This window comes from Micromonospora sp. HM5-17, assembly GCF_003762835.1.
Lineage (GTDB): Bacteria > Actinomycetota > Actinomycetes > Mycobacteriales > Micromonosporaceae > Plantactinospora.
On the sequence record NZ_RJWA01000006.1, the window covers coordinates 114042 to 344727 of the forward strand.

A 230686-nucleotide genomic window follows, 5' to 3' on the forward strand; every position below is an offset into this window, starting at 1 on the left:
GTAGAGGTGGATCGGGTGGGCGCCGGGGATGCTGGCCGCCCGGCGGGCCGCCTCGGCCATCACCCGCTCCCCCGCCTTGTCCCACCGAACCAGGTCCAGCGGGTTCGTCACCTCGGGAGTCGAGTACTCCGGGTGGGCGTGGTCGACATAGAGCCGCGCGCCGTTGGTGAGGATGACGTTGGCCAGCCCCAGGTCCTCGTCGGCCAGCGCCTCCGCCGGGTCGTACGCGGCCCCGGAGTAGGTGAAGCCGCGGGCGTCCCGCAGCGGGGACTCCTCTTCGTAGTCCCACCGGGCTCGCCCGCCCCGGGCCAGCTCGGGACGCGCGCCGTAGGCGTTGACCACCTGGGACGAGGTCACCATCGGGTTGGCACCGGCCTGGCCGGGCACGGAGATGCCGTACTCCACCTCGGTGCCCATGATCCGCCGTACGCTCATGCCGCCGCCTCGCTTCGCTCACCCATGGCGTCGAGGGTAGTCTGCGCCGTCGCCGGATCCTCGCCCGGTGTGTCGACACGGCCACCGTACGCCCGCCCGGCCGCCACGAGCCGTCCCCGTGGAAGGGCCGCCGAACAGCATCGTGGGCGCCGCACGGTGCGACGCCCACGACGACGACGCTCGCCCTACAGGTACTGGCCGGTGTTGCTCGCCGTCTCGATGGAGCGGCCGGCCTCCGCGCCCTTCCCGCCGGAGACGAGGGTACGGATGTAGACGATCCGCTCCCCCTTCTTGCCGGAGATCCGGGCCCAGTCGTCGGGGTTGGTGGTGTTCGGCAGGTCCTCGTTCTCGCGGAACTCATCGACGCAGGCGTCGAGCAGGTGCTGCAGTCGCAACCCCTTACGCCCGGAGGAGAGGTACTCCTTGATCGCCATCTTCTTGCCCCGGTCGACGATGTTCTGGATCATCGCACCGGAGTTGAAGTCCTTGAAGTACAGGACCTCCTTGTCACCGTTGGCGTAGGTGACCTCGAGGAATCGATTCTCCTCGGTCTCCGAGTACATCCGCAGCACCACCGCCTCGATCATGGCCGCGACGGTCGCCTTCGGGTCGTTGCCGTGCTCGGCCAGGTCGTCGGGGTGCAGCGGAAGGTCGGGGCGGATGTACTTCGAGAAGATGTCCTTCGCCGCCTCGGCGTCCGGGCGCTCGATCTTGATTTTCACGTCGAGCCGGCCGGGCCGTAGGATCGCCGGGTCGATCATGTCCTCCCGGTTCGAGGCGCCGATGACGATGACGTTCTCCAGCCCCTCCACACCGTCGATCTCGCTGAGCAGTTGGGGCACGATGGTGTTCTCGACGTCGGAGGAGACCCCGGAGCCCCGGGTCCGGAACACCGAGTCCATCTCGTCGAAGAAGACGATGACCGGCGTCCCCTCGCTGGCCTTCTCCCGCGCCCGCTGGAAGATGAGGCGGATGTGCCGCTCGGTCTCGCCGACGTACTTGTTGAGCAGCTCCGGGCCCTTGATGTTGAGAAAGTAGCTGGTGTGCTTCTCCTCGCCCCGCCGTTCGGCGATCTTCTTGGCCAGCGAGTTCGCGACCGCCTTGGCGATCAGCGTCTTGCCGCAGCCCGGAGGACCGTAGAGCAGAATGCCCTTGGGCGGGCGGAGGTGGTGCTCCCGGAACAGGTCGGCGTGCAGGAACGGCAGCTCGACGGCATCCCGGATCTGCTCGATCTGGTGCTGAAGGCCGCCGATGTCGGAGTAGTCGACGTCCGGCACCTCCTCGAGGACCAGTTCCTCGACCTCACTCTTCGGAATCCGCTCGTACGCGTACGCCGAGCGGGGCTCGATCATGAGCGAGTCGCCGGCCCGCAGCGGTGCACCGATCAACGTGTCCGCGAGGTGGACGATGCGTTCCTCGTCCGCGTGTGAGATCACCAGCGCCCGGTCAGCCGGGCCACCGGAGGGGTTCTCGAGCACCTCCTTGAGCATGACGACCTCGCCGACGCGCTCGTAGCCGAGCGCGTCCACGACGTTGAGCGCGTCGTTGAGTAGAACTTCCTGCCCGCGTCGGAGTTCGGTCGCGTCGAGCGACGGAGAGACAGCCACCCGAAGCTTGCGGCCGCCGGTGAAGACGTCCACCGTCCCGTCGTCGTGCCGGCCCAGGAAGACACCGTAACCGCTGGGCGGCTGCGCCAGCCGGTCGATCTCCTCCTTGAGGGTGACGATCTGGGCGCGTGCCTCCTTGAGGGTGTTCACGAGCCGCTCGTTGTTCTCGGTGAGCCGAGCCAGTTGGGCCTGTGCTGCCGCCAGCCGTTCCTCAAGCTGCCGGACGTGTCGAGGGCTTTCGGTCAACTTGCGCCGCACCAGAGCGAGTTCCTCTTGAAGAAACGCGACCTGGGTGGAGAGATCGTGGGCCTCCTTCTCCCACCGTGCGGCGCGCGAGTCCGCGTCGTCGCTGCGTGCCACGTCCCACCTCCCCGGGGGCTCGAACGTTCTGCCCTAACACTAACCGCTATGACGCTGATTCGGTTCCACGCAACACCCTCGCCGCCGAACCTTGATCACATCGCTCGACGACCATGATCGACCGCCGGTAACGGCTGGTTCGACGGGCGCGGTTGTGGGTACCAGTCGCCGGTGGCACAGGACGGAGACGGGAACACGGTCAGCGGCCGGACGGCGCGGAGGCCGAACGGACGCGCGGCGACGGACGACGCGGTACCGGCCGCCGAGGGCCGGACGGCGGAGCGGTGGCGGGATCGGGCGGGCGGCCGTCGGTCAGAGCAGCGGCCGGCCGATGACCGAGGCCACCAGGCGGGCGAACTCCTCCAGCCGGGCGATCTGCCCCGGTCCGCCGTCGTCGAGCGTCTTGCCGAACCGCAGGGCGTCGTGCCGGGGCGGGGCATGCGTGTCGTCGCCGGGTACGCCCTCGTCGAGCGAGCTGAGCAGCAGGTAGACGTCGATGCTGTCGACCCGGATCTGGCCGTCGGGGCGCCGGCTCAGCCGACGTCGGCACCCGACCTCGCTCACCGTCGATACCGGCACCACGCGCAGCGATGACGTCATCGAGCCGGCCGGGCCGTCGTCCGGCGGCACGTCCTCGCCGTGCCACAGGATCAGGCGGCTGCCGTCGCAGATCGCGACCTCCTGCCAGACGCCGTTCACCTCGTTCACGAACCGTTCGAGGGTGAAGCCGAGCACGGTGGCGCCCCGGAGCACCCCGTTCAGCGCCTCCATCGCCACGTCCGGGTCACGCAGGTAGGCCCGGGCCGCGGACTCCAGGTCCCGATACGGCGACCAGTCGGGGAAGACGGCGGGAAGCTCCCCGTTGCCGAACGCCGGCCGGCTCATGCCACCCCCTCGCCCCGCTCGGCCGCCCTCCGGACGCCCGGGCCGTCCCGGCCGCTCCGTCCGGCGCACCCACTCATTCGGCATCCTCCTCCGGGGTCATCCCCGCCGCCTGCCGGGACTGCCGCCGACGTAGCGCGTACGCCTCGGCCCCCTTGCTCGGCTTCCGCCGGCGCGGTGGCGCGGTGACGCCCGGCGCGAGGCGCCGGCTCGAGACCAGAAACGCGGTGTGCGCGATCATACGGTGGTCCGGGCGTACCGCGAGCCCGTCCGCGTGCCAGTCCCGCACCAGCGTCTCCCAGGCCCGGGGCTCGGTGAAGCCGCCCCGCGCGCGCAACGCCTCGACCAGTTCCGACAGTTGCGGGGTGGTCGCCACGTAGCCGACGAAGACGCCGCCGGGCAGCAACGCGCGTTCGACCAGGTCGAGGACATCCCAGGGAGTGAGCAGGTCAAGAATGATTCGGTCGAAACCGGTCTCGGTGCAGCTCGCGACGTCTTCCACGTGTAGGGTCCACGCCGGATGCGGTCCACCGAAGAATGATTCCACATTCCGACGCGCGATCTCGGCGAAATCCTCCCGGATCTCGTAGGAGTGCACCTCCCCATCCGCCCCCACGGCCCGGAGCAGCGAACAGGTCAGCGCACCGGAGCCGACCCCGGCCTCCAGCACCTTGGCACCGGGGAAAACGTCCCCCATCGTCACGATCTGGGCGGCGTCCTTCGGGTAGATCACCTGGGCGCCCCGTGGCATCGACAGCACGTAGTCGGCCAGCAGCGGACGCAGCGCGAGGTACGGGGTGCCGCCGGTCGAGGTCACCACGCTGCCGTCCGGGAGCCCGATCAACGCGTCGTGGTCGAGCGCCCCGCGGTGGGTGTGGAACGAGCGACCCGGCTCCAGGGTGATCGTGTGGGTCCGTCCCTTCGGATCGGTGAGCTGCACCCGGTCACCGGGTTGGAACGGGCCGCGACGGACCGGTCCGGGGGCGGGCCGGGCGGCGGGGACGGCGGTGGGCTGTGCGGTCACGGGGTCATCTTTCGGTCGGGCTCCAGAAGCTGTGCCAGATCGGCGAGGTGCAGGACACCGACGACATCTTCGCCTGACGTCACGAGGTACTGTGCGCCCGGGTGGGTCTGTACCGCCCGGACCACCTGTTCCCCGGCGAGTCCGACGGAGAGGCTCGGCACCGCGGCCAGGCCCCGGGCCACCGTGTCGACGGCCACCCAGGGACGCCGCTCAACCGGCACCGCCTCGGCCGCCGCCCCGTCCACCAGCGCCACCAGCCGGCCCGTCGAGTCGGTCACCCCGAGCGCCGCGCCGTGCGCCGCGGCCCCCCGACGCTGCGCCTCGGCCAGCGGGGTGCCGGTCGGCACCCGGAAGACCGGGCGGGCGAGCCGGGCCAGGTCGATCAGCGGGAACCGGCGGCTGATCCGAGCGGCCCGGATCGCCTGGCCGGCCCCCTGCCACAGGGTGAGCGGCACCAGCAGGAGCAGCACCAGCAGAAGCGGCGCCAGGCCCGGGGTCGGTAGCCCGCCCGTCCAGACCAGCGCGACGACGAGCGCGGCGGTGGCGACGGCGACGACCCGGCCCGACCAGCCGGCGACCTCGGTGCCCAGGTGCGGGTCGCGGGCGAGGGCCCAGACCGCGGCCCGCAGCGCCCGTCCGCCGTCCAGGGGCAACCCGGGCAGGGCGTTGAAGAACGCCACCAGGACGTTGCTCGCCGCCAGCTGGACGGCGAACCGGTTGGCCAGCGTCCCGTCGGGCAGGGCGAGCGCCACGGCCACCGCCGCCACGCCGACGGCCAGCGAGACCGCCGGGCCGGCGAGGGAAACCACCAGGTCCACCCGGGGACTCGGCGCGTCCCGGTCCATCTCGGTGTAGCCGCCGAGCAACTCCAGCGTGATGCCCCGGACCCCGATCCCGTACCGGCGGGCGGCGAGCGCGTGCCCCAGCTCGTGCAGCAGCACCGAGCCGAGCAGGAGCGCCACGAAGCCGAGACCGACCAGGTAGCCGGCGAGCTGCGACAGCTCGAGCTGGCGCCGGACGAGTTCGCCGTACGTGACGGTGACGACGACGGCGAGGAGCAGCATGGAGGCGGTGAGCCGGACCGGGACACCGAGAACCCGACCGACGGTGAGAGCACGGTGGGTTCTCCCGGCGGGGCGAGGTCGCGGCTGTTCCTCCATCGCTTCGATGCTACGGAACACCGAGGCCGCGCCATCCGTCGGTTGTGCCGGACCGTTCGTTGCGGGCGGATACCCGGCAGACCGGACGTCCCCACGGCCGGGCGGGCGCGGCCCGTTCGGCCGTACCCGTGCCTTAGCCTTCCGGACATGACGGCGGAGACGGTGACAACGCAGACGACGGCAGCGGATCCGGCGGCGGAGGCGACGGACACCGGCCCGGTCACCGCCTCGCTCTCCCCATCCCGGGCCGCCGACTTCAAGACCTGTCCGCTGCTCTATCGCTTTCGCAGCATAGACCGGCTGCCGGAGCGGCCCAGCGCGGAGCAGGCCCGCGGCACCCTCGTCCATGCGGTCCTGGAACGGCTCTTCGACCTTCCCGCCGAGGAGCGGACCCCGGCCACGGCGGCGAGCCTGGTGGCACCGGAGTGGTCACGGCTGCTGGCCGAGCAGCCCGAGCTGGCCGAGTTGTTTCCCGCCGAGGACGCCGCCGGCGCGGCCGAGTTCCTGGACTCGGCCCGCGACCTGCTCGACGGCTACTTCCGGGTGGAGGATCCCCGGCGGCTGGAGCCCGCCGAGCGGGAGAGCCTGGTCTCCGCCGTGGTCGACGACCGTCTGCTCATCCGCGGCTACATCGACCGGCTGGACGTCTCGCCCGACGGCGCGCTGCGGGTGGTCGACTACAAGACCGGCGGTGCGCCCCGGGAGGCGTTCGAGGCCCGGGCGCTGTTCCAGCTCAAGTTCTACGCCCTGGTGCTCTGGCGGACCCGTGGGGTGGTGCCGGCCGTGCTGCGGCTGCTCTACCTCAAGGACGCCGAGGTCTGCGACTACCGGCCCGACGCGGACGAACTGGTCCGGTTCGAGCGCACGGTGGTGGCGCTCTGGCGCGCGATCGAGCAGGCCACCGCCGCCCGGGACTTTCGCCCCAAGCCGAGCCGGCTCTGCGACTGGTGCAACTACCAGGCGCACTGTCCGGCCTTCGGCGGTACTCCCCCGCCGTTCCCAGAGCCGCTCGCGGCGGATCCATCGTCGCCGGCTCCGCCAGCCCGGGTCACCCGGCGGGCGGCCGGCGCCACCCCGCCCGCCCAGCCGGTCGGCCCCGGACCGGCCGGGACGCCGCACGGACCCGCGTCCTCCGGTGACGGCCCGGGCGCACCTCCCGAGTCGGCCGGCGCCGCAGCTCCCGCGCGATAGGCAGCCGACGCGGAGCGCCGGCCGGGGTGGCCGCCGGATTCCGGGCAGGCGGGTGTGTCAGACTCCCGCCGCGGGCGGGCTCCTCCTCCAGGAGGATCCGAGACTCGCCGTCGCCGACGACTTCCGGCCCGAAACAGCGGCTACCGTCGCCTCCATGACCCGCAGCGACGCCCCCACGCCGGTCGCCACCGTGGACCAACCCCGTCCGACCCGGTGGCTCCGCTGGCCGGGTAGGCTCCGGCTCTCCGCCCGGCAGCGCCAGGTGCTGTCGCAGGACGCCCTGCTGGCCCTGGCCGCGGTCGCCATGGAGGCGGTGATCCTGCTCGTCGACCCCGCGGGGGTCCTCGCCGGATACCCCGAACCGCCCCCGTTCGGGGTCGGCACGACGGTGGCCTGGAGCATCGCCTGTGCGGCGCCGATCGTGCTGCGGCGGCTGCTCCCCTGGTCGTCGGTGGTCCTGGCGTCCCCGATCGTGTCCGCAGCCGCCCTCTTCCAGGTACGCGTGGTCAGCGCCGCCATGACCGTGATCACGTTGAGCTACACCACCGCGTCCCGGCTCCCGCTGTGGCAGGCGGCGCTCGCCGGCATCGTTGTCTGGGCTCCCAGCCTGGTCGTCGCGGCCACCGCACCCGTCCCGTCCGGGCCCGTCGCGGTCTCCACCGGCTACGTGCTCGTCACCCAGCTGCTGGTGGCGCTGGTCTGCTTCTTCGTGGGCCGCACCGTGCACGCCCGCCGTGCCTCCGTCCGTGCCCTGGAGGAACGGGCCCGGGTCGCGGAGGAGAACCAGCGGGCCCTCGCCGACCAGGCCGTGGCCGACGAGCGGCGGCGGATCGCCCGGGAGTTGCACGACGTGGTGGCCCACCATGTCAGCGTGATGGGGGTACTGGCGACCGGGGCCCGCCGGGTGCTGCCCCGGGATCCGAGCGCCGCGGACGGCGCGCTGGGGACCATCGAGGAGACCAGCCGAACCACCCTCCGCGAACTGCGCCGGCTCCTCGACGTGCTCCGCACCGACGCCGAGCCGGCCGCCGACCTCGCTCCCCAGCCGGGGCTGGCCGGGATCGAGGCCCTGGTCGAGCAGGTTCGGGAGGCGGGTCTGCCGGTGACGCTGCGGGTGGAGGGCAACCCGGGGCCGCTGGACCCTGGTGTGGCGCTGACCATCTACCGGATCGTGCAGGAGGCGCTCACCAACACGCTCAAGCACGCCGGGAACGCCACCGCCCAGGTCCGGTTGAGCTTCGGGACCCACTGGCTGATCGTGGAGGTCTCCGACACCGGCCGGGGGCCGGCTCCGGAGAACGGCCGGGTGGGGCACGGCCTGGTCGGGATGCGGGAGCGGATGGCCCTCTACGGTGGAACCCTGCGTACCGGACCGCGCCCCGGCGGCGGCTACCGGGTGTACGCCAAGATGCCGATGGAGCAGCTGGGCGCACCAGCCAGCGAACGGAACGAGAGGTAGGGCGGCATGACGGACGGAGGGGCCCCGAAGCGACCGGTACGGGTCCTGCTCGCGGACGACCAGCCGCTGCTGCGTACCGGCTTCCGGATGGTGCTCGGCGCCGAGGAGGACCTCGACATCGTCGGCGAGGCGGGGGACGGGGTCGAGGCGGTCGACCTGTCTCGCCGGCTGCTGCCCGACGTGGTCCTGATGGACATCCGGATGCCCCGGATGGACGGGGTCGCCGCGACCCGGGCGATCGTCGAGGCCCGGCTGCCGGTACGGGTGTTGATCCTGACCACCTTCGACCTGGACGAGTACGTCGTCGGCGCGCTGCGGGCCGGGGCCAGCGGCTTCCTGGCCAAGGACGTGCCGGCCGAGGACCTGGTCACCGCCATCCGTACCGTGGCGGCCGGCGAGGCGGTCGTCGCCCCGCGAATCCTCAAGCGGCTGCTGGACCGGTTCGCCGAGTCGCTGCCCGACCCGACGGCGACACCGCCGAAGGAGATCGGGGTGCTGACCGAGCGGGAGCGGGAGGTCCTGGTCCAGGTGGCCCGGGGCCTCTCCAACGCCGAGATCGCCCGGGTCCTCTCGGTGAGCGAGACGACCATCAAGACCCACGTCGGGCACGTGCTCACCAAGCTCGGGCTACGGGACCGGGTGCAGGCGGTCGTGCTGGCGTACGAGACCGGGCTGGTTCGGCCGGGGGCGTGAGCGGGGCGCGCGGTCGCCCGGCCGCGCCCCGGGACCCGGTGGGGCCGGGTACGCCCGGAGTAGGCGAGACGGACGACCCGGGCCGGGCGGACTCGTCCTGACGGAGGAGAGTTCGGCCGGATCGGGGCGGAGCCGGCAACCCTCCCGGCGCAGGACGGTCGACGGCGTCCCGGCACCTATCGTGAGAAACGAGCCGAGCGCGTCGGTTCACCCGCCGTTATGCGGCGGCAATCAGTCGGAAACCGCCGGGACACCGCGGCGTAAGGCAGTCGAACCGCCACGGATATTCGCGGCGGAACAGATAATCGGGCGGTGACATCCGGTCCACCGGGCAATAACCGTCGGTTTGACCGGCTTGCGGAACCGGGGTGGACGAGCGATCGCGGGAATGGGGGGTCCGCGGCCGAACGGTACCAGTCAGGGGCAACCCTGATTCGCCCTCGGGGCTGACCCGCACCGGGAAATCCGCGTCGGCCTCCACCCCGGGGTGGAGGCCGCGTGTGTCGGCCGCATTGACGATGGAAACCGCCGGCCGACCGATGATCCGGCCGAGCGGAAGATCTTTGATCAGGGGGAAAAGACGTGACGGCAACGGTGACGCACGGTGCCGCGATAGCGGCGCGGGCCAGCGACGTATGGAAGGTGTACGGCAGCGGTGAGGCGCAGGTGGTCGCGCTACGGGGGGTGAGCGTGGAGTTCGAACGCGCCCGTTTCACGGCCATCATGGGTCCGTCCGGATCCGGTAAGTCCACCCTCATGCACTGCCTGGCCGGGCTCGACTCCGTCACGCGCGGAACGATTCACATCGGCGACACCACCGTCACCGGGCTCGGCGACGCTGGCCTCACCAAACTGCGCCGCGACAAGGTCGGTTTCATCTTCCAGCAGTTCAACCTGCTGCCGACGCTCACCGCCCAGGAGAACATTCTGCTGCCGCTGTCCATCGCCGGCCGGAAACCCGACCCCGAGTGGTTGGCCACCGTCATCGACACCGTGGGGCTCCGCGACCGGCTCAACCACCGTCCGGCCCAACTCTCCGGCGGCCAGCAGCAGCGGGTCGCCTGCGCCCGGGCGCTCGCGTCCCGGCCCGAGGTCATCTTCGCCGACGAGCCCACCGGCAACCTCGACTCCCGGGCCGGCGCCGAGGTGCTCAACTTCCTCCGCCGCTCGGTCGCCGAGTACCGGCAGACCATCGTGATGGTCACCCACGACCCGGTCGCCGCCTCCTACGCCGACCGGGTCGTCTTCCTCGCCGACGGCCAGATCGTCTCCGAGCTGGTCGAGCCGACCCCGGACACCGTGCTGGACACCATGAAGAAGCTCGACAGCCTCACCTCCGAGGCAGGTCAGTGATGCTGCGCACCACTCTGAAGAGTCTCCTCGCCCGCAAACTCCGGCTGGTCCTCTCCGGGCTGGCCGTCGTGCTCGGCGTCATGTTCGTCTCCGGCGCCTTCGTTCTGACCGACACCCTCAGCCGGTCCTTCGACAGCCTGTTCAGCGACGCGTACGCCACCACCGACGTCGGGGTGAGCGCCAAGCCGAAGATCGACGTGGCCGAGTTGGAGGGCGAAGCGGTCCCCACCCCGTTCCCGGCCGCCACCCTCGATCGGGTCCGGGCGGTGCCCGGGGTGGCCGCGGCCACCGGAAGCGTCACCGCCGACGGCGCCCAGGTGATCGGCAGCAACGGAAAGGTGTTGACCTCCTTCGGCCCACCGCAGATCGGTCTCAACTGGACCGGGGAGAACGAGCTCGTCCAGCTCCGCACGGGGCGCGGCCCGACCGCCGACACCGAGGTGACGATCAACCAGGCCGTGGCCACGGCGGCGAAGCTCAGCGTCGGTGACCGCGTCGCGGTGCTGACTCCGCACCGGCCCAAGCAGGAGTTCACCGTCGTCGGCATCTTCGGCTACAGCGGCAACCGGGACAGCCTCGGGGGCGTCCAGGAGGTGGCGTTCACCGAACGGGTCGCGCAGGAGTCGATGGTCGGCCAGACCGGGGTCTACACGCAGATCTCGGTGAAGGCCGCCGACGGCGTCGACCCGGCGGTGCTGCGGGACCGGGTGGCGGCGGCGCTCGGCGACGACTACGTGGTGAAGACCGGCGAACAGCTCTCCGCCGACGCCGCGGCCGGATTCGACGAGGCGCTCGGCTTCTTCAACAACATCCTGCTGGGCTTCGCCGGCGTGGCGCTCTTCGTCGGCGTCTTCCTGATCCTGAACACCTTCTCGATCATCGTCGCCCAGCGCACCCGAGAACTGGCCCTGCTGCGGGCCATCGGGGCCGGACGCAGCCAGGTGATCGGGTCGGTGCTGACCGAGGCCGTGGTGATCGGCCTGATCGCCTCGGGGCTCGGGCTGGCCGCCGGCATCGGCGTCGGCGCCCTGCTGGCGTACGCCTTCGGACAGTTCGCCGGCGGCCTGCAACTGGCCGGCATCGGCGTACCGGTCAGTGCCGTGGTCAGCTCGTTCGTCGTCGGTCTGTTCGTCACCGTCGTCGCGGCGGTGCTGCCGGCGCTGCGGGCCGCCCGCATCCCCCCGGTGGCCGCGATGCAGGACGTGGCGACGCCCGACCGGCCGCTGACCAGGATCACCACCGCCGGGGCGCTGGTCGCCGCGCTTGGCGGCGCCCTGCTGGCGCTGGGGCTGAGCGGCAACGCCGGCGACAACACACTGTGGACGGTGCTCGGCGGCGTGCTGCTGACGTTCATCGGGGTCGCGCTGCTGACCCCGATGATCAGCCGCCCGGTGGTCTCCCTCCTCGGCCGGCTGTTCGCCTGGTCCGTGCCGGGCAAGCTGGGCCGGCTCAACTCGGGCCGCAACCCGCGCCGTACCGCCATCACCGCCGCCGCCCTGATGGTCGGGATCGCCCTGGTCACCGGCGTGACCGTGATCCTGGACTCGGCCAAGAGCAGCGTCACGGCGCTGGCCGACGACACCATCCAGGCCGAACTCGTCATCTCCGGGGCCCAGACCGGACCCCGGATACCGAGCTTCGAGCCGTCCGTGCTCGAGCGGGCCGCCGAGGTGCCCGGCGTGGCGACGGTCGCCGGGGTGTACGCCGATCAGGCGCAGATCGGAGGCAAGCGGACCTGGGTCCAGGCGACCAACGACGTCGCCGCGCTCCGGGAGATCTTCAAGGTCACCCCGAGCGCCGGCACCATCGACACACTCGGCCCGCAGCAGCTGTTGGTCGACTCGGATACCGCCGCGGAGCACGGACTGTCGGTCGGGGACACCGTGCCGGTGCAGCTGTCCCGCGGAGACGCGCGGACCTACACGGTGACCGGGATCTACGCCGAGTCCGACCTGTTCGGCGGGTTCGTGCTGCCGGTCGCGGCAACGGCCGACTTCGCACAGCCGAAACCGGTGCAGGCGTACCTGAAGCTCGCCCCGGGCGCCACCGTGGACCAGGTGATGCCGCAGATCGAGGCGCTGCTCGCGGACAGCCCCACCGTGTCGGTCGCCAACCGGGCCGAGTTCATCGAGCAGCAGACCAGCCAGTTCGACCAGCTCCTGATGATGATCCAGATCCTGCTCGCGCTGGCGATCGTGATCGCCGTACTCGGGATCGTCAACACCCTGGCGCTGTCGGTGCTGGAGCGGACCCGGGAACTGGGGCTGCTCCGGGCCATCGGGCTGCGTCGGGCCCAGACCATGCGGATGATCACGGTCGAGGCGGTGGTGATCTCGGTCTTCGGCGCGCTGCTCGGCGTGCTGGTCGGCACCGGACTCGGGGCGGCGGTGGTCCGCGCCCTGCGCGAGGAGGGCATCACCGACCTGGTGCTGCCGTGGACGGACATGGCCGTCTTCCTCGGCCTGGCGGCCGTGGTCGGAGTCGTCGCGGCGGTGCTGCCGGCGATCCGCGCCGCCCGACTCAACGTCCTCAATGCCATCGCACACGAGTAGCCCGCCCGTGGCGTGGGGGTAGCCACGGGTCGGTGCGGGGCGGCGTCCGCCGGAGACGCCGCCCCGCTGCCGTCCCGGCTCCGGCGCCCGCCACCCGGCGGAGCCACAGACCCGCCCCGGAGGTCGGGGAGACCCGGCGGCGGCACCGGGACGCGCGGTGGTCGGGGCGCCGCCGCGGTGGGCGCGGTCAGCGCGGCAGATCGAGCGGGGTCAGCAGGGTTCCCAGCAGCTCTAGGTCCACCCCCACCAGGCTCTCCAGCACGTGCACGCCCTCCGCCGGGTCGATCGGCAGCAGGCTCGGCACCCCGAGGACGGCGGCCCCCGCGGCCAGCGCGCTCGCCACGCCGGCCGGCGAGTCCTCGATCGCCACGCACCGCTCCACCGGTACGTCCAGCAGCCGCGCCGCGGTCAGGTAGGGCGTCGGATCCGGCTTGTTCGCCGGCACCTCGTCACCGCAGACCACGACGTCGAAGCTGTCCCGCCCCAGCGTCTCCAACGCCACCTCGACCAGCCTGCGACGGCTCGAGGTGACCAGCGCGGTCGGAATCGGTACCGCGCGAACCGCCTCCAGCAGGGCCAGGGCCCCGGGACGCCAGCGCAGCTCGGTGAGGAACAGCTCGGCCACCCGGTTCTCCAGCCACTCCGCGCTGGCCGCCGGATCCCGCCACGGCTGGCCGAGATCCGTGTGCAGGATCTCCATCGAGACGGCCATGTTGGTCCCGACCATGGCGAGCCGGGCCGACTCGGAGAGCGTCCCCCCGTAGTGCGCGGCGAGTTCCTGCAACCCGATCTCCCACAGCCGCTCACTGTCCACCAGGGTGCCGTCCATGTCGAAGAGCACGGCGGCGGGATACTGGCCGTTCAGGACGCCTCCCAGACGCAGGCGGTACGGGTATGGCCCGATCCTGCCAACCCCGGCCGGCCGCGCCCCGGCGTCGACCGCCAACTGTGGTGGACACCTCACTTTCGGGCCCGGTGCGCCCGCCACCGACGTACCGACCCGGAAACGCCGCCGAGGCCACGGTCACAGGTCGGCCGCCGGGGCCGCGGTCACAGGTCACAGGCGTCGAGAGACTTCTGGAAGCCGCCGAAGAAGGCCGAGGCCCGCTGCTCGGCGGTGCCGTGCGCGTCCTCGGCGAACCACGGCTGGCCCGGCTCGTCGGCGACCGCCTGCAGCCCCTCGCGCAACTCGTCCAGGTCCCCGTCGTCCAGAATCAGCGCGCCGGACCGCACCGAGTCGCCGAGGTACGCCCCGGCCATGCAGTCGGCCTGGAGTTCCTGCTGGATCGTGTAGTCGTACCGGATGCCGAGCCGGACCTGGATGCCGTGCGCGTACTCGTGGCCGAGCAGGTAGTACAGGAACGCGTCACCGATCTTCCGAAACGCGGCCACCGCCCACATGACGTCGTACGCGATGAAGTCGCCCCGGGAGCAGTAGACGGCGTTGTTCCGGGGCAGCCCCGTCCCCGCGCAGGCGACCTCGCCCTCCCTCCGGTACGCGGTGACGTTCCGGATCGGCCGAAACGACTCCCCCAACGCCGCGAACTGTTCGGCCCAGTACCGTTCGGCGAGCCGGACCGCGCCGACGATGTCCCGCTCGAACTCCTCCACCGACATGGTGCCGTCGGCCCCGGCGTCGGCTGCCTCCGCCCCGGTCACCGGCGCCGAGGCGGTCGGTGGCGGCGGAGCCTCCGGCCCGGCAGTCCGCCCGCGGGGACCGACGAAGCAGCCGCCGCCGATGAGCACGGCCAGAACCAGCCCGACCAGACACCACCGGTCGGTACGACGCGACGGACGCATTCGATCCTCCCCAGCTTGCCGGCGGACACCGGCACCCGTATGGCGGCGGCCGGGCGCGACCACGCGCGGCGGGCGCCGACACCTGGCACCAAGTATCCGCACCGCCGCCAACCCGCCCGGCGGCGCAGGGCGGGCGCGACCAGCACACCGCCGCGGCCGTACCCGGACAGCTCCGGGTACGGCCCGGGGACGCGGGCCCGGGTTACCGGGCGGCGAGACGGGCACGTTACCGGGCGGTGAAGTAGGCGGCCTCGGGGTGGTGCACCACGATGGCGTCGGTCGCCTGCTCCGGCTCCAGCTGGAACTCCTCCGACAGCCGTACCCCGATCCTCCCCGCGTCGAGCAGCGCCACGACCTTCGCCCGGTCCGCCAGCTCGGGGCAGGCCGGATACCCGAACGCGTACCGGCAACCCCGGTAGTCGGTACGGAGCAGTCCGGTCAGCTCCGCCGGGTCGGCGTCGCCGACGGTACCGCCGCTCGGCAGCGCCAGCTCGGCCCGGATCCGCCGGTGCCAGTACTCGGCCAGCGCCTCGGTGAGCTGCACCGACAGTCCGTGCACCTCCAGGTAGTCGCGGTAGGAGTTCGCGGCGAAGAGCTTCGCGGCGTACTCGCCGACCGGCTGGCCGACGGTGACGAGCTGCAGGGCGACCACGTCCAGCTCGTCGCCCCGGGGGCGGAAGAAGTCGGCCAGGCAGAGCCGCCGCTCCCGGCGCTGCCGGGGAAAGGTGAAGCGGGCCCGCTCCACGACACCGTCGGGGTCCAACACCACCAGGTCGTTTCCCTCGGAGTAGGCCGGGAAGTAGCCGTACACCACCGCCGCCTCCAGGACCCGGTCGGCGGCGAGCCGGTCCAGCCAGTACCGCAGCCGGGGTCGACCCTCCGTCTCCACCAGTTCCTCGTACGTCGGACCCGAGCCGTCCCGCGACCCGCGCAGGCCCCACTGGCCGAGGAACGTCGCTCGCTCGTCCAGCAGCGCCGCGTACTCGGCCAGTGGGACGCCCCGGACCACCCGGGTGCCGAAGAACGGCGGAACCGGCACCTCCACGTCGGTGGCCACGTCGGAGCGGACGGAGGTGTCGGTGAGCGGGGGCAGCGCCTCGGCCACCGCGGCCCGGGTACGGTCCCGGCGTGCCCGCCGCGCCGCCAGTACCGCCTGTCGGTCGGCGTCGACCACCGGAGGGCCACCACGCTTCGCCGCCATCAGCCGGTCCATCAGGGCCAGCCCCTCGAAGGCGTCCCGGGCGTAGTACACCTGGCCCGGGTACCGGGCCCGCAGGTCGTCCTCGACGTACCCGCGGGTCAGGGCGGCGCCGCCGAGCAGCACCGGCCACCGGTCGGCGACGCCCCGGGTCGCCATCTCGGCGAGGTTCTCCCGCATCACCACCGTGCTCTTCACGAGCAGCCCGGACATCCCGATCGCGTCCGCGTCGTGCTCCTCCGCCGCGCGCAGGATGGCGTCGATCGGCTGCTTGATCCCGAGGTTGACCACCTCGTAGCCGTTGTTGGTCAGGATGATGTCGACGAGGTTCTTGCCGATGTCGTGCACGTCCCCCTTGACGGTGGCGAGGACGATCCGGCCCTTGCCGCCGCCGTCCGCCCTCTCCATGTGCGGTTCGAGATGGGCGACCGCGGCCTTCATCACCTCCGCCGACTGGAGTACGAACGGCAGCTGCATCCGACCGGCCCCGAAGAGGTCGCCGACCACCCTCATCCCGTCCAGCAGCAGGTCGTTGATGATCGACAGGGCGGAACGGGCGCCCAGGGCCGCGTCCAGGTCAGCCTCGAGGCCACCGCGCTCGCCGTCGACGATCCGCCGCTTCAGGCGCTCGTCCAGCGGCAGCGCGGCCAGTTCCTCGGCCCGGCCGGACCGCGCGGTGGCGGCGTCCATCCCCGCAAAGAGCGCGATGAACCGCTCAACGGGGTCGTGGCCCGGCCGACGCCGGTCGTAGACCAGGTCGAGCGCGGCCTCCCGCTGCTCGTCCGGGATCCGCGACATCGGCAGGATCTTGCTGGCGTGCACGATGGCACTGGTCAGTCCCGCCTGGACACACTCGTGCAGGAAGACCGAGTTGAGCACCTGCCGGGCGGCGGGGTTCAGCCCGAACGAGACGTTCGAGATCCCCAGGATGAAGTTGACCCCGGGATACCGGCGCCGCACCTCCCGGATCGCCTCGATCGTCTCGACGGCGTCCCGCCGGGTCTCCTCCTGGCCGGTGGCGACCGGAAACGTCAGGCAGTCGACGAGGATGTCCTCACGGCGCATCCCCCACCGGCCGGTGAGGTCGTCGATCAGCCGGCTGGCGACCCGGACCTTCCACTCCGCCGTCCGGGCCTGGCCCTCCTCGTCGATGGTCAGCGCGACCACCGCGGCGCCGTGCTCGGCGACCAGCGACATCACCCGGGCGTACCGGGAGTCGGGGCCGTCGCCGTCCTCGAAGTTGACCGAGTTGACCACGCAGCGGCCGCCGAGCAGTTCCAGCCCCGCCTCGAGCACCGCCGGCTCGGTCGAGTCCAGCACGATCGGCAGGGTGGAGGCGGTGGCGAACCGGCCGGCGAGTTCCCGCATGTCGCGTACGCCGTCGCGGCCGACGTAGTCGACACAGAGGTCGAGCAGGTGTGAACCGTCCCGGGCCTGGTCCCGGGCCAGCTCGACGCAGGCCTGCCAGTCCTGCGCCAGCATCGCCTCCCGGAAGGCCCGGGAGCCGTTGGCGTTGGTCCGCTCCCCCACGAGCAGTACGCTGGCGTCCTGGGCGAACGGCACCGCGTGGTAGAGGCTCGACGCCCCCGGCTCCGGCTCCGGCGAGCGGGCCACCGGGGCCACGCCGCCCAGCCGCTCCGCCACGGCCCGGATGTGCTGCGGCGTCGTACCGCAGCAGCCGCCCACCAGGGTGAGCCCGTACTCGGCGACGAACCGCTCCAGCGCGTCGGCCAGCTCGGTCGGGGTCAGCGGGTAGCGGGCACCGTCGGCGGTCAGCTCGGGCAGCCCGGCGTTGGGCATCACCGACAGCGGCACGCGGGCGTGTCGGGACAGGTACCGCAGGTGCTCGGTCATCTCCGCGGGACCGGTCGCGCAGTTCAGCCCGACGAGGTCGACGCCGAGCGGCTCCAGGGCGGTCAACGCGGCCCCGATCTCGGTGCCGAGCAGCATGGTGCCGGTGGTCTCGACGGTGACGTGGCAGATCAGCGGCACGTCCCGGCCGGCCTCGGCCGCCGCCCGCCGGGCACCGGCCACCGCCGCCCTGACCTGGAGCAGGTCCTGGCAGGTCTCGACGATCAGGGCGTCGACCCCGCCGGCCAGCAGCCCGGCGGCAGCACACCGGTACGCCTCGCGCAGTTCCCGGTACGTCACGTGCCCCAGGGTCGGCAGCTTCGTCCCCGGGCCGATCGCGCCGAGGACGTAGCGCGGACGCTCCGGGGTGGCGAACGCGTCGGCGGCCTGCCGGGCCACCCGCGCCCCGGCCTCGGCCAGCTCGGCGATCCGGTCCTCGATTCCGTACTCCCGTAGCGCCGAGAGGTTGGCGCCGAACGTGTTCGTCTCCACGCAGTCCGCGCCGGCGGCCAGGTACGCGTCGTGGATCCCCCGGACGACGTCCGGACGGGTGACGTTGAGGATCTCGTTACACCCCTCGTGGCCCGCGAAGTCGTCCAGGGTGAGGTCGGCCGCCTGCAGCATCGTGCCCATCGCGCCGTCGGCGACGAGGACCCGGTCGGCGAGTGCGTCCAGTAACGGGATCGGCACGATTCTCAGGCTAGTTTGCGACAGGGTCGGTAACCGAGAGTAGGCACACCGTGCCGCAAGGTGTACTCTGGGCGACAATCACCCGGTGTGTCCCCGACCGTCGGGATCCGGGCCGACGGAGCTGCCCCGGTGTGCCGCCGGCGGCCGGCCGGCGCGGCCAGCGGGCCGGTCCCGGATCCGGGACGTAGGCTGACGGACGTGAGGGACAACAGGGACGGCAGCACCAGGAACCCCGGGGGGACCACCGCACGGCAGGACCACGCCCGGCGGTCCGGCGACGCGACGTATGCGGGGGGTAGGGCGTGACCGAGTTCGACGGCTTGCCCGTACTACGCTCGCCGGTCGCGGTAGCGGCCTTCGAGGGCTGGAACGACGCGGCGGACGCCTCGACGGCGGCGGTGGAGCACCTCGAGCAGGTCTGGCAGGCCCGCCAGGTCGCCGCGCTGGATCCGGAGGACTTCTACGACTTCCAGGTGAGCCGGCCGACGATCACGATGTCCGACGGCGAGACCCGCCGGATCGAGTGGCCGACGACGCGGTTCATGGTGGCGCGGCCGCCCGGCACCGACCGGGACGTGGTGCTGATCCGGGGCATCGAGCCGAGCATGCGGTGGCGGACCTTCTGCGAGCAGGTGCTGGAGGTGTGCCACAGCCTGGAGGTCGACCGGATCGTCCTGCTCGGCGCGCTTCTGGCCGACGTGCCGTACACCCGACCGCTGCCGATCAGCGGCAGCGCCTCGGACAAGGACGCGGCCCAGCGCTACCAGCTCACCCCGACCCGCTACGACGGTCCGACCGGCATCGTGGGGGTGCTACACGAGGCGGCCACCCGGGCCGAGGTCGAGGCCGTCTCGTTCTGGGTCCACGTGCCGCACTACGCGAACAACCCCCCGTGTCCCAAGGCGACCCTCGCCCTCCTGCACCGGGTCGAGGAGGTGCTCGACCTGCCGGTGCCGATGGCGGACCTGGCGGAGGAGGCCGCCGAGTGGGAGCAGCGGGTCCGGGCCGCCGCCGAGCAGGACGCCGAGCTCGGCGAGTACGTCCGCGAGCTGGAGGAACGGGTCGGTGACGCGGGTATCCAGCCGCTGACCGGCGACGAGATCGCCCAAGAGTTCGAGAAGTATCTGCGCCGCCGGGGCGGCTCCGCCGGGCCCACCGCCGGCTCCTGGTGACACCACCACCCCGTCCGCCGGCGCGGTTCGGCTGTCGCCGGCGGACGGGGTTTTTGTTGCCGGCTGTCGGGCTGGTCACTGCGCGTACTGCATCCTAGGAACCTAGCTGTAAGAAAAGAACGCGACCGTGACCATGGTGCGGCACGCGCCGTCACCGGCGACGATCCGAGAGGCGGCGTGGCGCGGTGTTCCAGATCGCGACGCCTCTATCATCCTAGGAGCCTACGTCGAGAAAGGAGTGTCCCTCGTGCAGATCAATCCGGGTGCCGCCGAGTTTCCGCACCGGCAGATCGCCGATCAGCTCCGAGCCAGGGTGCGCGCCGGCGACTGGGCGCCGGGGGAACGGCTCCCCTCCATCCCGGCCATCGCCGAGATGTTCGGCGTGGCCAAGCAGACCGTGCAGCGGGCGATCGACCAGCTCCGGGTCGAGGGCGTCTTGATCACCAAGCCCGGCTCCGGCACGTACGTCCGCGGCACCCGGCGACGGCTGAACCGGCTCTCCCGCGGACGGTACGGCGGACACCGGGGCTACCACGCGGACCTCGCGGCCCGGTACCGGCAACAGCTGGTCCAGGTCGGCCGCGCCCCGGCGCCGCCCGAGGTCGCCGACGCGTTCGGGGTACGCGACGGCACCGAGCTGATCGTCCGGCGGCACCTGGTCCGCACCGAGGACGCTCCGGTCGAGGTGGGCGCCTCCTGGTTCCGGGTCTCCGACGCCGCCGGCACCAGCCTGGAACGGATGGAGGCGTTCGGGCGCCCGCTCTACCAGGAGGCGGAGGAGGCGATCGGACGCCGCTACGTCTCCGCCACCGACCAGATCAGCGCCCGGCAGCCGACCCGGGAGGAGGCGGAACTCCTGCAGATCCGGCCGGACACCCCGGTGCTGCACCTGCTACACGTGGCCTACGACGCCCAGCACCGGCCGATCGAGGTGGCCCAGGCGACCTGGCCCGGCCCGATGACGACGCTCACCGAGCGGTACCAGGTGCCGGCGCCGACGCCGGACCCGGATCCCGATCCGGGACTCGTGCTCGGCTGACCACCGGGCGAACGGCCGGCGCGAATGGCCCATTCGACCGATGCGAGCGCGCGATCGGGAGGGCCGGCGCGACGCCCGCCCGCCGCGTCTACAGCCGGACCCCGAGCAGGGCGTCCACGGTGGCGGCCAGCAGCCGGGGACCGTCCGGGTCGCGGCCCGCCCCGGCCAGGGTGGCGTCGACCCAACGGTCGATCAGGGCCAGCGCACCCGGGGTGTCGAGATCGTCGGCGAGCCGCTCGCGTACCCCGGCCAGCAGCTCGGCCCCGGCGGCGCCCTGCGGCGCCGCCGCCGCCTCCCGCCAGCGCGCCAGCCGCTGCGTGCCGGCCTTGAGCACGTCGTCGGTCCACTCGCGGTCGCTGCGGTAGTGGCCGGAGAGCAGCCCCAGCCGCACCGCCATCGGGTCCACCCCGTCGGCGCGCAACCGGCTGACGAAGACCAGGTTGCCCAGGGACTTGGACATCTTCTCCCCGTCCAGGCCGATCATGCCGGCGTGTACGTAGTGTCCGGCGAACGGCGCCATCCCGGTCAGTCGCTCCGCATGCGCAGCCGAACACTCGTGGTGCGGGAAGAGCAGGTCGTTGCCGCCGCCCTGAACGTCGATCCGGTACCCGAGGAGATTCAGCGCGATCACCGCGCACTCGATGTGCCACCCCGGACGGCCGGGGCCGAGCGACCCGCCCGGCCAGGACGGTTCGCCGTCCCGCGCCCCACGCCAGAGCAGCGGGTCCAGCGGGTCCCGCTTGCCGGCCCGCTCCGGGTCGCCACCCCGCTCCGCGAAGAGCGCCAGCATCTCCTCCCGGGACAGGTTGGACTCGTAGCCGAACCGCGGGGCCGCGGCGATGTCGAAGTAGACGTCGCCGCTCCCGTCGTCGAGGCGGTACGCCGCGCCGTCGTCCAGCAGCGTTCGGACCTTCTCGGCGATCGCCGGAATCGACTCGACGGCGCCCACGTAGTACGTCGGTGGGATGATCCGCAGCGCCTCCATGTCCTCCCGGAACAGCGCCGTCTCCCGCATGGCGAGCACCTTCCAGTCCTCGCCGTCCCGGGCCGCCCGCTCCAGCAGCGGATCGTCGATGTCGGTGACGTTCTGTACGTAGCTCACCGGGTGGCCGGCGTCCCGCCAGACCCGCTGGACGAGGTCAAACGTGATCATCGTCGCCGCGTGCCCCAGGTGGGTCGCGTCGTACGGGGTGATCCCGCAGACGTACATCGTCGCCGTGCCGGAGGGACGGGTCGGATGGACGGCGCGACGCGCCGAGTCGTACAAGGAGAGCGGCAACCCGTTGCCCGGCAACCGAGGGATCTCGTGCCCCACCCAGGATTCCATGGTCACCACCCTAGCCAGCCGGGAGGAGTGGATCTCGCGGCTGGGTGGGTCGAGTGATCGGACCGACAGCGGCTCCCGGGCCGCCGGACGCCCGCCGTGACGGGTAGCGCCCGGCAGCCCGGACGGGTGGTCTCCGGCGTGGGTGGGACCGGCCCGACCGAGGCGACCCGGGGACGGTCAGATCGGCGGCCAGGGGATCGCCGGCCAGTCGTCCGAGGGCACCGGGAAGCGGTTGGTCTCCAGGAGCCGGGCCACCCGCCGGGCGGTCGCGGCGACCTCCGCGGTGGTCAGGTGTTCGGCCAGGGTCTCCCCGAGCGGGCCGGCGAGTGCCGCGGCCAGCCCCGCCAGCATCTCCCGGGCGTCCGGAGGCAGCGGGCGGCGCGACCAGCCCCAGAGCACCGTCCGCAGCTTGTCCTCCACGTGGAAACAGACCCCGTGGTCGACGCCGTAGATCCGGTCGTCCGGGCCGTACAGCACGTGGCCACCCTTGCGGTCGGCGTTGTTGAGCACCGCGTCGAGCACCGCGAGCCGGGCCAGCCGCGGATCGTCGGCGTGGGCGAGCGCGTACGGTGCGCCGTCGTCGTCGCGCGCCGCGGCCACCGGGAACCACCGGGGCGGGAGGCTGCCGGCGGGCACGAACCCGACCAGCGGCTCGGCGTGCTCCGGCTCGTCGATCCAGAGCTGACAGGCGCCCGGGCCGAGCGGGCCGTCCCGCAGCACGGTCGGCGGGACGAGATCCCACCCGCTGGCGTGCGACACCAGATAGGCCGCGACCTCGCGGTCGGCGAGGGTGCCGTCCGGGAAGTCCCAGAGGGGCCGCTCCCCGCGGATCGGCTTGTAGACGCAGCGCGCCGTGACGCCGTCCAGGGACAGGAACGCCCGCAGGGTGGTGTTCGAGGCGTCGACGAGCCGCCCCTCCACCTCCAGTTCGCCGGAGCGCAGGAGGCGCAGCGCGTCACTCTCGTCCAGCACGGGCCGCAGCTCGGACGAGGTCACCGGGACGACCCCGGGCCGGGGTGCGGACCGCTCACCGGTGGTAGCCGTTGTGACGCGGACAGAGGTGCCCGGTCGGGTCGAGCGGCTGGCCGCAGAGCGGGCAGGGCGGGCGGCCGGCGGCCACCACGCGCCGGGCCCGATCGATGAACTCCCGGGCCGCCTGCGGGGTGAGCCGGACCCGCAGCCGGTCGAGGTCGTCGCCCGGCTCGTCCTCGCTCCCGGCCCCCTCCGCGCCGCCCATCTCGACCTCCGCCTCCGTCTCGCCGGCGGCGATAGCCTCGATCACCACCGTGGCGGTGTCGACGTCGAAGGCCAGCCCCAGGGTGCCGACCCGAAACTCCTCGTCGACCGGTGTCTCGAGCGGCTCGTTGTCCGGGCTGGTCTGCGGCGAGTCGGGCAGCTCGATCCCGAACCGACGGTGCGCCTCGGTCAGCAGCTCCTCGAGCTTCTCGGCGAGCAGCGACACCTGGACCTTCTCCAGGGAGACGCTGACCAGGCGCCCGCCACCGCGTGCCTGGAGAAAGAACGTCCGGTCGCCCGGCGGCCCCACGGTCCCGGCGACGAACCGCTCGGGCGGCTCGAATGCGTGCACCTGGTGGGTCATACCCACGACCCTATCCGGCCCGGTACCACGCCGTGCAGCCCACCGACCCGAATCAGCGGACGGCCCGCCGCCGCGCGGGGCGGTCCACCCGGCGCACGGTACCGGCCGGTGGCCGCGGCCGGGCCACAGGCGCCCGAGGGGGCGCCGCGACGCGGGCGACCCGGGTCCCGCCCGGGTGTCACCGCCGGGCATCCGCCGCCGGGGCCGAGTCAGCCCGGTCCACGGCCTGCGCCGGGGCGGTGACCGCCTCGGTCCCCGCGCTGACCGCGCCCACCCCACCACCGACCGGGGCGTCGGAGTCGGCCGCCCGGACCGCCCGGCGCCGCCGGGACCGCTTCGGCGGCACCAGTCCGGCCAGGTCGCCGCCGGTGTCGTTGAGCCGTAGCAGGAACGGCCGCACCGGGGTGTACCGGATCCCGGTCACCGAACCCGGGTCGACCACGATCCGCTGGAACAGGTCCAGGTGTACGCCGAGCGCGTCCGCGACGATGGCCTTGATCACATCTCCGTGGCTGCACGCCAGCCAGATCGCATCCGGGCCGTGCTCGGCGGTGATCCGGGCGTCCCACCGTCGGACCGTCGCGACGGCCCGGGCCGCCATCGCCGCCATCGACTCGCCGTCGGGAAAGACCGCCGCGCTCGGGTGCTGCTGGACGACCTGCCACAGTGGATCCTTGGCCAGCTTCTTCAACGGCTGGCCCTGCCAGCCACCGTAGTCACACTCGACCAACCCGTCCTCGACCACCGGCGTCGCGTCCGGGAGTGCCAGGTCCAGCGTCTGGCGGCACCGGATCAGCGGACTGGTGACCACCGCGGCCAACGGCAGCGCGCGAAGCCGCGCCCCCACCGCGACCGCCTGTGCCCGGCCGGTCTCGTCCAGTTCGACGGGCTGGCGCCCGGCCAGGCCGCCGTCGGCGTTCGCCGTGGTCCGGCCGTGCCGGAGGAGCAGAAGGGTTGCCACGAACCCACCCTACGGCGCCCGGGGGCCAGGGGCGGGCCGCCTCCGGCCCGCCACGCTGGCCCGCACCCCGGTTCAGGTCGCCGAGATGGTTCCCGTGCTGAGCAGCGCCAGGACCAGGCTGCCGAGCGCCACCCGGTAGAGGACGAAGACGTACAGGCTGTGGTGCGCGACATAGCGCAGCAGCCAGGCGATGCTGGCGTAGCCGAGGCCGAAGGCGATCAGCGTGGCCACGACCATCTGTGCCGGCGTCGGGATGGAGCCGCCACCACTGGTGTCAAAGACGTCCGGAATGCTGAACACCCCGGACATCACCACCGCCGGGATGGCCAGGAGGAAGGAGTACCGGGCCGCGGCCTCCCGGGTGAGGTTGAGGAAGAGTCCCGCGGTCAGCGTGCCGCCGGACCGGGACACCCCCGGAATCAGCGCCATCGCCTGGGCGAAGCCCATGATGATGCCGTCGCGCAGCGTGAAGTGCTCGATCCGTCGGGTCTGCCGGCCCCAGTACTCGGCGAAGGCCAGTACGAACGCGAAGACGATCAAGGTGGTGGCGACCAGCCAGAGGTTACGGGCGGCGGTACGGATCTGGTCCTTGAAGAGGAAGCCGAAGACCCCGATCGGAATCGAGCCGACGATGACGTACCACGCCATCCGGTAGTCGAGGCTCGACCGGACCGACGGGTCCCAGATCCCGACCAGCCAGGTCCGGGTGATCCGCCAGATGTCCTTGGCGAAGTAGAGCAGCACGGCGGCCTCGGTACCAAGCTGGGTGACCGCGGTGAAGGACGCACCGGCGTCCTGTTCGAAGAAGATCGCCGAGGTGATCCGCAGATGGCCCGACGAACTCACCGGAAGAAACTCGGTGAGGCCCTGGACGATTCCCAGGACGATCGCCTCGATCCAGCTCACCCTCGCACCTCACTCCGCAGCACGGCCTGCCCTTCGCTCGATCCCATCGACGGCCCCGGAGGGCCATCCCACGTCATTCGCCCACCCCGGCGCGCTCCAGCGCGGCCACACAGGCGCGCAGCGTCCGGATCCCGCTCTCCACGTCCGCCACGAAGAGGCTGACCGAGAGGGTGGTCACCCCGGCCGCGGCGTACTCGCGCATCCGGTCGGCGATCCGGTCCACCGGCCCGAGCAGCGACGTCCGGTCGATGAACTCGAACGGCACCGCCGCCGCGGCGTCGCGATGGCGCTTCGCGAGGTAGAGATCCTGCACCTCGCGGGCCGCGTCCCCGTAGCCCATCCGGATGGCGAGCTGGTTGTAGAAGTTCTGCTCCCGGCTTCCCATGCCGCCGACGTAGAGCGCCGCGTACCAGCGGACCAGGTCGGCGCAGGCGGCGACGTCGTCGCCGAGGACCACGGGTACGGTCGGCACGACGTCGAACCCGGAGAGGTCCTTGCCGGCCCGGGCGCGCCCGGCGGCGACGGAGGCGAGCTGCTCCGCCGCAAAGTCCGGCGCGTAGAAGACCGCCAGCCAGCCGTCGGCGATCTCGCCGGCGAGTTCCAGGTTCCGCGGCCCCACCGCGGCCAGGTAGAGCGGGATTCGTTCGCGGGGCGGGTGGAAGCCGAGCCGGAGCGCCTTGCCCGGGCCGCCGGGCAGCGGGAGTTGGTAGTGCGCGCCGTCGTACCGCACCGGCTTGCGGGCCAGCGCGAGTCGGACGATGTCGACGTACTCGCGGGTCCGGGCGAGCGGGCGGGCGAACCGCACCCCGTGCCAGCCCTCGGAGACCTGCGGGCCGGAGACGCCGAGGCCGAGCCGGAACCGGCCGCCCGAGATCGCGTCGAGGGTCGCCGCCGTCATCGCCGTCGCCGCCGGGCTGCGCGCCGGGATCTGCATCACGGCCGAGCCAAGGTCGATCCGCTCGGTCTGGCCCGCCAGCCAGGCCAGCACGCTGGGCGAATCCGAGCCGTACGCCTCGGCGGCCCAGACCACCGAGAAGCCGAGCCGGTCCGCCTCCCGGGCGAGGGCCAGATGGTCGGCCGGGGTACTCCACGGCGTCTGGTAGCCAAGGCTGAGCCCGAGTCGCACTGCTCCGTCTCCCCCTGTCGTCGCGAGTCGCATCAGGGTACGCAATCCGCTCGGCGGGCCGACGACCGGTGGGGGCACCGCGCCGATCCGGCTCGTCAGGACGGTCGGCGGCCCCCGGCGGCCGGACGGTCGGGGCACGGCGGCGCCACCGAGCCGGACGGTCGGGCGACGGATGGCTGGGCCGGAGGGGCCGGGAACGCGGAACCGCGCGGCCCGCGAACCGCCGCACCGGGAGTCGACCCGGGAGCGGTGATGTCCGTAGCGTGCCCGGACGTCGGGTTTGTGGCGCGGCGCGCACCGGCAATAGCGGGAGCGAGGATATCCGGGCGACCAGGTTCTGAATAGAGTTCAACCATGCAACAGCGGCCGCTCGGCCGAAGCGGGCTGGCGGTCTCCCGGCTCGCTCTCGGCACCATGACCTGGGGTCGGGACACCGACGCGGACGACGCTGCCGCACAACTGAAGAGTTACCTGGACGCGGGGGGCAATCTTATCGACACCGCCGACGTCTACAGCGACGGGGACGCGGAGGCGGTCATCGGCTCGCTCCTCGGCACGCTGGTGCCCCGCGACGACGTGCTGATCTCCACCAAGGCCGGGCTCCGGCCGGGCTCCCCGCGACGCCGTGACGGTTCCCGGGCACACCTGCTGCGTACGCTGGACGCCTCACTACGCCGGCTCGGCACCGAATACGTCGACCTGTGGCAGGTGCACGGCTACGACCCCGCCACCCCCCTGGAGGAGACCCTGGCGGCGCTGGACTACGCGGTGACCAGCGGGCGGGTCCGCTACGTCGGTGTGTCGAACTTCTCCGGTTGGCAGACCGCGCAGGCGGCCACCTGGCAGGCCGCGTTCCCCGGCCGGGCCCCGGTGGTCGCGGTCCAGGTCGAGTACTCGCTCCTGGAGCGCGGCATCGAGCGGGAGGTGCTGCCCGCCTGCCTGAGCCTGGGGCTCGGGATCCTGCCGTGGTCCCCGCTCGGCCGTGGGGTGCTGACCGGGAAGTACCGGCACGGCCGCCCGGCCGACTCGCGGGCCGCCTCCCCGCACTTCGAACGCTTCGTCGCCCGGTACCTGGAGCCCCGCTGCTCCAGCATCGTGGAGGCGGTCGCCACCGCCGCGAACGGACTGGGCGTCTCACCGCTGGAGGTGGCCCTCGCCTGGGTCCGGGACCGTCCCGGCGTGGTCGCCCCGATCCTCGGGGCCCGGACCGTCGGGCAACTGGTCGGTGCCCTCCGGGTCGAGCGGATGACGCTGCCGGAGGAGATCGCCCGGGCCCTCGACGATGTCTCCGCCACGCCGCTCGGCTATCCGGAGCGGGACGGCTGAGTCGGACGCGGACGGCCCCCGCGGGGTGATCGGTCCGGAGCCGGCAGCCGAGGTCACGCCCGTGAAGGACTGGTGTCGCTCCATCGGGGTCGGCAGGATAGAGGACATGGACTACGAATACGCGCCGTTACGGTTACCGCCGAATGTCGACCGTGTGACCGCGACGGCGCAGCTGGCGGTCCAGGCCGAGTTCTCCGGGTGGGAACTGGCCCGGGTCCGCCTCTACCGGGACGGCACCCGCCAGGTGGTGTTGCGGCGCCGGGTGATCGACCGGCCCCAGCCCGGCCTGTCGTACTGACGCCGGTCGGGACACCGCTGCGGCCCCACCGGTCCCGTGCCGTGCCCGGTCCCGCGATGACGGGGCCGGGCAGGCGCGAGCCGGGCGCCGGTCCTACCGGGCCTGTTCGATCTCCTCCTCGGCGTCCGACAGGAACGGGTGCTCGTCCAGCCGGCCGACGAGGCGGTCGTCCGGCCCCGGGGCAAACGGGCCGCTGCTGTCCTCGTCATCGAAGGACTCCAGGTCGAGCGGCACCGCCACCTCGCTGACCATCACCACACCGTCGAGCGGCTCCAGTTCGGGAACGTCCAGGGCACTGAGCGACCCGTCGCCGGCCTGGAGCAGCTCCAGCACCGCCTCGCCGACGCCCTCGACCGGCGCCGACTCCTCGTCCTCGGGCACGCCGGCCCGGCGCGCCGCCTGGGCCGCCCGGAGCAGCGCCGCCACGCTCGGCACCCGGTAGTCGCGGCGCTGGCGTACCGAGAGGACCATCGGGTGCGGGTCGCTCGGCTCCCCGCCGTCGCCCCCGCCGGGCCCGGCGCCGAAGCGCTCGTCCGCCTCGTCGGGATCGATCGCCTCGACGTCCCAGGGCGTCACCTCCCCGAAGGCGTCGAGCAGGAGTTCGTCGTACTCGAACGACGCGTTGTTGAGCTCGACGTACGCCTGCCAGACCGCGTCGTCGTCGATCCGGCCGTTGGCGGCCCGGACCGCGGCGAGGTGTGCCCGGGCGGTCTCGATGACCCGCTCCAGGGCGGCGTCCAGCTCGGCGTGCTGGTCGGTCATGGTGTGGTCTGTCCCTTCAGTACGACGTCGACGGCGCCGGGACCGCCGGGCGGCGGGAACCGACGCAGCCGGAGAAACGTGGCTGGGCGGTGGCTGGGCGGACCGGAAGGACCGGAGGAGACAGGTCGGCCGGGTCAGCTCTGGCGCAGGAACCGGTCGAGCACCCGCACGCCGAACTGTAGCCCCTCGACCGGCACCCGCTCGTCAATGCCATGGAACAACGCGGAAAAGTTCAGGTCCGCCGGCAGCCGCAGCGGGGCGAACCCGAAGCAGCGGATGCCGAGCCGGTGGAACGCCTTCGCGTCGGTGCCGCCGGAGAGCATGTACGGCACCGCCCGGGCGCCCGGATCCTCGGCCCGCAGCGCCGCCGCCATCGCGTCCACCAGGGCGCCGTCGAACCCGGTCTCGAGGGCCGGCTGTCGGTGGATGTACTCGATCTCGATGTCCGGACCGACCACCTCGCGCAGCTCGGCGAGGAACAGCTCCGACTGGCCGGGGAGGCTTCGGCAGTCGATGGTGGCGCTGGCCCGCCCGGGGATCACGTTGTCCTTGTAGCCCGCGGCGAGCCGGGTCGGGTTGGCGGTGTTCCGGATGGTCGCCCCGATGATGTTGGCGATCGGACCGAGCTTGGCAATCGCCGCCTCCGGGTCGTCCGGGTCGAGTTCGATGCCGAGCGCCGCGGAGACCTCCTCGAGGAAGGCGCGCACGGTCGGGGTCACCACGACCGGGAACCGGTGCCGGCCGACCCGGGCGACCGCCTCGGCCAGCGCGGTGACGGCGTTGTCGTCGTGCACCATCGAGCCGTGCCCGGGACGGCCCCGGGCGTGCAGCCGCAGCCACTCGAGGCCCTTCTCCGCCGTCTCGATCAGGTAGAACCGGAGGTCGTCGTTGACCGAGAAGGAGAAGCCACCGACCTCGCCGATCGCCTCCGTGCAGCCCTCCAGCAGCTCGGGGTGCCGGTCGACCAGGAAGTGCGCGCCGTACTCCCCGCCGGCCTCCTCATCGGCGGTGAAGGCCAGGACCAGGTCACGCGGGGGACGGACGCCGCGACGCTGCCAGTCCCGAACAACCGCCAGCACCATCGCGTCGAAGTCCTTCATGTCGATGGCGCCACGGCCCCAGAGGTAGCCGTCCCGGATCTCCCCGGAGAACGGGTGCACCGACCACTCGCTGGCGTCCGCCGGCACCACGTCCAGGTGACCGTGGACCAGCAGGGCGCCTCGGCTCGGATCGGTGCCGGGGATCCGGGCGACCAGACTGGTCCGGCCGGGCGCCGACTCCCGCAGCTGCGCCTCGACGCCGACCTCGGCGAGCTTCTCCGCGACGTACTCCGCGGCGGCCCGCTCGCCGACCGCGGTCGCGGTGTCCCCGGTGTTGCTGGTGTCGATCCGGAGCAGGTCCCGGCAGAGCGAGACGACCTCGTCGGTGGCGCTCGGATACGCCGGCGCGGAGTGGCTACTCATGGGCTTCTTCATACCAGTCCACCCAGGCCCACCGTCCGCCCCACCCGCTGTCGGGTTTTCCGCCGGAGGGTTCTGGGGTACCTGCGACCTGTCCGGTGAACCACCTCCGTCGATCCCGCCGGAGGTGCCGGGTCGGGGATCCGCCGCGAGGAGGGCAACCATGACCGTACCGCTACCCCCACTGCCACCGATCGGCGACGACGAGGACTACCGGCCCGGTGGCCGGAGCATGGTGGACCTGCTCGCCGAGGAGCACGACCGGATCGCCGCGCTCCGCGCCCTACTGACCGCCGACGGTCCGCCCGAGCGGCGTGGTGAGGTCGCGGAGGTGCTGACCGCCACCCTGGCCCGGCACCTGTCCGGCGAGGAGCAGTACCTCTACCCGGCCGTCCGGGCCCTGCTGCCCGACGGCGACGCGCTGGCCGACCGGGAACTCGCGGCGGACACCGCGCTGCTGCGTACGCTCCGGGAACTCGCCGGGACCGGACCGGCCGAGCAGCGGTTCACCCGGCTCGCCGCCGAGGTCGCCGACCGGCTACGGCGGCACGCGGAGACCGCCTCGACGGTGATCTTTCCGGGGCTGCGGGCGACCGTCGACGAGGCCGACCTGATCCGGCTGGGCAACCGGGTGGAGGTCGCCGAGGAGGCGGCGCCGACCCGCCCGCACCCGGACTCGCCAACGACGCCGCCGTGGAACCGGCTGGTCGAGCCGGCCCTCGGCGTGGTCGACAAGGTTCGGGACGCGGTGACCGGCCGGCCGACGTACGTCGAGGACCTGACCCCGCCGCCGCACGGCTGACCCGGCGCGCGGGCGATGCCCACCCGGTCCCGACGCCGTGCCACGTGGCGGTGGGATGTCATGATCCCCGGCGAGGGATCCCGGTACGCGGCCGGCGCTGGTGCCGCCGGGACGGCGCACCGGGGAGCGGGACGGGTCCGGGCACGAGGCGGACGGGAGGACTGACGGTGCGCAAAGCGGTGGTGGTTCGGGGCGGCTGGGAGGGCCACGTCCCGGTGGAGGCGACCGAGCTGTTCATTCCGTTCCTACGGGAGCACGGGTTCGCGGTCGAGGTCCACGACGACCTGGACGTCTACACCGACCGGGTGCGGATGGCCGCCGCGGACCTCGTCGTGCAGTGCTGGTCGATCGGGACCATCACCGACGAGCAGGCCGCCGGGCTGATCGCGGCGGTCCGCGCCGGGACCGGCTTCGCCGGCTGGCACGGCGGGATCGTCGGCGCGTTCCACCACAACGCCTACCACCAGCTCACCGGCGGGGTCTTCGTGCACCATCCGCCCGGGTTCGTCGACCACGACCTGACGGTCCTGCCGGGCCGAGCCGACCATCCGGTGGTCCGGGGCATCGGCACGGTCCGGCTGCACACCGAGAAGTACTGGGTGTTGACGGACCCCCTCAACGACGTACTGGCGACGGTGACGTTCGACCCGGAGCCGGAGCGGGACACCGCGGCGGCGACGCCCTGGCACCGTTCGGTCACCCTGCCGGCGGTCTGGACCCGGCAGTGGGGCGCGGGACGAGTCTTCGTCTCGACGGTCGGACACAAACTCGACGACCTGACGCTTCCGCCGATCCGGACGATCACCGAACGCGGCCTGCTCTGGGCCGCTCGGCAGCGCTAGGTGTCCGTTCGGTCGCAGTTTGCGTTTTCCTTGGGGGATCTTTCGTTGTCCAAAGGTCTTCCCGAGAATCCCGTCCTGGTCCTACCGTCACGCTATGAATCTGGAGCTGCGCCACCTCAAGGTGGTCTGCGCGATCGCGGAGACGGGCAGCGTGACCAAGGCAGCCTCGGCCCTGGGGCTGGCGCAGCCCGCGCTCACCGCACAGCTCCAGCGCATCGAGCGCACGCTCGGCGGTCCGCTCTTCGAGCGGGACCGCCGGGGCGCCCGACCCACCGCGCTGGGCGAGTTGGTGTTGGCCCGGGCCCGGGTCCTGCTCCCGGCGATGAAAGGGCTGCAGGACGAGGCCGCCCGGCTGGCCGGTACCGGTACGGCGATGACCCGGTTCCGGCTCGGCGGGGTGAACAGCCCGATCCTCGGCGGGCTGGTCCACCGGCTCGCCGCCGACCAGCCACACGCACAGATCAGCACGTACGCCTCCTGGTCGGTCGACGAGCTGGCCCAGATGGTGCTCGGCGGCCGGCTCGACTACGTCCTCTCCGGAGTCTGCGGCGACGCGACGCCGTCGGCCGAGTTCGGCCTGACCTGGCGGGCGGTGGCGGTGGACGCCGTCTTCGTGCTGCTGCCGGAGACGCACCCGCTCGCCGGGCAGGACGAGGTGCCACTGGCCGCGTTGAGCGAGGAACGCTGGGCGGCGGCGCCCGGTGACGGATGCTTCGAGAGCTGCTTCATCGCGGCCTGTGCCCGGGCGGGGTTCACGCCCCGCAAGATCTACGAGACCGACATCCGCAGCTGCATCGATCTGGTGGAGGCGGGCGAGGCGGTCGCGCTCGCCCAGGCGACGTTCCGGCCGGTGCCCGGGTTGGTGACGCGTCCGCTGGCCAACACGCCGCTGCGCTGGCGGCTGGTGCTCGGCTGGCACCCGGACGCCCCGGCGGCGGCGGTCGCCGACCGGGTCCTCGGACACGCCATCTCCGCCTACACCGACTCGTTGTCCCGCACCCCGCACTACCTCGCCTGGCTGGCCCGCAACCCCAGCTTCGGCGCGCAGGACCTGGCCGCGGCCTGACCCCGCCACCGGCGCCGACGGTCCGCCACGGTCCGCGGCCGGACCCGGTCAGCCGGTCAGGAGCGCGCCACCACGCACCGGCCCCCGGTCACGCGTCGGCTCCGCGGACGGTATGAGTTAGGCGGTATATACCTCGCTCGGCTCCGGGGCGCTACCGTGGCGGTGCCCTGCCCGATCCAGCGTCCCGGGCGCTGCCCGGAGCTGACCCCCGGTCCGGCGGGGCGCCGACCACCGTGCACCGGCCGGTTCCGGGCCGGGCGGTGCACGGCCTGCCTCGCGTACCGCCCCCGTTCCCGGTGGCCCGGTGGCACCCCGGGCCACCGGCGGCGGCCCACTCCGGCGGGGCGTCGCCTCGTCCGATGTGGACGTCGTCGCACCGGACGCGCGACGGGAGCCGCCGGGTGTGCGTGGCCAGCGGCTCGGTGTGCGTGGCCAGCGGCTCCTGGCCCGGCGGCGGACGAGACGGTCAGCGACGCCGGCACCGCTTTCGCCTCACCCCGCGGGGTGCGTGTCCCCTCTCGGCCCGCGGGGCGCGCGGGGTGCCGTCACCGGTTCGACGCCACCGGCCGGTACGCGGCCGCCGCCCCGACCGGCACCGGTTCCGGGGTGCCGGCCCGGGCGCGACCGCCGTGGAGTACCGGCCGTGCCGGGCCGGTACGGCACACCCGGTGCGAACGGGCCGCCAGCGGGTACCGGTACCGGCATGACCGACCTGATTCCACCCGAGGACGACCGCGAGACCGTACGCCGGATCGCCGCCGCCCACACCACCGCCTCCCGGGACGTCGAGGCGTTCCTGCGCCGACTCCCTGCCCTACCGACGCCCGAGGACGTCGCCGAGTACGCCGCTCTGCTGGCCCGGGAGGAGGCGATCCGGGTCGAGCGCAGCGACGCGGCCACCGCGGCCGGGCTGACCGTTCCCACCGTCGGCGGGGAGTGACCGCCGGTCCGGCGGCGTACCGCGGGCGCCGCCGGTGACGCCGCGGGCCCGTCGGCCGGCGCCCGCCGACGGGCCCGGGCTACCGCTCGAGCAGCGGGTCGTGGCCGAGATCCAGCAGGGCGTGCCGCCACTCCTGGTCTCCGGTGCCGTCCGGGGGGCGCTCGTCGAGCAGGCCCTGCACCTCGGCGATGGTCTCCCGCATGACCTGGATGTCGCCCTCGGTGAGGTCCACCTTGCGTTTCCGCAACACCGCGAGGATGCTGCGGCCGGGCTGGGGCAGCCCGAGATCCGGGTCCGCGCCGAAGACCTCCTCGCCGGATCCCCGGGTCAGCAACCAGTCCCGGAGCCGCTCCGAGGTGACGTTGACGCAGCTGTGGAAGTCCTCCCAGAGTTGGTCCAACTCGGGGTCGACGCGTTGCTTGCGTACCATCAGGGCTCCTCCCCGGCCCCGGCCGGACCGTCCTCACCCCGGTCACCCGCGGCGCCGCCCGACCCGGCCGCCCGGTCCGGCCGCGCCGCCGGCGGGCGGGGCACCAGGTTCGGCGTACGCCGTACCTCGCGGGGGGTGAGCACGGCATCGGTCTTGGCGCTCTTCTCGCGGTTCTCCTCAGGCTGACTCACGTCGCTTCTCCTCCTCTGCCCGTCGCCCGGGCACCCGATCCCCCGCCACCGGGGCGCCACCCCACCCGACGGCTACCGGACCGGCCCCGACCCGGCAGGCCACCGGGACCCGGGCACACCCGGCAGCTCACCGGCGCGCACCATTTGGCAGCTCACCGGCCTGCGGAGAGGGCGGCCGGGCTCCGTCCGCTCGACCGCTCCCCCTCGGACACCTCGAACGTCAACTCGTCGTCGCGGGCGCCGACCGTGACGTGCTGCCCCGGCGCGAGCGTGCCGTCGAGCAGCATCCGGGAGAGCCGGGTGTCGACCTCCCGCTGGATCGTCCGGCGCAGCGGTCGGGCGCCGAACTGCGGCTCGTAGCCGTGCCGGGCGATCCAGTCCACCCCGTCGGTGGTGATCTCGACGCCGATGTCCTGGGCCCGAAGCCGTCGGCGCGTCTCCTCCAGCAACAGCTCGGTGATCTGCCGCAGCTGCTCGCTCTCCAGTCGGCGGAAGATGATCACCTCGTCGATCCGGTTGAGGAACTCTGGCCGGAACTGCTCCTGCAGGCGGCGCATCAGCCGGTCCCGCAACTCGGCGTTCTCCTGGTCTGCCCCGGTCGCGGCCCCGCCACCGAAGCCGATGCTGCGCTGGGTGCCGGTGATCAGCTCCGAACCCAGGTTGCTCGTCATGATCAGCACGGTGTTCCGGAAGTTCACCGTCCGCCCCTGGCTGTCGGTGAGCCGGCCGTCGTCGAGGACCTGCAGGAGGATGTTGAAGACGTCCGGGTGGGCCTTCTCGATCTCGTCGAGCAGCACCACCGCGTACGGCCGGCGCCGCACCGCCTCGGTCAGCTGACCCGCCTCCTCGTACCCGACGTACCCGGGCGGGGCACCCACCAACCGACTCACGGTGTGCCGCTCCTGGAACTCGCTCATGTCCAGCCGGACCATCCGGTCCTGCTCCCCGAAGAGCGCCTCGGCCAACGCCCGGGCCAGCTCCGTCTTGCCCACCCCGGTCGGGCCGAGGAAGAGGAAGCTCCCCATCGGCCGGTCCGGATCGGCCAACCCCGTCCGGGAGCGCCGGACCGCCTCGGCGACCGCGGTCACCGCGGCGTCCTGGCCGATCACCCGCTCGTGCAGGTGGCCCTCCAGGCGCAGCAGCCGGTCCCGTTCCTCCTCGGTGAGCTGGCTGACCGGGATCCCGGTCGCCCGGGAGACCACCTCGGCGATCTCGTGCGGCCCCACCTCCGGCACCGCCGGCTGACCGCCGTCGCCGCGGGCGGCCTCGAGGCGCTCCTTGAGCTCGTGGCAGCGGTCGCGCAGTTCGGAGGCGCGCTCGTACTGCTCGTCGGCGACCGCCTGGTCCTTGTCCCGCTTCACCTCCTCCAGTTCCCGTTCCAGTTCCCGTACGTCGCCGGCGGGGGTCCGGGTGCGCAGCCGCACCCGCGCGCCCGCCTGGTCGAGCAGGTCGATCGCCTTGTCCGGCAGGAACCGGTCGGTGACGTACCGGTCGGAGAGCTCGGCCGCGGCGACGAGCGCCTCGTCGGTGAACCGCACCTGGTGGTGGGCCTCGTACCGGTCCCGCAGCCCGCGCAGGATCTCCACCGTGTCGTCGATGGTGGGTTCCGGCACCAGCACCGGCTGGAACCGCCGCGCCAGCGCGGCGTCCTTCTCGATGTGGCGCCGGTACTCGTTCAGGGTGGTCGCGCCGATCACCCGCATGTCGCCGCGGGCCAGCGCCGGCTTGAGCATGTTGCTCGCGTCCATCCCGCCCTCGGCGCCGGCACCGCCCGCGCCGACCAAGGTGTGCAGTTCGTCGAGGAAAATGATCAGCTCGTCGCCGTGTGCCCGGATCTCGTCGATGACCTTCTTCAGCCGCTCCTCGAAGTCGCCCCGGTAGCGGGTCCCGGCGACCAGCCCGGCCAGGTCCAACTGGACCACCCGCTTGCCGATCAGGGTCTGCGGGACGTCCCCGTCGGCGATCCGCTCGGCGAGCCCCTCGACGATGGCGGTCTTCCCGACCCCGGCCTCGCCGATCAGCACGGGGTTGTTCTTGGTACGCCGGGAGAGGATCTCCACCGCCTGCTCGATCTCGTCGCCCCGCCCGATCACCGGGTCGATCTCGTCCGCCCGGGCCAGGTCGGTGAGGTCCTGCCCGTACTGGTCGAGGGTCGGGGTGCCCCGGTCGGGGCGCCCGACGACTCCGCCGCTCACACTCGCGGCCTGGAGCGACTGGGGCTGGATCCGGCCAGCGGCGAGCATCCGCCCGGCCGGCGACTCGGGGTTGAGCGGGAGCGCCATCAGGATGTGCTCGGGGCCGATGTACGTGGCGCCCATGGCCCGGGAGAGCTGGTGGGCGTCGAGCAGTGCCCGCTTCGCCGCCGGGGTGAGCGAGATGTTCGACGGGACCTGGCCGTGCCGGGCCGGACGCTGCACCCGCTGCTCGCCGCCGAGGGCGCCGAGCAGCGCGTCCGGGTCGGCGCCGGCCCGGCCGAGCAGGTCCCGCAGCGGCTCACGTTGCAGGGCCGCCCAGAGCAGGTGGTCGGTGTCCAGGTCGCTGCTGTTCGCCTGCGCCGCCCGGCGGGCCGCGTCGGCGAGCATCTCCCGGGCGTCCGCGGTCATCAGCCGGGTGATGTCCACCCGCTGACCCTGCCGGCGGCTCTCCCCGCGCCCGAAGTACCGGGCCAGGAACTCGTCCCACGGGTCAACGCCGAAGTCGCCGGGTCCCTGCGTCATCTCTCGTCCCCCTCCCGGGCGCCTCGCAACGGGCGCGGGCACTGGCGCTGTCTGGCCTACCCGGCCGCAGGCCCGACAAACGTGCCGTAACCGCAACCGGAGCGGGGCCCGTCGGGGGCTAATCGGCCCTGGTCGGGCGGGTCCGGCGTATCGGGACGAGGGCGCCGTCCGGGCGCGCGACGACCCGTCGGGAGCCGGCCCTACAGGTCGGGCCGGGCCCCGGGAGAGGCCATGCCGGGCTCGGCGCGACGGTGGCGGCCCCGGACGAGCCGGCCGCCGGCGGTGCGAGACGAGCCGGCCGTCGGTACGGAGCGGCGGCGTGCCAGGCCATCGCGCCGGTGGCAGGCTGGACGGATGGAGCCTGAGCCGCTGCTGGTTGTCGACGCCGCCAACGTCGTGGGGTCGGTGCCGGACGGCTGGTGGCGCGACCGGGTCGGCGCGACGACCCGGCTGCGCGACCGGCTGGCGCCACTGCGCCGGCACGGCCTGCCGGGGCTGCCCCCGCCGGTCGAGGTCGTGCTGGTGGTCGAGGGGGCGGCCCGACAGGTCGCGGCCAGCGCGGAGGTCCGGGTCGTCGCCGCCGAGTCGTCCGGCGACGACGCGATCGTGGCGCTGGTCCGGACCGAGGCGACCGCCCGGAGCTGCGTGGTGGTCACCGCGGACCGGGAGTTGCGCTCCCGGGTGGCGGCGCTCGGCGTCGAGGTACGCGGCCCCCGGTGGCTGACACCCGGTCAGGGAAACCAACCCACCGGGAGCCAACTGTCGGAGATCTGACGAAGTAGCCAGACGATCACGGAAAGTAGCAGGTTGGCCGAGCTGCGACGATCTTGTCGGTCCGGCGCCGATCCGGACACCGGGGCGGTAACCGCCCAGGGGTGCACCGAAGGGCCGCGGGGATAAGCTCTAATAAGAGCCCTCCCCGCCCCCAGGAGGTTTCGTCGTGGCGAGCGTCGCCGAGCTGAAGGCAGCCATCGATGCCGCACTCCAACAGATCGGCGATGGCCAGGCCGCGGTCCAGGCCGCCAGCGAGAAACTCGCTGAGGCGCAGCAGACCCTGGCCGGCGCGTTGGAGGGCAGCGGGCACGCCACCGTCGAGGCCGCCCAGGCGTCGCTCTCCCAGGCCGCGCAGGAACTCGAGGAGTGCCTCGCCGCCACGCTCGCCGCGGTCGAACAGGCCCAGCTCTACGTCTCGACGCTCTGATCCGGATGTCCATCATCGAGGAACTCGGCGCCCGGATCCGGGCCGCCTCCGACGACCTGCCGGTCGGGCTCGTGGTGGAGGCGCTCGACCGGCTCAAGCTCGCCTCCGACCGGCTGCGCTGGGTCCGGCAGGAGTCCGTCGACCCGATGGGCGTACCGGAACTCTCCGCCGCCACCGAGCACGCCGAGGCCGCCGGCCACGCCCTGCGGCTGGCCCAGGAGCAGCTCGCGACGTACCTGGCGGCAATCGGGCTGGGCCGGGACGGCGCCCCGGTCAGACGGCCGGAGGCACCGGCGCCGGACCAGCCGGAGCCCTCGGGGGACGCCGGCGTCGCCCCGCGCCGAGTCACCGCCGGCCCCGGGGGACGCTGGTGGTCCGTCCGGGTCGCCGAGCTGTTCGACCACCGCGATGCTCCCGCCGTCGAGCCGAACCGGGAGATCACCGACGCGGAGGAGCTACTGCGCCGGGTGACCCACGGCGTCCGCTCCGGTGACCGGAGCCGGCTGCAGACCGAGCTGCGCGCCGTCGACGCCAACGTCGGACTCGGGCTCGCCTCGGTCGCCCCGCCGGTGCTACGGGACCTGGCGACGGAACTCCTCGGCCACCCACCCCGGGCGGCGGACCTGCCCCGGCTCCGTCGCGAGGTCGGCGGGCGGGTCAACGACCTCCTGCCCAACCTGCCCCCCGCGGTGCTCGACACGCTGCTGAGCCGGGTCTGCCGGATGCCTCCGCCGAAGAACCCGGCGGAGCAGCCACACCCCGCCGACCCGGCGGTCGCCGCCGGTATCGTCACCGGGCTGCTCATGCAGCGGCTCGGCGTCGACCAGCGTCCGGTCACCGCCCGCACCCCCCGGGACACCCATGCCTGACCTCCGGACCCAGCTCGTCACCCGGGTCCGCGACGTGTTGTCGCACGCCCTGGGGTCCGCGCGGACCCGACTCGCCACGGCCCGGGCGGAGCGGGACGCCGCCGTGGCCCGCCTCCACCGGACCCGTGAGGCCGCCACCCGGATACCGGTGCGGGTCGGCGCGGAGCGCGACCGCCGCCTCGCCGAGCTGACCGACCGGTACGCCGCCCAGCTCACCCGCCTCGCCGAGCAGGCGGCCAGGGCGGCGGCCTGTGAGGCGCCCGGAGCCGCCGGGGCAGAGTGGCCCGGCTGGCAGCCGACCCCGGTGGTTCGGGGTGAGCGCCCCGGGGCGCTGCGGATCGGGACGGTGCGGGTCGCCGACGGCCCGCCGGTGCCGGCCCTGGTGCCGCTCCTTGACGCCGGTCACGTCCACCTCTCGGGTCCCGACCGGGCCGGCTGCGACGCCGTCGTCGCCACCCTGCTGCTGCGCGCGCTCGGCCGGGCCAACCCCGGGGCGATCCGACTGGTCGGTTACGACCCCGACCACCTCGGCGGCGGGCTCGCCGGGTTCGCCCCGCTCTCCACCGCGGGGCTGCTGACCTTCGTCGGCCCCGGCGGCCTGGCCCGGCTCCTCGACGACCTCGTCGACCAGATCCGTCGGATCAACGAGACGGTCCTGGCCGGCGAGTACCGCTCGCTGCGGGAGCTGGCGACGGCGACCGGTCGGCGCCCCGAGCCGTGGCGGATCGCGGTGCTGCTCGGCGGTGAGGAGCTGTCCCGACACGAACGCAGCCAGCTCGACCGGGTGGTCCGCACCGGGGCGGCCTGCGGCGTGCACCTGGTGGTCCGGGGAATCGACCTGCCGGACGAGCCGGTCGTACGCCGGGTGGCGGTGGGCGCCGACGAGACCCACCTGGACTCGTGCCCGGGCCTGCCCGTCCGGCTCGACCCGCCACCCCCGCCGGGACTGGTCACCGAGACCAGCCGGGAGATCGCCGCCCGGGTCAACGCCGGTCCTCCGCCGACCCCGTTCACCGACCTGCTCCCGCCCCCGGACGAGATGTGGCGGGAGGACTCGGCGCACGGCCTGACCGCGCCAATCGGCGACGGACCGCAGGGCCGACCGGTGCTGCTGACCCTCGGCGACTACCCGCCGCACGCGTTGATCGGCGGCCCCTCCGGCACCGGCAAGACAAACCTGATCTTCGCCTGGATCGGTTCGCTCGCCGCTCGCTACTCCCCCGCCGAACTGGAGTTCTACCTGCTCGACTTCAAGGAGGGAGTGTCGTTCGCCCGGTTCGCCCAGGGCCGGCGGGACCCGAGCTGGCTGCCACACATGCGACTGGTCGGCATCAACGTCAACACCGACCGCGAGTTCGGCCTCGCCCTGTTGCGCTTCCTCGCCGAGGAGCTGCGCCGCCGGGCGGACGCCGCCAAGCGGCACGAGGTCACCAAGCTCTCCGAGCTGCGGGCGGTGGACCCCGAGGGACGCTGGCCGCGCATCGTCGCCGTGGTGGACGAGTTCCAGATGCTGCTCGCCGGCCGCGACGCGCTCGCCCGGGAGGCCGCCGACCTCCTGGAGGACCTGGCCCGACGCGGCCGTTCCCAGGGCATCCACCTGGTGCTCGCCTCCCAGGACGTCCGGGGCATCGAGGCGCTGTGGGGCCGCCCGGCCCTGGTCGCCCAGTTCACCCTCCGGATCGCGATGCCCAAGGCGCTGCGCATCCTGGCGGAACGCAACGACGCCGCACAGACCCTGCCCCGGCACCACGCGGTGATCAACGCGGAGTCGGGCATGCCGGAGGGCAACCAGGTGGCCCGGATCCCCGCGGCCAGCGACTGGGCGACCTGGAGCGATCTCCAGCACCGGCTCTGGCGGATGCGTCCGCCCGACGCCGCGCCGGCCCGGCTCTTCGACGGCGACGCGATACCCCGGCTGGACGAGGCGCCCGACTTCGTCGCGCTGCGGCCACTCGGCACGAGCGGGGGTGAGCACGTCGGAGGTGATCCGGCCGGTCCGGGGGACCCGGTCCGTCCCGAGGCCACCGACCCGGAGCGCGCGGCCGGCGGCCCGAACGGGGCGGGGGACGGGACGAAGACCCGGACCACGTCGGGCGGAGCGAACGGGGTCGCCGGACCCGAGCGGACCGGCGGCGCCCGCGGGCCGGTGGCGCTGCTCGGCGAGATCATCGACGTACAGGCGCGATCGGCGGGGATGCGGTTGCCCCGGGCCCCGGGGCGGAACCTCGCGGTGCTCGGCACCGGCGTGGACGAGGCGTGCGCGGTGCTGGACGCCGCGGCCCGCTCGCTCCGGCGCCAGCACCGGCCCGGCACCGCCCGGTTCTCCATCGCCTGTCTCGATCCGGACGCGGACAGCGCCGCCCGGTCGCTCTACGAGGCGCTCGGCGACGACGCCGCCTGGTACGACGAGGAGGACATCGCGGACCTGATGGCCGAGACGGCGGAAGGGCTGGGTCGGGGAACCGCCCCCGGCGAGCCGCACTACCTGCTGCTCTACGCGGTCGACGCCGCGGCCGGGCACCTGGCCGCCACGGTGGGGCGGCGCAGCGGACTGGATCACCTGCGGTACGTGCTACACAACGGCCCGGAGCGGCGTACCCACACCTTCGCCTGGTGGCGGGGGGTGGCCCGGATGCGGGCCGACCTCGGCGGGCCGGCGGCCCGAACCGACCAGATCGGGGCCTGGGTCGCCCTCGACGTACAGGGCGCGGAGCTCACCACCTCCCTGTACCCGGCCGCGGGCAGCGGCCCCGACTGGTATCCCCGGCCCTGGCGGGGCCTCTTCTTCGACCGCTCGGTCCACCGCACCGGCCAGGTGATCATCCCGTATGGGCCGGCGCGATGAGCGCGTATCCGGAACCGGTCGAGTCGTACAGCCGGTTGATCCGGCAGCTGGCCGAGGTGACCGCACGGGCCGCCGCCGAGCGCGCCGAGGCGGACAGCTGGTACGAACGGCAGTGCGCCGCCGCCGAGCGCGCCGTACGCGACGCCGAGCAGGCGCTGCGGCGTGCCGAAGCCGAGGTCGCGGCGGCCCAGGAGGAGGTTGACGCCACCGAGACCGAGGTGCTGCATCTCTGGGCGACCCTCCGCAGCCACCTGGGGTCGTCGGGCCGGCGCTTCGGCGAGCCCCCGGTGCCGCGGGCCGGGGTCGCCGGCGACACCGAGGCGCTGCTGGACGCGGCCCGGGAACTGCTGGAACGTGCCCGGACCCCGGGCGAGCTGCCGGGGACGACGCGCCCGCTGCTGGCGCTGTTCGGGCTGCTCGGCGCGGCCGGCGCGTACCTGCTCGGGCTCGCCGCCCGGGCTCTCGGCAGCCGGTACGGCGGCGACCTGGCGGTCGGGATGCCGGTGCTGGGGCTCCTGGTGGCCCTGCTCGGACCCGTCGTCGGCCTGGTGCCGGCCAAGGTCCTCGCCGAACGCCGGCACGCCAGCCTCGACCTGCGGGCCGGACTGGTCGTCGTCGCCGCCGGGATCGTCACCACGGGTACGCTCTTCACCCTGTTGCGGTGAGGCTCGCTCGTGGTTGGGGTTGGCTGTCGCGACACGTCGCGCCCCGCCCGACGGGCGCGACGGCCGGGCGCGGCACGCGAAGGCCGCCCCGCCGCACCCGCCGGCCGGTGGGCGCGGCGGCCGATCACGCCGCACCTGCGGCCGGCGGGACGCACCGGTGGGGCACGTGTCACGCCGGGACCGCCACCGCCTCACGCAGCAGCCGGCGGGCCAGCACGACCCGGTCGGTGTCGTCGTCGAGCGCCGGCAGATCGCCGACCCGGATCACCCCGCCGGAGAGGACGGCCCGGAGCGCCGGGGCGCACCGCGCCGGAAAACTGATCCGGCGGTCGAAGAGCACCAGGCTGACCCGCTCCGGCGCACTCGCCCCGGTCGCCGGATCGGGCCGGAGCTGCCAGCGGAGCCCGGCCCGCGGCGCCAGCCGGGTGTCGGGATCGACCCGGGCGATCGCCGCCGCCTGCGCCAGCGGCCGGATCGGGGCCGGTCGGGCGGCCGGCCAGGCACGGGCCCGGAGCCGCTCGGCCACGGCCGCCGGATCAACCCGGAGCAGCCAATCCCGGAGCGCCTCGACGGTCTCGGTCAGCTCCGGCTCCACCTGGTCGGGATCGGCGACGTCGATCCCGAACGGTAGTCCGGCGCGGAGTCGCCGGTCCTCGGCGGCCAGGTCGAGCAGCGCCTCGACCATCGTGTACCGGGTCAGTGCCCGGACCCCGACGGTGAGATGCAGGCTCGCCTCGTCGCGGGCCTGGGCGCTGTGCAGCCAGCCGCGGGGTAGATAGAGCGCGTCGCCGGGGGCCAGGACCACGTCGAGCGCGGGCGGGCCGTCGGCCACCGCGGCCACCTCGTCGGCGCGGCCGCCCCACGGCTGCCGTTCCAGCGGGTCGGGCAGGACCGGCTCGTGGATCCGCCAGTGCTTGTGCCCGTCGACCTGGAGCACGAAGACGTCGTGGGTGTCGTAGTGGGTGGCGAACCCCTGGTTGCCCGGCGGCGTGAGGTAGGCGTTGACCTGGAGCGGTTGACCCAGGGTCAGGCTCAGCTCGCGGGCGAAGTCGACCAGGGGCGGCCAGGTCCGGTGCAGCCCCTGGAGCACCAGGGTGGCCCCGTCGGCGTACAGCGCGAGAACCCGCTCGTCGAGCACCTGGTCGCCGATCTCCGCCCCCGCCCCGCCACCGCCGGTGTACCGGTCGGCTGGCAGTACCTGACCGTCCCGGGCCACCCGCAGGAACGGCGTACGCAGGCCACGTCGACTGAGCAGGTCGTCGGCGTCGGCGGGGGCGAGCAGGTCGGTGAAGCCGTCGGGGTTCGGCAGGTCGACGGCCCGGGACAGCAGCGGGGCGCGTCCCCAGTAGGCGGCGGCGAACTTCCCCGGCTCAACGGCGACGCAGCGGCCCAGGGCCGCCGGCACCGGCCGCCCGGTGCCGGGGCGACGCTGCCGTCCGTCGTCGCCGGCCCCCGTCCCGGGCGGCCGCCGACCCGGCTGTCCGGCGGCCGCCACCCGTCGGTCGTCACGGTCCATTACCGGGCGGCGCTGTCGGCGCCGCCGTCCTGCTGGCCCGGGGTGGCCCCGGCGTCGTACGGACCCTCGGCGCTCCCGTCCGCGCCCCCGTCGTGCTGGCCCGGGGTCGCACCACCGTCGGCCGGACCCTCGGCGCTCCCGTCCGCGCCGCCATCGTGCTGGCCCGGGGTGGCCCCGGCGTCGTACGGACCCTCGGCGCTCCCGTCCGCGCCCCCGTCTCGGCCCATCGGGTTGGCGCCCCCGTCGGCCGGGCCCTCCCCGCCACCGCCGCCCGAGGTCCGGATGTCGTCGTCGTCGAGTCTCATCGCTGCTCCCTCGCCGTCACGCGCTCCGGCCTGCCGGCCGGGCGTCGCCAGCCGTGGTACCCGGCGGCCGATCACCTCTAACCCGGCAAACCGCCCCGCTGGCACCCCGACCCGGGCAGTACGGGCCAACCCGCGCCGCCCCGGTCGGATCGGGGAGCGCCGACCGAGGACGGGCCAGGAAAACCTACCGGAAGAATTCCGATAGTTTCGGGGTTGGGATGGCGACAGGGCTCATCGTGGGCCAGGTGGCGGTCGATCCCACGGCTCAGGTACGGAGCCCACGACGCCCGGCCACCGGCGGGCGCGTCGGCGACGATCAGCGGCGTGGGTACGGCGCCGAGCTGTCCCGGACGACCAGGTCGGTGGCGAGCTCGACGCGCGGCGTGTCCACCGGCTCGCCCTGGGCCAGCCGGAGCACGGTCCGAGCCGCGAGGAGGCCCATCTCGGCCAGCGGCTGCCGCACCGTCGTGAGCGGGGGCGAGGCCCAGCGCGCCTCCGGGAGGTCGTCGAAGCCGACCACGCTCACGTCGTCGGGGACCCGCAGTCCGCGCCGGCGGACCGCCTCGTACGCCCCGAAGGCCATCTGGTCGCTGGAGGCGAAGATCGCGGTCGGTGGCTCGTCGAGGTCCAGCAGGGCGCTACCGCCCGAAAAGCCGGACTCGTGATAGAAATCACCGGGAACGATCAGCTCGTCACGGAGCGGGATGCCGGCGGCGTCCAGGGCCGCCCGGTAGCCGTCGAGGCGGGCCCGGCTGCAGAGCAGTCGGGGTGGCCCGGCGATGAACCCGATCCGCCGGTGCCCCAGCGAGAGCAGGTGCTCGGTGGCGCGCAGCCCGCCCGCCCAGTTGGTGGCGCCGATGGTGGGGATGTCCAGGCTCGGTACGCCGGCGGGATCCACGAGGACCATCGGCACGTTCAGCCGGCGAAGCTCGGCGTGCACCGGCGGGGCGAGGTCGCTGGCGACCAGGATCACCCCGTCGGTCGCCCGGGTTCGGAGGTTCTGCAACCACTGCCGCGTCGAGGTGGAGCGCCGGTGGATCGCCGAGACGACGGTGCCGACCCCGGAGGCGTGCGCCACGTCCTCCACGCCACGGATGATCTCCACCGCCCAGGGGCTGTCCAGGTCGTTGAAGATGAGGTCGATGAGGCTGGCACCGGCACGCGGTCGGGTCGCCCGGCGCCGGTAGCCGTGCCGGCGCAGCAGCTCCTCCACCCGCTCCCGGGTCTGCGGCGCCACGTCGTTACGGCCGTTGAGCACCCGGGAGACCGTCGGCACCGACACGCCCGCCTCCTGGGCGATGGCGGTGATGGTGATCCTTCGTCCTTCGTCGACCGTCACGAGGCAGCTCCTTTGTTGAGGCTCCAGCCTACGACCGAAACTCTTTCGAGGCTGCACCGGCTTCCGCACCGCGCCTTCCCCGTATTTTGCCGCAACCACAGGGTTGACTGTCCGCAGCGGGGGCCATAGCGTTCCGATCCAGTTACGGAATTATTCCGGAAGGTTTTCGTCGGAGAGGACCGGCAATGAAGCTGACCCGCCCCGTCACGACGACGATCCTCCGCACCGCGTCCGGCGGGAACCCCAGCCTCCACCCGGCGGCCACCGCCGCGCCCCGGCCCCGACACCACGGTCACCGGGACGACCGGTAGCCCGGCCTCCGACCGACGAGGCCGACGACCGATGCGGACCTTCGCCAACCCGGTCCTCCCCGGCTGCCACCCGGATCCGAGCGTGTGCCGGGTCGGCGACGACTACTACCTGGTCTGTTCGAGCTTCGAGTACTTTCCCGGAGTCCCGATCTTCCACAGTCGGGATCTGGTCTCGTGGCGCCAGATCGGCAACGTGCTCGACCGGCCCAGTCAACTGCGGCTGCCGCCCAGCACGCCCTCCTCGGGCGGCATCTACGCCCCGACCCTGCGGCACCACGCCGGCCGATTCTGGCTGATCACCACGAACATCCCGCACGGCGGCACCCTGCTGGTAACCGCCGACGACCCGGCCGGTCCCTGGTCGGAGCCGGTCCACCTGCCGGAGGTGACCGGCATCGACCCCGATCTCGCCTGGGACGACGACGGCGTCTGCTGGTGCACCACCGCCGGCATCGACCAGTACCGTATCGATCCGGTCACCGGGACGGTGCTGAGCCCGGCCAAACGGATCTGGTCCGGCACCCCGGGCGTGCAGTACCCGGAGGCACCGCACCTCTACCGGATCGGCGACACCTGGTACCTGCTGATCGCCGAGGGCGGCACCGAGCGCGGCCACGGCGTCTCGATCGCCCGCGGCCCGGCCCCGGACGGCCCGTTCGAACCCTGCCCGGCCAATCCCATCCTCAGTCACCGCAGCACCGACCACCCCATCCAGAACACCGGGCACGGCGACCTGGTCCAGGCCGGGGACGGCTCGTGGTGGCTGGTCTTCCTCGGCGTACGTCCCCGCGGCGGCACCCCGGGATGGCACGTGCTGGGACGGGAGACCTTCCTCGCCCCGGTCACCTGGGTGGACGGCTGGCCCGTCGTCGGCCCGGTCGACCCGGTGATGCGGGCCCCGGAGCTGCCCCCGGCACCGGTCGGTGGCGTGCCGGCGCGGGACGACTTCGACAGCACGACGCTGCACCCGTGCTGGATCTCGCTACGATCCCGTCCGCCGGAGGACGTCTCCCTCACCGAGCGCCCCGGCTGGTTGACGCTGCGGGCCCGGGGCGCCTCCCTCGACGACCCGACCGTCACCTTCGCCGGGCGTCGGCAGGACCAGCACGACCTCCGGGTACGTGCCCTGGTCGACGCCGCCCAGGGCCGGGGCGGGCTCGCGGTCCGCCTCGACGAACAGCACCACTACGCGGTGGAGCTGGGTGACGGCGAGGTCTGCGTACGGGCCCGGATCGGTCCGCTGGCCCAGCGCCTGGCCACCCGGCCACTCTCCGGACCGGCGGTGCTCCGCGTCGAGACCTGGGCGTCGGGGCCGGGCATGGACCACCCTCGGCAGGAACCGGACGTGGTCCGGCTGGGCTTTGAGACCGACAGCGGGGAGTTCGTCGCGCTCGCCGAGCTCGACGGCCGCTACCTCTCCACCGAGGTCGCCGGCGGCTTCACCGGCCGGGTCATCGGCTGCTACGCCGCCGAGGGTGCGGTGCAGATCGACTGGTTCGACTACCGCGCCCTCTCCCTGGATCGACTCGCCATCGCCACCGACCTGGTCGACGCCTGACGGTGGGCGCATCCCGACGTCCGGCGCGGGGCGCCCGCGCCGGACGGGGATCGGGCGTCCGGGCCCGCGGTGGGGCGGATCAGCGGGCGAACGTGCCGACCATGTTCCCGCTGGCGAGTTGTAACCGTTCGACGGCGGCGTGGACGTCCGACACCTGGGGCGTGGCCGGCAGCTCCAACGGCCGGTTCACCGCGTAGAGCCGGAAGAAGTACCGGTGCGGGTCGTCGTTCACCGGCGGGTGGGGCCCCGCCCAGCCCTGCGTGCCGAAGCCGTTGACCCAGGCCCGGCCGCCCGGTGGCGTCTCGCCCTCGGCCACGCCGCCGGAATCCGCGTCGATCCCGGTGACCAGCCAGTGCAGGAAGGGGGTGGGTCCGGCGTCCCGGTCCTCCACCAGGAGGACGAGTTCCGTCGCCGACTCGGGGACCCCGGACCACTCCAGCGGAGGCGAGATGTTGCCGCCGGCCCGGGAGAACCGGTCCGGCAGCCGGTCGTGGTCGTTGAAGGCGACGCTGCGCAGCGTGATTCCGGCCATGACGTCGTTCCCTCCCGGATACGGTGTCGCGCCACGCGCGGAGGCCGCCGCCGGCGACGCCTCGGGCGGCGACGCTGTCTGGGTACCCGGCTACCCGGTGTCCCGGTCGGCGAAACCGACCGGCGATCAGCGGCGCCGAAGGCGACAGCGGATGGTCCGGCCCCAGGGCCGCCCGGTGCCGGCGGCCCGTCCGAGCAGGTCGTCAAGGACCAGCGTCAAGCCGGCGCCGAGGAGCCAGACGTCCTTCGCGAGCCCCGATCCCTGCTGGGTCGGCCGGGGCCCGCCCGGCTCCCGCATCCCGGGGGTCGCCCAGTAGAGCCGGATCAGCCCTCCGCTGAACCCGACCAGGCCGAGCCCCGCCAGCGCGGACGGAACGACCGGTACCAGCAGAGCGGCCCCGAGGGCGATCTCGGCACCGGCGAGCGCCGTGGCGAAGACGCCGGGTCGGATGCCCCGCAGCGGGGGGATCGCCCCGGCGGCCATCCCGTGCAGCTCCCCGGCGGCCGTCTCCGCGATGCCCACCTTTGACAGTCCGGAATTCAGGACGTAGGCGCCGATCGCGACGCGCAGCGGGAGATGGGACAGGTTCATGGGTGCCTCCGCTCTGCCGGGTCGCTGTCGGTGCCGGCTACCCGGTGCGCCCGGAGACACACCAGAGAGCACGGGGCGCCGTCCGGTTCGCCGGCTCCGAGCGCACCGGCCGACGGCACCGGGCCGGGCTCGGCCGCCGGTCAGGGCACGATGGCGTCGACGTAGCCGCCGTCGACGCGCACCGCCGCCCCGGTCGTGGCCGAGGCGAGCGGGGAGGCCAGGTAGACAACCAGGTTAGCGATCTCGACCGGCTCGATGAGCCGCTGGATCAGGGACTGTGGCCGGTGCACCCGCATGAACTCACGCTGCGCCTCCGCCCACGGCAGGTTCCGGTCCACCAACTGGTAGACAAACTCCTCGACGCCACCGGTGTGGGTGGGGCCGGCGATGACGGCGTTGACCGTGACCCCGGTGCCGGCAGCGGCCTTGGCGAAGCCGCGGGAGACGCCGAGCAGGGCGGTCTTCGACACCCCGTAGTGGATCATCTCGGCCGGGATCACCACCGCCGAGTCGCTGGCGACGTACTGGACGCGGCCCCAGCCCCGCTCCATCATGGCCGGCAGGTAGGCGCGGGTCAGCCGGACCGCAGCCAGCACGTTGACCTCGAAGTAGCGGCGCCACTCGGCGTCGTCGATCTTTAGGGCTGGCTGGGCGCCGAAGATGCCGAGGTTGTTCACCAGGATGTCCACCGTGGGTAGGAGTGCGAGCGCCTGCTCCGCGCCCTCGGCCGTGGCGACGTCGGCAGCGACCTCGACAACCTCGGCGCCGGGTACCTCGTCCCGGAGCGCGGCGGCCGCCGCGCGAACACGGTCAGGGGTACGCCCGTTCACCGCCACCCGCGCGCCGGCTCGGGCGAGCTGGGTCGCGATGGCGGCCCCGATGCCCTGGGTCGAGCCGGTCACCAGCGCCGTCCGTCCGGTCAGGTCGATGCTCACGCTCATCCGGATCCCCCCGTTTTGACACGCCCCGGTCCCGACGAGACGGAGACGAAACTACTCCCAAACCTCCACCGTATCGCCCCACTCGCCGACCCGCGCCGACCGCCGGGGAACAGGGACAAGTAGCGCGGCCATGGTCCACCCGTCACCCGCCTTGGTGCCGGTTGCCACCCATCGACCGCCGCGGCACGCCGACCGACGCCCGCCCCGGCCGCGGCGATACCGGATTCGCCGCCGACGCCGGACCCGCCGCGGGCAGGCCGCTTCCGGTGGTGGTCGCCGGCCGCCCGGACACCGGGGCAACATCGACGACCGTTCGGCTCAGCCGGCCGACCGCCCGGCGATCGACGAGCCGTTGATGATCCACTGTGCACCGGGCGGGGCTAGGTTCCGGGCGAACGCCCCCTCTCCCTGGCGGATGGACGACGCTCGACGCCCTCCCCCGGCCGGTGCTCGCGCCGTCGCCCCCGCCCCGCCCCAGCGAGGTGCGACCGTGCCACTGCTGTCCGCACTCGATCCCCGACACACCGTCGCCACCCCGGGGTACAGCCGCTGGCTGATCCCGCCAGCGGCACTCTCGGTGCACCTGTGCATCGGTCAGGCCTATGCCACCAGCGTGTACAAAAACTCCCTGATAGCCCACTTCGACACCAGCCAGACCGCGATCGGGATCATCTTCAGCATCGCGATCGTGATGCTCGGCCTCTCCGCCGCGGTCGGCGGGACCTGGGTCGAGGCGAACGGCCCCCGCAAGGCCATGTTCGTCTCCGCCTGCTGCTGGGCCGCCGGTTTCCTGGTCGGTGCCCTCGGCATCGCGACCCGACAGCTCTGGCTGGTCTACCTCGGGTACGGCGTCCTCGGCGGCATCGGGCTCGGCATCGGGTACATCTCGCCGGTCTCGACGCTCATCAAGTGGTTCCCGGACCGTCCCGGCCTCGCCACCGGCCTGGCCATCATGGGGTTCGGCGGCGGCGCGATGCTGGCCAGCCCGCTCTCCCGGCAACTGCTCTCGCTCTACGACTCCGGATACGACCCGGCCGACTCCGCCTCGGTCGCCTCGGGCGGGGCGCTGGTCGGGCTCTTCGTCACCCTCGGTCTGGGCTACTTCGCCATCATGATGTTCGGCGTGGTCAACGTACGGGTCCCGGCACCGGGCTGGCGGCCGGCCGGCTTCGATCCGGCACGCATGGCCGTCAAGCCGCTGGTCACCACGGCCAACGTCTCGGCCTCGAACGCGATCCGGACCCGGACCTTCTGGCTGCTCTGGATCGTGCTGTTCTGCAACGTCACCGCCGGCATCGGCATCCTCGAACAGGCCAGCCCGATGATCCAGGACTTCTTCCGCGCCGACGGGGTCTCGACCGTGGGCATCGCGGCGGCCGGCGGCTTCGTGGGACTGCTGTCGCTGTTCAACATGGCCGGCCGGTTCGTCTGGTCGTCCACCTCGGACGTGATCGGCCGCAAGCCCATCTACGTGGTCTATCTCGGCGTGGGGATGGTGCTCTACGCGCTCCTCGCGCTGGTCGGCGCCACCGCCACGGCACTGTTCGTGGTGCTCGCCTGCGTCATTCTGTCCTTCTACGGCGGTGGGTTCTCCACCATCCCGGCCTATCTGCGGGACATGTTCGGCACCTACCAGGTCGGTGCCATCCACGGCCGGCTACTGACCGCGTGGTCCGCCGCCGGCATCGCCGGTCCGCTGATCATCAACGGCTTCCTCGACGCCCAGGGCAAGCCGGGCACGCTCACCGCCACCGCGTACCAGCCTGCCCTGTTCACCATGATCGGCGTCCTGGCGCTCGGCTTCGTGGCGAACCTGCTGGTCCGGCCCGTACCGGAGCGCTTCCACGAACCCCGGGTAGAGGCCGCCACCGCACCAACCGGCGTCGCACCCGGCGGCGGGGGCGGCGCGAGTCAGACCGGCGCCGGCACCACCGGGAAGGAGACCGGCACCACCGGCAACGGCGCGACGGTGGAGCCGGACAGCGCACCGGCGGAGCAGCCGCCCCCGACCGCGCCGGGCCAGGCCGGCCGGCTGTGGACTTCCTGGCTGCTGGTCGCCGTCCTGCTCGGCTACGGCGTCGGACAGACGGCGATCACGGCGGCGAGGCTCTTCACCGGCTGAGGCCGGATCGTCCACCCCGCCCACCGGGCCGACCCATCGTGAAACATAATCGGTCCGGATTCATCCGCCTGACTGGTTTCTCCGTACCTGTGGTGGGTCGGGCCGCGACACGACACCGTGCGACGGCCCGGCCGGCCACCGCCGGGCGACGCGGTGGGGCGACACGCGCGCCCCAGCCGTCCGGCCGGGACGGGGTGGTCAGGCAGGGCGTGACGACGGGCGCCGAGGCGGAAGATCGAGGAGCACATGGCCCGGACGAGAGAGTTTCAGCGAGCCAGCATCCCGAAGAGCTTCACCAGCCGGGGCAGTACGCCCCGGTCGAAGCCCGCGGTCGTCCTGCTCGTCGTCTCCGCCCTGACCGCCGCGTGGGCAGTGGCGATGCTGAGCCCGTTCGGCAACCTCATCCACGCGTACATGTTCGTCTTCACCGCCTTCTACGCGGGCCCGGTCACCCTGGTGTCGCTGAGCCTGACGGTGATGGTCGGACTGGTGGCGACCGACCGCATCGTCCTGCTGATCCGGCACCGGGTGCTGCTCCAGTCCGCGCACCGGGCGCTCGGCATCATCGCGGTCTTCAGCCTCGCCCTGCACATCCTGACGAAGATCGCCGCCGGCCACATCACCCCGACCACGGTCGTCCTGCCGTTCGTCAACGGCGCCGACGTCTACGTCGGACTCGGCACCGTCGCGGCGGTGCTCATGGTCTTCGTGCTCTGGACCGGGTTGGCCCGGGCCCGGTTCGCCGGTGTCGGCAAGCCGTGGCTGTGGCGGGCCCTGCACAGCGTCGCGTACGCCTCCTGGCCGGTCGCGCTGGTGCACGGCCTGATGGCCGGTCGCGCGGCGGCGACCTGGGTGACCGTGAGTTACGTGCTCTGCGTGGTGATGGTGGTGGTCCTCCTCCTGCTCCGCCTCTCGGTCAGCCTGGGCCGCAAGCGCCAGGAGCAGGCGCAGACCACCGGCTCAATGGCCCCGGTCGGCCGGCCGGCCAAGCCCGCCACGCCGGCCCGGCGCCGGACCGCCGACGAGATCCGCGCCAGCCGGCGCGACGCGGGCGGGCGGGGCGACCGGTGGTCGGAGGCGTCGGACCGGGATCTGCCGGTTGGTCGGCGCCGCCGGAACACCCTCGACGACCTGCGCGGCGACAGGACGGAGCCGGCGATCGACACGTGGGCGCGGGCTGGGGCGCTCGACACCGCGGACTCGCCCCGCCACGCCGACCGGATGACCGAACCCGACGACGAGCGGGACGCCGACGTCGCGAAGCGGTCCGCCGACGACGGCCCGGAACTGCCGTGGGACAGCCCTCGCCGCTGGTCGCGGGGCCGTTCCGACTGGGGGGACCCGGACCGGGACGATCCGCAGACCGGGGAGGACGGGGCGGGACGGCGGCCCTGGCGGGACCCGGAGGACGAGCTCACCCCCGTCGGCCGTCGCCGTCGCGACCCCGACGAGACGGAGGAGCGGAGCGACGGTCGTGTCGGACGGCACAGCCGAAGCAGCGAGGAGGACGACAACGGTGCGGGGTGGGGCCGCGCGGCCCGGTACGAACCCAACCTGCTGGCTCGCCGCACCCCCGACGACGATGATGACGACGACACCCCGACCCTGGTCGACCTGGCCGCACGGCGGGCACGCCGGACCCGTACCGCCCGTCGCCGCAGGTCGGATGAGGCGGCGGAGGAAGGGGCGTACTGGACCAGCCTGAAGGGGGAGGTCCGATGAGGGCGGGTCCGGGCCGCCACGGTGGCCCGCAGTACCAAGCCGAAGGTGTGACGCGATGAGTCTGACCGCCGTACCCCCGGTCGCGTGCTTCGGCGAGCCGCGGTTGACCGCCGGGTTCGACGAGTTCGGCCGGCTGGACCTGACCGCGCACGAGCTGGTGCACGGCCCGGTCAACCCACTCTCGGCGAAGGGCCTGATCCGGCTCGTCGAGGCGATCGAACTCAAGGGCAAGGGCGGAGCCGGCTTCCCGTTCGCCCGCAAGGTCCGGGCGGTGCTGGAGTCGGCGGACCGGCAGGACCTGCCGACCGTGGTGGTGGTGAACGCCACCGAGGGTGAGCCGGGGGCGTGGAAGGACAAGGCCCTGCTCACCCGCGCCCCACACCTGATCCTCGACGGGGCGGCGATCGCCGCCTACGCGCTGGACGCCGAGGAGATCGTCATCGGCGTCGCCGACGACGGCATCGGCGAGGCCTCGCTGACCGCCGCGCTGGCCGAGCGCCGGATGCCGGTCCGGACCGGCATCGTCACCGTGCCGCACCGGTTCATCTCCGGCGAGGGTGGGGCGCTGGTGCGCGGGATCAACGGCGAGGCGCACATCCCACCGGGGCGCAAGCAGCGCGCCAGCGACAGCGGCGTCGGAGGGCTGCCCACGCTGCTCTCCAACGCCGAGACGTACGCCCAGCTCGCGATCGCGGCCCGGCTCGGGCCGTACGAGTACAGCACGGTCGGGACTCCCGACGAACCCGGTACGGTACTGCTGACCGTGACCGGGGCCGCCGGCCGGCCGGCGGTGGTGGAGTGTCCGACCGGGATCCCGCTGCGGGACGTGCTGGAACTCTGCGAGGCCCCGGCCGGACCGGGAGTCCTCACCGGCGGCTACCACGGCAAGTGGATCACGGCGGAGGCCGCGGCGACGGCCGAGGTCTCCCGAGCCGGGTTCGCCAAGGTCGGCGGCACGCTCGGTGCCGGGATCATCATGCCGCTCGGCGCCGACGTCTGCCCGCTCGGCGAGGCCGCGCAGGTGGTGGCGTACCTGGCCGGCGAGTCGGCCGGCCAGTGTGGGCCGTGCCGGCTGGGCCTGCCGGACCTGGCCCGCTCGCTCGAGCTGATCGTCAGCGGCAGCGCCCCCGCCGAGGCGGTGCGAGCGGCGGCCGGGGTGGTACGCGGACGCGGGGCGTGCAGCCACCCGGACGGGACGGCCCGGTTCGCCACCTCGGCCCTGGAGGTGTTTCTCGACGACCTCGAGGCGCACGCCACCCGGGGCGGCTGTGGCAAGCGGGTGAAGGGTGTGCTGGGTCTGCCCTCCCCCGCCGACACGCCGACCTCGAAACTGGTGGTGGACTGGTCACGCTGCGACGGGCACGGGCTCTGCGCCCACGTGGTGCCGGAGTTCATTCGGCTGGACGCCAACGGCTTCCCGGCGTTCCCCTCCACCCCGGTCCCGACGTGGCTGGAGGCGGGCGCCCGTAAGGCGGTTCGGATGTGCCCGGCGCTGGCCCTGCGCCTGACCCCCGTGGAGTAGCCGCGCCGGTCCGACCGGATCGGACGGATCACCACGGCGGTCGGTCCGGCGTTCCTCCGCCTCGGCGGTCGGCGCGCCCGGAACCGCCTGCGGCCGGGCGTCGCCGGTGGCGGGTATGGTGCCGGAGTGACGGAGCAGGAGACCCGGCCCGTGGTGGACATCTACACCGACGGTGCGTGCCGCGGCAATCCCGGTCCAGGCGGGTGGGGCGCGGTGCTGCGGTACGGCACCCGGGAGAAGGAGATCTACGGCGGCGAGGCCACGGCGACCACCAACAACCGGATGGAGCTGATGGCGGCGATCCGGGCGCTGGAGACCCTGACCCGCCCGGCGACGGTACGGCTGCACACCGACAGCACGTACCTGCGGGACGGAATCACCCGATGGCTGCCGACCTGGAAACGCAACGGCTGGCAGACCGCCGCGAAGACCCCGGTGAAGAACGCGGACCTGTGGCAGCGGCTGGAGGCGGCGGCGAGCCGCCATGAGGTGCACTGGCACTGGGTGAAGGGCCACGCCGGGCATTCCGGGAACGAGCGGGCCGACCGGCTCGCGGTACGCGGGCTCCACGAGGCCGCCCCCGCCGCCGGTGGCCGGCTGGTCCGGCCGCGGCCGGCGCCACCGGGCTGACCCGCCGTCCGTCGACGCGTCCGGCCCGCCGGTCACCGCGCTGTCGGGGAGGTCCGTCCGGCGGTCCCGCCCGGCCCGCCGGCACGGGTCCGGGGTGGGACCGCCCGGTCACGGCGCGCCCGACGGGGCGTCGGCTACGGGCTGGTACAGGTCAGGGTGGTCGGCGGGTCGGTGGTGCCGGTGGCGCTGCCGATGAGCCCGAAGGTGGTGGAGCCGTTGGGCGGGAGCGATCCGTTCCAGCTGGCGTTCCGGACGGTCACCGAGGATCCGCTGACGGTGAGGGTCCCACCCCACAGCTGGTTGATCGTCTGGCCGCTGGGCAGGGTCCACCGTACGGTCCAGCCGTTCAGGGTGGCCGTCGTCGCGTTGCGTACCGTCACCTCGGCCTGGAACCCGCCCTGCCACTGGTTGACCTGCCGGTAGGTCGCGGTGCAGGGGCCGGAGGCCGGTGGCGTGGTGCCGGGCGGCGTCGTCGGCGGAAGGGTGGGCTGGGTCGGCGTGGTGGGGCCCGGGGTGGTCGGGGTACCGCCGACCGGCGGGAAGCGCAGCACCCGGTCGTCGGTGGCGGCCGGGGTGCCCCGACCGTCCCGGTTGCTCGTCGTGACCCAGAGCGAGCCGTCCGGGGCCCGCTCGACCGTGCGGAGCCGGCCGTAGGTGCCGACCAGCGCGGCCACCGGCGTACCGGCGCCGCCGTTGCCGGTCAGCGGCACCGTCCAGAGCCGGGTCCCCCGCAGGGCGGCGACGAAGAGGACGTTGCCGTCGATGGCGGCCCCGCTCGGCGACGCCTCGGCCGTGGTCCAGGTGACGATCGGGTCGCGGAACCGCGGATCGTTGCCGCGACCCTCCACGGTCGGCCAGCCGTAGTTGCCGCCGGGCACGATCTGGTTGACCTCGTCCCAGCTGTTCTGCCCGAACTCGGTGGCGTAGAGCCGGCCCTGGGCGTCCCAGGCGAGTCCCTGGACGTTCCGGTGACCGAGGCTGTAGACGAGGGAGCCGGGAATCGGGTTGTCGGCCGGGACCGAGCCGTCGGGGCGCATCCGGAGGATCTTGCCGTTGAGGCTCTGCGTGTTCTGCGAGTTGGCGGTCTGGCCCGCGTCGCCGACGCCGGCGTAGAGCATCCCGTCCGGGCCGAACGCGATCCGGCCGCCGTCGTGGAAGCTGGCCCGGGCCAGCCCGGTGAGGATCGGCGTCTGGGTCTGCGGCGCGTCGAGCCGGAACCGGACGATCCGGTTGTCGCTGGCCGAGGTGAAGTAGGCGTAGACGTAGCCGTCCTGGGCGTACGTCGGCGAGACCGCGAGGCCGAGCAGGCCGGCCTCACCACCGGCCGAGACCCCCGAGATGGTCGCGACCTGCTGCGGGCTCTGTCCGGGGCGGAGGCGGAGCACCCGGGCGCTGTTCCGCTCGGCGACCAGCGCGCTGCCATCGGGCAGGAAGGCGAGCCCCCACGGGGTCTGCAGGTTGGTGGCGACGGTCTCCGGACGGCTGAAATCGAACTCCCCGGCGGCCAGCACCGACACCTCTCCGGGCCGGGGAGCCACCCCGGCCGTGGCGAAGCCGGCGCCGCTCAACCCGACGGCCAGGGCCGCTCCCGTGACGAGAAGGCGGCTCCGCATGCCACACCTCCAGACCGGCCGGCCCCCGAACCGGAACCGGCCACGCATCCATGACACGCCATGATAGTGATGAACATCAATGTATCACGGATGCGTTCGGATCCGTCCCCGTCCGCCGGGCGGGCGGGCCGGTCCCCGCCCGGCCGACCCGCCCGCGTCCTCGGCGGCGTCCGCGCGCCCTCCCACGCCGGGCGACCGCGTGTCGGGACTGCCGGCCCGGACCCGGACACCCCCTGCCCTGATCCGGGCCGGCCCCCACCGCCCGGGTCCCGCCGGAGCGTCCCGGGACGACCCGACTCGGCTCCCCCGGCGTCCGCCACGGTCGTCGCCGCCCACGGGACGGCGTCGACGCGGGACCGTTTTCGCGCCGAAGATGATCGTCATCTCCGGCGGACCCACCGGGGATGCCGTGCTGCCGCTGGCTCCCCTGCCCGTCGGGCCCCACGGCGTCCCGCCCCACCCGTGTTTTCGGACCGGCACCGGGCCGGGTGGGACGCGAGGGGTCCGCAAACTTTCGGTGTCTGCCCGATAATTCAACGCGATGCGGCGCACGCTACGACGCCACGAAGGATACGGTCAAGGCCCTCGCCCGGACGAAGCCTTGCGGGCCAACTTCGGCACCAATAACCTCTCGACGCGGGCCGGATTTTCCGGAAACATGTCGGAAGTACGCTCGCCACCTGACCGTCCGCCTGCCACAACGACGTGCGTCGGCGCCGGAAGGGGCCCAGAAACCAGCGACAGGAGGCTGCTCGTGAGCAGCAACCGCAAGGCCGCCGACACTCGGTCGACCACCGAGGTTGGTCGGCGTGAGGTCACCCCGGGTTCCGACGCGGGTCCGCAGGACGGGCCGGCCGTCGCCCCGGCCGACGACGCCGCGGGCGGTCGTGTCCCCTTCCCCGACACCACGCTGCCGAACGCCACCCCGGCGGACCAGGCCCTGCCGGCCTGGCGGGACCGGCGCCTGCCCGCGGCGCGCCGGGTCGAGGACCTGCTCGCCCGGTTGTCGCTGGAGGAGAAGGTCGCCCAGTTGTACGGGGTCTGGATCGGCGGCAACTCGACCGGTGACGACCTGGCCCCGCACCAGCACGAGATGGTCGGCACGGCACCGGACTGGCGCGACCTGATCAGCGCCGGCCTCGGGCAGCTCACCCGCCCCTTCGGCACGGCGCCGGTCGATCCGACCGAGGGCGCCCGCGCCCTGGCCCGGAGGCAGGAGGAGATCGTCGCCGCCAACCGGTTCGGCATCCCCGCGATCGCCCACGAGGAGTGCCTGACCGGCTTCATGACCTGGAAGGCGACCGTCTATCCCACGCCGCTCGCCTGGGGGGCGACGTTCGACCCGGACCTGGTGGAACGGATGGCGGCCCAGATCGGCACCGCGCTGCGCCGGGTCGGCGTACACCAGGGACTCGCCCCGGTGCTCGACGTGATCCGGGACCCGCGCTGGGGACGCACCGAGGAGTCGATCGGCGAGGATCCGTACCTCGTCGCGACGCTCGGCACCGCGTACGTCCGCGGCCTGCAGTCGGCCGGCGTGATCGCCACCCTGAAGCACTTCGTTGGATACTCCGCCTCCCGGGCCGGCCGCAACTTCGGCCCGGTGGCGGTCGGGGCCCGGGAACTCGCCGACGTGCTGCTGCCGCCGTTCGAGATGGCGCTGCGGGACGGCAACGCCGGCTCCGTGATGCACGCCTACACCGAGATCGACGGCCTGCCGCCGGCCGCCGATCCGGCCCTGCTCACCGACCTGTTACGCACGCGGTGGGGGTTCTCCGGCACCGTCGTCGCCGACTACTTCGGCATCAGCTTCCTCACGCGGCTGCACAGCGTCGCCGCCGATCTGACCGAGGCCGCGGCGCTGGCGCTCACGGCCGGCGTGGACGTCGAGCTGCCGGCGGCGCACTGCTACGGCGCCCCGCTGGTCGCCGCGGTCCGCGCCGGTATGGTCCCGGAGGCCCTGGTCGACCGGGCCGCCGCGCGGGTGCTCCGACAGAAGTGCGAGCTGGGCCTGCTCGACCCGGACTGGTCGCCGCTACCGCCCGCCCTCACCGAGCCGGCTGACCGGCACAACGGCGGCGGGCCGGGTGACGAGATCCGCATCGACCTCGACCCGCCCGCCAACCGGGCGCTGGCCCGGGAGCTGGCCGAGGAGTCGGTGGTGCTGCTGGCCAACTCGGGTGCGCTGCCGCTGCGGCCCGATTCCCGGATCGCCCTGGTCGGGCCGCTCGCCGACAGTGTCACCGGCATGCTCGGCTGCTACACCTTCCCAAGCCACGTCGGGAGCCAGCACCCCGACCTGCCGGCCGGGGTCGAGATCCCCACCCTGCTCGACGCGCTCCGGGCCGAGCTGCCGACGACGCCGATCACCCACGCGGTCGGGGGAACGGTCGACGGCGACGAGGCGGAGTCGGACGCCGCCATCGCCGCGGCGGTGGCGGCCGCCCGGGACGCCGACGTCTGCGTCGCGGTGCTCGGCGACCGGGCCGGCCTGTTCGGCAACGGCACGTCCGGCGAGGGATCGGACGCCCCCGACCTGCGCCTGCCCGGGCCCCAGTCCGCCCTGCTGTCGGCGCTGCTCGACACCGGCACCCCGGTCATCCTGGTGCTGCTGACCGGGCGGCCGTACGCGCTCGGCCACGTGGCCCACCGGCTGGCCGCGATCGTCCAGGCGTTCTTCCCCGGCGAGGAGGGCGGTCCGGCCGTGGCCCGGGTGCTCACTGGTCGGGTCTGCCCGTCCGGCCGACTACCGGTGAGCGTGCCGCGCGACCCCGGCGGCCAGCCGAGCACCTACCTGACCCCGGCGCTGGGCCAGCGTACCGAGGTCAGCAACGTCGACCCGACACCGCTCTTCCCGTTCGGCCACGGCCTGTCGTACACGGAGTTCGTCTGGCCGGAGGTCCGGGTGAACGGCGTGGTCCCGGCGGTCGACGCCCCGGTCGAGCTGCCGACCGACGGCGAGCTGACCCTTTCGGTCACGGTACGCAACGTCGGGGACCGGGCCGGCACCGACGTGGTGCAGCTCTACCTGCACGACCCGGTGGCCCAGGTGACCCGCCCCGTGGTCCGGCTGATCGGCTACGCCCGGGTGCCGGTCGGTCCGGGACAGACCCGGCGGGTGGACTTCCGGGTTCACGCCGACCTCGCCGCGTTCACCGGCCGGCACGGGCACCGGGTCGTCGAGCCGGGCGACCTGGAGCTTCGGCTCTCCGCCTCCAGCGCCGACCACCGGCACACCGTCCCGGTCCGGCTCGTCGGCGCGGAGCGCCGGGTGGACCATCGGCGCCGACTCGCCTCCGAGGTGACGCTGCACTGACCCGACGTGCCAGGCCGACCAGCCGACCCCGCCGGGCCACCCCGGCACATCGTGACCGTGACCGTGGCCGGGCCCGTCCCCCGGTCATGGCATGATCTTGATGAGGTCCTTCGGCATGCTGGACTTGACGTCGTCCCACTCGCCCTCGGTGACGTGCCGCCGCAGCGCGTTCAGCACGGTGTTCACCACCGTCGCCGGCCCGCCCTCGACGTCGAACGGGAAACCGGCCCGGACCTCGTAGAGGAACTCCTCACGGTTCAGTTTGATCGGCACCACGCTCGGGTCCCAACCGTCGAAGTAGATGCCCCGGACCAGAATCGGAAGCTGCGCCGCGAAGTGCGCGCTCTCCTGCACCGGAAGCCGGTCGCGGAGCAGGTGCAGGACGGTCCGCAACGCCGCGTACGACTGGTTACGGCGCTCCTTCGGCCAGCCGTACGCCTGCTCGATCTCCTTCAGGATGATGTTGGTCTTCTCTATCGACGATTCGATGGCCGAGTACGTGTTGTTCGGCACGACTGCTCCCCCGTCCCGTCTGGCGGCCGGTGATGACGTTCCATCGCCCGGCACGCTCCCGTGACCACGCCTCCGGAGACGTCACCCGGATGCGCCTCCTACTCCACACCCTCGCCATGCTCGCCCCCTGACGGGTGACTCCTGCTCACCCGGGCCGGGTGAATCGACACCCGGACGCGGCCACGCCGTGGGCGGACGCGATCACCGACCGGCGCGGCCGTCCCGGCGCGCCCCGGTCGCCTCGTCGCGGAGCAGCTCGGTCAACCGCTCGGCGTTGCGCTGGGCGTAGTCCCGATGACAGTTGTTTGTCCGATACCTGAGCGCTGTGCGATGTGGTGTTTGAGCAGGCTGCCGAGAAGCAGACCCCGCAGGTTTATCAGAACTACGAAGAGCGCGACTCCGCCCAGTGACCGCGGCGGCGGAACGGCACCACCGTCGGCCCCAGCTCGACCGTATCGTCCGCGTCGGGGTCTGTCCTGGAGTCGCCGCCGCCCCACCACGTCTGTTCTTCCAGTTCCTCCACCCGCCGGGTCAACTCGTCGATCTCGGCCTGCTGCGCTGCACGATCCTCGGCCTGGCAGGCCCGGAAGTGTCGGATGATCAGCCACGCGGCGTACGCTCCGGCGGCCGACAGCAGCACCGCGAGGGCCGCGAGGAGCGCGAAGTCAAGCGTCCGGCCGAGCCGCGCGCCGCCGATGAGGGTGATGGTGTGCACGGCGAGCGGGCTAAACCCGGCGGCGATGAGAATGCCGAGGCTGATGTAGGCGGCCGGCCCTGGCCGCTTGGGGGTGGAGCTCATACGGGGTCACTCCTGATCTCTGGCGGGGAGGGTGAGATCGGAGGTTGGGCTGGCAACAACCTCCCCCGGGGTGCCGGTGGTTAGGGCATGCCCGGTCGGGGCCGCGCTGGCGGGTGCGCGGCCGGTTCAGATCAGCCGGGCCAGGGTAGCGGCGGGGTGGGCCCGGGACCGGGCTGATTGTGGGGGTCATTGGCCCAGTCCCGGGCCTCGGTGCCGAGACGCGGTCGGGAGGGATCAGCTCCGGCGTCTCGGCCGTCACAGGGCGCCATGTCGGCAGGGATGGTGCCGGCCTCCACCAGCTCGGAGAGGCGCCCTCCCCGGCTGCTCCCCAGCGCGGTCTCGATCAGCGCCGTGTCATCGGACCAGGCGGCCAACGTACGCCCCTGAATCGGGGCGGTGCGACGCTGCACCATCACGCTGCCCTCCCCCCACGATGGCGCGTGGAATTTCTATGGCGAAGATACACAGAGATTAATCGGCAGGTCATGGCCGTAGGGCGGATCGATCCGCTTGGTCGACAGTAGATCCTCCCTTAGGACAGATGTTCGGGGACCGGCGTCATAACCGGGCCGGTCGTACGTCACCGGCCGACCGGCCAGCGGTACCTGATCTCGTGTCGGTGTCCGGCTTTGATGAGTATCAGAGCCTCCACCGGCCGACCCGACGCGGCGATCGACACCCGGAACGTTCTCAGGATCGGCACCTCGACCGGCAGCTCCAGTGCCACGAACTCTTCCGGTGTCGGCGGCCGAGTGCTTAACACGTCCTCGAAGGAGACCGGCTCCAGCCCCATGTCGGCCAGCACCGCCGGCGAGCCGCCCCGGATTCGTCGCCGCTCGGCCAGCGGGGTGCCGCGGGCCAGGTCGACCGGGTAGTAGGAGTGCACCAGCTCGACCGGCGCGTCGTCGAGACTGAGGATCTGCGTGCGGCGCACCACCGGCGCGCCGGGCTCGACCCCGAACGCCCAGGCCACCTGGGCGGGTGCCGGCACCTCGCCGACGCCGAGGAGCCGCGAGGCGCCGCGCTGACCGTGGTCGGCTGCGGCGGTGATCCAGGTGTACGGCTGGCCGGGCTCGGCGGGCCGGGCGTAGTCGACAGGGGTGATGGTCTGCTGCTGGGTGGGGCGCACGTAGACGCCCTTGCCGACGCGACCTTCGACGTAGCCCTCCTGCTTGAGGATGGCGACCGCGTTCTGGATCGTCGCGCCGGGCGCCTCGTACCGGGCAGCCAGGTGGGCGGTGGAGGGCAGTCGCGAGCCGGGCGGCAGGTCGCCGGCCATGATGTCGGCGCGCAGCTCGGCCGCGATCTGCTGGCTCCGCGGTCGCGGATCACGGATGGGCATCGTCAGCCGTCCTGTCGGATGTAGGTGAGCTGCCGGCCCTGGGCGCGCATGACCATGACGGTGTACTCGTACGGCCGGCCGGTGGCGTCGTAGATCGTGCGGGCGAGGACCAGGACCGGGTCGCTGTCGGCGAGGTGGAGCATGTCGCGCTGGTCCTCGTCGAGTACGTCCGCGGCCGCCGCGGCGGTGATGTCCTCGCGGACGGTGGCCGGCCGGTAGCCGAGCTCGGCGAGCAGGGTGACGGCGCCGCCTCGGATCTTCCGCCGCTTGGCCAGTGGCGTGCCTGCGGCGATGGCTGCCGGCCAGTACGAGGTGACGATCTCGACGGGCTGGTCGTCGGCGAGGATGAGCCGCATCCGGATCACGACCTCGGCGTGGGCGGGTAGCCCGAGGGCGTCGGTGACGTTGTTGGTGCCGAGCATGACGCCGACGTCGAGCAGCTGCTGGGTGCCGCGCTGGCCGGACTGGGCGGCGTCGGCGGCCCACGTGTCGCCCTGACCGGGTGTCAGGTACCTGTTCGAGGTGCTGGTCCACCTCTGGCTGTCCATGTCAGCTCCCTCGGTCGCGGCCTGTCTGCTGACCTTACTGCCTGATCGGTTCGGTGCCCGGCGTGCGGACAGATATGAGCGTACATCAACCTTGCTGCCTCATTCATAAAGCGGTACGGTGGTCGACATGACTCAGCAGACCACCCAGACCCCCGGACCGGACCGGGACAGCCAGACCCCCCGGACTTGGTGGCAGCGGTTCACCGCCGGACTGCCGACCGGACTGTCCCTGGCGCTGATCGGACTGGTCTGGCTCGCCGGGGCGGTCTGGTCGTTCGAGGAGCAGTCCCTGTTCGCACAGTCCAGGGGGTTCCGGACCCCCGAGCTGCTGCCGCTGGTCCTCGACGGGATGGCGGTCGCGATGGCCGCCGTCGCGTACGCCGCCAGTCTGGACGCCCGTCCGGCGGTCTTCGCCCGACTCGGTACCGCGCTGGCGATCCTGTGCAGCGCCGCCAGCAACGGGACCTGGGCGTGGGCCCGCTCTGGCGGCGATGTCGAGACGATCACCCTGGCCGCCGGTGTGCCGGTCGTCGCCGCGATCGCGTTCGAGGTGCTGCTCAGCGAGGTACGCCGCCAGGTGCTGCGCCGCCGCGGCCAGCCGGGACCCGTCGCCATCACGTACCCCCGCCTGGTACGCCTGGTGCTGGCGCCCTGGTCAACGATCACCGTGTGGCGCCGCGAGGTGCTGCGGGTGACGGACCCGGCCCGCGCGTTCCAGACTCCCGCCGGGCCGGACCAGCCGCGTCGGACCCCTCCGACCCCGCCGCGGCCGGCGGTGGAGCCGACCAGTCCGGCGGACCGTCCGGCGATCGAGGCGACACCGCACCAGACCCCCGTACCGGACCCGGCACCAGACCCCCGGGCGGACCTCGTCCCGGTGGTCCGTCAGACCTCCGCCCGCCGGCCGGTGGCGGTCCGCCCGCCCGTGCCCACGGCGGTGGTCCGGCTGGACCGGACCGGGAACAAGGACAGGGCCGACCTGGCGGCGCTGCGCCGGTGGCAGGCCCGCAACGGCGGCCAGACCCCCAGCATCAGCCAGACCCAGCAGATCGTTGGCGGCGGCCGGTCCCGGGCCGTGCGGCTGCGGGGTCTGCTGACCGCCGACCAGACCACCGACCCCGACCGCGCCGCGGTCTGAAAGGAGTACCGATGCTGCCCCGACTCCGCACCCGTATCACCCACGCCGGGATGGTCGGCGACCTGGTCGGCCTGGCGGTCGCCGCCGACCAGATCGACCGCCAGGCCGACCACCTGGACGCGTCCCGCCTAGCCCGGGCCACGTCCGCCCTGCCGCCGACGGAGACGCTGCGGGCGGTCGCCGCCGGCTGGCGGCACCGGGCCGAGGAGACGGGGGCCGACCTGGCCACCAACCAGTCCTGACCAGCCCAAAGTCGCGGGGCGCGGCAGACCTACCAAGCCAAGCGCCGCGCCCCGCCCGATCCCCCCGGAAGGAGAGGAACCGTGACCACCCTGTACCACACCCCGCCGGTCGACGACGACATCGACCTGGCCCTCGACGACCCGGTCGAGCACACCGACCCGCCGGCCAACCGGTGGACGGCCGTCGTGCACGGCCTGCTCGCCACCCTGCCCATCCCGGTCACGGGCGCGATCATCAGCGAGACCGTCGGCCCGGACTGGCTGACCTGGCTGCTGGCTGGCCTGGGCATCCTCGTCGTCGCCGCGTGCGTGGCGGCGCTGGTCGCCGAGCGGCGGGAGATGCTCCGGTGAAGCAGCGGACCCTGAACACGCGCGGCAACATCGCGCTCGGCGCGTCCGGCGCGGTCGGCCTGTTCGTCGGCACCGGTGCCGTCGCCGGCGGCTGGTCGGCCATCCACACGTGGCTGTCCGTCACGCTCGGTATCCTCGCCGGCGCCGCGGTGGTCTGCTACACGCTGGCCGGTCGCCCGCGGCGGCAGGTGAGTGTCGGGGGTGACTCACCCCAGGTGACTCACCCCGCTGTAGAGTCGTCTGCCACCCCCTCTGAGGTGCGGCGATGACGGCCGACGAGCAGGTGACTCACCCCGAGGTGACTCACCCCGACACGATCACCAAGGTGGCCCAGGACCGGCCCACGAAGGCCAGCGGCGAGACATCTCGCCCGCGCACGGTCCGTAACCGCATCAAGATGCCGCCGCCGAAGACGCTCGCGGCCGTGGCGCTCGTGGTGGCCGCGGTTGAGCTGCTGATCTGGCAAGTCGGCGGCCCGGTGTGGGGAATCGTGATCCACGCCGTCCTGCTCGTCGTCGTCTTCGGGCCCACCGCGGTGCTGCTCATCATCGCGTGGAGGAAGGCCCGGGCCGCCCGCCGCGGGGCTGCCGGGGTTACTAGGCAGACGACGACCACCACCCGGACCGGCCGGGGACCGCTGGGCAAGCTGTTCGGCCGCGGCCGCGACCGTGGCAGGTCCGGCAACGGTACCGGGCAAACCCGGCCGGGTTTGTTGTCCCGGCTGTTCCCTGGCCGGCCGCCAGCAGCAGCGGTAGGAATCCGTTTGGGCGGCTGTTCGCCCCGACCAGCGGCCGGGGCCGGTCGCCGAAGGGCGGCTCCGCCCCGGCCAGCAGCCGGGGCCGCCAGCACGGCACTCCGTCCGCCGCCCGGGCGTCCAGTAGCAAGCCGGGCAAGAAGAAGCCGTCGATCTGGGACGACTTCCTGCGTGGCCTGCGCGGGGGCCAGCCGGCCCGGGCGGACAAGCGCAAGCCGTCACCCGGCCCGACGGCCGCGACGTACAAGGCCGAGGACAACACCAAGGACGAGAAGGCCGCCACGACCGACGAGCTGGTCAAGGAGGCCGTCAAGAAGGCAGCCGACGCCGCCGAGGAGAAGAACGCGACGCCGGCAGTACCCAGCCCACGCATAGGAGGAGCAATGGGAGACATGAACCGCGTCCGCGCCGCCGCCAGCGAGCTGGCCGCCGCGCTCCGCGACTACGACCCCGAGTCGATGCACCACCTGGTCCGCGACATCCCGGGCCTGGGCGACGCTCTCGCGGACGTCGCCGCCGGCGTGCGGCAGATGGCCAGCCGCGCCGAGTCCGAGTGGCCCGTCGCCGCCCCGGTCGCCGAGGCGCTGCGGTCCGTCGCCGACGACATCCGCGCCGGCGCGGGCACCGCCGAAGAGGCCCGGGCGACCCTGCACAGGGAGAACGAGGTCGACATCGAGCGGGGGGTCGCGCCGCGGCACGGGTCGCGGGACATCGAGGCCAAGTGGGACGTCCGCGGCGCCGAGTGACGAGGTAAGGAGGTAGACGCGATGGACGGTCGGGGATCGTGGGAGAGCCTCGCGGGTGGCGTCATCGCCACCGTCGGGCCGCTGGTGGCGGCCGGTGTCGGGCAGGCGGTCGACGTGCCGGCGTGGGCGCCTGCGGTCCCCGCCGCTGGCATCGTCGCCGGCATGGCGGTCAGGGACTGGATCACCGCCCGGCCGTGGTCGGAGCGGGTGTTCCGACTCGCCGCGGGCCTCGCGGCTGGCGGGTGGGCGGTCTGGTCGACGGTGACCGGGCCGTGGCAGGTCGCCAACCTGGTCGTCGGCGGGGCGCTGGCCGGGGCCGGCTGGCTGGTCGCGCCAGCGTTCACCGGCGGCGAGGATGAGCGCACGGTGACCGCTCCGGCGGCGCAGGCCAAGGTGTCTCAGCCGGTCGGTCGCCGAGCGCAGTGGAAGGCGCTCATCGAGCGAATCTGCCGGGTGCAGCCGATCACCATCACCGCCGACATCGACTGGCCCACCGGCACCGGATTCACGTTGCACGTCGAGTTCGCGCCCGGCTCGGGTGACACGTGGACGGCGATCCGCGACAACGCGGTCCGGCTCGCCGGCGCTGCCCAGCCCCGCCTACCCCGAGGCTGCATGATCAGCGTCGAGGAGGGCGATCTGCAGGGTACGGCGGTGGTGCGGGTCCCGACCGTGTACGCGCTCGCCGAGGATGTGCCGCAACCGGACGACACGTCTCCGCTGTCGATCTGGGATGACCTGCCGATCGGGGTGAACGAGGACACCACCGTAGCCACCGTGAATCTGCGGCAGGCGTCAGCGTTGATCGCTGGCCGCCGCGGCGGCGGCAAGAGCAACGCACTCAAGGTGCTGGTGGGCCAGTTGTTGCGCTGCCGGGACACTGTCGTCTGGATCGCCGACCTCAACGGCGGCGGTCTCGCGGTTCCGTTCATGCTGCCGTACGCCGAAGGGGAGGTTGTCACCCCGCCGATCGACTGGGTGGCGGCGAGCGCCGAAGAGGTGGTGCTGATGGCCCGGGTCGCCGCCACCATCGCCGCCGACCGCAAGGCGAGGTACGCGGCGCTGACCGCGCGGGCCGGCGGCGACCTGCTGCCGGTCACCCGGGACCTGCCGCAGATCACGATCGTGGTCGACGAGTCGGCCGAGGTGGAGGATGACCCGGCGGCCCGGGCGGCGATGGACGCGCTGCGTAAGGTCCAGAGAATTGGGCGCGCGGAGGCCGTGAACATTGTTTTCTCGGCGCTGCGGGCCACGATGGACACGATCCCGGTCAGCGTGCGAAAGCAGGCGGCACTCAAGTTGTGTGGCCCGGTAGAGGACGACACCGAACTCGAATACATGCTGCCCGGCTCCCGGGTCCGCAGCGCCGACCTCGTACACCCCGGAACCTTCTTCCTCCGTCGCGGCGACGGTGGCGCGGCCGTGCGCCAGATCAAGGTGTACAGGACGCTTCCGGACCAGATCCGACGCCTGGTCGTGGCCACCGGCGGGCAGCGCGCCCAGCTGGACCCGGCCGGCCAGCACGTGGGCGGCCGGACATACGCGGAGCGGTGGCAGCGGTTGCAGCCGTGGCTGGACCAGCTGGCCGGCCGCCCGTCGGCCGCGCCGGAGCCGGCGGACGCTGTCAGCGTGCCCGCCTACGGCCGTCCGGACGTGATCGCCGCGATCCACGACGCCGGCCGGCTGGACCGGGCGGTTGCGGCCGAGCAGCAGGTGCAGGCTCAGCCCGAGGACCGGCCGCTGTCGCGGGAGGAGCGGGACGAGCGCCGCCGCCGGGCGCGGGAGGGTTTGCGGCGGGCGGCGGCACGCGCCGAGATGGAGTCCATGCCGAAAGACCAGCTGGACACTGTGTTCGAGGCCCTCGTCGCCGACCTACGGCCGTCGTCCGGTGGCCAGGACGGCGCGGGGTGGCGGCCGGAGCTGCTGATCGACCTCGCCCGGGAGTCCGGGCCGGAGGGTATCGGCCCGACGGAGATGCAGCGGGTGCTCGGCTCGCGCGGGGTCGAGGTCAGCATGAAGACCGTGAACAAGTGGGTGGCCAAGTTCGTTCAGGAAGGCAAGCTGCGGAAGCTGGACGGCGGCCGGTACAAGGCCTAGCAACACGTAGAAGGGGCCCGGACCGTGCTGGTCCGGGCCCCTTCTACGTGTCCGAGGTCAGAACTTGTCGTCGCCGTCGTGGACGATCGCGCGGGCCCGCGCGGCGAGCCGCGACCGGGCAGCCTCCTCGGTGGCGGCCTGCTCGACGATGGCGAGAATCTCCTTGTAGGTGGCGCCCCGGCCGACCGCTGTCTGGACGGCGACCGCGAGCCGGCGCAGGCCCTCGTTGTGGTCGGCGCGGGTACGGCCGACGCGGCCCGGGTCGGCGAGCGCCTCGGCGACGTCAGCGGCCCGCGGCCGCGGCGTTTCGATCGTCATCACGCGCTCTACTGTCCCACATGACTGCTACGTGTGCTACCGCCGACGCACGTAGTACCCGCCGCGGGGGACGCTCTCCAGCAGCCCGGCCACCGCCAGCCGGTACGTCGCGTTCCGGATCGTCTGCTCCGACACCCCGTACGCAACGGCGAGCTCGCGTCGAGACGGCAGCCGGACGCCGGGCGGGTACTCGCCGGACCGGATCCGCGCGGTGAGGTCGTCCATGACGCGCTGCGTCTTCGTGGGCACGGTGGTGGGCTCCTTGGCGGGATGCCCGTCACCTCACCATGCCGATCATCGGAGCGCCATCATTCCCGCACGGCGGGTTGACTGGGTATACCCAGACGGGCAGGATGAGCCCGTGACCTGCTCCTTGGCGGGATGTCGGGTCACCGGTGACGGGGCGGCAGGCTGGTGACCAGGCCACCCTGTCACCACCCGGTCCGGGCCGTCGACTTTCGCAGAGGGGCAGCCCGGACCGGGAATCACACCCCTCGTCATGACCGCGGCGCTCCGTGACTAGTCTCCGGGGCGCCGCGTGCTATCCGCCGGACGGGTACCGTACTGGGCCGATCGGCGGACGGCGATCACTTGACGTCGACCGATAACGTGACCGGCCGATGCACTTCGGGCTTCGCCTTCCCGTTGTCGCGGTCTGGGCAGCGGCGATCCTCGCGATGGTCGGGCTGTGCGCAGAGCCGGCGGCCATCACCTGACCATCCGCGCCGGGCGGTGAGAGGAGAGCATGATGGCCGGCAGGGAACTCAAGGCGGCGCTGGGGCGTCAGCTCGCGGCGAGCTGGGCCCGGCGCGGGTTCCTGCCTGAGGAGGCTGAGCCGTTGATCGCCGACGGCGTGACCCCCGCCACCGTGCGGGAGATGGAGCAGTACGCCGAGGAGAGCGAGGCCGAGATAGCCCGGTCGGCGGGGATCAGCGAGTCGACCGTCCGCGCCTGGGCCAGCGAGAGGTGACCGGCGCCGTCCCGAGACGGGGCTAGCGCCTCGGGACGGGCCGTGCCACGACGAAGCGGCCCCGGCCTCCACGCGGAGGCCGGGGCCGCTTGCTTCAGCCCCGCATGGCGGGGATCACGGGAATCCGAGCGTGTGGCATGGATCATCCCCACATGCGTGGGGACCTACGCGTGGCACTGACGGTAGCACAGGATCGACCGTGATCGGCACCCCGCGACCCCCCGACACGCTGTAGACAGGTCTACATCAGTACTGTAGACTGGTCTACATGAGCGAGCGGCAGATCATTCGAGACATCGCCCGGTACAGCGACCACGACGCCCCGGCTCACCACTGGTCCCTCGTCATCGACGGCGAGACCGTCTCGGAGCTGTGGGTCGACATGGAGACCGGCGAGATCCTTCAGGTGGAGACCCCACGGGAGCACCAGCGCCGCGGCTACGCCTCCGCCCTGTACCGGCGGGCCGCGAGCGAGATGGCCATCTACCACGCCCCCGAGGCGCACCGCACCCCCGAGGGTGACCGCTTCGCCCGCAGCGTCGGCGGCGAGTCCCTTCCCTGCCTGCACGGCTGCTGCGACGACAGCCCGGATTTCGACGACGAGGAGTAGCCCGATGGAGCTCAGCGACGACCTGATGGCCTGGCTCGGCCCGGCCGCCGACGACCTCACCCCCGAGCAGATCGACCGCCTCCACGCCGTGGCGGCGGCCATCGCCGAGCGATACCCGGACCCCGACGAGCAGCCGGAGCGCGACGCCGCCCTCTCCGCGGCCGTGCAGTACCTGCTCGGGGAGACCACGCCCGAGGACGCGGCACGGGCGCTGATCGACGCGCGGCGGCGGGCGCGGGAGGCCTACGTGGCCGCCGAGCAGATCGCCGTCATGCTGGTCACCGACGGCACCCCGAAGGCGACTGCGGCGCGGCGAGCCGGCATCGACCGGATGAGCCTGCTCAAGGCGCTGGGCGAGCGATGACCGCAGTCGCCACCCTGGCCCACGGCCAGCCGGAGTATGCCGCCCTGCTGGACCGGATCCGGGCCGACGAGTGGCTGGTCGGCCGGATGTGGGTCGACGCGGAGAGCACCCCGGACGAGCTGGACGTGCCGGGCACGTGGTGGACCGTCGTGGTGGTCGGCGACGCCCCGGCGGCCTGGTGCGCGGCCCGCCTCGATGGGGACGCGCTCAGGTGCCACAGCAACGACGAAGCGGCCCGGCCCCCATCTCGGGGACCGGGCCGCTCTGCGTACCGGGGTCAGCGGCGCAGCAGCCGCGCCACCGTCGCCGGGCTGTAGACCCGGCGGCGGCCGACCACGGCCACCACGATCGGCGCCACCACGGCCACCACGCCGAGGATCGCCGACTGCTGGTCGGCGGACAGCGGTACGCCGAACGCGACCACGAGCGCGATCACGGCGGTCGCGGCGGCGGTCAGCGACCCGACCGAGAGCAGCGGCTCGGTGCTGTCCGGGTCAGGGGTGTGCTCCTGCATCTCTCCTACCTCTCCGGCGCCACGGCCTCAGCGAGCCGGGTCACCTTGTCATGCAGCGACGAACCACTGTTGGGCCTCAGCTCGTGCTCGACCGCAGCGAGGCGGCCGTCGAGGCAGCCGAGCCGCGCGTCCAGGCCGTCGAGCCGCCCATCGAGCCCGTCGAGGCGGCCCTCGATGGTGCCGATGCGCTCCATCAGCCCCGGCCGGGCTGGCACCCCCGGTCGAGCCGGCTCGCCCGTGAGGTCGTCCACCATGTGCGCGATGCGGCGCCCCCACCGGAGCGCCCCGCGCCCGATCCACACCACCCCGGCGGCCGCGCCGGTCACCGCCGCCACCGCGCCGGCCATGTCGATCGGATCCACCGGCTACCCCTCGCCCGGCGCGGTGAGCCGACGCAGCAGCTCGGCGACCAGCCGCGAGTAGTCGACCTCACCCGGCGGCCCGGGCTCACCCCGCGGCCCCTGCGGGCCGGCGGGACCCTGCGGGCCGGCCGGCCCCTGCTTCCCGGCGCCGTTCCGCCTCGCCACCATCTTCAGCAGCTGCGCGTACGTCGCCGGGGTGACCTCGTTGCCGTCCTTCGCGGCCACCGACCCGGCCGCCTTCCGCATCTCGTAGACGGCCTTGGCCGTCCGTTCCCCGTACACGCCATCCGGCTTCCCCGGGTCGAATCCGGCCTCGACCAGCGTGTGCTGGAGCGCCAGCACCCGGTCCCCCCGGTCGCCTCGTCTGACTCCGAGCATGTCGTCTCCTCCTGCCAGCCCCCACGGGCTGGTGTCGTCGTAGCGGCCGGTCGACCGGCCGTCCGGACCGGTGCCGACGCTGACGTGCATGTGCCGCGTGTGCGGGTTGCTGCCGGTGTAGGTCCGCCACGCCCACCCACTGGACGCGGACGCAATCCGCCGATTCCAGATCACGTACTTGAGCGCCGGGTGCCGCTGGGTGCGGATGTGCTCGGCGATCCGGTGCATGTCCGCCCCGGCCCCCGGGTCGTGGGTCAGGTCCAGCGCGCACACGACCCGGGACGGGTTCGGGTTGTGGTCCGACGGCCGGCTGGCGTGCGCGGCGTCGCCGATCGTGCCGTCGCTGGCCCTGCTCCGGCTGGGCGCGATCGCGTCCACCTCGGCGCGCAGCACCTCGAGGGAGCGGGCGAGCCTCCAGCCCATCAGGCCCTCCTCACGTAGCCGGGGCGACGATGACGATCCGGCGCGAGACCGCGCCGTTGCCGCCGGTCACCCGCATCGACAACGCCGCGTTGTAGGTCGCGCCCGGGGTGAGCCCGTCGACCAGCAGCGACGCCCCGCACCGGACCTGGTTCGTGCCCGCGTTAGAGATCGCGATCTGATCCTGCGGGGCGACGATCTCCGCCCCGGAGCCGACCGTGGCGCCGTCACCCACCCGCGGGGCAACCAGAGTCACCATCGAGCTGTTGTCCAACTCGGCGGCGTAGTGCAGCAGTACGCGGCCGGTCGTCGGCGCACTGAAGGCGACCCCGCAGACCGTGGAGCCGCCCCACGTGGTGGCGTACGACGTGCCGATGACCGCGGACGACACCGACCCGACCGTCCCGTCCTGCCGGTCAGCCACCGTCGGCGGGGTGTCCAGCGCGGACACCACCGACCCGGCCAGCAGATCAGGCATACTCCCCCCTCACAGCGCCCGCCGCGCGGGCTGATAGACGCGTACCGGCGTCCCGGCCGGCCAGGCCCGGGACACGCCGTCGACTGCGCGCTGACTGATGGTGATCGTCTGGGTGCTTAGCTGGGTCATGGTGTCCAGATAGACCGACTGCGCACCGGCGACGCCGGTAGCCGTCACCTGCACTCCGATCGCCCGGCAGGAGGCCAGCAGGGACGGTGTCGGCCGGTACGCGACCTGGGTCCAGACGCCCGGCGTCAGCGACACGTCAGGGCCCGGCACCCACGTGAAATCCGGGTCTTGGAGCTCGATATGGGCCATCCAGTCACTACCGGCCGCGTCCGCGGGGACCAGCACCCACACGGTGATGACGGCCCCGAGGCTGGACCTGTCCTGGAGCGCGCCGTCCGCGTCGTTGCAGCGCAGCGAGTCCGTACCGCCGGCCATCGTCTTCGTCACCTCGAGGGCACCCGTGCCGTCGTGGGTCGGGCTCGTCACTCGTGTGACCGACGTGGTGCCCTCGCCGGTCCACCCCTCAGCGTCGACATCCCATGTGTAGAGGGTCCCGCCCGGGGTCTGAGCGTCGGCGGCGGATGCCCGCACGCGCTCCCCGCCCACCATCAGGTCCAGCGGGTAGTGCGCCGGATCCGTGGTCCACGCCAGACCTGCATTGGTGACCGCGATCGAGGTCTCGTCGGCGTCGATCGCCGCCGTCAGCTCCGAACCCGCAGTGTCCCGGCGGCCCCGATCCGGGTCGTCACGCACCCCCACCTGGTAGGGCTCGGCCGGGTAGGTGTGCAGCGTCACCGTCCACGACTCGCTGCTGATGCGCTCGACCCAGCCGTCGACGTGCTGCAGCAGCGGCGCCGGCGGGTGCGTCGGCACCACCCACAGACCGGTCACGCGCACCAGCCGGCCCGGTCGCATCGCCAGCCAGTCGGCCGCCAGCTGCGGGGCCGCCCGCAGATCCAGCGGCAGCGAGGAGTACCGCATCCCCCGCGGCTGCGCCACCGCCACCCGCCAGGCCGCGATCTGCGCCTGAAGGCCATCCTCGGCCAGGCTGAGCGTCACCTGCTCCTGCCTGCCGGCCGGGGCGGTCGTGTCCACGTACCGGCCCGACGCGCCACCGGAGCGGGTCACCGTCGAGTCGCTGATCCGGTCCCTGGTCGAGTAGGTCGGCGACAGCCCCGCCGCCACCTCCCGGTCGGAGACGTCGAGGACCATTGAGGGCAGCCAGTTGTACCGATACTGCCTGGTCACCATCGCCAGCGCCCCGCCCGGTCCGGCGTCGTGGATCAGACCCTGATCAGTCGCGGCGCACTCCTCGAGCACGGTCGCTGCGGCGGCGATCGGCTGCGGGCCCATCCTCAGCCGGCTGATCTCCGACGAGTCGTAGACGATGTACGGCACCCCCAGCTCGTCGCAGAGCCGGCCGAACCGCTCGCTTGGCCACTCGCCGGACCCGGCGCTGAGCGCCGCGAACGCAAAGGTGAAGACGTCACCGGACGTGAAATCGGGATCGGCCCACACGGCGATATGCCCAGCGCCCATGCCGGCCGTGGTCGACGTCGCCGCGACCGTCACCTGGGTGACGGCCCCACACGTCCGGCTCGACGCCGTACCACCGCCGCCAGCACCCGACCCAACCGCCGAGTAGTAGGCCACCTCGTAGTCGACGTCTGAGCCGTCCTGGGTGACCGCCAGGGCGAGGACGATCCACTGGCCGTAGATCTCCGACTCGGTGATGCCGAAGCCGGTTTCGACCACCGTGGCGCCGTCCGAGTCGACCGCCCGGACGTACATCTCGTCTGGCGTGCCGGGCTGCAGGTCGACCCGCCACCGGCGGGCGGTGCCGGTGCAGTCCACCCGCATCAGCGTCGTGGTCGACGCGACCGGGGTCGACGGCAGCCGGAGCACGGCCATGGCGCACCAGGCGCCCGGGGTGGCGCCGACGACCTGGCCGACGAGCTGGCCGCCCTCGGCCAGCGTCGGCAGCGGTCCGGACCCGGCACAGTCGCTGGCCGCCCCGAACTCGACGCTGCCAGCTACACGGAGCGGCGGCCGTCCAGGTAGCGCCGAGCCGCCCTCGGCCGCGCCGACCTCCTCCTCGCACGGCCAGTACGCGACCGGCAGCGCGCCGGCCGGCACCGACGGGCCGGAGATGGCCCGGCGTAGCGCCGAGGACAGCGGCGCGGTCGCGCCCTGGATGCGCTCCAGGCGCCCTCGGGCGTACACGCCCACCACCGAATAGTCGCCCGTCGCGTCCCAGCTCGGGCTCCACGACTGCACGAAAGCAGTGATCCGCTCCGTCGGCGGCGCGTAGCCGTAGGGCATCGACACCCTGATCGGCACGTCGGTGGTCACGTGCGGCCAGTACGGCGACAACGGGTTGTCCGGCGTGAAGGCCCCGTCCGTGTTGAGCAGGGTGAGGCTCAGGCTGGCCGACGGCGCCATCGACGCCCGCGAGTCCTGCGCCAGCCCGACGGTGATGGTGACCCCGGCCGGCGTCACCTGGTCGGAGATGTCCGTCCAGGTCCAGCCCGCCGGGTCGCCGTCCGGGTCGGCACCCCACGCGACCTCCACGATCGGCCTGAGTAGCTGGTGGCGGTCGTACGGCACCAGCACCGGGGCCAGCGCGACCGCCCACGTCAGCCCGGCCGTCGTCGCCAGCGAGGCGACCATGCGGGTGTCCGGGGAGAGCGTCACCGCGTCCCCCGTCCCGTCGACCACGCACCCGGCGACGTCGGTTCCGGCCCCCCCGTTGGTGCTCAGGCTGGCCCGCAGCACCCGGTGGGCAGTCGGCGTCGACCAGGCGACCGCCGCCCCGGACGCGGACCGGACAGCAGCCGCGGCGCACACCAGCCGACCCTCCGGCCGGAGCAGGTCAGTCGACGCCATGAAATTCACGCCGGGAGTCGTGTCCTCCTCGCCGGCGACGGCCTGGATCGGGTCGTCCGGGTCGACGCCGGTGTAGGCGCCGACCCACACCCAGGCCCGGGCCGAGCTGTCCAGCGTCCACGACCACGACGCCGGCTCCCCGCCGTCGGCGACCAGGTAGTAGACCGCCGACCGCAGCGACGATGTGCCGGCGTCGAGGGTGTCGACCTCGACCCAGCCGGCCGGCGCGGTGATCGTCGGCGTACCGACAGCTGCCACCACGGCCAGCAGTACGTCGCCGGCCACCACCCCGGCCGGACAGTCGACGGTCAGCGACGTGGACGCCACGGTGGCGACCGTCGAGGCGTCCGAGCGCAGCTCGACCGACACCCGGTCACCCCCTCACCAGCGCGCGGTTCAGGTCCCCGCCGTACCCGGTGACGATCTCCGCCCGCAGGAGCGGCAGCAGCATCCGCACCAGCTCTTGCTGCGCGCCCGGCCCGACCGACAGCCGCACCTCGCGCACATCGGGGGGCGGCGCGGGCACCGGCAGCGCCGCCACCGGCTGGGTGACCGTCAGCGACCGGGGCACCAGCATGTGTCCGTACCAGCCGGCCGCCGTGTCCAAAATGGACAGCGACCGAGCCGGGTCGCCGTGCCTCGGCACGAACGCCTCGCCACCGGTGGCCGGCTCCGCGTACGCGTACCGGGCCGGGGCGACCGGCGAAGCGACGTGCGCCTCACGCAGCACGCCTTCCTGCGCGTGCGTGTACACGCCACCCCACCTATTGGCGTACTGTTTGCGGATCGCGGCGGCGGCCGCGGCGGCGTTGCTGGCGCCCGTCACCCGCAGGGCGATATTTACCACTTCGTCCGGAATTTTTTTGAGGTAGTCGCGCAGCTCGCGCGCCCTCTGGAGCGCAGACCGGGTGTCGACGGACACCGTGGTGTCCACCCGCTTCGGGATGTCCCGGTAGGCGCCGATCAGGTCCCGGACCTCGTCCTCGTCGTAGCCGAGCTGCCGCGCCAGCCTCTCGAGCTGGCCCAGCTGGCTGTCGTACTTCTGGTTAGCCTCCTCGACGGACATGCCCTCGGCGATCCGGGCATCCCGCAAGTTTTTGATCGACTCGATCTGGTCGAGGAGGGCCGACCTGTTCTTGCGGCCCTCCTCGCTGTGGACACTGAGGGTCCGGGTGCCCCTGCCCAGCTCCTCCCGCACATCAGCCAGCCCCTGGTGGTACTGGATGAGGGCGGTATCGGCGTCCATCTGGATGCCGAACAGCTCGTCAAACGCCTCTTTCAACTGCTCGGCGGCCTCGGCGGCCTGCTCCGCCTCGGCGCCGAGCTGGCCGACCTGGCCGGCGGCGGTCCCGGACGCCGCACCCGCCGTCTCGAGCGCCGCCGCGTACCCGGGCAGCCCCGCCCGCAGCTCGTCAACGGAGACGCCCTGCTCGCGCGCCTCCTCGGTGAGCTTGGCGAAAATCGCCGCCGCCTGCTCGCCCTGGCCTGACTGGACCAGCTGGGTGAGCGCCTGGTCGATCGCCTCCAGGCGCTCCCGGGCATGCTGCAACGACTCGTCGGCGACCGACCCGAGCCCGGTCATCGACTCGACCGCGCCGGCGATGCCGTTACCCAGGTCAGCCCAGAATCCCGAGTCGAGCGTCCCGAGGTCGTAGGCCAGGTGTTCGAAATCGTCACCCAGCAGCCGGGCCGCCTCGCCTGACCGCTCACCGGACGCCGCCCACCGCTGCAACCCCCTGGCCAGGGCGTCGACCTGGGGGTTGAGGGTGTCGCCGACCGTCGCGGAGATCGTCGCCGCCGCCACCTGCGCGGCCGCGAACGCCGCCGCGGCCCGGCCCGCCCACCGGGTGGTGAGCTCCAGGCCGCGGGCCGCCCTGGTGCCGGCCGGCCCGGTCGCCCGCAGCTCCTCCAGCATGTCCGCGGTCGCCCGCCGCGTCCTCACCCATGCGGCGCCGAGCAGCAGCGCACCACCGGTGACCGCGGCGAGGACCGTGACCGTCTGCCCCATCAGCGGCGGGAGCTGCCCGAACTGGCTGACCAGCGCCTCGGCACCCTGGACCAGGGTACGGAGGCCGGCGTTGGCGCCAGATCCGGACTGGATCGCCAGGGTCTCCAGCTCGCCGCGCAACCGCTCCAGGTCGCCGACCAGGTTGTCCGTTTTCATCGCGGCGGTCTCCGCCGCGTACCCCTGGTCGTCAACCCGCGCGATCCACTCGGCGATGCCCCGGGCGCCCTGCTCGTACAGGATGCTCGCCGCCCGGATCGCGTCCGACCCGAAGATTGTGGCCAACGCTGCGTTGCGCTGCTCCTGGGTGAGCTGGCCGAGCTGCGCCTGCAGCTGGCCGGCCAGGGACACCATGCCGACGAACCGGCCCTGGGCATCGTAGGCCGTGATCCCCAGCTCCCGCATCAGCTCGGCCGCCTCGTCGGTTGGGGCGGCCAGCATCAGCAGCGCGGTTTTGAGACTGGTGCCGGCGTCGGAGCCGAGCAGACCTGCGCTGGCGAAAGCGGTGAGGGTGCCGACCGTGTCCTCGACGGACAGGCCCATCTGCGCCGCCACCAGCCCGGCCTGGTTGAGCGCCATCGACATGTCGTGGACGCTGCCCTGTGCCTTGCCGGCGCCGGCCGCGAGCAGGTCGGCCACGTGGCCGACATCGGACCCCTCCAGGCGAAACTGGGTCAACGCCGACGCGGCCACCTCCGCCGCCTCGGCCACGTCCATCTGCCCGGCCGCCGCCAGGGCGAGCGCACCGGACAGGCCGCCGCCGAGGATGTCGGCCGTCTCGACGCCCGCCTTGGCCAGCTCCTCGATCGCCCCGGCCGCCTGGGTCGCCGAGTACGCGGTGTCCCGGCCAGCCTCCACCGCGGCGGACCGCAGCTGCTCCAGCTCGGCACCCGACGCGTGCGTCGCCGCCTGCACCGACGACATGGCCTTGTCGAACTGCGCAGCGGACGCGATCGCCGCCCCGGCGATGCCGACCAGCGCCAGACCGGCCCGGCCCGCCTGGTCGGCCACCGCGTCCAGGTGACCCGCCCGGGCCGCCCGGTCCAGCTCGCCGGCGAAGTCGCGGGTTGCCCGGCTCGCCTGCCGGAGACTGGCCATGTAGCCGGACACCTCGGCCTGCAGCCGGACCCCGACCGTGCGCAGCGCCACCACTCACCCCCGCCTCTCGGCCACCCACAGCAGCGCCCCCGCCTGGGGCGTGTCCCGATACCGCTCCTGCGCCATCAGCAGCGCCGTCGTGGCGTGACAGCGGGTCGGCGGCGGGACCGTGTACGCCCCCTCCGCGTCCGACGCCGCGCACTCCTCCAGTGGCCTACCGCACAGCGGGCACAGGCCGCGCCGGTAGGCGGCCAGCGCGAGCATCCACGCCACGTCCTCCTCCGCCCATTCCGACTCCCGGGTGGTCACCGACCGGACCAGGCGCCCCGACTCGTCGTACTCGTACTCGGTGACCTCGGTCGGCTCCCATCCGTCCAACCGGCGCGGGCTGACGCCGAGCCGCTCGGCCGCCTCTATGCGGGCTCGGAGGACAGGATCCGCGAGGCGGCGGGTGAGAAAGGGACGTCCACGTCCCTCCGGTTGAGCCGCCACGCGGCGTCCGCCAGCTGGTCGACCTGCCGGTCGGTCAGCCGCTCGTCCAGCAGCAGCCGCCAGTCCTCGTCGTCCAGCTCGGGCGAGACGACCGACCGGCGGATCAGCGCGGGAAAGAAGGTGTCGGTGTTGACCCCGATGTACTTGTCGCGCTCGTCCACACTCCCGTCGTCGGCCTTGCGCGGCGGGTGCTCGGCGACGAACGCGCGCCACTGCGGGCGGGTCATCGCCCGCAGTCGGAGCTCGACGGTGTACTCCATCATCTGCCGACGCAGCGCCTCGATCCGCTCGGCGATCTCCCGCGCCCGACCGCCGTCACCGAGGCTGGTCCGCGGCCGGGCCTGCTCCTGAGCCAGCTCCCGCTCGGCCGCCTCCACCTCGGCCACGAGGTCGGCGTGCAGGCACACCGCCACGGTGGCCTCCGGTAGCCGCGCATCCCGGATCAGCGCCTTGATGTCCCTGGTCATCGATCCCCCATCGGCCCCCATCGGTAGGTGGCGGCCCCGGGCGGGATGGGGGACCGCCCGGGGCTGGTCAAGGGTCAGGAGGCGACGACGGCGTCCAGCTCGGGATCGTCGGTGATCATCGTCGGCACCTCGTACCGCCGGACGCTGTTGGCCTCGGGCGGCAGATTGCGGCGCCGACCGCAGATGATCGGGTACACCTCGACGTCCTGCCCGGCGGCCCATCCGGTGTCCTTGGCGACATCCCGCCGGATCACGACGTACCCGTCCGTGCCCCTCGTCAGGGTGGTGAACGCGGGATCGCTGCCGGTCTGCTTCTTGAGCCGCAGCAGGGTGCCGCTGAAGCTGTCGCGGCCGATCGTCTTGGTGTCGAACGTACTGCCGAGCGAGCTGGTGTCGACCTCGGCGGTGCTGGCCTCGAAACCCACCAAGCCATCCGCGGTCATCACGTCCTGCAGCAGCAAGCCTCCGTTGAGCTCGTCCACGGTCGGCGCCGCTGGGTTGGCGATGCTGGGCACGTAGGCCACCCTGGTACGGCCATCTGCGAGGCTGTCAGCCATCGGTCATCTCCTCTGCACGTGGTGCGGCTGACCGCCGCGTCCTGGACTGTGTCGCCGCCGCCGTCGAGGCGGCACGCTGCTCGGCCTGCCAGCGCAGGCGCTCCGCCACAACCGGCGACGGCGCCGGCGGTGGCGGATCCGACCGCTCCCACCCCATGTCGATCCACTGCTGCGACGCGCGAGCCGGGCACCGGAAGTACCCGCCGGTCGCCGGGTTGCGCAGCCACACACGCTCGGTACGGTCCATCGCCATCACTCCACCGGCACCAGGACGTACGTGACGTCGCTGGTCTGCGAGTGGGTGACGGTGACCACCCCGGTGGACGGGTCGACCGCCCGGGGCGAGATGCGGATCGCCACCGACGTTCCCGCGGCCACGGTGACCGGGGTCGTGTCGGCGGGGTTGCCGGCTGGCGTCAGACCGGAGTCGCTCACCTCGACCGAGTCGTCCGACCCGCCGCCGTTGGTGACGACCAGGATGGCGCCCCGGGATCCGAGGACGCTCGATGAGATGGTGTCGCTCGACGACACCGCCTGGGGCGACCAAGCCACCCCGGCGGCCGTCGGGCGGGTAGGTGTCAGTGCCGCCACTACTCCTGTCTCCTCTACGACAACGCCCTCCACCCGATCGGTGGAGGGCAACGTTGCGGTCGGCCGCTACGGTGGCGGCCATGGGTGCACTGAGGATCTGGCACGTGCTGGTGCTGCTCGCGTGCGTCGGCGGGGCCGCCGCCCTGGTAGCGCTGCTGGTCGCGCTGATTCGCCGCCGCTAGTCGGCGGGCACGCTCTCCAGCCGGTACACCTCGACCAGGTCGATCGCCGCCGCACCGGCCGTCTCGTCACGCTCGGCCTGGACGCCGTCCTCGCGGCGGATGGGCCAGCACACCCGGCCGTCGACCGTCGGGGTGACGTCCAGCCACGCGGCCCGCACCCGGTCGGCGACGATCCGGGCCGCCTCGGCGTTGGCGCCGACGCAGTGCGCGTAGGCGCGGGTCCGGTGCCGCTGCGAGTCGCCGGCCAGCGACCGCGACTCGGCATCCTCCGGATCGGCGGACGCGAAGTAGACGAGGACGTACGGCGGGGTGATCGCGGGCGGCACCCGGCCGTCGAGCACGACCAGCGGCGGCGGTCCCTGGTCGGCGCGCAGCAGCGCGAGCATCGCGTCCGCGTGCGCCGCGTCCCCGCTCACCGCTCCTCCAGCAGTCGCTCGGCGAGAGCCTCCATCGCCCGCTCGAAACGCGGCTGCTCCGCCTCGGCCGCCGGGATCATGTGCGGGTGCGGGGGATTGTGGACACTGCCGTACTCCAGCAGGTTGCCCAGCGCGCCCTGGCGGCGCAGCTTGTCCGGGCCGATCTCCGCCACCGGGCCGCGCAGCCCCTGCCAGATGTCGTACCCGATCGACTCCGGGTAGGCGGGCGCGTGACGGGGCCGGCCGATCCGTCTCCTTGCGTCCGTCTTGATGTTGAGTGCGCCCTTGGCGACGACCCGGGTGGCCTCCTCGGGCGCCTTCGACGTGGCCCTGTCCATGGTGGCCACCCACCGGTCCAGGTCGCCGTGCTCGATCCGGATCGTCACGTCCGCTCCACCACCCCGATCCGCCGGGCCGTCGCATGGCTCTTGTGGGCCAGGTCGCGGACCACGAACGCCCGGCCGACCAGGTCCGGGTCGTGGACGCTGCTGTCGCAGACGATCTCGTCCTCGGTCTGGACCCCGGTCACCGACATCGGCAGCTGCACCTCCAGGCGCAGCATCAGCAGATAGTCCTCGCCGACGTCCTGCTGAGCAGCCTGCGCCGCCGGCTGCTGCCACCGGCACCGGCCCGAGTAGACGGTCGTGTAGGTGGGGGTGACCACCCCGCCCGGGCCGACCGTCTCCCCGGTGCGGCGGCGGATCGTGCACGCGTCGACCATCAGCGCCTCGGCGGCCCGCCGACCGCGGGCCAGCAGCGCGGCAGCCCGGATCATCCGATCCTCACCAGCCCGCCGCGGCGCCCGTACTGGCGGCGCAACGCGGCCCGTAGGTGCGTGGTCGTCTCCAGCCGGGCCGCCAGCGCCGAGTACGTCTCGGCGTAGTCGTCGATCCGCAGCGACGTCGCGGCCGTGGGGTTGGCAGCCCAGTCCCGCACGACGGCCAACACCGCCCCCCGCGCCAGCTGCAGCTCCTGCGCGTCGGACGCGTACCCGTGCGAGTACGCGACCGTCACCGTGGACGGCTCCAGCGGCGAGGGCGCCCACCCGCACGACCGCCACAGTCGGGCGCCGAACAGCCGGTAGTCGCCGACGGCGGTGCCGTCGACCGCCACCGACGACACCGCGGTGACCGGCCGCTCCGGCAGATCCAGCCATGAGTCGGTGGTGCCCAGCAGGGTGACGCTGTCGTCGGTGACGGCGACCAACCGCTGTCCGGCCTCGGCCTGGACGACCGCGGTGCCGATCTCGACCAGCATCGTCAGGCTAGCCTGCTGCGCCGGATCCAGGCTGTCCCAGTCCAGCTGCAGCAGGGCGGCGAGATCCTCCGGGGTCGCCAGCTGGTCGGCCATCGGATCCGCCCCCTCTCACGCGTCCCGGGTCATGGCCTCAAGTGCGCGGACCAACGTCGTCCGCGCCCGGTCGCCCCTGGCGAGCTCCACCTCGAGTGCCCGGGCGGCGCGCGCCCGGTCGCCGTCGACCCATGCCATCACGTCCCGGATCGCCCCATCAGGCACGTCGCCGCCGCCCGGAACGTCCTCGGATGTCACTCGCTCCGCCAGCGGCCCGTCGATAAGGGTGATGCCGAGCGGCCCGCCGTGCTGGATCAGGTGGTCGGCCGCGCGCTGGTCGCGGACCAGTGCCACGCCACCGCGGAACCGCACGTCCCGGGCGGCCCCCGGCGGCGCGGGGACGACCAGGCTCGGGTACCGGTCGCACGCGAATCGCCAGGCGGACATCGTCGCCTCCACGGGTGTCTCGTACCGACAGCGGTCTGGGAACTGGCCACGGATCAGCGCGCCGACGGCGTGCACGCTGAAGGTGTTGACCGTGGTGGACAGCAGCTGCCGAAGCACCTCGCGCTTGCGGGCCTGGTGGGCGAGGTAGCGCTCCTGGTACCGGTCCACCTCGCCCACCTCTCTCCCCGCCCCGATCAGGACTCCTCCGGCCCCGTGGTCAGTCCGGTGATCTTGCCGTGCGTGCGCTCGTTGCCGTACATCAGCCCGACCTCGCCGTAGAGCTGGGTGCGCTCGTACGCGCCGGTGAGCGCCAGCGGCTCGGCGAAAAAGTGCCCCTTGCCCGGAATTTCCTGGTAGACCGGCGCGCACTGCTCCAGGGAGACCACCGCGACCGTGTCGGCCGGCATGTGTCGGTTGAGCATCAGGTTGAGCCGGCCGAAGTCGGTCTCGACGACCTGGACGCTGACGCCGCCGACGTTCCGGCTGGTCTCCTGGTAGTTTCGGTCGGTGATGAAGATCTTGGTGAGCTGACGCTTCTGCCACGCGCCGCACATCAGCGTCGCTGTCTCAGACTCCATGATGCCGCCGGACTCCCACACCATCTGCAGCAGGTCGAGGACCATGTCCTCGCTCAGAGGCGTGGGCGTCAGGTTGGCGACCACGTTGGTGGTGATGGCCTCCAGGATGCCGCGGGTCTGCCGCGGGGTGCTGTTGTCGACCGGCTTCTGGTAGGTGCCGTTGATGAAGGACCACTCGATGTCCCTCACCATCTGCTTGAGCATCTGCTCGACCTGCCAGTCGAGCTCGTTGGTGACCGGGTTGGCCAGGTCGTTGTTGACCCCGGACTTGGCGCCGACCGCGGCCAGCTTGGTGTAGGACACGCCGATGGTCTCGTGGTGGATCTGCACGATGTTGCTGACGTTCGCCCGGACCCGGTTCTGCTCGGCCGGCGCGTCCTGGCCCTCCGTGGCCACGTTCTGGCCCGCTGACCGGAGGTCGAAGGTCTGCCACTCGAACTCGGTGCTGTTGGTCTGCCGGCCGCCCGACAGTCCGCCGATCGCCGAGAAGAACGGAGTGTCGGAGGGCGTGAGCTGGTGCAGGACGCCCGTGTAGTTCGGCAAATTGTAGGTGGTGCCGAGCGCGGTGATTCCGGCCACGGTTGACTCTCCTCTGGCTGTCGTGACCGGGCCAGCGGTCCGGCCCGGTGGTTACTGCTGATGTCTGCGCTGCTGTGCGATGGTCGCCAGCCGCTTGTTCTGCAAGCTGAGCACCGTGCGCCAGTCGCCCCGCCGCTGCGCGTCCGTGACCTGCGCGTCGAGGTCGACCGGGGCCCGCGCTCCCTGCGTCGGATCCGGCATCGGGACGCGCGGGGCGGCGCCCGCCGCGGGGATGAGCGCCCTGAGTGCGTCGGCGTCGGCGGCCAACTCCTCGCGGGTCGACCCCCGCAGGCGGTCCGCCAGCGCGGGCGGCAGCCCCCTCTCGGCGGCGACCTCCACCCGCCAGCGGGCCTGCCTTTCCTCGGCGAGCTGCCGCTCGTAGGCGTCCAACCGCTCAGCCAGACGCTGCACGTCAGTCTTGCCGTCGTCGGCGCCCTGGTCGGGGGCGAGCGCGGCGGCGGCCCGCTCCAGCGGCGCCAGCGCCGCGAGTCGACGCTCCAGCGCCTTGCGCGCCTCACGCTCCTCCCGGAGCGCCCTCTCGCCGGCCGGGCCGAGTGGCCTGTCCTGCGGCGGGTCGCCCGCCGAGGCGGCAGTCGGGGCGGCCTGCTGGTCAGTCGTGTCAGTGGTCGGCGCCGGGTCGCCCGGCGTCGTCGTGGGCTGGGTCATCGCGACCTCTCGATGGTGTGGCCGGGCATCGCACCCGGTCAGATCAGATATCCGTGCACCCGCAGCAGCCGGATCGCCTCATCCCGACTGCCGCCGGCGAGCTCGTAGATGGACTCGGGCATCAGCCGCACGGCGCGGCCGCCGCGCTGCGCGCCGAGGAGCTGGCCCGCGTACCCGCGCCGGGTGGTGCCCTCCCGCGTCGTATACAGGCCCATCTCGTCGCGGACCAGGCGCCGCCGGCCAGCCTGCCCGGCCGCCGTCGACATGCCGCGCCGGGCGTTGACGACCTGGCTGATGTCGGCGCCGTCGCGGATCGCCTGCGCGCCGGCCCGTGTGAACACCCGGTCCTGCTCCTCGCGGGACATCGTGTTGAACAGGGCGCGCGGGTCGGTGCGTACCTCGTCGGCCCGGTCCTCGCGTGCCGGGATGTGCACGCAGTCGCAGCGCGGATGCCGCTGAAACCCCCTGTTCCAGGCATACCAGCGGCCGGCGAGGATGATGCACCGGGCGCAGGTGGCGCCGACGACCATCCGCACGTAGCCGGACGCGGCCCGGCGGGCCACCAGCGCCACCTGGTCCGCCGCCCGTCCCGCGTCCGCCACCTGCGTCCGCACGATCATGTCCAGGTGGGCGTACCCGGTCGCCAACGCCCGGACGGGCGTCGCGCCGCGGCCGATCGCCGACTTGGCGGTGATGACCGGCTCGCGCAGCAGCGACGCCAGCTCCCGCCCGTCCGACGCGACCCCGGCGAGTGCCGACGCGACCACCGCCCCCTCGGCGGCCGCGTCGACCTCCTGAGCCGCGAGCACCCTGTCGAGGTAGCCGTCCGCCATCGCGGCCGCAGCCCGCTGCGCGCCCGCCAGCACGACCAGCAGCCGCGGCAGCAGAGCATCCCACGACCCGCTCAGATCGGCGACGGCCAGCCGTCGCCACTCCCGCCGCGCCGCCCGGGCAACCGCGTCGGCCAGCCGACGACGCATCCGGTAGTGCTCCAGGGCGAGCCGGTCAGTCTCCGCCACCGGCCAGCCCCCGGGCGATCTCCGCCACCGGGTCCCGCTCGGCCGCACGCCGGTCCTCGGCTTCCATGCGGGCGATCTGCGCTGCGCTGTAGCCGAGGTCCTCGCGGGTCTGCCGCAGCGGCACGACCGGGAGCTGGCCGGGCGGCGCCGTGTAGAGCTTGATCGCCGCGTCCGCCCGCTGCGCGACCGTCGGCGTCGACGCGTCCTGCCAGTTGGTCTCCAGCAGGCGCAGCCGCGGATCCCACTCGCCGGTCTGGATGCGGCGTACCAGTCGCATCACCTGCTCCCAGGCGCCGCCGAAGATGCGCTGCTTCCGTTCTGCCCTCTTGACCAGCCTGCTCTCGGCGGAGCGGATCGCGTCGGCGCTGGCGGGGTTGTCGGTGGCGGTGCCGATGTAGTGCGGCGGCAGCCCGGCGATCGCCGCCACCTGCTGCGCGAGTCGCTCCACCGCCTGGTGGAAGTTCGCGAGCTGTGCGCTCGCGAATTCGAACGACTTCGCCACACCAGAGTCATCCCGGATCATCAGCAGGCGGCCCATGATCGCCTGCAGTGCCGTCAGCCGGTTACCCCGCTCGTCCTGCAGGTCGTCGGGGCCGACCCCGAACAGACCGCGAAGTGGGATCGCGACGAACTCCGCCGCCACCATCATGTCGGTGGCCAGCTTGCTGGCGGCGTCCGACAGGGGCAGGATCGCGTCCAGCTCCGACCGACCGTACTGCACCCGCTGCGCCCCCGTCTGGGGCGAGTAGCGGGCCGCCCGCAGCCGCGGGCGGTTGACCAGTGGCACCACCGGCGGCTCGCCGAGCCTGTGCTCGTCCCGGGCCTCCTCCCGCCACCTGCCACCCCAGCGGTACCAGATCGTCCGGTCCGGCAGGTAGAGGGTCGCGTACCGCTCGCTGATCCGGACGACCGAGTCCTCCTCGTCCACCCGCCGCAGCGCCGCACGCACCCGCCGGGTGCGCGGGTCGATGTCGGCGTAGACCTCAAGCGGCGACTCAACGGTGATCAGCGGCGTATCGGCGTCACGCTCGTTGGTGCCCACGCACACGTACGACCGCCGCATCACCAGGGCGTCGACATGGGCGAGCTGGCTCATCTCGTCCAAGTCGTTCGCCTGCCACACGCGCCACAGGTCCCGGTCTGCGGCGTCGGCGTCAGGCAGCCGGAACCCCTTCACGTCGAGTCGCTCTTCGAGGGCGTCAACCACCAGCTGCGGCCACGCGATCACCACCGGGCGGATCCGGTCGGCGACCTCCCGCAGCACCTCCGGGTGCATGTACGTCAGTGGCTGGGTGCCCTCGTAGTAGCGGTCGAGCATCTCCAGCTCGGGTCGCTCGGCGTCGTGGCGGCGGGAGAGGTAGTCGACCCACTCCAGATCGGTGGTCGGGAGTGCCATCAGCAGCCTCCCTTCATCACCTCATGACGATGACCTTCGGCCGACTCCTTGGCTTCGGCCACAGCCCGGCGGCGGTCACGTCCCCGGCCGCCTCGTGGGCGAGGATCGACACGACCGCCAAGTCGATCTTGCGGCCGTCATCCGGCTTGGCCAGCCTGTACCGGCCGCCGGGCCGCGGCTCCCGGTGCACGGCCTCGATGTGCGCGGCCGTCAGCGGGCACCCGTCGTGGCTGAAGCTCGACCCCGCCTTGGTGACGTCGGTGTGCAGCCGGTCGGCCGCCGCCTGCATCTGCACCGGCCGGTGCGTGTACCAGCGCACCACCCGCTGGTCCCCGTACTCGGCCGCCCACTGGTCGATCTCCGTCGTCCAGTACGGCGGGTCCGCGTACAGGCGCACCACCACGTACCGGCGCATCAGCTCGGCCAGCGCGTCGGACACCTCGCCGCGCGGCACCTGGCCGCCCCACTCGGCCGGATCCCACACCGTCGGCAGCCGGGCACCGGGCGGCCCGTACGCCGGCGTGAACTGGTAGCCGTCCTGGGTCTCCGCCCGAAACCCTGTCCAGTCGTCGATGTCGGAGCCGTCGAACCCCAACACAATCGGCGCGCCGTCCGGCACCTCGCGAGGCTGAGCCCGGGCGCGCCACCGGTCGATGTCCAGCCAGCGACCAGACCCGGCCCGCATGCGGTTACCGAAGAAGCGCTCGGCCTGGGCGATGTCGCCCTTGGCGATCAGCTCCTCGGCCTCGGCCTCGATCGCGTCGAGGTTGACATGTCGAGACCCGGCGTACACGTACGCGTGGATCTTGCGACGGTCTGCCCTCCGGTCGTACCGCAGGTTGTCGGGCGGCTGCCGGTAGAACTTGAAGATGTCCGGTCTCGGCGACTGGTAGGTCAGCTGAGCCTGTGACCGCTGCGTCGGATCGAACGCGTTGGTGGTCTCCTGCGACCTGCCTTGCATGCCGGCCAGACCACGCCGCTGCGTGTCCGCGACGCTGATCATCTTGTTCTGCGCAGTCCAGATGCCGGTCTCATCCTGGGCTGCGTAGCTGATCGGGTTACCCAGCCTTGCCTGCGCCGACGAGGTCACCACATCGATCCGGCCATCCTCGCGGTCCACGATCCGGGTGAACTCCTCGCCGACACGCATCAGGTCGGCGAGCGGCCCCTGCCGGATCATCGCCTTCAGCGGCCGGTAGATGTTGTCCGTCTGGTCCTCGGCGTACGCAGTGATCTGGATCAGCGGCGACGGGTGCCGCATCCCCATCGGCTCGCCCGGCGCGTACTCGTACTCCCAGCCGCACCTGCAGCCGTGGTCCGAGCACGCGTAGCCGTCCCCTCGACCTGCCCAGCCCGCGAACACCGACGGTCCGACCGCCTCCAACGCCACCCCGGCTGCCGACCACGGGCCTTTGCCGGTTTTCTGCGGGGCAATGATCAGCGACCGTCGATAGTAGAACGCCGTGCCCAACAGCGGGGCCTCCGGAATCCACTCGGCGTCCTCGCGGACCCGGTAGTGGTTCAGCGTGCACCACGCCTGCCAGTCGTACATCTCGAACGGGCGCCCACGGTGGAAACCGTCCGGGATGACGCAGTGCCGCTCGATCCAGTCCACCGCGACGAACAGGGTGGGGAAGTCGACGACGTACCGCCCGACGACCGCCTCCGGCTCACTCCGCCGAGCCATCGATGACCCCATCGATGACCCGGAACCGGTCTCGCGCCGACGGCCGCGCCGCCGGCGCCGCCTTCGCTACCGCCCGCCTCTTCTGCTCCGCCAGCTCGTCGATCCGCCACCGGAGTGACCGCATGCCCGGGATCGTCAGCCCCAGGGCGTCGGCCTGCTGGCGCACCAGCGTGCCCAGAGCCACCGGCGAGCCCGGCAGCTCAGCCACGGAAAGGTTACGGACGTACAGCGCCACCTCGACCGTCTGATGGAGCCGCTCCCACTCGACCGCCTGCGGCCTCCTCCACAGCAGCGTCCACAGCTCGGCCTCGCGCTTGGACTGCCCCACCAGCGGCCACGCCGGCGGATCGCCCGCCCGGCCCTCCGCCGGCAGTACCGTCCACTCGCCGTCCGACCGCCGGTCCCGCCGTAGGGCGTTAGGGTCCGGCGGTGGCCCGGAGCGCACTCGCGCACCACCACTTGGCATCTCGTGATCACTCCTCCGCCGCATCGCGCGGCATCGGGCGGCCGTCACATCGCGTGACGACCCGGGGACTTTGAACCCGGCGGACCGGGCGCGGCCCTCCCCGGCGGTCCTCTGTGCCCCCGCCCGAGGGGGTAGCCCCCCAGGGGTGGTCACGGATAGTCACCGTCCGGCGTGCCAGCCGCCGGGCTGGGCCTGAGCGGTGTGCCTGTCGTGGCACGGCTTGCACAGGCCGCGCCCGTACTGCGGGTCGTCCGGGTCCAGGCCGAGCCGGACCAGCTCCCGCCGGTCGCGGGGCCAGTGGTCGGCGACGGTGGACGGTCGCAGGCAGGCGGGGCCGTGGCCGTGGCTGGTGTCGGTGCAGACGCACAGCGGGTCACGGCGGAGCACGCCGGTGCGGAACCGGCGCTCATGGGCTCGGCCGTAGCCGCGCTGGTGTCGGGTGCCTCGCCGCTGGTCGGCGTCGCGTGTGTGGGCGGCGCACCGTCCGCTGGCGGTCAGCTCCGGGCATCCGGGCTGAGAGCAAATCTTCAGCGCCCGGGGCATCGGGTCTCCCCGGACTCCGGGCAGGGTTCGTCTACCCCTTCGACCGGTGACACTACCACGCCCATGGTCATCCTGCCGCCGCGAGGGCCGGTGTGGCGGCGGCGTCGAGCCGGTCGAGCACGTCACCGAGCCGGTACAGCGGTACACCGCGGTCGTCGCGGTACGCGGGCTTGATGACGCCGCGGCGCGCCCACACCGCGATCAGATTCCGCACCCGCTGCCGGTCGTGGCCGGCGCGGGCGGCGAGGTGGGCGATCTGCGCGGCGCTCAGCAGCTGGTCCTCGACGTGCCGTAGCAGGGTGGCCCGTGACGCCTCGACGTCCCAGCGCGCCCCACATGACCGGCAGCGGACGACGTCGGCGCCGGCGATGGCGTACAGCACCGCCCCGCACTCGCATGCGCCGACGATGGCCCGCTCGGGCGGCCGGTCGGCGGTGCGGATGACGTCCCGCGCGGCGCCGGCCAGGTCGGCCAGGGCCTCGCCGGCGTACGGCTGGTGGCGTAGCCAGTCGAGGTGCCCGACCAGCCATGCGGCGGCGGTGCCGCCCGGGTGTCGCCCGGGTGCCGGCGGCGTGTGGCCGCGCTCGTCGGCGACGTGCCGCGCCCACGTGGTGAGCGTGGTGGTGGCGGCGTCGAGCCGGGCGCGCAGGTCGGGCCGTCCGGGCATCGGGTGCTCGCCGCCGCGGCGTCCGCCGGTGCCGTGGCGCATGAGTCCGGCGGCCGCGTCGTCGGCGTCGGCGGCGAGGTCGGCGGCCTGGGCGAGCAGGGTGCCGGTCCGGGTCGCGCACCGCTGGCAGGCGTAGGCGGTCGGCTCGGCGGGCTGGTCGCAGATCACGCAGGTCGTCATCGGCGCTCCTCGGTGGTCGGGGTGGGCTGGTCGCAGGTGTCGCAGACGAGGACGTCGCGACCTCCGGCGCGCGGGGTGGCCTGCCGCCGGCGGCGGCGACGGCAGATCCCGCACGCCCCGGACCACGGCCGGCAGGTGGGGCTCATCGGCGACCCCAGGTCCGCTGGTCCCACAAGCGGCGGACGACGCGCGCCTGCCACGGCAGCAGCGGCAGGCCGATGCGTCGGGCGTAGTCGATGATCACCTCGGCGTCGTGCCGAGGCGTGTCCGCCTCGGAGCCCTGAGATCCGCTGTGAGCGTCTGGGACCGCCGTGCCCTTGTCCTGACCCTCGCCCGTCCCAGATCGCGCCGCAGCGGCAAGATCCGGGCCGTCGTCGGGCCGGCGCCAGACGGCGCACATGGTGCCGTCGGCCCGGGGCGGGATGATCGCCCCCTCCGGCCCCGAGAGGGGCATCAGCGGTCGGCCGGGTCGGATGTCGGCGAGGGGCCGCGGGTCGGGCCGGTGTGCCCAGGAGACGGCCGGTGGCGGGGTGCCCTGCCGTGCCCACCAGGACGGCGTGCCGGGCGCCGTGTCGGGGTAGGTGGCGTAGCCGGGCCGGGTGAGCGCGATGTCGCGCCAGCGGGCGTCCCGCTCGTCGCCGGTCGGCAGGCGGTCGGCGGTCTGCCGGACCTCGGGGTCGTGGTCGGTCATCGGGCGGCCTCCTCTCCGGGGGCGGCCTCGACCAGGGCCAGCTCGCAGCCGAGCATCGCGGCCAGCTCGGCGAGGTGGCGCGAGGAGGGCGAGCGTGTGCCGCCCTCCCACTTGGCGACGGTGGCGGTGGTGACGTCGAGCCGGGCGGCGATCCGCTCCTGGGTGACGCCGCGGACGAGGCGGAGCATGGTCAGCTCGGCGACGAGCTGGCGGATGGCCGGGTGGGGTGCGCGACTGTCGGTCATCGGGTGGTCTCCGGGGTGGCGGTGGTGGGGATGGGGTGGGAGTCCCAGCCGCAGCCGGGGCAGGGGCCGCCGTCGGCGCCGTGCAGCTCGTGGCCGCAGTAACCGGGGTCGTCGTCGAGGGCGTCGAGCCGGAACGGTTCGCAGGGTTGGATGCGGTGGCCGCGCCGTTTGCGGCCGAGGAGCCGGGTGTAGACGACGCCGCGGCCGTGTGGCCCGTTGACGGCGAGGATTGGGATGGCGCCGACCCAGCTGGCGACATCGACGAGGCGGTCCCACTCGCCGGGGGGCAGGGTTCCGTCGCGTTTCGCTTGGATGAAGAGTGCCTGGCCTGGTTTGAGGGCGATCAGGTCGATCTTTGTCTTGCCTTTGCTGCCGGCGGCGCGGACGACTGCGTACCCGTTCTCTTCGAGGTCGTTACGGACCTTCCATTCGAAGCCGCGGCCCTGCTTGTAGCTCACGGCTGCTCCTCTCGGCGGTGGAGGAGGGGGTGGTGTTGGTGTGCGCGGGCGAGCCGGGCGAGGGCGTCGCGTTGGCGGGTGGCGAGGTTGTCGAGGATGCGGGCGGCGATGTCGCCGACGGGTTCGGGCCCGTCGACGGGTGCCGGGTGGTCGGTGGTCGGGTGGTCGTCCATGGTGTCTCCCGGGGTGGTGTGGATCTTGGGTTTGGGTGCTTGTCCGCCCCCTCCCCTAAAGGGGAGGGGGGGCGTGACTTTGTGCCGTGACTTTCCGCGTGACTTTCTGACCTGCGGAAACGCGGTAAAGTCACGGTCGCTGGAGATCAACGTGACTTTCTGCGTGACTTTCTGCGTGACTTTCTGAGAACCGGCTCTGACCTGCGGAAACGCTTGATCGTCGGCCGTAAAGTCACGCCGAGGCATCGAAGCGTGACTTTCTCCGTGACTTTCTTGGGAGCGTTCCCACGCCGTGGTTGGGCTCACCGGTCCGGCTCCTCCCACGACGCCGGAGCGGCCGGGAACCACCGCCTGCCGTGGCCGCGCCCGCCGCGCTCCGTGTCCGGGTCGCGGGCGTACAGCAGGCCCTGCGCCACGAGCGCGTCGAGCCGCCGGCGGGCCTTCTCGATCTGGGCTTTCGTCGGCTTCTCCACCGAGTACAGGCAAGCCGCCGCCTCGTTCGCCGATAGGCCGGTCGTGGAGCAGCGGCGGGCCAGCGCCACCACGTCGGTGTCCGGGTCGTGGAACACCTCGGCCAGGCCCGTCTCCCGGTTGTGGCGGATCTTCAGCGGGCCAACCTCGTTCATCGGCTGCTTGAGGTGCAGCAGTTCGACGATCGGGTCGCCGGGTTCGCCCCACAGCAGCACCACCGACCCGGCACCGGAGGTCAACCAGGTCGACCCGTAGATGCCGTTGATGTTGTTCGGCTTGCCGCCGTCCGCCCCGTTCTTCACCACGTGGTGCAGCTCAACGAGTTGGATGCCTTCGGCGAGGGCGAGCTGCCGGGCCCGGTTGTAGCCGGCGCCGACTTCGTCCTTGGCCAGGCCGACGGCGGCGTCTTTGAGGCTGTCGACGAACACGACGTCGGCGTCGTGTTCGCGGGCCAGCCGGAGCAGGCCCTCCGGGTCGGCGGCGAGGTCGCACGGCGGCGGGCCCACCCAGAACCGGATGATCTCGGACAGGTACTGGCGGCCGAACTCAGCCTCGGCGTCGGTGAACATCCTGGCCAGGTTGCGGCGGGCCTGCTCGGGTCGGTCCATGGCCAGGTACAGCACCCGCTGCTGGCACGGTTCGACCGGGTAGCCGAGCACGTCGCCGGGGGGCAGGCCGGCGACTGCGCGGAGCAGCTGCCCGGCGAGGGTTGTCTTGCCGACGCCCTGCGGGCCGGCGATCATCAGTGCCTCGCCGCGTGCCCACAGGATGTCTGCGCCTGTGCCCCACAGGGCGGGCGGGGTCGGTGGTAGGTCGAGCAGGAAGGTGGCGCCGTCGTGGACGCGGGCCGCGTCCGCGGCCCGGGCCTTGGCCTCTGCCGCCTGCTCTTCGGCGAAGATCTGTTCGGCGGCGTGGCGGGCGCGCAGGAGGGTGAGCTGCCGTTCGGTTTCCTCGGCCTGCCGTTGCCGTTGGCGGGCGGCCAGCACCTCGGCGCGCAGTTGCTCCTCCTGCCGCTGCCACGCCTCGTGTTCGTCGGGGCTGAACGGGTCTTCAGGCGGCGCCACGCTCATGCCTTCCCACAGGTCGATGTCGGTCACGCCGCTGCTCCCAGGTGGATGGGGGCGCCGGTTTCCCAGTCGACGGGCCCGCCGGGGTGGATCCGGTAGGGGCGGCCGGCCCGGGCGGCCGCCGCTCGGGCGGCCCGGTCCATCTCGGCCAGCTCGCGGGCGACCCGTCGCTCGTTGGTTTCTCGCCAGGTGTGGGCCGCGAATGCGGCGTGCATGATGGCGAGGTCGTCGAGGAGGGCCGCGGTGCGGCCGGAGTCGTAGGCGAGGCGCATCAGGTAGGCGACCTGCTCGCGGGTGAAGGTCTGCTGAGGGCCCCGCAGTGCGTCGCTGGCGGCGAGGATGCCGCCGGCGGTTGGGTGTGTCATCGGGTCCCCCCCTAGGTCTCGTTTTGGTGCGGGTGGGCTGGTGCCCCGTCGCGCGCTCGATGCGCGGTGCCGGCCTGGTCCGGGCGGGGCTGTTCGGAGTCAGAACGGAGGCTCGTCGTCGTCTCGCGACGCCGTCCTCGGAAAGCCGGCGTCGGCGGTCCGCGTCCGGCCGGGCGTGGCCGGGGCGGGGGTGGCGGTCGCCCACGGGTCGTCGGCTGGGCCGGTGGCCGGTGCGGCGCCGGGGCCGGAGCGGGTCATCTTCTGGACCTGGGCGGTGGCGTACCGGAGGCTGGGGCCGATGGAGTCGATGACGAGTTCGATGCGGCTGCGCTTCTCGCCCTCGCGGGTTTCGTAGCTGTTGGTCTTGAGTCGACCGGTGATGACGACCTCGTCGCCGCGGCGCAGGCTTTCGGCGACGTTCTCGGCCTCCTGGCGGAACAGGGTGCCGTCGAGGAAGCACACGTCGCCGTCGACCCATTCGCCGTTGGCGTCGCGCTTGCGCTGGTTGAAGGCGATCCGCAGCCGGCAGATGGCGGTTCCGGTGGCGGCGAACCGCAGCTCGGGGTCGTCGGTGAGGCGACCGACGCCGTGGATGGTGGGCAGGCTCATGCGACACGCTCCCCGCTGGCAGCGGTGATCTCGGCGACGGTCACCGGGTCGGGCGGGAACGCCTCGTCGCGGCTGATCTCCTTCCGCTTGAGCGACTGGAACAGCACGCCGAGTTCGGCGACGTCCTCGGCCGTCCACTCGGCCCGCGGCCGACCGACCTTCCTCTCCAGCTGTTCGAGGGTGATGCCGCCGCGAGCGAACTGGTCGATCGCGCTCTGGACGCGCTGGGCGAGCTGTTCGCCGGTGACAACGGTCAGCGTGCGCCGGCAGATCTCCTCGGCCTCGTCGGTGAACCACTTCGGCAGGACCGAGTAGATGGCCTGCCGTACCCGCCGGGCGCCCTGGTTGGCGTTGTTTTCGTAGATGTCGCGCAGGTCGACGAGCCGTTCCGCACCGCCGCGCTTGTCCCGCCGGTGGGGCACGATGAAGATCTGCGCCGAGCGGGTGTTCGTTTCGACGTCCCAGGCAAACGCTTGCATCTCGCTGATGCCGGCGGCGTCGTCGCGGCGCAGCTCGGCGACCCCGTACTGGATGTTGCCCCAGCACAGGGCGAGCTCGCGGGCCAGGTAGACGGACGGGCCGGTGACGGTCTGCCCGGAGCGGGGGAAGGCGTAGAAGGCCTGCCCGGCGAGTCCGGGCTGGCTGCAGGCGCGGCGCATGCGGGCAACCGCCTGGTCAATGTCACGCGGGCACTGCTGGGCGACTTGGACGGCGGCGGCTACCTCGGCGACCGCCCGGGACTGTTCGATGACGGTGGCTTGTCCGAGGATCTCCGGGGTGGGGACTGCCGGGTTGGTGATGCGATCGAGGGCGGTCACCAGACCTCCTTGGTGTGTTGGTTCTCTGCCCAGGCGGGCAGCGGGATCAGGGGGATGTCGTCGCCGTAGCCGGGCCACACGCCGGTCCGGACGCATTCGGCGTAGATGCCGATCGCTTCGCGGTTGCGTGCCTGTCCGATCCGCTCGGCAACCGGGTCGAGCTGGACGACTCGGATCAGGTGTGGCGGGTCTTTCTCGACGAAGACGAAGACGAACCGCGCGTCGATGCCGAGGACGCTGGCGCCGTCGAGGTACCAGGCGGCCTGCTGGTGGTAGCCGTGGGTGTGGATGGCCCGCTGCAGGTTCGCCAGGTCGGCGCTGACGCAGGTCTTGAGGTCGACGATGATGGGCCGGCCGTCGGTCTGGTCGCGCAGCCAGTCGTATCGGGCTCGCAGCCAGACGCCGGTGTCTGCGTCGATCCACGCGGCGGTCACCTCGGGCCGGCCGGTGGACGGGTCGAGCAGTGCGCCGGCGAGCGGGTGTTGACGCAGGGCGCTGACCATGGCGCGGGCCCGGTCGTAGTCGGCGGCGAGTACTGGTGTCCGGCCGGCCGCCCACGCCTCGTCGCGCTGCTCGCGGGCAGTCCTGGTGCGCCAGTCGGGGGCGTCGATGACGGTGATGTCTGCGCCGGCGCCGAGGGCGAGCCGGTGCACGGTCTTGCCGAGGTCGAACTCGGGCCGGCTGGTGGGCGTCGGGTGGTCGAGCTGCCACCGGTACTTCGCCGGGCAGGACGGTGGCAGGAGGAGACGTGCTCCGGTGCTGGACAGCGAACCGCCGGGGATCGGGTCGGCGTGGTAGTCGGCATCGGGGATGCCGTCGTACAGGCCGGGCCGGGTGATCGTGGTGGTCATGCTGTCCTCTGCCGTGGTCGCTGTCGGTTGTGGAGTGGGATGACGGGGGCGAGGTCGTCGCAGCCGGGGTGTCGGTCGTGTCCGCCGGCTGCGGCGGCGGGGTCGAGGGGCCATCCGCAGCCGGCGGCGCAGGCTGGCCAGCCGTTGGCGGCGCGGACGGCGGCGGCTGGGCTGGCCCAGCGGGAGCCGGCTACCCCAGCCGGCTCCCGCCTGCTGTTGTTGGTCATGCCGGGTGGTGGATGGGGCAGGCGCCGGCGAGGCGGAGTGCGCGGGCGATGGTGTCGGTGTTGATGGTGATCACTGCTGCGCTCCTCGGGTGGCTGGTGCTGGGCTGAGTGCGATGGCCTCGGCGGGGGTGAGGCGGTGCAGTTGTGCGCGGCGCCGCTGGCCCTCGGTGAGTCCGCCCCAGACCCCGTGCTGCTCGCCGTTGTTGAGCGCCCAGGTGAGGCACTCCTGGCGGACGGGGCAGGCGGTCCGGCAGATACGGATGGCGGCGTCGGCGACAGATGATGTGTCGGAGATGGGGAAGAACAGTTCCGGGTCGGTGTCGCGGCAGGCGGCCCGGTGGCGCCAGTCGGTCATCGGGGGCACCTCGTGTCGGCTGAGATGGTGGGCAGGAGGCCGGTGCGGTCGTTGGGGCCGGCGTGGAGCCGGCGGGTGGCGTAGTAGGTGGGGGCGAGGGTCTGCCGGGCGGCCGGGCTGGGGGTGGGTGGCATCCAGTCGGCGGGGACCCGGAGTGGGGCGGGGATGAGCCGCCGGCCGGCGGCGGGTGGGGTGTCGTCGGCGGCACGGTGTCGGCCGCCGCGGTCGAGGTGGAGTGGCATCAGGCACCCCCTGTCATGTCGGGCCGCCACTGGTGGCTGGCGGCGAGCCGGTCGAGGTGGGCCAGCCAGCCGGCGGCCGACTGGTGGATGACCCACGCCTGGCCGCAGCAGCGCATGGCCTCGATGTCGAGGGCTGCGGCTCGGGTGGTGTTGCCGCGGACCTGGGCGGTGATCGCCTCGCGGCGGAGGCGTTGTCCACGCTGGGAGAGGACTCGCGCCCAGCGGAGCTGGGTGTTCAGCCGCTGTCGTTGGCGGGTGATCCAGCCGGGTAGGTCTTGGGTGAGGTCGCAGCAGGCGTGCCCGGGGTGGGGGATCATGCGGGCCTGGGTCATGCGTCGGCCCTCCGGGGCAGGAGGGTGCGGATGGCGTGGGCCATCTGCTGGGGGACGACGCCGTTGCCGAGCACGCGCAGGGCCGCGGTGCGGGGCAGGTGGTCGGTGACCCATCCGGAATCGAGCCCCATCAGCCACTCCACAAACCGGGGCGACAGGCGCGGCTGCCCCCGAGTGCCGGGTTCGGTCGGCTCCGGTGCGGGCCGGCCGGTGATCTGCTCCCAGCGGCGGATGGCCGGGGCGTACTCGCCCCACCGGTCGGCATAGGCGGCGACCGGGGTCGGCAGGAACTGGACGACGGCGGACGGCAACGCCAGGTCGCCGGATGATCCGCGCTGGTTGGGGCCACCCTTGGTCCCGTCGGTGGCGCGCGGCGTGGGCAGCAGTGCGGAGACAGCGGTACGCAGGTCCGGGCCGCCGTCACCATGCGCGCCGGGCCCCCGTACGTCGGAGGTTGTCGGTGTGGGCAGGAGGTTCACGGCGACCTCGTTGAGGGGTCGCGCGTTGCGGTCCATGATGTTGGACCCGCCCGACCTCCAGTCCCGCGCGGCCGGCGTCGGCAGCAGCGACACGGCGTCGTCCAAGAATCGCTTGCCGACGGCGTACCGGGCTGCGGCTGTCTCGGGGGACAGGGTGCCGGTGCCCCGGCCAAGGGCGGCGTTCGGGGTCGGCAGCAGGGTCACGCCGGCAGGTCCAGCGGCACCGAATCCCACTCGCCCGGCGGGCAGGGTCCCATCGGGCGGACAGCCCGCCTCCGCTGGCCACGCGACGATGAAGACCCTCGCTCTGCGGTGCGGAGCGCCGACGTCGGAAGCTCGGAAAGTCCCGTAGCGTCCCACATACCCGAGGCGGGCCAGGCCCTGAACGACTCGGGCCATAGCGTCCCCGCGACTCGCAGTGAGCAGCCCAGGGACGTTCTCGAACACGAGCAGCCGGGGTCGTGCGACCAATCGGCCAACAGCGTCCGCGATGTCATCGAAGAGCCACCTCTCGTCGGCGACGCCCATCCGGCGCCCCGCAGCTGACACGGGCTGGCACGGGAATCCGGCGGTGAGCACGTCGACCGGCTCGGCCCGGCTCCAGTCGACCTCACGCAGGTCGCCGAGGTTGGGCACGTCGGGCCAGTGGGCGGCGAGCACCCGGGACGCGTCGGGGTCGATCTCGGCGTGCCAGGCGTGCCGGACCGGGCCGATGGCCATCTCGATACCGAGCTCGATGCCGCCGTATCCGGAGCACAGCGAGCCGATGGTCAGCGGCGTCATGACCTAGACCTCCGGTTGGGCAGGTGGGGTCGGGTGGCCGACCGCCAGCCGTTGCGGTGCCTGTCGGCGGTCGCGGCCCGGGTCGGGCTCGTGTCGATGCGGCTGGCGACCATGGCGGCGTGCATGGCCTCGACGCGGTGGGTGAGTCGCCGGATGGCCAGCCAGTAGCCGGCGATGGCACCGGCGGCGATCGCGGCGAGGATCGCGAGGACGGTCATCAGCCCACCGCCCTGACCAGGCTGCCGATGGCGCCGGCCCACGTGTCGCTGCCGGCGATCAGCTCACCGGCCGGGTCGACCGCCCGCCAGCGGACCGACGTCGCACCACCACGGCCCAGGAACAGCGGCACGACCGCGCCGACCGACCGGCTGGTCGCGTCGTCGCGGTGGACGGCGAATCGCCGGCCGGCGTCGTCGCGGCGGATGGACACCCGGACGCCGTACGCCTGGTATCCGACACAGCCCGAGGACATGGCGATGCTGAGCCGCGGGTACTGCCGCAGGTCCGACTCGGCACAGACGATCCACGCCTCGGCGGCTGCTTTGGCGGCGTCGACCGTCGACCCGAGCCGTACCCCGATGTCGGGCCGGCCCCACTCGTCGTCCTCGATGAGGTGCCAGCCGGGGGTGTAGCCGCGGGCGTCGGCCGCCATCCGGTCGAGCTTGACAATGCGGTGCGACCGGCCGCCGTGCCAGGCGACGTGCTGCGCGGTCTGCGGGTCCCATCGCCAGTCGAGCAGCCGGCCGAACCACTGGCTCATCGGGTCACCACCGCCTCGGCGTGCTCCGCGCGGAGCGCGTCCGCGAGCACCTGGTCGTCGTGGCCGGCGGTGACCCACTCCTCCAGCACCGGGCGCGCCGGCCCGACCGTGTACGACCAGCACGGCGGGCTGTCGCGGAGGACGACGCAGGCGTCCGGCTGGCGCTCGTCGGGTAGGTGGACGTCGATGGTGGCCGGCACCAGGCGGACCCCGTCCGGGCCGGTGATCTCTCCGTCCTGGTGGGGTGCGTCACCGGCCAGGATCGCGGCGCTGATGGCCACGGCGCCGGCGGCCGTCTCGGCGATCCAGTAGCGCGTGCCGGCGAAGTCCTTGCGGCGAAGGTGCGTCATCATCATCGGGTCACGCTCGCGGTCGGGGTCGGCCGGGGTCGGCGACGTCCGCGACGGGGATGCCGTCCTCGGCCAGGACCGCCAGGGCCCGGACGAGTCGGCTGAGCGCCTGCTCCCGGCGCAGCGTCTGCCGCTGGTACCACTCGGCGTCCCGCATGCCGGCGACGTCCGCGTAGCCCCAGTCCATGCACGCGTGGCCGTAGCGGCGCGCCATCGCCTCGATCGAGGCGCGCAGGACCGCGACCTGCCGGTGCCGGTCGTAGCAGACGGTGCCCGCCGGCCCGGTGACGGTCCAGCGTGGGGACCCGTCGGCCGGGTGGGTGGTCTTGTGGGGGGTGAGCACAGGTACTCTCTCCTCTGCGGTCGTGGCGTCCTCGCGCGGTCTTGGCGGATTGGCGGGGGCGCCGGTTGTGTGTCTCGGGTCGGGTGGCCCGGACGTGTCAGGCGGCGGGCCGCTGGCTGCGTCGCCGGCGGCGTCGCACCTCGGCGGACTTGGCGGCGAGGCGGAGGAAGTACGCCCGCCGCGCGGATTCGGCACGGCGCGCCCGCTCGGCCGGCGGCAGCTTCCCTTCCGGGTCGACCTCGCGCTCGAATCGGTCGATGAACGCCTTGCGGGCGGCGGCGGTCGCCTCGGTCCGGTCTGCGGTGTGCGCCCACCTGGTGTGGGCGGCGGCCTGGGCGGTGAGGCGTCGGATGGTGCTCATACGATCGCCTCACGGAACATCTGCTCGTAGGGGATCTTGGGGTACCGGAGCCGGACCCGGGCGATGAACTCGGCGGACACCGGCTGGCCGCGCAGGATGCGCGAGAGGTTGCCGTCGTCGACGCCGAGGTCCTCGGCCATCTCCTCGATCGTCTCGAGTCCCAGGTCGGCGACGAGGGACGTGTATCGATCGGATCGCAGGAAGACCTTGGGCCGGCCATCCGTGGATGCCTGCATGCATGCAGCCTAGCGCTGTGCATGCAAGCATGCAACACTCGCTGCGGAGAGATTGCACAAATGCAGTAAGAGATCGGGATCAGTCCATACGCAGTTCGCGCAGGTCACCGCGATAGATCTTCAGATCCGCAGCCCATGGGCTACATGGAGGGCTCTCGCCAGCCGGGCCCCGAGTCCTCGTGCCTACACGAGGATTGCCGTAATCTCCTGCATGTGAGCAGCGAGCGCGCAGCAGCATGGGACGTAGACGGGTTTCGGAAGTACGTCATTGGGCACGCCCAGCGCGCCCGAGTCGCCCATGACCAAGCCAGCCTGGCCAAGTTGACCAAGATCGACAGCGGCCTCCTTGGCCGCTACTTCCGGGGCGAGATCCAGCCCGGCCCGGCGAATCTCCGCCGGATCCAGACCGCGATCCCTGGTACGACGATGCAGGAACTGCTAGTCCTCGCCGGTCGTGCGGAGCGCGGCCAGTTCGACCAGCCGCAGGTCTCCCACCCGCTCGCGCAAGAGGTGGACCGGCTCCTTGGCGACAAGTCGCCCCTGCCTGAGGAGGAGCGGCGGCTGCTCGTCGAGATGCTGGAGCGGATCCTGGACAAGTACAGCAATGTCCAGCGCATCGCCTGACTACAGCCGGTCCCCCAGCGCCAGCCGTCGGTACGCCTGCTGGGCACGCTCCGCCGCGTCCACCCGGCCGTAGCGGTCCAGCATCTGCCGGCTCCGCCACCCGCCCAGCACCATCAGGTCGCCCTCCTGTCCCCCGGCCGCCCGGAACTGGCTCGCCCATGTGTGACGGAACATGTGAGGGTGCAGCTTGACGCCCACCAGCGCGGCGCGGCGCTGCAGCGCCGCCTTGATACCGTCCGCGCCCAGCGTCGGCCGGCCCCGGTCGCCCAGCCACAGCGTGTCCAGGTCGGCGTACGGGTGGCGGCGCCGCTCGCGTAGGTAGCGATCTAGCGCCCGGGCGGCCTTCACGCCCACTGGCACAGCTCGGCGACGAGGGCCGGACCGGTTTGTACCTTTCCCTTCGACAAACAGGATCCGGTCGCGGATCTCTACGGCGTCGACTGTGAGTCCAGCCACTTCAGCCAGGCGGAGCCCGCCGTCGGCGAAGACGTAGATGATCGCTGCGTCTCTCCGGTCGCGGAACGTCGCACGGTTGCAGGTGCCGAGGATGGCCCGGATCTGGTCGAGGCTGAGTACCGGCGTGGTCTGGTCGTTGGGCCGCGGTGTCTTGAGGCCGTCGGTGGGGTCCGACGGGCACTCTCCCTCCTCGACCGCCCACCGGAAGAAGCCGCGGACGGCGGGGAACCAGGTGCGGGCCGTGCTGCTGGACGTCCGGTTCCGGGTGTCGACGACCCATGCCCGGATTTGGTCTCTGGTGGTGTCGGCAGGTCCTGTACCGGGGTGGTGGTCAGCCAGCCAGGTCGCCAGATTGCGGACGGCACCCAGGTAGCTGCGCACGGTGGCCGGCGAGTAGCCGTCGGCCTCCAGCGCCAGCCTCCAGGAGTCGGACAGGAGAGCGAAATCGGGGTGCGCAGCGACAGGCATGAGGCAAATTTAGCCGGACTGCCAGCGCTGTACGCAAGGACGACGCATCCGCTCTGGCCGCGTTTCAGCTGCTCAGCATAGCTTTCAAGGTCTCCGCATTAGTCTGCGCGTAGTCCCGATAACAGTTGTTGAGCAGGACGTGCGTCTCCGCCGCCTCCTCGGCCAGTCCCCGCAGCTTCGGTGCCCACTCCGCCAGCTCGCGCTCCGAGTACCGGTAGCCGAACCGCTGGTAGATGTCCCGACTGTCCCACCTCGTGCTGTGGCCGTGGAATCGCACCATCGCCAGGTCGGCGGTCGCGGCCAGCACCGGCGGCACCGACGAGCGATAGCCCTGCGGCATGTCGACGCAGACGTACGGCAGGCGGTGTCGGCGCAGGAAGTCGAGGGTCTCCGCGGCGTTGTCGCCGGCGAACCACGAGGCGTGCCGAAGCTCGACGACAGCCCGCATCGGGGCGCAGCGCTCCCGTACCTCGAGCAGGTACTGTTTGTTCGTGCGCCGGATGGTGAACCACGGCGGGAACTGGAACAGGACGGCGCCGAGCTTGCCGGCCCTGGCCAGCGGCTCCAGCGCCGCCAGAAACCGGCTCCAGACCTCCTCGTACGCCTGCGCGGTCAGGTCGGCCGGGTAGAGAGGTTCCGCTTCTCCGTGCGCGGCCGGAGATCCCGGTACAGCGCGGAGACCCGGGTCGGATGCCCGGTGAGCAGGCTGAACGCCTTCACGTTGACGGTGAAGTCCGCCGGCGTCCGCGCCGCCCACAGCTGGACGGTCCGTTCCGCCGGCGGTGCGTAGTAGGTGGCGTCCACCTCGACCAGGGGAAAGCGACTGGCGTAGTGGGCGAGACGCCGCTGCGGGGTGTCCGCCGACGGCGGATACCAGCCCGACTCCAGCAGGGTCCGGTCCGTCCACGACGCGGTGCCGACCTTGATCCGGCCCATCGCTCCCGTTCACCCGGCCCTGGCCACGGCTCCCCGGGCACCCGACCACGGCGGCGGCTCCGGTTCGACGCCGCGCCGGCGGGCGGGCCGACGGAGCCGCTGGACCGGCCGGGACGACCCGCCCGACCAGGAAACCGGCCCGGTCAGGCCGCCGCCCGCCGTTCCCGGGTCTGCTTGCAGGAGACGCAGGTGGTCGCGGCGGGGAAGATTTCCAGCCGTTCGACCGGGATCGACGACCCGCAGCCCTCGCACCAGCCGTACGTCCCCTCGTCCAGCCGGGTCAGCGCGTGTTCGAACTGCGCCCGCCGGTCGAGGATGGCCCGCAGCAGTGACTGCGCCGTATCCCGTTCGGCCGTCTTCGTGCCACTGTCGGCCTGGTCGTCGCCGGCGGTGTCACCGAACTCGACCACCCGGAGCACCTGGCTCTGCGCCAATGCCTCGTCGTACTCGACGGTCAGCTCGTCGTAGCGAGCCTGCAGGGCGCGGCGGATCTGGTCGATCTCCGCCTCAGAGCGACCGGTGCCGACTGTCTCGTTGACCAGCATGCGCTGCCTGCCTTTCCGTCGGGGCGACGGATCCTGCGGTCCTGGACGGGATTGTCCGGTGCGGTCCGTCACGAGCAGCGCGAGTACCCGCCGGCCACGGGCGGCAAACCGCCAACCTCCCGGGGTCACCCGTCCAGGGCGTCGATCACCGCCGGGTGGCGCGGGTCGTCGATCCGGACCACCACGTCGGCGAATGCCGCAGGATTGACCTCGGTGGCGTACCGGGCGAAGGCCGGCAGCGTCCACTGCCACTCCGGCGGGGTACGACGGGCGAGCGCGCCCGCCGAGAGGACAAGGTGGATGGTGAGGTCGAACGGAAGGCCGCCACCGAGCAGCAGCCCGCCGCTGACCACGACCACCCCGGTCGGGGGCAGGCCGAGGTAGTCGGCGCGAGTGGCCCGGTCGGTCTCCGGATCCCACAGGGAAGGGAGGATCCGGCCGGACCCGCCCGGGCCGGCCGGAATCAGCACCTCGCGGCGCAGACCCGCCTCGTCGAGCCAGTCGGTGTAGTACGCGTCGGGATTGGTCCGGCCGTGCTCGTACCGCAGGGATGCCGGGCGCAGGAAGTACCGGGTGTCGACATGGACCGCCGGGCGGCCCCGGACCCGCAGGGGGTCGACCAGGGCGACGGCGAGCCGGCCGGGCTCGGCGGCCGGCGGCCCGTCCACCGCGACCCGCAGCCGACCGTCGGGGCGGGCGCCGGCCAGCCGGTCGGCCAGCTCGGTGACGAGCAGCTCGGGGGTGATCGGTCGGACCCGCACCCACCCATCCTGCCCAATCCACGACCACCGGGTCGGGCGGCCCCCGATCCGCCACCGGGTCGCCGGCCTCCGGTCTGCCACCGCGTCCGAGGCGGTCGAGCCGGGTCAGGTCGGGACGCGGCGAGGGCGGGGCCGTCAGGGCCGTGCCCTGGCCGAGGCGCGCCGCGGAGCCGGTCTCGGCCGTGCCGGGCCGCTCGGTCCGCGGAGGCGCCCGCCCCGGCTCGGGCCACAGCGGCGGTCAGGCGTCACGACGGCGGAGCACCAGGTAACCGCCGACCAACGCGGCGACGGTCCAGAGGACGAGGATTCCCACCCCGGTCCAGGGGCCGTACTCGCGGGCCCAGCGAGGGTCGTCCTGCGGACCGGCCAGATGCATGATCACCCAGGTCGTCTGGTCCGGCAGGTACTGGGTGACCGTCCGCAACCCCGGGACGTTGCCGAGCCCCTGCGAACCGAGGAGGAAGACAGGGAGCAGGGCCGACAGCGACCACACGGCGCTGCGGAGCAGCGCCGCCACGCCGAGGGCGAAGAGGGTCAGAAGGGTGAGGTGCAGCCCGGCGCCGACGAGCGCGGCCGAGAGCCCGTCCGCTCCGGTCGGCACGGCGTACGGGCCGAGGACCACCTGGGCGACGACAAGGGTGGTCAGCACGGTCGCCACCGCGGCCACCGCGCTCGGGACGGCGGCGGCGAGCACCTTGCCGACGTACCAGCGGCCGCGGTGCGGTACCGCCAGCAGGCTGGCCCGGATCGAACCCGACCGGTACTCGACCCCGACGGCCAACACCCCGAAGACGACCATGGCGAGCTGGCCGAGGGTGACGCCGTAGAACGTGGCGAAGAGCGGGTCGAAGTCCGCCTGCCGCTGTGGCGGCTGGTGGGGAAGACTCGTCCGGAAGCTCAGCGCGATCAGCGCGGTCAGCCCGACGGTGACCACGAACGCCGCCGCGAGGGTCCAGTAGGTCGACCGGAGGGTGCCGAGCTTGGTCAGCTCGGCGGCGACGACCGCACGCAGCGGGTTCCCGACCGTCCGGGACACCGGACCGGTCGCCGCCACGGTCCGGGCCGGCCCGCTGCGCGCCACCGGTCCGCTCGGGGCCCGCTCGCCTGATGTGGCGCCGTTCATTCCTGCCCTCCCCTCCCGGGTTGCCCGGCTGCCTGGCCGACAAGCCGCATGAATGCCTCTTCCAGGGCGGCCGGCTGGTTGCCGATCTCGTGGACCGTCAGCCGGTGTGCCGACACCAGTTCGCCGACCCGGGCCGCCTCGACGCCGTACGCCCGCAGCGTCCCGTCCGAGGCCGACCGGACCTCGACGCCGGCCCCGGCCAGTACGTCACGGAGCCGCTCCGGCTCCGGGGTCCGGATCCGGACATATCCGCCGGAGTGGGCCGCGACGAACTCCCGCGTCCCGGTGTCGGCGAGCAGCCGGCCACGATCGATCACCACCAGGTGGTCGGCGGTGAGCGCCATCTCGCTCATGAGGTGGCTGGAGACGAAGACCGTGCGCCCCTCGGCGGCGAGCCCGCGCATCAGCTCGCGGATCCACCGCACGCCCGCGGGGTCGAGCCCGTTGACCGGCTCGTCGAAGAGCAGCACCGGCGGGTCCCCGAGCAGGGCGGCGGCGACGCCGAGCCGCTGGGCCATACCGAGCGAGAATGTGCCGACCCGGCGCCGCGCCACGTCGGCCAGCCCAACCACGGACAGCACCTCCCGGACCCGGGACCGGGGGATCTGGTTGCTGCGGGCGAGCCAGAGCAGGTGGTGGAACGCCCGACGGCCCGGGTGCGCGGCGCCCGCATCCAACAGCGCCCCGACGTGCCGCAGCGGCGCGCTCCGCGCCCGGTACGGGGCGCCGTCGATCAGCACCTCGCCCCCGCTCGGATGGTCGAGACCGAGCATCATCCGCATCGTCGTCGACTTGCCGGCGCCGTTCGGTCCGAGAAAGCCCGTCACCTGCCCGGGGCGGACCGTGAAGGTGAGCCCGTCGACGGCGACGACGCGCCCGTAGCGTTTGCGAAGTTCCCGTACCTCGATCATTCGGACGACGGTAGGCAGCCACGACGGCCCGCACAGTCGGCGAAAGTCGGCGCGACCGGCGCCGAAAGTGGACCAGCGCCCGGCGACGGCGCCGACGGGCGGGACGTAGCCTGCTGGCATGGGCACTCGTCTCCTCGCCGCCGCCGTCCTCGTCGCGGACACCGCGCTGCTGGTTGCCGGGCGCCCCGACCTCCCGCTCTGGGTGGTTGCGGGATACGTACTGGTCGCGGCGCTGGCGATCGCGCTGTCTGGGCGGGCCCCACTGGTGGCCCTCGGCGTCGCGCTCGTCCTCGCCCCGGCGACCGGCACGGCGTACGTGCTCCTGCTCTGGACCGCGTACCGGGCGGGGCGGGGGGTGCTGTCCCGCCCCGGGACCGGCGTGCTGGTCGGCCTCACCGTCGGCGCCCTCGCCGTCCGGCTCGCGGCGGTGCCCGCGCGGTCCGGCGCGCTCACCACCCTGGTCGCCAGCTACCTGGTCTTCGTGGGGCTGCCCGTGCTGACCGGCCGTTACCTCGCCCAGCAGGGGCGGCTGGTGGCGACGCTCGAACGGCACAACCGGCAGTTGCGCCGGGAGCGGGAGCTGCTCGCCGAGCAGGAGCAGCTCCGGGAGCGGCTGCGAATCGCCCGGGACATGCACGACTCGCTCGGTCACCGACTCAGCCTGGTCTCCGTCCAGGCGGCCGCGCTGGAGGTGTCGCCGCAGCTGCCGCCGGCGCAGCGCGAGGCCGTCCGGCAGCTGGCGGACGCGGCCCGGCGGGCCGCGGCGGAGCTGTACGAGCTGGTCGGGGCCCTGCGGGGCGCACGGACCGGCGCGGATCGGCCGGCCGACCTGTCGGCCGTGCCCGCCCTGATCGCCGAGTTCCGGGCGGCCGGGGTCCCGGTGACCTCCCACCACTCGGGGCGACCGCGACCGCTCTCCCCTGCCGCCGGGCAGGCGGCATACCGGGTGGTGCAGGAGGGCCTGACGAACGCCGCCAAGCACGCGCCGGGACGCCCGGTGACGGTACGGCTCCGGTGGGAGCCCGACGCCCTCCTCGTGGAGCTGGTCAACCCGCTTCCGGCGGACGGCCGGCCGCACCGCCGGATCGCGCACGCGGGCGTACCGGCGAGCGGGGCGCCGGCCGACGCCGCCGCTCCGGGTGTGGTAGTCGACGGCAGTCCGGGGCGGCCGGGTACCCGCGCCGAGGTCGGACCCGAACCCGCCGGCCCGGAGTCCGGCGGGCACGGGCTCGCCGGGCTCCGCGAGCGGGTGGCGAGGGCCGGCGGAATCGTCGGCCATGGACGGACCGGGGACCGGTGGCGGCTCGCCGCGATGCTGCCCACCGTCACCGGGCAGATCGAGGAGCGACCGGCCCTGGACCGGACCGGGTCCGTCCGGTCGGTCGGGCTCGGCATCGCCGCCGCCGTCGCCATGTTCCTGCTCCTGCCCGCGAGCATGCTGCTGGGTGGCCGGTAGGTGGTCCGGGTCCTGGTCGCTGACGACGAACCGCTGATCCGGACCGGCATCCGGACCGTGCTGGAGTCGACCGGCGAGATCGAGGTGGTGGCCGAGGCCGGGGACGGCCGAACGGCGGTGCACGAGGCGCTCCGGCACCGCCCGGACGTGGCGTTGCTCGACATCAGGATGCCGGTCCTGGACGGGCTGGCGGCCGTCGAGGAACTGCGCCGGCGGCTGCCGGGGCTCCGGGTCGTCCTGCTGACCTCGTTCGGTACCGAGCCGAACGTGTTGCGCGCCGTGCAGCACCGGGTGGCCGGCTTCGTCCTGAAGACCTGCACGCCCGACGAGCTGGTCCGGGCGGTCCGGGCCGCGAACGACGGTGACGCCTACCTCTCCCCCGCGGTGACCCGACTTCTGCTCGGTCTGGTCTCTCCCGTGGCGGCGGAGCGCCGGCGCCGGGCTGCCGAACGGCTGGCGGCGCTGAGCCCCCGAGAGGTGGACGTCCTGCGTCTGCTCGCCGACGGCCTGGCCAACGCTGACATCGGCCGTCGACTGCGGATGAGCGAGGCGAGCGTCAAGACCTACGTCAGCCGGATCCTGACCAAACTCGACTGCACCAACCGGGTGCAGGCGGCCCTGCTGGCCCGGGACGCCGGCCTGTCGGCCCCGGCGTCCACACGGGATACCTGAGGCCGGCCGCGGTCAGGCGTTGCGGTCGATGGTGATCACGGCATCGTCGGCGAGCCGGTAACCCACCCCGTAGACGGTGGTGATCAACGGCACGTCGGTGCCGACCTTGCCCCGGAGCCGGCGGATGTGCACGTCCACGGTCCGCAGCCCGGTGTGCTCGTACCCCCAGACCGCGGACAGGAGTTGCAGCCGGGTGAAGACCCGACGCGGGTGGTCGACCAGGTGCATGAGCAGGTCGTACTCCAGGCGGGTCAGCGGCAGCGGCTCGCCGTCCCGCAGCACCGACCGGGACGCGGCGAGGATGTGCAGGCCACCTCGGCGTTCCTCGGTCGCGGGACGGGCGGCCGAGGCGGGCGGGTCGGCCCGGCGCTCGCTCTGGGCCGGAAGGCCGCTGACGGTCGCCTCACCCCGTTCCACCAGCTCCCGCGCGGCCTCGAGCAGGCGGCGGGCCGGCGCGGTCAGCGTCTCCTCACAGCCGACGAGCGGGATGGAGAGCGTGACGGTCAGGGTCGGCGAGGTGGCACCGGGACGTCGGGACGATCCAGGGGGTCTACCGGGTCCGGCCGGTTGGGTGAGCTGCCACCCGGCACGCGACGAGGTAGGGCTGACCGACATGGTTCTCCAGAGGGTCGTAGATCGTCTGGGTTGGCGCCTCAGATGCGCGAGACGGCGGGGTACGGCTGATGGTGTCGGGCCGCCCGTGGCGTCCCCGGAGTGGTTGCCCCGCCGTGCCGGACGCCTCGGTCGCGGACCGCGCTCCGCGTACGTCGCTGTCCACGCCGCTGCCGGCGGGGTCGGTGACGGGACCGTACGACGGGACGGGACCGCAGGCATGCGGCACATCCCGGCCATCGAGCGCCGTGGCCCGCCGACTCGTCGACGTCATCTGACCGCTTTCGCGCGACGGCCGCGAGTTCCACCACTCACCACCCGTCACCCAGACGCGGCTTGGCACGATCATTGGCACTCCTTGGCTGCTCCGGGTTTTCCCCCACGGCCCGAAACGCCGCCCAACCGATGCTTCCGGCGCGCGCGGCGGGGGTCAAGGGGACACGGCGTTGCATGACTGTGACAATCGACAAACTCAACGGAATCGCTTGCTTGCTCTTAGTACCAGATCTTGTCGCCCGTCGCGTACCCGGCAGGATGGTCGCCATGCGGGGGGTGCTGACGGGGTTCCTGGTCATCTGGTCGGTCACCCTGGTCGGCTACCTGGTCGGTCGGTACGGTCTGCTCGGCCCGGAGGGGACGGGGGTGGTCGCCCGGCTCGTCTTCCTGATCGCCACCCCGGCCCTACTCTTCAGCACGCTCGCCCGGTCCACCGTGGCCGGCCTGGTCACGCCCGCGCTGGCCGCCTTCGTGCTGAGCACCCTGATCGTCGCCGCGGTCTACCTGCTCGTCGCCCGCTACGCGTGGCGCCGGACGACGGGAGAATCCGTCGTCGGTGCCCTCTGCGCCTCGTACGTCAACGCCGCCAACCTGGGCATCCCGGTCGCCGCGTACGTGCTGCGGGACGTCTCCGTCGTGGCCCCCGTCCTGATCTTCCAGGTGCTGGTCGCGGCGCCGCTGGCGCTCGCCGTCCTGGACCTCACCGCGACCGGGCGCCGCCCCTCGCTCCGCCGGCTGGCCCTGCTGCCGGCCCGGAACCCGATCATGCTGGGCTGCGCCGCCGGCCTCGCCGTCGCGGTCTCCGGCTGGCACCCGCCCGCCGAGGTGATGCGTCCCTTCGAGCTGGTCGGGTCGGCCGCCGTTCCGCTGGCGCTGCTGGCCCTCGGCATGGCGCTACCCGGCAGCCGCCCGCTCGCCGGCACCACCGCCGACATCCCCCGGTACGTCGCCGTGGCGCTGAAGGTGGTCGTCCAGCCGGCCCTGGCCTATCTGCTGGCCCGGTTCCTCCTGGGCCTCACCGGACCGGCTCTGCTGGCCGCGGTGGTGACCTCCGCGCTGCCGACCGCGCAGAACGTCTTCGTCTTCGCCACCCATTTCCGGCAGGCGCAGACGCTGGCCCGGGACGCGGTGGTGCTCTCGACCGTCGCCGCCGCGGTCTCGCTCGTCATGATCGCCGGCTGGCTCGCCTGACCGCTCACCCGGCCCCCGGTTCCACCTCGTCGCCGTCCACCTGGACCCGGGCCTCGTCGGCAAGCCGGTAGCCCACCCCGTGGACCGTGGTGACCAGTGGCACTCCGTCGCCCACCTTGGCCCGCAGCCGGCGGATGTGCACGTCCACCGTCCGCGCCACGGCGTGCTGGTAACCCCAGACGCTGGCCAGCAGCTGCGTGCGGGTGAAGACCCGGCGGGGATGGCGGGCCAGGAAGAGCAGCAGGTCGAACTCCAGCCGGGTGAGCGGGAGGGGCCGGCCGGCGCGGAGCACCACCCGGGGCCCGGTCAGCACGTGCAGCGACAGCGCCTCGTCCCGGCCCACGGCCGGACCGCCGGCGTCCACGCCGGACGCCGGCGGCGTGGCCGGGAGCGGGTCGTCGCCCGACACCTCGTCGGCGGCCGTGCCGGACGCGAACGACCCGCTCCCGTCCGGCGTGGCGGACGGGTCGGAGTACGGCCCGGCGAAGCGCGGGACGGTCCTGGTCACCGCCACCGTGCCCGCGCTCTGGTCGACCAGGTCGCGGGCCAGGTCCAGCAGGTGGGCGAGCTGCGGGGGCAGCCCGTCGCCGGAGAGCGGGACCTCCAGGGTGAGCCGGAGGGTGGGGGCCACCGGCGCTGGCCGGGAGCGGGCACCCGAGGTACGCCCCGACCCGCCCGGTGAGGGGGTGCGCGGGTGGATGGCGATGACCGACATGGGGACTCCTTTGTGGGACGTGGTCCGGTCCGCCCGCGCGATCGCGCGGGAGTCAGGTGAACGCCCGCCGGGTGGTCTCCGGCGCGACGGTACGGGACGACGGGGCGAGGAGGGCGGTCGGCCCGAAGGCCGGCAGCCCGACCCGGTGCCAGGCGACAAACCCGCCGATGACGTCGGTGGCCCGGTGCAGGCCGAGGTCGTGCAGCGCCGCGGCGGCCAGCGACGAGGTGTAGCCCTCGTGGCAGAGAACGATGACCGGCAGGTCGTACCGGTCGGCGATCGGCAGCCGGCTGGTGCTACGCGGGTCGAAGCGCCACTCCAGGACGTTGCGCTCGACGATCAGCGCGCCGGGCACGGCCCCGGTGGCGGCCCGCTGGGCGGCGGGCCGGATGTCCACCAGAACGGCACCGGCCCGGACGGCGAGATGAGCCTCCTCCGGCTCGAGCCGGCGCAGCCGCGCGCGGGCGGCGGCGAGGATCTCGTCGATGCTCCGTGCGCCGGCCGGCACCACGCCGCGACAGCACTCCGCGGGCGGCACCACGCCGGGACAGCTCTCCTCGGACGCGGTGGCGCGGTGGCGCTCCTCCGCAGCGTCCCGGTGCCGGTTCACGTCGATTCGGGCGGTCCTCTCCCGATCCGGTCGCCCCGTCGTAGCCGCGCTCACCACGCCACCCCGGCCTCAGCGACCTCGACCACCCGCAGCCGACCCGCGTCGAGCCGGTAGCTGACCATCCGGCGCAACGCCGGACGGTAGACGTGCACGCTCACCGCCGGCGTCTCGCCGCGGTTGCCGACCCGGTGCACGTGGTGGGGACCGAACCGGCGTCCGCGGCCCGCCTCGAGGGTCCGGGGACGGAGTTCACCCGCCACCACCGTCTCCTCGGTGAGGGTTCCGGTTACCACCAGGAAGGCCCCGGCCGAGCCACCGTGGTCGTGCAGGTCCGTCTCCTGTCCGGGAAGCCAGGTGAGCAGCCAGACCTCGTGGTCGGCGGCGGAAGCGAGCCGGTGGTACCAGCGCCGCGCCGGATCGAAGCGCAGCGGCACCGGCCAGCCGTCCGGACCCGCCGCGGCTGCGGCGTACCGGCGGGCGATGGCCAGCGGTTCGGAAGCAATCGAGATCATGGGTAGTCCTCAGGGCCAGCGGAGCGAGCCGGGTCGACAGTAGCCCATAAAACCTATCTGTTTAATGGGTTATTCGGCAACCCTCTTTCCCGACCGGGTCACAACGTGTGCCGCGCGCCCACCGGGCGTCGTGGGTGACAGCCCCGACCGCCAGGCGGCCCCGCCCCCGCAGGGCTGCGGCCAGCCGTACGACGGGGACAACGAGGGCCACGGCGGCGCCCTCGTCACCACCGTGGCCGAGCAGAACCAGCTCCCGGCCTGGCTGGCCGCCACCCGCCCCGACGTCGTCCTGATGCACTTCGGCACCAACGACGTCTGGAGCAACCGGGCGACCTCGACCATCCTCGCCGCCTACAGCCGGCTGGTGGACCAGATGCGCGCCAGCAACCCGAACATGAGGATCCTGGTTGCGAAGATCATCCCGATGGCGCCCAGCACCTGTCCCGAGTGCGGCCAGCGTGTCGTGGCGCTCAACGACGCCATTCCCGGCTGGGCGGCGTCGAAGACCACCGCCCAGTCGCCGATCGTGGTGGTCGACCAGTGGACGGGGTTCAGCACCGCCACCGACACGTACGACGGCGTGCACCCGAACGCCGCTGGGGACCAGAAGATGGCGGACCGGTGGTACCCGGCGTTGACCGCGGTGCTGGACGGGGTCACCCCCACCACACCCCCGACCACCCCGCCCACGCCCCCCACCCGGACGCCGACCGAATCGCCCGGCACCACGCCGCCGACCGACGGATCCTGCGTGGCGTCGTACCGGACGATCGGGCAGTGGCAGGGTGGCTTCCAGGGTGAGGTCAGCATCCGGAACGCCGGCACCACCGCGAGCCGCTCCTGGACCGCCCAGCTCACCTTCGGGGCGGGCCAGCAGGTCAGCCAGGGGTGGAACGCCGAGATCACCCAAACCGGCACCGTCGCCACCGCCCGCAACGTGGGCTGGAACGGCACCCTGGCGCCGGGCGGCACGACGACGTTCGGCTTTATCGGCAGCTGGACCGGCAGCAACCCGGCCCCCGCGGTGAGCTGCACCCTCGGCTGACCCGTCGACCGGGTCGGACTCGCCCACGCCGGACCCGTGGCCGGGTCCCGCCTCCGGCGGCAGCCGTCCGGAGTCGGCCGGTCACGGGTCCCGGGCGCGGAACGGGTCAGGAGGAGGCGACCCGGTAGCCCGGAATCGAGGGCCACCGCACGGTGAGGACCACCGCCGCCTCCGGGGCGTACCAGGAGTGGTCGACGCCCGGGCCCCAGACCACGTAGTCGCCGGGTTCGGCGAGAACGACCGTACGGTCACGGAACTCCATGTGAAACCGGCCCGAGACGAGCACCAACAGGGCCGTACGCCGTTCGCCGGTCACCCACTCGGCGCGGGTGTCGCCCGGCGGGTGCACCCCCCACTTCACCTCGACGTCGGTGCTGTGCCGGATGTCCACCCCGGGCGGCATGAAGTGGCCGAGCAGCCAGCCGCCGTTGCCGGCGCCATCCCTGGCCGCGTTGCCGACGTAGATCCCGGAGGCACCGTCGCGCGCTCCGTCGGCTCCCCTCCCGTCGTGGCCCGCACCGGCGCCACGTCGTCCGTCCCGGCTCGTGCTCTCGTGGCCCACCTCGACCAACCGCCCTCCCCTCACCGGTCGGGCACCGTACCACGGGTCCGGCACCGACCCGCGCCGAGCACGCGCGGTCCGTGCACGTCGCGTCGCTGGCCGGGGCCTGGCGTCCGACGTGCTCGACCCCGGGACGCGGACGGCCGACGCCGGACACGGCGCGGCCCGGCCCCCACCGGGGAGAACCGGGCCGCGGCCACGGATCGTGGCGCCTACCAGCCGCCGAGGTAGCTCGGTTGCGTCTGCACGTTGAGCTCCGTGAACCTGACCAGGTGCGCGGTCCACAGTCGCCAGTCCCGCACCTGCAGGACGTCCAGGCCCTTCTGGATGTCGTTGGAGTAGATGTGGCCGTTGTACCAGTACGCCGACCACGAGCCGCCGATGACGCGGCGGGTGTCGGAGAGCGGTCCGCGCTCCCAGTAGCCGATCTCGACCGGGTTGGCCGAGTCGGTGAAGTCCCAGATCGAGATGCCGCCCTGGTACCACGCCTGGACCATCACGTCCCGCCCGAGGACCGGGATCAGCGATCCGTTGTGGGCCACGCAGTTCTCCAGCTCGGTGTTCAGTCGCGGGATCTTGAAGTAGCTCCTGAAGACCAGCCTGCGCCCGTCGCCCCGGCCGACGATGTCGTAGACCGCGTCGGCACCGCGGGTCGGCGCCACCGACTCGACGCAGGTGGCGCCGCTGCCGCCGCCGAGTTCGTCGGTGAAGACCACCTTCGTGCCGGCGTTGTTGAAGGTCGCCGAGTGCCAGAACGAGAAGTTGGTGGTGTCCCGGACCCGGTGGATGACCCGCGGCGCCTCCCGGTTCCGGATGTCCATCAGGATTCCGTCGCCCATGCAGGCGCCGGCGGCGAGGTCCTTGCCCGGAAAGACCGTGATGTCGTGGCAGCCGCTCGTGGTGGAGCTGCCGTTACCGCCCGGGTTGCCGCCGTTGTCCTCGGCGAAGAGGTCCGGTACCGCGACCACCGCGGCCTGGGTCGGCTTTTTCAGCGGCACCTTGATGATCGAGATCGAGTCGTGTGGCGGCGGGCAGCCGGCGTAGCTGGCGGACGGCCCGTACGACGAGACGTAGACGTAGACGGACCGGCGGTCCTTGCTCGGCACCAGGGTGTGGGTGTGCGAGCCACAGGCGGTCCGGACGGCCTTGATGTACCGGGGGTGGGCCTTGTCCCTGATGTCGAAGATCTTGATGCCCTCCCACACGGTGTCGCTGCTCGGCACGGCCGTGCTGGCGCACGAGTCGTCGCTGCGCGGCGAGTCGGTGGAGAGGAAGAGCAGGTCGCCGTAGACCGAGATGTCGTTCTGCGACCCGGGGCAGAGAACCTGCGAGACGATCGTCGGCCGTGACGGGTTCGTGATGTCGTAGATGACGAACCCGTCGTAGTTGCCGGCGAAGACGTACCGGCCCTGGAACGCGAGGTCGGTGTTGAGCGCGGCCTCGGTGTTGAAGGCGCCCGGCTTGGGGATGTTGGCGATCTGCCGGACGTTCGGGCTGTGCGCGATCTCGTCGACACCGGGTGTGGTGGTGGCACCGTCCGTTGTGGTCGAGTCCGTGGTGACCGCTGACGGACTGGCGCTGCTTGCCGGGGCGACGGCCGCGCTCGCCACCAGGAGAGCGACCGCGGCCAGCCCGACGATCCGGAGACGCCGCGGCCCCTGTGGGGGGAGTCTGAACATGGCGGCACCCTTCGAAGGGGGTTGATGAATACGCACCTTACCCGCCCTCGATGGACAGTGATGTGAACCGGATCACAACCTGTCTCCACCGGACCCGACCCGTCCGGTGAGACGACGACCGACCGCACGGGTCACCGTCGTCTCCGGACCGGAGCCCGGCAGGTCCTAGGCTGGTCAGGTGGCCGGGACGGGCGGCTTCCCGGACCCGGCCGACCAGCCCGGCACAGAGAGGGGACGACAGCGCCATGAGCCCGTCCGGGAGTCCGCTCGCCGCCGAGATGCGACACGCGGCCGACGCCCTGCTGGCCGCGCTCGACGGCCCGGCCCGGGCCCTCGCCGCGCGACCCTTCGCCGACGAGACCGGGCGCCGATGGATCGAGTACCGCCCCCGGCCCCGGCCCGGCGCCTGCCTCGCCGACCTCGACCGGGCCGGGCGCAAGGCGGCCCACCGGCTGCTCGCCACCGCGCTGAGCCCACCGGCGTACGCCCAGGCCGCCACGATCATGGCGCTGGAGGAGGTCCTCGACCGGCAGGAGGGCTGGCGCCGAGGACGGCACAGCAACGACTACTGGGTCGTCGTCTTCGGCGATCCGGTCCGGGACGACGACTGGTCCTGGCGCTTCGAGGGGCACCACGTCTCGGTCACCATGACCGTGTCCGGCGACCGGGTTTCCCCCGCGCCGATCTTCCTCGGCGCCAACCCGGCCCGGGTCGACTACGCCGGCCGCCCGGTGTGCCGGCCGCTCGCGCCGGAGGAGGATCTGGCCTTCGCCCTGCTCGACGCGCTCGGCCCGACCGGGCGGGCCGCCGCGGTCGTGGCGGACCGGGCACCGGGCGACATCCGCAGTGCCACCCGGCCCCGCGTCGCCACCCGGATCGAACCGGTCGGGCTGCGGGCCGCGACGCTGGGACCGACCCCCCGAGCGCTGCTCGACCAACTCGTCGCCATCTACCTCGACCGGTTACCACCGGAGTTGGCCGCCACCGAGGCGGCCCGGGTCTTCCGGCACGACCTCTACTTCGCCTGGGAGGGGCCGACGGTGCGGGGTGGCCGGTACTACTACCGGGTGCAGGGTGAGGATCTCCTGATCGAGTACGACAACACCGGCGACGACGGCAACCACGCGCACACGGTGCTCCGCCGGCCGTACAGCGACTTCGGCGACGACGTTCTCGCCGCGCACCGGGCCGACGCGCACTGACTCCCCACCCGGGGCCGGCGCCGGCCCCGGTCCCACCCGTCGGGCGACCGCGACGGCGTGCGGGCACCGGCCGGCGACCGGAACGAGGGGCGCCCCCGGGTCCGGCGTGGGCGCCGGGACGAGCCCGACACCGCGACCCGTGAGCCCCGGCGTCCCGCGCGGCGACGGCGACGTCAGCCCCCGCGACGGCGACCGAAGCCACGGGCCACGGAGCCGGAGCCGAACACGTCGAGGCCGCGGGGATCCCGGGTGGGCGGGTCGAAGTGCCGGACCAGGATGCCGCCGAGGCGTACCCCCACCGTGCCGAGTGCGAGCCCGACCAGTTCGACCGCCAGCAGGGCGCCGGTCGCGCCGTGCTCCGGGGTGCCGGAGCGGATCAGGCAGGCGACGACGAACAGCACCGCCACCCCGGCGATGACCAGGTTGAAGGTGAGCGCCGTCCGCCGGGTCCGGTCCCCGGGAACGTCCCAGAGGTCCACCAGTCCGGCGACGACGGTGAGCCCGGCGGCGACCAGGGCCGCCACCGCGGTCCAGTAGCCGACCAACCCCAGGATCGCCGGGCCGCCGAGCAGGTCGGCCAGGTCGAAGACCGTGGCGGAGACGAAGAGTCCGAACGGGAAGGTCACCAACATCGGCTGGATCGGGTGCCCGTGCACCCTCAGGCGGCTCTGCATGAGGCGGCCCTCCCCCGGCTCGCTCATCGACCAGCCTTGCCTGTGCTAGCCCGGGCCGCGGTGCCGGAACGACGTCCCCGCACCGCCGGGACGGGTGGTCAGGTGTCCCGGGGGCGGGCCACCGAGGTGACCAGCCGCTCGGCGACGTCCCGCAGCGGCAGCGCCAGGGCCGCCGAGGCGGAACGCAACACCTGTAACGCTTCCGTGGCCGAACAGCCACGTTGAGTCATGATAACCCCGATCGCCTGGTCGATGAGCCGGCCGGCCGATGGTCTGCGGGCGAGGTCGCCGGCAAGTTCCACCTGCCGGGCCCGGTCGCGGACCGCGCCGAGCAGCAGTCCGGCGTGCTCGGCGAGGAGCATGGCGGTGAGCTGCTGCGCCGCGCCGAGTCCGCCGGGGTCACGGGCGTAGAGGTTGATCGAGCCGATGACGTGCTCGTCGACGTCGACCGGCACCGCCAGCACCCCGTGCACGCCGAGCGCCACCGCCTGTGCCGTCCAGCACGGCCAGCGGGTCTCGGCGCGCAGGTCCGCCGACCAGACCAGTTCCCGCTGCCGGATCGCGGTCATCGCCGGACCGTCGGTGCCGTACCGGACGTCGTCGAGGGCACGCAGCCGTGGCTCGGAGGCGGCGACCGAGGCCGGCGCCCCGGAGCGCAGGACGGTGACGCCGCACCAGGTGACCTCCGATACGGCGTCCCGGATGATCCTGGCCAGCCGGGCCAGCGCCCCGTCGAAGTCGTCGCTCGTGATGAGTCCGGCGGTGACCTCACGCAGTATTGCGGCTGTCTCCAGGACGCCGGGAACCTCACCCGAGAGCTCGCCCGTATCCGACCTCAACACCGCGCCGGAGCCTCCGCCGTCACCGCGGTCGCCACGGTCCGTCCGGTTTCCGCCCTCGCCTGTGCCATTCTCGCCTCTCCTGGTTCACTCACCGGACCCGCGCCGGTACGACCCGCGCTACTACCCGGGCCGGCAGGTGGACAAACCACGCGTACCTGGAGAGAACGAATATGCCGACGGGGTTGTCACCGTCCCCGGTGACAACCCCGTCTCTGGGTCGGGTCAGCGGGAGCCGGAGCCGAGACGCCGCCCAACGGCGGCGATCAGCCGGTCGAGTTCGGAGCCGAACGGGTTGTCGTGGACCAGGTAGGTCCAGGTCGCGCTCGGCCGGACCAGCTTCGACGAGTCGGGCTGCCAGTCCTCGTCGAACTCGCCCTCCTCGAAGGTCTCCACCGTCCGGGTCTCGATCTCCGGGATCAACGCGTTGAACGCCGGCACCGCCGAGCGGTGGAACTCGTCCAGCGGGTCGAGCCGGCCCAGCGCCCGCAGGTGCACGCCCTCGCGGATCTCGGAGAGTTGGGCCAGGTGCTGTGCCCAGAGCCGGTCGAGGTGGTAGAGCGCGATCGACCGGGCCACCCGGGAGAGCAGTTCCTCGCCCATCTCCTTCGCCCGCTCGGGGAACCGCTCGGCGAGCATCTCGGCCGCCACCTCGGTGGTGAGCAGCCGCTCCCGGCGCTCGGCGAGCGCCTTGCGCTGCTGCTCGATCACCACGCTGTACCGCCAGGTGTTGCGATGAATCTCGTGGTTGACGCCCTCGGCGACCCGCTGGGCATGCTCGACCGCGAAGTCCACCTGGGGGTCGGTGACCAGACCGTCGGCGTGCATCCGCGGTGACGGCGGAATCGCGTCGGCGGCGTGCCGGACGACCAGCTCGTCCTCGAGGCTGACGAAGAAGACCGACCGACCCGGGTCGCCCTGCCGCCCGGCCCGACCGCGAAGCTGGTCGTCGACGCGCCGGCTGTCGTGGCGGCCGCTGCCGATCACGAAAAGACCACCGAGCTTGGCGACCCGGTCCCGGTCGGACTGATCGCTGCCACCCAGCCGGATGTCGACACCGCGACCCGCCATCTGGGTCGAGACCGTGACCGCGCCGAACTTGCCGGCCTCGGCGATGATCGCCGCCTCCTCGGCGTCGTTCTTCGCGTTCAGCACCGAGCAGGGCACCCCGGCCTCCCGCAGGGCCGCCGCCAGCCGCTCGGACTCGCGGACGTCGAGGGTGCCGACCAGCACCGGCCGGCCGATCGCGTGCTGCTCCTTGATCTCCTCGATCAGGGCCTCTTCCTTCTCGGCCCGGGTGGCGTAGATCCGGTCCGGGTCGTCGATCCGGATGCACGGCGTGTTCGGCGGGATCACCGCGACCTCGAGGTTGAAGAACTCCCGCAGCTGGTCGCCGACGAGCACGGCGGTCGCGGTCATCCCGCAGACCGTGTGGTAGAGCGCGATGAACGCCTGCACCGTGATGGTGCCGAGCACCTCGCCCTCGGCCGTGGCGTCCAGCCCCTCCTTCGCCTCGACCGCCGCCTGCAGCCCGTCCGGCCAGCGGCGGCGCTGCGCGACCCGGCCGCGCATCTCGTCGACCAGCTCCACCGCGCCGTTACGGACGATGTAGTCGACGTCCCGGTGCAGGAGAGCGTGGGCGTGCAGTGCGACGTTGACCGCGGAGAGCTGCTCGACGTTCTCGTCGGCGAAGAGGTCGATGCCGCCGAGCCGGGCCTCGACCTCGGCCAGGCCCTCGTCGGTGAAGGCCACGCTGCGGCCGTCCTCGGCGACCTCGTAGTGGCGGCCGGGGCGCAGGCCGCGGGCCACCGCGGCCGCGGTGTGCACCGGGTCCTGCTCGCCCGGCACCGCGCCGGCCAGCACCATCGGCACCCGGGCCTCGTCGATCAGGATCGAGTCGGCCTCGTCCACGATCGCGGTGGCGAGCGGCGACTGCACCCGGTCGTCGATGTCGGTGACGAGCTGGTCGCGGAGGAAGTCGAAGCCGGCCTCGCTGACCGAGGCGTAGGTGACGTCGCAGGCGTACGCCGCCTGGCGCTCCTCGCGGGTGGACGACTCGGTCACCCAGCCGACCGTCAGACCGAGCAGCCGGTAGACCGGTGCCATCCACTCCGCGTCCCGCCGGGCCAGGTAGTCGTTGACGGTCAGCACGTGCACCGGTCCGTTGCCCTGGCGTACGTGCCCGTAGGCGGCGATCGCCGCGGTGAGCGTCTTCCCCTCACCGGTGGCCATCTCGGCGACCTTGCCGGCCAGCAGCGCCATCACGCCGAGCAGCTGGACGTCGTACGGCCGCTGGCCGAGCCCGCGCCGGGCCGCCTCCCGGCCGATCGCGCAGATCTCGACGTAGTCCTCGGCCCGGCCCGCCGCCTCGGTGAGCTCGGCGTCGCTGAGCTCGGTCAGCTCCTCCTCACGTGCCTCGATTTTGGGCAGCAGCTTCTCCAGCGGCGCCAAGTCAACCGTGGTGCCCGGCCGTTGGAGGAAACGCCGGACCCTCGCCTTCAACCGTTGCGACACACCCATGGTCGGCAACGGTACGCGAACCACGCGGAAATGTGCGGCCCGGCCATCGGCGGGCGTTGTCGGGTGTCGTCCCGGATGTCCGCTCGGTCCGGGACCGCCTTCCGTCCCCGGCGCCACGGCTGCCGGCCCGCGGGCGCCGGGCCCGGGCGCCGGTTAGACCCCGGCCGGCCGGGAAAGCCGTGGGGCTGCACCGGAGCACGGCAGGGCTCCGGCCGAGCATCTGGGGAGGTTGGTCCCATGCGGCGCTCGCGAACGTCCGTGTCACCAGCGCTCGAAGCATGGTCCACCCGGCGTACCGGCGCGGCCGAACAGTGGAGCGCCCGACAACTCGCCCACCTGAAGGCAGACCGGACGGTCAGCGTCGTGATTCCCGCCCGGGACGAGGAGGCGACGGTCGGGGCGATCGTCGCGGCGATCCGGGCGTGCCTGGTCGAGGAGGTGGCGCTGGTCGACGAACTGGTGGTGGTCGACTCGCGGTCCCGGGACGCGACCGCCGCCGTCGCGGCGGCGGCCGGCGCCCGGGTGATCAGCCAGGACGAGATGACCCGGGGCCTGCCCCGGCTCGACGGCAAGGGTGACGCGCTCTGGGCGGGCCTGGCCGGCTCCCACGGCGACGTGGTCGCCTTCGTCGACGCCGATCTGCGCGAGTTCCGTCCCCATTTCGTCACCGGGCTGCTCGGTCCGCTGCTCACCGACCCGTCCGTCGCGTTCGTGAAGGGCTTCTACCACCGGCCGCTGGTGGGCACCAGCGGCGTCGAGGCGGAGGGGGGCGGACGGGTCACCGAGCTGGTGGCCCGGCCGCTGTTCAACCTCTTCTGGCCGGAGCTGGCCGGTTTCGTGCAGCCGCTGGCCGGCGAGTACGCCGGGCGGCGGGACGTCCTGGAACGGGTTCCCTTCGTCTCCGGCTACGGTGTCGAGACCGCGATGCTGATCGACCTGCTCGAGATGTGCGGCCTGGACGCGCTCGCCCAGGTCGACCTCGGCGAGCGGCTACACCGGCACCAGGACACCGAGGCGCTGGGGCGGATGGCCGGCCAGATCATGCACACGGTCTGGCAGCGGCTCCAGCGACGCGGCTGGGTGAACGGCACCGAGCCGCCGGGGAACCTGCTGGTGCAGTTCCGCCGGGACGGCAGCACCGCCCTGCCCAACCTCGACCGGGAGATCGTGGTCAGCGACATCTCCGTTCGCGAACGCCCGCCCCTGGTCGAGCTGCGCGACGTGCTGCGGGGAGCCCCGGTATGACCGGCGGGCCGACGCCGGGTGCGGCGCCGGCGCGGGTCGACCGGTCGGACGCCGGTGGCGACGGGCACGGCACGACCGGCCGCGGGCCGCGCGTCGCCGGCGGTGGACCGGCCGGAGCCGGCCGGACCCGGAAGGCGGGCTCGTCGTGGCCCTGACCGTACTGATGAACGCCGGCCCGTGGCTGCCGGTGCCGCCGCCCGGCTACGGCGGTATCGAGAACGTGGTCGCCACGCTCGTGCCCGAGCTACGCCGGCTCGGTGTCCGGGTGGTCCTCGCCTCGGTCGCCGACAGCACCCTGCCGGTCGACGAGCTGCTGTCGGTCTTCCCCCAGGGGCAGTTCGCCGCGCTGCAGAAGCCGTACAACCAGGTGATGGGGATCGCGCACGCGCACCTGAACGCGGTGGTGCGGGCGCTGCGGGAGCGGGACGACATCGACCTGGTACACGATCACGTGGAGGCGGTCGGACTGGCCGTGCTCAGCGCGATGGGTCCCGGGGCCCGGCCGGCCCTGCACACCCTCCACTGGGACCTGGGCAAACACCCCGACCTCTACGGGTACGTCGACGGCGGCGACCGGGTACGGGTCAACGGGGTCTCCGCCGCCCAGCTGGCGCGGGCGCCCCGGGCACTGCGCGACCACGCCGTCGGGCACGTCCATCTCGCCACCCCGCTGGCCGTCGGCGCGGACCGGCGCCCAACCGGGGAGAAGGCCGACCACCTGGTGATCCTCGGCCGGATCACCCCGGGCAAGGGGCAGCACCTCGGGGCGCGGCTGGCCCACGAGGCCGGGTTCGACCTGGTCCTTGCCGGGCCGGTCGGGCCGTACCGGCGGCCGGAGGAGCTGGCCACGGCCGGGCCGGAGGCGGACCAGAACCCCGACGTGCGGTACTGGCGGGAACAGGTCGCGCCGCTGGTCGACGGCGTACGGGTGCGCTGGATCGGAACGGTGGCCGGCGCCGACCGGGACGAGCTGGTGGGGCGGGCCCGAGCCAGCCTCTTCCCGCTCTGCTGGGAGGAGCCGGGCGGTACCGCGGTGATCGAGTCGCTGGCCCTCGGCACCCCGGTGCTGGCCGTCGGTCGCGGCTGCCTGCCCGAACTGGTCGAGCACGGCCGGACCGGGCTGCTCGCCGAGGACGGGGACGCCCTGGCTGACCTGGTGCCCGCCGTGGCCCGGCTCGACGCCCGGGAGTGCCGGCGCGAGGCGAGTCGGCGGTTCACCCCGGCGACGATGGCCGAACGTTACGTGGAACTGTACGAGCGGGTACGCCGGCTGCCGGCGACGGCAGCGGCGGACGGAGACCGAACCGACGGCGGAGGCCGCCGGTAAGCAGGTCGGGTGCGCGGTGATCCCGGACCCCCCGCTGACTCACTTCGACCGCCCCGGGGTCCGGTTTCCGCTCTCCGGGGCGGAAATCCCGAAATTTTCCGAGCTGCCGGGTTTCGCCGGCGAAATACCGGGTAGCCACCCGCCCGTCCTGGCCGAAGGCGATGCACGGGGTGAGTCGGATGCCGAAACGGGTGGTTACCGAACCGGGACAGGATCGGGGACCGCTGATCCTGGCGCCCGCGCGCTCGGGCAGCTATCCGGGGCCGGTGCGAAAGGCGATCCGGGGCAGCGCGCTGACCCGGCTGCTCGGGACCACCGACGCGAAGCAGATCGGCCTGCTCTACATGACCACCGGCTTCGTCTTCTTCGTGATCGCCGGGATCATGGCGCTGCTGATGCGCGCCGAACTGGGCCGGCCGGGCCTGCAGTTCCTCTCCCCGGAGCAGTACAACCAGCTCTTCACCGCGCACGGCACGGTCATGCTGCTGCTCTTCGCCACCCCGCTGGCCTTCGCGTTCGCCAACTACATCGTGCCGTTGCAGATCGGCGCTCCGGACGTGGCCTTCCCCCGGCTGAACGCGCTGGCGTACTGGCTCTACCTGCTGGGCGGCGCGATCGTGGTCGCCGGCTTCCTCAGCCCCGGCGGCTCGGCGGACTTCGGCTGGACCGCGTACACCCCGCTGAGCCGCTACCAGCACTCCCCCGGGGTCGGTGCGGACATGTGGGTGATCGGGCTGGTGATCTCGGGGCTCGGCACCATCCTCGGCGCGGTCAACATGATCACCACCATCCTCACCCTGCGGGCGCCGGGAATGACCATGTTCCGGATGCCGATCTTCACCTGGAACATGCTCTTCACCTCGCTGCTGGTGATCTTCGTCTTTCCGCTGCTGGCCGCCGCCCTGCTGGCGCTCTACGCCGACCGAAGGCTCGACGCGCACGTCTACGATCCGGCCACCTCCGGGCCACTGCTCTGGCAGCACCTGTTCTGGTTCTTCGGCCATCCCGAGGTCTACATCATCGCGCTGCCGTTCTTCGGCATCATCACCGAGATCATCCCGGTCTTCGCCCGGAAGCCGATCTTCGGCTACAAGGGTCTGGTCCTCGCGACCGTGGCGATCACGATCCTCTCGATGGCCGTCTGGGCGCACCACATGTTCGGCACCGGCCAGGTGCTGCTGCCGTTCTTCAGCATCCTGAGTTACCTGATCGCGGTGCCCACCGGGGTGAAGTTCTTCAACTGGATCGGCACCATGTGGAAGGGCCAGCTCACCTTCGAGACCCCGATGCTGTTCGCGGTCGGGTTCCTGGTGACGTTCCTGCTCGGGGGCCTCACGGGTGTCCTCCTGGCCAGCCCGCCGGTGGACTTCCACACCACCGACACGTACTTCGTCGTCGCCCACTTCCACTACGTCATGTTCGGCACGATCGTCTTCGCGGCCTTCGGCGGCGTGTACTTCTGGTTCCCGAAGATGACCGGGCGCCTGCTGGACGAGCGGCTCGGCCGCGTCCACTTCTGGACGATGTTCGTCGGCTTCCACGTCACGTTCCTCGTCCAGCACTGGCTCGGCACCGAGGGGATGCCACGGCGGTACGCCGACTATCTGCCGACCGACGGGTTCACCACCCTGCACACGATCTCCACCATCGGATCGTTCGTCCTCGGCGCCTCCACGCTGTTCTTCATCTACAACGTCTGGAAGTCCTGGCGGTTCGGGCGCATGGTGGACGTCGACGACCCGTGGGGCTACGGCAACTCCCTGGAGTGGTCGACGAGTTGTCCGCCGCCGCTGCGCAACTTCGACCGGATGCCGCGGATCCGTTCCGAACGCCCCGCCTTCGACGACAAGTACGGCCCGCTCGTCGCCGACCTCGGCCGGGACCTGCCGCAGCGCTCCACCCGGCCGCCGCAGATCCTCCGCGAGGAGTTGCACCCCGCGCACCCGCGCCCCGAGGCGGAGATGCCCGCGCCCGAGGGTGCGCACGGTGCCGACGAGGCGGTCGCCCACCACCCGCCGGCCCGGTCCGGCGCCCGGCCCATCGTCGTCCCGGATCCGGGCGAGGTGCGTCGGCCGGCATTCGAACCGGCCGAGCCGGACGAGACCATCGACGCCGACCGGGGCGGCACCACCCAGAGCCACCAGTGGCGGACCGGCCGCACCCAGGAAGAGGAGGAGACGGAGCGCCGTGCGGAGGAGGAGCGGCGAGAGGAAGGAGACGAGTGACCGGGCCGGCCCGCTCAGTCGGCCGGGAGGGCGACCAGGCCGGCGGAGGTGAGCGCGGGCTGAATCGCCGGCTGCGCCCGGGCCAGCCGCCACCGCACCCCGGCGCGGTGCGCGGCGTCCCGGCCCGCCACCAGGGCGTCCAGTGCCGGGCCGTCGAGCCGGGTGATGTCGGTCAGGTCGATCGCCACCTCGGCCGGATGCCCCGCGCCGACGGCCTCGACCACCGCCTGCCGCAACTGCTCGGCCAGGTTCCGGTCGAGTTCCCCGGTCGCCTCGACGACCACCCGGTTGCCGGTGCGACGCACCGAGACCCGGGCCGGCGGGTTCGCCGCGTCCGCCGTACCGGACTGCCAGGGCGCGGGGGTGTCGGCGAGCATCGCCTGGCGCAGCCAGGTGAGGGCCCGGGAGAGGAGCCGCGAGACGTGCATCTGCGAGATCCCGAACCGGGCGGCGATCTCGGCCTGCGTCTGGTTTCCGTAGAACCGCATGGCGAGGATCCGGCGTTCCCGCCACGGCAGCCGGCCGAGCAGCCCGCTGACCGTGACCCGGTCGTCCACCGACTCCAGGTCGGAGTCGGACTCGCCGACCAGGTCGCCGAACTCGGCCGAGCTCTCCCCGCCCACCGGGGCGTTGAGCGAGGCCGGGCTGTACCCGGCGGCGGACTCCAGCGCCGCGAGGATCTCCTCCTCCGGGGTCTCCAGCCGCGCCGCGAGTTCCGCGACGCTCGGCGCCCGGGACAGCTCGCTGGTGAGTGCCGCCGTCGCCTGCCCGACCTCGAGAATCAGGTCGCGCAGCCGGCGAGGCACGTGCACCCCCCAGGTCCGGTCCCGGAAATGCCGCTTGATCTCGCCCACGATGGTGATCGCGGCGTACGCGGTGAAGGAACCCCGTTCCGGGTCGTACCGGTCAACGGCGTTCACCAGCCCCAACCGGGCGACCTGCTCGAGGTCCTCCAGCGGCTCCCCGCGTCCGCGGTAGCGCCGGGCCAGCCGGCCGGCGAACGGCAGCGCGAAGCGTACGAGATCGTCGCGGGCCTCCTGCCGACGTTCCGGCGGCAGTCCCGCGATCCGTGCGGCGTATGCCAGCGCGGCGGCGTCCAGGTCCTCCAGTCCGCGCTCTGCCGGGGGTGTGGTGGTGATCTGTCCGAACATCCGCGCCTCCCTCAGGAGTCCCCGCCCGGGATGCACAACCGGTCAACGGGTGCCGTCGACGGCAACCGGGCCGGAAGCGAACATGCAGCCAAACGTGCCGAGCGGGCGCCGCTGGCCCCAACAATGCGTGGTCGACCGGTCGCAGTCGGCGTCTTTCCCGCTCTGTAGGTACTCAATCACGAGACGTGACAACCGCGCGGAGTTTTGCTCGCGGCGGGATCCGCCCCGCGCGGTGGCGGGTAGGATCACGGATTCAGCACGAGCAGCCCCGGTGACGCGCCGCTGTTCCGGAGCCCGGCCAGCACCTCGGCCGCCCGCAGCGGGCTCGGGGCGGGCAGATCGTACGGCTGGTTCCGCAGCACCTCGGTGGCGTGCCGGGTGGCCACCGCACTCACCGGGTAGCCCCGCGCCGCCACCCGGTCCAGGGCGCGGCGGCGCCGACCGAACGACGCGACCGCGAGCCACTGCGGCAACCCGGCGAACGCGGGCGACCGCAGGCCGGGAGGCTCGGGCAGCACGTCGAGCGAGCTGAACGGCAGGCTCCCGGCGAGCCACCACTCGGCCCCGGTGACGCTGCGCCGCGTCGCGTTCTCGCACCAGTACGGGACCAGGCCGGCCCGGACGACCTGCCACGGGTCGATCAGCCGGCCGCACTCCACCACGCAGCGGTCCCCGCTCTTTCCGGCGCCGCGCAGCCAGTCGCGGTAGATGTCCGCGGCGGCCGCGCTCAACGCCTCCGGCTCGGGAAACAGCACCCGGTGCACCGGGTTGCCCGCCACCCGCGCCCAGGCCAGCAGGTCGCGCTCGAAGCCCGGCTCGACCCCGTGCTCCGCCTGTCCCGGCCGTCCCGAGTCCGGGGGATCCCCGGTCGCCCCGTCGCCGCCGACGCCGGGCAGCACCTGCCGGAGCAGGGCGCTGTCCGGCCGGAAGTCGCCCGGTTCCAGGCCGCTGGTGGGGGTGCCGAGCTGGAAGCTGTGCCCGCCGCCGGCGTCCAGGACCGGCCAGGACCGGACGTCACGCAGCAGCAGCACCGGCGCACCCGACGCCAGCCGGCTGTCGAGGAACTCCCGGTACGCCCGGGGTAGACGGTGCCACCGCACCACCAGGGAGAGCGTGGAGCCGGCGAGGACGCCCCGCCCCGCCGGGTCGTACACCTGTCGGACCCGGACCCCCGGGTTGGCCCGCAGCAGGGCGGCCGCCATCCGGGCCCCGTAGCCGAGCGCCCCTGCCGGGTCGTCGACCGCGCCGCCCGGCCAGTGCACCGAGACGTCGAAGGCGGCGGGAAGCCACGGTACCCCCATCGCGACGGCCAGGTGGACCGCGCCGCCGTGCGGCGACCCGAGCACCGCCCCCGGATACCAGCGGGGCGGGTAGTGGTCCACCACCCACCGGGCCACCTGCTCGGCGTCGAGTGCCGCCGCCTGCGCGGCGCTGACCGCCGCCCGGGCCGCGGCCCGGGCCAGCGCGGAGCGGCGTACGGTCTCCGGCGCGCCCCGGAACCGCGACAACAGCGGCTGGTAGCCGAGGTCGGCGCAGTCGCGGCCCCGGGTGGCCCGGGAGGCCACGCCCAACAGCACCCGGCCGGGGCTCTCCGGCGAGACGATCCGCTCCGGCTCCGGCGACAGAACGCCGTCGTCGGCCCGAAACTCCTGAATCTCCCGCACGGGGCTCACCTTCCCTCGGTCGCTGACCGAGCCTTCCCGACCGGATCGGGTCTAAACGGGCGATCAGCAGCCGTGCGAGGGATATCCAGGGGGAGCAGCCGTTATGTCCGGCTCCCCGGCCCGAGCGTCGCCGCCTGGCCGGTCAGGTGAGATCGGCGCCGTGCGCGGCCCGCTCGCGCAGCGTCTGGGCGCGGGCCCGGACCGCGGCGGTCTCCTCGTCGATCCCGTCGACGGTGGGTCCACGCAGGTCGGCGAAGGGCCGGTCCGGCGGATCCAACGGGATCGCCGCGTCGACCACGGCCTCGACCAGGGTGGGCCGATCCGCCGCGAACGCCTCCTCCCAGGCCGCCCCGACCAGCTCCGGCCGGTCGACCCGGATCCCGTGCAGACCGAGCAGCCGAGCCCAGCCGGCGTACGGGATACTGCCCGCCCGGACCTGGTCGGGCGTGGCGAGCCCCAGGCCGGCGGGGCGGTCGAGGTCCGCGGCGGGCGCCCGGACCGCCCCGGTGGACGGTTCCCGCCCCTCCGGCTCGGGGTCACCGGCCCGGCCCGTACGGTCCCCGTTGTTGAGCACGAGGACCACGAACCGGGGATCCGGCCACTCCGGCCAGTGCCGGGCCACGGTGATCAGCTCCGCCAGCCCGCTGGACTGCATGGCACCGTCCCCGAGCAGCGCGACAACGGGCCGGTCCGGGGCGGCGAGCTTCGCCGCGACCGCGTACGGGAGGGCGGTACCCACCGAGGCGAGGGTGCCGCAGAGGTGGGCCTGGGCCCCGGGCGGCAGCTGCAGGTGTCGGGCGTACCAGTAGGTGACCGACCCGACGTCCACCGCCACCGATGCGTCGAGAGGCAGCCGGGGCGAGAGTTCGTGCAGGACCAGCCGGGGGTTCACCTGCCGGGCCGGCGACTCGGCGCGGGCGCTGGTCTCGCTCCGGGCCCGGTCGACGGCGGCCTCGACCAGGTCGCGCCAGTCGCGGTTGTCCCGGGCGGGCACCAGGGGCAGCAACGCGCGCAGCGTCTCCCGCGCGTCGCCGATCAGCGGGACGTCGACCGGGTAGCGGCTCGCCAACCGGCTGCCGTCGATGTCGATCTGCACCGTGGTGGCCTGGCCCGGCACCGGGTAGTAGCCGGTCCACGGATCGTTGGTGCCGATCATCAGCAGGGTGTCGCAGGCGGCCATCAACTGGGCACTGGCCTCGGTGCCGACCTGCCCCAGCACCCCGGTGTGGTACGGCAGCCGCTCGTCCAGGACCGGCTTGCCGAGCAGCGACGTCGCCACCCCGGCGTCGAGCCGGTCGGCCAACGCCATGATCTCCTCGGCCGCGCCGTACCCGCCCTGTCCGACGAGGATGGCGACCCGCTGGCCGGAGCTGAGCAGCTGGGCGGCGGCGTTGAGGTCCTTCTCGTGCGGCACCACCCGGGCCGGTGGCAGCCCGGGTGACGCGGCGATCACCCCGCCGCCGTCCGGGTGCGGCATCCCGTCCGGCACCGGCTGCTGGAGCAGGTCGTGCGGAACCACCAGGCAGGTCGGGCTCCGGGTGGAGACCGCGGTCCGGACGGCCTGGTCGATCAGGTACGGCACCTGCTCGGCGACCGCCGCGATCCGCAGGAACGGGGCGCAGACGTCGCTGAAGAGCCGGGGCAGCTCGATCTCCTGGTACGCGCTGCCGAGGGCGCTGTACGTCTGCTGGCCGACGATCGCCACCACCGGCTTGCTGTCGAGCTTGGCGTCGTAGAGGCCGCCCAGCAGGTGCAGCGCGCCGGGGCCCTGGGTGGCCAGACAGACCCCGACCCCGCCGGTGTACTTGGCGTGCCCCACGGCCATGAAGCCGGCCGCCTCCTCGTGCCGGGAGGGGACGAAGGCCGGGTCACCCCCGGCCCGGCGCAGCGCCTCGACGATCAGGGCGACCCCCTCGCCGGGATGGCCGAAGACCCGGGGCACCCGCCAGGCCCGTAGCCGCTCCACCACCAGGTCGGCGATGGTCCGGGACGGGCCGGCGACCACGGCCCGTCCCGCCGTCCCCGGTGCCGACCTCCCCCGTTCAGCCACGGCTGCCCACCGGGGTGCTGGCGTCGACGTACCGGAGCACGGCGCCGACCCCGTCGGTCAGCTCCGGCGCCTGGTCGCGGTCGAGCACGGTCACGCCGGCGTCGGTGCCGACCAGGGCCCGCACCAGCGCGGCGTCGGCCCGGACCTGCCGGGGATCCGCCACCGACAGCTCCCGGAGTTCCTCGGCCGAGGTGGCGATGTCGGTCGGCTCGGGGCCGATCCAGAGCTGCGCGGTCGAGGACGGGTCGTCGACGATGAGCATGGTGTCCACCTGGCCACGCTGCAGCGCGGCCACCACCGCGTTCAGTCCCTTGCCGACGTGCTGCTGCATGCCGAACCTGTCGAGCGCGACGTCGGTGTGCGCGGCGGCGACCTCGGCGATGGCCTGGACCGTGACGTCGTCCAACGCCCCCTGGTCGGCCCCGGCCGCCGGGAAGCCGGCATCGGTCTGCACCACCCGGTCCCGCCAGAACTCCGGAAGCTGGTCCGCGAGCAGCTGCCGGGCCCGGGTCTCGCCGGCGACCACGATCACCTCGGCGCCGACCCGCTCGGCGAGCTGGGCGGTGGCGGACGCGGCGTCCCCGGCGTTGCGTTGCCAGGTCAGCTGCGCCCCCTGCTGGAAGTGCCGTTGCGACCAGCCTCCCGGGTCGACCTTCCGGATCGGCCACTGGTTGCCGCCCCGGACCCGTGCGTGCCGCGGCACGCCACCGGCGCTCACCGCGGTCAGCTCGGCGCCGGTGCGGCTGGCCAGTACCCGGACCCACGGGATCTGCTCACCCCGCTGGGCCACCAGCGGCATGGTGTGCGCGATCGGCCCGAACGCGGCGATGTCCTTCAGCGGTGGCGCGGAGAGGTACTCGGTCAGCATCACCCGGCCGCCGGCAGCGAACACGGCGAGTCCGTAGTCGCCGGGCATCGGGTCGTGGCCGCGGACCACCTCGTCGAGCGCGCCGACGGTCCGCGCGTCGGTCCCCTGCTCCCGAAGCCGTTCCTGGAGGTTCCGCCAGCGGACGTCCAGGGCGGGGTGCGCGTCGTGGGTGTCCCGGGAGGCGTCCAGGTAGACCGACGCCCACGGGCCGGGATGGGCACAGATCGGGCGCAGGAAGGACAGCTGCATGGGTCGTCCCCTCTCCAAGGTCGTTCCGGGGGATACCCGTCCCGCTCGGCTTGTCACCTCGGCTCCCACCCGGCCCGGGGTGGTCGGTGGACGACCGTGCCGGGCCGGCGACGGTCGCGGCGGGCACCGGGGTCGACGGTGTCCCGGCGACGACGTGAGTCCATTCACTCATTCCGATTCACCCCCATGATCAATACAATTTGTTACGGAAAGCGAACTCTCGGTGGTGAGAACATGGATCATGACCTGTTTCCCGAGCGGGTAGCGTGGCGCAGCGGACCGGTCATCACCGGACACGTCGTCCGGCTCCTCGAGGGATATTCCCGGGAGATCCGGGTCCGGCAGCCGATCCTCATCGCCGTACTCGTCACCGCCGGACTGTTCCGCCTGGTGCTCCGGCCGGTCGCCGCGGCGCTGCGCCCGGGCGACCGACCGCGCTGGAAGGACCTCCGCAAGGGCCCCGAGTTCCTGGTCACCCCACTGCGGCTCCGCGACGACACCGGCGTGCTCTGCGAGGTGGAGATCCACGGCCACCTCCCGCAGAGCGCGCTGGAGCCCCGCGACCACATCCAGGTCACCGTCCGGTCCCAGAAGGACGCCGGGCTCGCCCCCCGGGTGGAGCGGATCGTCAACCTCACCACCGGACAACTGCTCACCCCACGGACCCCGACCGTCTGGTCGCACCTGGGGCCGGCCCTGCTGCTTCAGGCGATGATCGGGCTGCTGCTCCTCGGTGGGCTCACCGCCTGGATCGTCCTCGCGACCTGAGGCCGCCGTACCCCGGTCCGGGGATCGACACGGTCGCGGCCGCACCTGACCGCCGGCACCGGCCCGCCCGCCGCCCGCGGCCCCACCGGACCGCCGGGCGGCCGCGTGGACCGACCGTGGGGTGGTGCCGCCCCCGCCGCGGGGCGGAGTCACCCGGGCCCGGGATACTCCTGAGGGCGGATCCCAAGATGCCGACCACGGGATGACGCCAGGGCGCCACCGTCGGTGGATCATGTCTGCATGATGCGCAGTCATCCCTGGTGCCGGCGGTGACCGGATTGGCGCTGTCGGTCGCCCTCTCCGTCGCCTCGGCGGCGGCGTACGCGGCCGCGGCGGTCCTGCAGGAGCGGCTCGCGGCCCGGGCCGCCCCGGCGGTGGTGACCGGACGTGGCTACCTCGCCAGCGTCCTCGGCCGGGTCGGCTGGTGGGGCTCCGTGGCGCTGAACGGCACCGGCGCCGCCCTGCACGTGGCGGCGCTGGCCTACGGCCCGCTCTCCGTCGTACAGCCCCTGGGGGTGTTGACCCTGGTCCTCGCCCTGCCGATCGGCGCGGCGGCGATCGGCCGACGCCCCTCCGCCCGGCAGTGGCTCGGCGCGGCCGCGACCGTGGTGGGGCTGGTCCTGTTCCTCACGGTGACCGTGCCCGGGGCCGGCGTACACGACCTGGAGACCGACCAGGGCTGGCTGCTGGCCGCGGTCGCCACGGCGTCGGTGGCCGGGCTGGTGTTGACCGGCCGGGCCTGCCGCACGGCGGTGCCCCGCAGCCTGCTCACCGCTACCGCCGCCGGGATCGCCTTCGCGGTCGCCTCGGCCCTCACCCAGCTGGTGTCCGGGCTCGTCGGCCAGCGGGGGCCGGTCGTACCGACCGTGGGGTTGCTGCTGGTGCTGGCCGGGATGGCCACGGCCGGGCTGCTCCTGTCCCAGGTCGCCTACCAGGGCGGCCTGGGCGCCCCACTCGCCACCGCCACCCTCGCCAATCCGGTCGCCTCGGCCGGGATCGCCATCCTGCTGCTCGGCGAGCGGACCTCGGGCGGGGTCTGGGGCGGCCTGGCCGCCCTCGTCGGGGCCGGTCTCGCCGCCTGGGGCGTACTGCTGCTCGCCGAGGCGGAGCGCCCGGGACCGCCACGGTCCGGCCCCGCCCCCGGCGGCGCCGCGGTGTCCGGACTCCGGGCCGGCTCACCGCCGCGGTACGCCTGCCGTGGACCCGGTCGGCACCCGCCATCCGTGCGACGGTCGCCCCCACCCGCGGCGGCCGGACCGCCACAGCACCAGCAGCCAGACGACCCCGAGCACGGCGACGGCCGCCAGCCCCAGCCCTTCCAGTACCGGCATCAGCACCGCCTGTCCCGGGGTCGGCCGTTCCAGGGAACCGGTGCCGCTGACCGGCGCGCCGAGATCCCCGGTCAGCAGCAGGGTCAGGTACAGCGCGATCACGTGCATCGCGTCCCAGAGCGCGTGCAGCACCGCGACCCCGAGATAGGCGAGCAGGAGCCGGGACCCGACCACGACGTGGTCCCGGGTGCTCGTGGCGAAGAGCACCCCGCCGAGGATGGCGGTCCAGAGCCCGTGCCCGACCGGCGCCACCAGGCCCCGGAGGATCTCGGTCAGCACCACCTGCACCACCGAGAGACCCTGCACGGTGAAGAGGGCGATGAAGGCGTACCCGGCCGACTCCAGTGCCGAGAAGCCGAAGCCGACGGCGGCGCCGAGGATCATCCCGTCCCGCAGCGTCTTCACCGCCAGGCGCCGGGTCAGCAGGGCCAACGCGGCCAGTTTCGCGGCCTCCTCGATCAGGCCGACGCTGAGGAAGAGCACCACGGACGGTCGCAGCAGGTACGACTCCAGCACCGCCGAACCGAGCACACCGAGAACCCCGCCGGCGAGGAAGGTCGCGAAGACCAGCGTCACCGTTACCTCACCGGTGTCCCGGCGCTCGAAGGCCCAGGTCACGAACGTCACCGGGACCAGGAAACTGCCGAGCAGCACCAGGGTCGGCAGCAGGGTGGGGTTCCGGGTCAGGAAGATGACCACGACCGTGGCAAGCCAGAGCGCCAGCCCGACCAGGAAGACCCGCAGCCAGAAGCGCCGGGGCGGGACGGGAACCGCCGCCGTCCACCGCCTGCCGGCGTCGTCCATCGACTCCTCCACCGGGATACCGGGTCCGGTTTCCCGGCGTACCCGCCGGTGGTGCGGCCGAACGTGCCGGACACCGGCGGACGATCGCCCGGCGGCCCGGGCGGACGCCCGGGTCAGGGCTTCAGCACCACCTTGGTGCAGTCGTCCTGCTTCTGCCGGAACATCTCGAAGCCGACCGGCGCGTCCTCGAGGCGCAGCCGGTGCGAGATGACGAAGCTCGGGTCGATCTCGCCCCGGCGGATCCGGTCCAGCAGCAGCCGGGTGTAGCGCTGGACGTGGCACTGGCCGGTGCGCAACGTGATCGAGCGGTTCATCAGCGACCCGATCGGAAACTTGTCCATGAATCCGCCGTACGCCCCGATCACCGAGACCGTCCCCCCGTTGCGGCAACTCATGATCGCCTCACGCAGGGCGTGCGGCCGCTCGGTCTCCAGCCGGACCGACTGCTTCGTCCGGTCGTACGCGTCGAGCAGCGCGGACGAGTGGTGCCCCTCCATACCGACCGCGTCGATGCACGCGTCCGGTCCCCGGCCGCCGGTCATGTCCCGCAGCGCCTCGACGACGTCGGTCTCCTCGTAGTTCAGGGGCTCCGCACCGACCCGCTCCCGGGCCAGCCGCAGTCGGTACGGGAACCGGTCGATCGCGATCACCCGCTCGGCACCGAGCAGGTACGCGCTGCGCATCGCGAGCAGCCCGACCGCTCCGGCGCCCCAGACCGCGATGACCTCGCCGCCGGTGATGCCACACAGTTCCGCCCCCATGTAACCGGTGGGAAAGACGTCGGAGAGGAGCAGCACCTTCTCGTCCGGAAGGTCGTCGGGGACCGTGATCGGTCCGACGTCGGCGAAGGGCACCCGGGCGTACTCGGCCTGGCCGCCGGCGTACCCGCCGAGCATGTGCGAGTAGCCGAAGATGCCGCCCGGCGAATGCCCCAGCAGCTTCTCCGCGATTCCCGCGTTGGGGTTGGAGTTCTCGCAGAGCGAGTAGAGCCCGGACTGGCATGCGGCGCAGCTGCCACAGGCGATCGGGAACGGCACCACCACCCGGTCGCCGACCCGCAGGTTGTGCACCTCGGGCCCCACCTCGACGACCTCGCCCATGAACTCGTGGCCGAGAATGTCACCCTTCTTCACGGTCGGGATGTAGCCGTGGAAGAGGTGCAGGTCCGAGCCGCAGATGGCGGTGCTGGTGATCCGGACGATCGCGTCCCGGGCGTTCATGATCCGCGGCTCGGGCACCTCCTCGATCGCGACGGAGTCGCGGCCCTGCCAGCAGTTCGCCTTCATCTGTCCCTCCGGAGGGTGCCGTCAGCGGGGCGCCCGGTCGGCCGCGGGTCGCGCCGGCCGCTGCCGGAGCTGCTGCCGGGTGGCGAGCCCCTCCGGGCTGCCGTCGGAGCGGACGACCTCACCCGTCTCGATCACCTGCTTGAACCGACGCAGGTCGTCCCTGACCTGCTGTCCGGGCTCCTCCCCGAAGAGCTTCGCGACGGCCCGTCCGAGGGCGCCGGCCGGCGGGGCGTAGACGAGGTCGACCCGCACCTCGGTCCCCCGGCCACCGGCGGCCCGGGCGAACCGGACCCGTCCCGCGTTGGGTACCCGGGCGCCCTTGACCGACCGCCAGGAGATCAGCTCGCTGAGGTTGTCGTCCACGATCTCGGCGTCCCACTCGACCCGGCGGCCACCCGGGGCGCGCACCGTCCAGTGCGACCGGCCGTCGCCGTCGGCGCGCACCGACTCCAGGTGGTACATGAACCGGGGCAGGTTCTCGAGGTCGCGCCAGAACCGGTACACCTCGTCGGCGGGACGGTTGACCGTCACGGTCGCGCTCGCCCGAAACGCCCGCCGCCGGCTCGTGGCGGCCCGGCTGGCCAGCACGGCCGCCAGCAGGTCGAGCGCGGTGATGCCGGCGACCGCGGCCAGGGCGTTGCCAACCCGCCGACGCCGCTCGCCCCGCCGGTCGCGCCACGCCACGGCAAGCGCGACCAGGTCCATGGTGTCACCGGCGACCCGGCCCCAGACCCAGCCGGCCGGTGTCCCGCTGGCCAGCAGCCCGGCCACCGGGACGAGCTCGCGAACGCCGACCGCGCGCAGCAGGACCGTCCGGGCGAGCGCCGAGTCGTCGACCCCGATCACCCGGCTGACCAGACCCGGCGTGCCGAGCGCCGCGGCGCCGAGGCCGAGGCTCAGCACGCCGAGCGCGCGCGGCAGGAACCGTCCCCGGGGCTCCCCGGCCGGGCTGTCCAGTGGTGCACCACCCATCGCCGTCACGTCCGCTCCCACCTGGCCGTCTCTCCCTGGCCGGCGGTGTCGTGGAGACGGGCCGACCGAACCGGGCATACCAACCCTATCGGGCTAGTACCCACAGCATCCGTGAAGCAGCGAGAAATGCCGCGGTCGGTGCCTGGGGAATCCGCCGGTCGGCACCTCCGCCCGACCGGCGGACCGACGGGTCACTGGCCGACCTTGACGCCCGGCTCCCCGGCCAGGAACTGGATGACCTGCCGTGGCTCCCGACCCGGAAGGTTCGGGCCGCGCATCTTGCCGATCGGCAGGATGACCCGCCGGAACGTCCCCTCGAGCATCATGGCGGTGGCGGTGTACCAGGCGATCACCGCGGAGGCGAGGAAGAAGTAGGCGCCGACGGTCCGCCAGGCCGAGATGTCGGCGAGCTGGCCGACGGCCTGGCAGGTCGAGCCCGCGGCGAGCGTCGCCAGGACGCCCGCCACCCCGAGGTTGTCGGCCAGCGCGGCGAAGGCGCCCGACCAGGTGATCGCCGCGAGCGCGATGAACCAGTAGCCCAGCGCGACGAACGGGGTGGGCTGGACCAGCACCCCGGTCGCGAAGAGCAGGAAGAGGATGCCGTAGGAGAGCCAGAAGGCGCCCCAGACGCCGTGCATCGCGGTGGCCAACCCGTCCCGGGCCCGGTACGCCCACATCCCGGCCAGGAACTGGGCGAGCCCGCCCGTCAGCGCGGCGAAGGGGAACAGGAAGTGCGGGGTCGTGACGGTGTCGCCGTACCAGCCGGCGAGGTTGGTGGCGACGACGAAGGTAGCCGCCGCGAAACCGAAGAGCCCCAGGATCGACGGGGCCGCCACCGGCTGCAACGAGATGTGGGCGTGGTTGCGCCAGAACTCGAACTCGCCGTCGTGGCTCGGTTGTGCCGACGCCGGTCGTGACATATGGCTCATCACAGGCTCCTTCTTCGCGGGCGGTGCGCAACCGCCGAGACGCGGTCGGCCACAGGGCCACCGGGGTCTACCCGGGAGCGGAGCCGTTACACGGAACGACGGGATCCGGGGGCGTACGTCGGACGCCGGCGGCACCCACGACGCGTCCGACGCGGCGGGACGGTCCACGCCCGTACCGGAAGGTCGGCATGCGCCCAGAGGCTGAGGGAGGCGGGCGGCGCGCCCACCGGGGCCAAGGTCCGACGGCGGCCGCCACCCGGGCGGAAAGCGAAACCGGCCGCCGACGCGGTGCGTCGGCGGCCGGTGGGACGACCGGGTGGAAGCGGGACGGTCAGCGCTTCTCGATCGGTACGTACTCCCGCTCGCCGTAACCCGTGTAGATCTGCCGCGGGCGACCGATCTTGGTCGCCGGGTCCGCGATCATCTCCCGCCACTGCGCGATCCAGCCCGGCAGCCGGCCCAGCGCGAACAGGACGGTGAACATCTTGGTCGGGAAGCCCATGGCCTTGTAGATCAGGCCGGTGTAGAAGTCGACGTTGGGGTACAGCTTGCGCGAGATGAAGTAGTCGTCCGCGAGGGCGATCTCCTCCAGCTGCATCGCCAGGTCCAGCAGCGGGTCCGGCTTGTTCATCCGGGCGAGGACGTCCTGGGCGGCCTTCTTGACGATCGCCGCCCGCGGGTCGTAGTTCTTGTAGACCCGGTGCCCGAAGCCCATCAGCTTGACGCCGGGCTCCTTGTTCTTCACCCGCCGGACAAAGGCCGGCACGTCGCCGCCCTCGGCCTGGATCCGCTCCAGCATCTCCAGCACCGCCTGGTTCGCGCCGCCGTGCAGCGGCCCGAACAGCGCGTTCACCCCGGCCGAGACCGAGGCGAAGAGGTTGGCGTTGCTGGAGCCGACCAACCGGACGGTAGAGGTGGAGCAGTTCTGCTCGTGGTCGGCGTGCAGCACGAAGAGCATGTCCAGCACCCGGGCCACCACCGGGTCGACCTCGTACGGCTCGGCCGGCACCCCGAAGGTCAGCCGGAGGAAGTTCTCCACGTACCCGAGCGAGTTGTCCGGGTACAGCATCGCCTGCCCGATGGACTTCTTGTAGGCATACGAGGCGATGGTGGGGACCTTGGCCATCAGCCGGTACGTGGAAATCTCCACGTGCTCCGGGTCGAACGGGTCCAGACTGTCCTGGTAGAACGTCGAGATGGCGCTCACCGCGGAGGAGAGCACCGCCATCGGATGGGCGTCGCGGGGGAAGCCGTCGAAGAACCGGCGCATCTCCTCGTGCAGCAGCGAGTGCCGCCGGATCCGGCCATCGAACTCGGCGAGCTGCTGCGCGGTCGGCAACTCACCGTAGATCAGCAGGTAGGAGACCTCGAGGAACGACGAGTTCTCGGCCAGCTGTTCGATGGGGTAGCCACGGTAACGCAGGATCCCCGCGTCACCATCGATGTAGGTGATCTGAGAGGAGCAGGCGGCGGTGTTGACGAAGCCGGGGTCGTAGGTGACGTACCCCGTCTCCTTCAACAGATTGCTGACCGCTACCCCGGACGGGCCGTCGACGGCGTGCTTGACCGGTATCGACAGCTGTCCGCCGGGGTGGTCGAGTTTGACATCCGTCATGCGTTCCTCGCTTCGCCGGCAGAATCTACGTTGAATTGCCTTCACTTTTACGGTAGTCGTGAAGGCTAGCGAAGCCCCTGGCGTGGTCGGCGGGTGAGTGATGCATCACGCCGGCAACAGGTTTGCCACGACGCGGTAAAGCTGCTAGGCCCGGCCGAGCCGGCGCGGTCCGGTCCCTGGCGAGCTTGGTGGGCGAGGCCGCGGGTCAGCAGGGTTCCGGGTCAGCCCTGCAGGGGGCGCAGCACCGGCCCGTCGGCGACCTGGAAGATCTCCAACCGGTTGCGGCCCGGGACGAACAGCGAATCGTCCGGCAGCAGGGCGGCGAAGCGGCGCCCCCGCGGATCCGGGCGGAGCACCGGGGTCACCGCGCCGATCCGCCCGTTCACCGCCACCGCGAGCAGCGTCCCGTCCGGTACGCTCGCCGGCACGTTGCCGTACACCAACGCCGGCAGCCGCCCGCCGTCCTGGTCGAGCTGCGCGAAGTCGGCCCGGTTGCCCACCGTCACCGGCCCGGCGGGCGGCCCCACGGGCAGGTCGGCGACCGGCCGGCCGACCAGGTCCGCCCCCGGCGGTTCCGGCAGGGCCGGGCGGGCCCGGCCGCTGACAACGTCGGCGAAGGTGGCGCCGGAGATCCGGAGCGGCTCCCCCGGCCGCTCGTGGAACTGCCGGTCCCCGTCCGGCCGGCGGGTCCGCACCGCGGAGACGCCGTCGACGGACCACGGCAGCTCGATCCCGGCCAGGTCGGCGACGGTGGGCAGCAGGTCGACGTGTTCCCAGGCGCGATCGTCGACGACACCGCTCCGCTGCCCCGGGCGCTTGATGAACAGCGGCACCCAGAGCATCTCGCCCGGGGCCCGCCGGATCGCGTCGATGCCGCGCCCCTGCACCCCCGGGGTGAAGCTCACCCCGTGGTCGGCGGTGAGCACGACCAGGGCCCGGTCGTACAGGCCGGTCGCCTCCAGCCGCCGCAGCGTCTCGCCGAGCAGCCGGTCGGTGTACTCCACCTGGAGCAGGTGGCGCTGGTAGGCCAGCTCCACCCAGCCCGCGCCGTCGTTCGGCATGCCGGGCGGCGCCTCGTAGCGGACGCCGGACGGTAGGTAGTTCCAGGGCGAGTGCGGCAGAAGCAGGTGCAGGAAGTGCAGGGTCGGCCGGGCGGTCGGGCGGAGCGTGGCGAGGAAGTCGGCGAACCGGGCCGGCTGGTTGGCGTCCAGGGCGCCCCAGCGAAACCGGGGATTCGTCGGCGCCGCCGGCGCCGCCGCTTCGCCGGCCTCCCGGCGGGTGGGTTCCCGGTACGACTCCTCCGGGTCGCGCCGCCCGGACTCGCGGGGAGAGACGAGCTGCCCGAGCAGCGCGGCGCTCTCCCGCAGCAGGGCCGGCAGCCCGCCCCGGCCCGGCTGCTTCCGCTCGGGACACCGACTCGGCGGGCAGAGCTGGCTGATGCTCTCCTCCGCCTCGATCCGGTACACCCCGCCGAACGCGGTGAAGAGGTTGTCGGGGTACCGGGTGTAGTGGGGCGCGTCCGGCCGGGCCGGATACCGCCCGGTCACCATCGCGGGCAGCGCGTACGGGGTGAAGCCGCTGACCGCGGTCGCGTTCCGGTACCAGGTCGACTCCCCGGCGAGGCGGGCGAAGTGGGGAAACCGGCGGGCGTCGATGGCGCCGCGCGCGTCGAGCAGGGAGACCAGCGGAAACTCGTCGAGGACCAGCATCACCACGGGTGGATGTGCCGCACCGGCGGAGCGGCCCACGCCGCCCGCCCGGTCGGCGGGCAGGACGACGGCGGAGGCGGGTGACGCGAAGACGAAGAGCAGCACGAAGACCAGCGGCCCGGCCGCGGCGACCCGGAGCAGCTGGCCGGCGACCCGCCAGCGGTGGTACGCGTACGCCCCGCCGGCGCCCGCCACCGCCGCCAGGGCCAGTAACGGCCAGCCCCGCACCCCGGACAGGTACTTGCCCGCCTGCACCGCGAGGAGCGCCAGCAGCAGACCCACGGTGGCGGTCTGCGCCGCCGGGCGGGCGCCCCGGCCCCGCCCGGTGCCGGCGAACCGGCCGATCAGCGCGCCGACCAGCGCGCCAACCAACGCTCCGGCGCCCCAGAGCAGCACCGGCGGACCGAGCGCGACGATCGCGACCAGCAGCAGGATGTCCGCGGTGTCGGCGTCGTGAAAGAGGAAGAAGTCGGGGCTCCGGCCGGTGATGTCGAGCAGCGGTTGGGTGATGACGAGCCCGCAGAGCGCCAGGATCTCCGCCAGCGCCCACAGCTCCGCCCGGCCACGCCCGCCCGTCCGTTCCGCCGCGCCGGGCCTCGGCACACCCCGATCCGCCGCGCCGGGCTCCCCCGGGTCGTCCGGCTCCCCCGCCGAGGCCGGCCCGACGCGCTCTCCCGCCGACAGCGGCCCGAGTGGCTCGCCCGGGCCGGATCTGCGGCCGGCCGGGTCGGCCGGACGGTCCCGGTCAGCCACGCGGCACCCCGAGATAGAGGGTCCGGGTCCCCGACGGCAACGGGAGCCGCCGGAGGATCCGGCACCGCTCGCCGAGCAGCCGCTCGAACTCGTCCCGCCGGTAGTCGGGGAAGAGCCCCGCCGGCTTGTTGGCGAGCAGCCGGACCGTCATCGGGTCGTCGGGGTGGACGAACTCGACCACGAGCCGCCCGACCGGTCCGGCCGCGCCGAGAAACCCCAGCAGCCAGTCGAGGACCTCGGGCAACGGCACGTTCCGGCCGATCGCGAGGTGGTGGAGCACCGCGAGGGCGAGCACCGCGTCGGCCTGCGCCCGGGCGGCGAAGGAGCCGCGCTCGACACCGCGCCACCCGCCCCCGGGCGAGGGGTCGGCGAGATCCATCACCAGGGGCAGGATCCGCCGCTCGCCCTCGGCACGCAGCCGGCGGTAGAGCTGGTCGGCGACCGCCGGGTCCCCCTCGACCGCCACGACGTACCCGGCGTGTCGGGCCGCGATCCGCGCGTACGTCCCGTCGTTCGCCCCGAGGTCCAGTACCAGGTTCGGCCGCCCCGCCTCGGCGAGCGCCGCGCCGACGAACCGCTCCTTGGCCGCCCGGTCGGCGGGGGTGTACCCGCACGTGTCCCGGTACTCGATCCAGTGGCTGGGCGGGGGCCGCCAGTCGAGCCGGCGGACCAGCCTGTCGAGGCCTCGGAGCATGGCCAGCACCAGGTCGCGGGAGAAGCCGGCGTCCCGTAACTGGGCACGGACCGCTCCGGTGCCGGCGTCGGCGTACCGGACCTGCAACGAGTCGTGCAGGTGGACGTGCGTGAGCACCCCGGTGCGGAACCGCCGGATGCCGCCGAAGAGCCGACGCATCTGTCCCGGCTCCAGCCCGTCGATCCGGGACCGCAGCCAGGGCTGGAAGTCCAGCCCGAGGTGAGCCTGCACCAGGAGCGGGTAAAGCAGGGTCTGGCAGAACTGCCGGTAGCCCGCCCACGGCTCGCCCTCGCGGGCCGGCTCGAACGAGCCGACGTCGATGAAGACCGGTTCGCTCCCCCGCCACTGCAGGTTGTACGCCGAGCCGTCCTTGGTGGTGAAGCCCGCCGGCACCGCCGCCTGGAGGAGCTCCAGGTGCAGCAGGGCCGCGTCGCGCAGCATGGCGAAGGACCACTCGTACGGGTACGACACGAAGGGAATGCGTTCGTGCCGGAGCAGGGCCGCCCACCGGCCGGCCGTACCCGCGGGCACCGATTCCGGGTCGACGATCTCGGTGCCGCAGACCTTGCCCTCGGCGAGCAGCCGGGAAAAGAACTCGGTCGCGGCGAGCGCCCGCCAGTCGGCGGCGGCCCGCGGGTCGAGTCCCCGCAGGACCTGCCCGTCCGCGTGGAAGACCCGGGTGGTGGGGTCGCGGAAGGAGCCGGGGTCGGCTGCCAGGCCGCGACCGGATACGGCGGTCGGGACGGAGGGTGGCATCAGCACGACAGACCGTCCTCAGTCCCGCTCGCCCGAGGGCCGCCTGCGGAATCGACCGGTCAACCGGCGCCAGTAGAGTCGGGCCGCAACCGCCACGCCGGCGGCCCCGCCGACCACGGCCTGCACGATGAGACTGCCGGAACCCGCGTCCAGGTAGGCCCGAACGTCCATCTCCGGCCACCTCCCTTCTCTCTGCCCCCGTGCCGGGAGGGTCCCCTCGACATCGCGTCCGGCGCCGGGACACCGTACACGCCCGGACCCGCGCGCCGCCCCCGACCGCCGGGAGGCCGACCGGTCCGGACCCGCGCGGCGCTCGGCCGACCGCCGGGAGCGGCACGCCCACCGGCTCGGTACCGGCCTGGACCGCCGCGGTCGCCCGGCTCACCGCACCGGCCGATCGGGACGTCCGATTCGTTCAAGACGACGGCCCGCCCCGCTTCCTACGCTGGGACGATGACACCGAGATTAGACCTGTTTGGCCTTGTTGTGGCTGACATGGCCCGTTCTCTGGCGTTCTACCGCCGTTTGGGCATCGACATCCCCGCCGGAGCCGAGACCGAACCGCACGTCGAGGTGACACTGCCGGGCAGGCTCCGGCTCGCCTGGGACACCGTCGAGGTGGTCCGGTCGTTCGATCCCGGCTGGACCGCACCGGCCGGCTCCCACCGAATCAGCCTCGCCTTCCGCTGCGCCGACCCGGCCGCGGTGGACGCCACCTACGCGGAGCTGACCGCCGCCGGCTATCCCGAACACCTGCCGCCGTGGGATGCGGCGTGGGGTCAGCGGTACGCGACCGTGCTGGACCCGGACGGCAATGCCGTGGACCTCTTCGCGCCGTTGCCAACGGCCCCGACCAGCTAGCCGCGGCACCCGCCGCCGGCCGGGCGGGCCGACCACCTGCCGGCCGGGTCGCTAACCCACCAGCCGGCGCAACGGCACACCGGCCAGGCTGCGCACCTCACGGGACAGGTGGGCCTGGTCGGCGTAGCCGGTCCGCGCGGCGACCTCGGCGGCGGGCGTACCGGCGCGGGCCAGGGCCAGGGCCCGACGCATCCGCAGGATCCGGGCCAGCGTCTTGGGTCCGTAACCGAAGAGCATCAGGCTGCGCCGGTGGAGTTGCCGGGTGCCGAGCCCGAGCGCCTCGGCGGTGGTGGCGACGTCCCGGCCGGCGGCGAGATCGGCGACCACCACCGCCGCGAGCGGGTCGGGGCCGCCCCGGGCCGCCAGCCGGGCCGCCGCCACCGCCTCCAGCACCCGGTCCGGCGCCGCCGCCCGGGCCACCCGCTCGGTCAGCTCGGTCACCAGGGGGGCGGGCCAGAGCCGGTCGAGGGGGACCCGCTGATCCCGCAGCTCGTACGCGGGCGGCCCGAAGACCGCCGGCCCGGTGCCGGGCGGCAGCCGCAACCCGACGTACCGCTCGGTGCCCGGCCCGCCCGCCAGGTGCGCCACCGTGTCCGGTCCGGCCGCCAGCAGCCCGTTTCGGCTCGACCAGATCAGGTCCATACAGCCGTCCGGAAGGACCCGGCTCGGAGCGGCGTCCGGGCCGCGGACGGCCGTCCAGACCGTGGCACCGGCCAGCCGGGACCTCCGCTCCTGATACATGGTTCCGAGCCTGCCACCCGAACCGGTACGCCTCGTGGGTCGGGGCCGGCGGTGTGTCCGAGCCGCCACGCGGGCCCGGTCGGTGGTACGCCGGCCGGACCGGTCCAGCTGCGGGCGGGGACATCAGGACATCTCTCCCGCCCCCGGACGCTTCGGTCCCGGCACGTACGTCCGCGTCGAGGTTCGCCAGGAGTTCCCGGGTCCCGTGCTCCCGCGGCCTGGGGTGGTCGCGACCGTCGAGGTGCTGGAGCACGGCGGAGAGCGACATCGGCATCGGGCGGGCGAGTCCGCTCACCGACGCCGGACCGCGGCTCAGACGCTCCAGCAGCACCCGGCGACCGAGGTCCGCCAGCGCGGCGAAGACGGGTCGGGCTCGGCCGTTTGGTTGAGCATGTGCTTGACCCCAGGGGCCTGCCCGGCACGCCCGATAGTCAAGGACTTACTTGAGATAGTCAAGGACTTACTTGAGTTTCAGTCCTGACTCCGGTACGGGGCGGTGCGCTGAAGCCGGCAGCCGCCAAGGCGGGCAGCCGTCCGTACGCCGGTCAGGGCTGGAACCGGTAGCCCATGCCCGGCTCGGTGAGCAGGTGCCGGGGCCGGGCAGGATCGTCCTCCAGCTTGCGGCGCAGCTGCGCGAGGTACTGGCGCAGGTAGTTCGTCTCCGACTGGTACTGCGGGCCCCACACGTCGTGCAGCAGCTGGCGCTGACTGACCAGCCGGCCCGGATTGCGGACCAGGATCTTCAGCAGGTGCCACTCGGTCGGCGTCAACCGGACGTCGCCGCCGTCGTCGGTCCGGACCGCGTGCGCGGCGAGGTCCACGCTGTGCCGGCCGATCCGCACCACCGGCGCCTCCTCCCCGACCCCGGCGGCGCGCCGGGTCACCGCCCGGACCCGGGCGAGCAACTCGTCGATTCCAAACGGCTTGGTCACGTAGTCGTCCGCGCCCGCGTCGAGCGCCTCGACCTTGTCCTGGCTGCCGGCCCGGCCGGAAAGCACGATGATCGGCACGTTCGTCCATCCGCGCAGGCCCTGGATCACCTCCACGCCGTCCATGTCTGGCAGGCCGAGGTCCAGCACCACCAGATCCGGCCGGTGGCTCGCCGCCATCCGCAGCGCCGCCCCGCCGTCGCCGGCCAGCGCGACCTCGTACCGCCGCGCCCGCAGGTTGATGCCGAGGGCCCGCAGGATCTGTGGTTCGTCGTCCACCACCAGTACCCGGGTCATCCGCCGCCCCCTCCGTCCGTCTCGTCCGCTGCCGGCAGGCTCAACACCATGGTCAGTCCCCCGCCGGGCGTCTCCTCCGGCACCAGCGAGCCCCGCATCGCCTCGGCGAGCCCCCGGGACAGCGCCAGCCCGAGCCCGACCCCGGCATGGTTGGTCCGGTCGCCGAGCCGCTGGAAGGGGAGGAAGACTTTGGGCCACTCCTCCTCGGGGATGCCCGGTCCCTGGTCGATGACCCGCAGCTCCACCTGGCCACCATACTCGCTCCCGGTAACCAGCGGAGGCTTCTCCGGCGGGGAGAACCGCACGGCGTTGGCGACGAGGTTGACCACCACCCGTTCCAGCAGTCCGGGGTCAGCCCGGACCGCCGGCAACCGCGCCGGCAGGCTCACCCGAACCGACCGCGCGACCTCGCCGAGTTCGTCCAGGGCCTTCGGCACCACCTCCTCCAGACCGACCGGCACCACCGACAGCCCGAGGACCCCGGCCTGCAACCGGCTCATGTCCAGCAGGTTGGCCACCAGCTGGCCGAGCCGGTCCAGCGACTCGTCCGCGGTGGCCAGCAACTCGTCCCGGTCCGCCGTCTCGAACTCGACCTCGGCGCTGCGCAGGCTGGTCACCGCCGCCTTGGCCGAGGCGAGCGGCGTACGCAGGTCGTGGCTGACCGCGGCGAGCAGCGCGGTCCGCATCCGGTCCGCCTCGGCCAGCGGGCGGGCCGTCGCCGCCTCCTGCGCCAGCCGCTCCTGGCGCAGGGCGAGGGCGGCCTGTGCGGCGAACGCCTCCACGATTCGCCGGTCAGCGGCGTCCAGGACGCGCCCGCAGAGCACCAGGGACAGGGTGTCGTCGGCCCGGACCTCGACCTCGCCGCCGGCGGGGGTGCCGCAGGGCTCCGCCCCGACGCTCGCCGCGACCCGCCACGCCGACGGGTCGCGGGGCAGGTCAGGCCCGGGTGGCGCGTCCGGGACCCGTTCGAGCAGGCTGACGGCGCGGAGCCCGAACGTCTCGCGCAGCCGCTCCAGCAGCGCCTCCAGCGGACGGGCGCCTCGCAGCACGCTGCCGGCCACCACCGCGAGGGTCTGGGCGTCCGCGCTGGCCCGGGCGGCCTCACGGCTGCGCCGGGCAGCGGTGTCGACGACCCCGCTCACGGCCACGGCGACCACGAAGAAGACCACCAGGGCGAGCAGGTTCTCCCGGCCGGAGATGTCGAGCGTGTCGAGCGGCGGCGTGAAGTAGAAGTTCAGCAGGACCGACGCCCCGGCCGCGGCGAGCAGCGCCGGCCACAGCCCGCCGACCAGGGCCACCCCGATCACGGCGACCAGGAACAGCAGCAGGTCGCTGGCGAGGGACAGGTCGTCGGCGAACAACCGCAGGGCGTACGTCAGCAGCGGCAGCCCGAGCAGCGCCAGGCCGAACCCGGCCAGCCGGCGCCACTGGGACAGCACGCTGAGCACGCCCGGCGGCCGCCGCCCGCGCCCCACCTGCTCGTGCGTCACCAGATGTACGTCGATCGGGCCGGACAGCGCCACGGTGGTGACCCCGACGCCCCGGGACAGGATCTGGGCGATCCGGCCCCGCCGGCTGGCGCCGAGGACGATCTGGGTGGCGTTGACGCCGCGGGCGAAGTCCAGCAGCGCCGCCGGCACGTCCGTCCCCATCACCTGGTGATACGTCCCGCCGAGGCTCTCGACCAGGACACGCTGCATGGCGAGCGCGGCCGGGTCGGTGCCAACCAGCCCGTCGCTGCGCGCCACGTGCACGGCGAGCAGGTCGGCACCTTTCGTCCGGGCGGCGATCCGGGCGGCCCGCCGGATCAGCGTCTCCCCCTCGGGGCCGCCGGTGAGCGCCACCACCACCCGCTCCCGCGCCTCCCAGGTCTCGCCGATCCGGTGCTCCGTCCGGTAGCGGTCGAGCTGGTCGTCGACCTTGTCGGCGAGCCAGAGCAGGGCCAGTTCCCGCAGCGCGGTCAGGTTGCCGACCCGGAAGTAGTTGCCCAGGGCCGCGTCGATCTTGTCCGGCGGGTAGATGTTGCCGTGGGCCATCCGGCGGCGCAGCGCCTCCGGTGTCATGTCGACCAGCTCGACCTGCTCCGCACGGCGGACGATCTCGTCCGGGACGGTCTCCCGCTGCGGCACCCGGGTGATCTGGCGGACGACGTCGTTGAGCGACTCCAGGTGCTGGATGTTGACGGTCGACAGGACGTCGATGCCGGCATCGAGCAGTTCCTGGACGTCCTGCCACCGCTTCGGATGGCGGGAGCCGGGCACGTTGGTGTGGGCCAGTTCGTCGACCACGGCGACCTCGGGACGCCGGGCCAGCACCGCGTCGAGGTCCATCTCGGTGAACTCGGCGCCGCGGTAGCGGACCGTACGGCGCGGGATGATCTCCAGGTCGCCGAGCATCGCCGCGGTGTGCTTGCGGCCGTGGGTCTCGACGAACCCGATCGCCACGTCCGTGCCGCGCTCGGCCCGCCGGTGCGCCTCCTCCAACATCGCGTACGTCTTGCCGACACCGGGGGCGGCCCCGAGATAGATGCGCAGCTGGCCACGTGCCATGTGTCAATCCTGCCGCTTCTCCCGAGGCCGCCCACCGCGGCTCAGCCACGAACCGGGAACTGCCGGTCCAGGGCGATGTTGAGTTCCAGGACGTTGACCGCCGGCTCACCCATGAAGCCGAGGGCGCGTCCGGTGGTGTGCTCCTTCACGAGGCGCTGCACGGCGGCGGGGTCGACGCCCCGCTCCCGGGCCACCCGCGGCACCTGGAGCCGGGCGTACGTCGGGCTGATGTGCGGGTCGAGGCCGCTGCCACTGGCGGTGACCGCGTCGGCCGGCACCACCGGTTCGGCCGGGGCGTCGCCCCGGATCGGGGTCACCACCCCGCCGGAATAGTCCTGGCCGGGCTGGGCGCACTCGACCGTCACCCCCTGGTAATCGGTGATGAAGGGGGTGGCCGGGCATGCCTGGTTGACGCTGACCGCGCGGGTGACCGGGCCGGTCAGCCCGTCGCGGTGGAAGACCGCCAGGACCGCACCGACCCCGTCGGGGGTGCAGAACGGTCGGCGACCGTCGACGCCCTCCAGGTCGCCGACCGCCTTGCTCCGCGAACAGACCTGGGTGAGCAGGCTCCGCGTCGCGTCGTCGGGGTTGGTGGCGAGGGTGTCCAGCACGCTCTCCGGGCCGAGGTTGCTGGCGGCGGTGCTCGTCGGATCGTACCCGTCGCCGGCCGCGGACGGCCGGCTCTGGAAGTACGCCGGTATTGGGTTGCCGTCGGCGTCGGTGAAGAGCTGCCCGATCAGCCGACTGCCGACCACGCGGCCGTCGGCGCCCTCGACGAGCGATCCCTCGGCCCGGCCGTTCAGGCCCGGCAGCCGCGCCACCCCGACCATGGCCAGTGGATAGGCCAGGCCGAGCAGCACGGTGAAGACCAGCAGCACGCGGAGCGCCGCCAGGTGTTGGGTGAGCCAGGTTGGTAGACGCATCACGAGATCCCCGGGATGAACTGGATGACGAGGTCGATGACCTTGATCCCGATGAACGGGGTGAGGATGCCGCCGAGACCGTAGACCCACAGGTTACGGGTCAGCAGTGCGGAGGCGCTGCTCGGCCGGTAGCGCACACCGCGCAGGGCGAGCGGGATCAGCCCGATGATGATGAGCGCGTTGAAGATGACCGCCGACAGGATCGCCGACTCCGGGCTGGACAACCGCATGACGTTGAGGGTGTCCAGCGTCGGGTAGATGCCGGCGAAGATCGCCGGGATGATGGCGAAGTACTTCGCGATGTCGTTGGCGATCGAGAAGGTGGTCAGGGTGCCCCGGGTGATCAGCAACTGCTTGCCGATCTCGACGATCTCGATCAGCTTGGTCGGATCGGAGTCGAGGTCGACCATGTTGCCGGCTTCCTTGGCCGCCGTGGTGCCGGTGTTCATCGCCACCCCGACGTCGGCCTGGGCCAGCGCCGGGGCGTCGTTCGTGCCGTCACCGGTCATCGCGACCAGCCGGCCGCCGTCCTGCTCCTGCTTGATCAGCGCCAGCTTGTCCTCCGGCGTCGCCTCGGCGAGAACGTCGTCGACCCCGGCCTCGTCCGCGATCGCCTTGGCCGTCCGCGGGTTGTCACCGGTGATCATGACGGTCCGGATGCCCATCCGACGCATCTCGTCGAACCGCTCCCGCATCCCGCTCTTGACCACATCCTTGAGGTGAATCACCCCCAGCACCCGGGCAGGTTGGCCCTCGACGTGCTCGGCCACCACCAGCGGCGTACCACCGCCGCCGCTGATCCCGTCGACAATGTCCCCGACCTGCTCGGTCGGGTGACCGCCGTGCTCCCGGACCCACTTCATCACCGCCGCAGCGGCGCCCTTACGGATCTGGCGACCCGGACCGCTGGCGCCACCGTCCACCGTGCTGTCCGGGGTCAGGTCGATTCCGCTCATCCGGGTCTGCGCGGTGAACGGCACGAAGGTGGCGTGCGGCATCAGGCCAGGCTCCCGCTCGCGCAGGCCGTACGCGTTCCTCGCCAGTACCACGATCGAGCGCCCCTCCGGGGTCTCGTCGGCCAGGCTGGAGAGCTGCCCGGCATCGGCCACCTCCGCCGCGGTCACCCCGTCCACCGGAACGAACTCCGCGGCCTGCCGATTGCCCAGCGTGATCGTGCCGGTCTTGTCGAGCAGCAGCGTGTTCACGTCACCGGCCGCCTCGACCGCCCGGCCGCTCATCGCCAACACATTGCGCTGGACCAGGCGGTCCATCCCGGCGATACCGATCGCCGAGAGCAGTGCGCCGATGGTGGTCGGGATCAGGCAGACCAGGAGCGAGACGAGCACGATGCCGGTGACGCCGTTGACGTCGATCCCCGCCGTGTCGGGCGCCGCCGCCTGGAACTCCTTCGAGAAGATCGCCAGCGGCTGCAACGTGACCACGGCCAGCAGGAAGATGATGGTCAGTGCGGCGAGCAGGATGTTCAGTGCGATCTCGTTCGGCGTCTTCTGCCGGTTCGCCCCCTCGACCAGGGAGATCATCCGGTCGATGAAGCTCTCCCCCGGCTTCTGGGTGATCCGGACGACGATCCGGTCGGAGAGCACCTTCGTGCCGCCGGTGACCGCACTACGGTCACCGCCGGACTCCCGGATCACCGGCGCGGACTCACCGGTGATCGCAGACTCGTCGACGCTGGCGATCCCCTCCACCACGTCGCCGTCACCGGGGATGAACTGCCCGGCCTCGACCACGACGATGTCGCCCAGCCGCAGGTCGGCAGCGGCGACCGACTCGCTCTGGTACGCGGCGGCCCGGGCCCCCGGCGACCAGCCGGTCAACCGGGTGGCGACGATGTCCTTCCGGGCCTGGCGCAGCGTCGCGGCCTGAGCCTTACCCCGGCCCTCGGCGACCGCCTCGGCCAGGTTGGCGAAGACCACGGTCAGCCACAGCCAGACGGTGATCGCCCAGGCGAAGACGGTCGGGTCGGCAATCGCCAGCACCGTGGTAAAGACGGCGCCGACCTCGACGACCAGCATGACGGGGTTGCGCCACATCGTCGCCGGATTGAGTTTGCGCAGCGCGTCGGGCAACGAACGGAGCAGCTGCGCGGGATCCAGCAGCCCACCGCCGACCCTCCCCGAGGATCCGCTCGGACCGGGGGGGCGGCCCCCGGAGGGGGCAGGCGCCAGCGGAGCGATGGTCATTTTCCCTTTCCTCACCATGAACATGGGTCACAGCCCCTCGGCCAGCGGGCCGAGCGCGAGCGCGGGCAGGAAGGTCAGGGCCACCAGGATCACGGTCACACCGACCACCATGCCGACGAAGAGCGGCTTGTGGGTCGGGAGCGTGCCCGCGGAGGCGGGTACGGCGCGCTGCCGGGCCAGGGAGCCGGCCAGGCCAAGCACGAAGATGATCGGCAGGAACCGGCCCAGCAGCATGCACAACCCGGTAGCGGTATTCCACCAGGGCGTGTTGACGGTGATTCCGGCGAACGCGGAGCCGTTGTTGTTGCTGGCCGAGGTGAACGCGTACAGCACCTCGGAGAGCCCGTGCGGGCCGACGTTGAGCGCGGTCGAGTTGTTCCCGGTGGCGAACGCCGCCGCCGTACCCGACAGGACCAGGATCGGGGTGATCAGGAAGTACAGCGACGCGAACTTGATCTCGCGAGCGCCGATCTTCTTGCCCAGGTACTCCGGCGTACGGCCGACCATCAGGCCCGCGACGAAGACGGTGATGACCGCCAAGATCAGCATGCCGTAGAGGCCGGCACCGACGCCGCCCGGGGCCACCTCGCCGAGCATCATGTTGATGATCGGCATCATGCCGCCCAGCGCGGTGTACGAGTCGTGGAACGAGTTCACCGAACCGGTCGAGGTCAGCGTGGTGGACGCGGCGAAGGTGGCCGAGTTCGACACTCCGAACCGGACGTCCTTGCCCTCCAGAGCCGCTCCGACGGCGTGCGGCACGGTGCCGTCGCCGACCAACTCGAGGACGTTGGTCAGGGTGACGCTGGCGATCGCCAGGATCCCCATCGCCGCCACGATCGCGTAGCCCTGCCGGTTCTGCCCGACCATCCGGCCGAAGACCCGGGGCAGGGTGAACGGGATCAGCAGGATCAGGAAGATCTCGAGCCAGTTGGTCCAGGCCGTCGGGTTCTCGAACGGGTGGGCGCTGTTGACGTTGTAGAAGCCACCACCGTTGGTGCCAAGGTCCTTGATCACCTCCTGGCTGGCCACCGGCCCACCGGTGATCGTCTGGGTCCCCCCGGTGAGGGTGGTGACGTCCGTTCCGCCGGAGAGGTTCTGTACCGCCCCGCCGATGATCAGGACGATGGTGCCGACCACGCAGATCGGCAGCAGGATGCGCAGGGTGATCCGGGTCAGGTCGACCCAGAAGTTGCCCAGGTGCTCGGTCCTGTGCCGGGCGAAGCCGCGGACCAGCGCGATGGCCACCGCGATGCCGACCGCCGCGGAAAGGAAGTTCTGCACCGCCAGGCCGGCCATCTGCACCAGGTGACCCATGGTCGACTCACCCGAGTACCACTGCCAGTTGGTGTTCGTGACGAAACTGACCGCCGTGTTCCAGGCGCCGTGCGGGATCACGGGGTCGAACCCGAGGGAGAGCCAGAGCGTGTCCTGGACCCGCATGAACAGGTACAGGAACAGGATCGAGACGGCCGAGAATGCCAGCACGCCCCGGGCGTAGACCGCCCACGACTGCTCCCCCGCGGGGTTGACCCCGACCAACCGGTAGATGACCCGCTCGATTCGGGAGTGTCGGGTGCCGGTCACCACCCGGTACATGTAGTCGCCGAACGGCCGATAGACGGCGACGAGGGCCGCGACCAGCACGGCGACGAAGAGGACGCCCGCTGTCGTCGTACTCATCTAGAAGCGCTCCGGGAACAGCAGGGCGACCACGAGGAAGACCGCGAGCGCGGCCGACACGATCAGGCCGATAAGATTGACGATGCTCACAGCCGCTCCACCGCCCGCACGAGCAGGGCGAGTGCCGCGAACAGCGCCACGGTCAGCAGCACGAACACGACGTCGATCACGACGTTCCTTCCATGATTCAGGCCGGGGTGGCCCCGACGGGCCAGCCCGAGCCATTCAACCTGCCGTAGCTGTCGACCGCGGGCGTGATGACGAGGTCGATACGAGCCCGGCTCACACCTTGACGACGGCTTGACGCACCCGCGCGACGCCGATCGGATGATCCGGACAATTCTGTTGCGCACCGCGAACCGCGTGGGTTACAGGGTGGTCCGGGAGGGGTAGCCGGGTCTGGAGCCGTACGGGGAGGTGCGCGATGCCGGAGTCCGAGTCCTGGGTGCACGAGGCCACAGCCACGGCGGAGGGAGGGCAGCTCCGGACCGACGACGGCCAGCTCGCCACCACGCTGGCCTCGCCCCTCGCGCCGCACTGCACCGGGCTGGCTCCCGAACAGCTGCTCGCGGCGGCGTTCGCCTCCTGCCTGCACCACGCGGCGGTCGAGGCGGCGACCGGAATCACCGACGAGTCGCACACCGTCCAGGTCCGCGCCCAGGCGCGGCTGGCCCGGGACGCCGACGGCCGCTACCGCGCCGACGTCCGGGCGAGCATCGCCTCGGCGGGACTGAACCGGGACCAGTTGACGGACCTGGCCCGCGACGCCGACCGGCTGTGGCCGTTCTCCAGCGAGGGAGGGCGGCACACCCTGACGGTCGGACCGGCGGAACCGCGGGGGCGGTGAGCGGGCCGGCTCTCCGGTCCGTCCGCCGCTCCGGTCCCGGCTCAGCCGAACCCGGCGGTGACCGCCCGGTGGTCGCTGGCCGAGGTCCGGACGACCTCGGCGGAGACGGCGGTGAGCCCCCGGTACAGCACGTGGTCGGGGCGGATGAGCGGCAGCGGGGCGGGCCAGGTGAAGCCCGGCCCGCGGCCGGCGTCGGCCTGTGCGTCGTGCAGCAGCTCGGTCAGCGGCTCGATCACCCGGTCGGTGGTGGCGGTGTTGAGGTCGCCGAGCACGACGAGGCGTGCGGCCTGGTCCGCCCGTAGGCGGGCGGCGAGGGCGTGCACCGTCCGGTCCCGGGTGCCGGTGTCTCCGGCCCGGGCGGAACCGAGGTGCACCACGTAGACCGCGACGTCGCCACCGGGGGCGGCCACCACCGCCCGCAGGGCACGGGTCCAGGCCAGCCCGGTGTCGACGCCGGTCTCGTCGCGAATCGGGAACCTGCTCCACAGCCCGACGGTGGAGACCGAGGCCTGGTACGGGTAGCGGTCCCGCAGCGCGGCGGCCACCGCGACACGGGCCTCGGCGGTCACCTCCTGCAGCGCGATGAGGTCGGCGCCGCCGGCGGCGAGCGGGGCGACCGTGCCGGCCGGGTCGGGATTGCCCGCCCGCAGGTTCTGGCTCGCCACCCGCAGCCGGGCCGGCCCACCACCACCGCTCGGCAGCCAGGCCGTACCGAAGAGCACGATCCAGGTCACCGCCGGGATGGCGACGGCCGCGAGGGCGAGCCGTGACCGGCGCAGCGCGGCGGCGAGGGCGAGCACCGGCACCCCGAGGCCGAGGAACGGTGCGCCGGTGTCGATCAGGCTACCCAGCCCGCGAACGTTGGGGATCAGCCGGTGACCGAGCAGAAGTGCGGTCACCATCGCCGTCGCGACCAGGATCAGGACCCCCCGACGACGCCGACCCGGCCCCGTCGCCCCGCCCCCGAACGGCTTGATCCTGTCCCCGGCCACCACGCGCATCGTACCGGGGCGGGATCGGCGGGCGCCGGGCGACCGGCGGCTCTCCCAGGCTCGGGAGGCGGTCCGCGATGGCCGGCCCGGGACGGGCGAGTTGGTCCGTTCGTCGTACCACCGTCATCCGCCGTTCACCCGATCGCAGGGTGAGTCGGACACCCGAGCCTGGTGATCTCAGGTTCTGCCGCACGGGGCGGCGCCGTTCCATGCCTGGGCGCGACGCCCATCCGGGCGATTCGGATATATCTTCCGTACCGGGTCTCGACATAGCCCGACATGAATTTCGTCGTTTGCCCGGTTGACTCGCAAAAACTGTGGTATACGCCACGGGTTCGGCGGGTCACATCTGCACGGCCGTTCCCTAGCCTCGGCGCGTGCCGCACAGGGAACATGCTGATCACGCACTGCACAACGACGTCGGGGATAGCCGTTCGGCGGAGGCCCCCTCGGGTGACCGGCGGGTAGGCCACCACCGGCGGGAGATCCCGCGCCAGCCAGGCCGGACCTGGGGGCGGGTCCGGGCGCTGCTCGCCTCCCGCCCGGTACGGTTCGGGTCCGCCGCCGTGCTCACCTGCTGCCTCGGCACGGCGGCCTACCTCGGCGCGCGCGCCGACACCGGACCGACCCGCCCGGGCCCGGCCGGCAGCCTCCTCGCCGAGCGGGAGGCACGGCTCGAGAACGCGCCGGCCGCCCGCAGCGAGCGGAGCCGGGTCCCGACCCCGCCGCCGGCCCCGACGCCGACGGTGACCGCCACTCCGTCCCCCACCCAGCCGACCGCCCGGGTCTCCACGGCGCGGACACAGGTCACCCGGGCGAAGCGGTCGACCCGACCGAGCCCGGTCGCGGGGCTCACCCAGGCCCAGATGGACAACGCACGCACGATCGTCCAGGTCGGGTTGAAGCTCAAGGTCCCCCGCCGGGGCCTCATCGTCGCCATCGCCACGGCGATGCAGGAGAGCAACCTCTCCAACCTGGCCAACGCCGGGGTGCCCGAGTCGCTCAACTACCCGAACCAGGGCGTCGGCTACGACCACGATTCGGTGGGCCTGTTCCAGCAGCGGCCCAGCTCCGGCTGGGGCACGGTGGCGGACCTGATGCGTCCGGCGTACGCCGCCGAGCAGTTTTTCACCGCGCTGCTCGCGATCCCCGGCTGGGAGGAGATGAGCGTGACCGCCGCCGCCCAGGCCGTCCAGGTCTCCGCCTTCCCCGACGCCTACGCCCAGCACGAGGCGCGAGCCACCACGGTCGTCGACGCGCTCGTGTGACCGGCGACGGTCCGGCCTTCCTCCGGCCCGGCCCCGGTCGGTCCGACGTCTCCCTGACCGGCCTTCCGCACCGGAAGCGCCCGGCCGGCGCGGCGCGGGGGCGATGGCAGCCGTGGCGGTGGCAGCGGTTTGCCGGGCGAGAACGGCGGGAAGGCGTCCCGGAGAAGCCAGCCAGGGAAGAGGACAGACGGCCATGACGGTGCGGAGGATCCCCACCGTGACCCTCCCGTCCGGTGAGGAACTGCCGGCGCTGGGACAGGGCACCCGGGGCATGGCGGAGGACCCGCGGCGACGGGACGACGAGATCGCCGCGCTGCGGACCGGTGTCGACGTCGGCCTCACCCTGGTCGACACCGCCGAGATGTACGCCGACGGCGGCGCAGAGGAGCTGGTCCGGGAGGCGCTCGCCGACCGCCGCGACGACATCTTCCTGGTCAGCAAGGTCTCCGCGGAGCACGCGACCGCGAACGGGACCCTCACCGCCTGCGAGCGCAGCCTGGAGCGCCTCGGCACCGACCGGATCGACCTCTACCTCCTGCACCAACGGGACGGGGCGCCGCTGCCCGAGACCGTCGAGGCGTTCACCACGCTGATGACACAGGGACTCATCCGGCACTGGGGGGTGAGCAACTTCGACGTCCCGGACGTGGTCGAGCTCGCCGCCATCCCCGGCGGTACGGCGGTGGAAACGGACCAGATCCCGTACAACCTGACCCGGCGCGGGATCGAGTGGGACCTGCTCCCCCGCTGCCGGGCGGCCGGGCTGCCGGTCATGGCGTACTCGCCACTCGCGCGCGGCCGGATGCTCGGCCACCCCACGCTGGCCCGCGTCGCACGGCGGCATGGCGCCACCCCCGGGCAGGTCGGACTCGCCTGGCTGTTGCGTCAGCCCGGGGTCTGCGCGGTGACCAGGGCGCGTACCCCGGACCGGATCCGGGAGAACCGGGCGGCGGTCGACCTGGACCTCACCGAGGAGGACCTCGCCGACCTCGACGCGGCCTTCCCGCCGCCGGATGGGCTACGGCCGCTGGAGCTGCCCTGACCCCCGGCGCGACCTCTTCGCCGTCTCCGCCGTCGAACGACCGCGACCACCGGAACCGCTCCGGCCCGTCGGGCGCGGCCGGACGGCTCGCCGCCACCCGGCGACCGGCGTCAGGCCCCCGGCGTCGGCTCCAGCCGGGCCGGTCGCTTCGTCGCCTCCCCGCCGACCTCCTCGGGCCGGACAGCGTCCTCGGGCTCACCGTTCTCGGGGGGCTGGAAGATGTACCGCACGAAGTCCCCGCCGGACTCGTTCTCGTCCGCGCCCGGCCACTGACCGACGAGGTCGACTCCGACGACCTCCCGGCTCCCCTGGTCGGTCTCCTCGATCAGGGCCCAGACCGAGACCGGATACGACCGGGTGGTCTCCGGATCGACGCGCCAGCGCGCGTACCAGCCGGGACGGGCGGGGACGATCTCGACGATCCGCTTCATGACGGCCTTCCCTCCGGTGCGACGCGGCCACGCGCTGTCCCGATGGTGGGCGGAATCGGGGTGAGTCCTCCTCACCCCGCCGAGATGAGCGCCGCCAGCCGGTACCGCACCGCGTCGGCGCCGTCCGGCTCGCGGGGCGCCGCGGCGGCGTTTCGCCGACGCCGACGCCGGGAAGGCGATCGGTGGTGAGGCCGCCGGCCTCCGGGAGCGCGTGGCCGGGCGCCCGCCGCACGCGGGCGCGGGCCGGTGCGGCCCGGTGGCGATGCCGCCGAGACGGGAGCGAGGCGAGGTCATGGGGAAGCAGATGGAGGGTGACAACCAACGGCGTCGAAGGTTGGCCCGACAGGCCCGCCAGCGGGGCCGGCGCCCGAGCGAGGTCGGGGCCACCCTCGGCGCGGACAAGCAGATCGAGAGCCTGGACAGGGGCAGGCGCAGTGGTCCGCCGCCAGCCGGCAGCCGCAAACCGAGCACCGAACGCGGCGGCCCGGGCACGCCGGCACCGGTCGCGGCGGAGCGACCGATGCCGCTGCCCGACGCGCCACCACCCGGCGGGGCCAGGGTCGGGGTCATCCCGTACCGCGAGCTGGTGTCCGACGTCGGGCGCCGCGCCGGTGTCGACTTCGCGCAGGCCCGCGCGGCGGCCGAGGCGACCGTCACCGTCCTGGCCCGCGCGCTGGACGTCGCCGACCGGCAACGGCTGCTCGACGCCGTGCCGGGGCAGCTCTGCGACGAGGAGGCGCTGGAGTCTGGCGACCGGCGGCGGGACCTGGCCGGCTTCCTCGACGAGGTCGCCCGGCTCACCCGGCGCACGCCGGAGCAGGCACGCTACCAGGCCCAGGCGACGCTGAGCGCCCTCGCCGAGCAGGACCGGGGGCTCATCGCGTCGCTCGACCTGCCGGACGACCTCCGTGACCTGCTCGGGCCGTCGGGGGCCGGCGGGGGCCTGGTCGACCCGAGCGGCGCCACGGCCGCGCTCACCGAGGACGAACTGCGGGACGCGCTGGCCCGGCTGCCGTACTGGTCCGGCGACCGCAACCGGCTGAGCCGCAGCATCGAACTGCCGGCCGAGAACCTCGACCGGGTGTTGGGCCGGCTGGCCCGACTGCGGCCGGAGACCGGCCGGGGACCCAGTGTCGGCCGACAGTCACCAACCGTCGCCGTGATCACGGTCCGGAGCCGGGGATTGGCCGGGGTGAGCGCGCTCGACATCAACCTGGCCCATCAGATCGACGACGCGATCGACGAGGTCGCCGCCGGTCTGGCCAGCCCCTGACCGGCGCGCGCGACGCTGCCGGGCCGCAGGGCGGCTAACGGCGGGCCGGCAGCTCCGGGGCGGCGCTCTCCAGCGGTACGGCGTGTGCCGGCACCAGCCCGAGCTGGACCGCCTGCCGGGTCAGCGCCGCGTCGAGCAGCCAGTCCGCACTCACCCGGGCCCGGTTGCCCGGCATCGCGAAGAGGTGGTATCCCCGGGTGACCGCCTTCGCCGCCAGCCCGGAGAGCGGGACGTGCAGCGGGTTGGCGGCGGCGTCGGTGCCACCCAGGTCGACGACGAAGCCGAGGTCGTGATGCCGGTACGGCCGGCGCCTGCCCTGGCCGTACGAGGCGGCGACGTTGTGCGCGGCGAGCCTGCCCTGCCGCTCCGCGTGCTGCGCGGTCATCGCGGTCAGCTGGCCCGGCCGGGTCAGGTCGGGTACGGCGGCGGCATCCCCGCAGGCGAAGATCTCCGGGAAGCCGGGCACGTTGAGGAACTCGTCGACGACCAGCCGTCCCTTCTCGGTCGGCAGTCCGAGGTCGGCCACCAATGGGTCGGGCCGGACCCCGACGCACCAGATCAGCGAGCGGGTCGGGACGGAGGAGCCGTCGCTGAGCCGGACCGCCTCGGCGGTCGCCTCCTGGACCGTGCAGCCCATCCGCACGTCGACGCCCCGACTGTCCAGCACCCGGCGGGCCGTCTCCGACATCCGCTGGTCGAGTTCCGGCAGCACCCGGCTCGCCACGTCGAGGAGCAGCCAGCGCGGGCGCAGGTCGAGCCGGGGATGCTGCGCGGCGAGCGCGTCGGTGAAGAGCTGGCCGTGCGCGGCGACCTCGGTGCCGGTGTAGCCGGCGCCGACGACGACGAAGGTCGTCCGTGCCTCCCGCTCCGCGCGGTCCTCGGTCGCCGCGGCGAGCTCGATCTGGCAGACGATGTGATCGTGCAGGTACACCGCCTCGGGCAGGCCGCGGAACCCGTGCGCGTGCTCGGTGACCCCGGGGATCGGCAGCAGCTTGTTGACACTGCCGACGGCGATGATCAGCCGGTCGTAGGAGAGCGCGCCGGGGTCGCCCTCGGCCCCGGTGTAGTCGACCCGCCGGGCCCGCAGGTCGACGTGGTTCGCCTCGCCGATGACGACCCGGACCCCGGGCAGGGTGCCGGCGAGCGAGATCGAGACCCGACTGGGTTCCAGGATGCCGGCGGCGACCTCGGGCAGCAGTGGTAGGTAGAGAAAGAAGTCGGTCGGGTTCAGCAGCACGACCTCGGCCTGACCACGGGCGAGTCGAGACAGGCTCTTCGCCGCGTGGTAGCCGGCGAACCCGGCCCCGACGATGACAACGCGCGGTTTCGTCATGTCCCCGCCGTTCCCGGTCAGAAGCCGCGCAAACCTCGGGTTGGCCGTGACCAGGGAGAACGGGCCTTATGGTCGCAAAACCGGGCGAGGCGGCGCAACGGGACCCGTTGACAGCGGACGGCGGCATTGATGACCATGACACATGCCCATCGATGACCTTCCTGGCGAGCGATCCACGAGACCCAGCCGCCGCACGTTCCTCTCCGCCGCCACCGTCACCGCGGCCGCCACCGTCGCCGCCGCCACCGGGGCCGCCCCCGCCGCCGGTGCGGCCACCACCCGACCCGGCCGCCCCGGCCCGGGGCGACCGACCCGACCCCAGCCTCCAGACCGGGAGCTGCGGAACCTGCTGCGCGAGATCGACCAGCGGCGGATCGAGGCGATCGTCCGCCGGCTCGCGGCCTTCGGCACCCGGCACACCCTCTCCCGCCAGGACGACCCGGAACGCGGCATCGGCGCCGCCCGGGACTGGATCTACCGGGAGATGCGGGGGTACGCCGCCCGCTCGGGCGGCCGGATGAGCGTCGACCTGCAGTCGTACGTCCAGGAGCCGGCCTCCCGGATCCCGGTGCCGACCCGGATCACCGATGTCGTCGCGACCCTGCGCGGCACGTCGGCGCCGAACCGGCTCTATGTGGTGACCGGCCACTACGACTCCCGGGCCAGCGACGTCATGGACGCGACCAGCGACGCCCCCGGCGCAGACGACGACGCCTCCGGGGTGGCGGTGCTGATGGAGCTGGCCCGGGTCATGGCGACCCGGCGCCCCGAGGCCACGATCGTCTTCGCCGCCGTGGCCGGCGAGGAGCAGGGCCTCTACGGCTCGCGGTACCTGGCCACCCAGTACCGGGCGGCCGGTGCGGACATCCAGGGCATGTTCAGCAACGACATCGTCGGGAGCAGCACCGGGGACGACGGCACCCGGGACCGGCGTACCGTGCGGCTCTTCGCCGAGGGGGTGCCGACCGCGGAGACCCCGGCCGAGGCGAACATCCGGCGCTCGGTCGGTGGCGAGAACGACTCCTCCACCCGCCAGCTCGCCCGGTTCGTCGCCGACGTGGCCGAGAACGACGCCACCGGGATGACGGTCCGGGTCATCTACCGTCGGGACCGCTACCTGCGGGGCAGTGACCACATCCCGTTCCTCGAGCAGGGCTGGCCGGCGTGTCGGTTCACCGAGCCGAACGAGGACTTCGCGCACCAGCACCAGGACGTCCGGGTCGAGAACGGCAGGCAGTACGGCGACCTTCCAGAGTTCTGCGACTTCGCGTACATCGCCCGGGTGGCGAAGGTGAACGCCGCCGTCCTCTGGTCCCTGGCCCCGGCCCCGGGCACGCCGAAAGGCGTCGTCATCGACACCAGCGGGCTGACCAACGACACCACCCTGCGGTGGCAGCGCGGCGACGAACCGGACCTGGCCGGCTACGAGATCGTCTGGCGGGAGACGACGGCTCCGGAGTGGACCCACGTCATCGAGGTCGGGGACGTCACCGAGGCCACCATCGCCCTGTCGAAGGACAACGTCTTCTTCGGCGTCCGCGCGGTCGACACGGCCGGACACCGCAGCCCGGTGGCGTTCCCCCGGCCCAGAAGCTGACCGCACCGCCGCTCCTCGCCCCCGGGGCGGGGGTGACCTGGCGCGGGGACGGGATGTCGAGGCCGACGGCGGTGTCGCCCGACCGGCCGTGCACGCCCGGATGACCGCGCGGGCCGTCACCGGTCCCGGCCGGCGGCGGCGTCCGACGGTGCTTCCGGCCGGGCGGCCACCGGCTCGGCCGCGCCGGGGTCCGCCGGACCGGGGTCGGCCGGGATCTCCGGCCCCGCGACGTACCGTCGGCTGAGCCGGTGGTACGGGCGGCTACGCAGCGCCCCGACCGTGGCGAGGGTTCCGACGATGCCGGTCAGCACGAAGACGAGGGCGAGGCCACGGTCGGCGCCGGTACCGAACCAGCCGCCGATCGTCCGGGCGCCCAGGCCGTCGGTCATGAACGGGATGAAGACGAACTGGGCGATCGGCGAGATCAGGAACGCGGTCAGCGGCGAGGCGGCCTGCTCGACGCTCTGGGCGAAGCCGAAGACCCGCCCCTGCCGCTCGTACGGCACCACCTTCTGCAGGATCGTCTGCTCCGCGGCCTCCGCGTACGGCACCAACACCATGTACGCGTACATCCCGAGGGAGAGCAGGACGATCGAGGAGCGCAACGGGAAGAGCGTGGTCACGGTCCACAGCACGAGGTTGACCGCCAGCAGTACCCGAACCGGGTTACGGCTCAGGCCGGTCCGGGCGATCAGCAGGCCACCGACGATGAACCCGGTGCTCAGCACACCCCACAGCAGCCCCCAGACCTGCACCGACACCAACGACAGCCCGTAGGCGTCCATCAGTGACATGAAGACGCCGCCGAGGAGGTTGTTGAAGGCCGAGAAGACGATCAGAGCCGTCAGCCCCGGCACCTCCCCGACCACCCGGATCGTGCCGCGCAGGTCCACCGACCGCCGCGACGCCGGCTCCGCCGCGCCGGGGGCCGCGGGCGCGCCCGAGGCCGTGTCCGGGGCGGAGCCCGCCGGCGGCGACGCCGGGCGCTCGGCGACCCGTACCACCGCCAGGTGCACCAGCGCGACGGCGAGCACCGCCAGCGCCAGGACCAGCACCCAGAACATCCCGCCCGCGGCCACCAGCACGCCACTGATCACCGAGGTGACCAGGAAGGACACCCCCGAGGTGGTGCCGACCAGACCGTTGGCCCGGTCCCGGCTCTCCTCCGCGATCAACGCCGTCACCAGGGTCGGCAGCGCGATCGTCCGGATGTTGCCCGCGATCACGCCGACCATCAGCAGCACGACCAGTACCCACAGCGGCACGCTCGCCGGGTCGGTGAACGACTCCCGCGGCACGGCCTGGTAGAGCGCCAGCCCCACGACGTACGTCCCGAGCGACACCAGCGCCGACACCTGCATCATCGTCTTCTTGGCGTGGTGGTCGATCAGGCTGCCGAACCAGATGCCGGTCAGCGCGGTCATCACCAGGAAGATCCCGGAGATCACGCCGGTGGCGAAGACCGACCGCGTCTGGAGGTAGACGTAGAAGGTGATCGCGAACCAGACGGTGTAGTTGATGACCGAGACCAGTAGCGTGTTGACCAAGAGCTGGTAGAAGGTCTTCCGATCCCCCGTGATGCTGCTCATGCCCGCACACGCTACGACCTCAAGCGGAGGTGAGGTCCACCAGCCCCGGCGTTTCCGGTGCCCAGCGGCGCCGATCTCCCGGACGGCGAGCAGGAGGCCGTGGCCTGACCCGGCCGGGTTGATCCGGGCGGGCTGACCCGGGTCCGTCGGCCGGGCCTCGTGGACCCGGCGGCTCAGCCGGGCGGTGGGGCGGTGCTCTCCCGGACCACCAGCTCGGTGACCAGATCGACGCGGCTCGCCGGCAGATCCCCGCCCCGGGCCAGGTCGAGCAGCATCTGGGTGGCGGTACCGGCCATGTCGCGCAGCGGCTGGTCGACCGTGGTCAGGGCGGGACCGAGCCAGGCGGCCACCGGAATGTTGTCGTACCCGACCACGGAAAGGTCCCGGGGGATGTCGAGCCCGAGTCGTCGGGCCGCACGGAACACCCCCATGGCCTGCGTGTCGGAGCCGGCGAAGATCGCCGTGGGCCGGTCGGGGCGGGTCAGCAGCTCCATCCCGTGCCGGTAGCCGGCGGTGAGCTGGAAGTTCCCGTACCGAACCAGCTCGGGGTCGACGGTGAGCCCGGCCTCGTCGTGGGCGAAGCGGAACCCGGCGACCCGCGCCCGGCTACAGAGCACGTTCTCGGGGCCGGAAATGATCGCGATCCGCCGGTGGCCGAGTTCCAGCAGGTGGCGGGTGGCCAGCAGGCCGCCGTTCCAGTTGTTCGAGCCGACGGTGGGGACCGAGGCGGAGGTCGCGCTGTCGGTGTCGATGACGACGAACGGGATCATCTGCCGTGCGAGCCGCTGCTGCTGGGACTCGGTGAGGTGGCAGAGCACGAGGAGCACCCCGAGGGGCCGGCGGGCCAGCACGCCGTCCAGCCACCACGCCGGTGGGCGGTGCCGTCCGCCGAGTTGGGAGAGGACGACGCCGACGTTGGCCGCGGTCGCCACCGCCTCCACCCCCCGGATGATCTCCATCGCCCACGCCGAGTCGAACTCGTGGAACACCAGGTCGACCTGGGCCGTGCTCGTCGGCCGCCGCCCCCGCCGGCGGTACCGGTGCCGCTTGAGGCTGGCCTCGATCCGGGCTCGGGTGTCGGGCGCGACGTCGGACCGCCCGTTCAGGACCTTGGAGACCGTCGTGGTGGAGACGCCGACCTCGTCGGCGATGGTCGCGATCGTCGCGCCACCCGGTCCGACACTCGGACGGAACTTTGTCATCACAGCCTCACACAGGGTGTCCGAAAGTTTCGGCAACGAACGTCGTCGCAGGCGCCCCGACCAGCCGAAGGTACGCGCGCGACGTGCCCGAACGGGTTGGGGTGTTTCGGGGACGATACTCCATGCAACCAACGGAGAGAGCAGTTCAGAGACCTTGACACACCTCGACGCGAGGCCTAAGTTGCCCGGCACAGGTAACGCAGCTATTACCGAAACTTTCGAGGACACGCCGACATGAGCCGCCCACCATCCGCACGGGTACGCCGCACATGTCGGGCTGGAAGGGTGGCATGACAAGCGAGTTGTCCGCCGGCGACGGAGCCGCGTCCGAGGTGACCCCGGCCTGGCGCGATCCGCGACTCTCCCCCGCGGAGCGGGCCGCAGCGCTCATCCCGTTGATGTCGCTGGAGGAGAAGATCGCCCAACTCGTCGGGCTCTGGGTCGGCGCAGACGCCTCGGGAGGTGGGGTCGCGCCGTACCAGTCCGACATGACCAACGGCGTTCCGGAGTGGAACGAGGCCATCCGGTACGGACTGGGCCAGCTGACCCGGCCGTTCGGCACGGCACCGGTCGATCCGGTCCTCGGCGCACGGTCGCTGGCCGCCTCCCAGGCGCAGATCATGGCGGCGAGCCGCTTCGGGATCCCGGCCCAGGTGCACGAGGAGTGCCTCACCGGTTTCGCCGCCTGGCGGGCGACGGTCTACCCGGCCCCGCTGTGCTGGGGGGCCTCCTTCGATCCCGAGCTGGTCGAGGCGATGGCCGGCCGGATCGGCCGGAGCATGCGAGCCGCCGGGGTGCACCAGGGCCTGGCGCCGGTGCTGGACGTCACCCGGGACTACCGCTGGGGACGGACCGAGGAGACCATCGGCGAGGACCCGTACCTGGTCGGGACGATCGGCGCGGCGTACGTCCGGGGCCTGGAACAGGCCGGGGTGGTCGCCACCCTCAAGCACTTCGCGGGCTACTCCGCATCCCGGGGCGGTCGCAACCTCGCGCCCGTGCCGATGGGGCGGCGCGAACTGGCCGACGTCATCCTGCCGCCGTTCGAGATGGCGCTGCGGCTCGGCGGTGCGCGGGCCGTGATGCACTCGTACGCCGAGATCGACGGCGTGCCGGTGGCGGCCGACCCGGGCATGCTGACCGACCTGCTCCGGAACGAGTGGGGCTTCACCGGCGTCGTGGTCGCGGACTACTTCGCGGTCCGCTTCCTGGAGACGCTGCACGGCGTCGCGACGGACGCCGCCGGGGCGGCCCGGCTCGCTCTTCGCGCCGGTATCGACGTGGAGCTGCCGACGGTGGACGCGTACGGCGCGCCGCTGGTCGAGGCGGTGCGGGCCGGCACCGTCGACGAGGCACTCGTCGACCGGGCCCTGCACCGGGTGTTGAGTCAGAAGGCCGAACTCGGCCTCCTCGACGAGGGGTGGCAACCCCTGCCCGACGGTGCCGAGGAGCTGCGCCTCGACGACGAGGCCGGCCGGGACCTCGCCCTCCGGCTGGCCCGGGAGTCGATCGTGCTGCTCCGCAACACCGACGGGCTGCTGCCGCTGCCCACCGACCGACGGATCGCGCTGGTCGGCCCGGCAGCCGACGACCCGATGGCGATGCTCGGCTGCTACTCCTTCCCGCTGCACGTGGGGGTCCGGTATCCCGACCACGAGACCGGGGTGGAGATTCCGTCCCTGCGCGAGGCCCTCAGCGCGCTGTTCCCCAAGCTGACCTACGCGCCCGGCTGCGCCATCACCGGCGACGACACCTCCGGCATCGCGGAGGCGGTCACCGCGGCCGCGGAGAGCGACGTCTGCGTCGTCGCGGTCGGCGACCGGGCAGGGCTCTTCGGCCGCGGCACCTCCGGCGAGGGTTGCGACGCCAGCGACCTGCGCCTGCCCGGGGTGCAGGCCGATCTGGTCCGGGCCGTGCTGGCCACCGGCACCCCGGTGGTGCTGGTGCTGCTGGCCGGGCGGCCGTACGCGCTCGGACCGGAGTTCGACTCCGCCGCCGCCGTCGTCCAGGCGTTCTTCCCCGGCCAGCGTGGCGGGCAGGCCCTGGCCGAGATCCTTACCGGCGCGGTCAACCCGTCCGGGCGGCTGCCGGTCAGCGTCCCCCGGGACGCGGGCGGACTGCCGACGACGTACCTCGCCCCGCCGCTGGGTCGCCGGACCGAGGTGTCGTCGGTCGACCCGACCCCCGCGTTCCCGTTCGGCCACGGGCTCAGCTACACGACCTTCGAGTGGAGCGACGCGGCGGTGCTCGACCCGGACGGCCGGCCGCGCGAGGTGCCCGACGGGGACGACGAGCCGGCCGCCTGGGCCGTGGACGGTGAGGTGACCGTGCGGATCACGGTCCGCAACACCGGGAACCGGGCCGGCACCGAGGTCGTCCAGCTGTACCTGCACGATCCGGTCGCCCAGACGACCCGGCCGGTGGTCCGGCTGGTCGGCTACACCCGGGTCCCGCTGGAGCCGGGCGAATCCGCGGAGGTGAGCTTCGTGGTCCCCGCCGACGTCACGTCCTTCACCGGCGTGCACGGCCGGCGCATCGTCGAGCCCGGCGACGTGGAGCTGCGGTTCGGACGGTCGAGTGGGGAGATGGCGGCCGCCGTGCCGCTGCGCCTCGTCGGCCCCGAACGCGAGGTCGGTCACCAGCGACGGCTGCTGTCGCTGGCCCGCGTCGAGCGCAGCGTCGCGCTCCCGCACACCCCGGAGGCCCGAGAATGACCACACCACGCACGTTGAGTCCACCAGCGGAGCCGCAGAGCGTCGAGGCGAAGCCCGAGCCCGTCCGCCGGTCGCGTCGCCGCCGGCAGAGCTGGCGGCAGGCGCTGCGCCGGGACTGGCAGCTCTACTCGCTGGCGGTCCTGCCGCTGCTGTTCTTCCTGATCTTCCGCTACCTGCCGATGCTCGGCAACGTGATCGCGTTCCGACGGTTCCAGCCCGGCGGCAGCGTCTTCGGCGAGTACTGGGTCGGCCTGCGGTACATCCGGATGTTTCTCACCGACCCCACGTTCTGGAACGTCTTCACGAACACCGTCATCCTGGGCGCGCTGACCCTGCTGGTCTGCTTCCCGCTGCCCATCGTGCTCGCCCTGCTGCTCAACGAGGTGCGGGCCCGGCGGCTCAAGCGGTTCGTCCAGTCGGTGTCGTACCTGCCCCACTTCCTGTCGATCGTGATCGTGGCCGCGATGGTGATGCAGATGCTCTCCGTCGACGGCACGGTCAACCAGCTGATCCGGGCGTTCGGCGGCGACCCCATCCCGTTCCTGCAACGACCCGAGTGGTTCCGGACGATCTACGTCTCCTCGGAGGTGTGGCAGACCGTCGGCTGGGGCACGATCCTCTACCTCGCCGCGCTCACCACCATCGACGACAACCTGTACGAGGCGGCCCGGATCGACGGCGCCAATCGGTGGCGCCAGACCTGGCACGTCACACTCCCCGGCATCCGGCCGACGATGGTGACGCTGCTGATCCTCAACATCGGCACCTTCATGGCGGTCGGATTCGAGAAGATCCTGCTGCTCTACAACCCGTTGACGTACCCGACCGCCGACGTGATCTCGACGTACCTGTACCGGATGGGCTTCCAGTCCAGCAACTTCAGCTACGCCGCCGCGATCGGGCTCTTCGAGGCCGTGATCGGGTTGACCCTGGTCCTGTCGGCAAACGCGATCTCGCGTCGGGTAGTGGGGACGAGCCTGTGGTGACCATCGACACCGCCGCCGGCACCACCCCGAAGCGGCGCCCGCGCGGACCCCGGCCCACCCGGGGCTACCGGGTCTTCCAGGTGGTCAACGCCATCATCCTGACCGGCGTCGTGATCGTGACGCTGTACCCGTTCGTCAACATCGTGGCCCGGTCGCTCAGCGACGAGGCGTACATCATCGCCGGCAAGGTGAACCTCGTCCCGCGCGGGTTCAACCTGGACACCTACCGGCTGGTGATGTCCGACTCGCTGTTCTGGACGAACTACCGCAACACCGTGGTGTACACCGTCGTCGCCACGTTCATCTCGATCGTGCTGACCACGTGCTACGCGTACGTGCTGTCCAAGAAGCACCTCAAGGGGCGCAACGCGCTGATCGGGATCGCGGTCTTCACGATGTTCTTCACCGGCGGGCTGATCCCCAACTACGTGCTCATCACCAGCCTGGGCATGAAGAACACCATCTGGGCGGTGGTCCTGCCCAACGCGATCAACGTCTTCAACCTGCTGGTCATGAAGGCGTTCTTCGAGAGCCTGCCGGTCGACCTGGAGGAGGCCGCCGCCGTCGACGGCCTGAACACGTACGGGATCCTGCTGCGGATCGTCCTCCCGCTGTCCAAGGCCGTGATCGCCACGATGGTGCTGTTCTACGCCGTCTCCTTCTGGAACTCGTGGTTCACCGCCTTCCTCTACATCGACCAACAGGACCTCCTCCCGGTGACCGTCTACCTGCGCAACCTGATCGCGGGGGCCACCGGCGCGGAGAACGTCGGCGCCATCAACGCCGCTGACGAGGTACAGGCCGAGGCCACGCTGAAGGCCGTCACCATCGTCCTCACCACCCTGCCCATCCTCCTGGTCTACCCCTTCATCCAGCGGTACTTCGTGTCCGGGGTCATGCTCGGCGCGGTGAAGGGCTGACCTGGGCGGCGACGCAACCGCGAACCCCACCCCTTTCACGCTGAAAGGAAGTCCGATGTTCGACAGATCCCGGCGCCGAGCAGCGGTGATCGCTGCCGGTTTGCTCACGGTGTCGCTCGCCGCCTGCGGGAGCGGCGACGAATCCACGGAATCCGACCTCTCCGAGCACCGCGTCGGCGCGATGGCCGAGTACAAGGTCGGGGATCAGTTCCGGGCCACCGAGCCGTTGACGTTCTCGATGTTGTACAACAACCATCCGAACTACCCGCTGAAGAACGACTGGCTGTTCTGGACGGAGCTGACCAAGCGGACCAACGTCACGATCGAGCCGGTCGCCGTACCGCTGAGCGACTACGAGCAGAAGCGGAGCCTGCTGATCGGCGCCGGCGACGCACCGCTCATCATTCCGAAGACGTATCCGGGCCAGGAGGACACCTTCGTCTCCTCGGGGGCCATCCTACCGGTCAGCGACTACCTGGACCTGATGCCCCATTTCAAGGACAAGATCGAGAAGTGGAACCTCCACCCTGAGATCAACCAGCGCCGCCAGGCGGACGGCAAGTTCTACCTGCTCCCCGGACTGCACGAGAAGCCGTGGCAGGACTACTCGCTGGCGATCCGGACCGACATCCTCGAGGAGCTCAACCTCGAGATCCCGAAGACCTGGGACGAGCTGTACACCGTCCTCAAGGCGATGAAGGCGAAGTACCCGGACACGTACCCGTTCTCGGACCGGTTCAGCCAGCCCAACCCGGGCGGCAACCTGTTGAACATCCTCGCGGCGTCGTACGGGCTGGAGGGCGCCGGCTGGAACTTCCAGCACGTCAGCTGGGACGCGAACGCCAAGAAGCTCTTCTACACCGGCGCCAGCGAGCAGTACCGGCAGATGTTGACGTACCTCAACAAGCTGGTCAAGGAGGGACTGCTCGACCCGGAGAGCTTCACCCGAACCGACGACCAGGCCCGCCAGAAGCTGGCCAACGGCAAGTCGTTCGTGATCAGCAGCAACGCCCAGACCCTGGTCAACGACTACCGGCCGGACCTGGCCAAGACCAACCCGAAGGCGAAGATCGTGAAGATCCCGCTGCCGATCGGCCCGGCGGGTGAGATCAACCCCGCCAGCCGGCTGGAGAACGGCATCATGATCTCCAAGAAGGCCCGGGACAGCAAGTACTTCGTCGCGATGATGCAGTTCATCGACTGGCTCTGGTACTCCGACGCGGGACAGGAGTTCGCCAAGTGGGGCGTCGAGGGTACGACCTTCGTCCGGGATGCCAACGGCAAGCCGACCCTGGCCCCCGACGTCGACGTCGTCGGGCTGAACCCCAAGGGCACCAAGCACCTGCAGAAGGACTTCGGCTTCTACAACGGCGTCTTCGCCTACGGCGGCAAGCCGGAACTCGTGCAGGCGTTCTTCTCGCCGGAGGAGCAGGAGTTCCAGAAGGTGATGAACGCCCGGCCGCCCAGGCCGGTGATGCCGCCGTTCCCGTTCACCGACGAGGAGCGCGAGCAGATCTCGCTCTGGGCGACGCCGCTGCGGGACTTCGTCTACCAGGCGACGCTCCAGTTCATCCTCGGCCAGCGCGACCTCAGCCAGTGGGACGCCTACGTGGCCGAGCTGAAGGGCAAGAACATGGACGCCTACATGGACCTGGTCCAGAAGGCGTACGAGCGCTACCAGAAGAACAACGGCTGATCACCCGCTGCGCCGGTCCGGTCGTGCCCGCCGCGGGCGCGGCCGGACCGGGCCGTCCCGGGTCCGCGCCCGGCTCGGCCGGCGCGGCGGCCCGCGACGACCGGGGATCGCCCCGCCCCGGTCCGTACGCCGGACCCGGTCCGCGCGGCGACCCGCACAGGAAGACTCTCATGCGCATCACCGTTCCGGAGCACCCCTCGGGCCGGCTGCCCGACGCCTGGCGAGCCTGCGTCGGCACGGGCCGATTCGAGCTGGCGCTGCGCCGTGACTACCAGGACTCGCTGGCCCTGATCCAGCGTGAGATCGGCTTCCGGCACATCCGGGGGCACGGGCTGCTCAGCGACGGCGTCGGCGTGTACCGGCCGTACGAGTACCAGGGGTCGCGCCGAGTCCGGTACACCTTCGGTTACGTCGACCAGGTGATCGACTCGTACCTCGACCTCGGGATCCGCCCCTTCGTGGAGCTGGGCTTCATGCCGGCCGCCCTCGCCTCCGGCGACCAGACCGTGTTCTGGTGGCGCGGCAACGTCACCCCGCCCCGCTCCTTCGCGGAGTGGGCCGACCTGGTCCGGGCCACCGTGGCCCACCTCGTCGACCGGTACGGCCTCGCCGAGGTCCGTCGCTGGCCCATCGAGGTGTGGAACGAACCCAACCTTCCGGAATTCTGGCGGGGCGCCGACGAGGCCGCGTACCACCGGCTGTACGAGGTGACGGCGCACGCCGTCAAGGAGGTGGACGCCGAACTCCAGGTCGGGGGGCCGGCCATCTCCCCCGGCGCCGACGACTGGCTGCCGCGCTTCGCCGACTTCGTCGCCGCCCGCGACGTCCCGATCGACTTTGTCAGCAAGCACGCCTACACCTCCGGGCCGGCCCAGCACGTGCCGTTCGGGGTGCACCAGACGCTGCGGCCGGCGGCCAACCTGCTGGAGCAGTTCGCCACCCCGCGCGACCTGCTCCGGGACACCGCCCTGGCCGGGCTGCCGGTGCACATCACCGAGTTCAGCTCGTCGTACCGGCCGGACAATCCGATCCACGACACCGCCTTTCACGCGGCGTACCTCGCCCCCGTGCTGGCCGCCGGCGGCGACCTGGTCGACTCCTTCTCCTACTGGACCTTCAGCGACATGTTCGAGGAGGTGGGCGTCCCGACGGCGCTGTTCCACGGCGGGTTCGGCCTGCTCACCCACCGGCAGATCAAGAAGCCCACCTACCACCTGTACGCCTTCATGGCCCGCCTCGGCGACCAGATCCTGGCCCGGGGGGCGGACCACCTGGTGACCCGGGACGCCGACGGCCGGGTCACCGTGCTGGCCTGGGCGCCGGTGGACGTCACCGGCCGGTCCCCGGTCGACCGGCACGCGCTGCGGCTCTCCGTCCCGCTCGGCGCCCCACGGGCGACGGGCGCCGGCCCGACCTCGGCGTACGTCCACCGTTCGTCCGTGCACGAGGAGGTGGGCAACGCCTGGACCGCCTGGTGCGAGATGGGCCAGCCCCGGTCTCCCCGGCCCCGACAGCTCGAGGCGCTGCGGGAGGCGGCCGAGCCGGGACGCAGCCACCGGAGGCTGCCGGTCGTGGCCGGACGGGTCGACCTCGACCTCGACCTCGCGCGGCACGAGGTGACCCTGGTCGAGATCACCCCGGTCGTCGACGAGACCCCGCCGTGGTGGGACGAGAACCGGCTGCTCGGGCTATCCTCCGAAGCCCCGGCCGACGCCGCGGCCGCGGTCGGGGGCGGGGACGGCCCCGGCGGTGGGGCCGGACGGGAGGATCGGCAATGAGCGACGCAGTCGGCACGCGCCGCCAGTTCGGGACCGGCCCACTCTCCCGGGCCGCGGCGCTGATCTACAGCCTGCTGGTGGTGGAGGTCCTGCTCGTGCTCGGCACACTGCCGGGCTTGGTCCCCCTGATCCTGCTGGATCGGGACGTCAGCAACCTGCCGCTGGCCGCCGCCTGCGCGGTCCCGCTCGGTCCGGCGGTCGCGGCCGCGCTGTACGCGCTGCACCACCACCGGGGTGACCTGACCGAGCTGCATCCGGCGGCCGCGTTCTGGCGCGGTTACCGGGCGAGTCTCGGCCCGGTACTGAAGATCTGGGTCCCGCTCCTGCTGTGGCTGACCATCGTCGCGGTGAACCTCGCCAACTTCCACGCCGCGGCGGTACCGGGCTGGTGGCGGGTACCGCTGATCATGGTGGGGGTGGTCACCACCCTCTGGGGGGTCAACGCGCTGGTCGTCACCGCCCTCTTCGTCTTCCGGACCCGGGACGTCGCCCGGCTGGCGGTGCACTTCCTCGGCCGTACCCCGCAGGTCACGCTCGGCACCGCCGGCCTGCTGCTCACGGCGGCCGTGGTCACGGCCGTCACCTCGGAGGCGGTGCTGGCGCTGCTCGGCTCCGTCTTCACCCTGGCGCTGCTGGGAACCAGCCGCCCGATGATCAACCGGATACGGGAGGAGTTCGTCGCGTGAGCAAGGCGGCCGGTCGCCTGCCCCGGACGTCGAAGGTGCCGTTCGGTGGGGACTACAACCCGGAGCAGTGGCCCGAGGAGGTGTGGAAGGAGGACTACCGGCTCTTCGACGCCGCCCGGATCGACACCGTCACGCTCGGCGTCTTCACCTGGGCGCTGACCCAGCCGGCGCCCGACGTCTACGACTTCAGCACGCTGGACCGGATCGTCGCCCGGGCCGCCGCCGAGGGCCGGAACATCTGCCTGGCGACCGGGACCGGCGCCCACCCGGCCTGGCTGGCCCGGGCCCACCCGGAGGTGACCCGGGTGGACTTCGAGGGGCGCCGGCACCGGTACGGCCAACGGCACAACTCGTGCCCCAGTTCGCCGGTGTTCCGCCGGCTCTCCGCCGAGCTGGCCCGCCGGGTCGCGGCCCGGTACGCCGACAACCCGGCCGTGGTCGCCTGGCACGTCGGCAACGAGTACGGCGGCGCCTGCTACTGCGACCTCTGCGCCGCCGGCTTCCGGGACTGGCTGCGCCGGAAGTACGGCACCCTGGAGGCGCTCAACACCGCCTGGTACACCACGTTCTGGTCGCACACCTTCACCGACTGGGCGGAGATCGAGCCGCCGTCGGCGCTCACCGAGCACTGGCGCGGCCCGAACCACACCGCGTTCCAGGGCATCACCCTGGACTACCTGCGCTTCATGTCCGACGCCATGCTCGCCAACTTCATCGACGAGAAGGCCGCGATCCGCGAGTCGAGCGACCTGCCGGTCACCACGAACTTCATGGGCATGTACCGGCCGATCGACTACCACCGCTGGGCGCCGCACCTCGACTTCGCCTCCTGGGACAACTATCCGCCGGACGACCGCTCGCCGGCCTGGATGGCACTGACCCACGACCTGATGCGCGGACTCAAGGACGGCCAGCCGTTCTGGCTGATGGAGCAGACCCCGAGCTACACCGCCTCGCGGGACGTGAACCCGCTGAAGCGGCCCGGGGTGATGCGGCTGTGGAGCTGGCAGGCGGTGGCGCACGGCGCGGACGCCGTCCTCTTCTTCCAGATGCGGGCCTCCCGGGGCGCCTGCGAGAAGTACCACGGCGCGGTGATCGGCCACGCCGGCCGCGACGACACCCGGGTCTTCCGCGAGGTGGCGGCGCTCGGCGCGGAGCTGGAGCGGCTCGGCGGGGCCACGCTGGGCGCCCGCACCCCGGCCCGGGTGGCGCTGCTCTTCGACTGGGACAGCTGGTGGGCGCTGGAGATCTCCGACGGACCGTCCCGGCTGGTCCGCTACCAGCAGGTGGTGCACGCCTACTACCGGGCGCTCTGGGAGGCCGGGGTAGACGTCGACGTCGTCGCGGTCACCGCCGACCTGTCCCGCTACGACGTGGTCGTCGCCCCGGCGCTGCACATGCTCAAGGGCGACCTGGCCCAGCGGCTGACGGAGGTGGCCGCGCGCGGCGGCTCCGTCCTGACGACGTTCCTCTCCGCCCGGGTGGACGAGGACGACCAGGCGTTCCTGATGGACATACCGGGCCCGCTCGGACCGCTGATGGGGATCCGGATCGACGAGTGGGACGCCCGCGAGGCGGACGTGGTCAACCCGGTGCGACTCGGCGACGGCGACGACGCGCGGGAGGTCGGGTCCCGGCTCGTCTTCGAACTGGTGATCCCCCAGGGGGCCGAGGTGGTCGGGACGTACCAGGCCGACTTCTACGCCGGCACCCCGGCGGTGACCCGCAACCGCTTCGGTGCCGGGGAGGGCTGGTACGTCGCCACCGGGCTGGACCAGGCCGGCGTCTCCTGGGTGGTCCGGCGGGTGCTGGCGCGGCACGACCTGCTCGGGCCGTACCCGGACGTGCCCGAGCTGGAGACGACGCTCCGGGTCGCCCCGGACGGGACCCGGCTGCGCTTCCTGCTCAACCACTCGGCCGAGCCGGTCGAGGTGGCGGCGATCTGGGCCGGGACGGACCTGGTGACCGGCGAGACGGTCACGCCGGGCCAGCCGCTGCGGCTGGCGGGATACGGGGTCCTGGTGCTGCGCGAGGAGGGCTAGTCCGGGTCGGGTGGGCGCGCCCCGGGGCGGGACGCCCACCCGACCGTCGTCCTCAGTAGATCCGGCGACCGTGCGCGTCCGGCACCCCGGACTTGCGGTAGAAGTACGTGTTGATCTGGTCGCGCCACTCCTCGGCGGAGCGCACCTGCTCGTCGAGGCGCTCCCGCACCCGGGCCGCCACCGCCGGGTCGACCAGGTCGGCGATGTCGTCCCAGCGCCGCCGCAGCTCGGCCGCCTGCTCCGCCCCGGCGAAGTGGGTGTCGTAGATGTGCTGGATGACCGTGACGCCGCTGTGCAGCACGTGGTCGTACGGGACGTGGTGGAAGAAGAGCAGCAGCTCGTCGGGGCAGGTGTCCCGCGACTCGTACACCTCCGACCAGGGGGCCGGGTACTGGCCGGTGAAGCCGGTCCCGGTCGCCCGGGTCCGGTCCACGCCGATGCCGTCCCGGTCCGCGAAGTGGTAGGTGCCCCACGGGGTGTACTCGTAGCCGTCGACGTCCGGTCCGTAGTGGTGTCCCGGCCGGACCATGAAACCGACGCCGAGCGGGGCGGTGTAGCGCTCGTACGTCCGCCAGGAGTCGTCCATGATCGCGTGGAGCGTGCGGCGCAGCCGGTCCGGGTCGGCCGTGGCCGCGGGGACGAAGGTCAGCTCGATCCACTCGTCGAGCACGGCCAGCGGGTCCAGCCGGGGGTCCCAGGCGAGCCGGCCGAAGGCGTACAGGTTGGCCTGGGCGAGCGGGTGGCCGGTCCAGAAGGGGTCGTCGCCGACGTTGGAGACCGCGACCAGCCCTCCACCCTCCGGGGCCGCCCGGTCGCCGGCCGTCCCGGCGACCACGTCGGCGACGGTCGGGCCGCTGGGGCCCCAGAGGCCGAAGCCGAGCACCTCGCTCCAGAGTGGCCCGAGGTAGCAGACGTGCCGCTGCTGGCCGGTGTACTCCTGGGTGATCTGAAGTTCGACCGCGAGCCGGGTGGCGGGCATCGCGGCGATCACCGGGGAGACCGGCTCGCGCACCTGGAAGTCCATCGGGCCGTACTTCACCTGGAGGATGACGTTGTCCCGGAACTGGCCGTCGAGCGGGGCGAAGTGGTCGTACGCCGCCCGGGCGCGGTCGGTGGAGCGGTCCCGCCAGTCCTGCCGGTGGTTGTAGACGAAGGCACGCCAGTGCACCACCCCGCCGAACGGGGCCAGCGCCTCGGCGAGCAGGTTCGCGCCGTCGGCGTGGTTGCGCCCGTACGCGAAGGGGCCCGGCTGCCCCTCCGAGTCGGCCTTCACCACGTAGCCGCCGAAGTCGGGGATCGCGTCGTACACCTGGCGGGTCGTCTTGGCCCACCAGGCCCGGACGTGCTCGTCCCACGGGTCGGCGGTCGGCAGTCCACCGACGGTGCGCGGCGCGGCGAAGCTGACCGACAGGTGCACCTGGATCCCGTACGGCCGCAGCACGTCGGCGATCGTGGCGACGTCCCCGAGCCGGTCGGTGAGCAGCCGCGCCTCGGTGGCGTGCACGTTGACGTTGTTCACCGTGATCGCGTTGATCCCACACGCGGCGAGGAGCCGCCCGTAGGCCCGGATCCGGGACAGGTCGGTGGTGAGGGCGCCGTCCCGCCAGAAGATCGAGCCGCCCGAGTAGCCCCGCTCCACCTGCCCCATCACCGGGTGCACGTCGACGTTGTCCCAGTGGTTGAGCATGCGCCGCCGCAGCGCCGGCCGGTACCGGCGTGGCGGGTGCTCGGCCCCGAACGCCGCCTCGCCGAGCCGGACCAGGTGGAAGAGTCCGTAGAGCAGTCCGGCCGGGGCGTCGGCGAGCAGCACCGTGCACCCGTCGTGCCGGGCCAGCGCGAAGCCCTCGGGGCCGAGGCCGGCGTCGGGTCCGGCCGGTGTGTCCGCCAGCGTGGCGCGGACCGCCACCGCCGCGGCGGGCAGCGGGTCCGCCGTGGTCAGCGCGAGGACCAGGTCGTACGGCTCCTCGATCGCCGCGGCCTGGTCCGCTCCGGACGTGGGGTGTCGCAGACCGCCGCCGTACCGGCCAGCGGCCTCGGCGAGTTCCTGGCGCACCGTGTCGACGAGGGGGCCAGCGCCGCAGAGCAGGGTACGGCGGGTGCCGAGCGGCCGGAACACCTCCGGCGGCAGCCAGGCCGGGTGGACGTCGGGGGGCTCGGGGGTGGTCACGCGTTTCTCCGGATCGGATGGGACCGCCGCGAGAGGGGCCGGACCCCGGGTCCGGATGTCCGGCCGGTCCGACGGCCTGCGGGGTGTGTCGTGGTCGCACTCTAGTGCATGGCGCGGCCGCCGTCCGGTCGGCCGTGCTCGCCACGCTGGCCGGCAACCTCACCGCTCCGCTCGGGGTCGCGGCGGCGAGGGCGCCCCCGCCCACCGTCCCGGTCTGACGGCGGCTCGGCGCGACCGGAAGGGCGTCACATCACCGGTGGCGCCAGACCCGGCGCCATGAGCGGCTCCGCCGGCATCGGCACCCGCAGGTACGCCGCGCCGCGCAGGTCCAGCCAGGCGTTGGTCGGGGTCCGGACCAGCCGGAGCATCACCGCCTCGCAGGCCGGGCATCGGGCAACCACGCCGGGGGCGTGCGCGTAGACCCGGAGCCCGGCCACCGGCCCGGTCCGCCCACACGAGGCGCACCGGCCGGTGGCGGTCGTCAGGTCCACCGCGAACACCTCGGCCAGCGGACCGGCCAGCATGTTGCCGTCCAGGTGGTCCATTCCGGGCTGCCCCGGGTCGGGCTCGGTCATCTCGCCTCCCACAAGCGGTGTTCGCCCCGGTCCGGTCCGCCCGGCGGGGCCTCGGCGGCTCAGCCTCCGGTCGGGCCGAAGCGCTCGGTGCGGATTCGCCGGGTGTCGTCGCCCAGGGCGACCAGGATGTCGGCCACCCTCTCCACGAAGCCCGTCGGACCGCAGACGTAGCAGGCCGGTTCGAGCTCGGGCGGCCAGCCGTGGGTGTTCAGGTCGGCGACGCCGATCCGGTGCGGCGTCGCCGCCGAGCCCTCCGGCACCTCCCGGGTGTAGAGGTACGTCACGTCGAGCCCGTGGTCGTCCCGAGCCCGTCGCCGCAGCTCGTCGGCGAAGTAGACGTCCCGCCCGGTGCGGACCGAGTAGATCAGCCGGAACGGCACCCGGCTGCCGGCCATGCCCCGGGCCCGGATCATCGCCATCAGCGGCGCGATCCCCGAGCCGCCGCCGACCAGCAGCACCGGCGCGGTGTCGGTGACCCGCCAGACGAAGTAGCCGCCGATCGGGCCGCGCAGCTCGACCGGGTCACCGACCGCGAAGACGTCGAGGAGGTACGGCGACACCTCCCCGTCCGGGACCCGCTGGATGGTCACCTCGACGCGGTCGCCGTCGACGGGTGCGGAGATCGAGTAGCTGCGCGCCGCCTGGTAGCCGTCCTCGGCGGTGAGCCGCAGGTCGACGTGCTGACCGGGCTGGTGCCCCGGCCAGTCGGGGACCTCCAGCACGAGGGTGGCGGCGGTCTCCGTCTCCTGACGTCGGTCGACGAGTCGGGCCACCCGCCAGCTGGCCCGGTTGGTCAGTCGCCCTGGTACCGCTGTTCGCGCCATGGGTCACCGTAGTCGTGGTAGCCGGCGGTCTCCCAGAATCCGGGCTCGTCGGTCAGGCCGAGCCGGATGCCGCGCACCCACTTCGCCGACTTCCAGAAGTAGAGGTGCGGGACGAGCAGACGGGCCGGGCCACCGTGCTCCGGCGGCAGGGCGGTGCCCTCGTACCGGTGCACGATCCACGCCCGGCCGCCGCGCAGGTCGTCCAGCGGAAGGTTGGTGGTGTAGCCGCCGTACGAGTGGGCCAGTGCGTAGGAGGCGGCGGTGTCGATCCCGTCCAGCAGGGTGTCCAGCGAGACCCCCTCCCACCGGGTGTTCAGCTTGGACCAGTGGGTCACGCAGTGGATGTCGACCGTCGGGGTTTCCGTCGGCAGCGACCACATCTCGTCCCAGGTCCAGCGGTACTCCGCGCCGGTCTCCGTGGTGATCACGAACTCCCAGTCCGACAGCGGCACCCGTGGCGTGGGACCGGCGGAGAGCACCGGGAAGTCCTCGGTCAGGTACTGCCCGGGCGGCAGCGCCGGCCCGCTCGGTCGACGCCGCCCCTGAAAGCCCGGAGAAACGATGCCCACCGGGTCTTCCTACCACCCGCCGGGTCGGGCCGGCCCCGGATCCGGCAAGCCGGCCGGAGAACCCACGGGCGAGCCCCGAGGCGGCCCGGGACCGGCGGGCCTCAGCCCGGGGCGGTCCGGGCCGCCGCCGGCCCGACGGCGCCGGCCCCGCCGGGACCGGGACCATCCAGCACCTCGGGCGGCAGCCCGGGCCAGCGGGCGCGGGCGGCGTCCAGGAAGTACGCCTGACCCGGATCCCAGGTGTGCCCGGTGGCCCGCCGATGGTAGACGTAGCCGAGCGGATGGGTGCGGTAGACGGATCCGCCGGCGCGGCGAATCCGGTCGAGCAGACCAAGGTCGGCGGAGCGGGGCACCGGCCGCCAGCCGCCGACCGCCTCCAGATCGCCCCGGGCCAGCAGCATCGTGCCGCCGGCGACCACCTCGGCATCGCTCTCGGCGGCGCCGGAGGGGCGACGGATCGTCACCCCCAGCGTCTCCAGGTGGACGAACTCGGAACCCTTCCCCACCACCGTCGCCCCGGAGTAGTGCCGGGCCAGCACCAGGTCCCAGACGTGCTCGGGGCCGTAGCTGTCGTCGTCGTCGACCTTCGTGACCAGACTGCCCCGGGCCCGGCGGGTCGCGGCGCCGAGGGCCTCCCCGAAGCTGACGCTTCCCGGCACCCGGACGACCTCGTACGGTCGCCCGCTGTCGGCGAGCAGCGCCCGGACCGGCTCGGTCAGGTCGACGCCGTGCAGGCAGAGCACGATCTCCAGCTCCGGGTACGTCTGCCCGACGACCGCGCGCAGCGCCGCCGGCACCAGGTCGGGGCGCCGGGTCACCAGGATCACGCTCACCGACGGCGGACACGCCAGCCCCGGGAACGCCTCGGCGGTGAGCCGCGGCAGCGCGAACGCGGTGGCGTGGCCGCGCAGCGCCGCCCGGCGCTGCCGTACGCTGCGCGCCTCGCGGGCCAGTGGCCCGGTCTCGACCACCGGCCGGACCAGGATGTCCCGCAGTTCCGGGGCGAGCAGCGCGGCGACCCGCTCCGGCAGCGCCGGGACGGAGAGCACCGCCCCGGTCATCGCCACCTGCACCAGCAGCGCCGCCACCGACACCGGGTCGACGTCCGGCAGCGGGGCACACTCGACGACCCCGACCTGGCGGAGCGTGGCGAGGGCGGACGCGGTCAGCCCCACCCCGTCCAGCGGCCCCGCCGGGCCGCCACGCGACCGGCCCGGGCCGCCGGCGGGCGCGACCTCCAGCCGTACCCGGGGGGCGTTCGGCTCGTAGGCGGCGGCCCGGCGGCCCCGGGGGTTGATCCGGCGGGCGTCGACCAGCACCGCCACCCGGCCGACCGCCGTCCGGGGTCCGTGCCGGCCGGTGCCCCACCTGACCGCGTACGCCGCCGCGGCCCCGGCGTCGCGCGGCGCCGGATCCGGCCCGGCCGTCCCGTCCCCGGCCCACACCACGACGTCGTGCGCGCGGATCTCCGGGTTGACCGGCAGCCCGCCCCGGGTCACCCCGGCCTCGGCGGGGAGGTAGCCGGGCAGGGTGTCCCGGGCGGTCAGGTTCGCCGTGGCCGGTGCCGGCAGCGGCCGGTCGGGACCCAGCACGGGGAGCACCGCCCGCAGGATGTCGCGCAGCGCCACCGGGCGAGAGAGTCGCACGGCGATGGAGGCCACGCCGCGCCCCCGCGCGGGGAGCGCCACCCGGTGCCGACAGAGGTGGTCGAGCGGGCCGACGCCGTGCGACCAGCCCCGCCGGGGCGCCCGCCAGTACGCCACCACGATCGTCGCGTGGCGGGTCGGCAGCAGGGCCGACGGCGCCGCGAGCAGGTCCCGGAGCCGGTCCGCCGTGCCGGCGACGACCAGGACCCGGCGGGTGCCGAGGAACCGGAGAACCCGGAGACCGACCAGTCGGCCGAGGCGCTCCGCCCGCGTCGGCGGCGGTGCCCCCGTCAGCCGCCACCACCACCCGACCGTCCCGGCGGGATCGCCCCCGCCCGCCCCGTCGCCGCTGGTCGGCCGCCCCCGTCCCGCGCCGTCGTGGTGCTGTGCGTCGTCGTGCTCCGCGTCCACGGTGTGATTACCGCCCCCCACGCCGTCGTGCTCCACCCCCACGTCGAGCCGGCCACCCGCGGCCGGACTCGGCCTCCGCGGCGCCCGCGCGCGGCGCGGCCGGGCTCCGTGCCACATCCGTCGGGCTCGTCACCCCGGGCGCCGCCTGTGCCGGCCACGAGGCACACGGACCGCTCTGCCCAGACCACGTCTGGTGACCTTCCGCCGACGATAAGCCCTGGGGGCCGTCGTCCCCGCGACCAATCGCCCGGGGTGTCCTATCGTTCTCCGATGACCGACGCCCAGCGTTCTCCGACGACCGATGCCGAGCCGGCAGCCCCGACCGGCCCGCTCCGTGGGGTCCGCATCATCGAACTGGCCGGCATCGGGCCGGCGCCCTTCGCCGCGATGGTCCTCGCCGACCTCGGCGCGGACGTGGTTCGGGTGGATCGGGTCTCCGCCGTCCGGCCGGAGCGGTTCGGCACACCCCATCCCGACCTGCTCAACCGGGGACGGCGCTCCCTCGCCGTCGATCTGAAGACGCCCGAGGGTCGCCGGCTCGTGCTCGACCTGGTCCGCACCGCCGACGCGCTGGTCGAGGGTTTCCGACCGGGGGTCACCGAACGGCTCGGCCTGGGTCCGGAGGACTGTCTCGCGGTCAACCCCCGGCTCGTCTACGGCCGGATGACCGGATGGGGCCAGGACGGCCCGAACGCGCCGTACGCCGGGCACGACATCGACTACCTTGCCCTGACCGGAGTCCTGCACGGGATCGGCCGGGCCGGCGAGCGGCCGGTGCCGCCGATGAACCTGGTCGGCGACTTCGGCGGGGGTGGGATGCTGCTGGCCCTCGGGGTGGTCTGCGCCCTGTTCGACGTACGCGGTGGCGGGGCCGGGCAGGTGGTGGACGCCGCGATGGTGGACGGCGTGTCGCTGCTCTCCACCATGATCCATGGGCTGCGGGCGATGGGTCTGTGGGGGGACGACCGCGGGGTCAACATGTTCGACGGCGGGGCGCCGTACTACGACACGTACGAGTGCGCGGATGGGAAGTTCATCGCGGTCGGCGCGGTCGAGCCCCGGTTCTACGCCGAGTTGGTCCGGCTCACCGGCTTTCCGTTGCCGCCGGACGAGGCGCTGGACCGGGATGACCCGGCCAACTGGCCGGCGCTGCGCCGGGCCTGGGCCCGGCTGTTCCGGACCCGAAGCCGGGACGACTGGGCCCGGCTGCTGGAGCACACCGACGCCTGCGTGGTGCCGGTGCTCGACTGGCGGGAGGCGCCCGAGCACCCGCACCTGGCCGCCCGGCGGGTCTTCGTCACGCATGCCGGCGCCGCCCAGCCGGCCCCGGCGCCCCGGTTCAGCCGGACGCCGGGATCGATCCGCCGCCCGCCGCCGCACCCGGGCGAACACACCGACGAGTTGCTGGCCGAGTTGGGGTTGGACGCCGAGCAGATCCGTCGGCTCCGGGAGGCGGGGGCGGTGGCCTGAGCCGGGCGCGCCGACCGCGGGCCGCGCCACGCCAGCCCCGCCACCCCGGCCCCGGGTCCCGTCACACCGGCTCCGGGCCCGCGCTCGTGATGGGGGTGCGGCCCCGCGGCCGGGCCGACACCGGGTCCATCCGGTACGCCGACCGACGCGGCTACCCGGCGACGCCGGGCTCGCGATCCCGGTGCAGCCAGGCCAGCAGGTCGGGCGGGCCCAGCCGGGCGACCCGGGCTCGGTACCGGGCGAGGTCGTCGGCGGTGAGCAGTTCCCGACCCGCCCCGGAGCTGCCGCGCCGGAAGAACGCGGCAGGATCCTTCAGGATCCCGGACGGAGCCGGGACCAGGCGGTCGGCCCGGGCCCGCATCCGGGCGAACGTGGCCGCCTCGACGAGCGCCGGCCACCGCCGGGCCGGCACCGCGATGCCGAGGTGTTCCGCGATGCGCCGCATCTGTCCCGCCAGGTCGGCCTCGAGGTCGGCGTAGTGCACGAGCAGGATGTTCGGCTGCTCCCGCCGGGCCCAGGCGTCACCCAGGTGCCACAGCACCCCCGGCAGCGAGTCGAGCGCGTCGGCCGGTGCCACGTCCCGGTCGATCCAGGCGCGCAGCCACTCCCGCAGCTCGGGCCGGGGCCGGGGTGGCGTGGCCGGGGCGGGCTGGCCGGTGAGCCGCCGGATCCGCTCCCGGTTCAGGTTCGCGCCCTGGTAGTAGAGGGAGACCGCCATGTCCAGCGGGTCCCGGGCCACGACGACGTACGTGACCCGGGAATCCAGCGGGATCCCGTCGAGCGGCGTGTGGGTCTTGATGAACCGCCGGTGGCGCTGGGCGGCGAGCCGGGCGTAGACCTCGTCGCGGGGCACGACCAACCAGTCCAGCCACGGGGAGAGCTCGGCCAGCGGCGCCGGCAGTTCCGGTTCCTGGAACACCAGCAACGCGCAGATCATCTGCATCCAGGTGGTGCCGCTCTTGGATCGGGTGCTGATCACGATGTCGCCCGCGCGGTACGGGAAACCGAGCCAGCGGGCGCTGTCCTCCTCGTCGGAGCGGTAGCGGACCGGGCTGGCGTCGCGGTCGAGGTGGTGGAGGGCCGGGGTGTCGGGCACCTGGGGAGGGTAGCGGCACCGCCCCGGCGGTGCCGAACGGGTGCCCCGGGCAGGCGTGACCGGCGCCGCAACGGGTATCCGCCCGGCCGGCGAATCCGACAACGGGCGAGGAGTGGGATCTCATGGTGACCAACGCGGACGTCCTGCGGTACCTGCGGTCGATGGACTTTCCGGCGCCCAAGGAGGACATCGTCCGGGAGGCCGAACGCGCGGGAGCGCCGCCGGAGGTGCTGCGGGCACTGCGGGCGATGCCGCCGGTGGAATACGGGAGCACCGAGGAGGTGGCCCGCTCGGCCGCGACCGACAGGGCGCCGGAGGTCACGCCGGCCGACCTGGCCGCGAAGACCCGCAACCGTACGCACCAACGGGTCGCGCGCCACCTGCGCCAGATCTGACCGGAGCGCGGATGGGGCGCGGCGGGTGGCCGCGGCCGGTGCGGGCCTCGGTCCAGATAGCCGTCATCACCGCCGTCGGAATCGGCGTTGGCGTCGTGGCGACGCTCCTGCACTCCCCGGTGCTCGGGCCGCTGATCGGCTGGGACGCGGCGGCGATGACCTATCTGGTCTGGGCCTGGCTCGTGCTCTGGCCACGGAGCTGGCAGGAGACGGCCGAGCTCGCCGTCCGGGAGGATCCGAGCCGGGCGATCCGGGACGCGGTGCTGCTCTCCGCCGGGCTGGCCAGCCTCCTCGCCATCGGGGTCCTGCTCGCCACCAACCCGTCGATGCACGGTCTCGACCGCGACCTGAACCTCGGGTTCGGCATCCTCAGCGTGCTGCTCTCCTGGACGGTGGTGCACACCGTCTTCACCACCCGGTACGCCCGGCTGTACTACACCGGCGAGGACGGTGGGGTGGACTTCCACGAGTCGGAGCCGCCGACGTACACCGACTTCGCGTACCTCGCCTTCACGGTGGGGATGACGTTCCAGGTGTCCGACACCGCGTTGACGCGGAAACCGATACGGACCGCCGTGCTCGCTCACGCGCTGCTGTCGTACCTCTTCGGTACCGTCATCATCGCGGCGACGATCAACCTCCTGGCCGGGCTGGCCCAGTGAGGCCGGATGCGGGAGACGACATACGGCGGGCTGCCGCACCGGCGCGCACCGGACGAGGCGCCCCGTTCGTGCGGCAGGCGCGAACAGGGCGCCACGCCCGACAGTGTCCCGCGGGGTCGACGGTCCGAACCGGACACGGCCCCGGGCAGCGGTCGCCCCCCGAACCGGCTGGGCGAGACCGCTGCCTCATTCTACGAGGCGGTATCGGCCGTACGGTCAGAGTTCGACGAAACTGTGGGGGACCCCACGGCGTTTTCGCCACTCAACGGCCGATTTCGTCGTATGAGCCCTCCAGGTCGATCCGGGCCAGCGCCCCGACCAGCCAGGCCAGCCTCTCCGACTCCCCACCGCCGGCAAGCGCCGCCAGATCGGCCGCCGAGCGGCCCAGACCGAGTCGCCGGGCGGCGGCGAGCGCGCGACGGTCAGCCACCGGCGCGTTCTCCCGCCACAGCGCCTGGACCTCGCGGAGGAACAGGTCGGTCACCTCGCCGTCCACCCCCGGGAGTTCGCCGAGCAGCGCCCGCTCCCGGTCGGGCTCGTACCGCGCCGCGGCCCGGAGCCGTCGCAGATCCCCCCGGTAGCGGCCGACCAGGACGCCCGCGAGGTCACCCAGGATGCCGGCGAGCCGGTTCGCGTCGGCCCGTCGGCCGTGCTCGCGCAGTACGGCGGCCCGGTCCTCGGGCCGGGACCGGACCATCCGGGCCGGACTCTCCCACCCCCGGTCCCGCAGCGCCAGGGCCGGCTCGACCGCGCGCCGGACGTCACCGACGCGGCGCAGCAGGATCGCCAGACAGAGGACCTGGAAGAGGCTGCTGGGGTTGTTGGTGACCCGGATGCCGTACTCCTCGGCGAAGCCTCGGCCCCGGCCCGCCAGGCGGCGGGCCAGCCGTTTACGTTCCTCGACGCTGGTGGTCGCAGTGGTAGCCATGCCCGGCGACTACCCGCGACGGCTCCGGCCAAAGCCATCCGTCGTGGGATTCCCCACGCGCCGGGCGGTCCGGCACCCCGGCCACGCCGACCTCACCGGGACGCCGTGCCGGCGTCCGCGGCGGCCCTGGTGTCCCAGCGATTCGGACGGCGGGGCGCGTGGTGTGAGACTGGGTCCATGGCGCCTGTGCTGAGCTTCGGTCTGAACGTCGATCCGAACGTCGGCGGCCTGGCCATCGCCGAGCGGATCGCGAGGATCGCCGACGACACCGGCCTGGAATACGTCGGCGTCCAGGACCACCCCTACAACTCGGGCTTTCTCGACACCTTCACGGTGCTGACCTGGCTGGCCGGCCGGACGAGTCGGGTGCACCTGTTCCCGAACGTGGCCAACCTGCCGCTGCGTCCACCGGCGATGCTGGCGAAACAGGCGGCGAGTATCGACGTCCTCAGCGGGGGACGGTTCGAGTTGGGGTTGGGCGCGGGCGCGTTCGTCGACGCCATCGCCGGCATGGGTGGCCCCCGCCGCTCCCCCCGGTCGGCCCGGGAGGCCCTGTCGGAGGCGATCGACGTCATCCGGGCGAGCTGGGCCGGTGAGCCCTTCGGTTACCAGGGTCGGCACTACACCGTGGAGGGGCTCCAACCGGGGCCGCGGCCGCCGCACCAGATCGGCATCTGGCTCGGCGTGCTCGGCCCCCGGGCGGTGCGGCTGGTCGGTGCGAAGGCGGACGGCTGGTCGGTCTCGGCCCCGTACGTGCCGCCGGAGCGGTTGGCCGAACTCAATCCGATCATCGACGAGGCCGCCCACGACGCCGGCCGGGACCCGGGGCGGATCGTCCGGCTCTACAACGTGATGGGGCTGGTCGGCCCGGAGGACCGGGACGCCTTCCACGGACCGGTCGAGCGGTGGGTGGAGACGCTGACCACGCTGCACACGGAGCACCGGATGAACGCGTTCGTCTTCTGGCCCTCCGGGGACCGGGAGCGGCAGTCCCGGATCTTCGCCGAGGAGGTGGTTCCCGCCGTACGCGCGGCGCTGGCCTGATCCGGCCAGGCAGGCCGGAGCCGGAACCCGCGCCGGCGGTCGGCGGGCGCGACCGGAGGGGAACGGGCGGGTGCGACGCAGGGCCGGCGGGGCGGCCGCACTCGGCTCCCCCATGCCGAGGCGCCCGTCGGACGAGTCCACCTCGTCCGACGGGCGCCCGTCGCGGTGTCGGATCGGTTTCGGACCGACCCGGGTCAGCCGACCGGGGTCAGCTCCCGGGACCGGGTCCGGGCCGGGGTGCGCCGGATCTTGCGCCGCCAGGCGACCGCGATCAGGACCAGCAGCACACCGGCGGCGAGCAACGTCCCACCGATGGTGAGCTGGGAACCCGTCTCGCTACCGGTCACCGGCAACGGCGGCTGGGCACGGACGACGGTGACCGCCGTGCTGGCCACCCGGCCGGTGGTCAGGCCGGTCCCGGTGATCGTCACCGTGAGCTGGCGCGTGAACCTGACCCGGACCGAGAACTCGCCCGTCGGGTTGGCCCGGACCGTGATCGTGGTCGGATTCGTGTGCACCGTCTGCGCTTGGCGGGCGACCGGGGCCATCGCCCCGACCCCACCCGAGTTCTGCCGCGCCGGCTGGACGCCGGGCGCGGGCGCGGCGAGCGGCTGGGTCGTGAAGACGAGCCGCACGAGTTCGTTGCCGCCGTACCCGGTGCCGAACACCGTGAACGTCTGCCCCACCTCGACCGTCGCGTCGCTGACGGTCAGCGCCGGAGGCACCGGCGGGTACGGCGGCTGCGGGACTGGTTGGGCCTGTGCGGGCGTCCCCGCGATGGCGAACGCGCCCACCGTGGCGAGTGTCGCCACGGCCGAGCCGATGATGCGGGATAGCCGCATGGTGAATCCTCTCTCTACTGATGGCATGCCGTCACTCCGGATCGCATGACGTCGTGGCACGCGGCCTACTGGCCACACGCGGGTGCGGGGTTTATCTGGGTGGTCCATGGCGTCGTGCCGGGGGTGAGCCACAACTCGGCCGCGCCGCTGGCGTTCGTCCGGGTCAGCAGACTGACCTCCAGCACGCGGGTCTGTCCGGGGCCGATGTCGACGCCGAGCGCCGCCACCCGGCGTCCACGCTCGGTGCCGCCCCCCAACGGCTCCGGTTCGCCGTCCAGCCGAGCGCCGAGCGGTGAGCCGCGGACCGGGCTGAAGACGTAGATCACGAGACGGGTGGTGTACGGATCGCCGGCCAACGCCAGACCCCGTACGGAGCTGCTGAGGCCGGTGGCGGGCGCGGTCGACCGCAGGGTCAGCCGCAGGTGCAGTTCCCGGCGTCCGTCGGGCCGGCAGTCGCCGACGGTGAGCTGGGCCGAGTTCCTCAGGTAGTAGCCGAGCTTGGCTCCGCCGCCGTCGTTGAGGAAGACCCCGACGTTGTTCACCGTCTCCTGCTCCGGCAGCACGCCGGCCAGCCGGCTGGCGACGATCTCCTTCTGCTCCTCCGGTCGGGCGCTCCAGAGCAGGATCCGCCGCTCGGACACGGCCGTGCTGAGTGCCTGGGCCACGGCTCGGGGATCGACCGGTCGGGTGAGCAGGGCGTTGAAGACGGCCTTGGCCGCGGCGGCGTAGTAGGCGTCCTGCTCGGCGGGCTGGTCGAGCCGGTGGTACGCGTCGGAGAGGAGGCTGCGGACCGCGGTCGCCGCGGTGAGGGTCGGGTGCCCGGGCACCGGCACCGGGCCGATCGCCCGCAGCAGGTACGAGAGCGCGACCGGATCGGTGGCGAGGACCCCGTCCACGGTGCCGCCGCCACGGCGCCGGAACATCTCCCGGTAGAGCGTCGCCGCGGTGGGGAAGTGCGGCGTCAGGTTCACGTCGGCGGGATAGATCCCGAGGAGATTGGTGTAGAGCGCCTTCTGCTGCGGGTTCAGCGGCAGCACCGGCTGCGCGAAGCTGTGCAGACCGCTGCTCGCCCCCTGTTTTACGATCTTCACCTCGCCGCCGGCCGCCCGGATCACCGCGTAGGCGCCGAAGATCCCGCCCGTTGACCGCGGTTCGGCCAGGTTCTGGAACACCACCAGGTAGGTCCGGGGACCGTTGCCGCCGAGCAGGGCCGGGAGGAGGGTTCCGGCGCGCCGGACTGCGGTGGTCGCCCTCGCCAACCGGTCCAGTTCGGTCCGGGTCTCCCGGATCGCGTCGCCGACCGACCCGGAGAGCCCGTCCGTCGGCAGGTCCGCGATCCGGTCGCGGACCTCGCGGACGACGGTGTCCACCTGGCCGATGGTGGGCAGCACCTGACGCAGCGCGGCGAGGTCGATCCGTCCGCGTCGCGGCAGCAGGACCTCGGGGTCGAGTTCCACCAGGGGCGGGAAGGCCCGCCGGGCGAGGTCGTCGATCCCCTCCGCGAGGCCGTGCACCGCGGTGAGTGTCCGACCGCCGTACGGGGTGTTCGCGGCGGCGCGCCAACCGATGTCGCCGGTGCGGGACCGGGCCGCCGCGGTCTGCTGCTGGAGGGCGGCGAGGGTCCGGCGGGCCTGCACGGTCTGGCCGGCGAGCACCTGCCGGCTCAGTTCCCGGGCCAGGCTCGCGGCGTTCTCCAGATTCTCCCGGGCCTGCCAGCCGCGCAGCCCGACCCAGCCGACGGCGGAGGCGGCCAGGCAGCCGATCACGAGCGTGGTGAGCAGGATCCGGCGCAGATACGGCCGTGTCCTCCGACGGCGCCTGTTTCGCCGGCTCGGGAGGAGTTGACCCACCGCCACCACCGCTTTCGACTGCACCGGAACGATCCGGACTCAACACCATTACGTACTTATATCTCTATAGCACAATCAAGACGTCATTACCCGTATTCGGCCATTTTTGCCGCTTTTAACCTAATTCATGAACGAAGTTCGCGTGCTGTATATAGGCGACCAAAACGGTCATGGGTTGGGCTAGCGCGGGCGGCGACTCGCGGCCGCCTCGGCGAGCATCTGCTCCATCTGGTCAACCCCGGCACGCAGCGACATCCGGGCCAGGTAGCTGTCCCGGGCCCGCCGGGCCATCTCCTCCCGTGCGGCGCTCGGGATCATCGTCGCCAGGGCGAATCGGTCGGCCAGGGCCTGCCAGTCCTCCGGCGGGCACGAGAGGCCCACCCGGGCCCGCTCCACCAGATCCGCGGTGTCCCCGCCGGCGGAGGCGACCACCGGCGCCCCGGCCGAGAGCGCCGCCTGCAGCTTCGCCGGCACGGATCCGCGCAGCGCCGGCAGGTCGCGCAGCAACACCAGCTGGTACTCGGCGGCGGCGTAGAGTTCGGCCATCTCGGCCGGGGGACGCCAGCCGAGGAACCGGACGTTCGTGGCGCCGAGCTCCTCGGCCAGCCGCCGGCTCTGTGCCTCCTCCGGACCTGATCCGACCAGTACCAGGTCCACGTCGTGCTTCCCGTCGAGGGCCGCCGCGGCCCGCACCGCGGTGTCCACCCGTTGGAACGGCCCCATCGTCCCGGCGTGCATGATCGTGGTACGGCCCCGGTGCCCGATCGCGCGGCGTGCCGCGGGGGTCGGCCCGAGCGGACGGAACAGCCGCTCGTCGGTCCAGTTGAGCACCACCCGCACCTTCTCCGGATCGGCCCCCCGTTCGATCACGACGTCCCGCATCGACGGCGCGATGACGGCGATCCCGGACGCCGAACGGTAGATGGCCCGCATCGTCCGGCTGAGCAGGCCGTGCACCATCCCGGCCCGCTCACCCCGGCCGTCGGGCGACGGCGCGGTGACCCCCTCCGGCCAGACGTCCTGCAGGTGCAGCACGGCCGGCACCCGCCGCAGCAGTCGGAGCAGGGCCGCGGCCGCGTAGGCGCCGGCCGGCGGGAAGTAGACGTACACCGCGTCGACCCCGGACAGGTAGCCGGGCGCGGCCAGGGCGCTGCTCATCGCGTACGTCAGCTGCCGGGCCATGCGGCGCGCCGCCGTACCGTCGTGGCTGACGTAGCTCGGCACCCGTCGGATGGTGACCCCGCCCTCGACGGACTGCGCCCGCCACCGTTGCCGGTACCCCGGGTAGATCCGTCCCGTCGGATGGTTCGGGAAACCGGTGAGCACCCGCACCTCGTGCCCCCGCGCCGCGAGCTCCTCGGCCAGGCACCCCGGTATGAAGGCCGGCTCCGGCGGAAACCAGTACGAGATAACCCCGATCCTCATCGTTCATCCCCCGCTCACCCCGGACGCCGGTGCCCCGCGTCATCGCGGCACCCGGCTGAGTTCCTCGGTGTCCGCCGGCAGGCCAAGGCCGGCGCCGTCCAGGGGGATGCGTGCCGGACCCGGGTCGTCTCGTCGGTCGTCCCGGCGTCCGAGAAGATTCTCCACCGGAACCCCCCGCCGGTACGCGCGGTACTGCTCGACATCGATCTTGTTTTCCTTCGACATGTTCAGGACGCAGCCCAGGAGCCGGGCGGAAACCGAGTGCAGCGCCCGCGCCGCGGCGGCGGTCTGCGCCCGCGGGGTCCGGCCGCCCCGCGAGACCAGCAGCGCCCCGTCGGCCTGGACCGCGACCACCACGCCGTCGGTGAAGGCGAGCAGGGGCGGGGTGTCGATGATGACGATGTCGGTCAGGTCCCGCAGCGACAGCAGCAGGTCCGCCATCGCCTTCGAACCGAGGAGTTCGCTGGGGTTCGGCGGCACCGATCCGCCGGGCAGGACCAGGAGGGACTTGTCCCCCCACGGCTGCAGGACGTCCTCCACCGGAACCTCGCCGATCAACACGTCGGTCAGGCCGGCGCCGGCGGGGATTCCGAGATAGCCCGCCACCCGGGGACGGCGCAGGTCGGCGTCGACGAGGAGCACCTGCCAGCCCGCCTCGGCCAGGGTGATCGCCAGGTTGCAGGCGAGTGTGGACTTCCCCTCGGCCTGGACGGCGCTGGTGACGGCGATGACCCGGGCCGGCTCCTGGGCGTCGACGAACCGCAGGTTCGTCCGCAACTTGCGCATCGCCTCCGCCCGGGGCGACTGGGCGGCGGCGCCGACGATCAACGGGCTGGACCGGGCGTGCCCGTCGTACGGGATGCTGCCGAGCAGGGGTGCGGAGGTGATCTCCTGCAACGCGTCGCCGTCGCGGACGGTGGTGTCGGTCAGCCCGCGCAGCACCGCGAGCCCCACGCCGAGCACCAGCCCGAGGATTCCCGCCAGCAGCAGGTTGCGGACCGGCCGCGGGGAGACCGGCTCGGCGTCGACCCGGGGACCGCCGACCACCTCGATCTTGAGCGGCGCCTCCCTCGCCCCGGGCGGGGTCTCGATGGTCTGCACGAGCGTGACGAAGTGCGCCGCCAGCGCCTCGGTCAGCCGGAGCGCCCGGGCCTGGTCGCTGTCGGTCACCGTCGCGGAGAGCAGCACGGTGTCCGCCTCCACCCGCGCGCTGATCCGGGACCGTACCTCGTCGGCGGTCAGCCCCAACTGCTCCTCGGCGACGATGGTCTGCGCCAGGCGGTCGCTGGTCAGCAGGTCGACGTACGACTTGACCCGCTGTTGGAGAAACAGCCCGCCCTGGTACGCGTCGCTCACGCCCTGACTCGGCGACGTGACGAAGAAGGTCACCGACGCGCCGTACTGCGGCGTGGCCCGCACCGTGACGAAGCCGGCGACGCCGAGCGCGACCATCACCGTCGCGAGCACCACCCACCAGCGTTGACGCAGCGCGCGCAGGTAGTTCTGTAGATCCATCAGGCAGGCCTCCCGTCTCAGCACCAACCGGTCGTGCGGTGCCAAAGACCTCTTGTGCTCTGAAAAATTGCGACAGTGTGAAAAGTTCACACTTGTCGCTCGACGTCTCCTACCGAATGTAGATGATTGAACGCCCTAGGTAGCCACACTCGGGCCAACCCGGTCGGAACCCGCCAAACGACCATGCGCCCCCCTCGACCCCGGGAATCCGTCACACCTCGCGGTCGCGGGGATCCGGATCGGGACGACGACCGGGTAGGATGATCACCAGGAGTGCCGGGAAGTCTGGTCGGCCTCGCCGCCGCCTGCCCCGAAGCCGAGGTGACTTCCCGGATGACGCCCCGCACCCGCCCCCACCGGCCCGGCCCCGTCCGACGGTTCTTTCGGCGAAGCTCCTGGCCGGAGGCCCGGTTCGTCGCGGAGATGCTCCGCACCGAGACCGTCGGTGGCGGGTTGCTGCTCCTCGGTGCCGTGCTCGCCCTGGCCTGGGCGAACTCCCCCTGGTCCGAGAGCTACCTCGCCCTGGGCCGGTACGTCCCCTGGCCGGGCGGCGCCCCGCTGCACCTCGACCTCAGCCTGGCCGCCTGGGCGGCCGACGGACTGCTGGCGATCTTCTTCTTCGTGGTCGGCCTCGAACTCAAGCGGGAGTTCGTGGTCGGGGACCTGCGAGACCCACGCCGGGCCATCGTGCCGGTGGTGGCGGCACTCAGTGGCATGGTTCTGCCGGCCGTGATCTACGTGGCGGTGATCGCCGCCCGCGGCAGTACCGCGTACGCCGGCTGGGCGATCCCGATGGCGACCGACATCGCGTTCGCCCTCGCGGTGCTCGCCGTGATCAACTCGCATCTGCCGCACGGACTCCGGGCGTTCCTGCTCACCCTGGCCGTGGTCGACGACCTCGGGGCGATCGCGGTGATCGCCGTCTTCTACACCGACCACCTCGAACCGGTACCGCTGCTCGGCGCGCTGCTGGTGGTCGGCCTGTTCAGGCTGCTCGTGCAGCGACGCCGGACCTGGTGGTGGGCGCTACTGCCGCTGGGGGCGCTGAGCTGGGCCCTGATGCACGCCTCGGGGGTCCACGCCACCGTCGCCGGCGTCCTGCTCGGCTTCACCGTCCCGGTCCTGACCCGTCCCGGCGAGCCACGCCCGATGGCCGAGCACCTCGAGCACCTCTGGCGGCCGGCCTCGGCCGGCTTCGCGGTGCCGGTCTTCGCGTTCTTCGCCGCCGGGGTGACGCTTCGCGACACCGACCTCGGCGCGCTGGTCCGGGAGCCGATCGTGCTCGCCGTCGTCGCCGGGTTGGTCGCGGGCAAGACACTGGGCATCTTCGGCTCGACGTACCTGCTCGCCCGGTTCACCCGGGCCGAACTCGGTCAGGGCATCCGCTGGCCGGACCTGTTCGGGGTCGCGTTGCTCGGCGGGATCGGCTTCACCGTCTCCCTGCTCATCGGCGAGCTCGCCTTCGGGACCGGCAGCCCGGCCGACGGCCAGGTCAAGGCCGCCGTCCTGGCCGGATCGCTGACCTCGGCGCTGCTGGCGTCGGCGGTGCTGGCATTCCGGAACGCCGCGCACCGGCAGCTGCGCGGGGCGGAGATTCGGCACACGGACGGTGCCGGGGTCCCCGACGTCTCCCAGGATCCCGGGGACGCCCCGGACCCGGCCGACGATCCCGGGCGGGGCCGCTGACCCGGCTCACCCGAAAGCCGGGTCAGGAACCCGGCCGGCCCGGGGTGACGTCCTCGTCCTCGTCCAGGTCGGAGTCGGCGAGCGCCTCGCGGAACTCACGGGACAGGTCCGACCCCGGCACCGCCGCCTCCTCGGCCTCCTCCCGCGCCACGTCCCGCCTGTGCGGTGGCTCCGGCTCGGGCGCGGTCGGGTCCCCGGCGAAGCCGTACTCGTTCGGCTCATCGTGCCTGGTCATACCTGATCCTCCGTTCCGGCGGCAGGTGGGCGAAACCGCCCGTCCCGCTCGGGTACGGCGTACCCCACGGGCGGGCGGCACACACCGGGCACCGACGGGGCGCTCAGGTGAGCTGCCGGACCGCGTCCAGCAGCAGCCAGAGGCCGCAGATCGCGAAGAGCACGCTGGCTCCGTACCGGATCGCCCGCTCGGGGAGGCGACGGCCGAGGATCCGGCCCACCCCGATCGCCAGCGCGTCGGCGGCGACCATGCCGACGGTGGATCCCAGCCAGGTGCCGAACCAGCCGTGCTGGGTGGCGAGGGTGATCGTCGCCAGCATCGTCTTGTCACCCAGCTCGGCCAGGAAGAACGCGACCGACACCGCGATGATCGCCGATCGGCTGGTTCGCTCGGCCTTGCGCCGCTCCTCCTCGGTCAGGGCGTCCCCGCGCAGGGTCCACGCCGCGAAGCCGAGGAACGCCAACCCGGCCAGCACCGTGATCCATCCGGTCGGGAGCGTCGCGCCCAGCCCGGCGCCGAGCGCCACCGACGCGAGGTGGACCACCGAGGTCGCCACCGTGATGCCGAGCAGGACGGGCAGCGCCCGGAACCTGGTGGCGAAGGTCAGCGCCATCAGCTGTGACTTGTCGCCCAGTTCCGCGACGAAGATGACGCCGAAACTGACCGCCAGGGCCGTGCCGAAATCCTCCATGACTCCCTTTCCCGGTCGATGCCGGGAGAGGGCTACGGCGACCTCGACCCGGCATTCCTGCCTGAGTCGAAGGTCTCGCCCGCCCCACCTGAGGTGAGGCCGCGTGGCCGGGCGCGAGACGCGCCAGTGTGTCGACCACGACGTTGGGAGCTACTCCCCTTCGCTGACGCGAAGCGTACCCGATCTCATCAGGCGGCCTGCGCCAGGGTCAGCGCGTACCAGCCGCGACCGTCGGTCCAGCGGCGCCGGGTCGCGAAACCGGCGCCGGTCAGCTCGGCGTCGACGTCCCCGGGGCGGAACTTCGCCGAGACCTCGGTGCGCAGCTCCTCTCCCGCGGCGAAGCCGACCTCCAGGTCGAGGGCGGGGATGTGCACCCGCTGCGGCGTACCGGCCCGCAGCCGCATCTCGATCCAGTGTCGCGCCGGCTCCCAGACCACCACGTGCGCGAACGCCTCCGGATCGAAGTCGGCGCCCAACTCGCGGTTGAGCACCCGCAGCACGTTCCGGTTGAACTCCGCCGTCACCCCGGCCGCGTCGTCGTACGCCGGGAGGAGCAGCCCGGGGTCCTTGACCAGGTCGGTGCCGAGCAGCAGCCAGTCGCCCCGTTCCAGCACGGCGCGCGTCGTCCGCAGGAACGCGGCGCGCTCCGCCGGCAGCAGGTTGCCGATCGTCCCGCCGAGGAATGCCACCAGCCGCCGGCCGCCGGTGGGGAGCCGGTCCAGGTGCCGGGTGAAGTCGCCGACGATGCCGCGGACCCGCAGCCCCGGATAGTCGGCGGCGATCGCGGCGGTCGCCTGCCGCAGCGCGCTGACCGAGACGTCGAACGGCACGAAGGTGCCGAGGCTCCCCCGTGCGGTCAGCGCGTCGAGCAGCAGCCGGGTCTTCTCCGAGGAGCCCGAGCCGAGTTCGATCAGGGTCTTGGCCGCGGTGGTCCGGGCGATCTCCGACGCGTGCGCGGCCAACACCGCCCGCTCGGTCCGGGTCGGGTAGTACTCCGGCAGCCGGGTGATCTGCTCGAACAGCTCACTCCCCCGCGCGTCGTAGAACCACTTCGGGGGCAACCACTTCGGTACGGCCGTCAACCCGGTCCGGACGTCGGACCGGAGCGCCCGGAGCAGGTCCCCCTCCTCCAGGTAGATCTCCAATGGTTCGGCGGTCACGCGTCTCTCCCCCTCCTCCGCCCCTGCGCCGCTCTCCCTCCGGCGCCCGCCGCCACGCGGCTCCGCTCCGACTCCGCGATACCCGCACCCCGGCTATCCGTGCCCCGCACGGTGGGGTTCCCGGCCCAGTCGGAATCCGGTCGCCACGTCGCACCCCGATCGGCGGCGTCCAGTCGTCGGATCTCGCACCGGCCGGCGGCGGCCAGCACGAGGTGGCCGTCCGGCACCGGCCGCCAGTCCGGATCCGCGTCGAGCGGCTCGGAGCAGACCAGCACCGACTCGCCCGCCGCCCGGACCGACAGCGCGTGCCCGACGGCGGTGCCGAGCACGACGTGCCCGTCGGTGACCAGTACGTTGAGCCGGGAACGCGGCGCGGCGGCGACGACCTCGCGGACCGTCCCGGCGACGGCGCGGACCGGATCCGCCCCGGTCCGCAGCCGGTGCCGCAGCAGCGCCCAGACCGTCGCGGCGTCGGTCGGCGCCTCCAGGGTGAGCAGGTCCCGGGTGGGGAGCCGGCCGGCCAGCGCCGCGATCGAGTCGGGCCAGCCCGGAACCAGGCCGTTCAGGCTGAACAACCAGGCCCCCTCGGCGAACGGCGCGGTCGCGGACTCGGTGACCGGCATCCCGACGGTGGCCGAGCGGACCGAGGCCAGCACCGCGCCGGAGACGGTCGCGGCGGCCAGCGCCGGCAGGTCGGGATCGGTCCAGATCGGACCGGTACGCCGGTAGCGCACCGGCGGGCCGTCAGCCGGGTACCAGCCGACGCCGAACCCGTCGACGTTCACCGTCCCCCCACCGCGCATGTCCCGTGGCGCGTCCGCCTGCCGGGCCAGCGCGTGCGGCGGGTCGAACAGCAGGGTGGCCAGCGGCACCGGCGGCCCGAGGTAGGCGAGGTGGCGACACATTCAGCGCCCCGGCTCCGCGCGGCCGGCGGCCGCCTCCTCGGGCCGGGCATCCCGGGCACAGCGGAACCCGCTGAAGATCTGCCGGCGGATCGGCAGGTCCCAGTTGCGGAAGGTGCCCCGGCAGGCGACCGGGTCGGTACCGAACGACCCGCCCCGCAGCACCCGGTACTCGGTGCCGAAGAAGACCTCGGAGTACTCGCGGTACGGGAAGGCCGCGAAGCCGGGGTAGCCCCGGAAGGTGCTGGACGTCCACTCCCAGACGTCGCCGATCAGCTGGTGCACCCCGAGCGGCGAGGCGCCCGCCGGGTACGCCCCGACCGGCGCCGGCGCCAGGTGCCGCTGCCCCAGGTTGGCGTGCTCCGGCGTCGGCTCGCCGTCACCCCACGGGTACCGCCGGGAGCGTCCGGTCGCCGGGTCCCAGCGGGCCGCCTTCTCCCACTCGGCCTCGGTCGGCAGCCGCTTGCCGGCCCAGGCGGCGTACGCCTCGGCCTCGTAGTAGCTGACGTGCACCACCGGCTCGTCGGGGACCAGCGGGCCGAACCGACCGAACCGGAGACAGCCCCAGTCGGCGCCGTCCCGCCGCCAGTGCATCGGCGCGACGAGTCCGGCGGCGCGGCGGTGCCGCCACCCCTCCGCGCTCCACCAGCGCGGGTCGGCGTATCCGCCGTCGGTCACGAACTCGCGGTACGCCGCGTTGGTGACCGGTGCGGCGTCGATGACGTACGCCGGCAGCTCCACCCGGTGCGCGGGGCGCTCGTTGTCCAGCGCCCACGGGTCGGTCGAGGTCCCCATCTCGAACGGCCCCGCCGGCACCAGGACCTCCCCGCCGACCCGTACCGCGGCGGGCGGCGGAGGCGGTGCGGCCAGGACCGGCGGCCCGGCCCGGAGCTGGTGGGTGGCGAGCATGGTCTCCGCGTGCTGCTGCTCGTGCTGGGCGATCATGCCGAAGACGAACCCGTCGGCGACCAGCCGGCGTCCGTCGAACCGGATTCCGTCGAGCAGGTCCAGGACCTTCGCCCGGACGGTCGCCACGTAGGAGCGGGCCTCCCCGGGCCCGAGCAGCGGCAGCGACGGGCGCTCCCGGCGGGGATGCCGGAAGGCGTCGTACAGGTCGTCGATGTCGCACCGGACCGGCTCGCGGCCCCCGACGTCGCGGACCAGCCACAGCTCCTCCTGGTTGCCGACGTGGGCCAGATCCCAGACCAGCGGCGACATGATCGGCGAGTGCTGGCGGACCAGGTCGTCGTCGTCCACCGCGTCGGTGAGCAGCCGGCTGCGGTCGCGGGCCCGGGTCAGCTCCGCGGCGATCCGGCTACGCAGCCGCTCGGCGGAGTCCGTCCGGGCACGGGATTCGATCATGGTCGGTCCTCCTCTGCGGCGGCCAGTCGGCGCGCCACGATCCGTGCGATCTCCGCGCGGGTCGCCGTGGGGAGCCCGGTCCGGTCCAGCGCCCGCATCGCCAGGTCCAGCACCCGGCGGGCCGCCACGGCCACCACCGGGTCCCGCAGCCCCCACCGGGCCGCCTCGACCCACCGGCCGGCGACCGGCTCGCACACCGCGCGGGCGGCGTCCCGGGTTCGGTCGTCGCCCAACAGCGCTGCCAGCACCCCGACCGGAGCGATCCACTCCCCCGCCGGCTGGCAGTCGAGGTAGCGCAGTTCGAGGTAGCCCCGCGGACGGACCGGCGGGAAGAGCGTGCTCAGGTGGTAGTCGAGGTCGTCGGTGGTCGGCGGACGGGGCAGCGCCCCGGCCAGCCAGTCCTGGAACGTGACCCCGGGCGGCACGCTCCAGTCGTCGCCGTCCCGACGCAGGCAGAGCAGCGGCGCGGCCAGCGCGTACCGGGCCCAGACGGTCGCCGGGTCGACCGGCGCGTCGCCCGGCGCCCAGACCGGGCGGGTCCGGGTCGGGTCGATGCACTGCCAGGTGGCCATCCGGGCGGACGCCCAGCCGGTGTCCCGGCCGCGGTGCCGGCGGGCGGTGGCGAAGAGCGCGAGCAGCGGCGGCCCGAGCGCGTGCGCGGCGGCCCACCGCTCGGCGACCTGGGCGGGCGTCCCGGCGTCGACGCAGAGCTGGAGTCCGGCGGTGCTGTACATCATCGTCCGACCCGCGACACCGAGCCGGTCGAAGGCGCACCGCATCGCCCGGTAGCGAGGGGTGTCGACCACCGGAACCGGGGGGCGGTACGGGTCGATCCCCGTGCGGCCAAGCACGAGGCCGGCGGCACCGAGCAGCCCGGTGAGGTGGTCGACGTCGGAGCGGGTGCGCTCGTACAGGTCTCGCAGGGATCGGCAGGGTACGGTGGAGAGCTCCACCTGGCCGCCCGGCTCCACGCTGACGGCGCCGGAGCCGGGGAGCGGGACGGCCGGGCTGCCCGGGTCGAGGGTCGTCGGGGCGTACGCGCCGAGCGCGGCGCGCAGCCGCCGCCGGGTGACCGGTCGGGTCGGCTCGACGGCGTCGTGCACGGTCCACTCCAGTTCCACCCCGGTCAGGGTGGGCGGGCCGGTCTTGAAGCAGATCCGGGCGACGTAGCCCTCGGCGTCGTCGACCGCGCGCAGCACCGTGCCGCTGTCCAGCTCCGACGACGTCATCGGGCACACCCCTTCCGCGCCGCGCACGCCACCCCGTCGACCGGCCCGGGCGTGGGACAGACCCGTACCCACGACCAGACCCGGATAACCTCCGGCCGCGATGCGCCGGATCAGGGCGTGGAGGATGGCCGCCCCGAGGATGGCCACCCCATGGCGTGCCGCGCGCCGGGCCCGGGCGCGGGCGCCATGCGGCGGCGGCCCGGTCGTACCGTCGGGGGCACCCCACTTGACACCAAGCTTGCGAATATGTGCACTTGTGACACTCCGCTCGGGCTGGTCACCGGCGCCGCAGGTGTCGGGTCCGGCGTCCACCACCACGAGGACGGGGAGGCACGATGGCACCACGCACCCGCTCAGGCACCGTCGGTACGCTTCGTTCGCCCGGCTCCCGCCCGGCGCTCCGGCTGGACCGCCGGCGGCTGCTCGGCCTCGGCCTCACCGCCGGAGCGGCCCCCCTCCTCACCGCCTGTGGCGGCGCCTCGACCAGCGGCTCCGACGAGGAGGGGGCGATCACCTTCCTCTCCACCCAGTTCACCCCCGTCGAGGAGCGGCGGCGATTCGAGCAGATCCTCCGTGAGCGGGTGCCGGGTGGCGCCGTCGCGTACAACCCGGTCGAGGGGAACGTCTTCGCCTCGACGATCACCTCGCAGGTCGCGGCGAACCGGGTGCAGATCAGCCTCGTCGGCGGCCTGCACGGCGACCTCGCCCCACACGCCGACCGGTTCGAGAACCTCGACGAGCTGATGGCCGCGCTCGGCGACCGCCGGTTCCCGCCGGAGATCGCCGCGCTCGGGAGGCTCTCGGGCGGTGCCACGACGTACGTGCCGTGGATGCAGGCGTCGTACGTCCTCGCGGTGCACAAGCGGGCCCTGGAGTGGCTGCCCAGCGGCGTGGACGTGCAGAATCTGAGTTACGACCAGTTTCTCACCTGGGTCACCGCCGCCCGGCGGGGCAACGGTGGCCGGCCGGTGTTCGGGCTCCCCTGCGGGCCGAAGGGTCTGTACCACCGGTTCTTCCAGGGTTACCTGCTGCCGAGCTTCACCGGCGGACAGATCACCACATTCCGGAGCCCCGAGGCGATCCAGGCCTGGCGCTACCTGGCCGAGCTGTGGGCACAGACCGCGCCGGCGTCGACCAACTTCGACTCCATGCAGGAGCCGCTTCAGCGCGGCGAGGTACTGGTCGCCTGGGATCACGTCGCCCGGCTCGTCAACGCCCCGGCGGGGAAGCCGGACGACTGGGTGATGGCGCCCGCCCCACGCGGCCCGAAGGGGCTGGGCTACATGCTCGTCGTCGCCGGCCTGGCCATCCCGAGAGGCGCGCCCGAGGCCGACCGGGCACGCCAGGTGATCGAGGCGCTCACCACCCCCGAGGTGCAGCTCGAGGTGCTGCGCCGCAACGCGTTCTTCCCGGTCGTCGACGCTCCCCTCCCGGCCGACCTGCCCCCGGCGATCGCGCTGGAGGCCGAGGCGATACGCCGGCAGCAGGCGGCCGAGGGCGCGATCGTCGCGCTGCCGCCGGTGGGGCTCGGCGCCCGGGATGGCGAGGTGTCGCAGATCTTCAAGAACTGCTTCACGGAGATCTGCCTGGACCGCCGGCCGGTGCCGCAGGTGCTGGACCGACAGGCCCGGGAGCTGAACCGGATCCTGGACGAGCTGGCGGTGCCCTGTTGGCGCCCGGACCCGGTGGGGGCGGGGCAGCCGTGCCGGGTGCCGTGACCACCGCGCCGAATCCGGCCGCCACCGGGTCCGGCGCCCGCCGCCGCCGACGGCGGGCCCGGATCCCGGCGCCGGTGCTGCTGATCGCCCCGTCCGTGGTGTTCCTGGCCGCCCTCTTCCTCTGGCCGATCGGGGTTGGCGTGGCGCAGGCGTTCACCGGCGCCGACGGTGCGACCGTCGCCCATCTGCGTCGGATGGTCGACGACCCGTACTTCTGGGACGCCGCCCGGAACACCGCGCTGCTGATCGTCGTCCTCATCCCGCTCCAGTTCGCGTTCGCCCTCGCCATGGCGCTGCTGCTGCGGGAACGGCCGAGGTTGTCGTCGTTCTACTTCTACGTCTGGTGTGTACCCCTGGCGATCAGCGACCTCGCCGCCGGGCTCGTCTGGCTCGCCATCTTCGCCGACCGGGGCTACCTCAACTCGTTGCTGGCCCGGCTCGGCCTCGGCGACGGCTACGCCTGGCTGTCGTACGACAACCAGGCCACGGTCTTCCTCGCGGTGCTCCTCGCCGAGCTGTGGCGCGCCACCTCGCTGGTTCTGGTGATCGTGGTCGCCGGCCTGCAGAACGTTCCGCGGGACTACGACGAGGCGGCGGCGGTCTTCGGCGCCACATACTGGCAGCGGCTGCGCCACGTCATCCTGCCGCAGCTGCGGCCGAGCCTCCAGGTCGCGTTGATCCTGCGAACGATCCTCGGGTTGCAGACCTTCGCCGTCGCCCAGGCGCTCACCGGCCGGAACTTTCCCCTGTTGGTGGGCGAGACCTACCAGTGGTACGTGATGCTGCGCAACGAGGGCGTGGCGGCGGCGATCGCGCTGGTCATCCTGGTGGCGTCGATCGGCACCGCCGTCGTCTACCTGCGGGTGCTCCGGGACCCGGCGGCCGGGAGCCTGCGATGAGCCGCGGGGTGGGGAGCCCGCCGCACCGGCGGTCGCCCGGGGGACCGGAGCCGGGACGACGCGGACGGCCGGCGGGGCGCGGGCGGGCGGCCCGCCGGCGCGGCATCGCCCTGCACGTCGCCTGCATCGCCGTCACCCTCTTCATGGGGCTGCCGATCTACCTGATCGCACTGGCGGCGCTCTCCAGCCGGGAGTCCCTGAACCGGTTTCCGCTCCCCCTGGTCCCCAGCGACGTCTCGGTGGAGACGATGCGGGTCTTTCTGGAGACCACCGGGGTGGTCGCCGGGTTCCAGAACTCGGTCGAGGTGGGGCTGCTCAGCCTGGTGCTGTCGCTGGCCCTGGGCGTCCCGGCCGGCTACGCGGTCGCCCGGTACGCCTTCCGGGGGCGGCAGCCGTACCAGCTCTTCCTGCTGCTCACCCGGGCGCTGCCGATCGTGGTCCTCTCGGTGCCGCTGGCCCGGGTCTTCCTGGCCACCGGCCTGTACGACACGACGTACGCGGTGGCGTTGCTGCACACCGCGCTGGCGCTGCCGACCACGGTGCTGATCACCTCGGCGATCTTCGTCGCGGTGCCCGTGGAGCACGAGGAGGCGGCGATGGTCTTCGGCGCCACCGCACCGGTCGCGTTCGTCCGGGTGGTGCTCCCGCAGGCGCTGCCCGGGATCGCCGCCGCCGCCATCTTCACGTTCGTCACCTCCTGGAACGAGGTGCTCGGCGCGGCGGTGCTGACGCTCGGCCGGCGTACCCTGCCGGCCCAGGTGCTCTCGACACTCGCCGACTCACCGCTGGCCTTCCGGTTCGCCGGCGGCTTCGCGCTGGTCGTACCGGCGCTGGTCTTCATCGCGTTCATGCGCCGCTACCTGCTGAACATGTGGGGCACCACGCTCCGCTGAGCCGGTCGCGCGGGCGGTGGCACGGGACGGACGACACCGAGGAAAGGGGGCAGCGTGGCCGAGATCGTGCTACGGAACCTGGTGAAGACGTACCCGGGAACGCGGAGCCGGGCCACCGACGACGTCAGCCTCGACGTCCGGGACGGCGAGTTCCTGGTCCTCGTCGGGCCGAGCGGCTGCGGCAAGACGACCTTGCTCCGGATGATCGCCGACCTGGAGACCCCGGACTCCGGAACCGTGTGGATCGGGGGTCGGGACGTGACCGACCTGCCGGCGCGCGAGCGCGGGCTCTCGATGGTCTTCCAGTCGTACGCCATCTTCCCCCACCTGCGGGTCCGGCAGAACATCGCGTTCGGGCTGACCATGCGGAAGACCCCGAAGGCGGAGGTCGAGCGGCGGGTCGCCGAGGCGGCCGAGTTGCTGCACCTCACCGACTACCTCGACCGCTACCCGGCCCAGCTCTCCGGCGGCCAGCGCCAGCGGGTTGCGGTGGCCCGGGCGATCGTGGTCGACGCCGCCGTGCTGCTGATGGACGAGCCGTTGTCCAATCTCGACGCGCTGCTGCGCCAGGAGTTCCGGACGGAGCTGAAGCGGATCGTCGGCACGCTCGGCACCACCACCGTCTACGTCACCCACGACCAGGCCGAGGCGCTCTCCCTCGGCGACCGGATCGCGGTGCTCCGGGACGGACGGATCGCCCAGGTCGGGCCGCCGCTGGAGGTGTACGACTCTCCGGCGGACCAGTTCGTCGGTGGTTTCCTCGGCGCACCACCGATGAACTTCCTCCCGGCCCGGCTCGACCGCGCCGGGGATGCGCCGGCGCTGCGGATCGGCGACCAGCGCCTCTCCGCACCCGCGGGGCTGGCCGACCACGCGGGTGACGAGGTCACGATCGGGATCCGGGCCGAGAACATCGAGGTCTGCGAGACCGACGGGCCGGATCGGCTGGCGGCCCGGGTGGAGGTGGTCGAGCCGACGGGGGCGGCGGTCCTGCTCACCGTCGAGGTGGCGGGACGGACGCTGAAGGTGCAGACGCCGCCGACCGTCCGGATCGGCCCCGGGAGCCGGGTCTGGCTCGCCGCCGACCCCGGACGCATGCGCTTCTACCGTCCGGACGACGGGACGGCGATCCGGTGGTCGGTGTAGGCTCCCGTTCACCCGTAGGCCACCTGACCGGCACGATTGCGTATCCGATCACGCCGCTGGGTACGGTGTGCTGGTGCTGGAATCGGGAGTCGTTCTCGGTGGGCGGTACCGTCTCGACGAACGGGTCGCCACCGGGGGAATGGGTGACGTGTGGCGCGGCACCGACACGGTGCTCGGACGCCGGGTCGCGGTCAAGGTGCTGCTCCCGGCCCTGCTTACCGACTCCGGATTCCTCGCCCGGTTCCGCGCGGAGGCGCGGATGCTGGCGGCCCTCCGGCACCCCGGGGTCGTCCAGGTCTACGACTACGGCGAGAACGACCTGCCCACCGGCCGGGCCGTCTACCTGGTCATGGAGTACGTCGACGGCGAGCCGCTCTCCGAGCGGATCCGCGCGGACGGCCGTCTCGCCGCCGCCGAGACGCTGCGGGTGATCGCCGAGGCCGCGCAGGCGCTGCACGCGACGCACCTGCGCGGCATCGTGCACCGGGACGTGAAGCCGAGCAACCTGCTGGTGCAGGCCAACGGCGCGGTGCGGCTGCTGGACTTCGGGGTGGCCCGCTCCGTGGAGATCACCAGCATCACCAGCTCCAACGCCGTTCCCGGCACCGCCCTCTACATGGCACCGGAGCAGGCCGCCGGTCGACCGGTCTCGGCCGCCACCGACATCTACGCCCTGGGTGTGGTCGGCTACCAGTGTGTCGCCGGGAACCCACCGTTCACCGGCGACACGCCGCTCCAGGTCGCGGTGAAACACCTGCACGAGGAGCCGCCACCCCTGCCGGACGACGTACCGGAACCGGTCGCCGCGCTGATCTTCCGGGCGCTGGCGAAGGACCCGGCCGACCGTTTTCCGAGCGCCGCCGAGTTCGCCCGGGCAGCCCGGGCGGCGGCGCGCCATCCGGACGTGGTGGCGGCCGCGGGACCGGCGACGGCGACCGCCCGCCTCGGCGACGAGGACGGCGACGGGGATGCCGCCACGACCGACGAGCCGGGCGACGCGACGGCGCCGGGCACCGGTCGGGCGTCCGGCCCCGCCGGCGGCGGCTCCGGACGCTCCGGGCGGGCCCCGAACACCCTGGCCGACAACCCGGTGGTGGCCCTGCCCGAGAGTCAGCCCAAGCGTTCCGGCATAAGCCCGCTGACCCTGGCGGGCGTCGCCGCCGCGGTCGGGGTCAGCGCCGCGGCGGTCACCGCCCTGATCGCCTTCCAACTGCCGGACCGGGCGCCCGCGACGGAGCCGCCGTCGTCACCGACCGTCACCGACAGCGCCGGCACCGACGCACCCGCCCCGGAGGAGACCGCGACCCGGACCAGGGAGTCGGACGACGCGAACCACGGGCCGACCCGCCCCCGGCCATCGAAGTCCCCCACCCCGACCCCGAGCGCCACACCGGAGAGCCCGGAGGCCGGTCCGGAGACCGAGCCACCCAGCACGCCCAGCACGGGATCCGAGCCGACCGGCCCGGTGGCGACCACGAGCGAGCCGGGACCCGCGGACCCGCCGAGCGGCAACCCGGCCAATCCCGTCTCGCTCTGACGAGCCCGCGCCGCGCGCCGGCGCGGACGCTCGACGGAGCACCGACTACTGTGGGCAATCTGTCCACCGCGAACCGTCCGGATAAGGGCTCTTGGACGGCGACCCGGCACGGACGGATCAGCGATAGTCGGAAATACCTGCCTTTATCCGTGTTTCCAGTGTGATCAACGACAAAGCACCCTATGGTATGCACCACGTTGTCGCCCACAGTGGGAGCCCAGATGAGCAGGGAAAAGCTCGTTGTCGTCGGCCAGGGATACGTCGGCCTTCCCCTCGCGATCTCCGCGGTGGAGGCCGGGCTCGACGTGGTCGGGCTCGACGTCGACCCCACCCGCGTCCGGCAGCTCGGCAGCGGGCGGTCCTTCGTCGAGGACATTCCGGACTCCCGGCTCGCCGCCGCGCTCGCCACGGGACGCTACCTGCCGACCGGCAACTACGCGGACGCCAAGGACTTCGACGTCTGCGTGATCAGCGTGCCGACACCACTGCGCGACGGGGTGCCGGATCTCAGCTTCGTGGAGCAGGCCGGCACCGCCCTGGGCCCGTACGTCCGCCCGGGGTGCACGGTCATTCTGGAGTCGACGACGTACCCCGGCACGACCGAGGAACTGCTCCGGCCGCTCCTGGAGCAGGGCAGCGGGCTCCGCAGCCCCGGTGACTTCCACCTCGGCTACAGTCCCGAGCGGATCGATCCGGGCAATCCGACCTGGCGCCTGGAGAACACCCCGAAGGTGGTCTCCGGGATCGACGCGGCGGCGCTGGCCCGGGTCGACGCCTTCTACCGCCGGATCGTCGCCCGGACCGTACCGGTCGACTCCACCCGGGTCGCCGAGCTGACCAAGCTCATCGAGAACACCTTCCGCCAGGTCAACATCGCCCTGGTGAACGAGCTGGCGGTGTTCAGCCGTGAGCTGGGCATCGACGTCTGGCAGGCCATCGAGGCGGCGGCGACCAAACCCTTCGGTTTCATGTCCTTCACCCCGGGACCGGGAACCGGCGGCCACTGCCTGCCGATCGATCCCTGCTACCTGTCCTGGCAGGTCAAGCGCCGGCTCGGCCGGCAGTTCCGGTTCATCGAGCTGGCCGGAGACATCAACCACGCGATGCCGGAGTACGTGGCGCAGCGTGTCATGGCCGGGCTGAACGCGCGGGGCCGGGCCGTCAACGGCGCCCGGCTCCTGCTGATCGGGCTGGCGTACAAGAAGAACACCGGCGACCTGCGGGACTCCCCGGCGATCGACGTGGCCAACCGGCTGCGCGCCCTCGGCGCCCGGATCCGGGCCGTGGATCCGTACGTTGATCCGGCGCAGGTGCCGGCCGAGGTCGCGGTCGTGGAGCTGACCGAGGCCGAGGTGCGGGCCGCGGACGCCGTGGTGGTGGTGACCGACCACGACGGTCTCGACTACGACATGGTCGCCCGGACCGCCGGCTACGTCTTCGACAGCCGCAACCGCTGCTCCGGGCCGGCGGTCGAGCGGCTCTGAGCCGTCGACGAGGGCCGGGACGACCTGTCCGACCGCTCCCCGGCCGCTCTCCCGGTTGCCAACCGAGCGCTTCCGTCGCTCCGGCGGGCCGGCGGCGGGTCAGGGAACGCGGGCCAGCGCGGGAGCGGGCTCGGCGTACGTCGGGATCCAGCAGCCGTGGGCCAGCGCGAGCCGGTGGTAGAGGTCCCGGGTGGCGGCCACCAGGCGCGGCGTGCCGAACGCCTCCCGGGCGTCGGTTTGCGCCGCCTGTCCCATCCGCCGCCGCAGGTCGGCGTCGCCGAGGAGCCGGACCACCGCGCGGCAGAGCCCGTCGACATCGTGCCGGTCACAGAGCAGGCCGGTGCGCCCGTGCCGGACCACCTCGGCCACCCCGCCGACGTCGGTGGCGACGACGGGCCGCCCCGCCTGGGCCGCCTCGATCAGGGTCAGCGGCGTACCCTCCTGGTCAGACGTCAGCAGCACCAGATCGGCGGCGGCGTAGACCGTCTCGACGTCGGGCCGCCAGGGCAGGAAGGTCACCGGAAGCGCGTCGGCGGCCGCCGCCGCGACGGTCGCGGCGAGCCGGTCCCCGGTACCGCAGACGACGAAGCGGGCTTCCGGGACCACCCGGCGTACCGCACGCGCCACGGCCAACACCCGATCCAGCCGCTTGACCGCGGTGACCGGGCCGACGTACGCCACCACCGGCCCCGGTCCGCCCAGACCCAGCGTCCGCCGGGCCTCGGCCTGCTCCGGCACCGGTGGCAGACTGACCCCCGGCGGCATCACGGTGTACTGGGCCGGCCGGCCGATCCGGGCGGCGAGGAGTTCGTCACGGACCCGGGCGTTCACCGCGACCAGCGCGTGGTTCGTCCGGGCGAGGGCCCACTCGGCGCCGAGGGCGAGCCGGGTCAGGGTGGGCGACCGACGCTCCGCCAGCGGGTGCTCGTGGAAGCTGTGCACCCGGAGCGGAACCCGGCAGGCGACGGCGGCGATACGGCCCAGCAGCCCGCCACGCAGGTCGTGGGTGTGCACCAGGTCCGGCCGGAACCGGCGGATCGCCTCGACCAGGGCGGCGAGCGCCCGGAGGTCGTCGGTGGGCCGGGTCGCGCGCCGGAGTTCCGGCAGCAGTCGGATCGGGACGTCGGCGGCGCCCAGTCGGCGGTAGTCAAGCTCGCCCGGCTCGACCGGGCCGGTGTAGAGCCGCTGCTCGAACCGGTCCGGGTCCAGTCCGCGCAACAGCGCGCCGACCTGGGGGGCGGCTTCTCCCACGGTCATCCGGGAGATGATCCGCAGCACCCGAAGCGGTCGCATGTCAGGACCTTTCGCAGTCGCGGCACCTCCGGCCGGCGGCCATGTCCCGTCGCCCGCCATCGGTGTCGGGATTGAACCATTAATCCTGTTATACCCGTTACTGGCGCTCGTGAACCTGCGATCGGTGAATGAGGAACGTCGACAGAGGCGGGTCCGGCTCACTCGGCACGCAACGCCCACCCGATTCGCCACCGGTGTGCCCCCCGCCGACCGGAACGGACCAGACCCAGCGACGTCCGACGACCGGAATGTGGCCGACGGTGGCAACGTCCATCATCGAGTCATCGTGTCGCCGGAGCGGTCGAGCCGGCTTCCCGCGCAATTCGCCGAACCATTCCTCGACGGTGCGACGTACACATGAATTCGCATTCGTCTCGACGGCGCGGACTCCAGCACCACGGCGCGTCCACCGGCGGCTTCCTGCGCGTACGTAATGCCCGGACCTTCCGCCTCCACCGACGTCGACCGTCGACGCAGACCCCGTAATCAAGGCTCCACATCAGTGGATTTCCGGCCATGACATCTGTCATGAGTATCCGTGTACGACGCATATCGGGGGATGACTCAACGCACTGGTGGCGGCTCGGGACCACCCAGGAGACTCTGACGCGTCGATGGATCAGGGTCCCGCAGGGATCGCCCCGAGGAGCCGCGGACGATGAACGAACGCTACGACGCGTACTGCGCGGTCGACCCGCTGTTCTACGACTCACTCACCACCGGCAGCGCCACCACCGCCACCTTCGCGGTCGCCGACCGACCGTTGCCGGCGGGCTGGCGGCGCGAGCCGCACGACGACTGGCTGATGTACGGCCCCGAGGGGGCGACCCTGCCCCCGCAGGGCTGGAAGATCCACGTCTCCGCCTGTCTCGACAACGCCGAGCGGGTCCTGGCCGCTGTCTGGGACTACTGCGTGCCCCGCGGCCTCTCCTTCAAGTTCCTCCGTGGCCCCCGGATGCTCCTGCTGCGCAACTCGAAGTACGCCCACCGCGGCTCCAGCGGCAAGTTCGTCACCATCTACCCCCGGGACGAGACCGAACTCGAACTGGCCTGCAAGGACCTCGCCGAGCGCCTGGACGGCGAACCCGGTCCGTACATCCTCAGCGACCTGCGGTACGGCGCCGGCCCGGTCTACGTCCGCTACGGCGGCTTCGCCGCCCGCTACTGCCAGGGCGAGGACGGCCAGGTGGTGCCGGCGATCGAGGATCCGACCGGCACCCTGGTGCCGGACCGGCGCGATCCGGTGTTCCAGGTCCCCGCCTGGGTGAGCCTGCCGGCCTTCCTCGGTCCGCACCTCGCCGCCCGCAACGCGACGACCACCGCCGAGCTGCCGTACCACATCGAACGGGTCATCCACTTCTCGAACGGAGGGGGTCTCTACGTCGGCCGGGACACCCGGACCGGCACCCGGGTCGTGCTCAAGGAGGCCCGGCCGCACGCCGGTCTGGACGCCGAGGGTCGGGACGCCGTCGCCCGGCTGACCCGCGAGGCCGACATGCTGCGCCGGCTCGCCGACGTACCCCAGGTGGCCCGGGTCCACGACCAGTTCACCCTCGGCGACCACCACTTCCTCGCGTTGCGGCACGTCGAGGGGCGGGCCCTGAACAAGCTGCTGGTCGAGCGGTACCCGCTGGTGGACCCCGACGCCACCGACGCGCGGCTGGCCGCGTACACCCGCTGGGCGATCCGCGTCCACGAGCAGGTGGAGCGGATCATCGACGCGATCGCCGACCGGGGCATCGTCTACGGCGACCTGCACCTGTTCAACATCATGGTCGGTGCCGACGACCGGGTGACCCTGATCGACTTCGAGGTCGCCGCGCCGCTCGACGAGGCCGACCGCCCCGCCCTGCGCAACCAGGCCTTCGCGGCGCCCCGCGACCGGACCGGCCTCGCCGTCGACCGCTACGCCCTCGCCTGTCTCCGGCTCGCGTTGTTCCTTCCGCTGACCCAGCTGGTCCGGCTCGCCCCGGCCAAGGCCGCCCACCTCGCCGAGATCATCGGTACGCACTTCCCCGTGCCCCGCGACTTCCTCGCGCGGGCGGTCGAGGAGATCGTCGGCCACCGCCCGACCGGACCCGACCGCGCGGCGACCACCGGACCGGACCGGATACGCCGCACCGGGCGCCCCGATCCCGTGCCCGGCGCGGCGTTCGCCGCCGGACGCCGCGGCTGGCCCGGGCTGCGTGCCCAGCTTGCCGGCGCGATCCTGGCCAGCGCCACCCCGGACCGCGACGACCGGCTCTTTCCCGGGGACATCGCACAGTTCCGCAGCGGCGGGCTCAACCTCGCCCACGGCGCCGCCGGGGTGTTGCACGCGCTCCACCTCAGCGGCGCGGGGCGGTTCCCCGAGCACGAGGACTGGCTGGTCAGGCGGGCGCTGAACCCGCCGTCCGGGACCCGGTGCGGGCTCTACGACGGGCTGCACGGGATCGCCTTCGCCCTGGACGGTCTGGGCCGGCGGCAGGAGGCGCTCGACGTCCTGGACCTCGGGCTCCGACAGCCGTGGCAGGAGCTCGGTCCGGACCTGGCCGGCGGGTTGTCGGGCATCGCGCTGAACCTCGCCGAGTTCGCCGGCCGGACCGGGGAGCCGGTGCTGCGAGAGGCCGCCTGGCGGGCCGCGGAGCTGGTCGCGGCCCGGCTCGGCGAGCCCGACCGGGAGCCGGACGAGCGGGGGGACGGCCCGGTGACCGGCTCGGAGGTGAGCGGCGGAGCCAACCCGTACGCCGGACTCACCCGCGGACGCAGCGGGCCGGCCCTGATGTTCCTCCGGCTGTACGAGCTGACCGGCGACACCACGCTGCTGGACCGGGCCGGCGCCGCGCTCCGGCACGACCTGCGGCGCTGCGTCCTGCGCCCGGACGGCGCGCTGGAGGTCAACGAGGGCTGGCGGACCATGCCCTACCTGGCGCACGGCAGTGTCGGTATCGGACTCGTCCTCGACCAGTACCTCCGGCACCGCCCGGAACCCGATCTCGTCGCCTCGGCCCGGGCGATCCGGCGGGCCGCCCTGGCCCCCTTCTACGCCCAGTCCGGACTCTTCGCCGGACGGGCCGGCATCATCGCCTACCTGGCGACCCGACTCGCCCAGGCCGGGCCGGGAACCGGCCACGACGACCGGGGCGACGACGACCGGGCCGACCTGGACGCCCACCTGTCCCGGTTGGCCTGGCACGCGATGCCGTACCAGGATTTTCTCGCCTTCCCCGGCGAACAGCTGCTGCGACTGTCGATGGATCTCGCCACCGGTACGGCGGGCGTGCTGCTCGCCGCCGCGGCGGCCTGGCACGACCGGCCGGTGACCCTGCCGTTTCTCGCGCCGCTCACCGGCGCGACCAAGCTCCCTCCGCCCGCGCGGGGGGCACGTGGAGACCGGGACCCGAGGGGAGGTGGACAACATGGCGCTTCTGGACCTGCAGGGCATGGAGCTGACCCCGGCCGACCGCGGTGGCGGTGACGGTGGGTGTGGCTGCGGCGGCAGCCGGGCGAGCCTGCTGCTCTGCGGCGACAGCTCGCTGTCCGTGACGACCTGCAACTGAGCAGCGCGCGTCCGGCCCTGGGCGGGAGGGAGTTGCCCGCCCAGGGCCCTCCGGCGGCGAAGGGGGGTGGCACGATGGCCGGCGCCGGCGACCGGCTGCTGTGCCGGACGATCGGGTACGGCGGTGGCTGGACCGTCGTCCTCGCCCTCGCCGCGCTGCTCGGGGCCGGGGCGGAACTGCTGCTCCCGGTGACGCTCGGGCTGGCCGTGGACGCCGCGCTTGGCACGGCCGACCACCGGTGGCCGCTGGCCGCCGGTGGACTCGTCCTGCTCATCGTCGCCACCGACACCCTGGGCAGCCTGGCCGATGGGGCCGGCACCGCCCGAGCCACCGCCCGGCTGCGGCAGCGACTGCTGCGACACCTGCTCGCCCTCGACCCCCGGGCCGCCGCCCGGCATTCGGTGGGCGACCTGATCGGACGGCTGGTCGGCCAGGCGGCCGACGCCGGTCGGGCCGGCACCACGCTCGTCTCGGGCGTCACCGCGGCGCTTCCGCCGCTGGGCAGCGTCGCCGCGCTCGCCCTGCTGGACTGGCGCCTCGCCGCGACCTTCCTCGCCGGCCTGCTGCTGCTCGCCGCCGGGCTGCGGACCTTCGTCACCGACGCCTCGGCCGCCGCCGCCGGGTACCTCACCGTGCAGGGCCAGCTCGCCGGACGGCTGGCCGAGGCGTTGCGGGGCGCCCGAACCATCGCCGCCGCCGGCACCGTCCCCGCCGAGGTCGCCCGGATCCTGGCCCCGCTGCCGCGGCTGGGCTGGCACGGGGCGCGTACCTGGACGGCGCTCGCCCGGGCCGCCGCGCGGACGGCGGCGGTCGCCCCACTCCTGCACCTGGCGGTCGTCGCGGTCGGCGGCTGGTCGGTGGCTCAGGGGCGGCTCAGCCCCGGGCAGCTCGTCGCCGCGGCGCAGTACGCCGCGCTCGGCGCCGGCCTCGGCGCGGTCGTGGCCACCCTCAACCGGCTGATCCGCACCCGTACCGGGGCACACCGGGTCGCGGCCATCCTGGCCGAACCGGTGCTCCCGTACGGTACGGCGACGCTGCCCGCCGGGGGTGGCCGGCTGGAGCTGGTGGGGGTGACGGTCCGCGCCGACGACGGCCGGCCGGTGCTGACCGGGATCGATCTGAGGGTGCCGGCCGGCGACACGCTCGCGGTGGTCGGCCCCTCGGGCGCGGGCAAGTCGACGCTGGCGGCGGTCGCCGGACGGCTCCGCGACCCCGACGCCGGCGAGGTCCTGCTGGACGGGGTACCGCTGCGCACGTTGAGCCGCACCGCCCTACGCCGCGCCGTCGGGTACGGCTTCGAGCGTCCCGTCCTGGTCGGGACGACCGTGGCGGACGTCGTCACCCTCGGCGCGGCGGTCCGGCCGAACCGGGCCGACCCGGCCGGGCCGGCCCGGGCCGCCGCCGTCGACGACGTCGTCGAACGGCTGCCCCGCGGGTACGCCACCCCGCTCGACGACGCGCCGATGTCCGGCGGCGAGATCCAGCGTCTCGGGCTGGCCCGCGCGCTCTACGCCGACCGGCTGCTCATCCTCGACGACGCGACGTCCAGCCTGGACACGGCCACCGAACACCGGATCACCCGGTCGGTCACCACCCACCGCGACCGCCGTACCCGGCTCGTGGTGACCCACCGGGCGGCCACGGCGGCCGCGGCCGACCTGGTCGCCTGGCTCGACGGCGGTCGGCTGCGCGCGGTGGGGCGGCACCGCGACCTGTGGCGGGACGCGGCCTACCGCGCCGTCTTCCAGGCGGCGCCGGAGCCGGGCGCCGGCACCGGGCCGACGCTCCGGCCCGCTCCGGGACCGCACGTCGGGACGCCGGCCGGTGACCCGGACACGGCGGCATCCGGGGCGACCCGGTGAGAGAGGTCCTGCGGTTCACCGCCGGGGCACTGCGCCGTCGGGGCCGGCCGCTCGCCCGGCTCGGCGCGTGGTCGGCCGCGGAGGCGCTGCCGGTGCTGCTCACCGGCCATGCCACCGCCCGTGCCGTGGACGAGGGCTTCCTGGCCGGCCGACCGGGGGTCGGACTGGGCTGGCTGGGCGTACTGGCCGTCGCGATCGGCGTCGGTGCGGTGGCGACCGGACGGACCTACGCATGCCTCGGCGTGATCGTGGAACCGGTCCGCGACGACCTCGCGCGCCGGGTCGTCGCGGGGGCGCTGCACCAGGCCACCGCCGCCGGCGCCCGGCCGTCCGACACCGCCCCCGTGGCCCGGTTGACCCACCAGGTGGAGATCGTCCGGGACACCTTCGCCGGGTTGGTGATGGTGGTCCGGGGTTTCCTCGTCACCGCCGGGGCGGCGCTGCTCGGCCTGGTCTCGCTCACCCCGGTCGTCACCGGGGTGGTCGCGGTGCCGCTGGTAGCCGGTCTGCTCCTCTTCGTCGCCACCCTGCCGACGATGGCCGACCGGCAGCGGGCGTACGTGCACGCCGACGAGCGGCTGGGCGCCGAGGTGGGCGCCGCGCTCGCCGGACACCGGGACGTGACCGCGTGCGGCGGGCAGGACGTCGTGGCCGAGCAGGTGGGCCGGCAGGTGGCCCGCCAGGCCGAGGCCGAGCGCGGACTGGCCCGGATGGCCGCGCTGCGCAGCCTGATCCTCGCGGTCGGCGGATGGCTCCCCCTGGCGGCGCTGCTGGTCGCGGCCCCCTGGCTGGTCCGTACCGGGCTCAGCGCGGGTGCGCTGCTCGGCGCCCTGGTGTACGTCGCCACCGGGCTGCAACCGGCGCTGCACTCGCTGGTGCAGGGGGTGGCCGGAGGCGGCCTGCGGTTCGCCGTCACCCTGGACCGGATCCTCGCCGCCACCGGGGCACCGCCGCCCGCGCCGACCACCGGCCCGTCGGCCGCCCCCGCCCGGGGCGCGACCGGGCCACGGGCGGCGGGCGAGGGGCGGGTCGTACCCCGACCGGCCGCTGCCCTGCCCGCCGCCCGACCGTCCGGGGCGAACGGACCCGTGCCGGTGCCCGACGCGGAACTCCGCAGCGTCACCGTCCGGTACGGCCCACACGCCCGGCCCGTCCTGGACAACCTGGACCTGACTCTTCCGCCGGGCGAGCACCTGGCGGTGGTGGGACCGAGCGGTGTCGGGAAGTCCACCCTGGCCGTGGTGCTCGCGGGACTGCTCCCACCCCGGGCGGGGACCGTGCGGCTCGACGGTGCCCCGGTCGACGGCCTCGACCCGGCCGCGCTGGCCGCCCGCCGGGTTCTCATCCCGCAGGAGGCGTACGTCTTCACCGGAACGCTGTGGGAGAACCTCCGCTACCTCAACCCGGACGCCGACGAGGCGGCGGTGGCGGCAGCCGTGGCCGCCCTCGGGGTGGAGCCGCTGGTGAACCGGGTCGGCGGGCTCGCCGCGCCGGTGGATCCGGGAGCGCTCTCCGCCGGGGAGCGACAGCTGGTCGCCGCCGCCCGTGCCTACCTCTCCCCCGCGCCGCTGGCGATCCTCGACGAGGCCACCTGTCACCTGGATCCGGCGGCCGAGGCGAGGGTGGAGGCCGCCTTCGCGGCCCGGCCCGGCACGCTCGTGGTTGTCGCGCACCGGATCAGTTCGGCGCTCCGGGCCCGCCGGGTGCTGATCCTCGAGGACGGCCGGGCACTCCTGGGCCGGCACGACGAACTGCTGGCGCGTTCGGCGACCTACCGGGCTCTGGTCGGGCACTGGCACGGCGAACCGGACCTGAGGGCGGCGACACCGGCCGGCTCCCGGCCGGCACCGGTGGCGACCGACCCCGGGCGGTAGCGCCCGCGCGGCCGGCGCGGAGCACCCGGCGGCGACCGGGGTGGCCGGGTCATGGAGCACCCGGGGTTGGCCGCCCTGGGACGGCCGGCCGGTACCCGGCGACCGGATCCGCCGCGGCGGGCGGCTGGTCGGCGTCCTGGCGTACCGGGTGACATCGGGCGTGGCACACCGTGCGCCCGGTCGTCGTCGGGGCGGGCGGGGACACGGTGCGCCGGGGTGGGGCCCCGGGTCAGATCCAGCCCTCCTCACGGGCGATCCGGATCGCCTCGATCCGGGTCCGGGCGCCGGTCTTCCCGACGATCCGGGACAGGTGGTTCCGGACCGTTCCCGGCGAGAGCGAGAGCTTGCTGGCGATCTCCAGCACCGGCCATCCCTCGGCGGCGATCTCCAGCACCTCCACCTCCCGGCGGGTGAGCGGGTTGGCCCGGCTCAGCGCCGCCACGACGAGCTCGGCATCCACGACGGCACCACCGGTGGCGAGCCGACGTACGGCGTCGACCAGCCGTTCCGGCGCGACGTCGTTCCCGAGGAACCCGAGCCGTCGGCCCGGGGCGCGCAGGGCGTCGCCGAGGACCCGGGGCCGGCGCGGGTCGACCAGCACGAGCACCGGCGGCGGTTCGACGGACGCGTTCCGTCCGGACAGGACACCGGTTCCGAGGAACGTGACGTCGGTGACCGCCACGTCGGGACGCTGCGCCCGGAGTGCCGGAGCGACGTCCTCGGCCCGCTCCACCTCCGCGACGACCTCGATGTCCCTCTGCATGGTCAGTACGAAGGCCAGGGCTCCCCGCACGAGGGCCCCGTCGAGCGCGAGCAGCGTCCGAATCACGTCTACCCCAGCACGTTGTCGACAGAGGATCACTAAGCGTAAACATCTAAACACGAACAGCCCCGATACGCCCGGCGATGCGGCCGGGACCGGAGCGCCCGGTCGGCCTCACCGGCCGCGGCGCCACCCGGGCACCGGTCAGAGCCAGCCGGCGCGCTGGGCCCGCCGTACCGCCTCCAGCCGGTTCCGCGAGCCGGTCTTGCGGAGGATCACCGAGAGGTGGTTGCGCACCGTGCCGTGCGCGAGAAAGAGCCGACGGGCGATCTCCTTCAACGGCAGTCCCTCGGCCACGATCCGCAGTACCTCCCGCTCCCGCTCGGTCAGCGGACCGGCCGACGGGGTGAGTGCGGCGACCGCCGCGACGGGGTCGACCACGCGCTCCCCGGCCGCCACCGCGCGCACCAACCGGGTCAACTCGGTCGGCGGCAGGTTCTTGGTGACGAACCCCCGGGCACCTGCCCGCAGGGCCCGTTGCAGCATCTCCGGCGACGGCTGGCTGCTCAGCGTCAGCACGGCGCTCTCCGGCACCTCCGCACCGAGCCGCGCCACCGCGGCGAGCGTGTCCGGCCGGTCCATGTCGACCACCACCACGTCCGGCCGCCGCGCGCGGGCGACCGGGACGAGGCCGTCGGGCTCCTGAAGGTCGGCCACCACCTCGAGGTCGTCCTCACGCGACAACATCGCGCACAGCGCGCGGCGCAGCAGGCCCATCTCCTCCACGATCACCACGCGGATCATGAGGTCACTCCGATCTGGTACCACGTCCTGCGACGGTCAACGACGTCCGTCCGGCGCATCCGGACGGAGCGGGTCACGAACCCCGGTCCGGGTGGCACCGCCGGTCCGGAGGGGCGGGTCGCGGACGGACTGCGCACGCACCGCGCGGGCCGGGGCAGCGGACCAGCGCGCGGCCGACGCACCGGCCCGACGCGGGTGGCCGAGCGGCTGATCAGCCGGGAAGGAGGGGCACGCCGGGTCGCGGCGGAACACCGCGCCTGACCGCTACCGGGCCGCGCCGCACTGCTGACACCGCTGCCATGTCGCGAGGGGCCCGCCGAGATAGGCGAACAGGTACCACAGCGTAACTCCGCGTCTACCATGACGCACGTCTGGAGCGCCGGCGGCGGCTCGCGGGCACCGCGACCACCGGTCACGGCGGCTATCGTGGTCCGATGCCGGCATCCATGCCGCCCACACTGCCCATCGTGCAGTTTCGCGCCGCGGCGGAGACCATCGACCTCGGGTGGGGACATCCACACCCGGCGGCGCTGCCGGTCGACGGTTGGGCCGAGGCGACGCACTCCGCCCTGCGCCGGTACGGCGCCGCCATGCTGACGTACGGCCACGCCCCCGGGCCGGGACCGCTGATCGAGTGGCTGTGCCACCGACTCGCCGAGGTGGACGGTGCCGCGCCGGACCCGACGCACCTCTTCGTCACCGCGGGCGCCTCACACGCGTTGGACCTGGTCACCGCGTTCCTCTGCCGCCCGGGCGACGTCGTCCTGGTCGACTCGCCCACGTACCATCTCGCCCTGCGGATCATCGCCGACCACCGGGTCGACATCGTGCCGGCCCCGACCGGCCCGGACGGCATCGATGCGGTCGCCACCACCGACCTGGTACGGGCACTGCTCCGGCAGGGACGACGGGTCCCGATGCTCTACCTGGTGCCGACCTTCAACAACCCGACCGGACGGTCGCTGCCGCCCGCCGTCCGGGCCGACCTGGTCGAGGCGGCCCGGCGCACCGGGGTCACCCTGGTCGAGGACGACACCTACCGGGAACTCGCCTATCCCGGGCCGGCACCACCCTCGCTGTTCAGTGCCGCCGAGACCGGCACGGTGGTGCGCATCGGCTCGTTCGCCAAGTCCGTCGCGCCCGGCCTGCGGCTGGGCTGGGTGACCGCCGCCGCCCCGGTGGTCCGGGCGCTGACGGCACGCGGCTACGTCGACAGCGGCGGTGGGGTGAACCACGCGAACGCCCTGATCCTGGCCGAGTTCGCGACGCTCGGTCTCTACCGGCGGCACGTCGAGGCGATCCGGGTCCGCTACGCCGCACAGCGCGACGCCCTGGTCGCGGCGGTCCGTCGGCGGCTGCCGCAGGCCGAGTTCACCGTGCCCGCGGGCGGATGGTTTCTGTGGCTGCGCCTACCCGAGGAGGCCGCGGGCACCCGACTGCTGCCGTACGCGGAACGGGCCGGAGTCTCCTACCTGCCCGGGAACCAGTTCCACGTGGCCGACACCGGGCACCGGTACCTCCGGCTGTCGTTCTCGCTCTTCGACCCGGAGACGCTGGCGGAGGCGGCACGGCGGCTCGGTGCGGCGTATCGGAGCGCTGGTCTCTCCGGGGCATCGGCACGGATTAGCCCCTGACCCAAAGATGCCGCGCGCCGGCCGTTCCACCGGTCCCGGCCGCCACCCTCGGCACGTCGTCGGCCCCTGACCCTCCTGATCGTTCCCGGTCGGGCGTCAGTCCTCCCGGCCCGTCCCGGTCAGCCGGCGGACGACCGGGCCGACGCGCCACCGGGCGGCCCCGGCCAGGTCCCGGGCGTGTTCGAACACCGTGTGGTCCGGCCGGGCCCGACCCTCCGCCAACGCCCGGTCCAGGTCGTGGCCGCACCGGGTCAGGACCGTGTCGAGGTCCCGCCGCATCGGGCCGTACAGCGCGTAGCCGAAGGACCGGTGGAACCGGGCAAAGAGCGGCCGGTAGAGCCGGATCCGCTCGTACAGCCCCGACCCGTACGCCAGGGGGCTCGCCGGTCGCTCACGGATATCCCGGGGCAGCAGGTCGGCGAAGGCGTGGCGCAGGATCCACTTCTCCCGACCGTGCCGCATCCTCAGCTCGCGGGGCAGCCGGGTCGCGAGTTCCACCATGGCCGGATCGAGGAACGGCACCCGCGCCTCGACGCCGTGCCCGAGCCCGACCCGGTCGATCCGCTGGAGTTCGGTCCGGCAGAGATTTTTGATCTTGTAAAGGTAGAGCCGGCGGGCCGCCTCCGGGTTGACCTGGTGGTAGGTCGGATATCCACCGAAGAGCGTGTCGGCGCCGTCCCCGGTCAGGACCACCCGTACCCCGAGATCGTGGACCCGACGGAACAGCGGCACCGAGACGACGGCATCGCACACGTCGCCGTACTCGGTCGGCTCGATCATCCGGACGGCTTCCCGGACGTCCTCGAGCCCGAGGTCGCGGGGCCGCACCTCGATCGTCTCGTGGTGCACCCCGAGCGCGGCGGCGAGCCGCCGGGCGTACCGGAGGTCCGGACTGTCGGGAGCGCCAACGGTGAACGCGACGCAGTCGTGGTGGAGTTGGCGGGCGTACAGCAGGACGAGGGTGCTGTCCAGGCCGCCCGAGAACGGCACCCCCACGGTGAGGTCGGTCTCCACCCGGATCCGGACGCTCTCCTGGAACGCCGCGCGGAGCAGCCGCGCCGCCTCGGTCGGGTCGGCGAGCACCGGCTTCCCCGCGCCGAACAGCGCGAGATCCCGGTACGGGACCAGGTCGGGACCGGTGCCGGCGTCGGCCCAGCCGTGCTGCCCGGGCGGTACCTCGTGAATCGGCGCGTTGAGCGGCACCAGCGCCTTGACCTCGGAGGCCACGTACAGCCGGCGAAGGCGACGCGCCCAGTAGAGCGGCCGGACGCCGAGCGGATCCCGGGCCAGGTAGAGCCGCCCGGTGACGGTGTCGGCGATCGCGATCGCGAAGTCGCCGCGCAGCCGGTCGACCGCGGCCGGACCCCAGGCCAGGAACGCCTCCAGCACCACCTCGGTGTCGCTCTCGGTACGCATCCGCCGCCCGAGGCGAGCCAGCTCGGCCGCGAGCTCCCGGTGGTTGTAGACCTCGCCGTTGTAGCAGAGCAGCCAGCGGCCGTCCGCCGAGCACCAGGGCTGCCGGGCACGGTCGCGGTCGACGATCCGCAGGCGCTGCACGCCGGCCAGCAGATCCGGTCGGTGCCGGGTCTCGGCGAGGTCCCCCCGCGGTGCCAGGGCCGCCAGCATCCGCTGGAAGGTGGGGCGGTCGGCGCCCGGGCCGAGAACGAGGGCGAGGCCGGACACCGCTCACCCCCCGAGCGCGGTCAGGAAGTCTCGGCGGAGCCGGGCCACGGCCCGCGGGCTGACGCAGACGTGCCAGTACTGCCCCTCGTCGATCACGTTCACGTCCCCCCAGCCCTGGCGTTCCCGCAGCAGTGCGGCGAGGACGCCGTACGCGTCGAGGCGGCGGAACCAGGACATCTCCAGGTCCATCGCGTAGCCGAGACAGTGGCCGCTGGGCAGCATCGCGACGTAGCCGAGGGCGCGGAGCCGTTGCTGGTGTTCGAGGCTTCGCGCCAGGCTCGTCACCCACAGCGGCGGGGTGGGACCCGTACGGCGTCGCGCGAGGTCGACGGCGAGCTGGTTCAGCAGCGCCACCACCTCCGGCCGCGTCCAGGTGGACCGGAGGCCGTCGGCCTGCGGTCTGCGGTGCGGCCAGATCCGGCGTTCGACCGCCCGGCCCACCCGGGCGAGCGGGCGGCCGGTCTGCCGGCGGTACCGGAACCGGATCAGCCCGCCGCGGCGCAGCGCCTCCAGGTCGATCAGCTCCGGTGCCTCCCGGAGCTCCGTGTCGGTCTGGTACCCGGGCAGGTGCCCCCACCACAGGACGTCGATCCGAGAGAGGAGGTAGATCCTGATCAGGTCGGAGAGGTCCCGGGCCACGCCGCGGTTGTTCGGCCGGTAGTCCCGGACCTCGGCGCGGAGCCGCGCGGCCGCCTCCGCGGTTCCACCGGGCAGCGCGTCGAGCACCGCGGCGATCTCGGGGGCCGTCAGCCGATCGGTCAGCACCGCCTCAAGCCTGGCCAGGTTGTCGACACCGGCGTAGGCCGCCACCTCCCCACGCAGGTCCGCGACCGCGGCCCGGTACCGGACCAGATCGGACAGCGGGAGGGTCGGATGGTGCGGCGGGCGTGACCGGGCGCCGGCGTCGGGGCGCCGCCCGTCCTCCGGTGTCCGAGGGTCGGCGTCCCGGGCACCCTCGTGGCTCGGCATCTCCGACTCTCCCCCGATTGGACGTGGTGCAGAGCGTGGACGTGACTCAACAGCGCCACCGAATCGGACAGTATCACCTGATAAAGGGAAAACACGGATTATTTCGGTTGGGCGCCTCGGCCCGTCTCCGCTCCTCCACCCTCGCCCGGTGCACGTCCGCCGGCCGCGCCGTCGACCGACGTGGTCCGGTCGGTCGCACCGCCGGCCACGCCGACGGCCCTCCGGCCGGCCGAACGTGTCACGATCGACAGGTTCACCGTGGCACCCCGAAGGAGGGCACCCCCTGATGCCGAACCAGGCCCCGGTCACCATCACCCTCGACCCGCACCTCCGGCTCGGAACCATCGACCGTCGGATCTTCGGCTCCTTCGTGGAGCACCTGGGCCGGGCGGTCTACACCGGGATCTACGAGCCCGGACACCCGACGGCGGACGCGTACGGCTTCCGCCGCGACGTCGCCGAACTCGCCACGGAGCTGGGGGTCACACTGCTGCGGTACCCGGGCGGCAACTTCGTGTCGAGCTACCGGTGGGAGGACGGGATCGGGCCGGTGGCCGAACGCCCGCGCCGGCTCGACCTGGCGTGGCGCACCCTGGAGAGCAACCGGGTCGGCACCGACGAGTTCCTCTCCTGGTGCCGCCGGCTGGGTGTGGAGCCGATGATGGCGGTCAACCTCGGTACCCGGGGCATCGAGGCCGCCGCCGACCTGGTCGAGTACTGCAACATCCCGGGCGGCACCACGCTCTCGGACCGGCGGCGGTCCAACGGCAGCCCGGAGCCGTACGGGGTCAGGCTCTGGTGCCTGGGCAACGAGATGGACGGGCCGTGGCAGGTCGGTCGGCGCGACGCCGACGAGTACGGCCGTCTCGCCGCCCGCGTGGGCCACGCGATGCGCCGGGTCGACCCGACCATCGAACTGGTCGCCTGCGGTAGCTCCGGCCGGCAGATGCCGACCTTCGGAGCCTGGGAACGGACCGTTCTGGAGCACACCTACGAGGTCGCCGACTACCTCTCCCTGCACGCGTACTACGAGGAACACGACGGCGACCGGGCCAGCTTCCTCGGCTCCGGGGCCGCGATGGACAGGTTCATCGCCGACGTGATCGCCACCGCGGACAGCGTCGGGGCCCGGCTGGGCAGCCCGAAGCGGATGAAGCTGTCGTTCGACGAGTGGAACGTGTGGTACATGTCCGAGACCACACCGGTCGACACCTCCGCGATCCTCCCGGAGGGGTCCCGGCTCTTCGAGGACCGCTACCGGCTGCTGGACGCGGTGGTGGTCGGCGACCTGTTGATCACCTTGCTCAATCACGCGGACCGGGTCCGGGTCGCCTGCCTGGCGCAGCTGGTCAACGTCATCGCCCCGATCGCCACCGAGCCGGGGGGTGACGCCTGGCGGCTGGCGACGTTCTACCCGTTCGCCCACACGGCCCGGGCAGCCCGGGGCACGGCCCTGCGGCCGGTTGTGGAGACGCCGACCCTCGAGACCGCCCGACACGGCGAGGTGCCGGCCACCAGCTGCGCGGCCACCTACGACCCGGACGAGGGCACGGCGGCGGTCTTCCTCGTCAACCGGACCGACCGGCCGGTGACGGCACGGCTGCGTCACCCGGACTTCCCGGGCTGGACGGTGGCCGGCTGCGCGAGCATCGTGGCGGACCACGGGGGAAAACTGGTCACCGCCGAGGCCGCCCGGGCGGCCGAACCGGTGGAGCACCGGAACGTCCGCCCCGGCGCCGCGCAGACCGAGGTCGACCTCGCACCCGAGTCGTGGACGGTGCTCCGGATCCGGGTCGGTGAGTAGCCGTACCCGGACCGGCGGCGAGGGCTCCGCGGGGGCCGCCGGCCGGTGGGCGGGGCCGACGACCGCCGACGGCCCCGGGTCCGAGACGTCCGAAAGGGACGGAGCAAGCTCGCCGGTCCGGCGGCCCGCCCGGCGGCCGGGTCCGTCGTCCGTCAGCGCCGCGCCACGGTCTCGATGACCGGCACCTCGTCGAGCAACGGGTCCGGCTCGGACCGACGGATCACGTACCGGGCGGTCAGGGTGTCCACCCCGGTGCCGCGGGCGCAGTTGGGCCGGTACGTGACGGTGGCGGCGAGCGCCGAGGCGGTCTCGATCCGACCCGCCCGCCAGGTGCCGGCCCGGTAGACCCAGACCGGATCCGTCGGCCGGTAGGTGTCGGTGGGGTCGATCTCCGCAGGGTCGCGGCGGTCCGGATCCACGGTGGGGACTGGCATGTCACTGTCCTCCTGATTCGGCGGCCGGTGTCGTCTCGAGCAGTTCCCTGGCCGGGACGGTGGGGCTGGGGACCCCGGCGTTACGGCTCTCGGCCAGGCCGAGCCGGGGCAGGGGTGCGGGGCATCCGGACGACCAGGTCGGCTCCCCGCCGGCGGTCAGCGGACCGGCCATCCCGCCGGTGCCGTCGTCGGCCGGGATGCGACCCCGGCCGCTCTTCACCCGGTACATCGCGGCGTCGGCGAGGTCCAGCGCCTCGGTGAGCTGGATGCGGCCCTGCACCGGAGCCATCCCGATCGACGCGGTCACGCGCAGGTCGATGCCCCGCTCGGCGACGTGAATCGGCGCCGACACCAGCTCCGCGAGCCGCCGCGCCGTCTGGTGCAGCCACCGGCTGTCGCCCCGGACAGCGGTGAGCAGGCCCGCGAACTCGTCTCCGCCGAGCCGGGCGACCCGGTTGTTCCCCGCGTACGCCGCGAACCGCCACGCGACCGCCACCAGCACCTGGTCGCCGATGGCGTGTCCGAACCGGTCGTTGATCTGCTTGAAGCCGTCGAGGTCGAGCAGGACCGCGACGAGGGGGTGCTGGCGGGAATCGGCGACCAGTGCGGCGCCGATCTGGTAGAAGGCTCGCCGGTTGGGCAGGCCGGTGAGGGGGTCGTGGCTGGCCGCGTGCCGCGCCGCCGCCAGCTCTTCGCGGAGCCGTTCCACCTCGGCCTGGACGTTCCGGACCCGGACGCGCATCCCCCAGGCCGCGCCGATGCCGGCGGCCGCGGCGGCTCCGGCAGCGAGGGTGAAGGGGTCCACAGTGCACGGTCCCTTCACGACGTCCGACTCGGCGCCGGGCGGACACCCGCACCAGGGGTCGACAGTTGCCGATGTTCGATGACGCTTGGTGACCGAAGTTTACGGTTCCCAGCACAGGCAGAAACGGGTTCGTCGCGATGCGCTGACGACCATCGTCGCAGGCCGGGCGGCACACGAGGGGGAAATCCTTCGCTCTGACACCGCATTGTCGCAGGCAATGGCCCCCCGCCTCCATCACTAAAAGTGAACAAACGGACACACCCGTACAGGCGCTATCATGCTCGCTATCAGGTGCAGACGCAAGAGCAGATGCACGTGCAGATGGTCTTGCACGCACAGACCTGTCGGCGGTGGCAACCCACCGTCACGGGCTCCGGCGCGTCCACGGGGAGGAATCGAGCCACCACATCCGGCCCACGCGGCACGCGTCCACAGCCCCTTCGGGATCTCCAGAAAGACTCGCGATGACTCACACCTACAACGGCATGTCCGTCCACGAGCTACCGCCACTCACCTGGCAGAAGAGCCGCCGCAGCAACCCGAGTGGCAACTGCGTCGAGATGGCTCAGCTGCCCGACGGCGCCGGCGTCGCGATCCGGAACTCGCGGGACCCCGACGGACCGGCGTTGATCTACACCACCGACGAGATCGCGGCCTTCATCCTCGGTGCCCGGGACGGCGACTTCGACCACCTCATCGGGTAGACCCCGCATCGGGTAGACCGCCCCACCGCTGCCCGGTCGGGGACCCGCGCGGCGAGCGACGGCGGAGCGGGCGACCCGACCGGGTACGGAAAATTGCCGCCGGGGCCTTCCCTCCTCACCCTCCGGCCATGGCATGCTTACCGACGGACTTGGCCCAGCCTTGGTGGGCTGCGTCGAGCATGCGGAGGCGGCACGTGACGATGGCGCGATCCGGCCGAGGGCCGGTCCCGAGTGGCAGGGCGACGGCCGACGACGAGACGACTCCTTCCGGGGTGTCGACCCTCGAGGGCAGCGCCAGCGGCCCGACCGTGCTGCGCATCCTGCTCGGCAGCCAGCTCCGGAAGCTGCGCGAGGCCAGAGGCGTCAGCCGCGACGATGCGGGCTGGGAGATTCGGGCCTCCGGGTCCAAGATCAGCCGGATGGAGCTGGGTCGGGTGGGCTTCAAGGAGCGCGACGTCGCGGATCTGCTGACCCTGTACCAGGTGACGGACGAGCGCGAACGCGAGGCGCTGCTCTCCCTCGCCCGCCAGGCCAACAATCCGGGCTGGTGGCACCGGTACGGCGACGTCCTGCCCCACTGGTTCCAGTCGTACCTCGGCCTGGAGGCCGCTGCCGCGCTGGTCCGTACCTACGAGGTGCAGTACGTTCCCGGCCTGCTCCAGACCCGCGACTACGCCCGCGCCGTCGTGTTGCTGGCCCACGACCGGGCACCGGCCGAGGAGGTCGAACGGCGGGTCAACCTCCGGATGGACCGGCAGAAGATCCTGCACCGTCCCGACGCGCCACACCTGTGGGTGGTGGTGGACGAGGCGGCGCTGCGTCGGCCGATCGGTGGCGTCGAGGTGATGCGCGGCCAGGTGAAACACCTGATCGAGGCGAGCGCACTGCCGAACGTCACCATCCAGGTGATCCCGTTCCGGGCCGGTGGACACGCGGGTGCCGGTGGCGCCTTCACGGTGCTTCGCTTCCCGGAACAGGACCTGCCGGACGTGGTCTACATGGAGCAGCTCACCAGCGCGCTCTACCTGGACAAGCGCGACGACGTCGACTACTACGTGGCGGCGATGGAGCGGCTCTGCGTCCAGGCGGAGTCACCGTCGGCGACCACGGAGTTCCTGCGGTCCGTCCTACACGACCTCGGTGGCGCCTGACCGTCGGCATCCCACGCCACCGGCCCGGTCAGCGCGTCGGGCGCCGCCCGCCGGCCACGCGGGACGGTGGCCGCAGTCTCAACCGTGGTCCACGAGCTGATCACGGGCGGTCCCGGAACCGGGCACACTTCGGCGCTCCGCCCGGCCGCCGCACCACGGATGGGTCACACTACCGGTATGCGACCGCGTCGGCTCGATGGCAGGGTCGCCCTGGTCACCGGGGCATCCTCGGGGATCGGCGCGGCGGCCGCCGCCCGGCTGGCGGCCGCGGGAGCGCGGGTCTTCCTCACCGGCCGCGATCCGGAGCGGCTCGCCGCCGCAGCCGCCGCCACCGGCGGTACGCCGATCCCGTGCGACCTCACCGACCCGGACCAGACGGCGGCGCTGGCCGCCCGGGTGCTGGAGACCGCGGGCCGGGTCGACATCCTCGTCAACAACGCCGGTCAGGGCTGGGCCGGCCCGCTCACCGAGATGACCGACGCCGGGATCCAGGCGCTGGTGGCGGCGAACCTGACCGCCCCGATGCTGCTGTCCCGGGCGGTCCTGCCCGGCATGCTCGCCCGGGGCGGCGGACATCTCGGCTTCGTCGGCTCCATCGCCGGCCGGCTCGGCGTCCGGGAGGAGGCGGTCTACGCCGGGACCAAGGCGGGGCTTAGCGTCTTCGCCGACAGCCTGCGCCAGGAGACGGCGGGCCGGGGCGTGGTCGTCACCGAACTGGTCCCGGCCGTGGTGGACACACCGTTCTTCGCCCGTCGCGGTCGCCCGTACCCACGGCGACGACCGCGACCCGTCAGCCCGGAACAGGCCGCGGCCGCGCTGCTCGCCGGCATGTTCGGTGGTCGCGCCGAGGTGTGCCTGCCCCGCTGGATGTACCTGCCGATCGCGGTCCGGGCCACCCTACCCACCACCTACCGCCGCCTCGCCGACCGGTACGGCTGAGCGTCCTCCGTCGATCGCGCGGCCGGGCCTACGCCGAAGACGCCGGCGCGGCGCGGACCGGCTACGACGACCTCCGGTACGCGGCGGCTCAGGTGGAGCGGATCGCCCGTAGCGACTCCCGCAGCGAGGAGACGGTGGCCAGGACGGCGGTCGGCTCGTAGCCACAGTGGGCCATGCAGTTGGCGCAGCGCGGGTCCCGGCCTCGGCCGTACGCCGACCAGTCGGTGGTCTCGATCAGTTCCCGGTACGTCTTCGCGTAGCCGTCGCCGAGCAGGTAGCAGGGACGCTGCCAGCCGAAGAGCGAGTACGACGGAATCGCCCACGCGGTGCACGGAAAGTCCACCTTGCCCTCGAGGAAGTCCAGGAAGAGCGGCGAGTGGTTCAGCCGCCACCGCTTGCGGCGTCCGTCGGCGAACGCCTTCCGGAACATCGTCCGGGTCTCCGTCACCCCGAGGAAGTGGTCCTGGTCCGGTGCCTTGTCGTAGGCGTACGCCGGGGAG

The 230686-nt window shown here is 73.1% G+C and carries 211 protein-coding genes and 9 pseudogenes (2 of these 220 only partly in view); 79 read left to right on the forward strand and 141 right to left on the reverse strand.

Going from position 1 to position 230686, the window contains the following annotated elements; translation table 11 throughout:
* The 5 genes from dop to EF879_RS18280 all read right to left on the reverse strand — a co-directional run.
* Positions 1–435, reverse strand: partial view of a depupylase/deamidase Dop gene (dop, locus tag EF879_RS18255; RefSeq protein ID WP_123560226.1) — the beginning only. The gene continues 1083 nt to the left of window position 1, outside the view; 435 of the gene's 1518 nt are visible here — the first part of the coding sequence; its start codon is at positions 433–435; the stop codon falls past the left edge of the window.
* A gap of 185 nt (positions 436–620) precedes the next feature.
* A complete protein-coding gene (gene arc, locus EF879_RS18260; protein ID WP_123560227.1) occupies positions 621–2402 on the reverse strand; it encodes a proteasome ATPase in 1782 nt (593 codons plus the stop codon).
* Positions 2403–2714: 312 nt separating this feature from the next.
* Positions 2715–3287, reverse strand: coding sequence for a hypothetical protein (locus EF879_RS18270; RefSeq protein WP_123560229.1), 573 nt, complete (start codon positions 3285–3287; stop codon positions 2715–2717).
* Positions 3288–3360: 73 nt separating this feature from the next.
* Entirely contained in the window at positions 3361–4308 is a 948-nt protein-coding gene (locus EF879_RS18275) for a tRNA (adenine-N1)-methyltransferase (protein ID WP_123560230.1), read from the reverse strand.
* The gene (locus tag EF879_RS18280) at positions 4305–5468 is read right to left on the reverse strand and encodes a site-2 protease family protein (RefSeq protein WP_123560719.1); all 1164 of its coding nucleotides are present in this window, start codon (positions 5466–5468) and stop codon (positions 4305–4307) included. Before EF879_RS18280 ends, EF879_RS18275 begins: the two co-directional genes overlap by 4 nt.
* Before the next feature lie 147 nt (positions 5469–5615).
* On the opposite strand from EF879_RS18280, the gene EF879_RS18285 reads away from it, so the two are divergent.
* The 5 genes from EF879_RS18285 to EF879_RS18305 all read left to right on the forward strand — a co-directional run bounded on the left by EF879_RS18285 (position 5616) and on the right by EF879_RS18305 (position 12716).
* Entirely contained in the window at positions 5616–6659 is a 1044-nt protein-coding gene (locus EF879_RS18285; protein ID WP_123560231.1) for a PD-(D/E)XK nuclease family protein, read from the forward strand.
* 154 nt (positions 6660–6813) lie between these two features.
* Positions 6814–8118, forward strand: a complete 1305-nt coding sequence (locus EF879_RS18290; RefSeq protein ID WP_123560232.1) for a sensor histidine kinase — start codon at positions 6814–6816, stop codon at positions 8116–8118.
* A 6-nt stretch (positions 8119–8124) separates the two neighbouring features.
* The gene (locus EF879_RS18295) at positions 8125–8811 is read left to right on the forward strand and encodes a response regulator transcription factor (RefSeq protein WP_123560233.1); all 687 of its coding nucleotides are present in this window, start codon (positions 8125–8127) and stop codon (positions 8809–8811) included.
* A 582-nt stretch (positions 8812–9393) separates the two neighbouring features.
* Positions 9394–10164, forward strand: coding sequence for an ABC transporter ATP-binding protein (locus tag EF879_RS18300; protein WP_123560235.1), 771 nt, complete (start codon positions 9394–9396; stop codon positions 10162–10164).
* Positions 10164–12716, forward strand: coding sequence for an ABC transporter permease (locus EF879_RS18305; RefSeq protein ID WP_123560236.1), 2553 nt, complete (start codon positions 10164–10166; stop codon positions 12714–12716). Before EF879_RS18300 ends, EF879_RS18305 begins: the two co-directional genes overlap by 1 nt.
* Before the next feature lie 187 nt (positions 12717–12903).
* Here EF879_RS18305 and EF879_RS18310 read toward each other — a convergent pair whose 3' ends face one another.
* From EF879_RS18310 to metH, 3 genes are all read right to left on the reverse strand, one after another.
* Positions 12904–13557 (reverse strand): HAD family phosphatase, encoded by a 654-nt coding sequence (locus EF879_RS18310; protein ID WP_255420927.1) that lies wholly within the window; start codon positions 13555–13557, stop codon positions 12904–12906.
* Positions 13558–13766: 209 nt separating this feature from the next.
* Positions 13767–14516: a neutral zinc metallopeptidase gene (locus EF879_RS18315; RefSeq protein ID WP_123560238.1), complete on the reverse strand. Its 750-nt coding sequence runs from the start codon at positions 14514–14516 to the stop codon at positions 13767–13769.
* Between the two features lie 226 nt (positions 14517–14742).
* Entirely contained in the window at positions 14743–18255 is a 3513-nt protein-coding gene (gene metH, locus EF879_RS18320) for a methionine synthase (protein ID WP_123560240.1), read from the reverse strand.
* Between the two features lie 302 nt (positions 18256–18557).
* Here metH and EF879_RS18325 point away from each other — a divergent pair, with 302 nt between their 5' ends.
* Together EF879_RS18325 and EF879_RS18330 are read left to right on the forward strand one after the other, a co-directional pair.
* Positions 18558–19427 (forward strand): PAC2 family protein, encoded by an 870-nt coding sequence (locus EF879_RS18325; RefSeq protein ID WP_123560242.1) that lies wholly within the window; start codon positions 18558–18560, stop codon positions 19425–19427.
* A gap of 247 nt (positions 19428–19674) precedes the next feature.
* Positions 19675–20466: a GntR family transcriptional regulator gene (locus EF879_RS18330; RefSeq protein WP_123560723.1), complete on the forward strand. Its 792-nt coding sequence runs from the start codon at positions 19675–19677 to the stop codon at positions 20464–20466.
* Positions 20467–20554: 88 nt separating this feature from the next.
* On the opposite strand, the gene mshC is transcribed toward EF879_RS18330, so the two are convergent.
* The 6 genes and pseudogenes from mshC to EF879_RS18360 form a co-directional block, all read right to left on the reverse strand.
* Positions 20555–21793 (reverse strand): cysteine--1-D-myo-inosityl 2-amino-2-deoxy-alpha-D-glucopyranoside ligase, encoded by a 1239-nt coding sequence (gene mshC, locus EF879_RS18335; RefSeq protein ID WP_123560244.1) that lies wholly within the window; start codon positions 21791–21793, stop codon positions 20555–20557.
* A 177-nt stretch (positions 21794–21970) separates the two neighbouring features.
* Entirely contained in the window at positions 21971–22789 is an 819-nt protein-coding gene (locus EF879_RS18340) for an SCO1664 family protein (protein ID WP_123560246.1), read from the reverse strand.
* A 31-nt stretch (positions 22790–22820) separates the two neighbouring features.
* A complete protein-coding gene (locus EF879_RS18345) occupies positions 22821–23393 on the reverse strand; it encodes a DUF3090 domain-containing protein (protein ID WP_123560248.1) in 573 nt (190 codons plus the stop codon).
* A 265-nt stretch (positions 23394–23658) separates the two neighbouring features.
* Positions 23659–24354: pseudogene (locus tag EF879_RS18350) on the reverse strand (MSMEG_4193 family putative phosphomutase); the annotation flags it as partial.
* A gap of 72 nt (positions 24355–24426) precedes the next feature.
* Complete coding sequence (locus EF879_RS18355; RefSeq protein ID WP_123560252.1) at positions 24427–25260, reverse strand: undecaprenyl-diphosphate phosphatase; 834 nt, start codon at positions 25258–25260, stop codon at positions 24427–24429.
* A 73-nt stretch (positions 25261–25333) separates the two neighbouring features.
* Positions 25334–26386: an LLM class F420-dependent oxidoreductase gene (locus EF879_RS18360; RefSeq protein WP_123560254.1), complete on the reverse strand. Its 1053-nt coding sequence runs from the start codon at positions 26384–26386 to the stop codon at positions 25334–25336.
* A 354-nt stretch (positions 26387–26740) separates the two neighbouring features.
* On the opposite strand from EF879_RS18360, the gene EF879_RS18365 reads away from it, so the two are divergent.
* Positions 26741–27712 (forward strand): aldo/keto reductase, encoded by a 972-nt coding sequence (locus EF879_RS18365; RefSeq protein WP_123560256.1) that lies wholly within the window; start codon positions 26741–26743, stop codon positions 27710–27712.
* A 106-nt stretch (positions 27713–27818) separates the two neighbouring features.
* Positions 27819–28010 (forward strand): DUF5703 family protein, encoded by a 192-nt coding sequence (locus EF879_RS18370; RefSeq protein WP_123560725.1) that lies wholly within the window; start codon positions 27819–27821, stop codon positions 28008–28010.
* A gap of 93 nt (positions 28011–28103) precedes the next feature.
* Here the strand turns inward: EF879_RS18370 and EF879_RS18375 are convergent, their stop codons facing one another.
* A complete protein-coding gene (locus EF879_RS18375; RefSeq protein WP_123560258.1) occupies positions 28104–28772 on the reverse strand; it encodes a hypothetical protein in 669 nt (222 codons plus the stop codon).
* Positions 28773–28906: 134 nt separating this feature from the next.
* A complete protein-coding gene (locus EF879_RS18380) occupies positions 28907–30235 on the reverse strand; it encodes a M20/M25/M40 family metallo-hydrolase (RefSeq protein WP_123560727.1) in 1329 nt (442 codons plus the stop codon).
* Positions 30236–30395: 160 nt separating this feature from the next.
* Here EF879_RS18380 and EF879_RS18385 point away from each other — a divergent pair, with 160 nt between their 5' ends.
* The 4 genes from EF879_RS18385 to EF879_RS18400 all read left to right on the forward strand — a co-directional run bounded on the left by EF879_RS18385 (position 30396) and on the right by EF879_RS18400 (position 33882).
* A complete protein-coding gene (locus tag EF879_RS18385; RefSeq protein WP_123560260.1) occupies positions 30396–31034 on the forward strand; it encodes a hemerythrin domain-containing protein in 639 nt (212 codons plus the stop codon).
* Between the two features lie 167 nt (positions 31035–31201).
* On the forward strand, positions 31202–31876 hold the full coding sequence (locus EF879_RS18390; protein ID WP_370375523.1) for a ThuA domain-containing protein: 675 nt from the start codon (positions 31202–31204) through the stop codon (positions 31874–31876).
* Positions 31877–31970: 94 nt separating this feature from the next.
* Entirely contained in the window at positions 31971–32942 is a 972-nt protein-coding gene (locus EF879_RS18395) for a LysR family transcriptional regulator (protein WP_123560262.1), read from the forward strand.
* 703 nt (positions 32943–33645) lie between these two features.
* Entirely contained in the window at positions 33646–33882 is a 237-nt protein-coding gene (locus EF879_RS18400; RefSeq protein ID WP_123560264.1) for a hypothetical protein, read from the forward strand.
* Positions 33883–33961: 79 nt separating this feature from the next.
* Here the strand turns inward: EF879_RS18400 and EF879_RS18405 are convergent, their stop codons facing one another.
* The 3 genes from EF879_RS18405 to EF879_RS18415 form a co-directional block, all read right to left on the reverse strand.
* On the reverse strand, positions 33962–34312 hold the full coding sequence (locus EF879_RS18405; protein WP_123560266.1) for a DUF3140 domain-containing protein: 351 nt from the start codon (positions 34310–34312) through the stop codon (positions 33962–33964).
* The gene (locus EF879_RS18410; protein WP_123560268.1) at positions 34312–34503 is read right to left on the reverse strand and encodes a hypothetical protein; all 192 of its coding nucleotides are present in this window, start codon (positions 34501–34503) and stop codon (positions 34312–34314) included. Before EF879_RS18410 ends, EF879_RS18405 begins: the two co-directional genes overlap by 1 nt.
* A gap of 152 nt (positions 34504–34655) precedes the next feature.
* Positions 34656–37220, reverse strand: a complete 2565-nt coding sequence (locus EF879_RS18415; protein WP_123560270.1) for an ATP-dependent Clp protease ATP-binding subunit — start codon at positions 37218–37220, stop codon at positions 34656–34658.
* Between the two features lie 354 nt (positions 37221–37574).
* On the opposite strand from EF879_RS18415, the gene EF879_RS18420 reads away from it, so the two are divergent.
* The 6 genes and pseudogenes from EF879_RS18420 (at position 37575) to EF879_RS18440 (ending at position 42800) form a co-directional block, all read left to right on the forward strand.
* Positions 37575–37994: a hypothetical protein gene (locus EF879_RS18420; protein WP_123560272.1), complete on the forward strand. Its 420-nt coding sequence runs from the start codon at positions 37575–37577 to the stop codon at positions 37992–37994.
* A gap of 166 nt (positions 37995–38160) precedes the next feature.
* Positions 38161–38421 carry a hypothetical protein gene (locus tag EF879_RS18425; RefSeq protein WP_123560274.1) on the forward strand — a complete coding sequence of 87 codons (261 nt, stop codon included), beginning with the start codon at positions 38161–38163 and terminating at the stop codon, positions 38419–38421.
* A gap of 5 nt (positions 38422–38426) precedes the next feature.
* Complete coding sequence (locus tag EF879_RS18430; RefSeq protein WP_123560276.1) at positions 38427–39290, forward strand: hypothetical protein; 864 nt, start codon at positions 38427–38429, stop codon at positions 39288–39290.
* Positions 39283–41235, forward strand: a pseudogene (locus EF879_RS18435) (FtsK/SpoIIIE domain-containing protein); the annotation flags it as partial. The gene EF879_RS18430 and the pseudogene EF879_RS18435, both read left to right, overlap by 8 nt.
* A 165-nt stretch (positions 41236–41400) precedes the next feature.
* A pseudogene (locus tag EF879_RS28850) lies at positions 41401–42135 on the forward strand (cell division protein FtsK); the annotation flags it as partial.
* Positions 42132–42800 (forward strand): hypothetical protein, encoded by a 669-nt coding sequence (locus tag EF879_RS18440; RefSeq protein WP_123560279.1) that lies wholly within the window; start codon positions 42132–42134, stop codon positions 42798–42800. The pseudogene EF879_RS28850 and the gene EF879_RS18440, both read left to right, overlap by 4 nt.
* A 169-nt stretch (positions 42801–42969) precedes the next feature.
* Here EF879_RS18440 and EF879_RS18445 read toward each other — a convergent pair whose 3' ends face one another.
* The 3 genes from EF879_RS18445 to EF879_RS18455 all read right to left on the reverse strand — a co-directional run bounded on the left by EF879_RS18445 (position 42970) and on the right by EF879_RS18455 (position 45960).
* Positions 42970–44316: a cupin domain-containing protein gene (locus EF879_RS18445; protein ID WP_123560281.1), complete on the reverse strand. Its 1347-nt coding sequence runs from the start codon at positions 44314–44316 to the stop codon at positions 42970–42972.
* Entirely contained in the window at positions 44316–44621 is a 306-nt protein-coding gene (locus tag EF879_RS18450) for a hypothetical protein (protein WP_123560283.1), read from the reverse strand. Before EF879_RS18450 ends, EF879_RS18445 begins: the two co-directional genes overlap by 1 nt.
* A gap of 316 nt (positions 44622–44937) precedes the next feature.
* Positions 44938–45960, reverse strand: coding sequence for a LacI family DNA-binding transcriptional regulator (locus tag EF879_RS18455; RefSeq protein WP_123560285.1), 1023 nt, complete (start codon positions 45958–45960; stop codon positions 44938–44940).
* Positions 45961–46302: 342 nt separating this feature from the next.
* Between EF879_RS18455 and EF879_RS18460 the strand changes: the two genes are divergently transcribed.
* Positions 46303–47829 (forward strand): glycoside hydrolase family 43 protein, encoded by a 1527-nt coding sequence (locus tag EF879_RS18460; RefSeq protein ID WP_123560287.1) that lies wholly within the window; start codon positions 46303–46305, stop codon positions 47827–47829.
* 79 nt (positions 47830–47908) lie between these two features.
* Here the strand turns inward: EF879_RS18460 and EF879_RS18465 are convergent, their stop codons facing one another.
* From EF879_RS18465 to EF879_RS18475, 3 genes are all read right to left on the reverse strand, one after another.
* Positions 47909–48361 (reverse strand): YbhB/YbcL family Raf kinase inhibitor-like protein, encoded by a 453-nt coding sequence (locus EF879_RS18465; protein ID WP_123560289.1) that lies wholly within the window; start codon positions 48359–48361, stop codon positions 47909–47911.
* Positions 48362–48487: 126 nt separating this feature from the next.
* Entirely contained in the window at positions 48488–48952 is a 465-nt protein-coding gene (locus EF879_RS18470) for a hypothetical protein (RefSeq protein WP_123560291.1), read from the reverse strand.
* Between the two features lie 140 nt (positions 48953–49092).
* Entirely contained in the window at positions 49093–49893 is an 801-nt protein-coding gene (locus EF879_RS18475; protein WP_199736499.1) for an SDR family NAD(P)-dependent oxidoreductase, read from the reverse strand.
* Positions 49894–50389: 496 nt separating this feature from the next.
* Between EF879_RS18475 and EF879_RS18480 the strand changes: the two are divergent.
* The 4 genes and pseudogenes from EF879_RS18480 to rnhA all read left to right on the forward strand — a co-directional run.
* Positions 50390–51745 (forward strand): annotated as a pseudogene (locus EF879_RS18480) (OFA family MFS transporter); the annotation flags it as partial.
* Positions 51746–52261: 516 nt separating this feature from the next.
* Positions 52262–53737: a hypothetical protein gene (locus tag EF879_RS18485; RefSeq protein WP_123560293.1), complete on the forward strand. Its 1476-nt coding sequence runs from the start codon at positions 52262–52264 to the stop codon at positions 53735–53737.
* 55 nt (positions 53738–53792) lie between these two features.
* The gene (locus EF879_RS18490; protein WP_123560295.1) at positions 53793–55259 is read left to right on the forward strand and encodes an NADH-quinone oxidoreductase subunit NuoF family protein; all 1467 of its coding nucleotides are present in this window, start codon (positions 53793–53795) and stop codon (positions 55257–55259) included.
* A 126-nt stretch (positions 55260–55385) separates the two neighbouring features.
* The gene (rnhA, locus tag EF879_RS18495; RefSeq protein ID WP_123560297.1) at positions 55386–55889 is read left to right on the forward strand and encodes a ribonuclease HI; all 504 of its coding nucleotides are present in this window, start codon (positions 55386–55388) and stop codon (positions 55887–55889) included.
* Between the two features lie 134 nt (positions 55890–56023).
* Here rnhA and EF879_RS28230 read toward each other — a convergent pair whose 3' ends face one another.
* Together EF879_RS28230 and EF879_RS18500 are read right to left on the reverse strand one after the other, a co-directional pair.
* The gene (locus tag EF879_RS28230) at positions 56024–56440 is read right to left on the reverse strand and encodes a cellulose binding domain-containing protein (RefSeq protein ID WP_233604590.1); all 417 of its coding nucleotides are present in this window, start codon (positions 56438–56440) and stop codon (positions 56024–56026) included.
* Positions 56432–57502: pseudogene (locus EF879_RS18500) on the reverse strand (sorbosone dehydrogenase family protein); the annotation flags it as partial. The gene EF879_RS28230 and the pseudogene EF879_RS18500, both read right to left, overlap by 9 nt.
* A 754-nt stretch (positions 57503–58256) precedes the next feature.
* On the opposite strand from EF879_RS18500, the gene EF879_RS18505 reads away from it, so the two are divergent.
* Positions 58257–60818 (forward strand): glycoside hydrolase family 3 N-terminal domain-containing protein, encoded by a 2562-nt coding sequence (locus tag EF879_RS18505; RefSeq protein ID WP_233604563.1) that lies wholly within the window; start codon positions 58257–58259, stop codon positions 60816–60818.
* Positions 60819–60902: 84 nt separating this feature from the next.
* Here the strand turns inward: EF879_RS18505 and EF879_RS18510 are convergent, their stop codons facing one another.
* The 5 genes from EF879_RS18510 to EF879_RS18525 form a co-directional block, all read right to left on the reverse strand.
* On the reverse strand, positions 60903–61331 hold the full coding sequence (locus EF879_RS18510) for a DUF2267 domain-containing protein (protein ID WP_123560304.1): 429 nt from the start codon (positions 61329–61331) through the stop codon (positions 60903–60905).
* A gap of 382 nt (positions 61332–61713) precedes the next feature.
* A complete protein-coding gene (locus tag EF879_RS18515; protein ID WP_123560306.1) occupies positions 61714–62130 on the reverse strand; it encodes a hypothetical protein in 417 nt (138 codons plus the stop codon).
* A gap of 131 nt (positions 62131–62261) precedes the next feature.
* Complete coding sequence (locus EF879_RS27020) at positions 62262–62546, reverse strand: hypothetical protein (RefSeq protein WP_148086475.1); 285 nt, start codon at positions 62544–62546, stop codon at positions 62262–62264.
* 164 nt (positions 62547–62710) lie between these two features.
* Positions 62711–63472 (reverse strand): GntR family transcriptional regulator, encoded by a 762-nt coding sequence (locus tag EF879_RS18520; RefSeq protein ID WP_233604564.1) that lies wholly within the window; start codon positions 63470–63472, stop codon positions 62711–62713.
* A 2-nt stretch (positions 63473–63474) separates the two neighbouring features.
* On the reverse strand, positions 63475–64020 hold the full coding sequence (locus EF879_RS18525; protein WP_123560308.1) for a GntR family transcriptional regulator: 546 nt from the start codon (positions 64018–64020) through the stop codon (positions 63475–63477).
* 127 nt (positions 64021–64147) lie between these two features.
* Here EF879_RS18525 and EF879_RS18530 point away from each other — a divergent pair, with 127 nt between their 5' ends.
* The 4 genes from EF879_RS18530 to EF879_RS18545 all read left to right on the forward strand — a co-directional run bounded on the left by EF879_RS18530 (position 64148) and on the right by EF879_RS18545 (position 66020).
* A complete protein-coding gene (locus EF879_RS18530; protein WP_123560310.1) occupies positions 64148–65158 on the forward strand; it encodes a DUF2637 domain-containing protein in 1011 nt (336 codons plus the stop codon).
* Positions 65159–65169: 11 nt separating this feature from the next.
* Positions 65170–65400, forward strand: a complete 231-nt coding sequence (locus EF879_RS18535; RefSeq protein WP_123560312.1) for a hypothetical protein — start codon at positions 65170–65172, stop codon at positions 65398–65400.
* Between the two features lie 81 nt (positions 65401–65481).
* The gene (locus tag EF879_RS18540; RefSeq protein ID WP_123560314.1) at positions 65482–65751 is read left to right on the forward strand and encodes a hypothetical protein; all 270 of its coding nucleotides are present in this window, start codon (positions 65482–65484) and stop codon (positions 65749–65751) included.
* Entirely contained in the window at positions 65748–66020 is a 273-nt protein-coding gene (locus EF879_RS18545; RefSeq protein WP_123560316.1) for a hypothetical protein, read from the forward strand. Before EF879_RS18540 ends, EF879_RS18545 begins: the two co-directional genes overlap by 4 nt.
* A 34-nt stretch (positions 66021–66054) precedes the next feature.
* Here EF879_RS18545 and EF879_RS18550 read toward each other — a convergent pair whose 3' ends face one another.
* Positions 66055–66300 (reverse strand): hypothetical protein, encoded by a 246-nt coding sequence (locus EF879_RS18550; RefSeq protein WP_148086476.1) that lies wholly within the window; start codon positions 66298–66300, stop codon positions 66055–66057.
* A gap of 597 nt (positions 66301–66897) precedes the next feature.
* On the opposite strand from EF879_RS18550, the gene EF879_RS18555 reads away from it, so the two are divergent.
* Positions 66898–67251 (forward strand): hypothetical protein, encoded by a 354-nt coding sequence (locus EF879_RS18555; RefSeq protein WP_148086477.1) that lies wholly within the window; start codon positions 66898–66900, stop codon positions 67249–67251.
* A 21-nt stretch (positions 67252–67272) separates the two neighbouring features.
* Complete coding sequence (locus tag EF879_RS18560) at positions 67273–69348, forward strand: hypothetical protein (RefSeq protein WP_123560322.1); 2076 nt, start codon at positions 67273–67275, stop codon at positions 69346–69348.
* 57 nt (positions 69349–69405) lie between these two features.
* Here the strand turns inward: EF879_RS18560 and EF879_RS18565 are convergent, their stop codons facing one another.
* Together EF879_RS18565 and EF879_RS18570 are read right to left on the reverse strand one after the other, a co-directional pair.
* Entirely contained in the window at positions 69406–69669 is a 264-nt protein-coding gene (locus EF879_RS18565; protein ID WP_148086478.1) for a hypothetical protein, read from the reverse strand.
* 33 nt (positions 69670–69702) lie between these two features.
* Positions 69703–69915 carry a winged helix-turn-helix domain-containing protein gene (locus EF879_RS18570; protein ID WP_233604565.1) on the reverse strand — a complete coding sequence of 71 codons (213 nt, stop codon included), beginning with the start codon at positions 69913–69915 and terminating at the stop codon, positions 69703–69705.
* 496 nt (positions 69916–70411) lie between these two features.
* Here EF879_RS18570 and EF879_RS18575 point away from each other — a divergent pair, with 496 nt between their 5' ends.
* From EF879_RS18575 to EF879_RS18590, 4 genes are all read left to right on the forward strand, one after another.
* Entirely contained in the window at positions 70412–70636 is a 225-nt protein-coding gene (locus tag EF879_RS18575; protein WP_123560328.1) for a hypothetical protein, read from the forward strand.
* A gap of 268 nt (positions 70637–70904) precedes the next feature.
* Entirely contained in the window at positions 70905–71246 is a 342-nt protein-coding gene (locus EF879_RS18580) for a hypothetical protein (protein WP_123560330.1), read from the forward strand.
* Between the two features lie 4 nt (positions 71247–71250).
* Entirely contained in the window at positions 71251–71610 is a 360-nt protein-coding gene (locus EF879_RS18585) for a hypothetical protein (RefSeq protein ID WP_123560332.1), read from the forward strand.
* Entirely contained in the window at positions 71607–71927 is a 321-nt protein-coding gene (locus EF879_RS18590) for a hypothetical protein (protein ID WP_123560333.1), read from the forward strand. The genes EF879_RS18585 and EF879_RS18590 overlap by 4 nt, the downstream gene beginning before the upstream one ends.
* Here the strand turns inward: EF879_RS18590 and EF879_RS18595 are convergent.
* The 42 genes from EF879_RS18595 to EF879_RS18800 form a co-directional block, all read right to left on the reverse strand.
* On the reverse strand, positions 71888–72124 hold the full coding sequence (locus EF879_RS18595) for a hypothetical protein (RefSeq protein WP_123560335.1): 237 nt from the start codon (positions 72122–72124) through the stop codon (positions 71888–71890). The two genes, EF879_RS18590 and EF879_RS18595, sit on opposite strands and share 40 nt — an antisense overlap.
* Before the next feature lie 5 nt (positions 72125–72129).
* Entirely contained in the window at positions 72130–72486 is a 357-nt protein-coding gene (locus EF879_RS18600) for a hypothetical protein (protein WP_370375524.1), read from the reverse strand.
* Between the two features lie 3 nt (positions 72487–72489).
* Positions 72490–73287, reverse strand: coding sequence for a peptidoglycan-binding protein (locus tag EF879_RS18605; protein ID WP_123560337.1), 798 nt, complete (start codon positions 73285–73287; stop codon positions 72490–72492).
* Positions 73288–73297: 10 nt separating this feature from the next.
* Positions 73298–73762: a hypothetical protein gene (locus EF879_RS18610; RefSeq protein ID WP_148086479.1), complete on the reverse strand. Its 465-nt coding sequence runs from the start codon at positions 73760–73762 to the stop codon at positions 73298–73300.
* A gap of 9 nt (positions 73763–73771) precedes the next feature.
* Positions 73772–77026, reverse strand: coding sequence for a hypothetical protein (locus EF879_RS18615; protein ID WP_123560341.1), 3255 nt, complete (start codon positions 77024–77026; stop codon positions 73772–73774).
* Between the two features lie 4 nt (positions 77027–77030).
* Positions 77031–79811 carry a phage tail tape measure protein gene (locus EF879_RS18620; protein WP_148086480.1) on the reverse strand — a complete coding sequence of 927 codons (2781 nt, stop codon included), beginning with the start codon at positions 79809–79811 and terminating at the stop codon, positions 77031–77033.
* Positions 79812–79814: 3 nt separating this feature from the next.
* Complete coding sequence (locus tag EF879_RS18625) at positions 79815–80138, reverse strand: hypothetical protein (RefSeq protein ID WP_123560345.1); 324 nt, start codon at positions 80136–80138, stop codon at positions 79815–79817.
* 35 nt (positions 80139–80173) lie between these two features.
* Complete coding sequence (locus EF879_RS18630; RefSeq protein WP_123560347.1) at positions 80174–80719, reverse strand: hypothetical protein; 546 nt, start codon at positions 80717–80719, stop codon at positions 80174–80176.
* 74 nt (positions 80720–80793) lie between these two features.
* Positions 80794–81276 carry a hypothetical protein gene (locus tag EF879_RS18635; protein WP_123560348.1) on the reverse strand — a complete coding sequence of 161 codons (483 nt, stop codon included), beginning with the start codon at positions 81274–81276 and terminating at the stop codon, positions 80794–80796.
* A 252-nt stretch (positions 81277–81528) separates the two neighbouring features.
* Positions 81529–81867 carry a hypothetical protein gene (locus EF879_RS18645; protein WP_158624204.1) on the reverse strand — a complete coding sequence of 113 codons (339 nt, stop codon included), beginning with the start codon at positions 81865–81867 and terminating at the stop codon, positions 81529–81531.
* A gap of 178 nt (positions 81868–82045) precedes the next feature.
* Positions 82046–82465 carry a hypothetical protein gene (locus EF879_RS18650; RefSeq protein ID WP_123560354.1) on the reverse strand — a complete coding sequence of 140 codons (420 nt, stop codon included), beginning with the start codon at positions 82463–82465 and terminating at the stop codon, positions 82046–82048.
* On the reverse strand, positions 82462–82851 hold the full coding sequence (locus tag EF879_RS18655) for a hypothetical protein (protein ID WP_123560356.1): 390 nt from the start codon (positions 82849–82851) through the stop codon (positions 82462–82464). The genes EF879_RS18650 and EF879_RS18655 overlap by 4 nt, the downstream gene beginning before the upstream one ends.
* Positions 82848–83240 (reverse strand): DUF6093 family protein, encoded by a 393-nt coding sequence (locus tag EF879_RS18660; protein ID WP_123560358.1) that lies wholly within the window; start codon positions 83238–83240, stop codon positions 82848–82850. Before EF879_RS18660 ends, EF879_RS18655 begins: the two co-directional genes overlap by 4 nt.
* Positions 83237–83815, reverse strand: a complete 579-nt coding sequence (locus tag EF879_RS18665) for a hypothetical protein (protein ID WP_123560360.1) — start codon at positions 83813–83815, stop codon at positions 83237–83239. The genes EF879_RS18660 and EF879_RS18665 overlap by 4 nt, the downstream gene beginning before the upstream one ends.
* Before the next feature lie 15 nt (positions 83816–83830).
* Entirely contained in the window at positions 83831–84370 is a 540-nt protein-coding gene (locus EF879_RS18670) for a hypothetical protein (protein ID WP_148086481.1), read from the reverse strand.
* Positions 84371–84396: 26 nt separating this feature from the next.
* Positions 84397–85359 (reverse strand): DUF5309 family protein, encoded by a 963-nt coding sequence (locus EF879_RS18675; RefSeq protein WP_123560363.1) that lies wholly within the window; start codon positions 85357–85359, stop codon positions 84397–84399.
* Between the two features lie 51 nt (positions 85360–85410).
* Entirely contained in the window at positions 85411–86025 is a 615-nt protein-coding gene (locus EF879_RS18680) for a hypothetical protein (protein WP_123560365.1), read from the reverse strand.
* Positions 86026–86063: 38 nt separating this feature from the next.
* Complete coding sequence (locus EF879_RS18685; protein WP_123560741.1) at positions 86064–87044, reverse strand: hypothetical protein; 981 nt, start codon at positions 87042–87044, stop codon at positions 86064–86066.
* On the reverse strand, positions 87031–88440 hold the full coding sequence (locus EF879_RS18690) for a phage portal protein (protein ID WP_123560367.1): 1410 nt from the start codon (positions 88438–88440) through the stop codon (positions 87031–87033). Before EF879_RS18690 ends, EF879_RS18685 begins: the two co-directional genes overlap by 14 nt.
* A 16-nt stretch (positions 88441–88456) precedes the next feature.
* Positions 88457–90127, reverse strand: coding sequence for a hypothetical protein (locus EF879_RS18695; protein WP_123560368.1), 1671 nt, complete (start codon positions 90125–90127; stop codon positions 88457–88459).
* Positions 90111–90455 (reverse strand): hypothetical protein, encoded by a 345-nt coding sequence (locus EF879_RS18700; protein WP_123560369.1) that lies wholly within the window; start codon positions 90453–90455, stop codon positions 90111–90113. Before EF879_RS18700 ends, EF879_RS18695 begins: the two co-directional genes overlap by 17 nt.
* A gap of 297 nt (positions 90456–90752) precedes the next feature.
* Positions 90753–91136: a holin gene (locus EF879_RS18705; protein WP_123560371.1), complete on the reverse strand. Its 384-nt coding sequence runs from the start codon at positions 91134–91136 to the stop codon at positions 90753–90755.
* Positions 91137–91203: 67 nt separating this feature from the next.
* The gene (locus tag EF879_RS18710; RefSeq protein WP_123560373.1) at positions 91204–91983 is read right to left on the reverse strand and encodes a hypothetical protein; all 780 of its coding nucleotides are present in this window, start codon (positions 91981–91983) and stop codon (positions 91204–91206) included.
* A 142-nt stretch (positions 91984–92125) separates the two neighbouring features.
* Positions 92126–92674 carry a hypothetical protein gene (locus tag EF879_RS18715; RefSeq protein ID WP_123560376.1) on the reverse strand — a complete coding sequence of 183 codons (549 nt, stop codon included), beginning with the start codon at positions 92672–92674 and terminating at the stop codon, positions 92126–92128.
* On the reverse strand, positions 92671–92919 hold the full coding sequence (locus EF879_RS18720; protein ID WP_123560378.1) for a helix-turn-helix domain-containing protein: 249 nt from the start codon (positions 92917–92919) through the stop codon (positions 92671–92673). The genes EF879_RS18715 and EF879_RS18720 overlap by 4 nt, the downstream gene beginning before the upstream one ends.
* On the reverse strand, positions 92916–93377 hold the full coding sequence (locus EF879_RS18725) for a Holliday junction resolvase (RefSeq protein ID WP_123560380.1): 462 nt from the start codon (positions 93375–93377) through the stop codon (positions 92916–92918). Before EF879_RS18725 ends, EF879_RS18720 begins: the two co-directional genes overlap by 4 nt.
* Entirely contained in the window at positions 93374–93550 is a 177-nt protein-coding gene (locus EF879_RS27310) for a hypothetical protein (protein WP_158624205.1), read from the reverse strand. Before EF879_RS27310 ends, EF879_RS18725 begins: the two co-directional genes overlap by 4 nt.
* A 302-nt stretch (positions 93551–93852) precedes the next feature.
* A complete protein-coding gene (locus tag EF879_RS18730; protein ID WP_233604566.1) occupies positions 93853–95118 on the reverse strand; it encodes an AAA family ATPase in 1266 nt (421 codons plus the stop codon).
* Positions 95115–95453: a hypothetical protein gene (locus EF879_RS18735; RefSeq protein ID WP_123560382.1), complete on the reverse strand. Its 339-nt coding sequence runs from the start codon at positions 95451–95453 to the stop codon at positions 95115–95117. The genes EF879_RS18730 and EF879_RS18735 overlap by 4 nt, the downstream gene beginning before the upstream one ends.
* Positions 95454–95552: 99 nt before the next feature.
* Positions 95553–96062: a single-stranded DNA-binding protein gene (gene ssb / locus EF879_RS18740; RefSeq protein WP_123560384.1), complete on the reverse strand. Its 510-nt coding sequence runs from the start codon at positions 96060–96062 to the stop codon at positions 95553–95555.
* Positions 96059–96880, reverse strand: coding sequence for a hypothetical protein (locus EF879_RS18745; RefSeq protein ID WP_199736500.1), 822 nt, complete (start codon positions 96878–96880; stop codon positions 96059–96061). Before EF879_RS18745 ends, ssb begins: the two co-directional genes overlap by 4 nt.
* Positions 96877–97731 carry a PD-(D/E)XK nuclease-like domain-containing protein gene (locus tag EF879_RS18750; protein WP_123560385.1) on the reverse strand — a complete coding sequence of 285 codons (855 nt, stop codon included), beginning with the start codon at positions 97729–97731 and terminating at the stop codon, positions 96877–96879. Before EF879_RS18750 ends, EF879_RS18745 begins: the two co-directional genes overlap by 4 nt.
* Positions 97732–98028: 297 nt before the next feature.
* Entirely contained in the window at positions 98029–98313 is a 285-nt protein-coding gene (locus tag EF879_RS18755; protein ID WP_123560386.1) for a WhiB family transcriptional regulator, read from the reverse strand.
* Entirely contained in the window at positions 98310–98555 is a 246-nt protein-coding gene (locus tag EF879_RS18760) for a hypothetical protein (protein WP_123560387.1), read from the reverse strand. Before EF879_RS18760 ends, EF879_RS18755 begins: the two co-directional genes overlap by 4 nt.
* Positions 98555–98887, reverse strand: coding sequence for a hypothetical protein (locus EF879_RS18765; RefSeq protein WP_123560389.1), 333 nt, complete (start codon positions 98885–98887; stop codon positions 98555–98557). Before EF879_RS18765 ends, EF879_RS18760 begins: the two co-directional genes overlap by 1 nt.
* Entirely contained in the window at positions 98884–100149 is a 1266-nt protein-coding gene (locus EF879_RS28235; protein WP_123560391.1) for a DNA cytosine methyltransferase, read from the reverse strand. The genes EF879_RS18765 and EF879_RS28235 overlap by 4 nt, the downstream gene beginning before the upstream one ends.
* Positions 100146–100367, reverse strand: a complete 222-nt coding sequence (locus EF879_RS18775; protein ID WP_123560393.1) for a hypothetical protein — start codon at positions 100365–100367, stop codon at positions 100146–100148. Before EF879_RS18775 ends, EF879_RS28235 begins: the two co-directional genes overlap by 4 nt.
* Positions 100367–100909 carry a hypothetical protein gene (locus tag EF879_RS18780; RefSeq protein WP_123560395.1) on the reverse strand — a complete coding sequence of 181 codons (543 nt, stop codon included), beginning with the start codon at positions 100907–100909 and terminating at the stop codon, positions 100367–100369. The genes EF879_RS18775 and EF879_RS18780 overlap by 1 nt, the downstream gene beginning before the upstream one ends.
* A complete protein-coding gene (locus tag EF879_RS18785; protein WP_123560396.1) occupies positions 100906–101265 on the reverse strand; it encodes a hypothetical protein in 360 nt (119 codons plus the stop codon). The genes EF879_RS18780 and EF879_RS18785 overlap by 4 nt, the downstream gene beginning before the upstream one ends.
* Before the next feature lie 4 nt (positions 101266–101269).
* Complete coding sequence (locus EF879_RS18790) at positions 101270–101602, reverse strand: hypothetical protein (RefSeq protein WP_123560398.1); 333 nt, start codon at positions 101600–101602, stop codon at positions 101270–101272.
* 97 nt (positions 101603–101699) lie between these two features.
* The gene (locus tag EF879_RS18795; protein ID WP_123560400.1) at positions 101700–101963 is read right to left on the reverse strand and encodes a hypothetical protein; all 264 of its coding nucleotides are present in this window, start codon (positions 101961–101963) and stop codon (positions 101700–101702) included.
* Positions 101960–102199 (reverse strand): hypothetical protein, encoded by a 240-nt coding sequence (locus EF879_RS18800; protein ID WP_123560402.1) that lies wholly within the window; start codon positions 102197–102199, stop codon positions 101960–101962. The genes EF879_RS18795 and EF879_RS18800 overlap by 4 nt, the downstream gene beginning before the upstream one ends.
* Before the next feature lie 321 nt (positions 102200–102520).
* On the opposite strand from EF879_RS18800, the gene EF879_RS18805 reads away from it, so the two are divergent.
* On the forward strand, positions 102521–102823 hold the full coding sequence (locus tag EF879_RS18805; RefSeq protein WP_148086482.1) for a hypothetical protein: 303 nt from the start codon (positions 102521–102523) through the stop codon (positions 102821–102823).
* Here EF879_RS18805 and EF879_RS18810 read toward each other — a convergent pair whose 3' ends face one another.
* From EF879_RS18810 to EF879_RS18835, 6 genes and pseudogenes are all read right to left on the reverse strand, one after another.
* Complete coding sequence (locus tag EF879_RS18810; RefSeq protein ID WP_123560406.1) at positions 102824–103747, reverse strand: tyrosine-type recombinase/integrase; 924 nt, start codon at positions 103745–103747, stop codon at positions 102824–102826.
* Between the two features lie 64 nt (positions 103748–103811).
* Positions 103812–104683: pseudogene (locus EF879_RS18815) on the reverse strand (DUF72 domain-containing protein).
* Between the two features lie 143 nt (positions 104684–104826).
* Positions 104827–105228: a TraR/DksA C4-type zinc finger protein gene (locus tag EF879_RS18820; RefSeq protein WP_123560408.1), complete on the reverse strand. Its 402-nt coding sequence runs from the start codon at positions 105226–105228 to the stop codon at positions 104827–104829.
* Between the two features lie 125 nt (positions 105229–105353).
* Complete coding sequence (locus tag EF879_RS18825) at positions 105354–105989, reverse strand: uridine kinase (protein WP_123560410.1); 636 nt, start codon at positions 105987–105989, stop codon at positions 105354–105356.
* Between the two features lie 238 nt (positions 105990–106227).
* Positions 106228–107112, reverse strand: coding sequence for an ABC transporter permease subunit (locus EF879_RS18830; RefSeq protein ID WP_123560412.1), 885 nt, complete (start codon positions 107110–107112; stop codon positions 106228–106230).
* A complete protein-coding gene (locus tag EF879_RS18835; protein ID WP_123560414.1) occupies positions 107109–108023 on the reverse strand; it encodes an ABC transporter ATP-binding protein in 915 nt (304 codons plus the stop codon). The genes EF879_RS18830 and EF879_RS18835 overlap by 4 nt, the downstream gene beginning before the upstream one ends.
* Before the next feature lie 118 nt (positions 108024–108141).
* Between EF879_RS18835 and EF879_RS18840 the strand changes: the two genes are divergently transcribed.
* Both EF879_RS18840 and EF879_RS18845 read left to right on the forward strand, forming a co-directional pair.
* A complete protein-coding gene (locus EF879_RS18840) occupies positions 108142–109479 on the forward strand; it encodes a sensor histidine kinase (RefSeq protein WP_123560415.1) in 1338 nt (445 codons plus the stop codon).
* Positions 109480–110151 (forward strand): response regulator transcription factor, encoded by a 672-nt coding sequence (locus tag EF879_RS18845; protein WP_123560417.1) that lies wholly within the window; start codon positions 109480–109482, stop codon positions 110149–110151.
* A gap of 12 nt (positions 110152–110163) precedes the next feature.
* On the opposite strand, the gene EF879_RS18850 is transcribed toward EF879_RS18845, so the two are convergent.
* Positions 110164–110766 carry a winged helix-turn-helix domain-containing protein gene (locus tag EF879_RS18850; protein ID WP_123560419.1) on the reverse strand — a complete coding sequence of 201 codons (603 nt, stop codon included), beginning with the start codon at positions 110764–110766 and terminating at the stop codon, positions 110164–110166.
* A gap of 540 nt (positions 110767–111306) precedes the next feature.
* Between EF879_RS18850 and EF879_RS18855 the strand changes: the two genes are divergently transcribed.
* On the forward strand, positions 111307–112230 hold the full coding sequence (locus tag EF879_RS18855; protein WP_123560747.1) for an AEC family transporter: 924 nt from the start codon (positions 111307–111309) through the stop codon (positions 112228–112230).
* A 4-nt stretch (positions 112231–112234) separates the two neighbouring features.
* On the opposite strand, the gene EF879_RS18860 is transcribed toward EF879_RS18855, so the two are convergent.
* From EF879_RS18860 to EF879_RS18870, 3 genes are read right to left on the reverse strand one after another with little or no spacing between them, the layout of a single operon-like run.
* Positions 112235–112945 (reverse strand): winged helix-turn-helix domain-containing protein, encoded by a 711-nt coding sequence (locus EF879_RS18860; protein WP_123560421.1) that lies wholly within the window; start codon positions 112943–112945, stop codon positions 112235–112237.
* 52 nt (positions 112946–112997) lie between these two features.
* Positions 112998–113609 (reverse strand): rhodanese-like domain-containing protein, encoded by a 612-nt coding sequence (locus EF879_RS18865; RefSeq protein ID WP_370375525.1) that lies wholly within the window; start codon positions 113607–113609, stop codon positions 112998–113000.
* On the reverse strand, positions 113606–114067 hold the full coding sequence (locus EF879_RS18870) for a cysteine dioxygenase family protein (RefSeq protein ID WP_123560423.1): 462 nt from the start codon (positions 114065–114067) through the stop codon (positions 113606–113608). Before EF879_RS18870 ends, EF879_RS18865 begins: the two co-directional genes overlap by 4 nt.
* 130 nt (positions 114068–114197) lie before the next feature.
* Between EF879_RS18870 and EF879_RS18875 the strand changes: the two genes are divergently transcribed.
* The gene (locus EF879_RS18875) at positions 114198–115112 is read left to right on the forward strand and encodes a cellulose binding domain-containing protein (RefSeq protein WP_233604567.1); all 915 of its coding nucleotides are present in this window, start codon (positions 114198–114200) and stop codon (positions 115110–115112) included.
* A gap of 106 nt (positions 115113–115218) precedes the next feature.
* Here the strand turns inward: EF879_RS18875 and EF879_RS18880 are convergent, their stop codons facing one another.
* A complete protein-coding gene (locus EF879_RS18880; protein ID WP_123560752.1) occupies positions 115219–115578 on the reverse strand; it encodes a signal peptidase I in 360 nt (119 codons plus the stop codon).
* A 308-nt stretch (positions 115579–115886) separates the two neighbouring features.
* Complete coding sequence (locus EF879_RS18885; protein ID WP_123560427.1) at positions 115887–117353, reverse strand: LVIVD repeat-containing protein; 1467 nt, start codon at positions 117351–117353, stop codon at positions 115887–115889.
* Positions 117354–117598: 245 nt separating this feature from the next.
* On the opposite strand from EF879_RS18885, the gene EF879_RS18890 reads away from it, so the two are divergent.
* A complete protein-coding gene (locus EF879_RS18890) occupies positions 117599–118555 on the forward strand; it encodes a DUF3500 domain-containing protein (RefSeq protein ID WP_233604568.1) in 957 nt (318 codons plus the stop codon).
* 173 nt (positions 118556–118728) lie between these two features.
* Here EF879_RS18890 and EF879_RS18895 read toward each other — a convergent pair whose 3' ends face one another.
* The 3 genes from EF879_RS18895 to secA2 all read right to left on the reverse strand — a co-directional run bounded on the left by EF879_RS18895 (position 118729) and on the right by secA2 (position 122588).
* Complete coding sequence (locus EF879_RS18895) at positions 118729–119256, reverse strand: DUF2231 domain-containing protein (protein WP_233604569.1); 528 nt, start codon at positions 119254–119256, stop codon at positions 118729–118731.
* Positions 119257–119327: 71 nt separating this feature from the next.
* Entirely contained in the window at positions 119328–120068 is a 741-nt protein-coding gene (locus EF879_RS18900) for a GAF and ANTAR domain-containing protein (protein WP_123560756.1), read from the reverse strand.
* Positions 120069–120293: 225 nt separating this feature from the next.
* Complete coding sequence (gene secA2 / locus EF879_RS18905) at positions 120294–122588, reverse strand: accessory Sec system translocase SecA2 (RefSeq protein WP_123560430.1); 2295 nt, start codon at positions 122586–122588, stop codon at positions 120294–120296.
* Between the two features lie 237 nt (positions 122589–122825).
* On the opposite strand from secA2, the gene EF879_RS18910 reads away from it, so the two are divergent.
* The 3 genes from EF879_RS18910 (at position 122826) to ctaD (ending at position 127385) form a co-directional block, all read left to right on the forward strand.
* Positions 122826–123833: a glucosyl-3-phosphoglycerate synthase gene (locus EF879_RS18910; RefSeq protein WP_123560432.1), complete on the forward strand. Its 1008-nt coding sequence runs from the start codon at positions 122826–122828 to the stop codon at positions 123831–123833.
* A gap of 145 nt (positions 123834–123978) precedes the next feature.
* Positions 123979–125160: a glycosyltransferase gene (locus EF879_RS18915; protein WP_123560434.1), complete on the forward strand. Its 1182-nt coding sequence runs from the start codon at positions 123979–123981 to the stop codon at positions 125158–125160.
* 179 nt (positions 125161–125339) lie between these two features.
* Positions 125340–127385, forward strand: a complete 2046-nt coding sequence (ctaD, locus tag EF879_RS18920; RefSeq protein WP_123560436.1) for a cytochrome c oxidase subunit I — start codon at positions 125340–125342, stop codon at positions 127383–127385.
* Positions 127386–127399: 14 nt separating this feature from the next.
* Here the strand turns inward: ctaD and EF879_RS18925 are convergent, their stop codons facing one another.
* From EF879_RS18925 to EF879_RS18940, 4 genes are all read right to left on the reverse strand, one after another.
* Complete coding sequence (locus tag EF879_RS18925) at positions 127400–128536, reverse strand: SigB/SigF/SigG family RNA polymerase sigma factor (RefSeq protein ID WP_123560438.1); 1137 nt, start codon at positions 128534–128536, stop codon at positions 127400–127402.
* Between the two features lie 245 nt (positions 128537–128781).
* Positions 128782–130191: a hypothetical protein gene (locus EF879_RS18930; RefSeq protein ID WP_123560758.1), complete on the reverse strand. Its 1410-nt coding sequence runs from the start codon at positions 130189–130191 to the stop codon at positions 128782–128784.
* A gap of 151 nt (positions 130192–130342) precedes the next feature.
* A complete protein-coding gene (locus EF879_RS18935; protein WP_233604570.1) occupies positions 130343–132250 on the reverse strand; it encodes a thiamine pyrophosphate-binding protein in 1908 nt (635 codons plus the stop codon).
* Positions 132243–133367, reverse strand: coding sequence for a Vms1/Ankzf1 family peptidyl-tRNA hydrolase (locus EF879_RS18940; RefSeq protein ID WP_123560442.1), 1125 nt, complete (start codon positions 133365–133367; stop codon positions 132243–132245). The genes EF879_RS18935 and EF879_RS18940 overlap by 8 nt, the downstream gene beginning before the upstream one ends.
* 234 nt (positions 133368–133601) lie before the next feature.
* Between EF879_RS18940 and EF879_RS18945 the strand changes: the two genes are divergently transcribed.
* On the forward strand, positions 133602–134135 hold the full coding sequence (locus tag EF879_RS18945) for a hypothetical protein (protein WP_123560444.1): 534 nt from the start codon (positions 133602–133604) through the stop codon (positions 134133–134135).
* A gap of 269 nt (positions 134136–134404) precedes the next feature.
* A pseudogene (locus tag EF879_RS28855) lies at positions 134405–135163 on the forward strand (DMT family transporter); the annotation flags it as partial.
* A 147-nt stretch (positions 135164–135310) separates the two neighbouring features.
* Here the strand turns inward: EF879_RS28855 and EF879_RS18955 are convergent.
* From EF879_RS18955 to EF879_RS27725, 8 genes are all read right to left on the reverse strand, one after another.
* Entirely contained in the window at positions 135311–136270 is a 960-nt protein-coding gene (locus tag EF879_RS18955) for a PrsW family glutamic-type intramembrane protease (protein ID WP_123560760.1), read from the reverse strand.
* Between the two features lie 113 nt (positions 136271–136383).
* Positions 136384–137556, reverse strand: coding sequence for a zinc-dependent alcohol dehydrogenase (locus EF879_RS18960; RefSeq protein ID WP_123560448.1), 1173 nt, complete (start codon positions 137554–137556; stop codon positions 136384–136386).
* A 21-nt stretch (positions 137557–137577) separates the two neighbouring features.
* Positions 137578–138528 (reverse strand): SRPBCC family protein, encoded by a 951-nt coding sequence (locus EF879_RS18965; protein WP_123560762.1) that lies wholly within the window; start codon positions 138526–138528, stop codon positions 137578–137580.
* A 191-nt stretch (positions 138529–138719) separates the two neighbouring features.
* Positions 138720–139457: an acetate uptake transporter family protein gene (locus tag EF879_RS18970; RefSeq protein WP_123560450.1), complete on the reverse strand. Its 738-nt coding sequence runs from the start codon at positions 139455–139457 to the stop codon at positions 138720–138722.
* Between the two features lie 331 nt (positions 139458–139788).
* Complete coding sequence (locus EF879_RS18975; protein WP_123560452.1) at positions 139789–141072, reverse strand: citrate synthase; 1284 nt, start codon at positions 141070–141072, stop codon at positions 139789–139791.
* A gap of 221 nt (positions 141073–141293) precedes the next feature.
* The gene (locus EF879_RS18980) at positions 141294–143384 is read right to left on the reverse strand and encodes a sulfatase-like hydrolase/transferase (RefSeq protein ID WP_123560764.1); all 2091 of its coding nucleotides are present in this window, start codon (positions 143382–143384) and stop codon (positions 141294–141296) included.
* Positions 143385–143526: 142 nt separating this feature from the next.
* A complete protein-coding gene (locus EF879_RS18985) occupies positions 143527–144984 on the reverse strand; it encodes a class I SAM-dependent methyltransferase (RefSeq protein WP_123560766.1) in 1458 nt (485 codons plus the stop codon).
* 18 nt (positions 144985–145002) lie between these two features.
* Complete coding sequence (locus EF879_RS27725) at positions 145003–145155, reverse strand: hypothetical protein (protein ID WP_199736501.1); 153 nt, start codon at positions 145153–145155, stop codon at positions 145003–145005.
* Positions 145156–145437: 282 nt separating this feature from the next.
* Between EF879_RS27725 and EF879_RS18990 the strand changes: the two genes are divergently transcribed.
* On the forward strand, positions 145438–145845 hold the full coding sequence (locus tag EF879_RS18990; RefSeq protein ID WP_123560454.1) for a VOC family protein: 408 nt from the start codon (positions 145438–145440) through the stop codon (positions 145843–145845).
* 51 nt (positions 145846–145896) lie between these two features.
* On the opposite strand, the gene EF879_RS18995 is transcribed toward EF879_RS18990, so the two are convergent.
* The 7 genes from EF879_RS18995 to kdpF form a co-directional block, all read right to left on the reverse strand.
* On the reverse strand, positions 145897–146586 hold the full coding sequence (locus EF879_RS18995; protein ID WP_123560456.1) for a helix-turn-helix domain-containing protein: 690 nt from the start codon (positions 146584–146586) through the stop codon (positions 145897–145899).
* A 545-nt stretch (positions 146587–147131) separates the two neighbouring features.
* Positions 147132–147812 (reverse strand): response regulator, encoded by a 681-nt coding sequence (locus EF879_RS19005; RefSeq protein ID WP_123560460.1) that lies wholly within the window; start codon positions 147810–147812, stop codon positions 147132–147134.
* Positions 147809–150361, reverse strand: a complete 2553-nt coding sequence (locus EF879_RS19010; protein WP_123560462.1) for a DUF4118 domain-containing protein — start codon at positions 150359–150361, stop codon at positions 147809–147811. Before EF879_RS19010 ends, EF879_RS19005 begins: the two co-directional genes overlap by 4 nt.
* Positions 150362–150402: 41 nt before the next feature.
* Positions 150403–151284 carry a potassium-transporting ATPase subunit C gene (locus EF879_RS19015; RefSeq protein ID WP_123560464.1) on the reverse strand — a complete coding sequence of 294 codons (882 nt, stop codon included), beginning with the start codon at positions 151282–151284 and terminating at the stop codon, positions 150403–150405.
* Positions 151284–153488 carry a potassium-transporting ATPase subunit KdpB gene (gene kdpB / locus EF879_RS19020; RefSeq protein ID WP_123560466.1) on the reverse strand — a complete coding sequence of 735 codons (2205 nt, stop codon included), beginning with the start codon at positions 153486–153488 and terminating at the stop codon, positions 151284–151286. The genes EF879_RS19015 and kdpB overlap by 1 nt, the downstream gene beginning before the upstream one ends.
* Before the next feature lie 27 nt (positions 153489–153515).
* Positions 153516–155171, reverse strand: a complete 1656-nt coding sequence (kdpA, locus tag EF879_RS19025; RefSeq protein ID WP_123560468.1) for a potassium-transporting ATPase subunit KdpA — start codon at positions 155169–155171, stop codon at positions 153516–153518.
* Positions 155172–155261 (reverse strand): K(+)-transporting ATPase subunit F, encoded by a 90-nt coding sequence (kdpF, locus tag EF879_RS19030; protein WP_123560470.1) that lies wholly within the window; start codon positions 155259–155261, stop codon positions 155172–155174.
* A 334-nt stretch (positions 155262–155595) separates the two neighbouring features.
* On the opposite strand from kdpF, the gene EF879_RS19040 reads away from it, so the two are divergent.
* The gene (locus EF879_RS19040; protein WP_123560474.1) at positions 155596–156018 is read left to right on the forward strand and encodes an OsmC family protein; all 423 of its coding nucleotides are present in this window, start codon (positions 155596–155598) and stop codon (positions 156016–156018) included.
* Positions 156019–156059: 41 nt separating this feature from the next.
* Here the strand turns inward: EF879_RS19040 and EF879_RS19045 are convergent, their stop codons facing one another.
* Complete coding sequence (locus tag EF879_RS19045) at positions 156060–157010, reverse strand: endonuclease/exonuclease/phosphatase family protein (RefSeq protein WP_233604571.1); 951 nt, start codon at positions 157008–157010, stop codon at positions 156060–156062.
* A 377-nt stretch (positions 157011–157387) separates the two neighbouring features.
* Here EF879_RS19045 and EF879_RS19050 point away from each other — a divergent pair, with 377 nt between their 5' ends.
* Both EF879_RS19050 and EF879_RS19055 read left to right on the forward strand, forming a co-directional pair.
* Complete coding sequence (locus EF879_RS19050) at positions 157388–158278, forward strand: hypothetical protein (protein ID WP_123560478.1); 891 nt, start codon at positions 157388–157390, stop codon at positions 158276–158278.
* Between the two features lie 193 nt (positions 158279–158471).
* Positions 158472–159320: an aldo/keto reductase gene (locus EF879_RS19055; protein WP_123560480.1), complete on the forward strand. Its 849-nt coding sequence runs from the start codon at positions 158472–158474 to the stop codon at positions 159318–159320.
* Positions 159321–159430: 110 nt separating this feature from the next.
* Here EF879_RS19055 and EF879_RS19060 read toward each other — a convergent pair whose 3' ends face one another.
* Positions 159431–159751: a hypothetical protein gene (locus EF879_RS19060; RefSeq protein ID WP_233604572.1), complete on the reverse strand. Its 321-nt coding sequence runs from the start codon at positions 159749–159751 to the stop codon at positions 159431–159433.
* A gap of 292 nt (positions 159752–160043) precedes the next feature.
* On the opposite strand from EF879_RS19060, the gene EF879_RS19065 reads away from it, so the two are divergent.
* A complete protein-coding gene (locus EF879_RS19065; RefSeq protein ID WP_123560482.1) occupies positions 160044–161024 on the forward strand; it encodes a DUF2267 domain-containing protein in 981 nt (326 codons plus the stop codon).
* Positions 161025–161058: 34 nt separating this feature from the next.
* Here the strand turns inward: EF879_RS19065 and EF879_RS19070 are convergent, their stop codons facing one another.
* Complete coding sequence (locus tag EF879_RS19070; RefSeq protein ID WP_123560484.1) at positions 161059–162357, reverse strand: NAD(P)/FAD-dependent oxidoreductase; 1299 nt, start codon at positions 162355–162357, stop codon at positions 161059–161061.
* A gap of 142 nt (positions 162358–162499) precedes the next feature.
* Here EF879_RS19070 and EF879_RS19075 point away from each other — a divergent pair, with 142 nt between their 5' ends.
* Positions 162500–163954 (forward strand): M20/M25/M40 family metallo-hydrolase, encoded by a 1455-nt coding sequence (locus tag EF879_RS19075; protein WP_123560486.1) that lies wholly within the window; start codon positions 162500–162502, stop codon positions 163952–163954.
* Between the two features lie 116 nt (positions 163955–164070).
* On the opposite strand, the gene EF879_RS19080 is transcribed toward EF879_RS19075, so the two are convergent.
* On the reverse strand, positions 164071–165543 hold the full coding sequence (locus EF879_RS19080; RefSeq protein ID WP_123560487.1) for an MFS transporter: 1473 nt from the start codon (positions 165541–165543) through the stop codon (positions 164071–164073).
* Between the two features lie 173 nt (positions 165544–165716).
* Positions 165717–166745: a LacI family DNA-binding transcriptional regulator gene (locus EF879_RS19085; RefSeq protein WP_123560489.1), complete on the reverse strand. Its 1029-nt coding sequence runs from the start codon at positions 166743–166745 to the stop codon at positions 165717–165719.
* Between the two features lie 290 nt (positions 166746–167035).
* On the opposite strand from EF879_RS19085, the gene EF879_RS19090 reads away from it, so the two are divergent.
* The 7 genes from EF879_RS19090 to EF879_RS19120 all read left to right on the forward strand — a co-directional run bounded on the left by EF879_RS19090 (position 167036) and on the right by EF879_RS19120 (position 177567).
* The gene (locus EF879_RS19090) at positions 167036–169459 is read left to right on the forward strand and encodes a glycoside hydrolase family 3 N-terminal domain-containing protein (RefSeq protein WP_123560491.1); all 2424 of its coding nucleotides are present in this window, start codon (positions 167036–167038) and stop codon (positions 169457–169459) included.
* Entirely contained in the window at positions 169456–170445 is a 990-nt protein-coding gene (locus EF879_RS19095; protein WP_123560493.1) for a sugar ABC transporter permease, read from the forward strand. The genes EF879_RS19090 and EF879_RS19095 overlap by 4 nt, the downstream gene beginning before the upstream one ends.
* Positions 170442–171365, forward strand: a complete 924-nt coding sequence (locus EF879_RS19100) for a carbohydrate ABC transporter permease (protein WP_199736502.1) — start codon at positions 170442–170444, stop codon at positions 171363–171365. Before EF879_RS19095 ends, EF879_RS19100 begins: the two co-directional genes overlap by 4 nt.
* Before the next feature lie 55 nt (positions 171366–171420).
* Positions 171421–173061 (forward strand): extracellular solute-binding protein, encoded by a 1641-nt coding sequence (locus EF879_RS19105; protein WP_123560496.1) that lies wholly within the window; start codon positions 171421–171423, stop codon positions 173059–173061.
* Positions 173062–173231: 170 nt separating this feature from the next.
* Positions 173232–174839, forward strand: a complete 1608-nt coding sequence (locus EF879_RS19110; protein WP_123560770.1) for a xylan 1,4-beta-xylosidase — start codon at positions 173232–173234, stop codon at positions 174837–174839.
* Positions 174836–175525 carry a DUF624 domain-containing protein gene (locus EF879_RS19115; protein ID WP_123560498.1) on the forward strand — a complete coding sequence of 230 codons (690 nt, stop codon included), beginning with the start codon at positions 174836–174838 and terminating at the stop codon, positions 175523–175525. Before EF879_RS19110 ends, EF879_RS19115 begins: the two co-directional genes overlap by 4 nt.
* The gene (locus tag EF879_RS19120) at positions 175522–177567 is read left to right on the forward strand and encodes a beta-galactosidase (RefSeq protein WP_233604573.1); all 2046 of its coding nucleotides are present in this window, start codon (positions 175522–175524) and stop codon (positions 177565–177567) included. Before EF879_RS19115 ends, EF879_RS19120 begins: the two co-directional genes overlap by 4 nt.
* 52 nt (positions 177568–177619) lie before the next feature.
* Here the strand turns inward: EF879_RS19120 and EF879_RS19125 are convergent, their stop codons facing one another.
* The 5 genes from EF879_RS19125 to EF879_RS19145 all read right to left on the reverse strand — a co-directional run bounded on the left by EF879_RS19125 (position 177620) and on the right by EF879_RS19145 (position 183780).
* Positions 177620–179734: an alpha-glucuronidase gene (locus EF879_RS19125; protein ID WP_123560499.1), complete on the reverse strand. Its 2115-nt coding sequence runs from the start codon at positions 179732–179734 to the stop codon at positions 177620–177622.
* 245 nt (positions 179735–179979) lie between these two features.
* Positions 179980–180309: a DUF6510 family protein gene (locus EF879_RS19130; RefSeq protein WP_370375526.1), complete on the reverse strand. Its 330-nt coding sequence runs from the start codon at positions 180307–180309 to the stop codon at positions 179980–179982.
* Between the two features lie 59 nt (positions 180310–180368).
* Complete coding sequence (locus EF879_RS19135; RefSeq protein ID WP_123560501.1) at positions 180369–181133, reverse strand: ferredoxin reductase; 765 nt, start codon at positions 181131–181133, stop codon at positions 180369–180371.
* The gene (locus tag EF879_RS19140; protein ID WP_123560503.1) at positions 181103–181702 is read right to left on the reverse strand and encodes a molybdopterin-dependent oxidoreductase; all 600 of its coding nucleotides are present in this window, start codon (positions 181700–181702) and stop codon (positions 181103–181105) included. The genes EF879_RS19135 and EF879_RS19140 overlap by 31 nt, the downstream gene beginning before the upstream one ends.
* A gap of 101 nt (positions 181703–181803) precedes the next feature.
* Entirely contained in the window at positions 181804–183780 is a 1977-nt protein-coding gene (locus tag EF879_RS19145; protein WP_148086483.1) for a glycosyltransferase family 2 protein, read from the reverse strand.
* A gap of 249 nt (positions 183781–184029) precedes the next feature.
* Between EF879_RS19145 and EF879_RS19150 the strand changes: the two genes are divergently transcribed.
* Positions 184030–185229, forward strand: a complete 1200-nt coding sequence (locus EF879_RS19150) for a CaiB/BaiF CoA-transferase family protein (RefSeq protein ID WP_123560507.1) — start codon at positions 184030–184032, stop codon at positions 185227–185229.
* 151 nt (positions 185230–185380) lie between these two features.
* Here the strand turns inward: EF879_RS19150 and EF879_RS19155 are convergent, their stop codons facing one another.
* Complete coding sequence (locus EF879_RS19155) at positions 185381–186325, reverse strand: sulfotransferase domain-containing protein (RefSeq protein WP_123560509.1); 945 nt, start codon at positions 186323–186325, stop codon at positions 185381–185383.
* A gap of 122 nt (positions 186326–186447) precedes the next feature.
* Between EF879_RS19155 and EF879_RS19160 the strand changes: the two genes are divergently transcribed.
* The gene (locus tag EF879_RS19160; RefSeq protein ID WP_123560511.1) at positions 186448–186720 is read left to right on the forward strand and encodes a DUF2795 domain-containing protein; all 273 of its coding nucleotides are present in this window, start codon (positions 186448–186450) and stop codon (positions 186718–186720) included.
* A 38-nt stretch (positions 186721–186758) separates the two neighbouring features.
* Positions 186759–187382, forward strand: a complete 624-nt coding sequence (locus EF879_RS19165) for a DUF1345 domain-containing protein (protein ID WP_199736503.1) — start codon at positions 186759–186761, stop codon at positions 187380–187382.
* A gap of 262 nt (positions 187383–187644) precedes the next feature.
* On the opposite strand, the gene EF879_RS19170 is transcribed toward EF879_RS19165, so the two are convergent.
* Positions 187645–188310, reverse strand: coding sequence for a hypothetical protein (locus tag EF879_RS19170; protein WP_123560515.1), 666 nt, complete (start codon positions 188308–188310; stop codon positions 187645–187647).
* A gap of 177 nt (positions 188311–188487) precedes the next feature.
* Between EF879_RS19170 and EF879_RS19175 the strand changes: the two genes are divergently transcribed.
* Positions 188488–189354, forward strand: a complete 867-nt coding sequence (locus EF879_RS19175) for an LLM class flavin-dependent oxidoreductase (RefSeq protein WP_123560517.1) — start codon at positions 188488–188490, stop codon at positions 189352–189354.
* A 194-nt stretch (positions 189355–189548) separates the two neighbouring features.
* Here EF879_RS19175 and EF879_RS19180 read toward each other — a convergent pair whose 3' ends face one another.
* The 4 genes from EF879_RS19180 to EF879_RS19195 form a co-directional block, all read right to left on the reverse strand.
* On the reverse strand, positions 189549–190196 hold the full coding sequence (locus EF879_RS19180; protein ID WP_123560519.1) for an LPXTG cell wall anchor domain-containing protein: 648 nt from the start codon (positions 190194–190196) through the stop codon (positions 189549–189551).
* Positions 190197–190261: 65 nt separating this feature from the next.
* Complete coding sequence (locus tag EF879_RS19185) at positions 190262–192070, reverse strand: DUF4012 domain-containing protein (protein ID WP_233604574.1); 1809 nt, start codon at positions 192068–192070, stop codon at positions 190262–190264.
* Between the two features lie 156 nt (positions 192071–192226).
* Positions 192227–193471, reverse strand: a complete 1245-nt coding sequence (locus EF879_RS19190; protein ID WP_123560521.1) for a glycosyltransferase family 4 protein — start codon at positions 193469–193471, stop codon at positions 192227–192229.
* A 39-nt stretch (positions 193472–193510) separates the two neighbouring features.
* Positions 193511–195010 (reverse strand): polysaccharide biosynthesis tyrosine autokinase, encoded by a 1500-nt coding sequence (locus tag EF879_RS19195; protein ID WP_233604575.1) that lies wholly within the window; start codon positions 195008–195010, stop codon positions 193511–193513.
* 309 nt (positions 195011–195319) lie between these two features.
* Between EF879_RS19195 and nhaA the strand changes: the two genes are divergently transcribed.
* Positions 195320–196672, forward strand: a complete 1353-nt coding sequence (gene nhaA, locus EF879_RS19200) for a Na+/H+ antiporter NhaA (protein WP_123560532.1) — start codon at positions 195320–195322, stop codon at positions 196670–196672.
* Between the two features lie 22 nt (positions 196673–196694).
* Here nhaA and EF879_RS19205 read toward each other — a convergent pair whose 3' ends face one another.
* The 6 genes and pseudogenes from EF879_RS19205 to egtA form a co-directional block, all read right to left on the reverse strand.
* Positions 196695–196907, reverse strand: a complete 213-nt coding sequence (locus EF879_RS19205) for a hypothetical protein (RefSeq protein WP_123560534.1) — start codon at positions 196905–196907, stop codon at positions 196695–196697.
* A gap of 103 nt (positions 196908–197010) precedes the next feature.
* Positions 197011–197598 carry a TMEM165/GDT1 family protein gene (locus EF879_RS19210; RefSeq protein ID WP_123560536.1) on the reverse strand — a complete coding sequence of 196 codons (588 nt, stop codon included), beginning with the start codon at positions 197596–197598 and terminating at the stop codon, positions 197011–197013.
* 188 nt (positions 197599–197786) lie between these two features.
* Entirely contained in the window at positions 197787–198758 is a 972-nt protein-coding gene (gene egtD / locus EF879_RS19215) for an L-histidine N(alpha)-methyltransferase (RefSeq protein ID WP_123560538.1), read from the reverse strand.
* Between the two features lie 170 nt (positions 198759–198928).
* Positions 198929–199663 (reverse strand): annotated as a pseudogene (egtC, locus tag EF879_RS19220) (ergothioneine biosynthesis protein EgtC); the annotation flags it as partial.
* Complete coding sequence (gene egtB / locus EF879_RS19225; protein ID WP_123560542.1) at positions 199664–201022, reverse strand: ergothioneine biosynthesis protein EgtB; 1359 nt, start codon at positions 201020–201022, stop codon at positions 199664–199666. It lies immediately after the preceding pseudogene.
* The gene (gene egtA / locus EF879_RS19230) at positions 201019–202251 is read right to left on the reverse strand and encodes an ergothioneine biosynthesis glutamate--cysteine ligase EgtA (protein WP_123560775.1); all 1233 of its coding nucleotides are present in this window, start codon (positions 202249–202251) and stop codon (positions 201019–201021) included. The genes egtB and egtA overlap by 4 nt, the downstream gene beginning before the upstream one ends.
* 335 nt (positions 202252–202586) lie before the next feature.
* Between egtA and EF879_RS19235 the strand changes: the two genes are divergently transcribed.
* From EF879_RS19235 to EF879_RS19260, 6 genes are all read left to right on the forward strand, one after another.
* Positions 202587–203969, forward strand: a complete 1383-nt coding sequence (locus EF879_RS19235) for an ABC transporter substrate-binding protein (RefSeq protein WP_123560544.1) — start codon at positions 202587–202589, stop codon at positions 203967–203969.
* The gene (locus tag EF879_RS19240) at positions 203966–204868 is read left to right on the forward strand and encodes a carbohydrate ABC transporter permease (protein WP_233604576.1); all 903 of its coding nucleotides are present in this window, start codon (positions 203966–203968) and stop codon (positions 204866–204868) included. Before EF879_RS19235 ends, EF879_RS19240 begins: the two co-directional genes overlap by 4 nt.
* Positions 204865–205761 (forward strand): carbohydrate ABC transporter permease, encoded by an 897-nt coding sequence (locus EF879_RS19245; protein ID WP_123560546.1) that lies wholly within the window; start codon positions 204865–204867, stop codon positions 205759–205761. Before EF879_RS19240 ends, EF879_RS19245 begins: the two co-directional genes overlap by 4 nt.
* Positions 205762–205815: 54 nt before the next feature.
* On the forward strand, positions 205816–206907 hold the full coding sequence (locus tag EF879_RS19250) for an ABC transporter ATP-binding protein (protein ID WP_123560548.1): 1092 nt from the start codon (positions 205816–205818) through the stop codon (positions 206905–206907).
* A gap of 73 nt (positions 206908–206980) precedes the next feature.
* Positions 206981–208444 (forward strand): protein kinase, encoded by a 1464-nt coding sequence (locus EF879_RS19255; protein WP_370375527.1) that lies wholly within the window; start codon positions 206981–206983, stop codon positions 208442–208444.
* A gap of 221 nt (positions 208445–208665) precedes the next feature.
* The gene (locus EF879_RS19260) at positions 208666–209928 is read left to right on the forward strand and encodes a nucleotide sugar dehydrogenase (RefSeq protein WP_123560552.1); all 1263 of its coding nucleotides are present in this window, start codon (positions 208666–208668) and stop codon (positions 209926–209928) included.
* Positions 209929–210027: 99 nt separating this feature from the next.
* On the opposite strand, the gene EF879_RS19265 is transcribed toward EF879_RS19260, so the two are convergent.
* On the reverse strand, positions 210028–211221 hold the full coding sequence (locus EF879_RS19265; protein WP_199736504.1) for a glycosyltransferase: 1194 nt from the start codon (positions 211219–211221) through the stop codon (positions 210028–210030).
* Positions 211222–211879: 658 nt separating this feature from the next.
* On the opposite strand from EF879_RS19265, the gene lanKC reads away from it, so the two are divergent.
* The 4 genes from lanKC to EF879_RS19285 all read left to right on the forward strand — a co-directional run bounded on the left by lanKC (position 211880) and on the right by EF879_RS19285 (position 218496).
* The gene (gene lanKC, locus EF879_RS19270) at positions 211880–214678 is read left to right on the forward strand and encodes a class III lanthionine synthetase LanKC (RefSeq protein ID WP_123560555.1); all 2799 of its coding nucleotides are present in this window, start codon (positions 211880–211882) and stop codon (positions 214676–214678) included.
* A complete protein-coding gene (locus EF879_RS19275) occupies positions 214644–214760 on the forward strand; it encodes a SapB/AmfS family lanthipeptide (RefSeq protein ID WP_233604593.1) in 117 nt (38 codons plus the stop codon). Before lanKC ends, EF879_RS19275 begins: the two co-directional genes overlap by 35 nt.
* Before the next feature lie 74 nt (positions 214761–214834).
* The gene (locus EF879_RS19280; RefSeq protein ID WP_123560557.1) at positions 214835–216622 is read left to right on the forward strand and encodes an ABC transporter ATP-binding protein; all 1788 of its coding nucleotides are present in this window, start codon (positions 214835–214837) and stop codon (positions 216620–216622) included.
* The gene (locus EF879_RS19285; protein WP_123560559.1) at positions 216619–218496 is read left to right on the forward strand and encodes an ABC transporter ATP-binding protein; all 1878 of its coding nucleotides are present in this window, start codon (positions 216619–216621) and stop codon (positions 218494–218496) included. Before EF879_RS19280 ends, EF879_RS19285 begins: the two co-directional genes overlap by 4 nt.
* 229 nt (positions 218497–218725) lie before the next feature.
* Here EF879_RS19285 and EF879_RS19290 read toward each other — a convergent pair whose 3' ends face one another.
* Together EF879_RS19290 and EF879_RS19295 are read right to left on the reverse strand one after the other, a co-directional pair.
* A complete protein-coding gene (locus tag EF879_RS19290; RefSeq protein ID WP_199736505.1) occupies positions 218726–219325 on the reverse strand; it encodes a response regulator transcription factor in 600 nt (199 codons plus the stop codon).
* A gap of 138 nt (positions 219326–219463) precedes the next feature.
* On the reverse strand, positions 219464–220063 hold the full coding sequence (locus tag EF879_RS19295; protein ID WP_123560561.1) for a response regulator transcription factor: 600 nt from the start codon (positions 220061–220063) through the stop codon (positions 219464–219466).
* Between the two features lie 434 nt (positions 220064–220497).
* On the opposite strand from EF879_RS19295, the gene EF879_RS19300 reads away from it, so the two are divergent.
* Positions 220498–221697: a PLP-dependent aminotransferase family protein gene (locus EF879_RS19300; RefSeq protein WP_199736506.1), complete on the forward strand. Its 1200-nt coding sequence runs from the start codon at positions 220498–220500 to the stop codon at positions 221695–221697.
* A 96-nt stretch (positions 221698–221793) separates the two neighbouring features.
* On the opposite strand, the gene EF879_RS19305 is transcribed toward EF879_RS19300, so the two are convergent.
* Both EF879_RS19305 and EF879_RS19310 read right to left on the reverse strand, forming a co-directional pair.
* The gene (locus EF879_RS19305) at positions 221794–223380 is read right to left on the reverse strand and encodes an asparagine synthetase B (RefSeq protein ID WP_123560565.1); all 1587 of its coding nucleotides are present in this window, start codon (positions 223378–223380) and stop codon (positions 221794–221796) included.
* Positions 223381–223383: 3 nt separating this feature from the next.
* Complete coding sequence (locus EF879_RS19310) at positions 223384–224349, reverse strand: hypothetical protein (RefSeq protein ID WP_233604577.1); 966 nt, start codon at positions 224347–224349, stop codon at positions 223384–223386.
* Positions 224350–224635: 286 nt separating this feature from the next.
* Between EF879_RS19310 and EF879_RS19315 the strand changes: the two genes are divergently transcribed.
* Entirely contained in the window at positions 224636–226153 is a 1518-nt protein-coding gene (locus tag EF879_RS19315; RefSeq protein ID WP_123560567.1) for an alpha-N-arabinofuranosidase, read from the forward strand.
* A 152-nt stretch (positions 226154–226305) separates the two neighbouring features.
* On the opposite strand, the gene EF879_RS19320 is transcribed toward EF879_RS19315, so the two are convergent.
* Together EF879_RS19320 and EF879_RS19325 are read right to left on the reverse strand one after the other, a co-directional pair.
* Positions 226306–226587, reverse strand: coding sequence for a hypothetical protein (locus tag EF879_RS19320; protein ID WP_123560569.1), 282 nt, complete (start codon positions 226585–226587; stop codon positions 226306–226308).
* 211 nt (positions 226588–226798) lie between these two features.
* Positions 226799–227392: pseudogene (locus EF879_RS19325) on the reverse strand (GGDEF domain-containing protein); the annotation flags it as partial.
* Positions 227393–227856: 464 nt separating this feature from the next.
* On the opposite strand from EF879_RS19325, the gene EF879_RS19330 reads away from it, so the two are divergent.
* The 3 genes from EF879_RS19330 to EF879_RS19340 all read left to right on the forward strand — a co-directional run bounded on the left by EF879_RS19330 (position 227857) and on the right by EF879_RS19340 (position 230186).
* Positions 227857–228096, forward strand: a complete 240-nt coding sequence (locus tag EF879_RS19330) for a DUF397 domain-containing protein (protein ID WP_123560571.1) — start codon at positions 227857–227859, stop codon at positions 228094–228096.
* Positions 228097–228413: 317 nt separating this feature from the next.
* On the forward strand, positions 228414–229247 hold the full coding sequence (locus EF879_RS19335; RefSeq protein ID WP_370375531.1) for a helix-turn-helix domain-containing protein: 834 nt from the start codon (positions 228414–228416) through the stop codon (positions 229245–229247).
* 177 nt (positions 229248–229424) lie between these two features.
* The gene (locus tag EF879_RS19340) at positions 229425–230186 is read left to right on the forward strand and encodes an SDR family oxidoreductase (RefSeq protein WP_123560573.1); all 762 of its coding nucleotides are present in this window, start codon (positions 229425–229427) and stop codon (positions 230184–230186) included.
* Between the two features lie 88 nt (positions 230187–230274).
* Here EF879_RS19340 and hpnH read toward each other — a convergent pair whose 3' ends face one another.
* Positions 230275–230686, reverse strand: partial view of an adenosyl-hopene transferase HpnH gene (gene hpnH, locus EF879_RS19345; protein WP_233604578.1) — the end only. Its footprint extends 638 nt past the window's final position; 412 of the gene's 1050 nt are visible here — the last part of the coding sequence; its start codon lies off the right edge, out of view — the gene reads right to left on this strand; its stop codon occupies positions 230275–230277.

Bases quoted from the DNA above. Each gene is read 5' to 3' on its own strand.
- EF879_RS18965 (WP_123560762.1), bottom strand. From the start codon at position 138,528: ATGGGTGGTGCACCACTGGACAGCCCGGCCGGGGAGCCCCGGGGACGG.
- EF879_RS19300 (WP_199736506.1), top strand. From the start codon at position 220,498: ATGCCGGCATCCATGCCGCCCACACTGCCCATCGTGCAGTTTCGCGCC.
- ctaD (WP_123560436.1), top strand. From the start codon at position 125,340: ATGCCGAAACGGGTGGTTACCGAACCGGGACAGGATCGGGGACCGCTG.
- EF879_RS19245 (WP_123560546.1), top strand. From the start codon at position 204,865: ATGAGCCGCGGGGTGGGGAGCCCGCCGCACCGGCGGTCGCCCGGGGGA.
- kdpB (WP_123560466.1), bottom strand. From the start codon at position 153,488: ATGACCATCGCTCCGCTGGCGCCTGCCCCCTCCGGGGGCCGCCCCCCC.
- egtA (WP_123560775.1), bottom strand. From the start codon at position 202,251: ATGACGTCGTCGGAGCTGGACAGCGGCACGGTGCTGCGCGCGGTCGAC.
- EF879_RS18270 (WP_123560229.1), bottom strand. From the start codon at position 3,287: ATGAGCCGGCCGGCGTTCGGCAACGGGGAGCTTCCCGCCGTCTTCCCC.
- EF879_RS18375 (WP_123560258.1), bottom strand. From the start codon at position 28,772: ATGACCGACCAGCACGCCGAGCTGGACGCCGCCCTGGAGCGGGTCATC.
- ssb (WP_123560384.1), bottom strand. From the start codon at position 96,062: ATGAGCCTGCCCACCATCCACGGCGTCGGTCGCCTCACCGACGACCCC.
- EF879_RS19160 (WP_123560511.1), top strand. From the start codon at position 186,448: ATGGTGACCAACGCGGACGTCCTGCGGTACCTGCGGTCGATGGACTTT.
- EF879_RS18365 (WP_123560256.1), top strand. From the start codon at position 26,741: ATGCAACAGCGGCCGCTCGGCCGAAGCGGGCTGGCGGTCTCCCGGCTC.
- EF879_RS18690 (WP_123560367.1), bottom strand. From the start codon at position 88,440: ATGGCACTCCCGACCACCGATCTGGAGTGGGTCGACTACCTCTCCCGC.
- EF879_RS18995 (WP_123560456.1), bottom strand. From the start codon at position 146,586: ATGTATCAGGAGCGGAGGTCCCGGCTGGCCGGTGCCACGGTCTGGACG.
- EF879_RS19065 (WP_123560482.1), top strand. From the start codon at position 160,044: ATGGGGAAGCAGATGGAGGGTGACAACCAACGGCGTCGAAGGTTGGCC.
- EF879_RS19080 (WP_123560487.1), bottom strand. From the start codon at position 165,543: ATGAGCAGCATCACGGGGGATCGGAAGACCTTCTACCAGCTCTTGGTC.
- EF879_RS18440 (WP_123560279.1), top strand. From the start codon at position 42,132: ATGAGCGCGTATCCGGAACCGGTCGAGTCGTACAGCCGGTTGATCCGG.
- EF879_RS19105 (WP_123560496.1), top strand. From the start codon at position 171,421: ATGTTCGACAGATCCCGGCGCCGAGCAGCGGTGATCGCTGCCGGTTTG.
- EF879_RS28235 (WP_123560391.1), bottom strand. From the start codon at position 100,149: ATGACGCCGCTGACCATCGGCTCGCTGTGCTCCGGATACGGCGGCATC.
- EF879_RS18415 (WP_123560270.1), bottom strand. From the start codon at position 37,220: ATGACGCAGGGACCCGGCGACTTCGGCGTTGACCCGTGGGACGAGTTC.
- EF879_RS18890 (WP_233604568.1), top strand. From the start codon at position 117,599: ATGAGCCCGTCCGGGAGTCCGCTCGCCGCCGAGATGCGACACGCGGCC.
- EF879_RS18785 (WP_123560396.1), bottom strand. From the start codon at position 101,265: ATGATGATGACGCACCTTCGCCGCAAGGACTTCGCCGGCACGCGCTAC.
- EF879_RS19170 (WP_123560515.1), bottom strand. From the start codon at position 188,310: ATGGCTACCACTGCGACCACCAGCGTCGAGGAACGTAAACGGCTGGCC.
- EF879_RS18800 (WP_123560402.1), bottom strand. From the start codon at position 102,199: ATGCAGGCATCCACGGATGGCCGGCCCAAGGTCTTCCTGCGATCCGAT.
- EF879_RS18385 (WP_123560260.1), top strand. From the start codon at position 30,396: ATGACCGTACCGCTACCCCCACTGCCACCGATCGGCGACGACGAGGAC.
- EF879_RS18955 (WP_123560760.1), bottom strand. From the start codon at position 136,270: ATGGACGACGCCGGCAGGCGGTGGACGGCGGCGGTTCCCGTCCCGCCC.
- EF879_RS18860 (WP_123560421.1), bottom strand. From the start codon at position 112,945: ATGTCGGTCATCGCCATCCACCCGCGCACCCCCTCACCGGGCGGGTCG.
- EF879_RS18295 (WP_123560233.1), top strand. From the start codon at position 8,125: ATGACGGACGGAGGGGCCCCGAAGCGACCGGTACGGGTCCTGCTCGCG.
- EF879_RS18755 (WP_123560386.1), bottom strand. From the start codon at position 98,313: ATGACCGACTGGCGCCACCGGGCCGCCTGCCGCGACACCGACCCGGAA.
- EF879_RS18485 (WP_123560293.1), top strand. From the start codon at position 52,262: ATGGCCCGGACGAGAGAGTTTCAGCGAGCCAGCATCCCGAAGAGCTTC.
- EF879_RS19055 (WP_123560480.1), top strand. From the start codon at position 158,472: ATGACGGTGCGGAGGATCCCCACCGTGACCCTCCCGTCCGGTGAGGAA.
- EF879_RS19090 (WP_123560491.1), top strand. From the start codon at position 167,036: ATGACAAGCGAGTTGTCCGCCGGCGACGGAGCCGCGTCCGAGGTGACC.
- secA2 (WP_123560430.1), bottom strand. From the start codon at position 122,588: ATGGGTGTGTCGCAACGGTTGAAGGCGAGGGTCCGGCGTTTCCTCCAA.
- EF879_RS18715 (WP_123560376.1), bottom strand. From the start codon at position 92,674: ATGACCGACCACGACCCCGAGGTCCGGCAGACCGCCGACCGCCTGCCG.
- EF879_RS18605 (WP_123560337.1), bottom strand. From the start codon at position 73,287: ATGGGCTGGAGGCTCGCCCGCTCCCTCGAGGTGCTGCGCGCCGAGGTG.
- EF879_RS19330 (WP_123560571.1), top strand. From the start codon at position 227,857: ATGACTCACACCTACAACGGCATGTCCGTCCACGAGCTACCGCCACTC.
- EF879_RS18370 (WP_123560725.1), top strand. From the start codon at position 27,819: ATGGACTACGAATACGCGCCGTTACGGTTACCGCCGAATGTCGACCGT.
- EF879_RS18840 (WP_123560415.1), top strand. From the start codon at position 108,142: ATGGGCACTCGTCTCCTCGCCGCCGCCGTCCTCGTCGCGGACACCGCG.
- EF879_RS18290 (WP_123560232.1), top strand. From the start codon at position 6,814: ATGACCCGCAGCGACGCCCCCACGCCGGTCGCCACCGTGGACCAACCC.
- EF879_RS18780 (WP_123560395.1), bottom strand. From the start codon at position 100,909: ATGAGCCAGTGGTTCGGCCGGCTGCTCGACTGGCGATGGGACCCGCAG.
- EF879_RS18695 (WP_123560368.1), bottom strand. From the start codon at position 90,127: ATGGCTCGGCGGAGTGAGCCGGAGGCGGTCGTCGGGCGGTACGTCGTC.
- EF879_RS19135 (WP_123560501.1), bottom strand. From the start codon at position 181,133: ATGGCGCGAACAGCGGTACCAGGGCGACTGACCAACCGGGCCAGCTGG.
- EF879_RS18280 (WP_123560719.1), bottom strand. From the start codon at position 5,468: ATGGAGGAACAGCCGCGACCTCGCCCCGCCGGGAGAACCCACCGTGCT.
- EF879_RS18710 (WP_123560373.1), bottom strand. From the start codon at position 91,983: ATGACGACCTGCGTGATCTGCGACCAGCCCGCCGAGCCGACCGCCTAC.
- EF879_RS18525 (WP_123560308.1), bottom strand. From the start codon at position 64,020: ATGGACAGCCAGAGGTGGACCAGCACCTCGAACAGGTACCTGACACCC.
- EF879_RS19235 (WP_123560544.1), top strand. From the start codon at position 202,587: ATGGCACCACGCACCCGCTCAGGCACCGTCGGTACGCTTCGTTCGCCC.
- EF879_RS18315 (WP_123560238.1), bottom strand. From the start codon at position 14,516: ATGCGTCCGTCGCGTCGTACCGACCGGTGGTGTCTGGTCGGGCTGGTT.
- EF879_RS18530 (WP_123560310.1), top strand. From the start codon at position 64,148: ATGACTCAGCAGACCACCCAGACCCCCGGACCGGACCGGGACAGCCAG.
- EF879_RS19205 (WP_123560534.1), bottom strand. From the start codon at position 196,907: ATGACCAGGCACGATGAGCCGAACGAGTACGGCTTCGCCGGGGACCCG.
- EF879_RS18345 (WP_123560248.1), bottom strand. From the start codon at position 23,393: ATGACCCACCAGGTGCACGCATTCGAGCCGCCCGAGCGGTTCGTCGCC.
- EF879_RS18590 (WP_123560333.1), top strand. From the start codon at position 71,607: ATGACCGCAGTCGCCACCCTGGCCCACGGCCAGCCGGAGTATGCCGCC.
- EF879_RS18940 (WP_123560442.1), bottom strand. From the start codon at position 133,367: ATGCAGCTGTCCTTCCTGCGCCCGATCTGTGCCCATCCCGGCCCGTGG.
- EF879_RS19110 (WP_123560770.1), top strand. From the start codon at position 173,232: ATGCGCATCACCGTTCCGGAGCACCCCTCGGGCCGGCTGCCCGACGCC.
- EF879_RS18765 (WP_123560389.1), bottom strand. From the start codon at position 98,887: ATGACCCAGGCCCGCATGATCCCCCACCCCGGGCACGCCTGCTGCGAC.
- EF879_RS18380 (WP_123560727.1), bottom strand. From the start codon at position 30,235: ATGAGTAGCCACTCCGCGCCGGCGTATCCGAGCGCCACCGACGAGGTC.
- EF879_RS18795 (WP_123560400.1), bottom strand. From the start codon at position 101,963: ATGAGCACCATCCGACGCCTCACCGCCCAGGCCGCCGCCCACACCAGG.
- EF879_RS18285 (WP_123560231.1), top strand. From the start codon at position 5,616: ATGACGGCGGAGACGGTGACAACGCAGACGACGGCAGCGGATCCGGCG.
- EF879_RS18460 (WP_123560287.1), top strand. From the start codon at position 46,303: ATGCGGACCTTCGCCAACCCGGTCCTCCCCGGCTGCCACCCGGATCCG.
- EF879_RS18445 (WP_123560281.1), bottom strand. From the start codon at position 44,316: ATGGACCGTGACGACCGACGGGTGGCGGCCGCCGGACAGCCGGGTCGG.
- EF879_RS19265 (WP_199736504.1), bottom strand. From the start codon at position 211,221: ATGCGACCGCTTCGGGTGCTGCGGATCATCTCCCGGATGACCGTGGGA.
- EF879_RS18870 (WP_123560423.1), bottom strand. From the start codon at position 114,067: ATGATCTCGATTGCTTCCGAACCGCTGGCCATCGCCCGCCGGTACGCC.
- EF879_RS18305 (WP_123560236.1), top strand. From the start codon at position 10,164: ATGCTGCGCACCACTCTGAAGAGTCTCCTCGCCCGCAAACTCCGGCTG.
- EF879_RS18475 (WP_199736499.1), bottom strand. From the start codon at position 49,893: ATGAGCGTGAGCATCGACCTGACCGGACGGACGGCGCTGGTGACCGGC.
- EF879_RS18535 (WP_123560312.1), top strand. From the start codon at position 65,170: ATGCTGCCCCGACTCCGCACCCGTATCACCCACGCCGGGATGGTCGGC.
- EF879_RS18925 (WP_123560438.1), bottom strand. From the start codon at position 128,536: ATGTTCGGACAGATCACCACCACACCCCCGGCAGAGCGCGGACTGGAG.
- EF879_RS18395 (WP_123560262.1), top strand. From the start codon at position 31,971: ATGAATCTGGAGCTGCGCCACCTCAAGGTGGTCTGCGCGATCGCGGAG.
- EF879_RS19190 (WP_123560521.1), bottom strand. From the start codon at position 193,471: ATGAGGATCGGGGTTATCTCGTACTGGTTTCCGCCGGAGCCGGCCTTC.
- EF879_RS18975 (WP_123560452.1), bottom strand. From the start codon at position 141,072: ATGACGGATGTCAAACTCGACCACCCCGGCGGACAGCTGTCGATACCG.
- EF879_RS19315 (WP_123560567.1), top strand. From the start codon at position 224,636: ATGCCGAACCAGGCCCCGGTCACCATCACCCTCGACCCGCACCTCCGG.
- EF879_RS18560 (WP_123560322.1), top strand. From the start codon at position 67,273: ATGGACGGTCGGGGATCGTGGGAGAGCCTCGCGGGTGGCGTCATCGCC.
- EF879_RS19095 (WP_123560493.1), top strand. From the start codon at position 169,456: ATGACCACACCACGCACGTTGAGTCCACCAGCGGAGCCGCAGAGCGTC.
- EF879_RS18465 (WP_123560289.1), bottom strand. From the start codon at position 48,361: ATGGCCGGAATCACGCTGCGCAGCGTCGCCTTCAACGACCACGACCGG.
- lanKC (WP_123560555.1), top strand. From the start codon at position 211,880: ATGAACGAACGCTACGACGCGTACTGCGCGGTCGACCCGCTGTTCTAC.
- kdpA (WP_123560468.1), bottom strand. From the start codon at position 155,171: ATGAGTACGACGACAGCGGGCGTCCTCTTCGTCGCCGTGCTGGTCGCG.
- EF879_RS18515 (WP_123560306.1), bottom strand. From the start codon at position 62,130: ATGAGCTCCACCCCCAAGCGGCCAGGGCCGGCCGCCTACATCAGCCTC.
- EF879_RS19280 (WP_123560557.1), top strand. From the start codon at position 214,835: ATGGCCGGCGCCGGCGACCGGCTGCTGTGCCGGACGATCGGGTACGGC.
- EF879_RS18490 (WP_123560295.1), top strand. From the start codon at position 53,793: ATGAGTCTGACCGCCGTACCCCCGGTCGCGTGCTTCGGCGAGCCGCGG.
- EF879_RS18910 (WP_123560432.1), top strand. From the start codon at position 122,826: ATGCGGCGCTCGCGAACGTCCGTGTCACCAGCGCTCGAAGCATGGTCC.
- EF879_RS18720 (WP_123560378.1), bottom strand. From the start codon at position 92,919: ATGACCGACAGTCGCGCACCCCACCCGGCCATCCGCCAGCTCGTCGCC.
- EF879_RS19320 (WP_123560569.1), bottom strand. From the start codon at position 226,587: ATGCCAGTCCCCACCGTGGATCCGGACCGCCGCGACCCTGCGGAGATC.
- EF879_RS19085 (WP_123560489.1), bottom strand. From the start codon at position 166,745: ATGACAAAGTTCCGTCCGAGTGTCGGACCGGGTGGCGCGACGATCGCG.
- mshC (WP_123560244.1), bottom strand. From the start codon at position 21,793: ATGGAATCCTGGGTGGGGCACGAGATCCCTCGGTTGCCGGGCAACGGG.
- EF879_RS19340 (WP_123560573.1), top strand. From the start codon at position 229,425: ATGCGACCGCGTCGGCTCGATGGCAGGGTCGCCCTGGTCACCGGGGCA.
- EF879_RS18895 (WP_233604569.1), bottom strand. From the start codon at position 119,256: ATGAGCGAGCCGGGGGAGGGCCGCCTCATGCAGAGCCGCCTGAGGGTG.
- EF879_RS18990 (WP_123560454.1), top strand. From the start codon at position 145,438: ATGACACCGAGATTAGACCTGTTTGGCCTTGTTGTGGCTGACATGGCC.
- EF879_RS19115 (WP_123560498.1), top strand. From the start codon at position 174,836: ATGAGCGACGCAGTCGGCACGCGCCGCCAGTTCGGGACCGGCCCACTC.
- EF879_RS18610 (WP_148086479.1), bottom strand. From the start codon at position 73,762: ATGCCTGATCTGCTGGCCGGGTCGGTGGTGTCCGCGCTGGACACCCCG.
- EF879_RS18680 (WP_123560365.1), bottom strand. From the start codon at position 86,025: ATGACCCAGCCCACGACGACGCCGGGCGACCCGGCGCCGACCACTGAC.
- EF879_RS18885 (WP_123560427.1), bottom strand. From the start codon at position 117,353: ATGTTCAGACTCCCCCCACAGGGGCCGCGGCGTCTCCGGATCGTCGGG.
- EF879_RS18520 (WP_233604564.1), bottom strand. From the start codon at position 63,472: ATGCCCATCCGTGATCCGCGACCGCGGAGCCAGCAGATCGCGGCCGAG.
- EF879_RS18550 (WP_148086476.1), bottom strand. From the start codon at position 66,300: ATGATGAGCAGCACCGCGGTGGGCCCGAAGACGACGACGAGCAGGACG.
- EF879_RS27310 (WP_158624205.1), bottom strand. From the start codon at position 93,550: ATGGACGACCACCCGACCACCGACCACCCGGCACCCGTCGACGGGCCC.
- EF879_RS18735 (WP_123560382.1), bottom strand. From the start codon at position 95,453: ATGACACACCCAACCGCCGGCGGCATCCTCGCCGCCAGCGACGCACTG.
- EF879_RS18985 (WP_123560766.1), bottom strand. From the start codon at position 144,984: ATGCCACCCTCCGTCCCGACCGCCGTATCCGGTCGCGGCCTGGCAGCC.
- EF879_RS18775 (WP_123560393.1), bottom strand. From the start codon at position 100,367: ATGACCGTCCTCGCGATCCTCGCCGCGATCGCCGCCGGTGCCATCGCC.
- EF879_RS19040 (WP_123560474.1), top strand. From the start codon at position 155,596: ATGCCGGAGTCCGAGTCCTGGGTGCACGAGGCCACAGCCACGGCGGAG.
- EF879_RS18835 (WP_123560414.1), bottom strand. From the start codon at position 108,023: ATGATCGAGGTACGGGAACTTCGCAAACGCTACGGGCGCGTCGTCGCC.
- egtB (WP_123560542.1), bottom strand. From the start codon at position 201,022: ATGATCGAATCCCGTGCCCGGACGGACTCCGCCGAGCGGCTGCGTAGC.
- EF879_RS18760 (WP_123560387.1), bottom strand. From the start codon at position 98,555: ATGCCACTCCACCTCGACCGCGGCGGCCGACACCGTGCCGCCGACGAC.
- EF879_RS19075 (WP_123560486.1), top strand. From the start codon at position 162,500: ATGCCCATCGATGACCTTCCTGGCGAGCGATCCACGAGACCCAGCCGC.
- EF879_RS19070 (WP_123560484.1), bottom strand. From the start codon at position 162,357: ATGACGAAACCGCGCGTTGTCATCGTCGGGGCCGGGTTCGCCGGCTAC.
- EF879_RS19175 (WP_123560517.1), top strand. From the start codon at position 188,488: ATGGCGCCTGTGCTGAGCTTCGGTCTGAACGTCGATCCGAACGTCGGC.
- EF879_RS18635 (WP_123560348.1), bottom strand. From the start codon at position 81,276: ATGGCTGACAGCCTCGCAGATGGCCGTACCAGGGTGGCCTACGTGCCC.
- EF879_RS18970 (WP_123560450.1), bottom strand. From the start codon at position 139,457: ATGAGCCATATGTCACGACCGGCGTCGGCACAACCGAGCCACGACGGC.
- EF879_RS19005 (WP_123560460.1), bottom strand. From the start codon at position 147,812: ATGACCCGGGTACTGGTGGTGGACGACGAACCACAGATCCTGCGGGCC.
- EF879_RS19130 (WP_370375526.1), bottom strand. From the start codon at position 180,309: ATGACCGAGCCCGACCCGGGGCAGCCCGGAATGGACCACCTGGACGGC.
- EF879_RS18575 (WP_123560328.1), top strand. From the start codon at position 70,412: ATGATGGCCGGCAGGGAACTCAAGGCGGCGCTGGGGCGTCAGCTCGCG.
- EF879_RS19275 (WP_233604593.1), top strand. From the start codon at position 214,644: ATGGAGCTGACCCCGGCCGACCGCGGTGGCGGTGACGGTGGGTGTGGC.
- EF879_RS19180 (WP_123560519.1), bottom strand. From the start codon at position 190,196: ATGCGGCTATCCCGCATCATCGGCTCGGCCGTGGCGACACTCGCCACG.
- EF879_RS18430 (WP_123560276.1), top strand. From the start codon at position 38,427: ATGTCCATCATCGAGGAACTCGGCGCCCGGATCCGGGCCGCCTCCGAC.
- EF879_RS18705 (WP_123560371.1), bottom strand. From the start codon at position 91,136: ATGCCCCGGGCGCTGAAGATTTGCTCTCAGCCCGGATGCCCGGAGCTG.
- EF879_RS18470 (WP_123560291.1), bottom strand. From the start codon at position 48,952: ATGAACCTGTCCCATCTCCCGCTGCGCGTCGCGATCGGCGCCTACGTC.
- EF879_RS19310 (WP_233604577.1), bottom strand. From the start codon at position 224,349: ATGCCGAGCCACGAGGGTGCCCGGGACGCCGACCCTCGGACACCGGAG.
- EF879_RS18580 (WP_123560330.1), top strand. From the start codon at position 70,905: ATGAGCGAGCGGCAGATCATTCGAGACATCGCCCGGTACAGCGACCAC.
- EF879_RS18400 (WP_123560264.1), top strand. From the start codon at position 33,646: ATGACCGACCTGATTCCACCCGAGGACGACCGCGAGACCGTACGCCGG.
- EF879_RS18750 (WP_123560385.1), bottom strand. From the start codon at position 97,731: ATGACCACCACGATCACCCGGCCCGGCCTGTACGACGGCATCCCCGAT.
- EF879_RS18450 (WP_123560283.1), bottom strand. From the start codon at position 44,621: ATGAGACTCGACGACGACGACATCCGGACCTCGGGCGGCGGTGGCGGG.
- EF879_RS18630 (WP_123560347.1), bottom strand. From the start codon at position 80,719: ATGACCAGGGACATCAAGGCGCTGATCCGGGATGCGCGGCTACCGGAG.
- EF879_RS18820 (WP_123560408.1), bottom strand. From the start codon at position 105,228: ATGCTGGTCAACGAGACAGTCGGCACCGGTCGCTCTGAGGCGGAGATC.
- EF879_RS18945 (WP_123560444.1), top strand. From the start codon at position 133,602: ATGGATCATGACCTGTTTCCCGAGCGGGTAGCGTGGCGCAGCGGACCG.
- EF879_RS19015 (WP_123560464.1), bottom strand. From the start codon at position 151,284: ATGCGTCTACCAACCTGGCTCACCCAACACCTGGCGGCGCTCCGCGTG.
- EF879_RS19060 (WP_233604572.1), bottom strand. From the start codon at position 159,751: ATGAAGCGGATCGTCGAGATCGTCCCCGCCCGTCCCGGCTGGTACGCG.
- EF879_RS18595 (WP_123560335.1), bottom strand. From the start codon at position 72,124: ATGCAGGAGCACACCCCTGACCCGGACAGCACCGAGCCGCTGCTCTCG.
- EF879_RS18830 (WP_123560412.1), bottom strand. From the start codon at position 107,112: ATGAACGGCGCCACATCAGGCGAGCGGGCCCCGAGCGGACCGGTGGCG.
- EF879_RS18810 (WP_123560406.1), bottom strand. From the start codon at position 103,747: ATGCCTGTCGCTGCGCACCCCGATTTCGCTCTCCTGTCCGACTCCTGG.
- EF879_RS19295 (WP_123560561.1), bottom strand. From the start codon at position 220,063: ATGATCCGCGTGGTGATCGTGGAGGAGATGGGCCTGCTGCGCCGCGCG.
- EF879_RS18405 (WP_123560266.1), bottom strand. From the start codon at position 34,312: ATGGTACGCAAGCAACGCGTCGACCCCGAGTTGGACCAACTCTGGGAG.
- EF879_RS18960 (WP_123560448.1), bottom strand. From the start codon at position 137,556: ATGAAGGCGAACTGCTGGCAGGGCCGCGACTCCGTCGCGATCGAGGAG.
- EF879_RS18855 (WP_123560747.1), top strand. From the start codon at position 111,307: ATGCGGGGGGTGCTGACGGGGTTCCTGGTCATCTGGTCGGTCACCCTG.
- EF879_RS19150 (WP_123560507.1), top strand. From the start codon at position 184,030: ATGACCGACGCCCAGCGTTCTCCGACGACCGATGCCGAGCCGGCAGCC.
- EF879_RS18420 (WP_123560272.1), top strand. From the start codon at position 37,575: ATGGAGCCTGAGCCGCTGCTGGTTGTCGACGCCGCCAACGTCGTGGGG.
- nhaA (WP_123560532.1), top strand. From the start codon at position 195,320: ATGACGCCCCGCACCCGCCCCCACCGGCCCGGCCCCGTCCGACGGTTC.
- EF879_RS19260 (WP_123560552.1), top strand. From the start codon at position 208,666: ATGAGCAGGGAAAAGCTCGTTGTCGTCGGCCAGGGATACGTCGGCCTT.
- EF879_RS18850 (WP_123560419.1), bottom strand. From the start codon at position 110,766: ATGTCGGTCAGCCCTACCTCGTCGCGTGCCGGGTGGCAGCTCACCCAA.
- EF879_RS18555 (WP_148086477.1), top strand. From the start codon at position 66,898: ATGAACCGCGTCCGCGCCGCCGCCAGCGAGCTGGCCGCCGCGCTCCGC.
- EF879_RS19010 (WP_123560462.1), bottom strand. From the start codon at position 150,361: ATGGCACGTGGCCAGCTGCGCATCTATCTCGGGGCCGCCCCCGGTGTC.
- EF879_RS19210 (WP_123560536.1), bottom strand. From the start codon at position 197,598: ATGGAGGATTTCGGCACGGCCCTGGCGGTCAGTTTCGGCGTCATCTTC.
- EF879_RS18665 (WP_123560360.1), bottom strand. From the start codon at position 83,815: ATGGCCGACCAGCTGGCGACCCCGGAGGATCTCGCCGCCCTGCTGCAG.
- EF879_RS27725 (WP_199736501.1), bottom strand. From the start codon at position 145,155: ATGGACGTTCGGGCCTACCTGGACGCGGGTTCCGGCAGTCTCATCGTG.
- EF879_RS18585 (WP_123560332.1), top strand. From the start codon at position 71,251: ATGGAGCTCAGCGACGACCTGATGGCCTGGCTCGGCCCGGCCGCCGAC.
- EF879_RS18660 (WP_123560358.1), bottom strand. From the start codon at position 83,240: ATGATCCGGGCTGCCGCGCTGCTGGCCCGCGGTCGGCGGGCCGCCGAG.